Below are 230,686 nucleotides of genomic sequence, written 5' to 3' on the forward strand. Positions count from 1 at the left end.
AATACATCCATTTTCCCTTTAAATTAGAAGCTTATGGTATAAACGTGTTTAGTAATTAAAAGAACCGGGTAATAGGAGTTTTGGCATATAAAAAATAGGAGGATTAGATTATGAAGGGGTCGCTAGATACATATAAATTTCTGGAATTCATCCAAGAAAATAAAGAGGATTTTGAAGATTCATTATTAAACGAAGCATCTAATGTGAAAGAAAAAATCGAAGAAATTTTAACGGTCGGTAATATTGACCTGATAACTAATGCCCATAGTCTGATTCAATACATTATTGAGGGTAAAGAACAAGAACTTCAATCATTTGCTAAGCAAGAAGGTATAGCTTGGGCGACACACGCAATACCATTATCTTTCAAATTAGAGTGGGTGCAAGCCATTCGAAGAACCTTGTGGAAGTTCCTACAAGAATATAATGAGGTAACGAATAAGGCTTTAACTGAAGAATTTTTTTCGGTAGAAAAAAAGGTAAATAATCAAGTAGACAGGTTTTTAAATGTTTTTTTTATCACCTATTCTCAATACAAAGATTCATTGATAATGGCTCAAAAAGAATTGGTTGAAAATCTTTCGGTGCCTATAATACCAATAACACCCACTATATGTATTTTACCTTTAATTGGTGCGGTTGATCTTTACCGAACGAATATTCTCGAGGAAAAAGTTTTAATAGAGATTGGAAAATTACGTATTCAAACATTGATTATGGACTTATCTGGAATTATGGAAATGGAGCCTGAAGTAATTGATCATTTAATGAAGATTATTGACGGCACTTCATTAATGGGATGTACCACCGTGATTACCGGGTTAAGAGCTGAAGTGGTTAGAAAAATGATAAACGTAGGAATAAGATTAAATGAAAAAGCACAAACATTGGGAACTTTACAACAAGCATTGAATAAATACTTATTAAGTTAAACACGGAGAATCTTAGAGGTGGGTCGCTTTGCCGACTCTTTTTTTAATTGGCTATATTCTGACCAACTGTCTAAATATTTGTTCCTGCCCCGCAGTTACATCTCGGTATAAAAACTATAGTGAGGGTATTTAGTATTTAATTCAACATCAATCAATTCATTTTCATCTTCAACTAAAAAATGCCCGGTTAGTAGCATAAAGAAAGAGCTGACAAAACAAACTGTGAAACAAAAAAACCTCTATTAATTAGAGGTTTTTTTAGAACTATCTTGCATAACTTTATCAATAGCTGAGATAGTAGATTCTATATCGTCACAGGTTTCGATAATTTGTGTATCCAAATGTGTTAGTTCATAACAATTATTGTCATAGCATACAGACAATAACGGTATACCATTTTTGTTTTTGAAAGTTAATGTTATTTCACAGTTAGTATACTGTTTTAAGGTTTCTAACATTGTTTTAATGTGGTTTAAGGACATATCGTCTTAGTCTCTCTTCTATTACAGAGGGAAGATGACTAAGAGAAGTCTGGAGGTGCCCCATATAATTCTAATTTTAACTCTAATTAAATATAACATACTAATGATTAAAAGTATTGTTATTCGATGTAGCTATACAGTACGAATACACTACACTTGTAACAAACCTGCCCCTTTAGTGCCATAATAAAAAGACTACCTCAGCAACCTTTCTTATTGAATTAAAGCACCCGTTAGTGCATTAAGAAATCCTGTATGGAAACAAATAAAGAGATAACAATGCTCATATATCCCACAAAGCCTTTTCTGTCTTTTTGAAGTTCTGCTAAACCTATTTCCAATATAAGTGTCCCTAAGAAAAACATACAATACGGCATTAACTCGGTTTAGATTCAGTTATTAAACTATAACTTGATAGAACAATAACAGCTATTGCTAAGATAATTCTAATCATATCCCCCCATTTTTTTCGCAATCTATTATGTAAAACATACCCAAACTATAAAATAAACGAACTCATTTAAAGAACAAATCCTAACTTTTATTAATAGCCTTATAAATGATAAGGGGTACTTTTTCTCCAATTTAAGCTTAAGATGGAAAATCGATGGTTCTACGGCATTGCCAGGATGTTGTTATTACCTCAGGAGAAATAGTTTTGTTACTTCAGACAAATAACCCAGTCGTAAGACTTGATAAAGAATTGGATGAGCTCATTCAGATTGCTATCAAAACGGAAATACTGTTAGAGGAAATTAAGTATTTTTTATCAGGAAGTAAATCAGTATTTACATTTGAAAAAAAATGAGTAAATACGTTGTTGGTTCTCGCTGAGGTAAGATGGACAATTCAATATAATAAAAATGTTTGTGTACTGGTTTTATTAAGCTTTAGGGATATTACCCTGCCATGCTGCAACGGATCCTGAATCACACCATCCGTTTAATGCATTATTTAGGGGTTGCTGGAAGAGAAAACGAACATAAAGTTCGATGCACCTCTCTACTGCAATGCTTTTCCAATACCTTTACTGCCGCCTGTCACGAGTGCCGTTTTATCTTTTAATCCCAGGTTACTTTAGATCCAATCCTTTCTATGGGCGTCTATTGTTGATTATATATTAACAATAACTTCTAGTCATAAACAAATGAACTATGGCTGATTTTCTGCTCCAATACTCAATAAAGGAGGGAAACCACTAAGATGGTTTCCCTCTAAAATGTTCCGTCTTGTTTAGTATAAGGTATATTCTTATACTTGCTGAGCAAGGACAATTATCATCACGATTCCCATTTTTTGTTGAACAATTCAAGGAAGCAGAGATGGAATGAGATAAGTGAACTCCTTATACAATAGGAAGCCAGCCAGGGATGCCAGTATAGTACTCCCACATTTTATCAGAAATAGCCAGTTCTTTTTGATCTTTTTTAGATAATGTTGTACGGATTTTGTTTTCTTCAACGGCTTGTACTTTTTGTACCCACTGAGGTTCCATTATCAATTCCCTCCCTAAAGCGATTAAAGGGTACACCTGTTTCAAATGCTTTCATCACTTCTTCGGGTGCCCGCAGCATCCCAACACCCATCACAGGAACATGATCGCCGACACGCTCATGGATCATAACAACTCGGGATGTCTGATGTTATCATCACGGATTGATCCGTTCCAAAAGCCGCCGACAGAATTATGGAGATAATCCAGGTCCTGGTCCGCTAACTTGTCCACTAATTCCAACGTTTCTTCCATGGTGATGCCAGGATTCTCTCTTTCTTCATGCGATAACCGATAGCCGATGATAAAAGGTTTTGTTGCATGGTCTAAAACTGCTTTTTTAACGTCGTCAACTACAGCAAGCGGGAAGGACATACGTTTTTCCAGCGTTCCACCCACCCAACTTGTCAGTTCTGCGATTTGAGTGTGGAGAAAAGAATTGCTGAATCAAATACGTATTGGCACCATGGATTTCAACTCCATCATACCCAGCTTCAATTGCTCTTCTGGTTGCTTCACCAAATGCTTTAATAATTTCATCGATTTCGTCTGCTGTCATTTCCCGAGGTACCACGGCATCGTCCCGTTCCGCTGCTACCGCACTCGGAGCAATTGGTTGACGATCGAGCAATTCTTCAGGCGGGCACATTCTGCCACCCCATAAAATTTGTAAAATCGCCTTTGAACCTTATTCCTGTATAAAACTGTCGCCACACGTCTTAAACTAGGGATTAAGTAATCGGAATCTGCACCAAATTCACCCGGGAATCCTTTTCCATTCCTGGTGACGTATGTGCATGCGGTGATTACCGCTCCTACACCACCGGCACGTTCTTGATAATACGCAACTTCTTCGTCTGATACTTCACCATTTTCATGTGCTCTTGTGTAGATATGGGTGCCATTGTAATACGGTTCTTTATTTCAACTCCAGAACGGAAGATAAATGGTTTAAAAGCAGCTTCATATTTTGGATTCATCTCTTTTTCTCCTTTTGTTTACATCAAGTTTGTTAAAGGATTTTGCTATTTAACAAATGGATAACATAGACTACAAAAATTTCTTTGACAGGCACATTTTTATATTCTATACAAAAAAATTTATAGAGATACATTAAAAGCTTGCCATAAGGATCGGCCAGTTTTGACCTATTTTAGCTGAGTAATTTCTGCCAATATTTCACAGGAATGGAGGCGGGCCTTATGATCGTAAACCTGGGTGAAAAGCAAATAATTCTTGTGCTTGATATTTACTTGTATGTTGAACAAAACCAACTTCTTTAGCTAATTGAAGTTCTTGAGAAAAGAGATTCATTTCGTCTGAAACAGAAAAACTCATAGAAAACGCCATCCTTCCTGTATATTTCTACAAAAAGAATAGCGTTTTTTTCGTTATGATGATACAAATTCACCTTAGCTTGATGGCGATGGGTTACCACCAGCAAAACGCGAATTTACAACGTTAAGGAAATACCAACATTAAAAAGCCCAATTTCTCAGCATTAAATTGAGAAATTGGGCTTTTTTCCATACTGTAGATAATGCCTCGATTGTGGAAGATCAATAAAATTGAACAAAAAAGTGATTATTGATCTGCCGCATTTTTCACTGCTACGACTGCTTTGGCATAATCCGGATGGTTTGTCGCTTCAGTTACGTATTCCACATATGTTACTTTATTGTCTTTATCAAGAACAATGATTGCACGCGCTAACAAACGAAGTTCTTTCATCGCTACGCCAAGGGCTTCACCAAAGGAAAGTTCACGGTGGTCAGACAGCATCTTCACTTTCTCAAGACCGGCTGCTTTACGCCAGCGAGATAAAGCAAATGGTAAATCTACGCTTACAGAGAGAAATTCTACGTTATCCATTTTTGCAACTTCCTCATTAAAGCTCCGAGTTTGCATATCGCAAATACCTGCAGCTGCATCTATAGAAGCGATCACACTAATCAAATGAACGCTTCCTTTGTCGTCATTCAATGAATATGGCTGTAAATTTTCTGAAAGTGCAATGAAATCAGGATCTATGTCTCCAACTTTTAATTCTTGAATGATAAGAGTTACAGGTTTCCCACCAAATGTAATTGAATTTTCCCTTTCAATTGGCATACCTAATACCCTCAATATTTATCTAATTTTGTTATATAGTGTACTTTATTTAATGTGTTATTCTTCGAATAACAAAAAGTCGGATATCAACTTAAACAGGATGATATCCGACTTCAACTATTTGGAGCGTTTACCGTAACCGAATTAAGAGTTTAATTTCTCGATGGCTTCTTGAGTTGTCCAAACACCACTTGAACGAATCCAAAGTTTACAATTCCTGCATTGAATGCATCTTTACCAGGAGCAGCTGTTGCATCACTCACGATATAAACTTTGAAGCCTTGTTCTACTAATTCACGCATATGGGAGTCAACACATAGGTTTGTATTCATTCCTCCACTAATAACCGTGTTAATGCCACGTTTACGAAGTTGTAAAACTAAATCATTCGATTCTGGACCAAAGATTTTATGTGGGCTTGTGATGATTGTTTTGTCGTCTTCGAGATATGGTTTAAATGACTCGTAAAAGTCAGCTCCTGATGCAGATTCAATCTGTTTTTGAGGACCTTTGCTTTGGAACATATTGTTTTCCTGCATCATTGATTCTCCCGCACCTTTAATTTTCCAGTTTTTATCATGAGGGTAGTAATAGTATTAAAAGTTGAATGTTTACTACTAATTCTTAATGCTCAATTTTAGCTATTTCCTCACATAAGAAAGTCAGCAGAACCGCCGCCTTAATTTTAAAAGAACCGTTATATTTGAAAATTCTAAAAATTAACTGCTACATCTTTGAGTGAATCATATCATTTCACAGAAACTTTACCTTGAACTTCAATTTTAACATCTGCTTTTTTCAATATATTTCCGACATCGCACCCTTTATCTGCTGCTTCTGTCGCTCTTTGTGCAGATTGAATTTGTTCTTCTGTCGCGCCAGCAGATAAAACGATGTGAGGATAATGGATAATTTTAAACTCATTATCAGATATACTTGCCTCAGAGTTCACTGTAAGTTTCGCCACAGGAAGTTTTCTGCTTTCAAGCACAAATGTTAGTGTTGCTGCATAACAAGTTGTTACAGAAGCAACGAGAACCTCTTTTGGATTTGCTCCGTTACCACTACCTCCTAATGATGTTGGAATAGCGATTTTTGTATCAAGATACTCCGCTTTAAGGGTTCCATTCCCTGTTACCCCACCATCCCAAATAGCATTCACATTTATTTTCATATCAGCCATAATTAACACTCCCTCAAATAAATTAACTGCATAAATATCTTGCCTATTCACGTATATTTTTACTCTATGATAGAGGTATTTTCATTTACTTTTTTAATTTCTGCTACGAGCTTTTATTGGTATGGTGATCTTCTTCCCTCTTGAACAACTAGCGGCGTAAATTTAATAGATTGACATGGTTATTTACGAAAGTTAGCTTATTCGTAAGATTTCAAAGAAAGCACGAAGTACTGGATTTATTGACAAAAGGGCCATGACCCGTTCCTTTAGCAAAACCGGCTATGCATGACGAAGGAATGAAAGGGCATATGATTATGATGAATCTGGATGCAAAAGCTCATTATACAATTAGTCAAACCGCTCAAGTTCCGAAAATATCTATCGATTTAACGATGAATACTCAGATAAAAGATGTCCCGCCTTGGCTTAATGTAACCGCAAATAAAGATATCCCAAAAATGGAAAATCTTTAGAATAAACATTTTAATGAAGAAGTCCCGCAATTAATCTCGTTGTTTCAAGAATACCAAGTAGATCCAATCGGGTTTGGAGACATGGTTAGAGCAAAATCAAGAAAGTGGAATTATAGCCGGTTTCAGGATATGTATCCCCATCTCAAAACTACAGTCAATACAAAGGTGAATATTATACAAACAGGTGTCGGGGAGTATGGATTTCATTTTTGAAGAGGAGAGGAATAAGGTGCACACTTTAACAGATGAACGATTTTTAGTATCTCCTTTTTTCTTTTTATTTCTGATTTACTCTAATATTATTGGTGTGGGAATCATGGGTTTTCAAAGAGATATTATAAAGAGTGCCGGTTACGATGCATGGATTTCCGTCCTATTATCAAGTATAAGCATTCATGTTTTAGTTTGGATGACATATCTCTTCTTACAATTGCTAATAACGATATCATTTATATCCATCAATTTTGCTTTGGGAAATGGATTGGCGGGTTATTAAACGTTTTTATCATCATCTATTTTCTTGTAGTGGCATTGATTGTTTTACGTGTTTATATTGAGGTTGTTCAAGTTTGGATGTTTCCTTTAATGAAGACATGGTAAATAAGCGTGATTTTTCTATTCCTTCTTTATTACATTGCTTCCATTGGGTTTCGTGTGATTACCGTGGTGTGTTTCTGGAGAACAGTTATACCTTTTGTTTTTCTGTTTCCCCTTTTATTCTTTTCCTTAAAATTTGCCCAATTCAATCATTTACTGCCTCTTTTTAATCATTCGGTTAAGGAAATATTAGGATCATCTAAAATAAAACGATGGTGTTTCAGTTTCTTGGCTTTGAGACTCTACTCATGTTCTATCCATTTATCAAGAACCCTGAAAAATCAAAAAAATGGGCCCGTTTCGGGGTTTTGTTTACAATCTTCTATACCCTTCCATAACAATCATTACTTTTGTTTTCTTTAATGAAGAGCATCTCAAACATACGATTTGGCCGACCTTAACTTTACTTAAAATTGCGGAAATGCCTTTCATAGAAAGAGTCGAATATATTGTCGTTTCCTTATGGTTCCTTGTCGTATTGCCTCATATTAGCGGGCATCTATGGGCAGTCTGCGGCGGACTCAAAAATTTAGTAAATATCAAACAACGTATCAGCTTATTCATTTGCCTCTTTTTATTCTTTTTGTTCTCTAATGTATTAGAGAGCCATAAACAGATAGAACGATTAGCTGATTTATACTCATCTGTTGGCTTCTATTTTATATATTTGTATGTCCCTTTTCTCTTTTTAACGATTAACATTAAACAAAAACTAACTAAAAAGGGTTTTGATGCGAGAATAATTCGATAAGGATATTAAATTTCCCCGATAAAAAAAACTGTATGGAATAAATTCTACACAGTTTTTTTGAAATTCTTATTAGATTGTCAGCAACTCCAACAATATTCCCTCTTTAAAGTGAATTTTCAAATAATATCCAATGGCATTTTCCTAGTAGGTTTAGGAAATACTTGATCAATTCTACTGAGATCTTCTTCAGTAAACTCAATTGTTGCTGCTTCAGCATTTGCTAAAACATGTTCATCTTGAACCGCTTTTGGAATAGAGATGACGTTATTCGAACGGATGGTCCAAGCAAGAGCGATTCGTAATGGTTGGACATTGTATTTGTCAGCAATATCATGAATAGCTGGATCGTTTAAAAGCTGTCTTATTAAAGAGCCTCCTTGAGCAAGGGGACTGTAGGCCATGATTGGCATGTTATGTTCACGCTGCCATGGTAAGAGATCGAAGTCGATTCCTCTTGAACCTAAATGGTATAGCACTTGGTTTGTTACACAATTTTTTCCATTTGTGGTGTTCCATAGCTCTTCCATATCAACCGTGTCAAAATTAGAGACGCCCCATCTTAAAATTTTCCCTTCTTCACGTAGTTTTTCCATTCCTTCAATTGTTTCCTCTAAAGGAACATGTCCTCTCCAGTGGAGAAGATATAAGTCCAAGTGGTCTGTTCCGAGTCGTTTTAAGCTGTTTTCACATGCTTTTGAAATTATATCTAAACCTGCATGATGGGGATACACTTTTGAGACTAAAAAGACTTCATTTCTGCGTCCTTTAATGGCTTCGCCAACTAAGCGTTCAGAATCGCCATTTCCGTACATTTCAGCAGTGTCAATAAGTGTCATGCCCAATTCTACGCCGAGCTGCAAGGCTTTTATTTCTTTGTCTCTCACTTGGGGATTTTCCCCCATGTACCATGTTCCTTGTCCTAAACTAGGTAAAGAAGTGCCGTCAGGTAGGGTTACCACGTGTTTGGCTAATGCATTTTTAATTTCCGCTCTTTTCTTTTCATCCATTAGGCTCTACCCTTTCTATTATGTATTTGGGTATCATAGAAGTAGAATGTTAACGTCTCTTCGTATAAACTACGCATATATTTAGAATTTCCGTAACCAACAAAGCCATTCTTTATTGCATGATATGGCCATTACTGCTTCCGTCTGTGCAAAAAAACAAAGAAAGTGAGGGTGGTCTGTAAGTGTCTGACACTTTGAGTCAACCTCACCACTTCTATTCTAAATCAATTTATCAATCGACTTTGATATCAATGGATTAGATCAGATGAGCTCCTCCATCGATAAGAACCGATGTGCCAGTTGTAAACCCATTTTTCGCTAGGTAAACATAGGTTTCAGCTATATCTTTAGGTTGAGCAACACGTCCAACAGGTAATTGCTTAGCAATCCCATGGTACATAATTTGTCTTTCATCTTCTTGAATTCCGCCGTAAAGAGGAGTGTCAACGATACCAGGTGATACCACGTTTACTCTGATAGGTGCCAGGTCTACTGAAAGTCCTCGTACTAATCCATCGATTGCTGAATTAATGGAAGCTAGAGTCGTTGCACCTTGAGGAGGACGCACACCATATACACCAGAAGTTAATGTAATAGAACTTTCATTATTCAAGTATGGAAGAGCAGCACGAACCGAAATATACTGCCCCCAGAACTTACTATCAAAAGCCTCTCTTACTGTTGCAACAGGCAGTTCGCTAAAGTGACCCATTGCGCCTTCACCTGCAGTAACCACTAGGTGATCAAATTTTCCAACCTTCTTGAAAAAGTCAGCAACCTTTTCCTCGCTGCGAAAGTCGATTTCATAGCCCTCTACGTTACCACCAAGCTTCACTTTTGCGTCAGATAATTTTGAAGCAGAACGGCTAGCAATAATGACTTGAGCGGATTCATCGATAAACGCCTTAGCAGCGGCTAAACCAATACCAGATGTACCTCCTAAAACAACCACTCTTTTTCCTTTTAATGACAACGTAATTCCTCCTTTATTCATACGTTTGTTTAACCAGCTTGCGGATTCTGATTAAAGAATCCGCAAGTTAGATATATTTAAGTTTTTACATCACCATTGTTATTTAGCTAAAAGTTTTAGTGATTCACGATTGAATGCTGGAATATCTTTTGGTTCTCGACTTGTTACAATATTTTTGCTGATGACAACTTCTTCGTCTTTATAATTTGCACCAGCATTTTTCAAATCGTTGCGAATGGATTTATAGCCAGTGATGTCGACACCTTTTAAAAGGTCTGTATCGATTAACACTTGTGGTCCATGACAAATGGCAAAAACGGGTTTTTCGTCTTGGATAAATACTTTTGCAAATTCCCCAAAACGATCGTCTTCACGCAATAAATCGGGAGAGAATCCACCAGGGATAAGCAACGCATCAAAGTCTGCAGGATGAACTTCATCAATGGATTTATCAATTTTTACGGTTGTGCCTTTTTTACCAGTTACTTCGTTCCCTGATTGTTTGTCAATCGTGATAACTTCATGACCAGCTTCTTTAAAGGCTTGTACTGGTTCAGTGTACTCCACATCTTCAAATAGGTTTGTTATAAGCGTAGCGATTTTTTTACTCATGTTCATTAACCTCCTTAAAATCATAGAACAGAAGTAAAAATATTCATTTCCGTACCATGTTCTGATTATCTTCATTAGAAGTTGATTTTATCTCCGTTGTAAGCCGCAATATAGATTTTTTTCATATCCTCCACCGATACTTCTCGTGGATTGGATGGAGTACAAGGATCCTCAACAGCTCCTGCTGCCATCTTGGTTCAGGTGTTTTTCAAATTCTGCTTCTCCCACACCAAATTCCTTTAGTGTTAATGGCAGATTCAAAGATTTGTTTAAACGACGGATGAGGTCTGTTAACGAGTCAATCAATTCGTCATCCGTATTTCCGGTTAAACCAAGCATCCTTGCAATATCCGCATATCTTAAGCTTTCCACCTTTCTATTATAATCAATCACATATGGCAAGTAGAGTGCATTTGCTGTACCGTGCGGAATTTCAAAAATGGCTCCGCTCTTATGGGCTAAGCTGTGGACAATTCCTAAAAATCCATTGGAAAAGGCCATGCCGGCTATGGCCTGGGCATAATGCATTTCTGCCCTTGCCTGTTTGTCACCTGATAAGGGAGTGAAGTATCCGGTTTTTGGATATGAAATTACGCCTGACATTGCAATCGTTGATCCTGAACTGACGTATTCCATGCCTGCTTCGATTGTAGCCTATACGGGGAGGATGCATTGACACATGGCATTGAGGCATATGTATCCACCCTGCACAACTCTTTTACTGATCCGCTGGCCATGCAGTCGATTAGGCAAGTGGTAGAAAATATTGAAAAATCCGCAGTCCTAGTCCGTAATAACGGAGAATGGAGATACATCACTGCCTGTTCCGCTAGTAGTTGAAATGGCAATAAAGCGAGCTTTTTCACGCAATGTTGGCAGTACATTTGGAGCCTTGATTTGGTCAAATGGCAGTTCGGGGTTTTCATAAAAAATCCACATCAACTTAGCCGCATCAAGCGGAGATCCGCCGCCGGCAGCAATGATCCAATCCGGCTGGAATTCTTCCATCTTCTTGCCGCCGTTTTGAGCGGTTGTAATAGATGGATCGTTTTCAACACCTTCGATTAGTTGCGTCTCAATGCCTGCCTCTCGTAAATAAGTTTGGATTTTATCGAGATAACCGGATTTTTTTTATCGATTGACCGCCAATAACAACCGTCGCTTTTTTCCCTTCAAGGGTTTTTAAAACTTCTAAGGATCCTTCTCCAAAATAAACATCTCTCGGAAAAGTAAATCGATTCATATGTGTAAATTCTCCTTTTCTGTGGTGAAATTAGCAACTTTAAGGTTCCCTTATCCATTTTTTTAAAATTGAGTACGTCATAAGTGTTTCCCATCATCTTAAATGTTACTAATGAACAAATTCAGGTTCTCCCTCAACAATGGTCCTTACTATATCTTCTGCTTCGATTTCGAGTAATTTCTCCAAGAACCTTATGGTTCCTAATACTGCTTGAATATCCCCCTCTGTTTGAACGTCTTCCATTTTCTTTTGAACAATCAGTTCATTTATAACTTGTTTGAAAGCCCGGGTCTTTATAAGCCATTCTCCAACAAGTTTCTTTGTTGCGTCTTTCTCGCCTGTATTTTTCACTGCAAATAAACTTTCCGTTTTTGTTTCTACGAGCGTTACGGAACCAAAATCGGAATCCATACGGATGCGAAAATAATTCTTTCTACTGTCATAATATCTTTCTTCTTTTAAAAGAAAATACTCTATCCCTACTGTGATTTCAAAAAAGGGTTCTGTCTCTGTAGGATAATGTAGTTCTCTTACATCAACACTTTTTACAACGTCTAAATACGTCTCCAAACCATATTGGGTACTAATGATTTTTGCATCCATTACGTTCATGACTTCACTCCCTTTTTCACCTTGCGGATTGTTTTAATATATAATAATCTTTTTTACTAAAATCCATCCCACATTAACCTAATCGCTTTTTTCAACTGCATGTCCACCAAACTCGTTCCGAAGGGCAGCAACCACTTTCCCTGTAAAGGTGTCATGATCTAAAGAACGGTAGCGCATCAAAAGAGACATGGCGATCACTGGAGTGGCTACCTGCAGATCCAAGGCCGTTTCCACTGTCCACTTTCCTTCTCCTGAAGAATGCATGGTTCCTTTGATTTGTTCTAAGTTTGCATCTTTAGAAAATGCACGTTCTGTTAAGTCGATGAGCCATGAACGAATGACTGAACCGTTATTCCATACTCTTGCCACTTTTTCATAGTCAAAATCAAACTCACTTTTCTCCAGTACTTCAAATCCTTCGCCAATCGCAGCCATCATCCCATACTCGATTCCGTTGTGGACCATTTTTAAGAAATGACCGCTGCCTGCTGGACCAGCATATAAATATCCTTTTTCAACCGCTGTGTCTCGAAATATGGGTTCAACCATACTCCAAACTTCTGAATCCCCGCCGACCATGTAACAAGCTCCGTTACGCGCTCCTTCCATTCCCCCGGATGTACCAACATCCATAAAGCTTACACCAACTTGCTTTAGCTGGCCGTAGCGGCGAATGGAGTCCTTATAATGAGAATTACCAGCTTCGATTATGATATCGCCTTTACTCAAGTATGGAGTGATCTCATTTATAACTGAATCGACAACAGCGTGCGGAACCATGATCCAGATAATTCTAGGGCCGTCCAGGATTTTAATAAGTTCCTTAAAACTCGATGTTTCTATAGCACCGTACTTACTGATTTCTTCTACAGCATTAACATTTAAATCGAAGGCGGCTACTTCGTAGTTGTGGTCAATTAGATTTTTCCCTAAGTTTATCCCCATTTTCCCTAACCCGATTAATCCAACTTGCATCCTCTTGTCCTCCTGTACTATTCGTGTTGTTAACGTATTTTTAATACTTTTACTGATTGATCTTTTGAAATCATCTCATACTTAGACCCTTGGTATTCCCACCAATAAAACCCGTCCTCTTTTAAAAGTTCATCCGAAGCACCCGGCCCCATCGAACCTGAACGATACAAATGTAAGGGGACTGTGTTTTCCTCAAACGCTTCTAAAACTGGCTGCACCCAATTCCACGATAATTCCACTTCATTCCAGTGGGCAAAGAATGTCGAGTCACCGCGTAATGCATCAAAGATTAAGAGTTCATAAGCTTCGGGTATGTCTTTTGCTCCTGTTGAGAAGTCAATTGAAATAGGCTCAATTTTCCCGTTTTTTAGCGGATTCTTACTATTCAATTGTAACGATATCCCTTCATTGGGATTGATATTGACAATTAATAGATTTGGTTCCGTTTGTTGATCGGATCCATACAATTCCTTCACTGGATTTTTAAACTCTATGACGATACGAGTCGACTTTTCCTTCATTCTCTTTCCTGTACGGATATAGAAAGGAACTCCTCCCCAAAAATCATTATCAATCCATAAACGGGCGGCAACAAAAGTATCATTGACAGAGGAAGAATCAACCCCAGGTTCCTCCCTGTATCCAACCACTGGCTCATGATTCATTTCTCCGGCACTATATTGGCCACGGACAACTTGAGAACCGACATCCTCTTTCTGCAAAGGCCGCAATGATTCCATCACCTTTCTCTTTTCATTCCGGATATCTGCCGCACTTGTCGTTTTTGGTAAATGCATGGCCATCATCATCAACATTTGCAGCATATGATTCTGGAACATATCCCGGATGGCTCCGGCTTGATCATAGTAGCCCGCTCTATCTTCTACTCCAACCGTTTCACTAGCCGTTATTTGTATATTGGCTATGTGCTGATTATTCCATAAGGATTGAAGCACAGGATTGGTAAATGCCAATGCTTCGAGGTTTTGAACCATTGTTTTGCCAAGATAATGGTCTATCCGGTAAATTTCCTCTTCGCTAAAAGATTTGCGTAGCCTTTGATTTAAATCTTGGGCGGAAACCATATCATGCCCAAACGGCTTTTCAATAATCAGGCGTTTCCATCCATTGGTCGTTCCCAATCCGCTTTCTTTAATATTAGAGGCGATTACATCGAAAAACTCGGGTGCAACAGACAGATAGAATAATCGATTTTCAGGAATATTTAACTCCCGTTCACGCCTCTGAACCAAATTAAGCAGTTCTTGATACCCTTTCACATCCGTTACATCTAATTGGCTGTAACGAAACGCGTCGATAAATTCTTTTAATTTAGCTTTATCTTCGATAAAGCGTCTAGAAAATGTTCTTAATGAATGTTCTACATTTGTTTGAAATGTACCATCCGATAGTTCTCTCCTGCCTAACCCAATAATTGAAAATGACTGGGGCATCTTTTTATCTAAAAACAAATTAAAAAGAGCCGGATAAATTTTTCTTTTGGCCAAATCACCCGTTGCTCCAAACAAAACAAAGGTCATAGAATCCACTTTTCATTCCTCCATTTTTCAAAACACTTTGCAATAGAAAAGGTAGGTACCTACTCTAATACTTGATAATTGTTGGTTATGGTAACCATATAAGGCACATCAAATTTTTTACGATCTAAATGATTGCAGACTTTCGCTACCCTGCATCCGCTTTATATACTTGATTATTTCACCCAACTTGCACCATGAAAATGAATTTCCGGAAATGGTCATAGCCACATTGAGGACATTATTAATCATTTGTAGTGATCGTTAAACATCTTTCGCAAACTTTTCGATGTTTTGCTTTTTTCCTTACCCTCTTCGTTTCATTCCTTTCTGCATTCATTAATAGACGATCTATCTTGAATAATGCGTATAACTTCCACCTAACAACTGTATTGGATGTTGTTACAGTTGAGAAAGATTAGATTTATCTTAAGTCCGATCTTATTTTCAAAATATAAAGGAGAATTCTTCATTCCCCTGTTAAAAGGCCTAATGGTATAAGTCCCTTTTCATCTTAACAATTGCCGCTTAAAAAAGATTGGTTGCTGCATTGATGTTAGTATAATATCTACAACAAATAATTAAAAGTACGCACTTTTTTATTATATAATGTTTAAAAATATACTTAGTATACTTTTATATACCATATGGGGTTGTGAGATTTTCAATTAGAGGATTTAAAATAAAAAGATCTTCGTTATTTACGAAGATCTTTCAAAATTGCCTTGGAGTCATTATTTAAATAATAGTTTTATCGACTCATGATAAATAATGGAATATCCTTGGGTTCACGACTCTTTGTAATGTTTTGCTTACTGCTGACTCTTTGCCCTTGTCGTTTGCACAGTCATTTATCAAAGCTTTGCGAATTGGTTTATAACGGGCGATATACACATGTATCAACATGAGGCTAATTAATATAAGCAAATATTAAGCTTTATTATTTAGAAGGATTTGCTTTCGGTAGTATAAGCGACCTATCTATACCAGATGTTTCACAAACATAGGACGCCTCCATAATAGCTGATGGATCTGCTGCTAAAACGACACTTTTTAAATTGGAAAAAAGAAACCTGTTCGTAATACAATAAATAACCTTCTTTCTTTCCCTTAAAAAAACCGCCTTCTCCATATAAAAATGTGATGCTGATATTTAAATGACTGATAATGCTATCTCCAACTTCATCAGGTTTTTCTGAAATGATCATGACAGATTTCCCATGATTTAATCCATCTAAAACATAATTAATCATTTTCGTCACTATATAAAAAACAGCCAGAGAAAGCATGGCCTGTTCCAATGTATAGACAACCGCCGCAATCGTAAATATGAAAGCATTTACGACAAATAAAAATGAGGCAATCGGAAATCGATAGTGTTGGTTAAACCAAATCGACAGCATTTCAGTGCCATCTATTGCACCGCCAAATTTTACAACGATTCCTATCCCAACTCCTAAGATTACCCCACCGTATTAAACAATTAATACTTCAGATTTAGTAATAGGAGGAATCGATTTAAATAGTACTAAACCAACGGTAGTAATAATATTTGCATATAGAGTTCTAATGACAAAGGTTTTACCCACTTCTTTAGCTGTAAAAATTAAGATAGGAATATTTAAGCCCAAAAATACAACATAAATCGGGATTCCCCATAAAGCATTGGCCATAATCGATAACGCTGTTACACCACCATCTACTAGCCCGTTTGGTGCTAACATCGTTTCTAATCCCATAGCAACGATTGACGCCCCCAAAGTTAAAAAAACATACTCAACAATTTTTTTCATCATCTCACCTGAAAATATGTATTATTCTTGATTCCTTACTATAAAACAGTACAGCTAAAATCCTTTACAACACAGGAATATTATTTACCTTTTTCCAGAATGTACTCCTTTATTTCCTTTATGAACTGGATCATTGCAAATAAAAAGACCACAAGTCTTGACTTATTAAAAGTCTACTTGTGGTTTTTAATCCCCTCTTTTTAGAATGATTGCTATTTAATAGACGCACTTTTATTGGCAGGAGTATCTATCACATTCTCCATATAGTTTTTACCCCATTCATACATGGAATCGAGTATTGGCATTAAGCTTTTTCCTTGTTCGGTCAATGAATATTCTACTTTTGGAGGAACAACAGGATAGACTTTTCGTTCAACAATGAGGTCTTCTTCTAGCTCGCGTAATTGGTTAACAAGCATTCGTTGAGTAATGCCCGGCATAAGAGCCTTCAGCTCACCAAATCGCTTCGTTCCCTCTTTTCCTAAATGCCACAAAATCAGCATTTTCCATTTACCGCCAATAACATAAAGCGTTAATTCTTTTTCACAGTTAAACATTTTGTCCTGCATACGTGACATTTGTTTCACCTCCATTTCTATATAGAATAACACATAGTATACTTTTTAACACTATGTAAAAATAAAGTGCGTACTTTCATACTTTTAATATACACATTATACTAACACTGTACCATTGTTAACAAGAGCATTGGTTACAGTTGCCAGGAGCAACGAAAGTGAACAATGGGCATTATTACTACTGTGCAACAAACTTAATAAATTATGAGGAGTGAAACATAGATGGAATTACAATTAGCATTAGATTTAGTCAACATTCCAGAAGCAATCGAATTGGTAAAAGAAGTAGAGGAGCATATTGATATCGTAGAAATCGGAACACCGGTTGTGATCAACGAAGGTCTTCATGCTGTAAAGGCAGTAAAAGAAGCATTCCCTAACTTAAAAGTATTAGCAGACCTGAAAATTATGGATGCTGCTGGATATGAAGTGATGAAAGCTTCCGAAGCAGGTGCTGATATCATCACTATTCTTGGAACGGCTGAAGATATGTCGATTAAAGGTGCTGTAGAAGAAGCGAAAAAACAGGGTAAAAAAGTCCTTGTCGATATGATTGCGGTAAAAGACCTTGCTGGACGTGCTAAAGAAGTGGATACTATGGGCGTGGATTATATTTGTGTTCACACGGGCTACGATCTTCAAGCAGTCGGAAAAAATTCTTTTGAAGATCTACAAACCATCAAAAGTGTGGTTAAAAATGCTAAAACGGCCATCGCAGGCGGCATTAAATTAGAAACACTTCCAGAAGTCATTAAAGTAAATCCAGACCTTGTCATTGTAGGCGGCGGGATTACTGGACAAGCTGATAAAAAAGCTGCTGCTGCCAAAATGCAACAAATGATCAAAGAACAAACGGTTACAGAAGGTTAATCCTAAGATGCAGACGACTCAATATTTAGCAGAAATCTTAAAAGAGCTTAATCATTCAGCTGACTTAATCGCAGATGAAGAAGCTGAAAAACTCGTCAACGGGATACTTGAATCGAAAAAGGTTTTTGTCGCCGGTGCAGGCAGATCAGGATTCATGGCCAAATCCTTCGCCATGCGGATGATGCATATGGGAATTGATTCTTATGTAATCGGTGAAACTGTAACTCCCAACTTTGAAAAAGAGGATATCTTAATCATCGGATCCGGATCCGGGGAAACAAAAAGCTTAGTCTCCATGGCTGAAAAAGCAAAAAGCATTGGTGGTAAAATTGCAACTGTCACGATTTTCCCTGATTCCACTATTGGACAGTTAGCAGATATCACCATTAAATTGCCTGGATCCCCGAAAGACCAATCAGAGGGCGATTATAAAACCATCCAACCAATGGGCTCATTATTTGAGCAGACCCTTTTACTTTTTTATGATGCCGTCATCTTGAGATTCATGGAGAAAAAGGGATTAGATACCAATAAGATGTATGGCAGACATGCCAATCTTGAATAAAACATAGTCCTAAGAATGTAATAACCAAAAGACCGCAAACATACTAAAGAAACTTTGCGGTCCTTTGGTTAGTCTTTAAAACATTATTTTGTTATTATTAACAATTATTCTAAAATTTTTTAATAAGGAATGATAGCATGATTTCATTAAAAGGAAAAACTGCTTTAATTACTGGGGCAGGCAGAGGAATCGGGCGTGCTACTGCGATTGCTTTAGCAAAAGAAGGAGTTCATTTAGGATTGATTGGATTAACGATGTCAAATCTTGAAAAGGTAACCGCGGAACTAGAGCAATATGATGTGAACGTTTCAGCAGCAACAGCAGATGTAGCCGATCTTGAAGCAGTTCATCAAGCTGTTGAACACATCAAATCAGACCTAGGTTCTATTGATATTTTAGTCAACAATGCAGGTATAGCTAAATTTGGCGGTTTTCTTGATTTAACTCCTGAAGAATGGGAAAACATCATCCGAGTAAACTTGATGGGTGTATATAATGTAACAAGAGCCGTTTTACCTGATATGATTGAAAGAAAATCAGGAGATATTGTGAATATGTCCTCAACTGCGGGCCAAAAAGGAGCACCTGTTACAAGTGCTTACAGCGCTTCTAAATTTGCTGTTTTAGGACTAACGGAATCACTCATGCTAGAGGTAAGAAAGCATAATATCCGTGTAACGGCTTTAACACCAAGTACAGTTGCAACTGATTTGGCCATTGAAACCAATCTTATTAGTGGAAATCCTGAAAATGTTATGCAATCAGAGGATTTAGCAGAGCTGCTTGTAGCCGGGTTAAAACTTCATCCAAGAGTCCTAGTAAAGACTTCAGGATTATGGTCAACTAATCCTTAATTTGAGAAGTGATCGACTCTTCTTGTCTATATTGGATAAGAAGTAGGAACCTAGTTGTAAAGTGTACCCTTTGTAAAGGACATTTTTAAAAAAAGGATTAGGCAGCCTAAAGAAGATGATCTCTGTTGTGGAGTGACCCCTGTCAAATAGACAGAAATAAAAAAGACCAATTAAGCAACCTGAGTTCTATATTGATATGGACTCAGGTTGTTTAATTTTTTCTGGAAGCGATGATGGTTATAGAATCGAATATACATACTTACAGCACCTCGAACCTCTTCAGAGGTACCGAAGGAGTTCATATAGAAACACTCCGATTTAAAGTGACTGAAGAAATTCTCCATACAAGCGTTATCCCAGCAGTTTCCCTTTCTTGACATACTGGATTGCATTTTATATTTTTTCAAATAGGTTATTGTATTGGTGGGAAGTGTTTTGAATGCTTTATCAAACGTTCCTTTAATATTACCCATAGAAAAATCCCCTCCATATATAGACAGATTAATGTGCTTTCTTTTTTCTGTCTACTAAAAGGGGATCATATCATTGTACAGGGGTCATCTTTTCTAATACTTCAAATCCTTCTCCAATCGAAGCCATCATTCCGTATTCAATTCCATTGTGGATTGAACAAGATCTTGTAAGCTAGATGTACCTTCAGCCCCGTATTTCTTTATTTCTTCAACAGCATTTGTATTTAGATCAAATGCTACTACATCATGTTTATGGTCAATTAAGTTCTTTCCTAAGTTTAGCCCCATTTTTCCTAATCCAATTAATCCGACCTTCATCATTAATCCTCCTTGAGTATTTCACCTATAGCGTAATGGATTCAAAGTATAATCATAATCTTTCTTTTACCACCATCTATAACCATCCTCTTCCAATAATTGATGAGCAGCTTCTGGTTAAGCAAAAGTTGCAGTACTAAAATACTTGCTTTATTATTTAGGGTATAGTATATTAATTGACACATCAACTATTGAGCTATCAATTATTTTGTCTAACGTATGAAAAGAGGGTGTTTCTTGACGAATTCATGTTCTAATGAATCTTTTATTTTATATATAATGAACTGCCTTAACAAACAGATAAGTTCAAAATTTGAAAGTTGTACGGGCATTAGTCAATCAAGACATGATATCTTATATCAGCTTTATAAAGTTGATGAAATTAGTCAAACAGCACTTCAAAAAGAGGTTAACATTGACAGTGCAGCGATTACCCGGCATTTAAAACAACTTGAAGCGACTGGAATGATTTTAAGACGCAAAGATCCGGAGGATAATCGATTTACTCTTGTCTGTCTTTCAGATCATGGTCGCAAACAGATTATTCTCTACCAAGCTGAAAAGGCTCGTTTTGTCACTTTGATGCTTAAAGATTTCAAAGAAGAAGAACGTCAAGAGTTAACAGATATGCTGACACGCATTCAAAAAAATATAAGCCAAGTCTAACACTTGATTCGTTACAATTTGAAATGAGAATAACTATAAATTAAACTACTAAAGTTAAAAAGAGGAGACTATCAACTATGACTACTACAGCACAATTAACAAATGATTTCAAAGAAATTGTCACTGGACGCCGCTCCATAAAAAATTACGACAAATCCGTAAAAATCAGTAGGGAAGAAATGGAGGAAATACTTACCTTAGCGACACTTGCTCCTTCTTCAGTTAATATGCAACCATGGCGTTTCCTTGTAATTGATAGTCCTGAGGGAAAAGCAACACTTGCACCTCTTGCTCGCTTTAACCAAAATCAAGTCGAAACATCTTCCGCAGTAATTGCCGTATTTGGTGATATGAACAATTTTGATAACGGCGAAGAAATCTACGGTAAAGCTGTAGATTTAGGGCTTATGCCTTTAGAAGTAAAAGAAAACATATTAGCCTCATTTGCTGGATATTTCGAAAAAATCACTAGTGAAGAGATGAAAGAGGTCGTTCTAGTTGATGGTGGTCTTGTATCCATGCAACTAATGCTTGCGGCTCGTGCTTATGGCTATGATACAAATCCAATCGGGGGCTATGAAAAAGACCAGATTGCAGAAGCTTTTGGATTAGATAAAGATCGATACGTACCAGTTATGCTAATTTCAATCGGTAAAGCAGCAGATAATGGCCATCAATCAGTTCGTCTTCCAATTGATAAAGTCGCACAATGGAAGTAATGTAATAAAGAATCCATTCATTAAATTTCAATCGAGTATGTTATTTTTACTTTAATTATATATTAAGTTTATTATGCTTAACAAAAGAGAGGATGACGTTTAATGATTATCATTCATGCCGTATTCAATATTAATCCAGCAAAACAAGATGCATTTCTAGAGGAGATTCAACCGCTAATCGTAGCTTCAAGAGCGGAAAGTGGAAATGTTTCTTACACTCTTCACAAAGCTACAGAAAAAGACAATGAATTTACAATGGTTGAAGTTTGGCAAGATCATCTGGCGGTTGCAAGCCATAATTCAAGTGAGCACTTCACCTCGTTTGTTGGTAAAGCTAAAGAATTCCTTTCTTCACCTTTAAATGTTAACGCATTTGAAGGACAACCATTAAAATAATGAGTTAAAATGTATGGGATTTCCTATATCCCATCTTATAAAACAAAGAGTTGCTGCTTCGGTAAAACAAGCTGCAACTCTTGTTTATTTCCATTCCATTTTCTCGGACATCACGCGCTTATTTGGCGTACATAATCTGTGTGACAATTAACCTAAAAAGTCGATCTCCTCTACGTTAAGGAATCGACTTTTTTTACTTATTCTTCTTAATGAACTAACGCACCCGTTAGTTTAAGTGTAATTCTTCACAATGTTTAATTACTTTATTTCACTTATTTTGTTAAGCACTAAAAATACTAATACCAGATACAACACAAAGCAATAACAGTAATAATAATCTTAACCAATCCATTGTAAGCCAAAAGTCTCCGCTAAATTTAAAATTATCCGTACCATACCTTACGATTGTGCCGTACCGTACCGTACCTTGCCCTACCAAAACATAACATAACATAACATAACGGAACGAACCGCACGATGTTGACCTATCTCATCAGCAATAAGGCGGTCACCCTTATTGGACGGTATTGGTATTGGCCTTACCGTTTCAACACTATATTTCTTCCCATACAAATTCACGCCAATTAGCCGTGATTAAATTCTTCTCTAAAACTACATTTTTAGATATTTGATTTACTAATGTACATATAGATGATAATATAAGTTCACTTAACCAAAATACATAATAGGTTAGGATTTACAATTTTTGAATGAATGGCGGTAAAAAATGAACATTAATTATAGATACAAGCGGATTATTTTTGCTCTTTTAATGGCTTTTTGTATGTCCTTTTTTATTACATTTATATTAGTCTCACTAAGTAATGGGTATAATAGTTTGTTTTTATCTACGTGGTTGAAAACTTGGTCACAGGCTTTTATATGGGCTCTTTTTGGTGCTTACTATTTTCCAGTATTAATACAAAAAATAATGCAAAAAATTAATTTTGTAGAAAGCGAGTAAATCTATTTTTTCTTCCCAATCGCTTTTGAAATAAGAAAAGGACAAGACATGTGAACGAGCTTCTACATTGTCTTGTCCTTTTTGTTATCTTTTCACTTCGTAATGTAGCTCAGCAAATTGATTAAAACGATTTATGCTCTTTAAAGGGTTCTGGTGCAAAAAATTTTAAACACTTGCAAGTAATCTCTCAATCTTGGACATACTGATACTATCAGTATAAAAAGGATGTGTATCGGTATGAAGAAACCAGCAGAATTCAAATGGAAGCATTATCAGCCTGATATTATCTTATTAACAGTAAGATGGTACCTACGGTACAACTTGAGCTTTCGTAATTTGGTGGAAATGATGGAAGAGCGTGGCCTATCGATGGCTCACACAACGATTATGCGTTGGGTTCATCAATATGGACCGGAATTAGATGAAAGAGTACGGCGTCATCTTAAGCCAACAAATGACTCTTGGAGAGTCGATGAAACGTATATCAAAGTAAAAGGACACTGGATGTATCTGTATCGTGCAGTGGATTCCGAAGGAAGCACGATTGATTTTTATCTCAGTAAGACAAGAGACAAACAGGCTGCAAAGTGCTTCTTCAAGAAAGCTATGCGGTCTTTACATGTTTCTAAACCTCGTGTCATAACAGTCGATAAAAATCCGGCATATCCTATAGCAATTGAACAGTTGAAAAAAGAGAAAAGCATACCTGACGGTATGCAACTTAGACAACAGAAGTACTTGAATAACATAGTGGAGCAGGATCATCGCTTTATAAAGAAGCGAGTCCGTTCTATGTTAGGATTAAAAACGTTCCAAACAGCCAAACAGATTATCTGTGGAATAGAGGTGATGCATATGCTGAAAAAAGGACAACTGCAACAAGGGGTGAAATCTGTCCAAAGCGAGATTGAATTCATACATAAATTATTTGGAGTAGCATCATAATTCATAAACGAAAAGGATATTGGGGATCTATGTTTCTAACAAATTATATTTGCACCAGAACCTTTTAGAGTAACAGTATCAGTATGTCAAAGATTTAGAGATTACTTGCAATCAATTTAATCTTTTTGCACCAGAACCATTTTCCCTTACTAGTGATCAGTCGTTTTATTACAAATACAAAGGCACATTTTTATGGTCGTTTATTAACATTTTTTTCACCAACCAAGCGCTGCCTATGACACCCGCATCATTACCTAATGTAGCAACAACTAACTCCACACCTTGCGCTACTCTCGGAAAAGCAAAACGGGTAAATTTCTCTTTCAATGGCGTCAATAACGTATCACCTACTTTCGAAACCCCGCCTCCGATAACAATTTTCTCGGGATTTAAGCCGTTTGCCAAATTGGCTAAAGCTAAACCTAAATGTAGGGTAACTTTGTCAATCACTTTGCTCGCTAACTCATCGCCATCATTTGCAGCTTCAAATACTTGTTTGGACGATAGTGTTTGATGTTCATGATACACAGCTCTCAATATACTCGGTTTATCGGTGAAGGATAATTCGTCAATCGCTAAGCGGACAATGCCTGTAGCAGAGGCTACGGTTTCAAGACATCCTGTTTTCCCGCAATTACAGCGTGTCCCCCCCTCCACAACAGAGGTAATATGACCAATTTCACCACCTGCTCCATTTACCCCATGTATAATCTCGCTATTGGCAATAATTCCGCCCCCCGACACCTGTCCCTAACGTCACACATAGTAAATCTTTCGATCCTTCTCCGGCACCTTTCCACATCTCGCCGATTGCCGCCACGTTAGCATCATTCTCAACAATGACAGGCAAAGATGTTTCCATTTCAAGGAGGTCTTTTAAGTGGAAGTTTTCCCAGCCTAAATTAACAGCCACATCAATGGACCCTTTTTCCAAATTGACCGGACCTGGAGCTGCAATCCCAATACCGATTAACTTCTGTTTGTTTTGGCCTAAATCATCCAATGTTTGATCGATCGATTTGGCTATATCAGTCGGAATATAATGCCCTTTCCCCTTTTTGTTTGTTGTTATTTCCCATTTGTGAATGATTCCACCATATTGATTAATAAACGCCACTTTAATAGTGGTACCACCTAAGTCCACACCCACTAACCATTTTTCATACATCATTATTCATCCTTTTTTCCTTTAGTTAAATGTTTCGCTTGCCATTTTCCTTAAGTCTTTTTATTTTTTATGCTTCCTTTTTAAACGCCCTCAAGGTGACAGGAGTCTTAGAGAAATAAAAGAGCTGCAAAGCTGTCTTCCAAAGCTCTTTGCAGCCTTTTTATCTCGTGTGTGGCTTTTTCATGCTGAACACGTACTTTTTAAAAATGATAGTATCCGTATATCCAAGTTAGATAAGTTTCTTGTCCTTTTTATGTTATAGGTTGACTGCCTTATGATTCTCCTCTTCCTCTTTACTTTCTTTTTTTTCATCAGGTAATGTAAGGAACTTAGTCATAACAGCACTTGCTAAGAATAAAATGGCGAAAATCCACATGACTCCCCCGACACCTAATGGACCAATAAAAATTCCAACAATAGTAGGCGCTATAAAACCACCTAATCCTCCACCTAAGTTTAGAACGGACATAGCCGCTCCTTTATCTTGAGTATCTAATGAAGTGACTAAAGCTGTAAGGGGAACATACCCAGCCACTGTTGCTCCACACAAACTCATTGCAAGTAACATCATGAAATAGTTATGTCCAAACAGTTGCGGGGTGTAATAAACGGCTAATGTTGCGACAGCACTCCCTACACCACCTATCCAAGCAATCGTCGTTCTCCAACCAATTTTGTCACCCAATGTTCCTATTATTAGATTAAAAATAATAGCTACAATAAATAAAGATCCATATAATTTAAGCCATTCACTCGTTGAAAAACCATACTTTTGAAGGTATGTCGGTAAGAAAACAGCAAATCCTACTAAAGTAAGGCCATTTATCGCTTTTACAATTCCACCAAGTGTGACTTTTGGATTTTTATACATAATGGTAATTCCTTTAAGAAACTCTGCTTTTGTGTTACCGCTACTCACTCTTTTTATATCAAACGTATCTCTATTGACAACCAGCGCTAATATCGCACCAATTGTCACGAAGATTAAACTAGTCCATAAGGTGTTAATATGGCCAATCTTTGGAAGTGCCAAACTAGAGTAAAAAGGGCCAATTACACTCATTCCAAGTGAGAACACAAACCAGAACCATCCCACTGCAGCTGCTAGTTTTGCTTGAGGAGTACGATAGGTAATCCAAACTAAAAAGCCAAAGGAAAACAATGGATACCCGAACCCTCTTATCAGATAAAAGGTTAACATTAGAGGATAACTAAATGGGATGACTCCTAAACAAATAAATAAGATGGACCCAATCGCAAACATACAAAAGCCTATCATCATAGTTCTCTTAGGTCCCAATATTTGCACAAAAACACCTGATAACCATGCCGAGATTGCTGTACCTATTCCATATACAGAAAACATCAGTGAAGCACTTTCTATTGAAAGTCCTCTCTCAATCATATAAGGAGAAATCCAACCTTGTTCCAATCCATCACCAATCATAAAAATAATAATGCCTATATACCCCCAGAATAAATTGGAGGGCATCCCTATTTTATCAATTATGTTTTGTTTCCCAGCTACATGGTTCATGTTTACACCTCCCATGCGTTATCGTTCATGACAAAATTCTTTTTTTCATCTTCATGAGTCATTTTGCTTCTCCTGTCTTGTTCACCATTCATACTTCATACAAAGAATAGTTAAGCGTTTTCATTTATGAATCAAGAAACTATGTTTCTTCAGAGATTGGAGTGAACGACCAATCTCTGAAGGTATCCAGCATTACCAAACGGGTACTTTTTTTGTTTTTAACGAATCAATGATCATTTTAAAGATCACTAAATCATTTTTATAGTCTTCCGGAGTCGTTTTGATCTCAACGTCTCCTGTAAGTGCTTCATGTAAAGTTTCGAGTTCAATATTGTAAGGATCTTGATAAGTAGGACGAATGACCGTTTCTTTGAAAGTCCCATCCACTGTTTCATTCACGATTAGTTTAATAGGCAAGCCCTTAATATAAGGTGTGTCATACTCTACTCGTACCGACTTTGTTTCTCCGTATACTTCTAAATGAGCATCAAATCTTCCTTGTTGGTCAATCCCTGTTTCGTAACTCACATTAAAGTTCTCGTATTCAAACAATGTATTTAAAAACATACCTTTCACACCAGAACCAATAACAGATTGAGGCATCCCTAAAGCTTCTCTCATTACCGAAAGATCATGACTACCTAAACCGCCTAGAAGTCGGTATACAAAAGTCAGTTGATCATCTACTTCACCTATTGCGTCTGTTACTAATTTTTTTGCACGTACTTGCTTATCGGTAATTGCTGCTTCTGGAATATCCGTAAATCTCTTTGGATTCGCACCGGATTGATTGACAAAGAATTCATTAGGACCAATGATGTCTCGTACTCGAGCATATAACACCTTATCCAATCCACCGATTTCCTTAATCGCAGCTTCAAATGCAGGTGCATATCTTCTCATGTATCCAACCATAACCTTGATATTATTCTTGTTTTTCGCTTCAATAATTGCATCTGCATCTGCCATCGTCAGGGCCATTGGTTTTTCAATCAAGACATGTTTTCCTTCGTTTGCTGCATCAACGGCAACTTCCGCATGATACTCATCACTGTTTAAAACGAATACTACGTCTAAGTTGGATTGTTTCACCAATTCTTTCGCATCCGTGTATAAGTTTTCTACTTCGTATTTCTTACCGTTGTAAGCTAAAGATTCTTCTGACACATCACATAGTGCAGCAATACGGTACTTATCAGGCATAGTCGCCAAAATTGGTAAATGGATGACTTGTGCTACTTCCCCTGTTCCAATTATTCCTACATTTAACACTTTACTCATCATACATCTCCCTCTAATCATCGTGTTTTTATTTATAAGCAGAATGGGGAAACGGATTAAGCCCACCACATTTCACTTGCTTGTTCCCGAATCATGATCGATTGCAAATTATCAACAGCCCGCTTAAATCCTTCCTCAATAGACATTAAACCATCTTCATGTTCGATACTGACAACATAATCATATCCATATAGTCGTAAGGCACCTAAGATATTGGACCATGCTTCTATTCCGTGGCCGCAGCCTACTGAACGGAATGTCCATGCTCTTGTTTGTAAAGAAGTATACGGTTGCATATCTGTTAAACCATACATGTTAATATTATCTTGATCTAAATAAATGTCTTTAGCATGAAAATGATGAATTGCCTGTTCTTTCCCTAAAATTTTAATCGCAGCTACCGGATCAATCCCTTGCCACCATAGATGGCTTGGATCCAGATTACATCCTACTGCCTCACATGTTAATTGACGAAGTTTTAATAATGTATATGGAGAATGAACTAAAAATCCTCCGTGCAATTCTAAACCGATTTTTACATTAAAATCCTGGGCAAACCTTCCCCATTTTTTCCAATATGGAACCAACTTTTCTTCCCATTGCCATTGTAAAATGTCATTATACTCAGGCGGCCACGCTACAACCGGCCAGTTTGGATATTTGGCACCCTCGTGATCCCCAGGAGTTCCAGAAAAACAATTCACTACTGGAATGTCTAGTAACGAAGCTAATTTCACTGTTTTTACAAACGTTTCGTGCGAATCCATTGCAAATTTCTGATCAGGGGAAAGAGGATTCCCATGACAACTTAATGCACTTACTTGTAACCCTCGAGAACAAATCGCATTCATATACTCGTTTCTTTTTTGTTCACTTTCTAAAAGTTCATCAAGTGGACAATGAGCATTTCCAGGATAACTCCCTGTTCCAATCTCAATCGTATCCAGTCCTGCCCGTTGTACGGTATCTAACATCTCTTCAAAGGACTGGTTGGAAAATAAAGCCGTAAATACTCCCAGTTTCATGTAGGTTTCCCCCTTCGTATGCAACTCTTTGTACCTTTTAAATACAAATATAATTAAAAAGAGTAAGGGTCGATTATGACAAGCATTTGATAAAAAAATATTTTTAAAAATGTATAAACGTTTACATAGCTATTATTATATATTTTTAGAAATATTAATTCTTATTTTTATCCGATATAATGTAAACGTTTAGATTAATAATTGCCGATAATCAACCAAACTCTACTTCGATACTTCCCTATTAATGAATGCTTAATTCATGAAATTCGATTGTTTTACCTGTTTCAGCAGACTCATAAATAGCTTCTAATATTCTTGTTACTGTATATGCTTGTTCAGGTGTTACAACTGGATCTTTATCTTCTAAAATCGCATTAATCCACTGACCAATTTCACGATCTTCTTCTTTCTCTTCGTTTGGCGAGATGTAAGCAATTCCTGCTGCGTCCTGCAATTTTGTTTCCACAAGATTCCCATACATTTCCCCGTTAAAGACTAATTCGTTCGTGTTCGTTACTTTGTTTCTTCTCATTTCTGCTCCACCATTAGTTCCTGATAAAGTGGTCATGGCTTCACGCTCATCCAGAGTATTTAATGCCCAAGCCGCTTCTAAGTAAATCGTCGCTCCGTTTTTCATCTTAATAAAAGCAAAGACAGATTCTTCTACGTTAAATGTTTCTGGATCCCACGTTCCAAATGGATTAGCTTGATTTTGATTTTTTAATTTGTTGTAAGTAACACCTGTTACAGAAGCTACCTCGTAGTTATCCATACACCACAGAGTCAAATCTAGTGCATGTGTTCCGATATCTATTAACGGCCCACCACCTTGTAATTCTTTATTCATAAATACTCCCCAAGTTGGGACTCCTCGACGGCGAACAGCATGAGCTTTAGCTACGTAAATTTCTCCTAATTCTCCATTTTCACATGTTTCTTTTAATAATAGAGAATCTTTTCTAAAGCGGTTTTGATAAGCTATTGTTAATTTTTTTCCTGAGCGTTTTGATGCTTCTAACATTTTCTTTGCTTCTTTAGAATTAATAGCCATAGGCTTTTCACACATTACATGTTTTCCTGCATCAAGAGCTGCTACTGCCATAGGTGCATGAAAAACATTAGGTGTACAAATATGAATGACATCTATATCATTATCTTTCACCATTTCTTGGTAATCTGTATAAAGTCTTGCATTTTTATTGAACTTTTCTGCTATTTTAAGTGTATTTTGTTCGTTACCGTCACAAAATGCTACCACTTCCACTTTATCACTTAATTTCATTAAAGCAGGTAAATGTTTCTGTACGGCAATAGCGCCACAACCAACCATTCCAACTCTTAGTTTATTCATACTGTTCCCTCCAATACTTTTTCGATTAATGCAGATAAACCTTTATAGCTGATTTCTATACTTTCCAATTCATCTCTCGCAGTGGCATCTTGTTCTACAATAATATATTGAATATCTGTCAGTTTCTCTGCCGCACGAATGATACTAGTAATATCCATTACACCTTCCCCAATTTCTGCAAAGTTTTCAGGTTCCGTAAATTGTGACAAGGTTTCTACTGTAATTGCTTCTCTCCCATCCAACGTCTCAAAAATATTGATTGGTGTAACAGAAGCCGGTAAATCTTTTTGATGGATCAAATCACAACGACCAGCCAGCTTGTCAAGATAAGCAATCACATCGATTCCGGCTCTTAATGCCCAGTAAGTATCTAGCTCAATCCCTACTAATTCCTGATCCGTATGTTCCAAAATAATTTCCATCGCATATTGACCATTGAAACGTTGGAACTCATGGAAATGATTGTGATAGTATAATTTCATTCCATGCTCTTGTAATTGTTTTCCATATCGATTTAATGTTTCACTAAATGCTATTACCTCTACATAATTCTTGAAAAAAGCAATCGGTATAATTACTTTTTTACACCCTAATTCTTTATTATAAGCAATCACTTGATCGAATTGAGATTCCTCTGTTACTAAAACATGAGTAGCGACGATGTTCAGTCCAGCTTGTTCCGTCATTTCCTTTAAATCAGATGCTTTCAGTTCTCCAATACCAAAAAGGTCCTTCCCTGAAAAATCTACAGGAACCTCGATATTTTTATATCCAATTTCTTCTATTTTTTTCAAAGTACCTAGACGATCATTAACAAATGCTTCCTTTGCTGAAAATAATTGTAATCCAATTTGCATGGTCATCTTCAACCTCTCCTCATGTAGTATAGATAACTTAACAAAAATCTAAACGTTTACATTTTATTTTAAAAACTATCTTCTTATATAACCATTTTGATTTTGTTATTAATTAGCTATTTGATATCGCTTTCATTATATTTATATCAAATAAAATAATGTTTGGCAAACAAAATATTCAAAAATTAGAGAAAAAAGTAAAAACGTTTAGATTTAATACTGTAGAAATTCTATTAGAATCCATTATGATAAATATCTGCAAAAAGACGTTTACAGTATCCATTCTTTATAAAAAATATTATTCACGTTTAAATTTATAAACGTGAACAATAAAATCTATCAAGCGTATGTGTTCTATATTGGGAGTTACTTGTTATCTAAAGACATGAACTGTCTAGCTCCACAACTTTCTCGAACAATTAATTTCATCGGAAACGTCACTTTCTTCGACATGGGTTCATCATTGTGAAGTATTAATTCTAATAACATATCTACCGTTGCTTTTCCTATTTCTTTAATAGGCTGTTGAACAGTCGTTAAGGAAGGTCGATACAAACCTGCCATACTAATATCATCGTAGCCAACAACAGCCACATTTTCAGGAACTTTTATCCCTGCTTCATATAACGCTTTTATAGCTCCAATGGCCATTAAATCATTTGCACAAAAAACGGCCGTAAATGTTTCTTTACTTTGGATCAGCTGCTGAGTGGCCTCATAGCCATATCTACTAAAATCGAGGATTATCTCATTTTTGTCCATCATAATCGCCTCATTAACCTGAATACCGTTCATCATTAAAGCATTCCTATACCCCATCACTCTTTCATAGCTAGTCGTAGGAAGAGACCCTATATAAGCAATACTTCTATGACCTAATTGAATGAGGTGTTGAACAACATCCATTGACCCCTGTACATGATCACCCATAACACAATTCATATTCGGGTGAAATGGGAAGAAGGAAACGGTTGGAATACCTTCTTGTTTCAAATCATCCACATGTTTTACAGTAACATCCGGCAGGAAAGATCCTACAATAACTCCATCTACTTTTCTTTCCTGAAATACATTTAATATTGCTTTTTGTTTATCCGGATTCATGTTGTCTGATCCAATAATCAATGTGTATCCTTTTTCCCCCAAGGCATCTTGAATCACCTCGGATAATCCAGCCCAATATTCGTTGGTCAGCACCGGAATCATCAAACCAATCGTCTTCGTTTCTTTGATAATCATGGTTCTTGCAGCCTGGTCCGGTCGAAAATTAAGTTTTTTGATTGCCTTTTCAATTTTTAATCTGGTTTCCTTCTTCACCCTATCTTTTCCGTTTATTACACGGGAAACCGTTGCTATTGATACATTTGCTTCACGAGCTACGTCCTTAATTGTAACTTTCATATAATCCTCAATCCTTAATTATGTAAACGTTTTTACTATATTTTCACATACTGTCTTTCCAATTGTCAACTGATCTTCTCTTATATTATACGTTTCGTCTAGTTGTTAATCGTATAATTAAGGATTACAAGTCCATTTTTTGAACTAGGAGCCTTTACATATGTATTTTCTCATTCTGGTGCAAAAACTATTTGATGGAGACATAGAACTGTCACTTTGGGTGTTATTTTGCACCTGTTTTAATCGCTATTTTGCATTATAAGCAAATATAGAAAATCTATCATTTAAGGAGAAGCTCTAATTCCAGTCATTTTTAATTTTTTATTTTACGATAAAGAGTCATTCTGGACACACCAGCTTTTTCTGCGTCTTCAATAAGTGTTATACCTTGCTCCATTAGATAAAACGCGTAGTAAATATTAAGAAACCTAGCTAATCTTACATGAAGGTAGCTGTTTTTTAAGTTGAATGTGCAAGATAACAAGTGAATTTCACGGAATTAAAGTGGAAACTCGACGGAATTAATTCCAAAACTTGCGGAATTATCTCTAAAATCCGCATAATTGGTGTTAGTCGAATAACCATTCATGCTAAAAATAAAAAACTTAAGGAGATGTTAACATGACAACAACTTTTAATGGATTAGAATTTTTCGAGCGAGTTTACGGTCAGGTTCCGGATTGGGTAGCTAAGATGCACCATTTTGCACCTAAGGCCCTTGAATATTACACAAAATTAAGGGGAGAAATTTTAGTAGACGGAGCTCTTTCTAAAAAGGAGAAAGAATTGATCCTGGTCGGTATTAATGCTGCTCGCAGATATGAACGGAGTATGATCTATCATACAAAGGGTACTATCGATTCAGGTGCCTCAATCGAGGAGGTTGCCGATGTTTTGGCTACCTGTATCATCTCTAGAGGCATACCTGCCTGGTTTACGGGTGTTAAAGCGATTGAATACGCGGTTTCTTATGTTGGAAAAGAAGAATTCAATGCTGCACCTCCTGAAGATGAAGATTCCTTTTTCGCCTCCTTGGCTGACTATAACAGTTATTATGAAAAAGAAGTGGGTGGGGAGCTGCCTAACTGGGTTAAAGTTTTAAATCAATTTAACCCGTCTGTTTTAGAAAGATATACAGATTTAAGAAGAACAGTTCTAAAAGACAATGTTGTCTCTCGTAAACTAAAGGAACTTGTTCTTGTTGGGATTAATGTCGCAGAAATGTATCCAAAAGGGATTGAACTCCATGTTCAGGGTGCAAAAAAATATGGAGCAACCGAAGCGGAAATTGCTGATGTATCTCTTGTAGCGTTACTGACTGCAGGTATTCCGGCTTGGTTTGAAGGTAGCGACTATCTATCAATAGAAAAGTAGACATTATTAGGAGGTGTTTGGCATGAATTTTATAGAAGTTAATGGTTTTCGCTTACATTACCGTTTCGATGGCGAGGAAGATCTTCCAGTTTTGGTTCTTTCCAATTCACTCGGGACCGATTTTCCGATGTGGAATACCCAGATTGAAACTCTAACACAGCATTTTCGTGTGTTACGATATGACACTCGTGGACATGGTGAATCAGGTGTGCCAACAGGTCCCTATACAATTGAGCAACTTGGACAGGATGTAATCGGCCTTTTGGATGGTTTAGGAATCGAACGTGCCCACTTTGCTGGAGTTTCAGTGGGTGGCATGACAGGTATGTGGTTGGCACTTAATGTTCCTGAACGTCTTGGGAACTTGCGCTTTGCAATACGGCTGCTTTCATCGGGCCTCGTGAAATTTGGGATGCAAGAATTTCAGCTACTCGTAATGGAGGAATGGAAGTAATTGCGGAGGGCGTTTTGGCTCGTTGGTTCAGGGATCCATATCTGGTGCAAGGGTCTGAAGAGCTGGATCAGGTGAGAAAGGTTCTTTTGTCGACTTCACCTGAGGGGTATGTTGAAGCCTGTGCAGCAGTCCGTGATATGGATCAACGGGACTCAGTCAAACAAATTAACGTACCAACATTAGTAATTGTTGGCACCGGGGATTTAGCAACGCCTCCATCTGACGGACAATACCTTGCTGAGCAGATTCAGGGCGCACGCTACGTCGAACTCGAAGGAGCCCACCTGTCCAACATTGAGGCTTCAGGGGAATTTACAACGGAACTGGTGGAGTTTTTGAAATAGAGCCAGTGCACTGTCACTACCCATAATGAATGGAACTTTTTGAAGAAGTAGCGATTGAAAATGTCGCTGCTTTTTTCTACCTTGGTGCTTGTTACCGTCGAGATAATTTTTGTTCCGTCATTTCCTCAATGGCGTACTTTACCCATTCTCTACCAATTCCACTTTCTTTTACTCCCCCATATTATTTCGTGAATTTTATCAGGATATTCTTTGTAAATTATGTTTGTAATGATTATTTCATCACTAGGCTTTCTTATTTTTACACTGAATATGGGATTGTCTTTTTAAGTACCTTGAGCTTGACATAAATAAAAATAGTGCTTAAACATGTAAAATAGATATAATATACTAATAAACATCATAAAAAACCTATTATCTATACTCCTATTTGTCTATTTTATAAAAAAATAGCAACTGCTTAATCAACGCGCAATGTTGTTTTTAATATTTTCCCCGATGGGTTTCGTGGGAGTTCATGTACAAAGTCTACTGATTTTGGTTTCTTATAGCCGGCTAATTTTCCTTCGCAGTAACCAATGATATCTTCTGCTATGAGATTAGCCCCTTCCCTTTGTACAACAATGGCTTTAACCGATTCCCCCCACACGGCATTAGCCATTAGTTATGACTGAGACCCCTGCTTTAATTTAAAAACACATTAAAAAGCCTAATTAATAGGCTTTTCAACTGGATAATTGTCTCTAATTCTTCTTTTGAATATCGATTGACAATTATTTCAAAACGTTTTTAACTGCTCTACTTTTCTTTGAGTTGTTTTTGTTCCTTATGAATTTTTTTCAACGATTTTACTGGTAAAATTTCATTTGCAAAGACTATCTGTTGGTTGGGTGTATTTCTAAGATAGTACTAGAAAATTTAATGATTATATTACATCAGAACGAAATCTTTTATTTATTTCTTTGGTTAATAACGATATAAAACTGGGATCAATTTCTAATTTTTTTGCTTTAAGGTAGGTATTAATTAATAATTCATCGCTTAACTTTTGAAGCAATATTATTCCCCCCTTCAACTCCTTTTTAGAACTCTCAATTCTTTCCTTACCACGCACCTTAACATCAAAATCAGGATAATTCGTTTTTAAGTAATCTTCTACTCAATTACGTCGTTGTTTATGTGGTTCAGTACTTTGGTTTTTAGTAACAATACCAATCTTTCAAATTATAAGTATCTATAAGTTCCTTCTTAATTTTCTTAAAGGTAATATCCTGTGACTTTTTTAAATAATTTTTACACCAGAACCAACTAAGTCGCCGACTACTTTTACTTTAATTAGTAATGCATTTCCAGGTAAATACGAAAGTGGTATATCTTCTACAGAAACTACCGATATAGTGGCACTGTTTGCTCCCGCCTTTATTGCTTCCTCAGTAGCTAACTTTTTAGCATGATGGATAGCATCTTCTCGGGAAATCCCTTCTAAACTATGAACCTTTTCAACTTCACCACTAATTTGACCAAGTGCTGCTCCAATTGCATTTGCGGCCTCAAAATGTTTTGGCCTAATGACCTCTGAAACCCCTTTCAAAGAACTCGAAACAATAATGCTTCCACCACCTGATAAAATAAGTGGTACTTCTTTTGAGCTCGTCTTCATTTGATCAATCGCATCCTCTAACATATCTGTCATTTTTTCATATACATTATTACAAAACTCTATTGGTAAATGTTCAACCTGCATTGCTTTATCCTCAAAAGCATATCCTAAACGCGTCACAACATCTGAAGTAGTTAATACATCTCCACCGAAAAGAAGTGCTTTTCTGGTAATCTCATAGCCTACACTCTCCGGTCCAATCGTAAACTTTTCGTCTAATCCAAAAATGCGAGTTCCACCGCCCAGCCCAATTGATAAAATATCAGGCATCCTAAAATTAGTATATACACCACCAATGGTTACTGCTAAAGAAGACTGTCTTGGAAATCCTCTTGTTAATATACCAAGGTCACTCGTTGTCCCTCCAACATCAAGTACAATGGCATCCTTTATTCCTGATAAATGGGCTGAACCTCGAATAGAGTTTGTTGGACCGCACCCCATGGTCAGAATCGGATAACGAAGCGCATAAGGCGCACTCATCAAAGTTCCATCATTTTGACTGAAAAACATTTCCGCTTTAATATTGAGATTAACTAATGCTTTAGAAAATCCATTAATAACAGTTTGACCTGTTTTCATTAAGGCTGCATTTAAAATAGTGGCATTTTCACGTTCTAGTAAACCGATACTGCCAATTTCACTAGAGAGAGAAATTGGAACATCTCCAAGCTCTTCCTTTACCCAGTTCGCAACATTTTCTTCTTGTTCTTTATTTACAGGCGCAAACACAGCCGAAATAGCAATACTTTCTACACTTCCCTGTATTTCTTTACAAAATTTTGACACTTCTTCTCTATTTAATTCAGAAATCAATCTTCCATCAAATTCATAGCCACCAGAAACAATTGTGGAAGCTACTTCAATTTCTTCTCTTAAATCTTGTGGCCAATCTGCAAACGGAGGGATAGCTGTTGTAGCAGGCTTCCCAATTCGAATAACACCTACTTTATTTAGACGTTTACGCTCAACAATAGCATTCGTACAATGCGTTGTTCCGAGCATGGCATATCCAATATCACTAGGCTCTATTCTGCTTTCTTGTACCACTTTTGCGATGGCACCAAAGATCCCACTTTCTACATCTTTTGTAGTTGGTACTTTAACCGTATGAATAACTTGTAAACGTTCGTCTAGTAAAGCTGCATCTGTATTAGTTCCTCCAACATCTACTCCTAAGCGATACATTATCTTCTCTCCTTCTGTAGAAATTCTACTGGTTTATAGTCAAAATCGTACCCAAAATAACGAGGTCCTGCTGTTTCAATTCCCTTTAGCGTTCTCCATTTATCATGGCAAGGAAATGCAACGACTACAACACGTGCACCATATTTCATTCGTTCTGTTGTAATCGGGAAACCCGTTTCCGCATCTAAAACAGCAATCAAATCTGGAGTAGAACATATTAAATGCTCGCCTTCTTTCGCAACTAAATGCTCGTTTTGAAAAAAGATGGTAAATGTTTTCCCTTGGTAATTACGACTACCTTCCAACTTTGCACTACCTCTTGTAAAGCCTCCACTAAGCCTCCGTTCAATGTCTGCAATTTTCCCTTCAAACAAATGATATCCATTTAATTCCTCTAACATTTTATTGATTCTTACTTGTTCTTTCACTTGATTATCTAACAAATATTCACCAATTCGTTCAACCAAAGAAAGTGTATCAGGAATAACTGACGTCTTGACATCCTTTCCAAACAGACTATATTCACAAACGGATGAGCTTCCGCCCATTTCAACCGTGAGAGCACGTGCTAATCGTTCTGTCCACATTCCACCTTGTGGATACAACACGACCGTGTTTCCTTTCTCATCAGCCATTGTAACAGGTGATGGGTCAAAACCGTCCAAATAGAAGGTGACCATTTGTGCTTCTGGAAACGCACGCCCCATCGCATCCGCATCTAACATTGGCAAACCTTTTTTAGCAGCTGCGATAATTGGAAATAAAGAGTTGATCCCCCCTATTTCAATTGGCATTACCACATCGACTTTTCTCCCCAGCACTCTTTCTAACGTTTCCAACGGTGCTGTCATTTCATGTTCTGACGGTATTTTTTCAATTACGACAGTTGGGGCACCCATCCCAGATACAGTAACTACCAACTGATCATCCTCTAATTCATCTAATGAAATTAACTTCACAGGTCCATATTTTCTAATGGCTTCTTTCGCCATCAATTTCCCAATATAGGGATCTCCACCGCCGCCTGTTCCTAAAACGGCTGCACCTAATGCGATTTTTTCAATTGTCTGTTCATCTATATATCTCATTGTCCAAACTCCTCATTTTCTTTTTTGTCAATCGTTACTTGTTGAAACGAATCCTTTTGTTTCAATAGTTTTCCTAACACCGCTTGTACAATAAATCCGGTTAAAAAGCCATCAAGAGCAGAGGCGCTTGTAAGCGAAAATAAAGCTAATCCTGACGGTTGTGCGGTTGTCAAATAAGTAATCAGCATCCCAACAACCCAAGCAAGGATCGAACGAGTTACGACTGTCTTTGCCTCTAAATGTTGTTCATAGCGTTGGAATTCAGTTTTTACAAAAAAATATTCAGCTATATAAATACCACCAATCGGTGCGATTATAATCGCCAAAATATTTAAAAATGAAAGAAATTGATCATAAATACCGAGAACTGCGAGGATCGTTGAAATGATTCCTAAAATAATCGTTAACCATTCTTTCGGAATTTTCGTGAAAATTAATGAAAAACTTAGCGAAGAAGAGTATAAATTCGTCGTATTCGTCGTCCATTGTGCGAGCGTTAATACGAGTATTCCTGGAATCGCCAATCCAAGCGCGATAAAAATTTTCATCATATCATCAGTTCCCATTGCCTTTGACATTAAAATGGCCAGGATAATCATAAAGCTGTTTCCAATAAAAATACCGAAAAATGTGGCAATGATTGCATCCTTTTTACTTTTTGCCCAACGAGCATAATCCGGCTGCACTGTTGCTCCTACAATGAAGATACTGATTACAAGCGATATCGCACTGCCAAACGTAAATCCTCCTGCTTTTGGAATACTTACGGGTATCGAATAATTTTTCAGCGTTAAAAATAAGGTGAACAGCATTAATCCTAATAATAGAGGCACAGACCACACGCTTAATTTCTCAATAGCCCGGTACCCAAAAATAGCGGTCGTCATCATCAGTAGACCGCCAATTAAAGAAAGGGCTTTAACGTTGATGGATAAGTGAAAGGAGTCTTGTAAAACTGTGTGCGCATTGGTAGCAAAAAAGCCCACCTGTACCCCAAACCACCCAAGTAAAGATATTCCGAGGACAACAGAAAACACTTGAGCACCATATTTTCCAAATACATACTTTGTAATCATTGATGTAGAAAGATTGGTGGAAGCTCCGACAATCGCACAAATCGTACATAAAATGGCAAGAATGAGCGATCCGACACAAACCGATAAAATTGCTTGATTTAACGGCATCCCATTCGCTAATTCCGCCCCTAACATAACCGCAGATAAGTCGACCCCGATAGCGACTAATACCGAAAACATCGAAAACCATGATCTTCGCAATTCCTTTGGTACGGCCTCTCGTGCAAAATCTGAAATAACTTTTTCCTCTTTCATAGACGCAGCCCCCTATTTATTGTCACAATTTTTTTTACTTTGTTCATCAGAGTAAGCTGCTTTTTCATGATCGTTATAAATTCCATTCCAATAAATGCTCCAAGTTTGCTCTACCCGTCTTTTAAATTTGTTTTCCTGGTGATGATAATAGAGCAATTCCAAAAAGATTCCATCCATTAAACATAGAAAGGAGGCAATTAAATCATCAATAGGTTGATTTTTTAACACCCCCTGCCTAATTCCCTCAGAAAAGATACTTTCAAGCATCTCACCAAGAACCTCTTCCATCTCGCTAAACGTTTCTTTTACTTCATCGTTTAAAGTCGGAGGAAGGAAAAAGGTAAATTTCATATAGGCTGCCGTTTTCTCAGGTTGACTTAAATGATAATGACATATCGCTTCTAATATTTGATAGAGCTTTTCTTTTACCGTTCCATTTGTTAAATTGTCCATTGAACTTTTTATGTGACGGTGATTATCTTGCAACAGATCTTTATATACAGCCATAAATAGATCTTCTTTACTTTTATAAAAAGCATAAATGGACGGTGTTTTAATCCCCACCTCTTTAGCAATGCTTGAAAGAGTTGCACGCTCATAGCCTTTCTCAGCTAATTGCTTGTAAGCAACTTCTTTAATTTTATTTTTCGTCATCAACATACCACCTAACTAATTTAGTTAGGTATAATAATACTAACTATTCTGATAAAACACAATAGATAAATTCTGAAAATTCTTTCAAATAACTAGTGAAGTTCAGTTGAAGAACACATATGAAATATCGGCTGTCGGTCGTTTTCTTTTGAAAAAACCAATAACGAATGAGGACTAATTCTATTGTGTTCCACTCAAAAAGTGGTTTGAATCCTAGAGCCACATGATTGAACTGATTTTTCTAGTGTGAGAGTATTAATGATAGCTCTTGAATGGGACTTAAAATAGGGGTACCGCCACATGCCATGGAGACTATTGTGTCATTTTCCTAATTAGAGCATAAGGTGATATAACCCATTTAATTAATTTCCTCCTTAAAAACAAATAAGGAGAGGTTTCTGTATGTCAGGTTGTGAATCAAGGTGTGACGACGGTATTGGATTTGGTGGAGGTTTTGCCTTTATAATCGTTTTGTTATACTCTTAATCATTGTTGGAACTAATTTTGTTGGTGGACACGGCGGCCGTTAATGGTATCTACAAACAATCACTTTGTGCATATATTAAATTAAAATATTCTAGCGAGGTCTATATCTAAATATATAGTAATTTGTTTGTCACAATTATACTTGTTACACAAACTTTCAAAGTAAAAACCTTTTTATAAGTACTCCACAATATGATCTGTGCGAAATGATAGATATAGATTTAATCTAGGTGTTATAGGTTCTTTATTCATTAGATGTTCTTTTAATTGATTAGACGCTTCGGAAAAAATAATTTTTGATAAACAAGAACAGACCAGGATTATTCCCTAAATTCTAGAACATTACAATATCCCATTTTATTATAAATTTTGATATTTGCTTCCAACTCATCGAATTTAATACATTCAACAATACTGTCAAATAGAGTTAGTTGAATGTAGTCATTAATTGTTAATTCCATAAAATCTACAGCGTTACTTTTATATGTATAAATATGTTACTTTGTTATAATTAAAAAAGCAGAACAAGAGTAATCTCTTGTTCTGCTTTTTATAAATTGATTCTGAAACTCCTGGCGTCAATTAATATTAACAGTCATAAATTGTTATTAATCTTCGGTCCTAGAGCAATCCATCTTTTATTAGTCATTAATAGTTTTTTCTATATCACTATTTTTATATACTGTGTAACTGCTTCATTTACAAGATCTGTTATGGTAATGCCCTTTTCTTTTTTTGCTACATACAGTTTTAATTTATAGCTCAAATCAACATTTAGTTTAACTACCTTTGTTTCTGCATAATTTAACTCAAAAAAGGTCAACAAAATTACCGTTCTAATTGCTTATGTTGAAGTGTTCGCTTTTTTGCTTCTTCTCGATTCTTTACTGTTAATTTTAATTGTTCGTTCCAATCCTTGCCTTTTGTCGGCAATTCTTGTTGCATCGAATACGAGGTATCATCCTTTCTTTTAACTTCCAACATACTTAACTTTTCAACAAAGGCTTTTCCACCCTTGTCATTATCAACACAAAGTGAAACACTCTCTGGTGTATCCTTTAATTGTTCTTTTGCTTTTAAAACATAATTATAAACAGTATTATGCTTCAAACCTTCCATGCTGATTAACCATGTATCTTTTAGTTCTTTTTTATTTAAGGTAGCATGACTAAGTAGATCAATAGATGATTCATAAAATTTTAAGTGTTTTGGTTCTCCATATTTCACATTGAACCCATAATTGGCTGTTGAATTTTTTTGAACAGACTTCCAGGTTCCTCTTTTGAATTTTCCCGAATTAATGGTCCCTTGTTCGCTGCAACCCATTATATTTTCGTAATCTTTCCAAAGAAAAAGTACGTTATTATATTTGTCTTGTTTTATTACCCCTTTTTCATGTAGGCCATCTACTATTTCAGCATCAATTTTCCTTTCGTTTATTAAGTAATCTCTAGCTTTTTCAAATTTATCAACTTCTTTTTCAGGCGAATATTCATAAGAAACTCCTATGGCGGCGCTCCTCGCCGCCACCATCTACCACGAAAACCTGCTCTTTACCCAAAATAAAGTCTAACCCATTAAACCCTTGACAATAATGGATGATAACAATACAACCAGGCTGAACTTTTTTTGGTGGATCTTAAGGAAGATACCCTGTATAAGAAACTGGTTGTGACAGTATTGAAGAACCATTTAGTGTACTACAAGTACGTATACAAAAATTTTTGTAACAAATCTCCTGTCATATGTATTGTTAATCTTTTATTGAGGTGATTCTCCTATGGAAGCAATGATTGAACGGTGTGCTGGCCTAGATGTACACCAAGAAACAGTAGTAGCCTGTGTATTATTTGGTCCATTAAATAAAAAGCCAAAAACCTCTATTGAAACGTTTCCAACTACAACAACGGGACTCTTGGCTTTAAGTGATTGGCTAGCTACCCTTCAGGTATCCGATATTGTGATGGAAAGCACCGGAGTCTATTGGAAACCAATATGGAATATACTTGAGGGTTCTTTTCACCTTGTTCTTGCCAATGCCAGACATGTCAAAAATGTTCCAGGGCGTAAAACTGATGTGAAAGATGCCGAATGGCTTGCCAAGCTTCTAAGATGTGGACTTATTGAAAGTAATTTTGTTCCACCGGAGGATATTCGTGATTTACGAGATCTTACTCGTTATCGAAAAAAATTGATTCATCATCGCACTTCAGAGCAGAATCGCATTCACAAAATTCTTCAAGATGCTAATATCAAGCTAACATCCGTATTATCAGACATTTTTGGTGTATCGGGACGCCGTATCCTTGAAGCGATTCTAAACGGTGAAAAAATAGAGACCGATGGTCTTCGAAAAATGGTGGATTGGCGAACAAAAGCAAGTATTACTGACATTGCAAATGCAATGAATGGTCGTATTCGCCGTCATCACCGTGATATGTTGCGTTACCATTGGGAGCATATGAGTTATTTAGAAAAAGCCATAGAAGAATTGGAAAAACAAATCGATCAACTCCTGTCCCCCTATCGTAAGGAAGTAGAATTATTGGATGGTATACCTGGTGTGAACAAAGCTGCCGCAGCTACTTTTATTGCAGAGATGGGCGTTGATATGTCCGTATTTAAGTCGGCTAAACATCTTGCCTCTTGGGCTGGTGTGAGTCCCGGAAATTACGAAAGTGCTGGTAAAAAAAAACGAGTAAAACCACACAAGGTAACAAAGCTTTGAAAACGATGGCTGTAGAGTGCGTACTAGCGACATCAAGGCAAAATAATCGAATTGCTTCACATCGAAAAAGGATTACCAAACGGCAGGGAAAAATGAAGGGACGAATCGCTTCTGCTCATAGGAAGTAACAAGCCACTTGCAAAAAAAGCCAGACCCTCAAAGTTTCGGAGAGTCTGGCTTTCTACTATCTATCTATTTATTTAGTTCCTAAGCTGCAGAGATACATACTTAACTTCTAAAAATTCATCCATACCATGATGGCCGCCTTCTCTACCTAGGCCACTTTCCTTCATACCGCCAAATGGCGCTTGGGCCGTGGAAGGGGCGCTGTCATTAATTCCAACAATCCCATACTCAAGGCCATCCGAATAGGTAACTGCATTATTTAATGACTCCGTATAAACATAAGCCGCCAAGCCAAAATTTATGTTATTAGCTCGCTCTATCGCTTCCTGGTCAGTTGTAAATGTACTGACTGGTGCAAGTGGGCCAAATGTTTCTTCCTGCATACAAAGCATATCATCCGTTACATTGGAAAGAATGACAGGTGCGACAAAATGCCCTTGTTCATTATTCATTTTGGACGTCTTATGAATGACAGCTCCTTTACTCCTAGCATCCTCTAATTGAAGCTGGACTTTTTTGACGGCATCCCCATCAATCAGTGGTCCAAGATCTACTCCATCCAGTCCATTTCCCACCTTCAAAGATAAAACAGCTTCTTCAAAAGCTTGTAAAAAAGGCTTTTCAATAGTCTCATGTACGAAAATACGATTCGCACAGATACATGTTTGTCCAGCATTTCTAAATTTCGATTGAATCACGCCTTTTACGGCGTCTTCAATATTCGCATCTTCAGCAATGATAAACGGAGCCAAGCCACCGAGTTCAAGTGAAACTTTTTTAACCGTTTCTGCCGCCTTCTTCATTAGATGCTTCCCTACAGGTGTGGACCCAGTAAAGGTTATTTTTTTGACACGCGAATCATTCATCCAAACGTCAGACACAGCACCCGGGTTTTGTGTGGTCACAACATTTATTACACCAGCAGGAATACCTGCTTCATGGGCACACTCAGCTAATAGCAACGCGGTCAACGGCGTTTGTTCTGCGGGTTTGATGACAACGGTACATCCCGCTGCAAGGGCTGGCGCCACTTTCCTCGTGATCATGGCAGCAGGGAAATTCCATGGCGTAATAGCAGCAACGACACCGACCGCCTGCTTTTGCACAAAAATGCGCTTTGAAGCAACGGAGGCTGGAATGGTTTCCCCATAGTTACGCTTTGCTTCTTCCGCATACCATTTCACAAAGCTTGAAGCATATTTCATTTCACCTTTCGCTTCGGTCAATGGCTTCCCTTGTTCTAATGTCATGATGGTGGCGATTTCATCTAGCCTGCTTTCAATAATTGTGTACCACTTTTCAAGTAGTTCCGCCCGTTGATAGGCACTTGTTTTCGACCAAATAAGAAAAGCTCCTTGAGCTGCATCAACAGCAGCCTTTGCCTCTTTTTCCGTAGCGTCCGGAACATAGCCCACAGGCTCCAATGTTGCTGGATTTTCTACTACAAAGTGACGTTCTGTTTGAATGGTTTCACCGTTTATATATATAGGCCATTTCTCTACTACCTTTTTCATCCTGCTTTAATCTCCTTTACCTCTTCTTCTCCATGCTCTGTAAACGTCTTATCATTTTCCCCTTTGAAAAAGTCCTTGCCATATATAAGGATACATAACAGAATTCCAGCCGCAAATGCCATTCCAGCACCTTTTATAACGAGAATGGCAGCAACAACCCCTGCAATTCCCAAGTCTCGTTGGCTCTTCGACTGCATTACACCGACGCGTACACTAACATATCCTTGAACCAAAAGCGTTAAAGCCAAAGCAACACTGAGAATGGGTTCTACTAAGCTGACAATCGGCAATAAGAATAACCCTGTATTCGTACCCCAACGAAAGGAGCCAATACCGCCAAAGAAAGAATTCATGGCTTTCTTGCCATTCTTAAACCGTTCCACAACAACGACCTGCATGGCTGCCCACAACGGACCACACATCGTAATATCAGGCCCTATAAAACTCATGATCACATTTCGGCCACCAAAAATTAAATGAGCTCGGTTTGGATTATAATCCACTTTTTCATCTTTCCGGACCTCATCGGATTCAGAAAGCAGCGCTTTTGTTTTCAGCACATCCCCAAATACAACTAAATAGGTAGCAAAAACAGCTGGAATCGCACTTAAAAAGAAGGTCACGGCCGGAAAACCTAAACCAAAAACAGTATAATCTGACCAAAGCGTAGCAAAATCTGGACTACTAAATCCCCATTGAATATTAGGCCATTTTGCTTCTCCAAAAATTGGAGCTACAAAGACAGCAAGTAAGATAGAAGGTAAAATCCCTAAATTACCAATAAATGTCCAAACTTTATTTCTTGTTTTAAGCTTTCCGAAACCTTTCGAAAAAAGTAAGTAAAAAGCAAACCCGATACAAATACTAATTGTATAAGGAAATAAGTCAAACTTCCCGCCGACTTCAAAAATAGAAACGACAGCACCAATTCCTGCTCCTAAAATAATGCCTGATTTAATCGCATTCGGTACTAATTGAACGACCTTACTCGCCAGTCCAGTCACTCCGAGGAATATGGATAAAATACCTAATGTTAACTGAAAAGCAACGAGAGCATAAACCCTATCAGGTCCTTCTGGAAATTGCCCGACGAACAATACAAGCAGCGGAACGGCTGGCGTAATCCAACCTGGTATAACTGGGTCCCCGAGTAAATGATGAAGTAAATACAATAATCCATTTAAGACAACAACGGCTAGTGCCACATCAAAAGGCATACCCAGATGATCGGCAAGTAGTGTAATCGCTCCAAGATCCACGGCACACATTAATAAACCTTGAACATAGTCAGGCCACTCAAAACGATAATGAACAAATGGCAGTCTAATTTTTAAAGGTCCCGCAGGTATATACGTTGTCTCTTCTCCGTAAGGACGGTTTTTCCATTTCATATTGTTTCCTCCACTTAAATGCCATAGGCAGAACGGTATATTTTTTCGATATCACGAACGTTTAATGCACGAGGATTATTCCTTAGTAAACGGACTTGTTTGATGGCTTCAGCAGCCATTTCACTTAAGGAAGATTCAGGAATATCAAATTCACGAAGTGACTCAGGTATATCCACGTAACGACATATTCTAGTCATGGCTTCTATGGCTTTATCTGCTGCCTCATCATCATTTAAATGATTGACTTTCTCTCCAAGTGCTTCAGCAATGTCACGGAATCTTTCCAAACATGCAATCTTATTCCATTTCATGACAAATGGCAATAATAATGAATTGCTGACTCCATGTGATAAATGGAAGCGACCTCCAAGCGGGTAAGCTAAGGCATGTACAGCTCCAACACCGGCATTTCCAAAAGCTAGTCCGGCCATTAGGCTTCCAGTGATCATGGCTTCCCGTGCTTCTAGATGATCTGGCGCAGCATAAGCCTTTGGTAAATTTTTAGCAATCAACTTCATAGCTCCAATTGCCAAGGCATCTGTCACAGGTGACGCAAATTTAGAAATATAAGCCTCGACTGCATGAACAAGTGCATCTACTCCACTCGCAGCCGTCACACTTGGCGGGCAAGTCAGCGTCATTACGGGTGATACAATCGCGACATCCGGTAATAGATACGAACTAACAATCCCCTTCTTAACCTGCTCTTTTGTGTCAGATAGAATCGAAATATTCGTCACTTCAGACCCAGTGCCAGCCGTCGTCGGTATAGCTATTAAAGGAATTCCTGGAACTTCAATCAAGTTCGTACCAAAGTAGGTCTCGATGCTACCCGAATTCGTAGCCATCACGGAAGATGCTTTCGCAATATCTATCACACTTCCTCCGCCTACCGCAATCAACCCATCATGATCTCCATTCCTGATAGCCCGTACACATTGCTCGACGATTTCAATTTCTGGTTCAGGATTTACATCCGAAAAAATACCGTATGTTGATGAAAGTAAATCCTCAACCTTTTGCACAACTCCAGCATTCAGTAAAACTTTATCTGTAACAATCAATGGATTCTTCATCCCTAATCGCGTAACCTCTTCAGTCAGCTGTTGTAAAGAATCTGCTCCTGTCACTAATTTATTAGCCATTGAAAAAATAGAAATATTCATGGTTATCTCCCCTTTCATCTTTTTACTAATGCAAGAATCATGCCAAAGTGAAAACGCTTTATTTATTAGGGAAATAACCTATTTTTTCATTGGTAACCAACTAAAAACGATTAGAAATCAAATCAAAAAAACTAATTTGATTCGTTTTCTAATCGAATGTGAAATTTTTTCATTTTTTGCACCAAAGCACTTTGACTGATTTCCAAAGAGATGGCAGCCGCCCTTGTTGTCCCGTATTTTTTCATCGCATTCAAGATTAAGGAACGCTCCAGTTCAGAAACGGCTTCCTTCAGGGAATGGGATGTAGATTTCCGTGATACGACCGGCTGTATGAAAGATGGTAAATTAGACAAATCAATCGTATCTTCATAAGTCGTAACGACCAGTCGCTCTGCAAGATTCGCAAGCTCACGTATATTACCTGGCCACGAATAATTGGTTAACCATTCATAGCATTCCGGTGTCATCTTTTTCTTTTCATCATATTTTTCATTGAATTTTTTCAGATACATTTCTAAAAGTGGGACCGTTTCTTCCTTTCGATGGCGTAAAGGCGGCACTTCAAAAGATACAATATTAAGCCGGTAATATAGATCTTCACGAAAAGATCCTTCTTGAACGAGTGAGGCAAGATCCCGATGAGTGGCTGTAATTAACCTAACATCCACCTCCTTCATTTCGGTAGAACCTACTCTCATAAACTTGTTTTCTTCCACCACTTTTAAAAGTTTAACCTGTAACTCTAAAGGTAAATCCCCAATTTCGTCTAAAAATAAAGTACCACCATTTACTTTCTCAAAAATCCCCATTTTGCCATTTTTCAGGGATCCGGTAAATGCTCCCGGTTCATATCCAAAAAGTTCAGATTCCACCAAGTTCGCAGGAAGGGCTCCGCAATTTAATTCAAGGAAAATATTTTCCTTCCTAGAGCTTTTGGAATGAATGTACTTAGCAATTAAGCTTTTTCCTACTCCAGTTTCCCCCTGTAACAAGATCTTCGCATCCGTTTTAGCTACCTTATCAGCCAGTTTGAATAAAGGTGTAGTAGAAGGCCCAATGATTATATCCTGTAAATTCACCTGTTCCGAGTCAGGTGATAATTGAGTAATTGGTTGAAAAGATAACTTTTGACTGTCAATCGTGTACTTCATTCTGATTAATTCAGTAATATCCCTAACACTATTTATGACAAATATGACTTTATTCTGTGGCGAAAGAATTGGTGTGGCCGATACGATAATCTTTCTTCCGTTTCGAATTCTTTGTGTCAACGTAACTTGATTCTTCGTTCGAATAGAATCCAATGAGGCAGAAACGGAAATCATACCCTGCTCAATTAAATAACTCATGGGTTTTCCGATAATCTCCTCTTCTCTTATACCAGTTATACGCTGATAAGCTTGATTGATAAATAATGTCGTTCCTTCACCATCTGTGATATACACGCCATCATACAGGGCATTAAACACAACTCTACATAAATCACTCTCAAAAAATGCTTGAAATTGTTCATAAGGTATAGAATAATTCCGTAAATTTTGTAGCGGTGCATTCACTGTAATAAAATGAGAAATAGGCTTCGTTAAATCACTCTGCTGCACTGCCACAGATAACGCTTCTATCGTCAGAAAGCCGATAAAATCCTCTGAATCGTCCAAAACTTCTACTTCATTTTTTCCGATGGGGAAACATGAGATTGCTTCCTCTACTGTCATATCTGAATAAAACTTAGTCATCAATATTCACTCCTACCCCAATCCTTAGCTGGTTCTTTGACATCTGAATGGGTGATTTCTCGATATTGTTCGTTTATTTCCTCTAATGTTTTCATATTATTTTACTACCACCTTAGCTTTCTCCCTATTTTTAGCACGGATAAGGGTGCTCTTTGATATTCCTGTCATGTTCTCAACTTCCTTGTATGAATGTTCTTCTAACAGCCCTAAAGCATGTGCTATCTGTTTCTTAGTGAACTTATTAGGCCTTCCCTCTTTAAAGTCATCGCGTTGTCTAGCAATTGCTTTACCTTCTTGGGTTCTCTCCACAATCAAGTCCTTTTCAAATTCAGCAAAGGCAAAGAACATAGTTCTTATTTGCTTATTTTGTGGGTTATTATCCAGCCTTCCTAAATTAAGAATATTTACTATGACTCCTCTTTCAAGTAATTCTTTTACTATTTCACTACCTTCTATGGTAGAACGTGCGAAGCGATCTATTTTAGTAACTACCAGTGTATCTCCTTCTTTTAATAAAGATAGTAATTCCTGAAATTTAGGTCTGTCTGCTTTAGTTCCTGTAAATATATCCTCAAAGACTTTTTGACAGCCTTCTTCTTTTAATTTCTTTACTTGTTCTTCTATGGAATTTCCTTTTGTAGCTTGACCATATGTACTTACCCTTGCGTATCCGTATTTCATTATGTAATATCCCCTTTTCCCTTCCTTATTTATGATACTATGTTACGACACCGAGAAAACAGAGTAAATATTTTCAAGTTATAACACTTACCATCCAATTCCACCTCCTTTATAGCCTTCAAATCCTTACACCGTTATGATTAGTCAGGTCCAAAAAATGATTAATTGGAATCGCAGATGAACGTTCTAAAGAGATGACAGTAAAGGAAATTCAGGAAACGACAGGGATTTTGGTTGCAACATTATATCGATCACTAAAATAGGAGCAAAGATTCAATGTCCTCAATGAATAGGTGACTTAACGCTTCACCGGCTTCATTGACATGAATGTTGACCTTTGCAAGATCACCTTTGGCACAAAGACCAACAATTTCACCATTTTCAACAAATGGAACACGACGGATATGTATCAAAAAAAGTCTCTTAATCAGGTTGAAAAGTAAGGTTGAACCTGTGAGTATCGGACAAAAATCAAATAACAAGAAAAAAAGGCATTATCACAGCTTGTCTAAAAGGAACTCGGCTGATTGATATGCCTTTATCGAATAGATTAACTACTAAATAGTCGGAGATACTATTCTGAATTATGAAATTTTACTTAAATTCATTCCTTTTTGTTGTGCTCTTTGCATTTTTTTGATATCTAAACGCAGCCAGATGGAAATGACGAAAGCAATTGCAATTAATCCAGCGAAAACATAGAACACTGGAATATAACTGTTTGTACTTTCTCTAATTGCGGTAACCAGCATTGGTCCACAAACTCCTCCAAGCGACCATGTTGTTAAAAGATAACCATGGATAGCACCAATTTCTTTTGTTCCAAATAAATCTCCAGCAAATGCAGGGAGATTTGAGAAACCTCCACCATAACAACTAACAACTAACAAAATAAACCCTTGGAACAATAACGAATTTGTTGTAGTTGGCAGTAAAAGGAACGCTCCGATTTGAATAATAAAGAAAATCACGAAAACATTTGAGCGGCCAATATAATCAGAGGCTGCTGCCCAGCCAAGTCTGCCTCCACCATTAAAGATACCCATGATACCTACTAGTGTAGCAGCCCCAGCGACTGACAAGCCAACTACGTCTTGAGCCATTGGAGAAGCCACAGAAATCATCATAATTCCAGCACTAGTATTAATTAATTTCATTGTCCACAGCATCCAGAAATGCTTTGTTCTAACCGCTTCTTTTGCAGTTACCTGTCTCAAATCTTTCTTAATTTCTTTTTTGCCTGACTCAATATCTTTTTTCATACCTTCAGGAATCCAGTTCGCTTTTGGAGGTGCAATATAAGAAGCACCTAGAAACATTAGTATGAAATAACCTGCACCTAAAATATAATAAGTAGAATAAATTCCAACAGACTCCATAAGACTTGCTGCAACTGGGGCTGTAATAAGAGCTCCAGCTCCAAAACCGAGTACGGCCATACCTGTCGCTAACCCTCTTCTATCGGGGAACCATTTGACTAGAGTGGATACTGGTGAGATGTATCCTATACCCAAACCGAGACCACTTATTAATCCATAAGTAAGTAGGTAAAGTGGAAGTGAATCGATCATAACAGCCAAACCGGAACCGGCTTGTCCTAAACCAAATAATACAGCTGCAACCATAGCTGATTTTCTTGGACCATTCTTTTCAACAAATTTCCCAAAGAAAGCTGCGGAGGTTCCTGCAAGTGCCATCATAATTGTAAAAGCTAAAGTTACTTGAGTTTCTGACCACCCCATAGTCTCAACTAAAGGTTTCTTGTATACGCTATATGCGTATGCCCCACCAATGGAAAGGTGGATAGCGATAGCAGATAAAGCTATTAACCATCTGTTTTTTGTCATTTTGTTACCCCATTTCGTGACTTTAAGATATTTTGCATGCGTTTTATCTATCTTTTGGATAAGTATATAATTCCACATCGAGTTACAAAAAAATCTGGTTCCTTCTATAACAAAGTTTGTAAAATCCTTTACAGACAAATTTAACTCCCTGTGCCGAACGGAAACGTGCCAACTACAATTTCTTTCGGGAATCCTGATTCTATAAAGATGGCATATGTCATCCATCAACAGGGTTGGTCTGCAAACAAGAGGTTAAAGAGATACAGTTGTGCCTCTTTACCTGTGAAAACTGCGCAACAACGATGGGCGGCGTTATCTAGTTTCTCGCAAAATATGGAATACCCGTACCCTTAACGTTCCGCGATTGGAATATATTCTAGGTGTTTCGGTCCGATATAGTCAGCGCGGGGGCGAATTAAACGATTGTTCTCATACTGTTCCAAAATATGAGCGATCCAACCTGATACGCGGCTCACCGCGAAAATCGGCGTGAAAAGGTTATGTTTAATCCCTAAGCAGTGATAAACGGATGCTGAATAGAAATCAACGTTCGGCGGCAATCCCTTTTCACTTCGAATGATTTCCTCCATCATTATTGACATGTTATACCACTTGTCTTCACCTGTGACTTCGGCTAAGTGTCGTGACATTTCTCTCAAATGTTTCGCACGAGGATCGCCATTTTTATAAACCCGATGGCCGAAGCCCATAATTTTTTCTTTGTTGATAAATGCTCGTTTCAAGTATGGCTCAATATAATCTATCTCATCAATTTCTGCCAGCATTTTCATCACACGCTCATTAGCTCCGCCATGAAGAGGTCCTTTCAACGCACCGATTGCAGCTGTTATCCCTGAATACATATCAGACAACGTGGCGACACATACACGACCTGTAAAGGTGGAGGCGTTTAACTCATGGTCAGCGTGTAGAACGAGTGCTTTGTTAAACGCTTCCTCAGACTTTGAATTGGGTATTGCTCCATTTAACATATAGAGAAAGTTGGCAGCAAAACTTAGTGAGCTTTTGGGTGGAAGCGGTTCTTTCCCTTCACAAATACGCGCATAAGCTGCTATGATTGCCGGTATTTTCGCTTGTAAACGGATAGCTTTACGATAGTTGGCTTGATCACTGGTTTCATCTGCTTCTTCGTCATACAGTGCGAGTGTTGATACGCACGTCCTTAAGACCGCCATAGGATGAATATTTTTGGTAGGAAACAATTTCAATTGTGCAATTAATTCTTCAGGAAGGGAAGCGTTTACATTTAATTCATTTCGAAATTCAGTTAACTGTTCTAATTTAGGGAGTTTGTTATGCCACAATAGATAAATAATTTCTTCAAAATCGGCAAATTGGGCTAGATCATTAATCGAAAAGCCTCTATATGTTAACATATCATCAACAATCGAACTGACAGAAGAGGTTGTTGCGACTACTCCCTCTAAACCCTTCGTTTTTAACATAATAATCCCCCTCGTATAAATTTAAGATACATCGCTCATTGCCTTCAACACACCCTATATCAACATGCTTAGTTTTATCTTTATTAAAAATATTAGATTCCAAGTATTATAGAAAACGAGCACACTGAACATTTACAGAAAAAATGACCCTAAATAAACAGCAATTATTTTGTCTATAATACTAGGTGACTTTCACGAAGCGTTAAGCGAACCGTATCTCTGGCAATTATGATTTATTCATTTGTTGGTATAACCAACACTTGGACCGGTGAGTGTTGATAACTAATGAACGACACGCTGCCGTTTACTTTATTGAGGGCAGGATCCCAATATACGCCCATAAATTCCAGACCGTCCAAAACACGAGAGCGGATGACGTCACTATTTTCGCCAATACCTGCCGTAAAGATGTTCGCATCAATTCTCTTAATTGCATCGCGTACATCCCGATATATTTATGAATTCTCTCGGCAAACACTTGAAGCGCGAGCTTTGCATGTTTGTGGCCTCTCCTGAATATCACGAAGATGGATCTTTTGAAAGCGCTTTAAAAATGATGATTCAAAGTGTAGTCCATCCCCAAACTGATAGACCAACATCATCCTTTCCAAACAACTGTTTTACAAAAGTTTGTTTATTTATCGTAATTTTATAACAGTTTATTTGTATATGTCATAATTTTCGGACAAAGCTTTCTATATGTTGATGAAAAGGGTTAACGGTGGATAAAAACAGAATTATACTATGATTGAATAATTTAAATAGTTAGAAAAAATGACAAATAACCAAATAAAAAATAACACATTGGTGTTATAATGATGCCAAACATATGGAGAGGAGTAGAAGCTTGAAAAACGAAGTGCTTCAATTCATTAAGGACTGGGTTCCCAAAGAAGCATCTGTAGCCGTTGCGAGCGGCAATAGATATATAAATTATTATGCTGGCATTCATGACATTCAAATTCGCCCCGGACAACCAATCCCTTCAGGAAGCATCTCAGAACGAGTTTTCCACCAGAAGGGTCGAGTTGAGACGTTGGTTGATGACTCTGTATTCGGAATTCCGTATTATGGTGTAGGTTATCTCATAGAAGGACAAGATGGATTTAACGGGGCACTAACAGTAATTCTGCCACCATGGTACTCACTTAAGAAGCATTCACCCCTCTCTTTTATAACTGGTAAACAAGGAGATATTTGGAGTCCGATCCCTGTTGATCAAATAATTTATATTGAAAGCAATCAAAAGAAGACATGGTTTTATACTGCGGATGGTCAATATAGTACAATTTATACCCTAAAGAATATCGAACAAAGGTTGCCAGACTCTTTTCTCCGGATCCATCGATCTTATATCGTTAATATTTCTTTTATACAACAGATTTCTCGTGATATATCATCCAACTTAATTCTTACTCTTAAAAACCCAAATTGTTGCGCCCTTACAATTAGTCAAACCTTTATCCCTTCCGTACGAAGAACTCTCGGATTTTAACAATCATCTTGGAAAATACAAGGTATTATCCTTGCCAAAATATGAAAAGGTTTACAAATACATGGTGAAAGTGGGTTTTTAACCATATCGAAAGAACCAATTTACTTATAAAGAAAAAGCACTGGGGTTCCAGTGGAGAGACCTAGTTAGATAAGACAAGGAAAAACACCCCCTATTAAAGTGATATACTTTCAATGGAGGAATGGTGGAGAAATTGAGACACGTATTAGTGGAATCTTAGCAGATGTTTCTAAATGGCATGAAAACAACTCTCTTATTGAAGTAAAGCACTGTTAGTAAGAAAAGCTGACCTTTTTAAAGAATCGCTCTGTAGAATGACACAATTTAAAGGGTAACTTATTATTGCACGCGAGTATACAAATAAAGAACCCCTTAGCTGGAAGTGTCGAAGCCATATAGTCAATGGCAAAGACGATACTTGTATAAAAGTATCGTCCTACCTAATTCCATTTATTTTCTTGTTGTCTTTACTATATATTGTAATGTGGTATGGGTCGTTTTTAACCTTTGATTTCATTTGTTCGAATTTAAGAAAGTCATCAAAGACTTTTTCAAGCTCACAAGTATTATGAAAGTCACAAACGGCAATTTTAGACTCATTCATCGGCTATTTACTCAAATTGAACTATTCTCGAAATTAATAATCTGACATCCATTATCACAGAATTTGTAGAATGCATGAACTAGCTTAATGATTGGACGTAAATAATAACGAAACCCAGCTAATCTTCTTTTGTGAAGGTAGCTGGGTTTTAAAGTTGGATGTGCAAAAGTGACACGTCTATACTTAATGATACCCTTTTAGGGTCTAATTCATTGTGATACTAGTATTTAGATATTTTACGACGAGTGACACAAAAGCCCGGATCGTTATTGTGAGTCTATTTATTAGCTAGTGGTGTACTTCATTTCAAATTTAAGGGGTATCAACTTAGAAAATAAAGTTACTGCCATCAATAACTCTTATTTTATTAGTGAGGACTTGGCAGTACCATTCCTTCCAAAACATTGGCTTTTGGAGCAACTTCTTAATGCTTTTTCATCATTTCCTCCTACTGATCTAGCATTAATCTATTAATACTAATTCTCGGAACAAATTAAAAAGACCTCTTTTACCTAGTTCTTATTAAATTAAATGGCCCAATTATTAAATAAAGATCAAACAGCAATCTTCAACTATCCTGCCCCGTTCGTAGCATAAAGAAAAAGCCACCTTAAAGACAGCTCTGATCTTCAGCTAACGCACCCGTTAGCCAACCATGCAGCGCACGACCAGCGCTGCACCACAGAGAATGAAAATGGTGGAAAACCGTCCATACTGATTCTATGGCTGGGTGAGGAAGGTCGATGAACTATGGTGCCATTAGAGCCCATCCGTTAGTCTGACTCCAACGACCTCGGTGCATCACAGACTGTCGCTCCCTTACGGGAAGCACTCATGGTAGATTAATCCTATTCTAGTTTTTGCACCAGCCTCTAATTTTTTGCCATAGAAAGGATGGTTTCAATGGAAGTTATCATTGAACGAGTATGCGGAATGGATGTACATAAAGATAACATTACCGCCTGCATTATGACCCCCGAAGGAAAGGAGATTCAAACATTTTCTACAAAAACGGTGTTTTTAATTCAACTGATGGATTGGATTAAATCACATGGTTGCACTCATGTCGCTATGGAGAGCACAGGTGTGTTTTGGAAGCCTATCGTGAACTTAATTGAGGCTGAAGAAATGGAATTTTTAGTTGTTATCGCACACAGGTATCTATGTACAAACAAAACTACAGTTTCAGGCTGTTCTTGATCAAGTATTCCCTGAATATAGAGGGGTTTTTGGAGATTTGTATTCGGTTGTTTCTTTGCTTACTCTATTAGAATTCCCTACTTATGAAGACATATCAGCAGTCGATGAAGAAACCGTAGCAAATAGGATTAATGAACTTTGTCCAAGTCGTTCTAAAAAGTGGGCGAATACACAGGCAGAGAAACTTATGGCTGCCTCAGCTCGAAATCCTTTTCAGAGAACTTTATATCAGAGTCACATTTTAAGCCTAGAGATGTATATAAAAATGCTTCTAGAATACCAAAAGCACCTATCCAAATTTGAAGAAGAGATAAATGCTTTGGCAAAAGAAATTGAAGAATATAAGATTATCCAATCCATCCCTGGTATCGGTGAAAAAATCGCTACAACGATTATTTCTGAAATTGGAGAGATTGATCGGTTTAATCATCCTAAAAAACTAGTGGCATTTGCCGGAATTGATCCAAGTATCTTTGAATCAGGTAAATTTAAAGGCTCAGTAAATCGGATTACCAAAAGAGGTTCTGGTAGACTACGGCATGCCTTATATATGGCAGTTCGTTGTGCCATTCGTGATTGTCGCAAGAAGAAAACGACAGATGAAATCATCCCTCGGAACAAGAGATTACGAGAGTTCTATGATAAGAAACGTGAAGAAGGAAAGCCCTGTGCCAATAAGCTTCTACAATGGATTTATGCACTATTACAAAATAACTCAACTTTCCAAGATATAGCTTAGTTCAAAAATATAACTATATAATGAAAAACCTTCCAAAATATAAATTAGGTAGGTTATTTGGCATGCATATTTTTAGTATAGCATGAAATATTTTAAGTTTTCATTGAAAAATGTTGACTAACTATTAGCTGGTTTAGTTCCATAAGTATTGTCATATTTCTAATCTTGAAGAAACTTATTTACATGGTAGTTGCAGAAGAATTATTTAAGTTGGGTTTACTAGAAACCTTAAAACGCACTTTAAAGCAGGAATATTTGTGAATTTATTAAAGGATTGTTTTTCTTTAAGCGACAAAAAAATAATCGCATGAAATCAACGCTCTAAATGAGCTAATTTCATGCGATTACTATTCTAAAAATTCACAAAATGATCTCTCTTATAAATCTAATTTTCTTTCGGCAAGCCACTTAATCATATTTGGGTCAGCGTGTGAGAAGAACTGGCTTTCTCCAATATTTAAGGTCGCAATAGCTGCTTTGTCTTCATCAGTTAAGCTGAAGTCAAAGACATCAATATTTTCTGCCATACGTTCTGGATTTGTCGTTTTTGCTAAGACTACAATTTCTTGCTCCACGAGCCAACGTGAAATGACTTGTGCAACTGACTTATTATATTTCTTACCTATTTCACTAAGAATTTCATTTTGAAAAATCTCATTTTTCCCTTCTGCAAAAGGAGCCCATGCTTCAGGACAAATCCCTTGTGCTTTTAACGCTTCAATAGCTTCTGTTTGTTGGTTGAATGGGTTAATCTCAATTTGGTTGATAGCTGGAGTTACTTCGTTGAACAACGATAAATCCACTGCACGGTCAACCGCAAAATTTGAAATACCAACGGCACGTATTTTCACTTCTTTTTGAAATTCTTCCATCGCATGCCATGCACCATAAATATCATTATAAGGCTGGTGGATAAGTAATAAGTCAACATAGTCTAAGCCAAGACGATTAAGTGAACCTTGAAAAGAATTCATTACGCCATCATATGATACATTTTCAATCCATATCTTGGTTGTAATGAAAAGCTCTTCGCGAGCAACGCCTGAATTTTTAACTCCTAATCCGACTTCCGTTTCATTCATATAAGATTGTGCGGTATCAATATGACGGTAACCAGCTTTGATAGCATTAATCACCGCTTGTTCTGTTTTTTCTCCAGGGATTTGGAATACTCCAAAACCTAAAATTGGAATTTCAACACCATTATTGAGTTGTACAGTTTTCATTCTTTCTGCCTCCGTATTGGTTAATTACATAAGGCTACTATAAACTATGGAGTCAACTCCATAGCAAGAAATTTATTCGCGTTTTTTGAAATGTTTCATCTCCCATAACTTCTCCACCTTATCTTTCGTCAATTCACCACTTTTGAACTTCGCTATATGAACGTCATAGGTGTCAATCTTATATTGTAAGAGGGAATGTACTTCTTTCATTTTCTCAATATTTTTTTCAACTTCCTCCAATTGGTCGACCAATATTTGTTTTTGAGCGTCCTCTACATTTTGGGTTTCACTAAGCCCCGCAAGTGAAGAAAATTCAATCAATGACTCAATGGATAATCCTGCTGAACGAAGACTTTTTGCAAGAAAAATCCAATTCAAATCACCGGTTTTATAATTACGATAACCATTTTTATCACGTGTAACTGGTGGTATCACACCTATTCTTTCATAGTAACGAAGAGTGTCGACTGATAGGTCAAACATCTCTGCAACTTGTTTACTGTTCATAATTTTCCTTCCTAAACTTTTTTAAATTTATCTTACCTCAATTGTAAAAAAAAAGAGAACGTAAGTCTCCGGGCTTTAGCAACGAGCTAAAAAGGGGGTAACTTCTTCAACTAACCTGCCCCGTTTGTTCATCATGAAAATCAACAGCATCCTTTAAAAGAGCCCTTGAAATAAAAATACAAAAATCAATATGATCCCAGTTCATACACAAGAACTTGCCTGTTATATGCAAAAAAACTTATGCAAATTCATCTATGCAAGATATAGTTATATAGTTAAGATGTAAATTAAGTATAATATCGGAAAGTTATCAAGGAATCTACTTTCTTAATCATTTATTTAAGGAGAATATTAATGAGAAATATATGGGCAGAAGATGATGAAGATTATATAGATGAAGAAATTGAATTAGCAAAATTGACTGAAGAAGATATTAAAAAAGCAGAAAAAGAATTCAATGTTAACTTTCCAAAAGAGTATATTGAATTGCTAAAAATTAAAAATGGCGGGTACCTTAAATATCAAGCGTTACCCGTAAATTTTAAAAATTCATGGGCTGATGACCATATACCTTTACATTATCTTTATGGCATAAAAAAAATAAAGGTATTTTCAATTCAAAAGTATTACTTAAAGAATGGGGGATTAAAGAGAAAGCCTTCATTACTATATCCGGTGATGGTCATACCTGGACAGTATTAGATTATAGAAATAATAAAATTGAACCTGAAATTACTTTTATAGATATAGAGGAAAATAAAATTACTGTTATTTTCAAATCATTTAAAGAAATGATTAATAATCTTTTTGAGTATGAAGATGAAGATGATTTTTCAAACACAGTAGCAGATGTAAATACTTCTAAGCTAGCTAAAGAATTATTGAAAAGCACGGATATAAATAAAAAAATTCAAGGATTATATGTTTGGTCATCTAGTTACGAAGATATGGATGAACTTATTTCAATTATTACTAATTTTCTTGAAAGTGAATCTGATATGGCCATTAGATATGCCTGCGCCGAGTTAGTTGTGGGTTTAATTAGAAGTGAATACATTACTGATGAATCAATTATAGACAAAATCAAAGTCCTTATTGATACAGATGAGGAAGAAATAAAATTTTATTATGAATTACTTATGGATTTTTTAAACGAACAATAACTAACTGTTTCCTGTACAAAATAAACTCCTCCAGATTGTAGCTTGATTATTCATGCTTCATTTTTAGTTAATTCTTATGTACAAAATTTACATTTACTCTATCATAACAGATGCCTTATAGACAGCTCCGATCTTCAGCTAACGCACCTGTTAGCATTCCTGTAGATCGTTAAATATCAGGTTTGAAAAAAATAGAGCCCCTCAGTAAGATACGAGTATAGTGTCCAATCTAACTCAAAGTCTTAAGGAGGAAGCCCTACTATGAATTTTAAAATGCAAAACAAACAAAATCAACTGATTGAAAGAATTACGGATCAACATCTAGTTGTTGGTGTGGATATCGCCCAACACGTACACGTGGCCCGTGCTGTAAACTATCGAGGCATTGTGATCGGGAAACCTTTGTCTTTTGAAAATAACGAAGAGGGTTTTACTAGATTACTAAATTGGATCAAGGAACTAAAACACATGAAAAACCTAGACACCACGATAGTCGGAATGGAACCTACCGGTCATTATTGGATAAACCTTTCAAAGTGGCTAGTCAAACAAAACATTGATGTCGTTACGGTCAATCCTTACCATGTCAAAAGAAACAAAGAAAATCGTGATAATACGCAATCCAAAAGTGATAAAAAAGATGCCCTTGTCATCGCTGATATGGTGAAGAATGGCTATTATGCCTTCGTTCGTTCCACTTCAGAATCATTTGAAAAACTTCGTGTCCTTATGGCCAACCGAGATGTGATCGTTAAGCGCCTTGTTAGCTCCATCAACCAGATTAATCGCTGGGTGGATGTTGTCTTTCCCGAGCTCCGGCAAGTGTTTAAAGACGTATCATGTAAAGGGGCAATCGCAACCCTACGCCTCTTTCCTACCCCAGCTGAAATATGTTCCTTACAGCCTCAAGATATCGTAACCGGGTGGAAATCATGTATGAAGCGACATTCCGGGCATAAAAAAGCCCGTTCCCTGATTACATTGGCCAAGCGTTCAATTGGTACGAAACAAGCCCTTGATGCGTATAAACTTCACTTGGAACAGTTATTAGAGGAATATGATCTCGCTTCATCCCAACTCGAAAGAGTGACGCAAGAAGTCACAAACGTCTTGGAACAGATTCCATTCGTTAAGCAAATACTTGCCATTAAAGGAATCAGCGAAATTTCACTGGCGGGCATCTTAGGAGAAGCTGGAGATCTGAGTGGGTTCGCTCACGGGAATGCACTCCTTCGTCATGCAGGATTGCATCTCGCTGAGGCAAGCTCTGGGAAGTGGAAAGGCCAAATTGTTCTTTCCAAACGTGGAAGATCACGCCTGCGGCGTTACCTCTTCCTTGCGACCATGAGTCTGGTGATGAATAACCCTGAGTTTAAAGCCCTACACTCGAACAATGTTAAGGTGAAGAAGATTAAGAAAATGAAATCCATCATGAAACTATGTGGAAAACTCGCCCGTGTCCTAGTAGGGATTGCTCGTAATGGCTCTGTCTATAAACCGGAAATGGTATTCCCTCTTGAACAACTAGCAGCGTAAATTTACATTCACATTGTTTTTACGAAAGTTGGCTTATTCGTAGGATTTCAAAGAAAGCACGAAGTACTGGATATATAGAACAAAAGGGCAATGACCCGTTCCGTTAGCAAAACCAGCCTCCACCCCTTGGATAGGCATGACGAAGGAATGAAAGGGCATATGATTATGACCCGTTGAGACATGGGAGGGAAAGCCTCCAGGGGCAGCGTGGAAAATGCGTGCAGCATATGTAATAATAGGGGATTCTCAATGAATCCCCTATTTCAACCTGCCCTCATCTTATCAAAACGGTCCTATCTCTTTCGTTCATCTAAAGCAACCTATACCATGTGGTTTGAAATCCTGCGAATAAGCGAGTATTCGTGAGCATTATCTATTAAACTGAGGGAGTTCTATAAAGACTTATTGTAGAGTTGACACAAACTGTGCGGTAAAAAAGGGCACCCAAGTATCCCGGCCCTTCATTTCTCTTATTTAGTAGGCGTGAAAGTAAACGTCTCCTTGTATTTTCTGCCCTGAACTTCTTTGCTGTGTGGTTTTCCGTGCCAACTTATTTCAAATTGAAGTTCATTGGATTTAACCGATATAGGGAAATTTGAAAATTCAAAGGCTTGTCCCTTTTTAAATTTCTCATATTGATGGTCGTTTATACTTAATCCGTATTTTGTTTCAGTATTTGGTTCATTCCTGTAAGTATTAAATTCAACTTTATCTAGCTCTTTACCAATATTGGTGATAACAACGTTATATGATTTAAACACATTCTTATTAGTTTTTTTCGTCTCTTTACCCTTTTTTATTTCGATTTTCCATTGATCAGTTTGCTTTATGATAGGAGTTTTAAATAGCTCGTCTGACGCTGCTGCTGCATTTGAAGATACTACAGTGGCTATAAAGCTAAAGATGATTAATGTAGTTATTAATTTTTTCAATATTGTTACCTCCTGTTGTTGTATTAAATCAATTTTATTTAGTTTTCCTAAAAACTAAAAAAAACACAACATTCTTATTTCACAGTTCGAATATGAAATGAAGTAAAGAGCAAGGCCGGCTGGTGGAGATGCATGTGGTGACTAATTTGCCTTGCTCGTAATAATATATTGACCTTAAAGGGATCATGTTACACATCAGATACAAACTGCGACATAAAGGGGAGATGAAAATGTTAATTCGTTCGATAAAGATCATTGATTGCTGGGTTTGGTAAATCTTTAAGTATTTAATAATTACTTATTAGGGATTGCTTAAGAATCAACTTGTCTAGCTTTTCACTATATTTAAGTGTTTCCTGATGATTTAGACCTTTCTTAACACCAGTTTCTATAAGTAATTTTCTTAGGTTCTTTATATTTAATTCTAAATCCCTATACATTTTTATTTCGCACATTTTGAATACTCCTTTTTAGGTAACTAATTTCTATTTTAGGATTATATTACAATTGTGTAATTATTAAAATGTTTTCTCTTGAACTTGTTAATAAATAGGGAAATAGACATGAAATTATCCTGCAATACGTCACAGTTCGAATACACTACGCTTATGCAACTATCCTGCCCCTTTCGTATTATAAGGTCAGCCAGAAAATATTTCTGGTTGACCATTTTTTATATCGATATATGATAACGGTAGCCGGGGTAGAACGTACCTGCCCGTGGGGCTTAAGATCCCGTCAACTAAACAGTTCGCCCCCTACTTGCTTAAACATGATTTGGCTGGTTGGGACCAAGATCTCGTATAACAAGCGAAGCTATGATACTGCAAGAAGGATTAGGGGTTACCGGCAAATATTATGTTTTTGGAGGAGATAAAAAATGAATCCAGTGGTTGGTCTGGATGTAGCTAAAGGTGAAAGTCAGGTTCAAGCATTCTTGGATAAGAAGAAGCCTTATAAAAGAAGTTTTAAAGTAGCACATACCATTGAAGGGCTAGAGAGCTTACACCAATATCTTAGAGAGATAGAAAACTTAGCAGGAATTCGACCTCCGGTCGTTTTAGAGTCTACTGGGCATTATCATACTCCAGTTGTTCAGTATTTCGAGGAAAGAGGTTATTTACTAATTATCATTAACCCACTTGTCTCCTATCGAGCAAAGAGCTCATCTCTACGAAAAGTAAAGACAGATGTGATTGATGCTTACCATCTCTGCGAGCTGTATTATAAAGAAGATTTGGAACCAAATAAAAAACGAGGAATTCAACTCTTAAACCTTCGTAATCTTACAAGACAACACGAAAATGTAACGGGTATATATGTACAAACGAAACTTCAATTTCAAGCAGTTCTTGATCAGGTTTTCCCTGAGTATCATGGGGTTTTTGGGGACTTATATTCAGTTGTCTCTTTACTAACCTTATTAGAATTTCCTACATCTAAAGATGTTTTGGTAGTCGATGAAGAAGCATTAGGTAATAAAATCGATGAATTATGTACAAGTCGTTCAAGAAAGTGGGCAAATACAAAGGCAAAGAAACTTATAGCTGCAGCAGCTAAAAATCCCTTTCAGACAACACTGTATCAAAGTCACATAATGAGCTAAGAAATGTATATCAAAATGCTTATGGAATACCAAAAGCACCTATCAAAGTTGGATGAAGAGATAGGTGCTTTGGCTAAAGAAATTGAAGAATATAAGATAATCCAATCAATCCCTGGTATCGGTGAAAAAATCGCGGCAACGATTATTTCTGAAATTGGTGAGATTGATCGGTTTAATCACCCTAAAAAACTCGTAGCATTTGCAGGAATTGATCCTAGTATCTTTGAATCTGGTAGATTCAAGGGATCCGTAAACAAAATAACCAAAAGAGGTTCGAGTAGATTACGGCATGCCCTATATATGGCTGTTCGATGTGCCATTCGTGATTGTCGCAAAAAGAAAACGACTGATGAAGTCATCCCTCGTAATAAGAGATTACGTGAGTTCTATGATAAGAAACGGAAAGAAGGAAAGCCCTATAAAGTAGCTGTTATAGCATGTGCTAATAAGCTTCTACAATGGATTTATGCACTATTACAAAATAACTCGACTTTCCAAGATCTAACCTAGTTTAAAAGTATAACTAAATAGCACAAAACTTTCCAAATATAGTGCATTGGAAGGTTATTTAGCATGCACAAATTTAGTATAGCATGAAATATTTTAAGTTTTTATTGAAAAATGTTGACTAACTATTAGCTGGTTTAGTTCCTTAAGAAAAAGCTGCCTTAAAGCCTACTCCATTCTTCAGCTAAAGCACCCGGTAGTTTAACAAGACTTCTCTTTTTTTACACATTATTTTCTAACTGTTCACTTCCATATTCCATTATTCTCTATCTGAGGTACAAGAATCCCCCAATTTTACTTAGGGAAATTGTTTTATTAGGATATTTCCTTATCATCGTCGAAAACAATTTCTATTATGGCAAGTAGCAATGCTATAATAATCTCTGTTTTCAAGGAAAGTGTAATACTTTTCATAACCTCATCAACGGCGAACAGTACTAGCAAGTTCGATGTCCCTTCAAAACTGATTCGGATAAAAAATACCTTTATTTTTCCTGTTATATTTCAGACAGACAGTTCGAAAATTGCTTTGAAAAACAATTCGACAATGATGCCTAGAATAAAGAAACTGACAACAAAAACAACCAATGACCGGATAGATTCATATTGAACATCGAGCAATTCAAAAACCCCTACCAGTCCAAAGAAATAAAGCCCCATTACAAAGCCTACTACCAGGATAATGAGAAATGCTATTCCGGCAACTGTTGTCATCTTTTCTTTTATATTCTATATCACGAAATGAATCATTTTTATTTTCTGGCATAGGTCTGTTTCTTCTTCTGTTAGTACTTCATTAACGCCATTTGATTCCACTCACTTTTGTCCTTCCGTTACAACCTTAATAGTCGTTAGAGACCCTGTTAAAAGGGATAGAGATATAAAATAAAAGAAATAATTAAAAATAGAGCAATAGAGATACCTGATTTAATCCAAATTATTTTATTGCTTATTCCAGCTTTTTTTTCTAAGTAATTTATGTAACCGGCTGTAAGTATAAAACCAGCATAGGCAATGATGTATCCTTCAATATCATTCATTACAACTTGATACTTCAAAGCACCTACTCCGACTAGAACTATACCAATAGTTCCAAAAAACATATTTAAATACAAACGATTTTTTTCTTTATCCATTTTTTCTCCCCTAAAATAGTTTAAAAGTTCATTAATTAAAACACCTTCCAATCTTGAACTATATTTCCTGGAAATTCAAGTGAATCCATTGTGAGTTTAATAATGTTAATAACAGCCACCATAAAAGACTTTAACGATAAAAGAGCAACTTGCCACGAATCAAATGGATAATTCTATTTTCCTTCTTCAACTATCCTGCCCCGATAGTTTAAGTACTATCATTCACAATCTCAATAGAGTAGAACCTATTGAGACACATTCAAAGTACCTCTAAATTAGGCTATATAATGTCTCATAAGACTTGTATCAAAATGCTTATCGTTGTAAATGCGCATTTTCCTGACTCTACCCCAATAAGAAAAAAGAGTTGCCCAAGCAACCCATGCTTCAACTAAATTGACATTATTCTTGAGATAAATTTAACCAATTTTTTTCATCAATTGATTTGATTTTATACTTTGAACCAACTATATCTAACATTCTTTGATAAGTTTTAACATCCCAAGAATCATCCACATGTTCATATAAGTCTTTTTGTATAAATTCTTGAGTAATATAGTTTGTAACAGAACTAATGTCAACTAATTCTCCAAAAAACTGTCTTAACATAATCGAATCCTCTTTTTCTAAAGGTTCATCTGATAGGAGATAAATTCTAAATACATTAACAATTCCATTTATATCTTCGTCATCTAAAAAACAAAGTGGCTCTAACTTTTTATCTTCTTCTGTAAAGGGTCCTCTAGTATCTTCAATAATGACATAAGCCAGCATTTTATTGTCTTTAAAGAAACGAAAAACTTCTAAATCTCGTAATCTTAGTTTTCTATCGATTGAAATCATTTTTTTCACCTATCCAAATATTAATTTATGACCTGCCGTAATATCTGTACATATTCTTTAGTCTAAACAAATTACCCTTCTGAAACTATAAAAAACAAACATTTTTTATTCAACTAACCTGCCCCGTTAGTGCCATAAGAAAAGGCTGCCGCAGCAACCCTTGTTATTGAAGTAAAGCACCCGTTAGTTTAAGTACATTTATTCACAAACTCAAATAAATTCACAAATTTAGTTCATTAAAAATCCATTAATTTTATTAATGCCTAACTCCTCCTGAAACAGGTGTAAAGCCACTTATTTTATAAAAGTTTATATTTACCTTTCTCATATGCCACAGTTTTTGAATAAAATACGAAAGTAAAACAAGAATGTCCGGGTTTGGTGAGCATCAATAAGGAGCATCAATAAGATCGTAATATTTTGTAAAAGACTTAATTCCTATGTGACTAGTAATATTACCCTTTTCATTTTCAAACAAAAAGCCATCTTCAAATTCTCCAATATAATTCTCACCTTCATCTTCCATATATTTAATAAATGGCTCGTAGTTGCCTTGTTTTACTATGTATTGATCAGGGTTTTGCCAAACACTCCGCCTACGCCAAGATACCAGGATGGCCACACACCATTCGCGTGTTTTAATTATAAAAGAAAACGCTTACATTATCTATTATTTCTATAATGCAAATTTTGACAAAACCTTCTTTTAATATAAAATGTACAATATGCTTTGAGCACTTCGTATAAAGATCCAGCCACTCTATGCAACCCGCTATATATAAATTTCCAGTTAAAAAGGGCTTTCCATTTGAATTGGAGTTAGATTTAAAAAAAAGAGACTGATTCAAATTTGTCGTTATTCAACGACCTTTTGAATCAGCCTCTTACATATATCTGAGCTCTATTTTTAAAAATGTTTTATCCCTTTAAATTGGTCATCTTCCCCAACTTCAATAGTTTAGAAAGGGCTTCGTTTGATTGTCCCTTGCCTTCCATAGTATCTTCTTCATGATTTAATGGACCTTTAGATGGAACGATTGGTGAGGAAGCTGGTTTACTTTTCTGGGATACCGGCTGCACCATTTGCTGGGCAAGCGCCGTCCCTTCGGGATTCCCTACAATTAAAGAAACGATATTATAAAGAATCCTTTGCCCTTCCTCCGTTTTCAAAAGTGCTAATTGATCATTCGTAAAGGTGTCTAGTGGAAGGTAAATACCTTGTTCTTTATAAGATCCATTCCGAACCTTTAAACCATCTTCAATAAGCGCACTAATAAGTTCATTTCTGCTTTTAAAGCAGTCTACCAACTCATTAAATTCATTAGCCCATTCTATCGAGGTTTTTGGGGTATATTGAATTCCTCGACCTGGAGTGATTTTTCTATTGGACAACGTTACCACCACCTTGTATCACAACTAAAAGAAGATGCTCCTACTCTTATATTACTATGCTTCAATTGATTGCTTTTCAATTTCAGCAATAATATTTTTCAAGAGATATGCCTTACTAGTAAAGAAACTGGCTTGATCGATATTCGGAGGAAATAGACAATCTTCATCTTTGAGTTCCGCTAAGTATTTATAAGCGAAGAGAAGCCCTCCCCCGACGATAATCATTTGCCCAACGTTTGTATCAACAAAATACCGGATGACTTTATCTTTCACTTCTTCGGCATATTCTTTCGTATATTTATCTACAATTTTTGTGATATCTGCTGTTTTGGACTGCCAGGTCGCTTTAAAGACAGGAGAATATTTAGGATTTAAAACCATTTTATTGATTTCCGGCTTGATGAACTTCCTCATAAATTCTTCACGTGTAAACGAAATTTTAGGAGTTTTATTCACCCTTTCAAAACGGGCCCGTATGCTGTCGAATTCCTTTAGTTCCGCTGCTTCTTTCATGATTAAATCAATATATTTATTTGTACCTATCAGATGGTTTGTAGATTTAGTTGAATTTAAACCATTTTCATCATAAAGAGCTAAATCCAATGTTCCAGCTCCTAAATCAGCTATGGCAAACTCATCATGGATTTGTGATGAAAATTCAGTTTCCACCACTTCCCCATCCACTAAATCAAAGGCCAATGCTAAGTAGCTCGTTACGCCTTCCACATTAAGCTGAACATCCGTAATATTAATGGTTATGGTTTTGCCTTTATAAGGCCCTTTTATTGCAGTAATTTCATGCTCACCCATATATAAGTTGATTTTTTCGGAAGACGCCTGTTTGGCCTCTTCTATTGGAAGCCCAAAACTCAATGGAACGTCTACCTTATTGGTCTTACCCGATTTCCAAGCAGCTAAGGCTAATCCCGCTAAAGTTGTTACAACATGGATTTCATTCCCTAATTTATCTCTTGCATCACTGCTGGTTTCTCTTAAATTATTTTTGTCATTTGTTGAAATTTGAGCATATTCCCCTACTGTATAATAAGCATTTGTTCGATTCTTTGGTAAGGCTTTACTTTTAATATGTAAATGAAGAATCATATCATCAGGAAAAGATTTATCTGCGCTTTCATCTGGCATATCTTCAGCAGTCGTTTCCGCGTTTTCTCCGATAATACTCGCGATATTTAATGAAACAACATTTCCTTTTTGGTCGATATACGTAATTTTATTAGAAATGTTCCCACTATCCACTCCTGCAATTAAATAATCCTCTTTAAATAAAAAATCAAGTTTTGTCATGGTCTTCCTCCTTCGGACTAATCTAGTTTAGTCTACTTACTATCCAATATATAGAGAATACCTGTTAAAGTCAATGAAAAACTAGCGCTAAATTGACGTTATCGATATTCCACCGCTAACATAATATCGTTAAATTAGCGATATCTCAACGCTTAACTCACACCTTTATGAACAGTTGTTTTATTTTAACTATATATTTGACGGTAATTTGACGTTATCGTTTTTTTAACTTCTTTTATTACGAGATAATTATCCGTAAGTTACCGCTAAACCGTCCTGCGTTATTGCTACTTATCGCCAAATTAACGTTATCGGTTATTTAACGTTGAAGGTATAAGGAGAAATCACTTCATATAAACAACACTAAACTAGATTAGACTAGTTTAGTGTTGAAATGATTATCCGTAAATTACCGTTAATAATTTCATATTGTTGCTATCTACCGCTAGATTAACGTTATCGGTTATTTACCACAAGAAATGTAGCAGAAACTCACTAAAAATCTAAACTAGATTAGACTAGATTGGTTATTATTGTGCTTTCAGATTAATCTAGTCTAGATTAAAATAGATCGAATTCGTTCATTATTTCTATTAAAGCAAACAAACCTAGTTGATTAGTCTTTATCTAGTAGGTAAACTATAGATACAGATAAATTGACGCTTAGCGATAGGTAGATAAAAATAAGCTATAGTTAAACTAGCGTTAAGAGGAGGGTTATCGTGACTAACAGAGTCCAGGCCAATAAGGATTTCATTACAGAAGCACTTCGTGACGATGCTTTATTCACTTCGTTGGTACTTGATAAGGAATACAGTGCCAAACTATTTAAAGAAGATATACTAGAGTTGGATCCGAATGCCATGTATTCAACCACCGATTGTTCCGATAAGATCTTTAATATCGCTAATTCGACGTTAAGGTATTACGTTAGGATGCTAGAGGGATACTTAGAGATTTATGTAGAAGGTAGAAAGAAGCGATTGCCATTTCTCACTGTTTTTAAAATCCATATGACTTTACTGGCAATTGAGAGGGGAGAAACGATTTCCGATATTCAGGTTAAGTTATCGCTAAAATCGATTCCTCAACAAAATGGCGGAAAAGCAAAAGGGAGTAAATATAATGAGGATACCTTAGATCAATTATTCTCGGAATTTGATAGAAGGCAGAATGTAATGATGAGAACCTTCACACTACAAAACACAATCAATCTAATTGAAGTGGAGTTGCTGAGAAGGAGAACTGGAATAGCTGATAAACAAAGACAAATTGAAGTTATCGAAGAAAAGATTAAAAATCATCGATTAAATCGAAAAATGGATCGACAAGCAGCGAATGTGTTACGAAAAAGTTTGGAGCAAAAGAAAAATACAGGCTTTTTCTCTTTCTTTGCAAAAAAAAATACAGAAGATACTCTGAATTTAGAATCTGAAATACTAGTGGATGAAAGGGATATCAAAGCTGACCATATAGAAGTGGAGCTCATTGATGAAATTAATATAATAAGGCAGAAGATTAGTCAATTTGAAGAAGAATCACTTGCTTTAGAAAAAAGGTTAAAATCTGAAACAGCACTTTTAACCAATGAAAGGGAAGCATTAGAACAAACTATGGAAGATTAATAGTTCTATTCATTTGTTTTTGGTTTAGGGGGTAAGAAGAAAAATTGGATTCTCCCAAACTATTATGTAGTGCGGTTTCTGGAAGATGGACATTTCGTTTTCCAGATTCAAATTAGGAATAAGAGTGTCCTTTTGCATTATGATGATTAAAGATGATTAAAGATAGTCTATAGCTTCTCTATGAGCTCTCTAGGGCTTTATAGCAAGTAAAAGGGTAAAGGTGCCTTGCTCCTAAATTAAATACGTTGAATGCAGTAAAAGGATAAGTTTAGGCCACCGTCTTGGGTGGTCTAATTTTTTTACAAAGCATTCTCTTTTTTGAGGTATTACTTGCAGAATTTTGGATGAAAAGCGATTTAGTGAAAGGTTTTATAGAATGCTGCTCATTAAACTTGCGCTGAATTTTCATGGTGGCCGTTTTTAGCTCGCCCCAACTAATTGGAGGTTTCTTCTGGTGATTGTATAAAATTTAGAATGAATGAACCTCAATCTAAATAATATGGTTGATTAATCTTATCATTAGTTTTCAATATGTAATTTTTGAAAGTCAGATTGTTTTAGAGCGAGTATATTTTCTTAATTTAATATTTAAAATTTTGTTTGAAGTGATTTATTTCGTAAATAAACAAATTTAATAAAAAGGCATATTTAATAAGAGAAAACAGATTTAATAAAAGAAACAGAAGTAATAGGCATTTTTCAATTGTTGGGTATATCCCTTGAAGGACAAGGGTTCTAGTCATTTCTAAGAGTCGTTATAACAGAGTTTCCACTTTCCCACATATAGAGTGTAAAAGAAGTCACATGTACACAGGACTTTTTTTTAACTATTTACATATTCACAGGCTGATATTTTTTATATCCACTAATGCACAAGTCTACATTCGGAAACTATTGGACGTAAAAAAATAGTCTTTCTCAGAAAATCTGCCAGAAACTGTGACAGAAGGGGAGAGTAAAGACTTTTGTTATAAGGGAATACTTCTATATTTTTTTTGAGTATATTCGAATAGCCCTGTGAATGTCCTATTTTTTCACAAGGCTGGTTTATGCTATTAAATTACACCGTGTAGCTCTGGTGCTTGGCCAGTTTTGGTGTATTCTCTGATTTTGGCTCCATGGATTAATTCATAAGGAATCTTTTTTAAGGCCCCAGGAAGATACTTTCTAAAGGCCATTCTGAAAAAGGCGCCAATCGAGTAGAAATGGAAAGAACCTTTTCGTTGTTTTTCTGTATGTATATGAATTCCTATCTGATCCATTGTTTGTAAAAAGAAGTTTTTCATGAATTGATCACGTATGGTGAAGCTTTCATAGTCCTCATCCATAAGATAGTTCAGTTTATTCATTACTTCCTGCTTAAAGGAAATCATGACATCGATCTGGTCTCTTGGTTTAAATTTAATTTGATGTCCATCAAAGAAGTAGGTGAGCTCTTTTGATAGTTTCGCCATGAGTGAGTTGACATTAAATTCATCCGTGTTTTCTTCCACACATTCCGGCTTCAAGGAAAAGGAGGCTTTTTTAATCCATATTTGCTTGCCACGAATCTCTATCCCTGTGAATTCGATGGAAAAAAGAGCTTCTAAAACACTTAAAGTTTTACGAACCCCTTTTGCATTCTTGTTCAGTTGAAGTTTAAGTGTCTTCATTGTCCGTTCTTGTTTTATTTTCTCCATTTCACCTGTCTTGCTGAAAGACAGACCAGTCCGGAACTGGTTAAGTAAGGATAAGAGGAGTTCGATTCCTTCCGGGTTCGAGGTACGTACGAATTCTGCTAAAATATTCGTTTCAAAAAGGGCATGCGGTATGATTAGGTAGTTGAGAGATACACCATTTAGTTCAGGTGTATTATACTTATCAACATCTTTTAACACGATAACAGGTAACCCTTCGTGGATTTCCTCTTTCACAAAATGATGATCTTCTAAGAACTTTTTTCCTCCCCAAAGGGTAGAATAAGAGATTCCAAGTTTCTTTGCCCAGTAAGAAAGATTATATTCCTTAAGCATGCCTCGTTGGTTTTGTTCTACTTGTAATTGGTTTAACATGGTCATATATACGACATAGGCAGAGGCAGGAGGGCGCTCAAATGATTGATCACGAAGAAAATGGAATTCTTTTAAGATGGCGTGATGCATTCTAAAACCATCGATTTTTATTCTGGATTCTTTCATTTTAGGCCCTCCTCTCGTCTATTTTTCTAGTTTGAATTATAGCAGAATGGAAAAACAGGAAATGGTGTCCTTTATTAAGGGATTTTCAAAGTTGCACAACATGTGCTCATCCCTTGGGGGGCAAGGGATTGAAAAAAACTCTAAATATTTTTGTGTGAAAGGAAACGTCAATTTTTCACACGGTTTGTGCATATTGTGAAAGGAAACGTCATGAATTGATAGATAAGCAAAGTAGGACAAACGTTGATATATCAATGTTTTCATAAAATAGTCCATGCATAAATGGGCAAGAATAAAAAAACTTGCACAGAAATGTGTGCAAGTTTGTGTGAGAGCAAACGTCATTTTTCTTCATTTTAGAACAAAAAGAGATAAATTTAGGCACTATTTTGTGTGGGTTCCTAATTTTTACTGAAATTTTGTTGGAGATTTAGGGGTGTAAAAGGTTGGTTGATCAAAATGTTTTAAAAAATCTCAGATCAAAAATAGGGGATTGTGCACATTGTGAAAGGAAACGTCAAACAAGAAAAAGTTGCACAGCTTATTTTGGAAGAGTGAGATATTCAAGAAGGCGTGGAGCTTATGGGATGTTGTTAACGCGAGATAAACCTGCATACCCTTATCATTGTGCACATTGTGAGAGCAAACGTCCAATGAAGGAAAAGTTGCAATCCCATATAATGGTGTGCACATTGTGAAAGGAAACGTCATTCTTTAATCATTAAGAGGGTGTGAGAATCATTGATATATCAACATTCTAATGAAAAATCCATTTATAATCGTACAAAAATCGTAAAACTTGCACAAAAACGTGTGAAAGGAAACGTCATTTTCCTTCTTATTTGAACAGAAGGAGATTACTGTATGCAAGTCTTTTGGTAAAGAACCTACATTTTAAAAGGAGTTTTATACGAAGAGGCTAGTGCATATTGTGAGAGCAAACGTCAAATAAAAGATAAGTTGCAATTTTATTGATTAGTATAGTGAAAGAAAGCGTCAAGCTTCTTTAACGTCACATTGTAAAAATAATTAGCAGTCAAGATCTTCTGGAATCTAAATCTGAAGAGTGAGTCTACTTGGATGTGTAAAGAGCACAGGTTTCAAACCTTCATGGTGGTTGCTGATGCTCCCTTACAATTGAATGATTTTTCGAGAAAATCATTTTTTATGAAAATGCACCCTAGGTTTTACCTACATCTATAGCACAAGTCATATTGAGACGAAAACGAAGTATCCGAAGATGAGTAAATTAAAAAATTAAAGAAAAAAGGAGAATATATCGCAAGTGAACAGAGAAGCAGTGTTATGTGCACATTGTGAAAGCAAACGTCAAAATAAAAAAAGTTGCACGTTTAAACCGTGTGTTGACAAAAGCAACAATGCTCACTCATAATTACCATATTACTAGATTAAAGGGGAACACATATGGATTTTTTAGTAGGAGTTAAAGAGGTGGGGGAAATTCTCGGATGGGATCGGAGAAAGGTTTCCACCTATCAGTTGCGTGGCGTGCTTCCTAAACCAGTGGTCCAATTATACAGTGGTCCCATATGGTTTCGAAAACAAATCGAATTTTATAAGGCTGGGAAAGATTTTGGTGTCAGGACTTATTATATAAAAGGTGAGATGGTCTATGAATGTACGCATAATCAACCATTCAAAGATACCATCTATTCCCCTAAGGACATCAAAGAACAGATGGGAAATTACATACTTTATCAGGAAAAAGACATCCAACAGTTGAAAAATGCCATCCTAGAAAAAAATCCGATCGTTCAGTTCCTTTCTTTTGAGTCCGTTAGCTTTCTGCACGATTTGGGTATATTGGAAACCGTTGTTTTTCAAGATTATATCCAACAGTACTCATTTGAAGACATAGAGTCGACAAAAGAAGGGCGGGTTAAAGAATAATGTTACAACCCCTGCAAACGAAATTTTTGAATGTCATGAAAACGATTTTTCCAGATTATCCTCAACTCTTTGTCGATTGGAATATGGATATCAACCATCTTATGTCAGGTCAAGATGATTACCAGCCTAGCCAAACATTAAAAGCATTTTTTGTGATTTTGGATAGCTTGGTGAAAGATTATGGATTGAAATTCGAGGATATGGAACAATGGGTTGATGATTACATAGAAGAAATTAGAAATTTTGTCCTTCCATACATACAGACGGTAGGGGAAGAGAATTCATCCTATTCCCCAAAGTCTAACAACAGGGAAGTGATAAATGCCTTGTTGAATCAAAATTTTGCCGAGTCCGGTTCGGCCTTATTATTTCATAAATTAAGGGAGACCATCAGTAAAAATGAATTCGACATTGCGACTGAGATTCCTACTGCAAGGATTGCGGAAAGGGCGATAGAGGCGACGGCTCAAGTGAGGGCAGAAAATGATTATCTAATGATGAAATCCAATGTAGCCATCGAACAATGGAAAAACCTCACCTCTCAAGCCATCACATCGATGGATGACTTAACCGCAGACATTTTTGATATCGTCTCGATTCTTTGGATGCAACAGGCTACTCATAAGGACCAAATGATTCATTTCCATACGGATGATGCTTTGAATCTAAGGAGATTGCAAGGACGGAAGGAAGATTTAGACGGCTATCAAATGTCTTATCGGAAAAAAGAACGCGATGATATCATGAAAAGGTTGGCCGCTCTCACAACGATATGGATCAGAATTGAAAAAGAGAATTTGAGGTTCATCAATGAGGATCAGGGAGATTTTGAAGAAATTGGACAAGTGCAGTTTAATCCCTTGTTTTTGGTGGATAGCGTGACGGTAGCCTACCGGGGGGATAACCCGATTGGTATTTATGAATGCAGCATTCGTCCAGGGGAATTGCTTGCCAACTTCTTGTACGGTTCCCAAAGGAGCAGTGGGCTGCTTGCATTGAAGACACTCGAATACCATCCGATTAAGCAAAAGTACCATAAACGGTTGTCCAGGTACTTGTCCTGGCAGTGGAGGATTCGCCAGAAGAGTGCGGACTATCTCAGGGCTTATCATATCGGGGGAGACAAAGGGCTTTTAAAAGTCATGGATTTGGACGTGAATCCGCGATATGGTTCAAGGATTAGAGAACAATTTGAAGAAATATTGGATACCCTGCAGCAGGATGGAATCATTAAAGGGTGGAGCTATAAGGAAAAAAACCTTGAGAAGCAAATAGAGCAGGAGAGAAATTGGTTCGCAAACACCTGGTTGAAGGCACGTGTCCAAATCATCCCACCTACTGAAATCACGGGAATGGGAGATGATCAGGACTTATTATTGATTGAGGATCAGGACTATGACACAGAGAATTTTCTAACTATGTTGAAGGGTATGACGGACAGGGAGACTGGTGCAACCAGGGAAATGGTTGAAGAAAAGCAGGTTTCTCCTGAAACGATTAATAATGAAAGAACGAATCGGGGATTAAGCATTTTAGAGGCTGCTAAGGAAATGGGAATCTCCCATAGTACCTTGTCCCGGTATGAAAGGAATCTAATTAAACGCCCGTATACAGTCAGCTTAGAAAAAATGAAAGAGTGGTTAAATGCAAAATAAGCATCTATACGGTGCTTATTTTTTTTGAAGATATTCCAACAAACAAATCATGCGGGAGCATCATCTAAATAATTAAACATAAATGCATCCTAGTTGCACTGACATAAATATTGTAGGGTGTATGAATGATTGGTTATTTCGAGAAGGAAAAGAACGTTTATAGCAAAAAAGATTGAGGACATTAAAATTTTTGTAAATGAAATGAAGCAGAGAGCAAGGATCGCTGGTGGAATGCTATTGGTGACTAAGTTACCTTGCTCGATATATAATATTCCCTCAAAGGGCTTATGTTACACATCAGAAAAAAACTGTGATTATTATAGTTCGAAAAAAAGTAACTATTCCCCGACCAAGAATAGTTACTCCCAAATAATCGAATATCGGAATTATCTTACTAAACAGGAGGACAAGTCCTATCCATTTTCAGTATATGCATCAACATTTGAAGGTGAAACTATTATCTTTTTAATGAATAATCGGTATGGTATGCAATAGAAGAGGTTGTTGATCAACAAAGGCAGAGAAGTTGAACAACAAAAAGTTTATGTAAGGAGCTTGGAGAAACCTCTACAAGCTCAATTATTCATGCAAATAGTATTGTGAATGCATAGGTTCATAATTTGTGATATAGCCTGAGGTTAATGGATTTTCCCTTTCAAATGTGTTCCTTAAAAGATTAGCTTTTCGTGTATTTTCTATTCGATTTCATCATCAAGCAGGCGCAGGATATTTTCTACGACACCCGCATGATTACCTTTTCGAAATTTATCAATAAAGTCTATATAAAGAAGCTCAAATACTTTTTCTAGTGTGTAGCCATGTTCAGGCTGAACTTCCTCCATATCGGCAAGCAACACCTCTCCACGTAAGGCAAATTTCCTTCTCATGCGCAAATTCAAGGTTTTCATTTCTTGATTCTTATCTATATGGATTAATTTAAAAGCAGATTCCCCAGACTTTTCAAGTCTTGAATTTTTACCAGCATACTGATCCAATGAGGTGATCAATCGGAATAAAGCCTTTGAGTCTGGATTCTTTTTCGCAAAAAGTAAGAAGTCATTATATAAAAGATTCATTAAGTCGTTTTGTTCGAAATGCATGTCTGATAGGTCTTGAATATCTTCACAGAAAACTTCTGCTCTTAGAAATAGATTCAAGGGGACGTCTATACTCAGTAAGACGGTTGAAGATTTATTTACTTTATGGAGAAGCTTTCCGATAAAGTTTGATGATCCGATCAAAGATAGTTCTTCATCTATAAGATTGGCTTGGCTATATTTCCCCATCGGTTACGCCCCCAAGTTGTTTTTTTTTGTATGATTCTACAAATATTCGATGAGCTGCTTTTCGAACGCTACATTTCCAAACAGCCGCATAATCGCCTATCTTTTGATAAGTTTCATGATCTACTTTGCAATGAACCGTGTAAGGCTGGTCTGTATAGGTGACGTCAGGATATACGAGCACCTCTTCAAGTCCAAATAACAGTATTTCCGTTCCCAAGGCTGTTTTAGAGCCATTCCAGAATCGTCGGGATTCTCGTCTTAATATCATGTCCACGGGTTCGTCTATGGGGATTTTTATATCATGTAGCTTATCCGAACGAACTTTCCTTTTTTGTGGTTCAAGTATTTTCTTTTTTGAAGTAGAGAGAACCGGATTCAAATGGTTAACCTTTCCCATTTGCTATTCCCCTTTCAAAATCGTCTTTTTCTTTGGGTTGGTTGGTCAGTTGGTTACATCGTTACGCTATGCCAAGAGTGGAGGGAGGTATATTTGCTAGGGATTGTGGCAAGGCTTTTTTTAAGTGAGGTGATACGAAATGAGTAAAGATATTTCAAAAGAACTGGCTGAAAAGCTTGCTAATAAGGCATCCACGCTGCATTACGTAAAGAGCACAAATGAATCTAAAAAGAAATAATTAGCCCAAAATAATCTTAATTCCACCCTGTTCAGTGATTTTGAATGGGGCTAGATTCTGTTTTTTAATATAATTTTGATCTTTCCAGCAACCTTCTTCATCCCGCCCCCAATCAGGGCAGGGGAGAGGGACGTCAGCAATTTTATGTTTTTGAAGGATACTTTTATACTCATTTGAATGTGCGGCAACAAATAAGGCCAAACGGAAAATTTGATTACGATCTAGATCGGTCGATTTATATACATTCTCTATATAATTTTTATAAACGTCCGGGTATCTTACTGTAGGTCTATACACCATTTTCCTTCCTCCTTTTAAAATAGTATATGGACGTCTCCTGGTTAAAATGCCATTTGGTCAAATATCGTTATGACCCGAATTTGATCATGAAATTACTAAACTAGTTTAGTCTAGTCTGGTTTTAAAAGATTAAACTAATCTGGATTAGATTAGTTTGGTTTAGTCACATTATCACGTGCTTTTTTTATTTGAAGCGATGGATTTTCCCTTCTAATAATCCATAAAAAAAGCAAACGAAAAGTCAGATTTTTTGCGATCCTTTCTATAATCTTTTTATTCGTAATAACTTTAGGCATATTAAACAATGAAAATCTTACATTTCTTAATTTTCTATTACTTTATTCATGAGATGCTGTATTCTTCTGATAAAGAGTCGATCGGTTCTAAGAAACATGTGGTATTCATCTGGTTCTGGCAGGGGAATGATGGGGGATGGGAGGTACAACAAAACTAGCTGTTAGGAGATTTTTATTAAAAAGAAGAGAAAAGGCGACTTAATTGTCGTTTTTATTTTGTACTCAGAATAAAAGTTTGAATTACATATTCTCTTATTCAACTTGGCATCGTTCTAATTTTGGAATACATAAGTAATTTGAACAAAAAAACTACCTGGTATGAGCGTCAAAAAGAACAATTATCATAGATTCCAGGATACAAGTTTATCAGTTGATCTAGTGAAGTTTACTTCTTAATTATTTTAGAAATAACCTCGATAGAATATATATTTTAATCTAATATACAAGTATACAAGGTGACCCAATATAAATGTTTCAAAGTGATTTGATTGTGATTCGAATTGTATACAGAATGATTTGAAGGAGGTATGGTGATGTGTACCGAATAAATCAATAAGAGGATTTAGGAGGGAATTGGATGACATACTTGGAAAAATTCGCACGTAATCGGAGAAGAAGAGAAAAGACCGAGGTATTAACCGCACGCATTCCAGAAAGCTTGTACGGGGATTTCAAAGGTTACTGTGACGAACTGAATTTATCTATCAGTGAAGCGGTTTGTCTGCTGATAGAACGTGAAATGACAGGGAATGAAAGTGTATCCGATGAACTAGCAATCACAGACGAATACAAAATGAATGATGATGTAGTCGATACGAATACAAAGGTAGTCAATAAGGTTCCGAAAAGAAGTAATTCAAATAAAAGTAGATTCGTAACGACACAATGGCAAGTAGACGCACAGCTTCCATGTCCTTATTGTGGTCAGTGGTTGGCAGCCACTAACTTCTCCAGACATGCCAAGCGACACATAACAACCACACAGGATATTTTCACGAATGAGAAGTTTAGAGATAAAATCAAAGAAATGATCCAGGCGAAAAAAGCTGAAATATGAACTAAATGAAAAGGTGATTTTGGACATAGTTAAGAAGAAGGTTACGTTCATTGCTATAAATCGTTTTCATGGTTGTACCTGTAAATATGTAATCTGTAGAAAAAAGTTTATAAAGAAAGTCATTTATGGTTTCCTACGAATAAATATGGATTTTCTTTTAGGGTGTGGCAATCATTTCATACCCTTTTCCATTTACCGTCCATGTAAGATAGTCCTTCTCCTCTATAAACTGAACGACTGGGGCATGATATGTCTCGTTGATTCCATAATGACCGAAGGTTTAACTCCTGTCATATCCTCCAGTTCTTTTAAGAATATATGGAACGAATCTAGTCCTTCACGTGTATTGTGAACACTATAACTTTTCTTAATGTCTTTCCTTCACTTTCTCCTTTCACAATGACTAGTCCAATTACATGATTCATTTTTATCCTTCCTTTCGATTGAAACTCATCAGTAGCCTTATTCCACACTTACGTCGTCGAATCCAGCGTGGGTTAAATAATGTTGAAGCCATGAACGCCTTAGAACGAGCAATTTAAACATGGGGAACTTAGAGAAAGAGCATTACAAGATCAATTACAACGTGTCAGCGTATTAAATCTTACTATTAATGCAATCAGCATTTGGAATACCGTGTAACTATCACACAGGCAGTTGAACACATGAAATTACAGGAAATATCAAGAAGAATTGCTTCTCATTTATCCCCGTTAGGATGGGAATACATAAATTTTCTCGGAGAATATTCGTTCAATTCTAGAATCCGAATTCCATTCATTCCCTACGTCCACTGCGGACGTAAAAATAACCCTGATTTTTCTTCTTAGCGTATAATATCCGCGTTTTGTTGCAGGACCCCAGACAGCCAATCCAAGAGAAAGTCCGGTTAATAGGAATTTCTATGTTTTATTTTGTTCAAGAATTTTTGTCACGGAAAATGCGCCAAAGTTTGAAGAAGTGACGTCTCTTCTTCTCTTCAAACGGTGCTAAACTTAACGATGTAAGCGCAATCATCTAATTCAAATGGAAAAGGGGATGTTTATGAATACCTCTAATGGAATAAAACTTTCATTTTTAAATAAAATTGGTATTCCGAAGACGCTCGTTTGGGGGTATTTTGGAATTCTAATTTTCATGATGGGAGATGGATTGGAAATAGCTTGGCTGAGTACATATTTGCAAGAACGAGGAATGAGCGTTGAACAAACGGCTTCTCTTTATACGGCCTATGGAGTCACAGTTACAATTGCTTCCTTTTTATCAGGGGTGCTCGCTGAAGCGTTTGGTCCGAGAAGAATAATGTTTACGGGAATGATTACTTATATAATCGGGACTAGTTCGTTTATTGCTTTCGGCGTTAACGAGCTTAATTATGGCACGATGTTACTGACTTATGCACTCCGAGGATTCGGTTATCCACTATTCGCATACAGCTTCATGGTATGGATCAATTATCGGAGTCCTAAAAATAAGCTGGGAGCAGCAGTTGGATGGTTTTGGTTTGTTTTTACAGGTGGTTTAAATGTACTGGGAGCCTATTACTCTATATGGGCCATTGAACATTTCGGCCAGATCGGTACTCTTTGGACATCAATTCTCTGGGTATGTGTCGGAGCTTTTTTTGCCATTATTATGAACCGAGACAAGCTAGAGCTTAAAAGCAGCAATATGAATACCGGTGCGAAATTAAAAGAATTAACAAAAGGTTTTACGATTTTAAAAAGGGAACCAAAAGTTGCGTTAGGCGGGATTGTTCGAACCATTAATACTACTTCTCAATTTGCTTTTCCAATCTTTTTGCCTATTCATATGGCGAATTACGGGATTTCGATCAATACATGGCTGACTATGTGGGGCGTTATTTTTGCCAGTAATATCATATTTAATGTGATATTTGGAATAGTCGGTGATAAATTAGGATGGCGTAATACAGTCATTTGGTTTGGAGGAGTTACTGCCGGAATCTCTACACTACTGTTATTTTATATACCAATATGGACCAATGGAAACCTTATACTCGTTTTTCTTGCAGGAATGTTCTGGGGTGCTTCGCTTGCAGGGTATGTACCATTATCTGCTTTGGTACCATCTCTTGTAAAAGAAGACAAGGGAGCAGCTGTTTCTGTATTGAACTTAGGGGCAGGACTCCCCGTATTTATCGGCCCTGCTCTTGTAGGATTGTTTTATGAGCCGATTGGCGCAAGCGGTTTAATCTGGATGCTTGCAATTCTATATTTTATTAGTGCTATATTGACAGTCTTTATCAAATTGCCCACAGAAGCAAAAGCAAAAGAAGAAACACAAAAGATAGCGATGAATTCATAGAAAAAGCTGTCTGAATTCTTATTCGGACAGTTTTCTCTATGTGAGGGTTTATTCAGATTGGTTTCTGTTTTTAATTAATAGAACAATATCATCGTATTCTAGTAAATTAGATAAGGAGTTCAATCCAACTGTAGGTACAGATTGATGCTTGTGATTCATTCTTTTTTTTAGTTGCTCCTGAATAACAACTAAATCTGTATAGGACGGAATATCATCGATAGATCGGTGATCAATTTGAATATTTGTTAATCCAGCTTCCTTCACTTTCCGTCGTAGAATAGCCGCTCCCATCGCACTCGAAGCCATTCCTCCGTCACAGGAAATAGTAACGTGATGAATGGGAGAAAGAGAAGAGGGTTGTTCGTCCCGAAATACGATACTTGGCCGTTCATTTTTTTCAGAGAGTGGAAGAGGGAAAGGTTCCATTGATGTTTCAGAACGTTGGGCATCAGATCGAACAAGAATAAAATGAGCAACAATATAGGATACAAACGCCGATAACCCAATTCCCAATAAAATAAATAAAGCATCATCCTGCGGAGCAAGAAACAAGATCAATAATATGCTCGCAGGAGAAGCCGTGGAAACAAGTCCAACATTAAAAAGTTGGAATAAGGTAATGCCTGTAAATCCGCCAGCAATTACTGCTAAAAATAATGTAGGCTTCATTAAAATATATGGAAAATATACTTCGTGAATTCCTCCAAAAATCTGAATCCCAGCTGTCCCACGGAGTGCCGGTTCTTCTTCCTTTCTTGCCGTCACCAAATAGGCCAACAGAACACCAAAGCCTGGTCCAGGATTGGCTTCTACAAGAAAGATGACACTTTTCCCGAGTTCGCGTGTTTGTTGAATACCAAATGGCGCGACGATTCCATGGTTAATGAGATTATTTAAAAACATGACTTTGGCAGGCTCAATGATAAACGATAAAAAAGGTAGCCATACTGATTCGACTAACATAATTAACCCATTATTTATTTGTTTGAGTATATCGTTCATTAGAGGGCCTATCATGAAATAGCCAGCTAACAGTAAACTAATCCCAAGCACTGCATCTATAAGATTGGAAATCAGAAGTTCACTACCAATCGGAATATAGTCCTGTGTCCGCCGTTCTATCCATGCTGATAGCCAGCCGATTAGCGGACTGAATAAAATAGCTCCAATAGTCATCGGCATATCTGATGTCATAATCAAACCAATCATGGCAACATTCGCGACAATACCTCCGCTATGGCCGCCAAACAACTTTCCTCCAGTGTAAGCAAGCATAAGTGGTAATACATATCGATAAATAGGATCGATAAATTGACTGATTACAGTGTCAGGTTTCCATCCATTTGGTCCAAATAAAATATTTAAAATGCCTACAGCTATCATAATTGAGATATTTTGAAAAACAATGGAGCTATATATGCGTCCTATGCGATTCATCTAAGTTTTCCTCTTGCATAATTAAGAATTTTTTCTTGATAAGCTTGCTGCAATTGGTCACGCACGGCGAAAAGTGCCTGTTCTTTGTTGCCGGAAGAAATGGCTTCTGCCAGCACATTATCAAGAAGCCCGCTTATCAATTCCCCTAAAAGTGGAAAATGCTCACGCGGTGCATCAGGCGGTCCCGCCAGTAGTAATACTGTATTGACGGATTGCTTTTGTCCATTTTCAGAATGCCACGGTATTGCTTCTTTCAGCGATATAATGTTAGCAAAAAGAGTCCGAACAGCAGATGTACGGCTATGTAAAATACCAATGGAGCCAATTACAAAACTGCCTTTCCGCTCTCTTTCTTTAAATGCTTCAATCAGCTCTTCGGATGAAATGACAGCATGGGATTGTGATACAATCGCATTAAGCCATGTAAACTTCTCTTTTGTAGGAATGGCTTCCATCCAATCGAGGCTTCTCATCAGTTGAGCAAACGCTTCCCCATAATAAGCGACCTCTATAAGCGCTGAATCTTCTGAAAAATGATCGGATGCGAACAGTATCTGATCGGTGCTTTGTTGTTTTTTTAATATGCTTTTTATTTTTTGCAAATCATTTTCTGTTAAAATGGGGGATACTACGATAAGACGCTCTTCTGTAATGGCAGATATCTGAATCGTAGATACAATTGCATCCACTTGCCAGTTGTTTTCGAGCCATTTAGGCAATTCATTAATGGATATCACTCCTGAAACGTAAATTCCTGGAATTTCTTGCTTTAACCGGGACGCAATTAATCGGGATGTGCCAAATCCACTGGCACAAACTATAACTACGCGTCCTTTTATATTTTGTTGATTTACTAATGCTGCTCCCACATGTATTGCCATATAGGCAATTTCAGAAGGAGGTATGGTAACACCAAGATAATCTGACAATGATTCAGCACTTTTCCGGCTCGCTTCATAGACATCGGGATAATCTCTTTGAATTTGAGAAAATAGCGGGTTATGGATAGGCAGTCCATTGCGTATTCTGTTTAATGCAGGATAAAAATGCTTAAGTAATCCTTCACTCAGCATGGGATCTGTCAATGGTTGATTCAGTTCTTTTTTCACGCCTTCGATAAAAATCCTAACCAAATGGGTAGTTTCTTCTTCTTGAAGCTGTTCTATAGGCAAATCAGGTTGTACCCCATATAAGTGAAGAATCAAATAGTTTATTTCCTCTTCCGGAAGTTCAATATCCAGTAATTCTCTTAATCTTGCTGCTATATAAAAAGCGGAAGGGTACAATTTCATTAGTTTCGAGTCCAGGTTTAGATGTCCATGTTTTTTATCTTTGTGGCGCTCAGCAGCAAGAGCTAAATGAAGAGAAACGCTGATCCGATCACGCTCGTTTAAAAACAGCGAAGGATTTTGTTCAGCTGCCTCAGTTAGCACTTTCTCGACTGCATAAAGAATATCCAAATCTAGCAGGTCTAAATACATGGATGGGATATACTTTTCTATCCGCCAATCTTCTTTTTTTCCTAGTTTCAATAAATCAAACACTGCCAGCCAATTCTCTGGCAGTGTTGAATTATTTACAACCGTAGTAATGGCAGCTCGTAAATCTTTGTCTTCTCCTACAATATAAATACCAAGACCAGGTTTTCGAACCAATGTTAAATGAAAATGGTTCAACCATTCTTCAAGTTCATTTAAATCATGGCTGATCGTCGCTTCCGTTACATAGTATTTTTTACTGAACACAAACATTTTAGTTGGTGTCTGATCCCTTAATAAGTCGCAAACGATTCCTATTTGCCTGTCTTTTGGTGAAAAAGAGGTTTGCTGGCGGGCTTTTTCTAGTTCTTCCGTCAGAACATCTTTATTTTCTTGTTCACCAACTAAGCATATGCCACTTCGAAATTGTTTCATGATTTTCAGACCATAAGTCCGTACTATAGGTTTTAACTGTGCTATTTCTCGCTGGCATGTTCTTAAACTAATGTCCAGCTCCTCAGCAATATCTTTTGGCATAATCGGAAAGTCGCTTTCAAGTAGACGGTCAATTATCATCTTTTGGCGGCTGCTAATAAATATTTTTGCTTTCTCTGCCAACTTTTTCACCTTCATTTCTCAAGCATTTCTCATCATTTTTTATGTATTAAAACAAAGGGTTTATAGTTTGAGCAATGGTTTGATAGCGGGCAAATTGTTCGTCATACACGTTTTTGTTTTTTGGATTGCAGGCAATCATTTTAGATTGCTGATCAAGCATAGCTAAATCAGAAACTGCCGTCCACTCTCCGTTGCCAAAACCCGCTAGAATAGATGCACCATAAGCTGGGCCTTCACGTTCTTCATGAACATGAAGAGACTGCTGATATACGTCAGCTAGCACTTCTGTCCATAATGGATTTTTAATAGCGCCACCTGTTACAGTCCAATCTTCTACCTCAATCCCTGCTTTTTTCATCATATCAAATACATCTCTTAAACTATAACAAACTCCTTCTATCACAGCGCGAGCCATGTTTTGTCGATGATGTCTATACGTTAATCCAAAAAAGACGCCTTTTGCTTTGGGATTATTTAATGGTGTCCGTTCGCCATTTAAATAGGGGAAGAACAATAATCCTTCAGCGCCAGGTTCTACTTGATCAACACCTTTCAGCAATTCATCAAATGTTTCTTTTTCAAACGTGTCACGCAGCCATCTTAATGACATTCCAGCAGATAATGTTGTACCCATCGCATGCCACATTCCAGGCAGACAATGACAAAACAAGTGCAGTGTGCTTGCTTCATCTCTTGCTACATCAGGAAGTTCATTCAGTGGAACAAAAACGGTTCCTGATGTTCCGATGCTGATACTCCCCTTCATTTCCTTTATAATACCATTTCCTAGGGCTGCTGCTGCATTGTCTCCTGCTCCAGCAATAACTGGAATTCCGATTGGCAGTCCTGTTAACTGAGCCGCTTTTTCAGAAATGGTTCCGATGACTTCCTTACTTTCCGAAACTGGAGGGAACCATTCTTCAAGAAATCCAAGATCTTTGATAATATCCCAAGCCCATTCTCTTTTTTGGACATTTAGCAAACATGTTCCGCTTGCATCGGTTACATCTGCTGAATATTCTCCAGTTAACTCGTATACAATATAATCTTTTGGCATTAAGATCTTCTTAATTTGTGAAAAATGATGAGGTTCATTTCTTTTTAGCCATAAAAGTTTAGGCGCAGTAAAACCAGGTAAAATTGGATTTTGGACAGTTTTAAATAAACAATCAGCCCCGATGATTTCCTCCATTTCACTACACTCTTTTAATGTTCGCCCATCATTCCATAAAATGGACGGTCGAATCGGTTGATTTTGTTCATCTAAAATAACCAGGCTGTGCATTTGGCCGGTGGTACCAACTGCTCGAATTAATGTTGAATCAATTCCTTTTTCCCATAACATGTTTAAGCAGGAAATAACGGACTCCCACCAAAGAGAGGGTGATTGTTCAGCCCAGCCTGGCTGTGGACTATCAAATGTATAAGATACTTGAGCGGTAGAAACAACGTGTCCATTATGATCGATCACCAAAGCCTTTGTTCCTTGCGTTCCAATATCAATTCCTAATAATAATGAAGGGTTCATCTTTTTTTATCCTTTCTGCTTTCTAGTAAAAAGAGAGAACCCGGCAAGTACCTTTCAGCAGAGTGAAATAAACTGCTTGAATTGGATGGCTGGGTCCTGGGTAGATGCTATTTATCGATTTTTACTTGTACTTTAAATTGACTACTGTTGCGCGGTCCTTGTAAGTAATCAACTGTTTCTTCAAGAGACAGCTGATCAGAAATGAGTGGTTTTAATAGAATACGTCCTTCTTTCACCCAATTGAAAGCAGGAATGAATGTATAGTTAATGGCCATAGAACCTAATACAGTCCAGTCATTATTGTATAGTTTAAATGGATCAAGAGTTACTTTTGCATTTTGTGCTGTCACACCAAACTGAAGATACTTACCTGTTTTTCCGATGTAGTTAAATGCACTTTCTATAACAGAGGGAATTCCAGTAGCGTCTACAACAACATCAAATCCATGCGGGTATATTTCATTGCTAAGGTTCTTTTCAATTTCTTGGCTGAGTACACCTTTTGTAGCTCCCCACTCCAACGCCATATCTAATTTTGCCTGATCAAGATCGACAACAACAAGTTCAGAAGCACCGGCCATTTTTAAAGATTGAATCAACTGTTGTCCCATTGCGCCTGCTCCAAATAATAGAACGCGGTCTCCTACTTGTAAATCAAGACGGTTCATAGCATGCACGACACAGGCCATTGGCTCAATGAATGCAGCTTCTTCAAAAGAAAGGGAATCGGGAATTTTTACTACATTTCGTGCTAGGACTTTTACATATTCCGCCATGCTACCATCAGTTGTATTTCCAAGAGCCCCCCAATTTTCACATTGGTTACCGCGGTGTGTTAAACAATATTCACATTCGCCGCAAAACAAAGATGGGTCAGCTGTTACTCTGTCTCCTATATTAAATCCTCTTACGTTTTCTCCGATCTCATGAATAACACCGGAAAACTCATGTCCTGGAATAATGGGATAGGGAGACAAAAATTCTCCTTTGTAAATATGTATATCGGTGCCACATATACCGGTATGCTTTACTTTGATTGTTACTTCTCCTGACTGCGGTGCAGGATAAGGAACTTCTTTTACGACTGCTTTATAGGGTTCTTCAATCACTAGTGCTCTCATTTTCTCTCCTCCTATTATCTTTCAAAACAATTTAGAAATAAATAATGAAGGATTCTGATATGAATCCGTTTTCATACTATTATTTTAGCAATCATCTTCATCTCATTGCACTAGAAGATTCCATAAGTTTGTCACTTATAAACGGACAGATTTTATACAGTGTATTTGCAAAAGTATTATCATCTACAGGTGTCCTCATAGTCCCCTTAATCAAAGATTTAGTGGTTCCGTAGTACAATTTCTTCAACAAGTTCTCGCTAACCTTCTAACTCAAAGACTTCATACACAGAAAGACTTCATCCATCGATGTATATAAACATGCTTAAACAATAAAAACGGAAGACATTACCTTGAGGCCTAATGGTTTTTTAGCATTCGTACTTAGTTACATATTGTTCGTAAAATTAAGGAATATATGAAATGAAAAAGCATTTGGAATTGTCAATTTCAAATGTTTTCTTCGTGCGCCCGGCATGGGTGCAATCTAAAGGGTGTGAGTCCCGAACCATGAAGGCAGTAGTAATGGTTAGCTTAATGCAAGGGTGTCCATGGTGACATGGAATCTGAAGGAAGCAAGCGGCAAACCTCCGGTCTGAGGAACACGAACTTCATATAAGGCTAGGTATCATTGGATGAGTTTGCGAAACAAAACAAAGTCCTTGGACCCCTATCTCTAATTCTTAATCTTCTAGAACTAACGGGTGCGTTAGTTGCATAAGGAACACAAAAATGATCAATCTTTAGAAACAACAAAACACAGAAGCTTTAGAGCGAAAATAGCATTATTCTCAGGTCTCATAGGTATAATCTTTTTGGGTATTACTGAATTAATATATTTTCTATAAGGTTTCTTTAAAAAAGTTATATATTCTAGAGTAGATGTTGTTTACACTTATACTGATGCTTATGTGCAAGTTGCTATTAAAACTGGTACATTTAATAAATACGCATTTTAAGGGGTAGAAAACATTTGAAGAATATTAACATAGTAAATGGAATAATTGATATCATTGTTCTTGTTATAGTGGTATTTATTATTGTGAAAATCGTCAAAACAGTTAGCAGAAAATTAAAGAAGAAAAAGTAGATTAAAGGTGAACTGAACAGTTCGCCTTTTTTATTTAATCGTAACAATGGTTATATTGTTTTAAAGTAAAAAATAAGTTTTATTTAGTCTTGTTTTCGCTGCTACTTTTCAATATTTCTGGAATAATATAGATTCCCATATATTTATAGTGTTTTCTAATTATTTTCTGTGGTTATAAAGTGAACTCAACAATAAGTCTTATAGAACTATCGGGGAAGGTTAGTTAAAGAAGGAATTTCCATTTTCTGCATAAATGAAAAGGTGCTAAATGGTATGATTAAATAAAAAATTGTACCAACATAATTTTTAGGGGGAAATATATTCTTGAAGATAGTTATAATTATTTTAGCAATAATTGTTCTTGCTTTATCAGACTATCAGCAAATTACTCAAAATTTTGAGTTGATGCCGTATTCTATGTTGGTCTTAGGGACATTAATGTTGGTGACAGGAGCTGAACTTCAAAAAGATAGAAAAAGATTTTGGGGATATATGAGCATTATTGTCTCTTTATTTGCTTTTTTGTATCTATACAGGGGTTCTTAAAGAACTAACAGGTGCTTTAGTTGCATAAGGATTTTACTTTAATAAGACGAACTTTTACTATATTTTAAGGAGTTTTGCTTTTGAAATTTATATTATTTCTTGAGGCAAGTAATTCAGAAGAAACTAACAAACACTTAGATGATTTTAAGAAATTTGCTGCTAATTATAAAGTTTTCATGTCTGTTTCTGGAATAGAAAAGTATTGGAAAATTGATGATATGTACAAGGTTTTTCTTGATATAGATGAATCATCTGAATCTAATGTAAAACCTATGCTAAATAATATTGCATCTAAATGGCTGGAACTTCCCAACGAATTTTTAGCTTCAAACACTATGGATGGCTGTGAAATTTATATTCCAAACCTTCATATGATAACTCTCGTGCTAATTAAAAACCATCCTTGTTAAACTAACGGGTTCGTTAGTTCATTAGTGAGCTGTGACGATCAGCTCTTTTCTCATGGAGCTAACGGGGTAGGATAGTTTGAATAAGATATAAAAAATTTTGTGGTAAAATATAGATCAAGTGGCTATAAAAGGGGGATGTTTAGTGAAATTCTTAGTGTTCTTTATCATTCTTATTATTTTTTCTCTCTTTATAGATAAATTTTTAAGGAAATGGCTCGGTGTAGAAAAGAAAAAGATATCAGAAACTTCTGGTAAGAACATTGACCGTTGGGGAAGAGGTATAATCCTATTCATTTTTTTATGTACTCTTCCCTTTGCAGTAGAGGACAGAAATGTTATAAAGTGGTATTGGATATGCTTTTTAATTGTATCAATGGGTTTTCAGTTGTTTATGGAGTGGAAGTACCTGAAAAAATCAAAAGAATATGTCATTACAGTCATTACACTTACTTACCTATTGTTAGCTTTAGGTATCATGTATAATGTAGATTATTTTATTTAACGAATTGCTAGTTTTTGTGAAATAAGGGGTTGCTGCGGCAACCTTTTTCTAATTGAACTAACGGGGCAGGTTAGTTCACTAAAGGAGATAAGGATTTCAATAACCCATTTATGTAATTCCTAACCCTTATCCAGTAGTTTAAATGATCAGATTAATCCTTATCAATATTCTCCATTTTTATATTTAAATCTTCAGCTTTAATAATTATCATAAATTTTAATTTCTTAATATATCCATTTTCACTTAAACTTAAGCTATTTCCATCTTTAAAAAAGAATACATATTCTGGAAATCTATCATCATTTCCTTCATAATAATTTATATCCTCCACATCTTCCCATGAATAAGTATATTCTTTCAGAGATAAAAGAGAAGAATATGAAATTGAATCTTCTGATAATGATTTATAAGATTGAGAAGCTACATAAAAGGAAGATATACTCAACAACATCAAAAAACTACATAGAATTATAGAAACTTTCTTAATATCTAAAAAAAAGAGAACAAGAGCTGCTAATACTAAAAAAGAACAACCAATACCATAAACAACAAAATTCACTCCTGGTACAAAGACTTGCCAAATCCCTGTTTTATAATGAACTGCATCTGCTATTGCTTGGGGAGTAATCAATAGAAATATTGGTGAAACCACTGCTATTAAGATGCCAATTGCCAGAAAAAATATCTAGGTTCAAAGTGTTTTTTCACATAGTGTCCCCCTTATTAGTAATTTTTCTAATTGTTTTTCAGCATATTTGCTCCTTCTTTAGTTTTGAATAAGTATATTTTGTAAATGCATTTTTTATTCTTTAAGTGGTTTTGGTGCAAATATGTGGATATATATTGAATTTATAGAAAAGAATCTAACTAGCGACTATATAAAATATACCATAAGTTACATATATGTAAAATATTGTAACATTAGAAAGGGGTATATATTTGGTTAATCTACAAAGGTAAATTAACTAATTCGATTAATGTCTGCTTTACCATTTAAAGTACTTTAAAGAACATCTTAGGAATGATAATTTGAGTCCTCCCTTATAGAACTAACAGGTGCGTTAGTTGATTAAGACAAATAAAAAGAGAGCTACCCCAAGGTAGCCCATACATATTACTTTGTTATATACAGTAGTGAACCAACCAGTAATAGCAGATGCTGTAACACCTGCATCATCAGCATCGACACGAGCTCTCAATTTACCGTCATTGATACGTTTTACGAATGTACCTTTAACACCTTGCGTGTTGGGAGATTACGGAAATAAAATTACGATTTTATAATAGGAAGTGTTTTGAAATTTTTCTTAATGTAATTTGCTGAAGAAACAAAGGCACAAAAAAGGAAGAGGAACTACAAAAGTCCCTCTTCCTTTTTTTACTTTATTTTTTTGAAATTTTTCGTAATAAATATAAAGCGTATATGATAGCTGGTATAGCTCCAATCATTAAAATCATGTTTATTAAACCAAATATAAAATAAGAAGACGATACATTCATTTTAATTCAACCCCATTAAAAATTTTAATCTCTATATGTGTATCTTTGATAAACACGAGCAACTTTACTAGTTTTCTTTAAAGAAGTAAGTTGGAGATAACTAGTAAGAACTATATAGCCTTAGTAAGTTTACCATTCATTTTATAAGTTTCCTACAGCATTCATATCATAACCTACTTTTTCAGCTTTTGAATCAGAAACTTCACATGAAGCATCTACACTTGACCAAACAGTACCTTTTGTTCCTGCTACATCACAATATCTCATTTTCAACCCATAATCACCAACAGAATAATGATTACCTAATTTTAAGGTAGCAACAGTGACCCCTGCACTTTTTAATTTAACCCAAGCAGTTGTCAGACAATGTATACTCATCATTGAACAAAATCCTGTAAATGAAAGAAAAACTCGTGAAATGCTCCATAGAAGTAGGGGGAAATTAAAAAAAAGCAAAAATAAAAGCCTAACCAAGATTTTTAGTCTCGATTAGGCTTTTATTTGATTCATTTCTGCCAGAATTTCTTTAGCACGCTGCTCAGCACGTTCATAATTTCTTTCCTCAACTTCGATGAGCTTTCCATCAATTATAAAATTATAATGGTATTTCATTGAACAATTCCTCCTTCTTTGTTGTTCCATAATATAACATATTTTTATATGTCTTTTCCTTTGAAAATGTAAAGATTAGATTTTTAAAGTTCACAGTCAAACCGCGTTTTGGGTCCTGTAGTGTGAACGACACTTCACACGTTATTATAGGTAAAAAAGTGATTTTTTATGAAAGTGGTAGGGCGTACCTTTAAGTCTTTCCTCGAACTCATTTGGATCCCTGCGGATTTGCAACTGAATCTTCTATCAATGGAGGGTAAACATTGTTTACCTTGACCTGCTTGATATGCTTCTCTTCTTGTGCTCTCTATGTTGTATCCATCATCGATTGAACTACCTATCATCATAACGTCATGCTCCTTGCTTACTCATAGCATAATACATCAACCATCATAAGCATAACGAAATAACGCATTAGACATATCATCTATCATTGGTAGGGATACACAACAGACTGCACCTCACAGTCACTGCTGGTTCACTCATTGAAAAGCATACTGATAGAACATATGATTCACCATCACTGTACCTCTGAGCACCACCCAGGACCTCTATACATATCAATAGCTTATCTGTATCAGCTGTATCAGTTAGATATAAGTAGCAACCTACCTTCATTACCTTATATAGGGGGAGCATCAGGATAATGCGTATTTACAACGATAAGCATTCTGATACAAGTCATATGGACATTATGAACTCTATTTTGTAGGTGATTGGATTGTGTCTAAAAAGGCTCTACACTATTGAGATTGTGAAAAAATGTACTTAAACTAAAGGGGCAGATTAGTTCAATAAGGTTTATAATCTGGTTGTAGGAATAGAACCTATAAGGTGGTAAATAAAATGGAAACAAATGCTTTATTTTACAAGATTCAAAAGAGAACTATTTGCACTGAGGATTATGTAAATTGGTCGCACAACTTGTTAAAAACCGACGTGTCATCACCATCCGTAAATATTATTTCTTCATTTCCATTTGACGAAAATATTTTCGAAGTGGAAGTTTATTTTAAAAGAGCTTTGAATGAATTGGTAATAGAGAAACCAACCCTTGAGATATGTGCTAGAGCCTATATAGGTCATTTAGCAAATGAAATTATTAAAGAAAATAACCATTCGTTGACCTTTGATTTTGCTTATATGATTTATCGGATTGTTGCTTCGGATTTAGATTATCCCAATGATTTGATGGAGTGGTATGAGATAAGTGAAATGATTGATGAACTACGAAATGGTGATATACCTTTAGAGTTTAATGAGAACGATGTAATATCAAGGATTAAAAATGAGGCAGGTAAATATCTTATTAGGGATTAGTATTTCTACTTCAACTAACGGGTGCGTTAGTTCAATAAGGGAGGTTGCTGAAGCAACCTTTTTGTTAGGAAAACTCCATATGGAGTTACAACTGTGGCCAAGAAATATAATAAACCGGTAATAGCGCTGGCAGGAAGAGTAAGTCGTGATATTGATATACTATATGAAAAAGGGATTGACTCATTATTTAGTATACTGCAAGGGGAACGGCAGAGAGCATTATAAGGTTTTATGAAGTTATTAAAGTAAAAAAATTAATTGAATAAACACATAATTTTAAAGACGGTGATCCCGTTTTCGAAGTCTAAAGGAAAGCTGGTATGCGCTACTACCTTGGTCCATATCAAAATGGAATTTACATTCATTAAAAAGATTGTGTGTTTGTAACATTTAAAGCGCTGTGTAAGTCCCTTTTTTTTTGAAGTTTACGACAGGCTACAAAAACAAAAGTAAGGTACCTGTTAAAGTAAAGCAAATCATTGTATACTTGTTTAGGAATTTACAAAAAAAGAATAGAATCTTTTCTCGTTTCTTTTTCATTTTTTGTTTCTGAGAAAGGAACCCGCAATTCATTAATAGTAAGGTGGTTGTTATATTTGAAAGATAAGTGTATTGGTATTGATATTGGTGGAACAAGCATAAAATTAGCTTTTTTAAAATTAGATGGAATGATGTTAGCAAAGTGGGAAATACCGACAGATATCTCGTATAACGGTGTAAAAATCGTTGGTGACATTATTGAAACCGTTAACAAAAAAATAGTTGAACTTAATTTTGAGATGGATTCTTTTAATGGGGTAGGTGTCGGTGTTCCAGGATTTGTAGATTCAGTTGCCGGATGTGTAACATATTCCCCTAATATACCTTGGAAAGAAAACTATCCACTGAAAGAGGAATTAGAAGAGGGTTTTAGACTACCAGTGGCCATCGAAAATGATGCTAATTTAGCAGCTATAGGTGAGATGTGGATGGGTGCTGGAAAAGGAAAGAAAAACATTTTAATGGTGACGCTCGGTACCGGAGTAGGTGGGGGAGTCATTGTAGACGGAGAAGTAGTAAGAGGAATTAATGGGATGGGTGGAGAGATCGGACATATATTTTCAAAGGATAATGGAATTATTTGTGGTTGCGGAAAAGTGGGTTGCCTGGAAACAATCGCAAGTGCAACTGGTATGGTAAGATTGGGAAATGAAATGATTGAAAATCACTCCGGTTCTACTGATTTATATGTAATTAAAGAAGATAACGGGAAAATTGAAGCCAAAGATGTATTAAATGCTGCGGAAAGCGGGGACTTTTATGCTCTTAATGTAGTTGATGAAGCAATGAAACATTTAGGAATTGCAATTAGTACCATTATTCATACAAATAATCCTGAAATGGTGATTATTGGCGGAGGGGTTTCGAAAGCAGGAGAATTCTTGCTAGAACAATTGAAAAAGTATTTAAAACAATATACGTTACCTCGGGCCTACCATGCATTAACATTAGAACTTGCGTCGTTAGGAAATGATGCAGGTGTTGTGGGTGGAGCCTATTTATATAAGGGGGTCAACAATAAAGTATTAAATGTATAATCCATTAGGTGGTTATGAATTTGTCAATATATCGCGTCCAAGGAGGATGTTATAATTATTTCATCTGTGCTTGTTAAACAGTAAGAATAATTTTAAAAATCGAAGATTTTATTGATAATAGGTAACGGAAAATTAAATATTTAAAATATTATTGCAATTGAAAATGTAATCGATTACAATATTGGAAGATAGTTTATCTTGAAAGGAATTTAAAATATGATAAGAATTGTTGATGTTGCAAAGGAAGCGAATGTTTCCACAGCAACAGTTTCTAGGGTGATAAGTAAATCCGGTACCGTAAAAAGTGATACAAAAGAAAGAGTCCTGAAAGCGATAGAATTATTAAACTATCAACCTAATGTTCTTGCAAGACAGCTTCGAAGAATGGAAACAAAAACAATCCTTGTTGTTGTTCCAGATATTACGAATACTTTTTTTTCCAAGGTGTTGCGGGGGATAGAATCCGTAGCCATGGAAAGTGGATATCAAGTATTGTTGGGAGATGCTCTCAATAATGTGGATCGTGAAAGTGGATACTTAAATATTCTTCAACAAAAAAAGGCGGACGGAATGATATTGTTAACTGCAAGAATTGATGGACAAGTAGTAGAGGACATTGCAAAACAATTTCCTGTTGTCCTTGCTTGTGAGTATACAGAAGGATTTGAAATTCCAACTGTATCGATTGACAATATTAGCAGTGCCAGAAAAGCAACGGAACATCTGATTAATTTAGACCACAAACGAATTGGTTTTTTATCCGGGCCATTTAATAGCGTGTTAGGTCGCGATCGTTTAAAGGGATATAATCAGGCAATGGCTCAACATAGCTTACCTATACTCTCAACAATGGTACAGGAGGGGGACTTTTCTTATGAAAGTGGTTTTAATTTAACGCTTAAATTATTAGCGAATGAAGTACCCCCGACTGCTATTTTTGCTGCTAATGATGAAATGGCAATCGGGGCGATAAAAGCGATAAAATCCAAAGGATTAAGTGTACCAGGGAACATATCAGTAGTTGGGTTTGATGATATTAAATTTGCTTCCATTTTTGAGCCGTCATTAACTACGGTTGCTCAACCATCCTTTGATATTGGGAGGATAGCCATGGAATTACTAATTAAAATTATAAGTAAAGTTAATCTAGAGAAAAGCCAATATATTTTAGATGATAAACTGGTTGTTCGGGAATCATGCAAAAGGTTAATATAAAAATTTTTTCTACAATTTGTAATCGATTACAAACCATAAAATGGATAATGCATGATACATGCCCTCATTACATGTCTTAAGGGGGTGATTGATTTCTTTAATACAAGAGGAAAATTGGTTTATTACTTACTAAGCTTAAATAAAGCGTTACATAAAAAATAATGAATGAACCAAATGGGAGGATTAATATGAAAAAGAAATCTTACATATTCTCTGCAATTATCATAAGTAGCGCACTTGCTCTGGCAGCTTGTGGTAACCAAGACGCTTCTACAAAGGAAGGCGGTAAAGACACTACTAAAACAGCAACTATCGCAAGCACTGGTGATTTAATGATAAATCCTAAGGTTTCGGATAAAAAAGTTATGGATAAAGGGCCATATGGTGAGACAGCAGTTTCGGCTAAAACATTAAAGCTTACTGAAAAAGAAATTGAAAAGATTAAAGCAGGCAAATATAAAGCTGCTATTGTTATGCACTATTCTGGAACAGACTATATGACAGCCCAGGTTAATGCAATGAAAGCATCCCTCAAGAGGATGGGAATCGAAGTAGTTGCAGTGACGGACGCTCAATTTAAAGCAGAAAAACAAGTTTCAGATATTGAAACAGTATTAGCAAAAAAACCAGATGTAATGATTTCTGTTCCAGTAGACCCAGTTTCAACAGCACCGGCGTTTAAAAAGGCAGCCCAACAAGGGGTTAAGCTAGTATTTATGGATGGAGTTGCACAGGGTTTAAAACCAGGGAAGGAATATATCAGTGCAGTGTCTGGTGATAATCGCGGAAACGGTGCTGCCGCAGCTGATATTATGGCTGAAAAACTTGGTAAAAAAGGAAATGTAGGTATTGTTTTCCATGACGCTGATTTCTTTGTAACAAAAAACCGTACGGATGCTTTTGAAGAAACAATGAGAGAAAAGTATCCAAATATTGAAATCGTAGCAAGGGGGGGAATTACCGGGCCAAATGATGGAGAAAAAGTAGCTTCTGCAATGTTAACTAGAAACAAAGATATTAATGGTATCTTCGTGGTGTGGGATGTGCCTGCTGAAGGTGTCGTCGCAGCTGCTCGTACAGCAGGGAAAGATGATTTAGTAGTCACTACAACAGACTTAGGCACAAATGTTGGATTGGAAATTGCCTCTGAAGGTATTGTAAAAGGCCTAGGCGGTCAATTACCTTTTGACCAGGGCGTAGCAGAATCTATTTTAGCAGGATACGCACTACTTGGGAAAGAGGCACCAGCTTATGTCGCTACACCAGCTCTATCTGTAACCAAAGAAAACGTGTTGGATAGCTGGAAGCTAATTTACGGAGTGGATGCCCCGGAGATCATTCAAAATGCAGCTGAATAATATCTACTACTAATTAAACCATTAAATTATATGAAGTTATTCTGAAAATTAGCTTCTACAAATAAAGAAGGTGAATTAGCTTTGGGAAAGCCAATACTTGAAATGAAGAAAATATCTAAAGCATTCAACGGTATCACGGTTCTTGACAATGTTGATTTCTCTATCAATAAGGGAGAGATACACGCCTTAATGGGTGGAAATGGTGCTGGTAAATCTACTTTAATGAAGATTTTAACGGGTGTTTATACAGCAGACTCAGGAGAAGTTTTAATTGAAAATGAAAAAGTAACAATCAATAGCTATGAGGATGCTAGAAAAAACTTTATATCTATGATCTTTCAGGAGTTCAGTTTAATTCCAACATTAACAGTTGCACAAAATATCTTTCTCACAAGAGAAGCCAAAACTTCTGTTGGGCTGATTAATGATAAAGAACTTGTTTTAAAAGCAGAAAAAATCATAAATGAATTAGGTGTCGATATCAACCCTAATGACATTGTCCAGGAACTTGGAGTAGGGTACTGGCAAATGACAGAAATTGCTAAAGCGCTTTCTCAGGAAGCCAAAATATTAGTCATGGATGAACCGACTTCCTCGCTTACTCAAAATGAGATAGACATACTATTTATGCTTATGAATCAACTAAAAGCAAAAGGGTATTCTATCATTTATATTTCACATAGAATGGATGAAATCTTCAAGATTTGCGACCGTATTACGATTTTACGAGACGGAAAGCATGTAGCTACAGATAACATTGAAAATACTGATATGGAATCTGTTATTCATCATATTGTAGGGGCGAAATTTAATAAGGCCTTTGAATGGAAAGAAAGAAGTTATTCTAAAGTTGCCCAGCCGGTATTACAGGTAAAAAATTTATCGTCAGGACCAAAAGTCAATAATGTGAATTTAAGCATCTATCCTGGTGAGATACTTGGCGTGGCCGGACTGATGGGAAGCGGAAGAACAGAAATGGTCCGAGGCATATTTGGGGTAGACCCTAAAGATAGTGGAGAAGTCATTGTAAATGGACAAAAAGTAACCATAAAAAGTCCAACTGACGCAATAAATGCGGGTATAGCCCTTATTCCGGAAGACCGTAGGGTACAGGGATTAATCTTGGAGCACAGTGTGAAAGAGAACATGGTCTTACCAATCATTTCGAAGGTTAAAAGAGGCTTTTTGCTTGATGATAAAAAGTCCAATGAAATTACAAACAAGTTTGTTAAAAAACTTAATATCAAGACAGACAATATCTTCAAAAAGTCTGGTTTGCTCTCAGGTGGAAACCAGCAAAAAATTGTTTTGGCCAAGTGGCTGGCGAATGATCCAACGGTGCTTATTCTCGACGAACCTACAGTAGGGGTAGACATTGGTGCAAAATCAGAAATTATTGATGTCATTCGTGAACTTGCTGACAGCGGCAAGGCTATACTTGTTATCTCTTCGGAGCTTCAAGAACTGCTGGCCATGAGTGATCGTGTGGTCATCATGCACGAAGGAGCGATCATCAAGGAGCTCAATCGAAAAGAAATCGATACAGAGGAGGATCTTCAATATGCAATACAAGGTCACTAATAAAGTTGAAAACAAACCTAGAAACAATGTAACTACATCACTTAAAGGATTTGAATGGAGAAACTATATCGTTTATATAGCTTTTATAGGAGTATTATTCTATTTCTCGGTTAGCCTTTCTGACCAAGGATTCTTGAGCTCAGATAACTTTATGAATATAGTTAGACAAACAGCTCCTATCACAATCATGGCACTAGCGATGACATTTGTTATCAGTACAGGTGAAATTGACCTTTCTGTTGGCTCTATTGCCGCTTTATCTTCATTAACAGGTGCATTGGCCATCCAGGCTGGTTATGGAGCGATAGGTGGTGTAGCAGTTGGCTTGGCGACTGGGTTACTAGTTGGATTAATTAACGGATTGCTAGTAACAAGAGTACAAATCCCTTCCTTTTTGGTTACGCTTGGAACGTTGGGAGCTATTTCAGGGGTAGCAATGTGGATAACAGACACTGCACCGGTGCCGATCGTTGATTCTTCTTTTAACTTTATCTTTGGATCCGGTGACATTGGTGCAGTTCCTATCTTATTAGTGTGGACATTAATTCTGACTATTATTGCTCATATTCTATTGAAAAAAACACCTTTTGGAAGACAAACCCTTGCCACAGGCGGGAATGAGAGTGCCGCTCGTTTCTCAGGTGTAAAAACCATGAAAATTAAACTCATAGTCTTTCTTGGGACGGGCCTAATGGCGGGTTTGGCAGGTTTATTATATGCGGGACGTATGCATGCAGGGAGGTATACATTCGGTCAGGGCGATGAGCTATCCGTTATCGCAGCAGTCATTCTTGGCGGAACAAGCTTATTTGGCGGCGTAGGAACCATCGTTGGGACTGTAGTTGGATCGTTGATGATTGGAACTATTAACAACGGATTAATAATCATGGGCTTAGATGTGAGCCAACAGATGATTGTTAAAGGAATGATCATTATCATGGCTGTAGCGTTCGGTAAGAAAGCTTTGAAAAGATAGTAAACGATTCAATACTCACTTGGTTTCAACCACTAGAGCAGGGATGAGAAGTGAACAAAAAATCAGGTGGGAAATATTGAAATGGGTTTTTATCGGGCCACTTACATTGAAGTAATCAGAAGACTCAGCTTTGTTTGAGGTGGTTTTTTTGCCTGAGAACGGTTTAGATTTTTCAAACGCTAAGTTTATATTTTGATTGATAGATAATATATACCACAATCCAAAATGTAATCGATTACATTTCATTTAAATGTTTATACCTGGAAATAACAACTTCTTTAAGCATTTAAAGGATCGTTCTTGGGATTGGGTATCTCTTTATAGGAATCTGCAACGATAAAACTTGATAATTGTAGGAATACTAGCACAACCCTGTACATCGATAGCACGTCTAGCACACTAGATACCACTAACGATCAGTTGAGAGTATAGAAAACTAAATGACACAGGTTTAGTTTCACATTATTCCTTTTTAGGAGGTGATTATTATTCTAGGGTTTTAAAGAATGCTTTTCATCAGTTCGAATTGGAGGGTAAATAATGAAATTGGGATATCATACGAATACCTGGGGTGGAGTAATTGGCCATCCTGCAGGAGTCACTTCAGTGAAGGATTTATTCTATCTAGCAAATGGGTCAACAGAGGAAGCGTTAAAAGATATAGCAGAAGCAGGCTATCAAGGTTTTGAGATCTTCGATGGAAACCTAATGGAATACAAAGTTCGAGTGGAAGAATTTAAGTCTTTGATACGGGAGAATTCCTTAGATTTTATTGGTGTGTACACAGGTGGGAATTTTATCTTTCCTGACATATTAGAAGAGGAATTATCAAAAATAGAGGCGGTAGCTGCTTTGGCATCAAAAGCGGGCGCAAAACACCTTATAGTCGGGGGAGGGGCAATCCGTTCGAATGGTATCCTGGATAGCGATTACATAGCGTTAGGGAATGCTCTTAATATTGTCTCAGACATTGCTGAAAAGTATGACCTTATAGCAAGTTACCATCCACATTTAGGGACAAATGTACAGTCCCCTAAGCAACTGGATAAACTAATGCAATTAACAAAGATAAATCTCTGCCCGGATACTGCTCATATTGAAGCTGGTGGTGGAGAACCGATAGATGTTATAAAAAAGTATTCGGATCGTATTAAATACGTTCATTTAAAAGACTACCATAATGGGGATTTCTTACCTTTGGGAGAGGGTCACCAAAATTTTGCCCAGATGCTGACTGTTTTGGATGAAGTGAACTATGATGGCTGGGTTACTGTCGAATTAGATAGCTACCCTGATCCAAAAAAAGGGGCAGAGATTAGCCGTCATTTTCTTTCTAAGTTTGTGAAGATAAATAACGTATAGGTTAAAGGATATGAAAGGGGGGTTATTATGAAGAAGTTTTTGTCGGTATTCCCTATGATTTTGTTGATTACCTCTTTTGGACTAGTTGGCTGCAGCCAGGAAAGTTCGAACAGCACTGAAGTTGAAAATGCCCCAGAAGCAAATTCATCGGGTCCGCTTACCATTAACACTGAATTACCGAGTGATCAGAAAATTCTTAGTAAAGGTCCTCATGGGGAAACTGCAGTTTCAGCAACAACATTAGAACTTTCAGAACAGGATATGGAAAAAATTAAAAAAGGGAAATATACTGCAGCAATTGTAATGCATTACGCGGGTAACGATTGGGCAAAGGCACAAATCGACGGTCTGAAATCATCCTTCAAAAGAATGGGCGTAGAAATTGTAGCCGTTACGGATGCACAATTTAAACCAGAGAAGCAGGTTTCAGATATAGAAACTGTTCTAGCAAAGGATCCTGATCTTATCGTAAGTATTCCAGTAGACCCTGTCTCGACTGCTGCAGCATATAAGAAAGCAGTTGAAGCTGGAGTCAAGCTTGTGTTTATGGATAATACACCTAGTGGTCTGGAAGCAGGCAAGGATTATGTGAGTATTGTTTCTGCAGATAACTATGGAAACGGCGTGGCCGCAGCAGATATTATGGCTGAAAAACTTGGTAGAAAGGGGAAGATCGGTATGATTTTTCATGATGCTGACTTCTTTGTAACAAAACAACGTACAGAAGCATTTGAAGCAACCCTTAAAGAAAAGTATCCCGATATGAAAATTGTTGCACGTGGAGGGATAACTGACCCGAACCAGGGAGAGAAGGTTGCATCAGGTATGCTGACAAAAACCCCCACTTTAGATGGAATCTTTGTTGTTTGGGATGTACCTGCTGAAGGAGCATTAGCGGCAGTTAGAACTGCAGGTAGAGAAGATATGATCATAACAACAATTGATTTAGGCACAAATGTTGCTTTGGATATTGTATCAGGTGGGCCAATTAAAGGTCTAGGGGCACAGCTGCCTTATGACCAGGGTATCGCTGAAGCTATCCTTGCTGGCTATGCTTTACTTGGAAAAGAAGCACCTGCATATATAGCAGTACCAGCTTTAACAGTAAATAAAGACAATATTCTGGATGCATGGGAACTGGTATACCATACAGAGGCACCTAATACAATCCAGAATGCAGGAAAGTAAATACTTATTGATCGCTAATTTAATAATAGGAGGAGAATAAAATGAAGAAATTGAATATAGGCATGATTGGTGGAGGATTTATGGGGAAAGCGCATGCACTTGCATATGCGGGGATGCCGATGTTTTTTTGGCCGTCACCAGCAATCCCACATCGTCATACTTTAGTAGATATTACAGATGAATTAGCTAAGGATGGTGCGCTGCGTCTAGGGTTTGAGAATTATTCTTCCGATTGGAGAGCGGTAGTAGAAAATCCAGACATTGATATTATTGATATTGTTACTCCTAATGATTCTCATGCAGAAATAGCGATTGCTGCTGCTAAGGCTGGAAAGCATATTATTTCAGAAAAACCTTTAGCAAGAGATGCTAAAGAGGCAAAAACCATGTTAGAGGCTGTACGTGAGGCAGGGGTCAAGCATATGGTTGCTTTCAATTATAGAAGAACACCAGCTGTTGCATTGGCTAAAAAGTATATTGAAGAAGGAAGAATTGGAAGGGTTTTGAACTTTCGGGGTACTTATCTACAAGACTGGTCTGCAGACCCTAATTCACCTTTATCATGGCGATTCCAGAAAAAAATCGCAGGATCTGGCGCTCTAGGAGATATAGGAACTCATGTAATCGACTTCGCACGTTACCTGGTCGGTGAAATCACTGATGTTAATGCACTTGCAAGAACATGGATTCCTGAGAGGCCAGTTCACACAGGTGGTGTCGACAAATTAGGTACTATCAAAGGGTCTGAAGGTGTACCAAAGAGTGCTGTAGATGTAGATGATGAGTTTACTACATTGGTAAAGTTTGAGAACGGAGCAATTGGAAGTATTGAGGCTACACGCAATGCATGGGGTCGTAACAACTTCTTAACATTCGAAATTCATGGCGACAAAGGTTCAATTTGTTTCAACTACGAGCGCCGTGATGAACTCCAAGTTTGTTTCTCTGACGACCCAGGCGATGCCAAAGGGTTCAGAACAGTTTATACTGGTCCGGCCCATCCATACGGAGAAAGTCTTTGGCCAATTCCAGCGTTAGGCATCGGCTATGGTGAAACAAAAATAATCGAAACTTATGATTTTATTAAATCAATTGCAGAAAACACAGCTGTTTCACCAGACTTTAATGATGGGTTTCAGATTGCAGTTATTTCTGATGCAATCCTTGAATCTGCTGAAAAAGGTGCATGGGTGAATCTGCAACAAAACCTTGTAAATGTAAAATAAATAAAGGGAAACTCCATCAGTAGAAGGTTATTTCATTTACACTTAAACAGGCCAGTCCTGAAATAAATTGGTAAACCTGCAGGTTTCATTATATGAGCTATGTTATTTGATAATACTTCTGTGTTTTTTATCTCTAATATATAAAAAAAGGGTGACTATTAAAACAAGTCACCCCCTTTTTATTGCATCCCCTCATTAACAAACCTTAAGACTCACACAGTTTTGACCTGACGGAGTTAACTAATTAGAAGTACTAATCTATTTTTGAGAAAAAGTAAAATTAATGGGTGAAAAATTGTCCATATACAATAAGTATAAAGATTATAAATTTTGTGAAAAAAGTTGCAATTAATAATGTAATCGATTACAATTATTCTTGTAAAACAGTTTATTACTTAAACAACCTAATAAGAATAGATAGATAGCATAAATCTCTATAAATGTAATCGATTACATATTTTTTTGCTAATTCACACGAAATCAAGGAAATAAACGAAAAAAAGGAATAAAACCCAACTCATTTTTTGTAATCGATTACAGAAAATCATATGTTACTGGTTAAGGAGGATCACACCATGGAAAAAATTAAAGTGGGAGTCATTGGAAATGGTTTTATTGGACCTACTCATATTGAAGCTATTAGAAGGCTTGGTTTTGTGGAAGTGATCGGGCTAGCAGCGAATGGTCAGGAGGCCGCTGAAAAAAAGGCGGCTGAACTCGGGATTTCAAAAGCCTTTGGCGATTATCGCGATATGCTAAAAGATAGTGAAATCCAAGTGGTACATAACTGCACACCGAACCATCTTCACTTTACAATCAATAAAGAGATTATGTTAGCAGGAAAGCATGTTGTTTCAGAAAAGCCTCTAGCAATGTCAAGCCAAGAGTCAGCTGAATTGTTAGCGCTCGCAAAGGAAAATAAAGTCGTGCATGGCGTCAACTTCAATTATAGGCAATACCCGATCATGAAACAATTGGCAGCAATGATAAAGAATGGCGAGTTGGGCAAAGTGAATCTTGTGCACGGAAGCTACTTACAAGATTGGTTATTATATGAGACAGATTTTAATTGGCGGTTGGCTTCGGATGTAGGCGGAAAATCACGAGCCATCGCGGATATCGGTTCCCACTGGTGCGATACCGTCCAATATGTGACCGGAAAACGGATTACGGAAGTATTCGCTGATTTAGCAACAGTCATTCCAGTAAGAAAGAAACAAAAACACAACGGATCCACTTTTGGAACGGAAAAAGAAGAAAATAAGAATTATGAAGATGTTTCTATCAATACAGAAGATTACGCATCCGTTCTTGTACGCTTTGAGGATGGAGCCAAAGGGGTGTTTACGGTATCTCAGGTAAGCGCTGGCCGGAAAAATAGGTTGAGCTTTGAGATCAACGGAAGTCAACATTCAGCCTTCTGGAACCAGGAGGAACCGGAGAAATTATGGATTGGCCACCGTGAAAGACCGAATGAAATCCTTCAGGCAGATCCTGCTTTGTTCTTACCGGAAGCCAAACAGGCGATCCACCATCCAGGCGGACATAATGAAGGTTGGCCGGATGCAATGAAGAATATGATGCTGAATTATTATTCCTTCATTCGTGAAGGCAAGGATCTACTAAATGAACAAGTTAATTTTGCGACATTTGAAGATGGTCATATATCCATGTGCATTACTGATGCGATTTTAGAGAGCCATGAACAACAAAAATGGGTGAAAGTCCAGGGAAGGCAGGAGTATCTATGAAACTAGGTGTATTTACCGTTCTTTATCAAAACCTTTCTTTTGAAGCGATGTTGGATAAGCTTTCCGAAATGGGAGTAGATGCGATTGAATTGGGTACTGGAAATTATCCGGGGAACTGTCATTGCAACCCGGATGAGTTATTAAGCAATCCTGAAAAAGTTAAAGAATTTAAACGTGCGATTGATAGTAGAGGAATGACTATCAGTGGTCTAAGCTGTCATGGGAATCCACTTCACCCGAATCAAAAGGCTGCGAAAGAAGCACATGACACTTGGAGAAAAACCGTTTTATTAGCGGAACGGTTAGAAGTTCCTGTCATCAATGGGTTTTCAGGCTGTCCAGGTGATCATCATGAAGCAAGGTTTCCAAACTGGGTAACATGCTCCTGGCCACCTGAATACACCGAGGTTCTAGATTGGCAATGGAACGAAGTCGTAATTCCCTATTGGAAAGAGGAAGCTCGATTTGCCAAGTCACACGGCATCAATCAAATCGCACTTGAAATGCACCCAGGGTTTGTTGTGTACAACCCGGAGACATTACTGAAGTTAAGGGAGCATGTAGGACCGATTATAGGAGCGAATTTTGATCCAAGCCATTTGATCTGGCAAGGAATAAATCCGGTTGAAGCCATTAAAAGGCTTGGAAAAGAAAATGCCATCTATCATTTTCACGCGAAAGATACGTATTTGGACCAAGCTAATATTAGTGTGAATGGCGTCCTGGATACAAAGCATTACAGTAATATCTTAAATCGCTCCTGGACATTTAGATCTGTAGGTTATGGACAAGACGAAAAAGTTTGGAAAGATATTGTAAGCGCTCTACTCGCAGTAGGATATGATTACGTTGTTTCGATTGAGCATGAAGATATGCTTGCGTCGCTAGACGAGGGCCTAGGCAAGGCCATTTCGTTATTAAAAGGGGCCATGTTTAAAGAGCAATTAACTGAAATGTGGTGGGCGTAAGGCTCACCATTCCTTAACTTTATAATTCGAGGTGATTAATAGTGAAAGCAATTAAAGGAACGAAACGCGGTCTCTTCGGCCTTCCTATCACCATGATTTGGGGATATTTAGCAACAATGATTTTTATGGTTGGGGACGGACTTGAGCATGGATGGCTGTCTCCATATCTTATTGAACAAGGTTTTACCGTTCAACAGTCTGCTACCTTATTTATGGCATATGGGGGAGTTTTGGCTATTGCCTCCTACTTTTCCGGGGTTCTGACAGAAGCCTGGGGAGCAAGAAAAGTGATGGTTTTAGGAATGATCATCTGGTTGATCGGTCACATTGCTTTTATAGAGGCTCTTCAAAGTATTAACTATTCAGTCATGTTACCTACCTATGCTTTACGCGGATTCGGATATCCATTATTTTGTTACTCTTTCTTAGTGTGGGTCACGTATCGCAGCCCTGGTAAGGTCCTTGCGACAGCAATCGGAGTCTTCTGGGCAGCTTGGATTGCGGGGCTTTATGTAATCGGAAGTTATTTCCCAGCATTTATGCTTCCTAAAATTGGGCATGTAGGTCTTCTATGGAGTGCAGTTGCTTGGGTTTTAGTCGGTGGTTTAATTGGAATTTATGTTGTCGGACGCGATACAGGAGCTAAGAAAGGCAATCCAAAGGAAAAGTTCAAAAGCTTAATTAGTGGACTAACCATTTGCTACGAGAATCCAAAAGTAGCAATCGGTGGTATTGTTCGTACGATCAATACGACAGGTATAGGTGCACTGCCAATCTTTTTCCCGTTATATTTATCTTCCGAATACGGATTTAGCACAGAGCAATGGCTGCAAGTATGGGGAACGATGTGGTTAGCTAATATTGTTTTTGATATTGTTATCCCGTATGTCAGCGATAAATGGTTAGGCTGGAGAAAAACGGTTATGTGGATTGGAAGCTTTGGTTCGGGTGTAATGACTCTGGTTTTGCTTTATACGCCACAGGTTTTCGGGGGTAATTTTTGGATGATGACTCTTGCAGGAGTATTTCTTGGAGCTGCACTCACAGGTTACGTACCAATCACTGCAATTGTAACTTCACTTGCACCGGATAAGAAAGGGTCTGCTATGGCTGTTGTAAATTTCGGAGCAGGATTATCTTACTTCATTGCACCGGCAATCGTTGGGGCATTCATCGGAAGCATCGGTGTGGAAGGTGTGATGTGGGTATTCGCCATCTTGTATTTTATTAGTGCATTCTTAATGAGATTCATGAAATTGCCGCATGAAGAAAAGCAAAAACAGAAAGAAAATGCTTTTATTGACAAAGATCAAGCAAGTTAAAAGATAATAAACACATTATATATTAAAAACTATGAAAAATAAGACCTTTATTAATAGGAGGAGAAAACCATGAAAGCAGTTATTTTTCCTGGAGACAAAAAAGTAGAAATAAGAGAAATGGAAATCCCGACACCTGGTATGGGAGAAGTTTTAATCCAAATGAAAGCATCTGCGATTTGCCGCAGTGATATGAGTTTATATTATGGAACTTCGGTTTTTGAGGGTACAAAACTTGGTTCTATTGTTCCAGGTCATGAACCTGCGGGAATCATAACAGAATTAGGAGAAGGGGTAACCACTTTTAAGACAGGAGACCGTGTTGCGGTTTATTTAGCACTAGGATGCGGGGAGTGTGCCCATTGTAAGAGTGGTTACAAAATGTTCTGTAAGGAATTCAAGTGCATAGGATTTGATTCCCACGGTGGAGACGCAGATTACATGGTTGTTCCGGCTGAAAACTGCATGAGGCTTCCCGATGATATGAGCTTTTTAACAGCTGCAGTTTCAACTGATGCTGTCGGAACGTTATTCCATGCCCAAAAAAGACTAGCGATTTCTGGAAGAGACAAACTTGTCATTTTCGGAATGGGTCCTATGGGGGCCGCCGGTGTAATGATCGGAAATGCCCTGGGGGCGACTGTAATTGCAGTCGATATGCTCGATGAGCGCTTAGAAATGGCGAAAGAATTAGGCGCAGCCTACATAATTAATGGGAAAAATGCAAACGTACAAGATGAAATTTCCCGCATTACAAATGGGCTTGGTGCCGATGCAGCGATCGATTGTTCAGGAAGTCCTTTCGCTCAGAATGATGCGCTGGATTGCGTGAGAGCCCATGGACGGGTTGCCTTTGTTGGTGAAAGCAAGGAAACTACGATCAAACCAAGTGCACAATTAATCCGTAAACAAATCTCTGTCATAGGGTCGTGGTATTTCCCAATCCAGGAATTTGACGAAATTACGGAATTCATTGTGAGAAAAAAACTCCCTGTTGAAAGATTGGTGACCCATAAATTCAGACTGGAAGAAGCAGAAACAGCGTTCCAACTATTTGATGAAAGAAAAACGGAAAAAGCAGTATTTGTTTGGGAATAATATTAAGCTATACAAGTGAAATACTTATTAGCTCTCATTGCCGGTCCGAAGTACAGGGATAAAATAACAATCGTTAGATAATATCATTCGAAAAGAGGTTATATATCATGAAGGGTATTTCGTTTAATACTTGGGCATACAGCAGTTTTCCAACTTGGGTTCCTTCCTATCCGCTAGAGGAGGTAATAAATAGGATTTCATCATTTGGTTATGATGCGATTGAGATTGGATGTGCAGCTCCTCATGCCTGGCCGGACTATTTATCACCGGAAAGAAGGAAGGAAATTTTAAAACTTTTAAAAGAAAAGAACTTAAAGGTATCATCGATGCTTCCTGCACCAGGCGGCGGACCGGGTAATAACCCAAGTTCACTTCTTGCAGAGGAACGAAAATTTACGATCAACCACTATAAAGAGGTTGTCCGGTTGGCACACGAGTGGGAATGCCCGACAGTTATGTGGATTGCAGGATGGGCCTCATTTGGCATGTCTCAACAGGATGCCTGGAATTACAGCTTAGAGGGTTTAGGGGAAGTTGGTAATTATGCCAAAGAGTTAGGTGTAACTATGGTTGTTGAGCCAACCCCTGCAGATAGCAACCTGATTGAAACAGCAGATGATGCTTTGTTATTAAGCGAACAAACCGGTTTATCCAATGTCAAGGTAATGTTTGATACATTCCATGCTTTGTACAGAAACGAAGTACCAAGTGATTATGTATATCAAATGAAGAATAAACTTCACCATGTCCATATTTCGGACAATGACCGTCTCCCTCCTGGCCAAGGAAGAGGCGATTTTACGGCCGTACTTAAAGCATTAAAAGAAATCAATTATGATGGGTATTTATCAATGGAAGTAGGATTTCATACAAGACAAGCAGAACCAGATTGGTACGCAAGGACTTCGATAGAATACTTGAAAGCTAAATTAAGTGAGATTGATTATTTATAAAAGGTATTGTTATGAAATATCTTATTTGACCAACAGATATAAAAGTAGAGGATGATCAAGAAACAGATATTAAGATTATACTGAAATAGTAGATAATGAGAATAAAATAATGAAGTTAAAAAAAAGGTTTGAAAGAAAATGATGATACACTAATAAGCAAACTGTTTGAACAAAATGAGGGTTGGGTTAATGTATGGACCGGTTTAAATAAGTATCCTGAATTAGGTGTAAAATTGAGGGGAGCATTAGAGTTTAAACTCCATTCGATGATTTAAGAGAGCCTTTTGGCTCTTTTTATTTTGAAAAAGTTTTAACTTTGTAAATTTGTGTTTTGCTGTCCTACCCTACCCCTACAGGGATTATTTCTATTAGGATCAGGGTCCTTTGCTTACTCTAAGCTATATTTATATTATGTAAACTAGAGAGGATAAAGTTTTCACTTATTATAAAACGGATTTACATAAATATGGGGATGCCTGTACATAATATAGAAGGATATGAATTCCTTTGTAATAGGGAGGTGATTAGATGTTCTTCAAAAAACGAAAGATTAGAAATAATAAAGACAAACAGGCCGTGACTGAGAATTCACAAGATATTGGCCAGCTGTTTGCTAAGGTTAAAAAATCCAGTGATTTTAAACAATTTCCACTTACGGATGAATCGGGACATTTAATCATTTCTTACTACAATACACTGGTCGATCAACAACAACTCCAACTGAAAATTTTAATGATTTTCCGAGAGACCCCTTTTGAACTAGACAGGCTAGAGAAAATTGATGACATAAAGAAAATCATCGCAATAGAAGATATTGTAATAACGGATAATCGGAACGAAGCTGAATCAAAGTTACTTAAAGGGTATGCGATACTTCAAATGAAGGAAAATGATCAAAGGGTTGCTTTAATTCTCTTATCTAATGATAAAGCTGGATTGCGTGAACAAAATAACGTTGAAAATGAGTTTAGTGTGGTGGGGCCACAAATTGGGTTTCTTGAGAATATTGATGTAAATATCCATTTATTAAGACAACAAATAAATACAACTGATCTAATTACGAAGGAAGTAAACATTGGTTCTACTTCAAATACTCGAGTTATTATTGCTCATATTGATGGGATTACGAGTGAGCAGCATGTTAATACCATGACCCAACGGCTTCAAGATATTGATTTTGATGTCATTTTTGATACTTCTCTGCTGCATCAATTTATAGAAGATAATTCCCTTACACCGTTTCCTTTGCTTCTTCCAACTGAACGTGTGGATAGGGCGGTTCAAGCTCTTATTAACGGACAAGTAGCTGTTTTAAGTAGTGGGTCGCCATATGTCATTACAGGTCCTTCTACGATCATTGATTATTTTATTTCACCTGAAGATTACTTTCTCCCATGGATTCTTGCATCTTTTTTTCGTTTAATACGGGTATTCAGTGTCCTTTTCTCCATTTTTGGAACATCTATTTATATAGCCGTTATCACTTACCATTACGAGATGATTCCAAACGATTTATTCGGTTCACTTAGTAGTTCCCGTTATAATGTCCCGTTTCCGCCGGTATTAGAGGTGATTTTTCTGGAATTCACGATTGAACTATTACGTGAAGCGGGAGTCCGGTTACCTACAAAGGTAGGACAAACATTGGGAATAGTGGGCGGTATTGTTATCGGCCAAGCGTCAGTTGAGGCGTCCCTTACAAGTAATGTCTTACTCATTATAGTCGCCTTATCTGCCTTAGCTTCCTTTACTACCCCAATTTATAAAATGTCGAACACTATACGTTTTTTACGTTTTCCTTTAATTCTCTTCGCATCTATTTGGGGGGGACTAGGTGTCGTTATCGGGATTGCCTTTTTACTCATTCACCTTACACGGTTAGAATCTTTAGGAACACCCTATACCGTTCCACTTTATCCTTTTAGGCCTGAGGATTTAACGGACAGCCTGATCCGTTCCTCTTATAGTAAAACATCCAAAAGGCCAAATTACTTACGTCCTAAATCAATTTGGAGATACCACCCACATAATCACAAAAAAAAGAAAAGTGATTTTGATGAATAACCAGGAAAGGATAATAAAGGTGAATTAAATGAAATTATGTTTTCTGTTAACTTTTAGCTTAACTTTCTTTTTATCAGGGTGTGGTATACATGAGAGGATCATTGATGAAGTTCAGATAATTGAAGCTCTAGGATATGATCGGGAAGAAGGCAAAGTCAAAGGAATTGCTATTTATCCTACTTTCGCAGAGCAGGGGAAGGTCAAATTGAAGATTTATAAAACGGTGTCTGATTCATATGAAGACATACTCCCGACCATGAATGCAAAGTCAGCCTATCCTATTGAGACAGGAAAATTAGATTTTCTATTGTTCGGCAAGGAATATGCCACACAAGGGATCGAAGATGTTATCACTAATTTTGCCCGAAATCCAAATACGGGGAGTCGAATGCAGTTGGGCATTGCTGAAAACAAAGCCGAAGATATACTTCAATCCAGTGCACATGTGAATCTTCCATTCCATTTAAGTGAAAAAATCAATCAAAACATTGAAAGTGGTAATTTGCCAAAAATGAATCTGCACATGTTTTTGAACAGTTTTCATCAAGAAGGGAGGGATCAAATTTTACCTTATTTTATCCTAGAGGAAGATCAAATTAAAATTGACGGGTTAGCCTTATTAAGGAACGGGAAGTACATAAATCATATTAATTTAAGAAAGTCCTTTATTCTAAAAACATTAATTGATGGGTCTCAAAATGGGCAATATAAAACCAAAATCACACAAAATAAAAAGGAAGGTTTTATTCTCTTAAAAAACCTGGATGCAAAAACTACATATACGGTTGAGAAAAGCGAAGGCATTCCGAGTATATTCATCGATTTAACCATCCATGCAGAGATTGAAAAAGCATCATCCTGGTTTGATTTGAAAAAAGATAAAGATATTGTAAAATTGGAACGAATTTTAAATGAACACTTTAAGGAAGAGGTCCAACGTTTAATTTCACTGGTACAAGGATACAATGTAGATCCCATTGGGTTGGGAGAAAAGGTTAGAGCCGCCTCAAGAAATTGGGACTATCAACGGTTTATGGAGGACATATACGCAGAAGTAAAAACCACTGTACACACAAATATTGACATCCTAAATACAGGTATTGAAGAGTAAATCTGCATGATAAGAGGAGGAACCACGTGAAATCATTACTAGACGAACGACATTTAGTATCTTCCTTTTACGTTTTCTTTCTGATCTACACGAATATTATTGGCATAGGAATCATGAGTTTTCAACGAGATATAACGAAGGACGCAGGTTATGATGCATGGATTTCCATCATTTTATCAAGTATAAGCATTCATATACTAGTTTGGATGATCTATCGTATTCTTGGAATTGCTAATAATGATGTCATACATGTTCACAAATTTTGCTTTGGAAAATGGATTGGCGGACTGTTCAACATTTTTGTGATTTTCTACTTTCTTATATTAGCGTTAATTGTTTTCCGTGTTTATATTGAAGTTGTTCAAGTTTGGCTGTTTCCCTTAATGAAGACCTGGCAAATAAGCCTCATTCTTCTAGTACTCATTTATTACGTTGTATCCGGTGGATTCCGCGTGATTACTGGAATGTGTTTCTGGGGAACTATCATACCTTTTATTATCCTGTTTCCCCTTAATTTTTTTTCATTGGAATTTGCCAATTTTCACAATTTATTACCCGTCTTTAACCACTCTGTGAAGGAAATCGTATCATCCTCTAAAGCTATGTTGTTTCAGTATGTTGGCTTTGAGACCTTATTCATGTTCTACCCATTCATAAAAAATCCAGACAGATCACAAAAATGGGCCCATTTTGGACTTTTGTTCTCAAGCTTACTTTATCTAATAATAGCACTCATCACATTTGTCTTCTTTAGTGAAGGACAATTAAACCATACAATATGGCCAACATTAGCTCAAATGAAAATTGCCAAATTCCCTCTAATAGAAAGAGTCGAATTTATCGTTGTTTCGATTTGGTTACTTCTCGTATTACCCAATATCAGTGTGAAAATATGGGCAGGTTGTCGTGCTATTAAGAAAGTAATAAATGTGAAACAACGTATAAGTCTGTTCATTGTACTGGTCCTATTCTTTATTTTAGCTAATGTGCTCAAAGAGTGGAGTCAAATAGAGCGATTGAATGATATGTATTCAAACATTGCTTTTTACTTTGTGTATCTATATATCCCTTTTCTCTTTTTGTACATTCATATTAAGCATAAAATAACTAAGTAGGATAGAAAGCTTCTAGAAACTTATAATACAATCTGGGCAGATCGTTTTGTAAGGATTCAACAGAAAAGGTCAGCAGTTACATTTGGGAAGGTGAACCATTCCAAATCACAGAAATTACAATGGATGATCCTAAACTAAGTGAGGTTTTAGTTCGCCTTATTGCGTCGGGGATTTGTCACACTGATGTTCTAACACAAATCAAGCTTACCATTATATATTTCTCCATTGGTTTTTGTAAATTTAGGTATCATAACGCATTTTGGTGGTTGAAGTTAATTAGGGGGTTTGTAGGAATGGGAGTAAGTAGGGGAGGTGCAATTATATTTGGAATAAGCCGAAGAATCTTAGTTTTAATATTAATTACAGATTTAAATAAGAAAAGAAAATTGAAGAGAACCATTTGATTAATTAATGATGTGTACTTCTTAAACTAATGAGTGCGATACTTTAATAAGAGGTATCGTATTTTCTAATTGAGCTCCCATGAAGATTAAAAAAGCTCAAAATCCAGAAAAAACCACAACAAAATAGACCCAGTAAAAACGCTTTTTAAAAATAGGTTGAGCCTTATGAGTGATCTAATTGAGTTTGGTAAATCGTTAAACAAAAACCTCCAATCATTGCAAATTAAGTAAAGGCTAGCGCGACGATCAAAAAAGGATTAATCTCCCATGAGTGCTACCCATAAAGGGCGCGACAGTCGGTGGTACACCGTGGTCGTCGGAGTCAGACTAACGGATGGGCTCAAAGGTACCAGTTCAACGACCTTCTTCGCCAGCCATTAAAACATTATCGACATAGAGACCAATTTTCATTCTCTGTGGTGAAGCGCTGATATTTGCGCTTCATGGATTGCTAACGGGTGCTTTAGCTGAAAACAGGAGCTTTTTTTAAGGCAGCACATTCTTTATGTACCAGCATTTTAGTTGAAGAAAAAAATGATTTGATTAGTGTTGAATTAAAAACTAAATACCCTAACTATAGCTTATACCAAGGCGTAACTGCCGGGCAGGAACAAATATTTAGACAGTTGGTCAGAATATATTGAATAAGAAAAAAGAGTCGGCAAAGCACTCTCCTCTAAAATTCCCCGTGTTTAACTTAATAAGTATTTATTCAATGCTTGTTGTAAAGTTCCTAATGTTTGTGCTTTTTCATTTAATCTTATTCCTACGTTTATCATACTACTAACCACTTCAGCTCTTAACCCGGTGATCACAGTGGTACATCCCATTAATGAAGTGCCGTCTATAATCTTCATTAAATGATCAATTACTTCGGCCTCGATTTCCATAATTCCAGATAAGTCCATAATCAATGTTTGAATACGTAATTTTCCAATCTCTATTAAAACTTTTTCCTCGAGAATATTCGTTCGGTAAAGATCAACCGCACCAATAAGAGGCAAAATACATATAGTGGGTGTTATTGGTATTATAGGCACTGAAAGATTTTCAACCAATTCTTTTTGAGCCATTATCAACGAATCTTTGTATTGAGAATATGTAATAAAAAAAACATTTAAAAATCTGTCTACCTGATTATTAACTTGTTTTTCTACCGGAAAAAATTCTTCAGTAATAACCTTATTCTTTACCTCGTTATATTCTTGTAGGAACCTCCATAAGGTCCTTCGAATGGCTTGCACCCACTCTAATTTGAAAGTTAATGGAATTGCGTGTGTCGCCCAAGCTATACCTTCTTGTGTAGCAAATGATTGAAGCTCCTGTTCTTTAGCCTCAATAATGTATTGAATCAGCCTATGGGCATTATTTATCAGGTCAATATTACCGATCGTTAAAATTTCTTCAATTTTTTCTTTCACATTAGATGCTTCGTTTAATAATGAATTTTCAAAATCCGCTTTATTTTCTTGGATGAATTCCAGTAATTTATATGTATCTAGTGACCCCTTCATAATTTAATCCCCCTATTTTTTATATACCAAAACTTTAATTACCCTGTAATTATAATTACTAAACCCGTTTACACTATAATAAGCTTCTACTTTAAAGGGAAAATGGATGTATTTATGTTAATTAATCTTGTTAAGATTTTTACTTAAACTACCATGAAAATTAAACACTAATAATAAGAAAAAAGACCATATTAAATAAAACGCAAGCTTCAATTTTTTTGAAAAAGAGCAGCGCCTTATTAGATCTCCTAATAAATCGGTGGTTAGGATGCCTCTGATATATTTACGGTATATCCTAAGTTTTCTAACCTTCGGACCGAATTTCGTACAATGGAAGCTTGCTTTTGCTTATCAAAATAATCTTCGCCTAAGTCTACATACATTTCTTTCCTTGTTAAAAGATAATAAGAAATTCTTAACATGGCGTGGGCAACGACAATTCCAGCTCGTTTTCTTCCTTTTCGCGCAGCTGTCCGTCTGTATAGAGCGCCAAGATAGTTTTTGGAGGCTCCAACTGAATGAGCAGCCTCAGTTAAAGCAGATTTTAAATATTTATTTCCCTTTTTGCCTCTGGTTGATTTCCTTTTTCCTGCACTTTCATTGTGTCCTGGTACGAGGGCGGCCCATGAACATAATCTGGCTGCACTTTCGAACTGTTTTTCAACGTCCGTTCCGATTTCAGCTAGAATTTGTTCTGCCATTCGAGTGGCAATCCCAGGTATTGAATCCAGTCGTTCTATGTTTTCTTGATACACACTAACTCTTTGGGCAACCTCTTGATCGAGGTTTTCAATCTGTTCAGTCAGAAAATCAATATGAGTTAGAATCGTTTTAAGCATCATGCGTTGATGAGGATTCACATACCCATTCAGGGCAAGGATTAAATCATCTTTTTTCTTCTTCATCGAACGTCGCGCAAGGTTTGCTAGTTTCTCAGGATCATCCTCACCATTTGCGATCGCTTGAAGCATGTCCTTTGATGAAACGCCCATAATATCCGATACGACAGAGCCTAATTTGATATTTGCACCTTCAAGCACCTTTTGAATTCGATTATGCTGTCTGGCTCGTTCTTCAATAATACTTCTACGATACCGAACAAGCTCACGCAATTCTCGTTGATTTCGATCAGGGATAAAGCTTGCCTTCAATAAACCATGACGAAGAAGTTGAGCGATCCACTCAGCATCCTTGACATCTGTTTTTCGACCAGGGACTGCTTTCATATGTTGTGCGTTAACAACTAAAAACTCCATTTCTTCAGCCTCAATTAAGTTCACGATAGGCTTCCAAAACACACCTGTGCTCTCCATAGCGACATGAGTGCAACCATGTGATTTAATCCAATCCATCAGTTGAATTAAAAACACCGTTTTTGTAGAAAATGTTTGAATCTCCTTTCCTTCGGGGGTCATAATGCAGGCGGTAATGTTATCTTTATGTACATCCATTCCGCATACTCGTTCAATGATTACTTCCATTGAAACCATCCTTTCTATGGCAAAAAATTAGAGGCTGGTGCAAAAACCAGAATAGGATTAATCTACCATGAGTGCTTCCCGTAAGGGAGCGACAGTCTGTGATGCACCGAGGTCGTTGGAGTCAGACTAACGGATGGGCTCTAATGGCACCATAGTTCATCGACCTTCCTCACCCAGCCATAGAATCAGTATGGACGGTTTTCCACCATTTTCATTCTCTGTGGTGCAGCGCTGGTTGTGCGCTGCATGGTTGGCTAACGGGCGTTATCTGAAGATCAGAGCTCTCTTTAAGGCAGCTTTTTCTTTATGCAACTAAAGGGGCAGGTAAGTTTAACAATGGGATTTATAAGTCTTACATTTTACAACGTAGTCAGGCCCCCCCATCAACCATTATGAGGGGGGGCTAATTTAATTTTTTTATATTAACAAATTAGGTAGAGCTAATCTGCAAATTTACACTCCAACCAAGTACTGTTCCAACCGTAGGTTAAGAAAATAAGTGTTATTATATTGGCTACATATCGTTAAAAATCAGACTTTATTATTGTATTTAATGCTTTTTTTAGTACTACTTTATCATTATCCGACAAGTTTTGAAGAACCTTATTATTCAACTTAATTGTTGCAGCTTCAACTTCATCTCTGATTTCTTTAGATTTTTGAGTAGCCATCACTAAAACATTTCTACGATTTTTTGGATCTACCGAACGTTCTATTAATTCAGCTTTTTGCATTTTATCTAATATCCCAGAGACAGTAGGGGCTTCTAAATATACCATTTCTCCAATTTGTTTAGGGGATAATTGTCCTTCTCTCCACAAACAATTCAACACACCATATTGAGCTGGTGTTACTCCAAATTCCTCTAAAAGCTTGCTGAAATATTTAAAAACTTTATTCTGACTAGCACTTAGTAAAAAGTTCATGCAATCTTTTAATTCCATAGTATCTCCTCCATATTGACATTACCTATAATATCATGTAAGTTTTTGTAATGAAACATTTTTGTTGCAAAAATGTTTTGTATCAAAAAGGAGGTAGATATCTATGAATACATTCAAGGCAATTATTGTAAAAGAAAAACATGATCAAGTAATTTATGGTTTGGAAGATGTTAATCTTGACAGTCTTTCGGACGGCGAGGTTTTAATTAAGGTGTCATATTCTTCAATAAACTATAAGGATATGTTAGCTGTTCAAAAAAATGGAGGAGTTATTCGGAATTACCCAATGATCCCCGGAATTGATTTAAGTGGAACCATTGTTCATACAACAGATAATCGTTACACAGAGGGACAGAAAGTTGTTGTTACAGGTTTTGCTATGGGGATGAGCCATACAGGAGGATTTGCAGAATATGCTAGAGTCCCTGGAGATTGGATTGTTCCTATGCCAGTCAACTTATCCTTAAAAGATGCTATGGTTTTTGGAACAGCAGGGTTTACGGCTGCCCTTTCTATCATAGCTTTAGAGGAGAAAGGTATGGATATAATTAAAAACCCTAGGATTCTAGTCACTGGTTCAACTGGTGGAGTAGGTAGTATTGCTTTACAAATTTTATCTAAAATTGGTTACAAAAATATTGCTGCTTTAGTTCGAAAAGAACACCAAATAGAGGTAGCTATATCTTTAGGAGCTACCGATGTCATTTTTGTAAATGAATTAGGAGTGCAAAATAAACCATTAAATAAGCAAAAGTTTGACTTTGTCCTAGATACTGTTGGTGGGGAAATTGCTTCTGTATTAATTCCTCAAATTTCTTATGGTGGAAGTATGAGTATGTGTGGGAATGCAGGTGGTATAAAACTAACATCAACAGTATTGCCGTTTATACTTAGAGGAATTAACCTTTTGGGAATTGATTCTGTAAATGTACCAATCAAAGACCGTGGTTATATTTGGGAGAAAATAGCGAATGAATGGAATATTTCTCAAACTACTCTAATAAGTGAAATTTCACTTGAAGAATTACCTCAAACGATTGAAGCGATTAAAAATGGTCACCATTTGGGAAGAACAATTATTAAATATTAAAAAACATTTAACCTTTTTCAAGAAGTAAACAACGCTTATCTTAGTTAGCTGAAGATCAGAGCTGTCTTTAAGTCAGCTTTTTCTTATGGAACCATCGGGGCAGCTAGTTGAAGAGTACATAAGGAGTTATTCAACAATTGGGCCAGATTGCGAAGGAAGAATTGCTGACTTTACAAAAGGTAAATTAGTAAGGATAAATAGTGGTGAACCGAAAAGAAGGAGCTTTTAAGTGAAACTATTATTTGGAATTTAATGCATAATATTGGAACCAATGCCCATTTCAAACGTAAGTAATGTAAAAGACTTAAATATTACATGGAGGGAAGTTTTATGCAAGTTCCAAAGACTTTCTCCATTATGAATACAGCAAGAGATGAAGTAGCACTCATTACGAAAAAGGTGTTCAGCATTTTACCAAAGTTTTTGGTTGAGGTGAATGGTCGAGAGGTATTAACAATAAAGAAGGAATTTCTTCTTAAAAGCACGATATACAATTGATGCGGCAGACATTGAAGTACATGGTAATTGGTTGGATATGGATTTTCAAGTTTTACAGCATGGTAAAATCGAGGTGAAGTGGGCAAGGAGTGGTTCACTTGGGGCGATAGCTACAGGTTCAAATAATAGATGAAGAGATGGAAACCATTATTATTGCACTCGTTGTTGCAATTGATTGTGTGAAGGCTGATCAAGCAGCTGCTTCATCAGCAGCGTCGATTTAAAGTAGAAGTGTAAAATAAAAAGGCTGACAGTTTTTAAAAAATCACAGCTTGAATATGTGCGGTGAATCGTATCATAAGTATATGAGGTTTTTATTCTATACAAAGAAATAAATGACACCTAGACTGCACTATGTCTAGGTGTCATTTATTTTGTCATGAGATGTATCCGAGGTCTAAAGAAACGGTGTTAGGAAATTTTGTCCTTGTAAAGAGCTTCACTCAAGTTAGTTTCATTGTTTTGGTCACTTGATTTGGATTTATAAAAATCTTGTTTATCCAAGAATACGGTGGCCAAGGTACCCCCAACCAGACCCCAGAATGGTGCTCCAATATGGAGAATAGAGATCCCAGAGATTGTGATTATAAAGGAAAAGAGGGCGCCTGATTTGAATGGACCAGAGAAACTCATTTTCAAAGAGTCAACCAGTACACTAATCATGGCAACGCCACCTAGTAATTGAATTAATGAGGTAGGAATGACATATGGAATTTGCGAAGCTATTGGAGAGAAAAGAGCTAATAGACAGGATAATACTCCTAATACAATAGCAGCGACATACCTATGTTCAAGTTTGCCTGATTCTTTGTTAACAAGTAAGCCCGTCATGGGACCTGCAATACAGGCTGGGTGACCCCCAAAAAAAGCATTTATAATGGTACCGATTCCGCTCCAATTGGTCATGGCATTGATCGGTGGACGATAGCCATGGGTCTCTAACATAGCAATCCCTTGGGCATTTTGAATGGCAATAACCGTTAAGAGTAATGGAATGACAAGTTCCCCTACAACGGAAAAACTAAATGATGGAATTATAAAATGGGGAATGCCCATTGTTATATGGATAGGCTGTACAGAAACGTTCGGCAAAAATTTAAGACAAAGAATTGCTGCAATGATCGCCCCTAATATAGGCGGAAACTTTTTTGAAAATCGTAAGAAAAAAGAAAGAGCAAGAAAGACAAGTAAAGGGATTCCGTTGAGTAAAGGATTTTTTACAACCGAGCCGATCATTTCAGTTCCGAAAGGGAGTAAGACGCCTGACACCATCCCCATCATAACTGGCATAGGCAAAACCTTCATCAATTTTGTAACAAGGCCAGATAATCCTAAAAGAAAAATAAGGATCCCGGTTATAATATAGGCACCAACCACTTGGTTGAAAGAATAATGGGTTAAGCTTGAGCCGACAAGAATGGCTCCAGGTATTGAAAAGGCATAGCCTATGGGTTGCCCATAATATAAGGAAACGATGAGCGTTAGGAGTCCCCCCATTCCATAAATGGCGAAAATCCATGAGCTGGTTATGCTACCAGACAAATGACCTTTTGCAGCAGCTTGTAAAACAATTAATAATGGTCCTGCTGAACCAAAAAGCCAGGCCACAAATCCATTCGATATATTCCCAACTGATAAAAGCTTTGGAAATTGTATGGTATTTTTTTTGAACAACAAAGTCACTCCCCTTCAACTTATGAATTACACTACATCGTAGTGTATACTTAATTTATCAATACTTAAAATATCTGTTTTATCTTTTTACTATATCTTTTAGGTATGATGGAGGTTTCATCTTGGATATTCGACAGTTAAAATACTTTGTCACTATAGCAGAAGAAGGTAAGATCACGACAGCTGCAAAGAAATTAAATATTGCTCAACCCCCTTTGAGCAGACAACTCAAACAAATGGAAGAAGAGCTAGGCGTCATTTTATTTGATCGAGATAACAAAAGTCTTAATTTAACCTTGGAGGGGGAAAGATTACTTCTTCGAGCAAAAGAACTTTTAAATAAACTTGATGAAACAATGGTAGAAGTTCAAGAATTGAGGAAAGACACCAGTGGGATTTTATCTGTTGGATCCAATCTTTATTGTGCATCTTTAATTCTTTCCAAGGTGGTAGATATTCGTGAGAAAAATCCTGGTCTTACTTTCAAAGTATGGGAAGGTGAAACGATTCATCTCATAAAAATGTTATCTAAACGTCAGATTGAGATTGCGATAACAAATAGTCCAATAACGGAAAAAAGTATCTCTCAAATGACATTGGAAAGTGACCCATATGTGCTTGTTTTGCCTGAAAAATGGACGTGGAGTGGATCAGAACAATGCAGGTTAGAGGAAATCATCGATTTGCCATTGATTCTTCTGCGACCAAACTATGGTTTAGGTGCGTATGGACAAATTGTCAATGAATTTCAACGGTTAGATTTAGAACCAAATATACTGTGCGAATGTCAGGATTTAATTATGTTACTTGGTCTCGTTTCATCGGGGTTTGGTGCAACGATCTTACCGCTCTCGTTATTATCCCTCCATTCATTGGGAGGATTGAGAGTCATTCAGCTAAAGGATCAGACCTTAATATCTGAACCCAAAGTAATTTGGAGGAAGAATAGTTATTTATCAAAAGCAGCAAAAGAATTTTTAAAACTTTTTTAGACACCAAAATTATTTATTCAAAAGTAAAAGACTTCAACGTTGAAAAATGGCAAATAAAATGAAACAGGTATTAGTTTTGACTGTGGTAAAGTAGATCTTTAAATGAAAAATAAAATATATCATGGTTTTATAACCTCATTTAGATTCGTTACGGGGAACCGTATCATAAGTAAATGAGGTTCTTAAATAATCTATATTAAATGAATATCCGCCCACTTTATAGGCTTCTAAAAATTCTTACTTATGCTCAGGATGAAAAAGTTACACTAAACTTAAAAATACTCCCCTTTAAAGGAGACAGATTTATTTTCTAACCAGGCTGCTGGACGGGAGCAAATCATAATAGTTTTTATGTTAGTTCTAAAATTGACTGCAAACATAAATTCAGATGCTCTCATTCCCCGTCTTTGGAGAAACATGGAAGTTTGAATCACTTTATCGAGACTCCCATGTTTCTCCTGGACTAATAAACCCACAGCATCCATCACGATAGAAAATTTATCAAGAACCAGGCACTACAAAAAATTTTCATCATATATAGGTGATATCCGTTCGGATTTGATGAGGAGGATATCATGCAACCTATGTTACCTATGGAAAAATATTTTGGGCAGTTTGAACTGGTGCATGCTTTTTATGGGGCTATGCCTACAGGTGTCAGCGTTTCCGAAACCGGTCGTATTTTTGTATGCTTTCCGAAATGGGGAGACGACGTTCAATTTACTGTGGCGGAAATTGTTGAGGGTGAATTGCAGCCTTATCCCAGTGTAGAAACCAATTTAGTTAATACTGGGAATATTACGATGTCTTTCGTCAGTGTCCAAAGTATCGTTGCTGATGGAAGAGGAACACTTTGGGTACTAGATACAGGGGCACCAAATTTTTCTGAACCTATTCAAGGGGGAGCAAAATTAGTTGCTGTTGATTTAAGCACGAATACAATAAGGAGAGTATATACCTTTACAGAAGATGTTGTCTTGCCAACAACTTATCTGAATGATGTCCGTTTGGATTTTCGGGTTGGAAGAGCAGGCTATGCATATATAACGGATTCTTCTTCCAGAGGGCCAGGGGCTATTATCGTCGTAGATTTAGAAAATGGGAACGCGTTTAGACGGTTAAATGGGGCAATATCAACTTCACCTGATCCCTATTTTTTACCGAAAGTAGAAGGTGAAATTTTGATGAATCGAAACCCGGACGGCTCGACTTTCCCATTTAGATTGGCTTCCGATAGTTTAGCGATTTCTCCTGATGGAAAGGTTTTATTTTATGCTCCGCTAACCAGCCGTCAGCTGTTCTCGATCTCAACAGAAGCCCTAAGAGACAGAAGGATACAGGACCTGAATTTATCCCAATATGTGCAGTATTGGGGGGAAAAAGGTGCGTCTGATGGAATGGTCACCGGCGCAAAAGGAACCGTTTATGCGGGAGACTATGAAAACAATAGTATCCGGAAGATATTGCCGAATGGCGCAATGGAAACCATCGCACATGACCCGAGAATTTTATGGCCGGATACTTTTTCGATTGGCCCCAATCAATACTTATATGTCATTGTGAATCAATTACATCGGCAGGCGAGATTTCATTATGGAAGAGATCTGCGAGAAAAACCATATAGTTTACTTCGTATGAGAATTGATGAATTCCCTGCTCCTACCTTTTCATAGTAATCGTAAACGAAGGTAGCTATCCCCCATCAGGGAGCTGCCTTTTTTGTCAGATATTCCCCCCCCCAACTGTCCTATAATAAAGAAGTGACTTAACTCAAATTGAAAAGCCTGCTTCATCTTAGATTTAAAAATATAAATAAAGCACCATAGGCATGAAGCTACATAAGTATCAACTTACGGTAAGAGGAAAAATTTTGAACAAAACTAGGAGGTAATCATGGGAAGATTAGTTCACTTCGAAATTCATGTGGATGACATGGAACGGGCAAAGAAATTTTATGGTGAGGTATTTGGATGGTCATTTCAAGATTGGAGTGATTTCGCAGGAATGCCTTACTTGGGAGCGGGGACTGGCGATGAGAATGAACCTGGGATTAATGGTGCTTTGATGCAGCGTCAAAGTCCTCTCCCGGAAGCGGGCCAAGCTCTTAATGGGTATGCTTGTACAATGGGTGTCGATAATTATTACGAAGCGGAAGCCACATTCGTAGTAGATGGTGGCGGCGAGGAGCGCCGCCATAGGAGTTTCTTATGGAACTAGCGGGTGCGTCAGTTCATTAAAAGATAAAAGGAGAGTACATATTATACAAGGCTAATATGTGTTCTCCTTTATTTATTAAGGTTTTTTATAATTTAGGTCTTGATAAGCGGAGCATTCCGCCTCTCGTAGAATATATATAATCAAATAAATAGTGAAGGTGATTTTACTTTATCTGAAGAAATTCTAGAGGAAAAAAGGAATATGACACCATAATTATTTATGACTACGAAGATTATCCTGACATCGTTAGTGGTCGCTATGACAATTGCGGTAACACTTAGTTTGAAAGTTCGGTTAAATATATTCGTAAATGCAGAGAGTGTGGCATGAAGAAATCGATTTAACCCTATTAAGAAAGAAGTAAAATTAGTTAAAACACAACAGCTTATAGATTGGAGCATCTACATTACCATTATTCCTCTGTTTTGCTAAGGACTTTCTATAATATACCCCTAAAAAAAGCAATGTATCTCAAGTTTGAGAAATTCATTGCTTTTTTTCCATTTGCCCGTACCTCTGTGTAATCTGTCTGTTTTCACATCCATGAGTTGACTTTATTGTTGAGGAAGGTTTAGGGCTGTATTTGCTGTATTTAAATCAACTTGTAATTGTTCACTTAAATCATGTGGATGATAGTAACCTTTTGAAATCATATAGTTACTTATCTCTCCGTGTCTTTCTACAGCGACACGAAGCTGTTCTCTTAAGGCTGCTTTCAATTCAGGTGTTTTTGTTTCTGTAATGGCAAATGCAATATTTCTAATTCCTGATTTTGCGGATATTAAGAAGTCCGTTGCAATCACCTGATCAGTCATGCCACCCATCCCCGCCATATTTTGCAAAAAATTTGTCATTACTGTTCCCCTCGATTTGTCAGAATTTCCTGCAGTTTATGAATATCTTGTGTCCCAGTGCTCATGTCTTTTAATAGAATATTTTGTAGTTCTGTATCCTGCACTAAACTGCTCATTGAAGAGGACTTTGTTAGACAAAGACTCTTGAAAGTTAAAATTTCGTGCGCCTCTAAAGTTTCATGCAGTCCTAAATTTTTGGTCATGATTTTTCACTCCATTTCTTTGAGAATTCACTTACATATCTTTCGTAATACAAAAGTTTTTATACATCATCATTTGCAAAGGTAACGTATATTTTGCGAAAAAAACTACCTATCGGTCAATATTCCGTATAACAAACAGATGAACTGGGAAAGGTATTTTTGTTATATAGATTAGGGAGGTTAACGTATGGAAAATGAAAGCTTGGCATTTCATGAAACCATGGAAACGCATGAAATTTTAAATTTTAAAACAATAGGTTTAATGAGATCTAAATTAATGCAAGGAATTTGCTTTGACAATGACTTAAAAGCATTAATGGAAAAAGACGTACAACAATCTATAGCTGCTATAAACGAGCTAAAGGGTTTTTATAAAGAAGCCCGAACAAACTATGAAAAATGAGGTGAAATTTAAATGGAAATGGATTTTTTAGATCCTCAAGGCGCTGAACATATGCCGGAAATGGCTGATTCCTCTTTCGCGTTAGATTTTCTACTCTCTATCAAAAGTGGGATTCATACTTATGGTATTGCATTATCTGAAACAGCGAATCCCGCATTGAGAAAAGCATTGTACCAGCAAATGGAGCAATCTATTGACTTACATGGTGAGTTATCCGATTTAATGATCAGGAAGGGCTGGCTTTATCCGAACGATGTAGGTAAACAGGTGGAATTAGATTTGAAATCAGCCGATATGGCGGTTAGTATCGCTGGAATGAATCTTTTCCCGAATGATACTGACAGACTCGGCATGTTCGCAACGCCGAATAAATAAAGGAGGAAAAGCATCATGAAAGCCGTAACTTACCAGGGCAATAAAAATGTACAGGTTAAAGAAGTTAAAGACCCTAACATCAAAAATTCGGATGATATTATTGTAAAAGTCACTACTTCAGCGATTTGCGGCTCCGATTTGCACTTAATTCATCAATTAATTCCCAATATGCCTACAGATTATGTCATTGGTCATGAGCCGATGGGGGTTGTTGAGGAAGTTGGACCAGGGGTAACTAAGGTAAAGAAGGGAGACCGGGTCATTATCCCCTTTAACGTTAGCTGCGGGAGCTGCTGGTATTGCGACCACGACCTTACAAGTCAGTGCGATAATTCAAATCCTCATGGGGAAATGGGTGGTTTTTTTGGATACTCAGAAACAACTGGTGGGTATGCGGGCGGGCAAGCTGAATATATGCGTGTTCCTTATGGAAACTTTACCCCTTTCAAAATCCCAGAAGACTGCGAGGTAGAAGATGAAAAATTGGTGTTGCTCGCTGATGCAGCATCCACAGCATTCTGGAGTGTAGATCACGCAGGTGTTAAATCTGGCGATACGGTTATCGTTTTAGGCTGCGGTCCTGTAGGTCTACTTACTCAAAAATTCGCTTGGTTTAAAGGGGCGAAAAGAGTGATTGCTGTCGACCATCTCGACTATCGTTTAGAGCATGCAAAAAGGACGAATAAAGTCGAAACCGTAAATTTTGCACAATATGAAAATACTGGCGAATACCTTAAAGAAATCACTAAAGGTGGTGCAGATATCGTTATTGACTGTTCCGGGATGAGTGGCAAAATGACTCCGATGGAATATCTTGCATCGGGTCTTAAATTACATGGGGGAGCCATGGGAGGGATTGTAATTGCGTCCCAAGCCGTGCGTAAGGCGGGAACTATACAAATAACAGGCGTTTATGGCGGCCGTTATAATGGATTCCCCCTAGGAGATATTTTCCAAAGAAACGTGGAAATTAAAACAGGTCAGGCTCCTGTTATTCCTTATATGCCCTACCTTTATAAACTAATATCAGAAGGAAAAGTAGATCCTGGCGATGTTGTAACCCATGTACTTCCAATTGACCAAGCAAAGCATGGGTATGAAGTATTTGATACAAGGACAGATGGATGTATTAAAGTGGTCCTTAAGCCATAAAGATGGTTGTTTTCATTTGGAAAAATAGATTTGAAGGTATCAAACCCTTTTTTAACTTTTGGAAGTGATTTTTACTTCTGGTTTAAATACGCATAGAAGAAGATTTAAGAAAAGTGAACACCCCTGTCTTGAGAGCTACATTTACCTTATTCAAATTAAGTACCAGAAAAGACGATTTTACCCCACGTTAAGGGAAAATCGTTTTTTTTGTGCTCTAAGCTATCTTTTTTCAAAGAGTTTTTTTCATTAAGTAAAACCCACGACCTACAAAAACTATAAGGGGCAAATTAGTTATAGGGTTTTCGTTATTTTTTACTTCTTTCGTTTGGATTTTTCACATATACTTTTTCTTTTCTTTGGAGATCAAAATCAGAAAAGGTTATAGCAGTAAGTGGATCCATTCAGCGAATCATTCGGCATATACTCTTTCATGGTAAAATCCCTATCAATTGTTATAGGGATTTTAGTTTGTTGCTTTGATTTAGCAAATGTTTTTTTTGCAAATTCAATCGATCCATCATCTTTCAAAACAAGAGAAGCATCAAAAGGCTTCTTTTCTTTTGTCTTCGGTTTCATCCCTTTGATCACACTTGTTTTCTTCTTGGTGCATAAATCTTTCACATGTTTTTCTGTCCCTTTTTTTCCAAGCATTTGAGATGGGAATGTCTGTTTACACCCACTTGAATATTCCGGAAATTTGATCAAAGCGATTACGATGACTGATATCCGAAGAAGATTATCCTCAATAGCTTCCAAGGATTATCTTTTTGTCCTCTCCAATAAACGATCTATGGAATCCTGTATGTGGCTGGAGATCGCAATCTCGGCTCTGTATACATCCCTTGTCCGGATGGCCTCAATGATTTCCATATGTTCCGATGGTGCGTCTTTTTGGTCGATCTCACCTTTGACGTGATAAAACCGGCCTATATGAAGATGACAGTGCATGCCTTTATATGCTTCAAATAAAAACGGGTTTCCTCCAGCGTTCATGATGGCATGATGAAATTGTTGATCTAAATGAGTAAAATCTAGTATTTTTTTGTTGGAAGCACCTGTGTTTGTGGAAAACATTTCATCTGTAAGCGCGGCCATTTCTTCCGTCACGCTTACATTATTTAAGCGGATAATATTCCGGACCGCATGCGTCTCCAGTAATATCCGGGCCTCTAACATTTTCGCCATATTTTCAGTATCTAATATGTCACTGACCCGATACCCCTTATTTGGTTCTAAGATGACTAAGTTCTCAGAGTTCAGACGAGATAATGCTTCTCTGAGAGGTATGGCGCTAATGTTGATTTCCCGGGTTAAATGGCTGATATTGATTTTTTGTCCCGGCGATAAATCCCATTCAAAAATCTTTTCTTTTAATAAATTGTAGACATATTCCGTTGTTTCTCCGCGTTCTTTTTCCTTTATCATCGAAATGCCCCTAACTTAAAAAAATTCTATGAGAACGAGTGTTATTTCATATAGATGTAACAACTTAAATTAAAACTGAAGCAGCTTTCGGCTTGTTGACCCTATCAATAAGATAAGGCGAAACCATATTGATATCAAGAATAGAGAGTTTAGAAGTAGACTCCATAGTCTGCTGGAAAGCTACAAAAATATATCCTCATCACTGATGATTATATATTATATTTGATGGATTTTGAATAGATTATATATAATATTTTAAAAATAATCATGAATTATTTAATCTATCTATATTATTCGAAGTGAAAAACATTGTAATAGCAAGGTTTATATAAAAAAACTGAATATTTTTAATTTTAAATATTTACATAATCGTATATTATATGATATATTTTTGGAAATGATTACATACTATTTTTGGGCAGGATTCTACAATAATCAGTTACTAAAGAGTGTTGATGGGCAGGGAAAATCTTAAGTTTAAAATGGAAGCGCTTTATAATTGCCGTTTTCTTGATTGAAATTTATTGAATCTATTAGAAGAAATAACTGTGAAGTTAAAAAAAGTGATCTTTATTTTTCAAAGGAGGAATCTTCAATGAGCACAACGCTGAGCAGAAAAAACACATTTTATGGCCATTTCATAAATGGGCAATGGATATCCGATCAACATACAATCGCTGTTATGAACAAATATAACAAAGAAGAAATTGCCCAGATCGGCAGGGCATCCCGGAAAATTGTTTCTGAAGCGGTGACCAATGCCTTGGAAACCTTTAATACGAGAAAGCTAGATTCCAATCAACGCTACGAGATTCTAATGCGTGCAGCGGATATCGCTAAAGAGAGAAAAGAAGAGCTGGCGATGATTCTGGTTCAGGAAGTCGGTAAAGTATTGAAGGATGCCAGAGGGGAAATCGATAGAGGAATCCAAACGATGATAGCTTCAGCGGAAGAAGCAAAACGGATTGCCGGTACAGGCGTTCCTTTGGGGCAGTCTGGAAACGACAATAAGATGGCTTTCACCATCAGGGTTCCTGTTGGGGTTATCGGTGCGATCACCCCGTTTAATTTCCCATTCAATCTCACCATACACAAGGTAGCTCCTGCGTTGGCAGCGGGAAATACAATCGTGTTGAAGCCGGCTGAAATGACGCCACTCATTGCATGCAAGATCGCAGAAATTTTTTCTGAAGCTGGATTGCCTGCAGGTTTTCTGAATGTGGTTAACGGGTTTGGGCAGGAAACAGGTCAATACCTTTTGGAGGATGAACGAATTGCAATGTTCACTTTTACAGGGAGTCCCGGTGTAGGTCGGCATATTAAGAGCAGTACGGGAATTCGTAAGGTTACTTTGGAATTAGGGAATAACTCCCCAAACATCATTCACAAGGATGTCCATGATTTAGACAGAGCAGTTGAGCTCTGTGTCACACGAGGGTATGTGAATGCAGGGCAAGCCTGCATCTCAGTACAGCGAATCTACGTTCATAGAAATATCTGCGATACGTTTGTGGAGAAGGCAGTCAAGGTGGCACAGGGCTTGAAGGTCGGTGATCCGGAAGATTCTTCCACGGACATTGGCCCTATGATTTCCGAGAAAGAAGCAAGGCGTGCGGAAGAATGGATCCAGGAAGCCAGGCGTCTTGGGGCCAAAGTGGTATATGGAGGGAAAAGGCGGGATTCGATTCTAGAACCTACTATATTAATAGATGTGAAACCGGAAATGAAGGTAGTCTGCCAGGAAGTGTTCGCACCGGTGATTAGCATCATTCCTTTCGATAGCATCGAGGAGGCTTTCCGTCAGGCCAATGATACGAAGTTCGGCTTACAAGTTGGTTTATTTACATCCGATATCACTTTAGCCATGCGGGCAACACAGGAACTCCATTTTGGCGGTGTAATCATCAATGATGTTTCTACATACCGTGCCGACATTATGCCGTACGGCGGAGTGAAGGACAGCGGAATTGGCAAAGAGGGACCGCATTATGCCATGCAAGAAATGACAGACGAAAAACTTGTCGTCATCAATCTTTAGACTTTGGAGGTAAGGAATATGAGAAATACATGGGATTTTTATTCTACCGAAAGAATCGTATTTGGAAACGGGGCAATCGGGCAATTGGATGTGATCCTTCAAAGATTAAAGGCAAAAAACATCTTGCTCGTTACTGACCCAGGGATCAAAAATGCAGGAATCGTAGACAGAATTTCATCGTTGTTGGAACATGCAAATTACGAAACAGTTATCTATGACCAGGTCGTACCGGAACCTCCGGTAGATTCGGCGATGGACTGTTATAAGTTTGCTAAATCTCAAATGGATATTGATGCAGTAATTGGCCTTGGCGGAGGAAGCAGCATTGATATGGCGAAGATTGTCGCTTTGTTGGTCGCCCATGGCGGACATCCCCTGGACTATTATGGCGGAGAAAACCAGGTTCCTGGACCCATCGCCCCTCTTGTAGCGATTCCGACGACTGCTGGAACCGGTTCAGAAGTGACATCTGTAGCGGTGTTGACCGATGTGGAAAATAACCTGAAAGTTGGTATCTCGGATAATTACCTAAGACCAACCGTTGCTCTACTTGATCCAGAATTAACGTTAGGGCTTCCTGCTTATGTAACAGCTTGTTCCGGAATTGATGCTTTGTCACATGCGATAGAGGCATACACAGCCAAACCTTCTGCATATATCCAGGCAGAAGGAAGCATTTTATTCCAAGGTTCAATCCCCATAAGCGATGCACTCGCCTTCAGAGCCATTGAATTGATTGCAAAAAACCTGCCGCTTGCGGTGCAGCAAGGGAGCAATCTCGAGGCCCGTTCCAATATGCTAATGGGCAGCCTGCTTGCTGGAATGTCCTTTTCAAATGCAGGTACAGCAGCAGCCCATGCATTGGCTTACCCAATCGGAGGACTTGTGAAGTCACCGCATGGAGAGGTGACCGGGCTCTTGCTTCCATATGTCATGGAATATAATGCAACTGTAGAAACAGAAAAAATGGTGAGGATTTCCCAGGCATTCAATGTGAACACGGATGGCCTCTCCGATAAGGAAGCCGCTTTGGCTGCATCAAAAGCTGTGCTTACCCTGCTTGGGGAAATTGGACTGCCTACAAAGCTGACGAAGATTGGGATCAAAGAAGAGGATATTCCCGAAATTGCTGAGAAGACCCTCCAAATCGATCGCCTGATTCGGAATAACCCAAGAGTGCCAACCCAGCGCAGTTTAGAAGAATTACTTAGAAAAGCTTTATAGATTGCTTGAAGGTAGGGTGTCCATGAAAGTTTAAGCATCATAACCATTCATGATGGATCTGCAGACCGGGGCGGAAAGGGTTTCACTATCTAATAGAATATAAATGGAGAGGAAGATGAAAATGTCTCTTATGCCTTTTACATATAGTATGCCGACACGGGTGGAATGCGGTAACGGAATATCTGGAAAAACAGGGGAACTCATTAAGGATTTAGGTGTATCGAGTGTGCTGATCGTAACAGATAAAGGGGTAAGAGGAGCCGGTCTCTTACAAGGCATTGAAAAATCCCTTGCTTCGGCAAACCTTTATTTTGAGATTTACGATGAGGTAGAGCCTAATCCATCAGCTCAAACAATCCAACAGGGGACAGTGTATCTTAAGCAACAAAAGATGGAGGCGGTTCTGGCTGTAGGAGGAGGAAGCAGCATTGACACAGCCAAGGGCATCGCGGCAATGGCTACTAATCCCGGCCATATCCTGGATTATGAAGGGGTTGGAAATATTTCCAATCCTCCGCTCCCGATCATAGCAATCCCGACTACGGCTGGAACTGGCAGTGAAGCTACTAATTCAACAGTGGTAACGAATAAGGACACCTCTTTTAAATTAGGAGTACTTAGTTCACTTTTGTTTCCAAAGCTAGCTATATTGGATCCTGCCCTTACATTAAATTTACCTCAAGAGATTACTGCAGCTACTGGTATGGATGCTCTGACGCATGCAATTGAATCTTACACCTCCAAATCTGCCAACCCTGTCAGTAAGGCTTTCGCGATGCAGGCCATTAAGATGATCGGTGAAAATTTAACACGATCGTACTTTGTGGGAACGGACATGGAGAGCAGGGAAAACATGCTTGTAGCCTCCCTGTTAGCTGGTGCAGCCTTTTCACAATCCCGACTGGGTAATGTACACGCCATTTCCCATACATTTGGAGGAGTCTTTAATATCCCGCATGGCATCGCAAATGCAGCACTATTGCCATTCGTCATGAGATTCAACCTGCCGGCATGTGAGGATCAGTATAGAGAAATTGCAATAGCTTTAGGAAGGGATGTAAGCGGTTTATCCAATGCACAAGCAGCCGAGAAAGCAATCGAAACCATCATCGAAATGAATCGGAGCATGAATATTCCTCTTAATATTAAAGAGCTTGGAGTCTCTTTGGACGTTTTGCCGAAATTAGTGGAAGATTCCATGCGAAGCGGTAACGTGGTCGTTAATCCAAGGCTGACGAAGGCATCGGATATCCAACTGATTATAGAGAAGGCTTATGAGGGGGACTTTGAAGGTTTTAATAATGGTAATCGAAATGCAAGCAGTGCAAAAAATTCAGAAACGGCCATCGTGAATGTATAAAAACCATTCAATTTGAAAATCACCTGGAATTTCAGGGGATTTCGAATCAGTTTCCCCTTTTTAACTTTTTTCGGACACATGGATTTCCCGCAGCATTTTTCTACCTGAATATAATTATCTAATGAGGTGACGTATGAAAAAGACCAATGGAAGATGGCTTGTAGTGGTATTCCTTTTCGTCGCAACAACAATCAATTATATGGATCGGGCAATTCTTGGCATTGCAGGACCCTCGATGATGAAGGATCTTTCGCTTTCGGCAGTAGAATTCGGGATATTGGGGTCAGCGTTCTTTTGGTCGTATGCCTTAATGCAGATCCCGGTCGGGGTAATCGTTGATAAATTGGGGGCACGCTTAACTTATTCGATTGCCATCGTTTGGTGGTCGCTCTGTACGGTGTTTACTGGAATGGGACGTTCGCTTGGCGGACTGATTGGTATCCGCGTTTTAATGGGAATCGGAGAGGCTCCAGCGTTTCCAACCAATACGCGCGTTATTTCAGACTGGCTGCCGTCACACGAACGGGGCATTGCAAACGGGATATTTAATTCTGGTACAGCTATCGGGATTGGCATAACGACACCCATTTTAGCATGGATCATCCAGACTTGGGGATGGCAAGCATCCTTTGTGGTAATTGGATCCATCGGTTTTGTATGGCTGGCATTCTGGTTATTCTTTTTCAAAAACCATCCAGAGCAAAGTAAGATTGCAAACGAGGCCGAAGTAGCCTATATCAAAGAGGAGCAAACTCAAACCGAAAAAGCGACGATACTAAACGTCTCACCATTTAAATTCTTTAAATTCAGAAGTGTTTACCCTATGTTATACGGCTTGTTTGCCCATAACTATCTTACTTATTTAATGATGACCTGGCTTCCCACTTATCTTGTAGTCGAAAGGCAAATGACTCTTTTAAAAGCCGGTTTTTTCACGATGCTACCTTGGATCATGTCCTTTCTGGGAAATATTCTAGGAGGGGTTTTATCGGATTTCTTGATTAAAAGAGGCTGGAATTCCATCAAAGCAAGAAAAACTGTTTTAACCATTGGCATGCTATTTCCATTAGCCATTATACCGACTATCTATACAGACAGCGCCTTTATGGCACTTACGTATATCTCAATAGCAATCGGTGGTGAAGGATTGGCTGCGGGCATCCTCTGGGCTACTGTTTCGGATGTTGCTCCAAAGGGTGCGGAAGGAAAGCTTGCAGGGCTGCAAAATTTCGTGGGGAACCTCGCTGGTTGGATAGCTCCAGTTGCAACTGGGCTCTTAATAACGAAATTCAATAATTTCAATATAGCCTTGATTATACCAGTAGTCATTTGCCTTATTGCTGCTGTGGGATATACCTTCATTCTTAAAAATGAGAGGATATCCATTGACTCTGACATTGACAGAGGAACTAACGTTTCAGGACTATAAAGGTTCCTTGCCTTATGTATATATAATGAAGCGTTTTACAAATCCAACGAAAAAAAGGAGACATATTCATGCTGAAAACTAGTGGATTAGTAAATTTAACTGAACTGAAAATGTATGTAAACGGTGAATGGACTGCAGCACATAACGGAGAAACTTTACCAGTAACAAATCCATCAACAGGGAAAGTGGTGGCAAGGATTCCAAATGGAGGACGCCAAGAAACGCATGCGGCCATTGCAGCTGCTGAGGAAGCGTTTAAAACCTGGTCAAAACTGACGGCACAGGAACGCAGTAAATATCTAAAGATATTGCATGACCTTATGCATGAATATAAAGATGAATTAGCAGAAATCATGAGTATGGAAATGGGCAAGCCCTTAACGGAAGCCCGGGGTGAAGTGGATTTTGCTGCAAGCTACCTGGAATGGTTTGCTGAAGAAGGACGCCGGATTTATGGGGAAACGATCCCTGCTTCTGCTGCAAATAAAAGGCTATCGGTGATTCGCCAGCCGATTGGAGTGGTCGCTTCCATTACCCCTTGGAATTTCCCGTTGGCCATGATGACGCGGAAAGTAGGACCTGCCATGGCCGCTGGATGTACAGTCATTGTCAAGCCTGCAAAACAATCTCCTATTAGTGCGTTAGCGTTTGGTAAATTGGTGGAAATGGCGGGAGTGCCTGCTGGAGTGGTCAGTATCGTAACAGGGAGTGCCGGACCTATCTCGGATGAAATTTTTGAAAATCCGGTAGTAAGGAAAATTTCTTTTACAGGATCTACTGAAGTAGGCAAATTGCTGGTTACCAAGTCAGCCCCGCAGCTCAAGAGACTTTCCCTTGAGCTTGGAGGACACGCGCCGTTCATCGTCTTTGAGGATGCTGATTTGGAAGCCGCAGCAGCTGGTGCCGTTGCAAGCAAATTCAGGAACACTGGACAAACATGCGTTTGTGCAAATCGAATTTACGTCCAGCGTTCTGTCATCGATAAATTCTCTGCACTTTTTGTTGAAAAAGTACAAGCCCTTAAAGTCGGAAATAGCATTGATCCAACCGTTGAAGTCGGGCCTCTTGTCAGCAGTGATGGCCTGGCAAAGGTAGAGGAACATGTACAAGATGCCTTGGCAAAAGGTGCCCGCCTTCTTTGTGGTGGACAAAGGATTGAAGGGGAATTGGCTGATGGATTATTCTATGAACCTACCGTTCTAGGTGGAGTGAACAAGGATATGCTTATCACATACAAGGAAACATTTGGACCGGTTGCACCAATCATCCCATTTGATACAGAAGAAGAAGTAATCGAGCTTGCCAACAATACAGAGTACGGTCTGGCCGCTTATTTTTATACACAGAATATAAGCAGGGGAGTCAGGGTATCCGAAGCTCTGGAGTTCGGCATCATCGGCTTTAACGACGCAATTCCCACCGTTGCACAAGCTCCATTTGGCGGCATGAAAGAGAGTGGTATGGGAAGGGAAGGTGGCCATCAAGGCCTTGAAGAATATTTGGAAGAAAAATATATATCAATGGGTTTTTAAGATAGGGCAAGTAAAGGCTTGAGGTGAATTCGGATCCTTAAGCCTTTCCTTTTTTACCTCATAAAAAGTCTTAATTCAACACACGCTCCCCTTTGATTAACAAACCTCAGTTACAGAACCTATGGCCAGGTTGCTTTACATCCTAAGACAAATAAAAAATATCCTGAATTTTTGAATTGGTAACATGCAAATTCGCTTATAGACAAAATTGTGACACAAGGAAGGTGCAAAGATGAATGTTTCAGAAGCTAAATATAAAATTGACAAGTTTCCCGACGAGTTTATAGATAAAGGTAATGTTAGAAAAGACTATATAGCAATAATTGGCATAGCACCAGAACTTGATTCAAATGGTAATGTCACTTATTTTACTAAAGTCAGATTCGAATGTATTAACGGAGAAAGAGGATTTTACTATGATGCAGAAGAAGAGAAAATATTAAACACATATGGATGCCATTATCCCTAACTTGATAAGCCTTTCCTGTTTACTATAATTACCCTGTTCGTAAAAGTACACTTTTATGAACAAGGAACTAACCCAAAACAGAAAAGGCGCTATTCTTTCAGTATGGGGATCTAAAACGAAGGGGTAGCTTGGCAAAAAAATATAAAATTTTCATAATTTAAAATCTAAGCAAGAAAAATAACGATAACACCTTCTGATTACTTAGTTGCTTAATGTTTAAGATGTTAGTTTAGTTTTTTACATACTAATCTTTAAAAAAACTGCATTTTATCTGCATTTAATCTTTACACAACTGTTATATCCTATGGATGCACCCAAAAAGGTAGTAAAAGATATTTAAGGAGAGAAGCAAAATGAAAAAAGTAATTTTACCAATTTGTGCATTAGCATTTTTATCTGTAGGATATTCATCAACAGCAAGTGCATCTACTGGAACAGTAACGAAAGAAGAAGCTCTAAAAGAACAACAGAGTAACGATCTAGCGAAAAAAGAAGCAGCAATCAAACAACAACAAGATAGCGATTTAGCGAAAAAAGAAGCGGCAATCAAACAACAACAAGATAGCGATTTAGCGAAAAAAGAAGCGGCAATCAAACAACAGCAAGATAGCGATTTAGCGAAAAAAGAAGCGGCAATCAAACAACAGCAAGATAGCGATTTAGCGAAAAAAGAAGCGGCAATCAAACAACAGCAAGATAGCGATTTAGCGAAAAAAGAAGCGGCAATTAAACAACAGCAAGGTGAAAAACTACCAAATACCGCATCGAACGGAGTAACAATGATGCTTGTAAGTGCATGCCTTGTAGCATTAGGTTCAGTATTTGGATTTACCCGTCGTAAAATCAAAGCATAAGCTAATAGATTTAAAATGGCAGGGTATTCCTGCCATTTTTTATATGGAGGAATTTAAAAATGAAACTTCTGAATCGCTTCGGATACTGTTGTATTATAATAGGTATTTTTATTGGCATATACCATTTTTCCGAATGGTATAAGGGGAAAAGTTCTGCCCAATCCTTAACTACGGAAGAAGTAAAATATTTTGAGAAGATACAACAGAAACATACTTCAAATGAAACAAAAGCCTCTGTTCAGCCACAAGTTCCTTCTTCCCAAATGCAGTATAAAAATGGAGAGAAAGTAGCGACGTTAAATATACCAAAAATGAAAAAAAAGTATTCTGTATATTGGGGAACTGATGATATCGTTTTAAAAAAAGGAGTGGGTATGTTTGTCAGTAATGTTACAACAGTTCCTTCTGAACATGGACATACAGTGCTGAGTGGACATCGTGATACTGTATTTACAGAACTAGGAAAGTTGAAAGAAAATGATAACCTTCTTGTGGAATATGATAAAAAGGTTTACACATATCAAATCACGAAAAAATGGATTACGAATGCCGATGATCGCACAGTCATTGTACACAAAGATGCACCTACAGTAACACTTACAACTTGTTACCCATTTGATTATATAGGCGATGCTCCAAATAGATATATTATTGAAGCTAGGTTAATTTCTACTGATTAAAAACGGACTTACATTATCATACTCTCCATGTCGATTAAGTAAAAAAGATACATTATTTTCCCTTATGGTTTTATATTTTTATAGCAATACTGAATATATTGGGGGAGTAAACATGAAAAGAACAATTCTAATCGTTGAAGATGAAGATATTTTACGTGAAATTATTAAAGATTATTTTTTAAATGAAAAATATGAAGTACTCGAAGCAAGAGATGGGAAAGAGGCACTATCCTTATTCGAAGAACAAGAGGTTCACTTAGTTATTCTTGATATTATGTTACCAGAAGTAGATGGTTGGTCTGTTTGTCGGCGAATTCGTAAGACATCTAATGTGCCTATTATTATGTTAACAGCTCGTGTGGATGAAGATGATACATTACTTGGATTTGAGTTAGGTGCGGATGATTATGTAACAAAACCATATAGCCCACCCATTTTATTAGCAAGAGCGAAAAGATTACTTGATAGTCGATATTCTATATGTGAACAAGCAAGTGATGATAAGTTATTCTGTAATGGTATTCGAGTACATTTTCCTTCACGGACAGTCACAGTAGAAGGAGCGGATATTAATCTAACACATACAGAATTTGAAATCTTAACGTATTTAATGAAAAATCAAGGGATTGTCATTACAAGAGAGCAATTAATTACAAAGGTTTGGGGCTATGAATTCTTTGGTGATGATCGCACAGTAAATAGTCATATTCGTAATTTACGAAATAAATTACGAGATAAATCAAAATATATTATAACCGTTGTTCGAGCTGGTTATAAATTTGAGGGTTAAGTATGAAAAAAGGAATTGTACTAAAATTATTTATACTAACAACAGCTTTATGTATGTTGATCTTAGCAACCATTTTCATTGGCCAAACCATTTTTTTTAAACAATATTATGCCAATCGGAAAGTGAATGATATTAAAACAAGTATACAATCTTTTGAAAAAGGTTATTTAAATAGCGGAGGTAACACAGAAGCAATTCAAAAGCTTGAACAAGATTTTTATCGAGAACATAATACTTGGATTACAACATTAGATAGTAATGGGAACTTAAAGCACGCACAAGATTTTTATGTAAAAGTAAAGTTGGATCGTGTTAAAGAAAACAACTTCTCTGATACTACCATCACCGTTCCCTTGTACTATCTTATGCATATAGAGGATGTTGGAAGTCAAAAGTTACCTTTAGCTTCAGGAGTGCGAATTCGTATTTTCGGAATAAAAAAAGATTCTGCAATCGTTCCGTTTGAGGTTCAGATGGAAGAAGGCACTTCATATTGGGAAAATAAGCAAATTAAGAAAAAATTAGGCGATATTGATCTGAAAGTAAAATATTCAAAAGGACTTAGTGCTGAATCGCATGTGGTTGTAAGAAATGGAACCGTTACTAAGGTGCAACTCCCTCAAGGGAATGGATTAACGAACTTCATGTATACAAACGATTTATTTATTGAAAGAATCAAAGAATTTCAGGTGAATTTGTTGTTAAATAAAGGAAGTGAAAGCTCGCACTCTTTACAAGAGCTTAATTATGAGCAAAATGATATTAAGTATAAATTATTGATACTGCCGATAAAAGAAAAAAATGGTACGACAACCTATATTTTTTCAATGACATCGTTGCAGCCAGTTGATGAAGCCATACAAATGGTACAGGATTATTATGTATATATTATTGCATTTGTATTGCTGCTTATATTTCTCGCTTCTTTTTATTATTCCAAACAAATTGCGAGACCTTTGTTACAAATAAACAATACAACGAAAAAAATTGCAAATTTAGATTTCTCGGAAAGAATTCCAATTACTTCAAAAGATGAGATTGGTGATTTATCACAAAATATTAATAGGCTTTCCAACACACTACATTCACATATTGGCCAACTAAGACAGGACATAGAGAAAGAAAGGAGGTTGGAAAATACACGAAAAGAATTTATTTCAGGTGTATCGCATGAATTAAAAACACCTCTAAGTATTATGAAAAGTTGTATTTCAATTTTAAAAGATGGTGTTGCTAGCCATAAGAAAGAACATTACTTTCAGGCAATGGAAAAAGAAGTAGACAAGATGGATATGTTAATTGTTGATATGCTTGAGCTAGCCAAATTTGAGTCTGGTACATATAAAATGCAAATGGATGTTTTTTATATTGATCAAATAATTGATAATATATGTGAACAATTATCATTGGAAATAGCTAAAAAGGAACTAAATGTCTACAAACACCTTTCTCAGATTGAAGTAGTTGCCAATCAACATCGCATTGATCAAGTTATCGTAAACTTTATTACCAATGCAATTCGTTATACTCCAGAAAAAGAGGATATTATCATTTCGACAATAGAGGAAAATGATAAAGTAAGGATATGTGTAGAAAATAAAGGTACTCATATCCAGGCGGAACTATTAGATAAAATATGGGAACGCTTTTATCGTATGGACACTTCTCGTCAGCGTTCAAAAGGTGGAACAGGATTAGGTCTAGCCATTTCTAAGAATATTTTAGAACTCCATGGTGTACAGTATGGCGTATCCAATACAGAAGATGGAGTATTATTCTTTTTCTACTTACATAAAAAATTGTAGAAATAAACCTCTACAATTTTTTATTATTCTTTAACATCATCTGTCTCCACCTAAAAGGTGATTTTCTAGTTCTACCATTTTTCTTCTTCTTTCAATTTTATTCATTAGCATCATTTTTCCTTTTTGGGTTGCTATGTATGTTTTTCGACGGTCATTCTTATGTTCAAATAACTGAATAAATCCTGCATCTAGTAGTTTTTTAATTATATAATGATACTGGACCAATCGAAACCTCTTGGGGTTCACCCAGACCCGTTCTATTTTTATACGGATATACTGGAGTTTGTATTGAATGGAACAAAAGACCATCGCCATCAAGCTAAGGTGAATTTGTATCATCATAACGAAAAAAACGCTATTCTTTTGTAGAAATATAAAGGAAGGATGGCGTTTTTCTATGAGTTTTTCTGTTTCAGACGAAATGAATCTCTTTTCTAAAGAACTTCAAAACTACTTATCTCCATCTTCTCTTCAACAACTAGCTAAAGAAGTTGGTTTTGTTCAACGTACAAGTAAATATCAAGAACAAGAATTAATTGCTTTAAGTGTATGCTTGGTCAACAAGTCGCTAGTACACCCCTCACACAATTATGTAGCCACCTCAAAGCATCTACAGGTGTTCCACGTTATATGCAAAAAAACAAAGCCTACTTCCTTAAATAGCAAGGATCGTAGGCTTCTTTTACTTTATGGGGTCCTGGTACATGCCCATCAAGCTAAGATTTTGAAGTACCCCTAAAACAAATTTTTTACCTCTCTACAGTTATTTATGATAATCTAGTTCCGTTTTTCATTTTGAAGAAAAACAAATTTCTTAACTTGATGACGATGTGATGGAATTCCATAATAGGATTATTTAATGGATTAATTGAGATAAAGATCAGGGTAGTTAGAGGAATGCTTTTTATCTTTGTCTAAAATCAAAGGGATTATCAATAAAAAAGTAATGTAATATGATAATTATTTATTGAAAAACGATAAAAGACATGTTAATATCAAATTGAAAATAAGTAGGAGAGGTGCTTTTTATGAAATGTAAAACTAATGTCATGTAATTAGATAATTAAAAATTGAAGTATCTTTTATAATAAAAAGAAATTGATAGAGATATCGACAGTTATATATTGTAATAGCAAAAGAAGCAAAGGGAGTAAGAGCATGATTAATAAAACATGGAAGAAAGTTATCTTGATTGTAAGTGGTATTGTCATTACTTATATTATAGCTATAGTCATTTCAGCAGAATCTATACCATATCCTACTAACCAACAACTTAAAGAAGCTGAAAAAGTAGCTGAACGCTATATAGGCGAAAATAATGGAGTGGAAATTATAAATACATCTAGCAGTTTCACAGCTGAGATGTTCGATCGTACAATTCATATTGAAGGACATTCGAAAGAGAATCCGAAACAAGTATTTCGTATGGATTTGGATCAAGTCACGAATAAAGCTGAAAAAGTGACTGAAAAATCGATAAATAAAATTTGTATATCGAATGATGGAGGAAAGAATTTTAAGTGTGATGATGCTGAAAAACTAAAATAAATATTCAATATTATGAATCAGTAAAACTAATTGATCTAGTGACAGAGAACCAGATCTCTTCTCCAGTACCGTTTCCTGGGGTGCGCCACATCGCTATCCAGCTAACAAAACAAAATTCCCCTAAAAAGAAAAAATACGCTATTCTTTCTGTAGAATCATAGGAAAGGATGGCGTTTTTGTATGTCAATTTCTGTATCAGATGAATTACAACTATTTGCTCAAGAAATTCAAAGCTTTTTATCCCCTAATATCTTACGAAATCTTGCTAGAGATGTTGGCTTTGTGCAACGAACAAGCAAGTACCAAGCCAAAGATTTAGTCGCTTTATGTGTATGGATGAGTCAAAATGTCGCTACGACTTCTTTAACTATTAACCATACAACAATTTCGTCAACAGGACGTTATTTCTTCTTATTGAATTAAACTAGCTGGTAGTTTGTGAAGAATAGTACTTAAACTAAAGGGTGCGTTAGTTCTATAACAGGGGTTGCTGCCTTTTTCTTATTGAACTAAAGGGGCAGTTTAGTTAAAGAAGGAAATGGTATTATTGTGTAGAATTGATAGGGGCAATAAGTCAGGGGGAGAATTTTTTGTTAATACATAAAATCGATGATGAAGTATCTTTGAGGCTATTCAATGTGGGTGACGCTGAAGAATTTTTTAATTTGATTATTAGCTCAAAACCTTATCTCAAAGAATGGCTTGGATGGCTTGATTACGTAGAAAAAGTAGAGGATACTGTTGAGACCATAAAATCTCGACTACAGAGCTTTGTAGAAACTGGAGGGTATCCAAAGTCAGTTGCTATCATTTATAGAGGTGAAATAGCAGGAACTATCGGATTTAATGAAATAAACAAGGTAAGTAAGATTGGGAGCATCGGCTACTGGATTGGAGAAGATTTTCAGGGGAATGGCATAATGACAAAAGCGTTTAAGGCTTTTATTGATTACGGATTTAGAGAACTTGGGCTAAATCGAATTGAGGTTAGCATAGCTGTTGAGAACAAAAGAAGTCGAGCACTTGCTGAACGGCAGGGTTTTATAGAAGAAGGAAGATTAAGACAAGCAGAATGGCTATATGATCATTATGTAGACCATATTATTTACGCAAAACTGGCTGAGGAATGGGAATGAAAAATAATAGTTCCTTGTTCAACTAACGGGGCAGGTTAGTAAATAACTTAATGGCAGTTTAGTTTAATAAGAATCAATGGTAAAATGATGAGAATTAATTATGCTATGGGGCTGGTCAGTTGTAATTTTATAAAGGAGTTGTGAGAAGTTGAAATATCGTAAAGCAAATATCGATGATATTGATAAATTGGTCGAGTTAAGAAAAAAGCAATTAGTTGATGAGGGGATAGAACCTAATATAGATATTGATAGAGAACTATATGTTTTCTTTAAAAATAAACTAAGTGATGGTACTTTAATTCAATGGCTAGTGGAAGATAATGAAGAAATTATAGCTTGTGGTGCAGTAATTTTTTATGAATTTCCACCTTGTTACACCAATAAGACTGGAAAAAAGGCTTATATCACAAATATGTATACTAATGAAAATTATCGTGGGCAAGGAATCGCAACAAAGCTGTTAACTAAATTAGTTGATGAAGTTAAGATTTCAGGTATTTCACAAATATGGCTTGGGGCTTCAAAAATGGGTAGACCAGTGTATAAGAAGTTTGGTTTTATGGAAACTGATGAATTTCTAGAATTAAATATTTTTTAATAATTTGTGAAGTATAACACTTAAACTAACGGGTGCGTTAGTTTAGAACCGGGGCTGCCATTTGGTGGCCTTTTTGCTTAATGAACTAAACCAGCTAATAGTTAGTCAACATTTTTCAATGAAAACTTAAAATATTTCATGCTATACTAAATTTGTGCATGCTAAATAACCTTCCAATGAACTATATTTGGAAAGTTTTGTGCTATTTAGTTATACTTTTAAACTAGGTTAGATCTTGGAAAGTCGAGTTATTTTGTAATAGTGCATAAATCCATTGTAGAAGCTTATTGGCACATGCTATCACAGCTACTTTAAAGGGCTTTCCTTCTTCACGTTTCTTATCATAGAACTCTCGTAATCTTTTGTTCCGAGGGATGATTTCATCTGTCGTTTTCTTCTTGCGACAATCACGAATGGCACAACGAACTGCCATATATAAGGCATGGCGTAGTCTACCAGAACCTCTTTTGGTAATCCGATTTACTGAGCCTTTAAATTTACCTGATTCAAAGATACTTGGATCAATTCCGGCAAATGCCACTAGTTTTTTAGGGTGATTAAACCGATCAATCTCTCCAATTTCAGAAATAATCGTTGTAGCGATTTTTTCACCGATACCAGGGATGGATTGGATAATCTTATATTCTTCAATTTCTTTTGCCAAAGCATTTATCTCTTCTTCAAATTTGGATAGGTGCTTTTGGTATTCTAGAAGCATTTTTATATACATCTCTAGGCTTAAAATGTGACTCTAATATAAAGTTCTCTGAAAAGGATTTCGAGCTGAGGCAGCCATAAATTTCTCTGCCTGTGTATTCGCCCACTTTCTAGAACGACTTGGACAAAGTTCATTAATCCTATTTGCTACAGTTTCTTCATCGACTGCTGATATGTCTTCAGAAGTAGGGAATTCTAATAGAGTAAGCAAAGAAACAACCGAATACAAATCTCCAAAAACCCCTCTATATTCAGGAAATACTTGATCAAGAACAGCCTGAAACTGTAGTTTTGTTTGTACATAGATACCTGTTATATTTGCATGTTGTCTTGAAAGATTACGAAGATTTAAGAGTTGTATCCCTCTTTTTTTATAAGGTTCTAAATCCTCTTTATAGTACAGTTCGCAGAGGTGACGTGCATCGATTAAATCTGTCTTTACTTTCCGTAAACTAGAGCTCTTCGCACGATAAGAAATGAGTGGGTTAACGATAATTAATAAGTAACCTCTCTCCTCAAAATACTGTACAACGGGCGTATGATAATGCCCAGTAGACTCTAAAACGACCGGAGGTCGAATTCCTGTTACGTTTTCTATCTCTCTAAGATATTGGTGTAAGCTCTCTAGTCCTTCAATGGTATGTGCTACTTTAAAACTTCTTTTATAAGGCTTCTTTTTATCCAAGAACGCTTGAACCTGACTTTCACCTTTAGCTACATCCAGACCAACCACTGGATTCATTTTTTATCTCCTCCAAAAACATAATATTGCCGGTAACCCCTAATCCTTCTTGCAGTATCATAGCTTCGCTTGTTATACGAGATCTTGGTCCCAACCAGCCAAATCATGTTTAAGCAAGTAGGGGGCGAACTGTTTAGTTGACGGGGTCCAAGCCCCACGGGCAGGAACGTTCTACCCCGGCTACCGTTATCATATATCGATATAAAAATTGTTCAACCAGAAATAACTGGCTGACCTTTATAATACGAAGGGGCAGGATAGTTGAAGAGTGCTGTTTGATCTTTATTCAACAATTGGGCCAGATTGTGGAAGATCATTTTAAAAGAAAATTCGATATTTGTCGGTGAGATTTTGAAGGATTGTACTTAAGCTAAAGGACAGAATAGTTGAAGAAGAAAATCAAGTTTATATATATTTTGTCCATCAACTTTATTGTAATGTAATCCTTCTTTCTATCGTTTTATAAGATTAAAATGGAATTATTACATTAGTTGGGTTCTAACTCATCCAAAAGTAGCAAGATAAGCGAATAAAAAAAGCAGTACCACCGCTATAAAAGTGTTGGTACTGCTATATTGAGTGACAAGTTTTTTATTAATTAGAACGTACTTGCTACTTTAACAGCTTTTTCAAGCCCTGCAGCAATAATTTCTTCTGCTTTATCTGGGAATTGATTGTGACCTTCAATCACTACTTTCTCTATATTTTTTACACCGAAGAAGCTCATCATACTTGCTACATATTTAACAGCCATTTCTACTTCAGCTTTTGGTCCTTCAGAATATACACCGCCACTTGCGTTTAATAATACAATTTCCTTATCTCCAATCAGACCTACTGGACCTTCTGACGTATATTTAAATGTTTTGCCCGCGCGGTTTAAATAATCAATATATGTGTGTAGTACAGCCGGAATTGTTAAGTTCCATAATGGGAATCCAAACACAACTTTATCAGCTGCAAGGAATTGTTCTAAATATTTATCAGCAACAGTTACTGCTTTTGCTTCTTCTACTGTTAAATCAAGTCCTCTACTAGCCTTAAATGTACCGTTAATCATATCTACTCCTACATATGGCAATTCTTCCTTGTATAAATCAAGTTCTACCACTGTATCATTTGGATGTGATTCTTTATAGCTTGCTAAAAAAGCCTCATATAATTTCACACTCACTGCTTGGTTTGCGGGGCGATTGTTTGCTTTTACAAATAAAACTGTTGTCATTCTCTTTTCCTCCTGTTATTCACTCTTATGCTGTTATACATTTATTCACTAAAAAGGGAATCCTATTGTCTTTACAATATCTTTTTAAAACTATATTCCATGTCTCCACCTAGAGCTTCAGCTGTATCACCAGTTTCTCTGAAGTCATGTGTATGAATCTTTTCAAACGGACCAAAGTTTACTTGCTTATAAAACTCATAACAAGGGAATCCGTCATGTGCACCTTGAATATCGATAGTTCCATCTTTTTTGACATGTACAGTTAATAGATAATCAACGGGAGGTGCATATACATTTAATGGGTTGCTAGCACTAGCACTCATTTGAAATTTGACGTCATCTGACCTCCATACAACATCAGTGCACAAAATACCTTCCGTACTAGCTTTACCTGTTTTTTTATTAACGGAACCATCAGGAGTTGTGATTCTTTCTGTTGTTATGCCAGTATTCGCATATGTGAAGATTTCTTTTTTATAAAAATCTACAACTACTTCTTGTTCAATTCTGGAACGCATAGCGTTTACAGCATATGGTGTAAATTCACGTGAGTCACCTTCGAATTGAATCACGTTTCCTGTTTGAGTATCTTTCTTAGGTTCAGTCCAAGACATTGGAATAAATACACTTGCTCTAACTTTAACAATGTTAGTCATAAGAACCACCTCTGTAATTCTAATTTTATTTTGGGTAATTCATAACTTTGAGCCATTCAGCAAAACAGGCCGCAATTTCTTTCGTATAAATTATTGCTTTTCCTTTAATATTTGCTGCTTGTAAACTTCTACTTAGTATTTATATCTAGATTGTCGTTTTAAAACTGTATTCCATTTCCCCAGCTAGCGCTGCTGGAGTGTCACCAGTTTTTCTGAAATCATGTGTATATATTAATTCAAATGGACCAAAATCTGTTTGTTTATAAAATTCATAGCAGGGGAACCCATCATGGGAACCTTCAATATACGCCACACCATTTTTGTTAACATGTATAGTTAATAAATAATCAGCCGCAGGTGCTGCTGCATTTAAAGGATTGCTTGCACTTGCCCTCATTTCAAAAGAAACTTCATCAGAGCCCCACACAACATTAGTACATACAATATTTTCTGTACTTGTTTTTCCTTTTTTATAATCAATAGAACCATCTGGATTTGTAACTTTTACAGTTACGATACAAGCATTTGTATATGTGAAAATTTCTTTTTTATAAAAATCAATAATCACTTCTTGCTCTAATAAATGCATCACTCCCAATGGAGCAACAGGTATAGAACTAGCCGAATATTTAGGAATTACAAAGCAAGCTGTGAGTAAAATGGTGGATTATCTTGAGAAAAGTGGCTATGTAATGCGCAAAGCTCATCCCACTGATAAGAGAGGGAAAATTATTGTTTTGACCGAACGAGGTTGGTTAGTAGTGAAAGCAAAAGAGAAGATACTAACTGAGATTGAGCAACGTTGGATTGAAAAAATAGGTGCTGAACGCCTGCAAATGCTCAAAGAAGATTTGACAAAATTAGTTTATGAAGAAAATGAAGATAAACTATCATCGAGTTTAAGACCTGTCTGGTAATTATAGAGTCTATAAAGGGAACATTTAATCGTGCTTAAATTCGTACTAACAGTACAGCGTTCCTGTAATGATATAAATTAGCAGCAAGGTTTGTGAAGAATTGTACGGGAGCGTTAGTTCAAGAAAAACAAGCTAAATTGCATTTGTGTTTCTATTTTCGTTGTTCCATTAAAGGGCGCGATTCTTGAAGAAGTTTCGCTTTTTTATAGAACTAACGGGTGCGTTAGTTCTATAATTAAAGAACGCACATATTAGATATGTCTAAAATGTGCGTTCTTTTTGTTTTCATATGTTTACATTATCTAACCTAAATATAATCATTTCAACATCCTTGTTTCTAATTGGAATAATAAACCAGTGACATTTATTTTTTTAAAATATACCTTAAAGATGAGGTGTTCTAAATGACAAAACTAAATAAAGTAACGTTAAACAAAAGATTGCTAGCTAACGGTTTTGCTTTCATTATTTTATGTGCAGGTTTAATCGGTTTTAACCATGCAAATATTAAGGGGTTAGAACCAAGCGTAGCCAATGCAGCAACTGTAACCTATACAACAACTGCTAACCTGAATGTCCGTACAGGTCCTTCTACTGCTAATAAAATTATAGCAACAGTTAAACAGGGCACAAAGTTAACGGTTACTGGAAAAGATGCGAATGGATGGCTAAAGGTTAGCTTAAATGGTCAAACAGGTTATGTTAGTAGCCAATATGTAAAAATATCAAACTCTTCATCTGGCTCTAGTACAACAACTGTAATCTATACAGCAACTGCTAACCTGAATGTCCGTACAGGTCCTTCTACTGCTAATACAATTATAGCAACAGTTAAACAGGGCACAAAGTTAACGGTTACTGGAAAAGATGCGAATGGATGGCTAAAGGTTAGCTTAAACGGTCAAACAGGTTATGTTAGTAGCCAATATGTAAAGGTATCCAATCCTTCATCTGACGCCATTCAGGTTGTTGCAAAGCCTGAAAGTATTCCAGTGTTAGTCAATAAAAAAAATAAGCTACCAGAAAACTATGTACCAAAAGACTTAGTATATACGTCGATACCGTTTACTTTTAAAGAAAAGACAGAAAAGAGAAAAATGCGAAGTGAAGCAGCTGCTGCCATTAGCAAATTATTTGCGGAATCCAAGAAGCAGGGAGTAAGTCTTCTCGGTGTATCTGCATACAGATCACATGCTACACAAGTTGCTCTATTTGATTATTATGTAAAAAGGGATGGTTATGCCAAAGCAATCACATACAGTGCATTACCTGGAACAAGTGAGCATGAAACAGGCCTTGCTATTGATGTGACAGGAGGGAATGGTAAATGCGCGGCACAGGATTGCTTTGGAGGTACTAAAGAAGCAAAATGGCTACAGGCACATGCAGATGATTATGGATTTATTATCCGATACCCTAAAGGAAAAGAATCAGTTACTGGTTATAAATATGAACCATGGCATCTTCGATATGTAGGCAAATCAATAGCTCAAACTATTATGAGCCAAGGAATTACTCTTGAAGAATATTATTATACTAGAGCCGTTCAAAACTAAAGAAATGCTCCTTAAGATATATTGGTTCTAGTGCAAAAACTTTAATACACTATACGCAGTGGATAGCCTCATCAAAAACTTGATGAGGCTATTTATATTTAGGTATACTACCTAGAACTGTGATTATGTAAAAGAGATAGACAAATAATGTGCTTTTCTTATTCCACCATTCTAATAGAAGTATTGTTGATTATTTAAGAATCGCTTTTCTTATAGAACTAACAGGTGCGTTAGCTTTAGATCAGAGCTGTCTTTAAGGCAGCTTTTTCTTATGGAACTATCGGGGCAGGATAGTTCAACAAGCATAGTGTATTCGGACTGTTCAGTAGCGTTTTTTTTATATCTTTCTCCTAATTTTTCGTCTAATAATATATAAAACTCGCGATAATATAGTAAACATAAGTTAAATGACTAATTGTGACTAAGCAAAGCGAACAGATATTTATTAATTTTGAATACCCCACCTTTTTAAAAAGACGGTAGATTAATAAGAGAAGACCTAGAATAATCAATTGTAATATAAATGTTATATAGATATATGCATGTAAAGACTCTCCCATTCCAATGTAAATACCTGTACCTACTAACATAACCCCTAATAGTACAGATATCGCAATAAGATAACTTAGGGTACTACTCTTATTTTCTACCATTTGTGGTGCAAAAAATGTTATTCCTAACACCATGAAACATATCAAAATATGAAGCAACCATACTAACATGATTAAATCTCCTATCTTCACCTAATCGCATTTGATGTTCTGTATAATTTAGCTTTTAGAGAATTTATTCTAGCTTTTTTAATTCCTCCCTTTAATTATCGTCATTATTCCAACTATCGTAACAACATTCTTTTGGAATACCCCGTAATTTAAATGATACTTCGCAGTTTGGGTCAACTCAACAATAATCTTTAATGAACTAACGGGTGCGTTAGTTCATTAACTTGGGTTGCTTCGGCAGACTTTTTCTTATGGCACTAAATGGGCAGGATAATTCAGTAATGTCGCATAAGACATATAGTGAACAAATAAAAAAAGACAGTGTACTACTGAACTATGCCCCGGATGACGAACATATTTCACTTTTTGCATTAATTTCATTTGTAGCACATGAGGTAATAGATACCACGAAAACCATGCACGAAAAAGTTAATGATTGGATAGATGCAAATATAAAAAATATTGAATGAAAATGATATCAATATCAATAAATTAGGGGTTGAAGTGAAAAGGCTTCAGTTGTAGACTTAAGTTTGATCAAAATCCTGTATTAATTTAAGCAGTATTTTTCTTTTTTACATTTGTTGATTTTGTAAAATTCCAGTCGTGTTACTCCACTAAAGGGCCATTTTCTTGAATACGATATAAGAAATTGTTAGAGTTGAGTAAATCAATAGATTCTATCTTGCTATCATTTTCTCCTACTAGTCCGATAGGATTTTTCTCTTGGTTCTCCCAGTTTATCGAATTGTAGAGCATCCATTCTGATCAAACTTTATTTCAAAACTACAATATAATCAATCATGTACAACGAGAAAATTTTGTTGTCATGACTATTATATGTACGTAATTATGCTGAAAGGAAAATGAATATTACAACAAAGAAAAATAACAGGAGCATATGTTTATGAGACCTACAAAATTAACGAATAGCATTTTAATTCTACTTGGTATCTTTTTAATAGGATATCTTTTTATGAACTTACTACAAGAAACTAAGGCGGAAGGAAACAAAAAAGGTAAAACAAATGGAACATTAGTGGAGTATTCTAAATACCCGGAAGTGGATCTAATTACAGATATAACGGATAAAGAAAAGTACCACATTTCCATGCATTACCCAAAGTTTAAAAGCAAAAAACTGAATGAGGAAATAGAAGAATATGTATCTACTATTGAAAAAGGTTTTATAACAACTGTCAATGAGAATAAGAAGTATATTAAAAATCATAGTGCCAATTTGTCCTTGACTATGGATATCTATACAATGGCAGAAAACACCTATTCTATTGTATTTTCTGAAGGAAGTTATGTTGTTGGTGCAAATGCTCAGCAAAAAGCAAAAGTTTATTTGGTCGATATAGATAAAGGGAATTTTATTCAACAAACAAAAATTTTTAACGATACAAAACAAAATAGGGAGCAACTATATACTCTCTTAAATGAGAGTTTCAAAGAATCGAGCGAATATGAACCGTTATTATTCGAAGAGAGTTTAAAAGAATGGACAATGAATAAGGAAAACAATTTTTCAAACCTGTATTTCACTGACAAGTCAGCAGTATTTAAATTTGATAAATATGAAGTAACAGCAGGAGCAGCAGGGATGCCAGAGATTTCCATACCATTAGAGAAGATGCGAGATTTACTAACAGATGAATGGAAAGATAAATTATGGATTAATAACACGAAAAAAGACGATAAAGACGATAAAGGCGATTCTAATGATAAACAGATAGAAAAAGAAGAAACACCTGATAGAACTTCTCCAACAGGTGGTAAACGAGTGGCGCTTACTTTTGATGATGGTCCTCATCCAAAAAACACCTTGAAGATTATTGATATATTGGATAAATATGATGCGAAAGCAACATTCTTTATGCTAGGAAACAGGGTTAATTTCTATCCAGAAATCGCTAAAAAGGTCGCGGATGAAGGTCATGAATTAGGTAACCATACATGGGATCACAAAGACCTTTCTACCTTAAGTAAGGAAGAAGGAATTCAGGAAGTCGAACAAACAAATGAAATAATAAAAAGTACTACAGGAAGAGAATCAACGGCATTTCGCCCACCATATGGGGCTGTTAACGAACAAGTCCAAAAATCCATCAGCAGTCCATCTGTTCTGTGGACAATAGATACATTAGATTGGCAGTCACATAACCCAAATGAAATATTAAAAATTGTTAAGGAAAATGTAAAAGACGGTTCCATCATTCTTATGCACGATATTCATGATACAAGCGCACAAGCAGTAGAACCAATTTTAAAGTATTTAAAAACAGAAGGGTATGAATTCGTGACGGTGTCTGAACTATAAGATACAGTTTAAATCGTTAGACAAATTCTTAGACGACAGAGACTTTACTGGTCCTCTGTCTTGAGCCACGGAGATGTCTACGGAATAATTGATATTAAAATGATCAAACTTTTTTATAAAAGAATGATTCAATTGAATATATTAAGAGCTTGTTTTGATCAATCTTTTTTCAAAACAAGCTCTTTCTTTTTGTTCGTTTATCAAGGTTATTAGTATTGATTTGATCAATCATTATTCCAAAGCTACAAAAGTTGGATGTGAAAAATAGCACTTAAAATAAGTGCAAATTACCTCCTAAAGTGACAGATAAGGTTGTAACTTTGATTTATCAGGATTCTTAAAACGTCCCTATTGGGTGTACACTATTGAGATTGTGAAAGAATGTACTTAAACTAAACCAGCTAATAGTTAGTCAACATTTTTCAATGAAAACTTAAAATATTTCATGCTATACTAAATTTGTGCATGCTAAATAACCTTCCAATGAACTATATTTGGAAAGTTTTGTGCTATTTAGTTATACTTTTAAACTAGGTTAGATCTTGGAAAGTCGAGTTATTTTGTAATAGTGCATAAATCCATTGTAGAAGCTTATTGGCACATGCTATCACAGCTACTTTAAAGGGCTTTCCTTCTTCACGTTTCTTATCATAGAACTCTCGTAATCTTTTGTTCCGAGGGATGATTTCATCTGTCGTTTTCTTCTTGCGACAATCACGAATGGCACAACGAACTGCCATATATAAGGCATGGCGTAGTCACCAGAACCTCTTTTGGTAATCCGATTTACTGAGCCTTTAAATTTACCTGATTCAAAGATACTTGGATCAATTCCGGCAAATGCCACTAGTTTTTTAGGGTGATTAAACCGATCAATCTCTCCAATTTCAGAAATAATCGTTGTAGCGATTTTTTCACCGATACCAGGGATGGATCGGATAATCTTATATTCTTCAATTTCTTTTGCCAAAGCATTTATCTCTTCTTCAAATTTGGATAGGTGCTTTTGGTATTCTAGAAGCATTTTTATATACATCTCTAGGCTTAAAATGTGACTCTGATATAAAGTTCTCTGAAAAGGATTTCGAGCTGAGGCAGCCATAAGTTTCTCTGCCTGTGTATTCGCCCACTTTCTAGAACGACTTGGACAAAGTTCATTAATCCTATTTGCTACGGTTTCTTCATCGACTGCTGATATGTCTTCAGAAGTAGGGAATTCTAATAGAGTAAGCAAAGAAACAACCGAATACAAATCTCCAAAAACCCTCTATATTCAGGAAATACTTGATCAAGAACAGCCTGAAACTGTAGTTTTGTTTGTACATAGATACCTGTTATATTTGCATGTTGTCTTGAAAGATTACGAAGATTTAAGAGTTGTATCCCTCGTTTTTTATAAGGCTCTAAATCCTCTTTATAGTACAGCTCGCAGAGGTGACGTGCATCGATTAAATCTGTCTTTACTTTCCGTAAACTAGAGCTCTTCGCACGATAAGAAATGAGTGGGTTAACGATAATTAATAAGTAACCTCTCTCCTCAAAATACTGTACAACGGGCGTATGATAATGCCCAGTAGACTCTAAAACGACCGGAGGTCGAATTCCTGTTACGTTTTCTATCTCTCTAAGATATTGGTGTAAGCTCTCTAGTCCTTCAATGGTATGTGCTACTTTAAAACTTCTTTTATAAGGCTTCTTTTTATCCAAGAACGCTTGAACCTGACTTTCACCTTTAGCTACATCCAGACCAACCACTGGATTCATTTTTTATCTCCTCCAAAAACATAATATTGCCGGTAACCCCTAATCCTTCTTGCAGTATCATATCTTCGCTTGTTATACGAGATCTTGGTCCCAACCAGCCAAATCATGTTTAAGCAAGTAGGGGGCGAACTGTTTAGTTGACGGGGTCCAAGCCCCACGGGCAGGAACGTTCTACCCCGGCTACCGTTATCATATATCGATATAAAAATTGTTCAACCAGAAATAACTGGCTGACCTTTATAATACGAAGGGGCAGGATAGTTAAAGAGTGCTGTTTGATCTTTATTCAACAATTGGGCCAGATTGTTGAGGAATATGAACAGTAGGCATACTAATTTAAGATTATTTGTGAAAAATTACACTTAAGCTATCCGGGCAATCAATCTGTAAATCCTTTGTGTAATATATTGGGAATGTCTGCTAATATTATTTATATCATATTGAAAAATTTCATATAGGGGGATTTATGAATTTAGAAATAACGTTTAATAACAATGTAATGGAGTACATACTTAATAAACTAGCAGCGCTTGGTTTATTAGTATTTATTATGTGTATATATATCATTTTGGGAACCGAATTTGATTTGTATGAGTTTACAGAGTCTATATCAAATATAAAGGTTTGGGGATTAATTTGTGGATATGCACTAGTGATGACAGTGCTAATCGATTTAGTAAGGTATAAATGGAGAGAGGTCACATACAAGACGAGTATCCTTTTGCACTGTTTAGCAGGATTTATTGTGTTTTTTCCATTTATGGGTATTAATTTGTTTTCATTGATTGCTGGAAGTGTTGGTGCCTTATGTGCATTTATCTATGCTTTTAGCTACTATTTTTTAGAGAAAAAAAAGCAATTAGTATGGATTTCTCTTTTAGTCTTCCCTCTACTGCTATGTATAAGATTATTCGATTTTACTATAAAAGAAGATTGGACCGAAGAAAAGACAAAATCATCATTTTCCGCGGAGTTTGAGCGTTTCAATGGAAAAAACGAGATTCCAATATCTTTAAAAAAGGGAGATGTAGTAACGAGTTATATATCCTTTGACCAAATGAATGAGGGAGGATATGGGTATCATATTTTAGATAATAACGGGAAGTTAGTAGAGATGAAAGAGCTAGAAGATACGTATGGAGAATATAGAGACAGTGATACGAATGTAATCCAGTTTAATGCAGAAAAAGCAGGTATATATATATTAATAGTCACAGGGGATAATTTGAAAGGGAAGATTGATGTAAAATGGGAAATAGATTAATGCAAAGGAATATGAGCACTTTTTAATATATTATTTGTACAACATATTCATTCTTATGACCTTCAATTATAGAGTTTTTGAAAAAAATGTACTTAAACAATAGTATGCTTTTATGCAATATCTTAAGTGGCAAGAAGGCTCACTATGTATCAGGAGGTCTTAAATAATGCCTGTTCATGATTTTGGAATAATTGATAATATCGAAAATCTGAAAAGAAATATTGGTTATGAACCACAAAAATATAAATGTATTTCTGTTGATGATGAAATTATTAATCACTTAAATGAGCATTTATCTATTATGAGAACCTACTTTCATTCGCTTGAACGCCCAGAGTTTGGGTTAGCTTACTGGGGAATTACAATTATTCCACCTGATTCTTTATCAATGTTTTATGATGTGATTACATCTTCAACGATGTATAAAAAATCTGCTGAACTTAATGAGTTAGCTTCTAAAATATTTCAGGCTAAAGAGGAAAATAAATACATGATACACTTTGGAATATAAGCCTTTTTGTTTTTTATCTTATCTAAATTAACGGGTGCTTATATTAAAGAAGGGATGGCTGCGGCTAACGGGTTCCCTTTTGAGGTGCAAACAATGCAAATCACATCACATTTTTTGTCACTAATATCAATGCAATTCTCAATGGAATTCTCTAATTAAATATCAATAATAAACGCAGAGAAGGGATAGCTTAATAGCTACCCCTTCATCTTAATTTCACTATCTAATCCCGTTGGTTGAAGAAAGTTGTTGTCTGTTTTTATTGAGTGTCTTCGTCGCCCTTGTACTCCAAAATATCACCTGGCTGACAATCCAAAGTCTTACATATCGCTTCTAATGTTGAAAAACGAACCGCTTTTGCTTTTCCATTTTTCAGAATGGAAAGATTCGCCATAGTAATTCCAACCCTCTCCGAAAGTACTGTTACGCTCATTTTCCTTTTTGCCAACATCACATCAATATTGATGATAATCGCCATGATATTCACCTCAGATCGTTAAATCATTTTCTGATTTTATATTAATAGCTTCTTGTAAAAGTCTTTGGAGAACAGCAGCAAAAACGGCGATCACCATTGAGGCGAAAATAATGACCAATCCGATTGGTATGAAACTTGGAGGGTCAACTCTTTTCGCCATGAGATAGTAGAGTGGCATACCTAACAGGTACAAGGTACTGATCGTGATGGCACAGTGTTTTATATTCTTTAAAGCCTTTACCGATAATTCCGAGAACGCTTGATTCTTATCAATATAGCTTAAAAGTTTAAAAGCTTGATAAAGAGCGAAATAAAAAGGAATCGCTGCCACGTACATATCGATTAAAACGAGAGATTTCATATAAGCAATATCTGGATACAATTCCCCAGCAAAATTCCCAATCTTAGGCACCAAAAATATGCACAATGCAAGAACTGCAATTCCAACCAGAAAAATAATTACCTTTAAGAAAGTGGTTGAACCTGGTTTAACATTCATTTAAAATACCTCACTTATTTAATGACAACATGATTTTATCATATGATTTATCGTTTTACAATAAATTCGTATTGTTTTTTATTGTATTATTATTGTTACATGAAGTCCTTCGATATACTTGTTTCTTTGATCAAATTCATGAAGGGCATTCAAATATTCCGAGTAAGACTCCGTATCATTCTTTGTTTTTTGTTGAGGAGAGAAAGAGAAGCGAAGTCTTGCATTCTTTTGAGAGAAATAATCAAGATCTATTTAAGCTGGAGCAAGAGAATAAACAGAATTTGTGGAAGAGTCATCTCTTGCTCTCATATAGACGGGCAGCATTCATGTAATAAATGAAGTGGTAATTGAGTAGGTTTGTGAAACATTGTACTTAAACTACGGGTGCGTTAGTTCTATAAGGATCACTAAAAGGTGTTCAATGACAATAAAGATAATTAATTACAAATAAAGATGTTTAATTTACAATAAACTTGTTTAACTCTTAACTAATAAGAAAAGGAGTATTGAATTTGAATCGTGTTGATGTTGTGTACACACTTTTGTTTAACGAGGATACCAATAAGATTTTAGTGGTACTAAATAAAAAAAATAACACTTGGTCCTTACCAGGAGGAGCAGTTGAAGCAAATGAGACTCTAAAAGAAGCAGCCATCAGAGAAGTTAAAGAAGAAACGGGCTATGATGTGCAGGTAAACGATATTATTGCATTAAATGAAGCATTTATAAATGAAGATCATGTATATTTTATTATGTTTGAAGGGCAAGTTCTAAAATCACCTGAACAAATTCCAAAGGAAAAAAACATTTTAAGAGTTGAATGGGTAAATTTAGAGGAAGCAGATAGACTAATGCCTTATTATCCAGAAGGAGTATCCAAACTAATTAGCAACTCCAGAGCAGGATATACATTCCAGAAATAATTAAAATACAATGGTATTAGGGCTAAATTGCTGTGTTATTGCATTGAATTATAGATTTTAAATGACATTATTGTTACTGTGGAAAGAGCAATTTTGACCTACAATCAAAATTAATAACTTTATTTTAACACCGTTCAAAAATTTGGACGGTGTTATGCATGTTTGTAGCTTTAAAATTAAACGACCTTATTGTCAATCAACAAAAGGATCACAAAAAATGATCAAACTATTTTATAAAAACCGTATACTTAATCACTAGAAAAGAATCCATTTTGTTCATTTTTTTCCAAAATGGATTCTTTTTATTTACGCTAATATGGGGGTTCAGGAGGACCTTTTGATCAATCCCTATAGTTGATTCTTTTACGTGCAAAATAGCACTTAAGTTAAGTGCAAATTATCACCTAAATTTACAGAATAGGATTCTAACGCTTTTTAAATGTGAGACTTGAACATTAAGCCTTATTAGCGCGATAACTTTCACTCTTAACGGAATCAGTACGGCACTTATTTGCAAAATGGGTGATTAAGGCCTTAGAATTAATCACAATTAATCCTGCAATGATCGTGATTCCCCCGAAAAACATGAGCCATGTTATCTTTTCCTGATACAAGACCTTCCCAAGTCCTAAGGCAATGATGGGGGAGATGTAGAGCCATGTGGACGGAAATATCGGGTCCGTTTTTGAAACAAGCCAATAGTATATGGTATGGGCAATCATAGAGCCAAAAACGGTCAAGTACACGATCGATCCTATTGCATTCTTATTTGCAAGATCTCCTATGTTTATCTGCTCAGATGTCAAAGACAGCAGCAGAAGCAATGCACCGCCGTAAATCATTTGAGTAGCATTCAGCATAATAGGTGAGGTGCCTGAAAAACGCTCTGACACCTTTTTGGAATAGATCGTTCCTGCTGCATAACCCAATTGACCAAGCAGAATAAGGAAGCAAGCGATCAGCCATATTGAATCGTAGGAAACAGTCAGATTCGGCATAAGGAGCAGAGCCACTCCAATCAAGCTGATTGCACATCCTACAAACGTTCTTATAGATAACTTAACGTGCAAGACCATTGTTTGAATCAGCAAAATCATAATTGGTCCCGTTGCAGACAGGACAGCACCAACTCCGGAAGCAACGTACTGTTCCGCCCAATATAGAGTAGCAAACGTTCCGAATGTTAACGTACTTCCTGTGATGAATGATTCTTTAGAAAAAAGAACAGCCAGATTTGCTTTTTTTCGCAGCGACATCATTAAAAATAGAAGGATTCCTGCCATGAAAAATCGAATCCCTGCTGAAAAAAAGGGAGGAAGCCCTTCGTCTACTCCTATTTTTATTGCCAGGAATGTTGTCCCAAAAATCAAGCACATACAAATATAGTTAAAGATAATCATGTAAATCCCTCCTTGCTACTCATCATATAGGACGGGAAATAGAACAGATTCATTGTAGGTAGAACAGATCGCAAACCTTGGTGCTAAACTGATATTGGGGGGAATTCATGTGAAGATAAAATCCTCAGAGCTTTATAAGCAGATTTACGATTTGGTTCTTGCCAAAATTGATCGTAAAGAATGGAAGGAACATGAGAAACTGCCTTCTGTAAGAAGAATGGCGGAGGAACTGAATGTAAATCGGTTGACTGTTCTAAGAGCTTATCAATTACTAAAAGAACATAAAAAGATATACGCAAAGGAAAAATCAGGGTACTTTGTTCAGCCTGAAGATCCATCTTTTTCTTTGAATGAATCTCAGCTGCCAGAAATCGCTGACTATCCTTATAGCAACCTGTTGTCATCGATCCATCAGGTGGCTGTTGACTATCAATTCTCTCAAGCCCTTATTGATCCGAATCTCCTGCCGAATTCTTATTTATCTGAATATGTCAAAAAGGTTTTTACCCTCTATCCCAAAGTGCTTGGCACTTATTCGACTGTTCAAGGGGATGAGGAATTGAGGACAGCACTTTCAGACTACTTTTACAAGACGCACCATTTTTTTGCACCGATTGATGAGCTGTTAATTACTTCAGGTGCTCAACAGGCCATTGATCTCGTGGCAAAGGTTCTGCTTAGGGCGAATGATACAGTATTAGTTGAGAGGCCTACATACAGCTCAGCCATTGATATTTTCAGGCAATATGGTGCGCGTATTATTGGGATTGAGATTGGGCAGGGCGGTTACGATCTGAATCAGCTAGAACATATCTTAAAAAAAGATAAACCGCGGTTTTTCTATACAAATCCAACCTTCAATAATCCAACAGGCCACACCATTTCTGCTCTGCAAAGAAAACAGCTGGTGGAACTTGCAGAAAAGTATCAATGTGTCATCGTTGAAGATGATCCTTTCAGGGATATTTATTTTGATAAGGCTCCTCCATTCCCGATTTATTCGTATGATACCGATGGCTATGTTATCTATATCCGCAGCTTTAGTAAATACGTTTCACCTGGATTGCGTGTTGCAGCTGTAGCTTGCCGTCATCCGCTAATGAGCCACTTGATTACTTCAAAGTCACTCGCTGACAACGGGACGGCCCTTATTAATCAAAAAATGTTCCTGCACTATTTTTTCTCGGAACGAATGCAGATTCACTTGGAGAAATTGCGAACAGCTCTATTTTTAAGGAAAGAAGTAATGAGAAATGAACTGGCTGCAACGTCATGGAAATGGACAGATCCATTAGGAGGATTAAACTTGTGGGTGGAACTTCCAGAACAAATTTCAGTTGAAAAGCTCCTTGATGCCTGTTTGGAACAGTCCATTTCCTTCGTGCCGGGATCTATATGTGATCCAGATCAAGCCCTTAGATCGTGGATTAGACTGAGCTTTTCGTACGCAAACGAAATACAGCTGCAAACAGGCATGAAAAAACTAATGACGGTTGCTGAAACGATAAATAGTGATTCCGCATATCGACAATGATTTTAATTACAAGTTCAACTTATATAGCAAGATTTTATATGAAATCCCTATCAAAGTTTGCCATAATAAGAGAGTAGGAAGGGGGAACATCATGCTTCGATTATACGGGGCTTTAATTGGCCTTAGTTTGATATGGGGTTTATCGTTTGTTTTTATGAAGTGGTTGCTCCCGCCAGCGGGCATTTGGGGGATTGTGTTTCTCCGCTGTTTGGCGGGTGCTGCTGTTCTGCTTCCCGTTTTGTGGTGGAAGCGCAGGGAAATCAGCTGGAAATTGCCGTGGAAAGCACTGGTCGTTGTCGGAATCTTCAATTGCGTATTGGCATGGGGATTAATTCCTCTAAGTGAAACAGAGATTAACAGCAGCACGGCATCGATTCTTAATGCAACCACTCCGATCTGGACGGGGATCATCGGATTTATTATTTTTTCATATGTTCTAACCGCCCGCCAATGGATGGGCATTCTTATCGGTTTTTTCGGAATTCTAGTATTGATGGATTTTCAAGTCGGTCAGCTTTTCGGCAAGGAATTCATCGGGATTGGAACAATGCTGCTTGCGTCCACCTGTTACGGATTTGCCGGCCAATTTACGAAAAGATTTCTTTCTGGTACCGGAGTATTGGTCATAACGACATTTACGCTGCTCACGGGTGCCGTTATCGGTTTGATCGGGATGCTAATAACGGAGCCGATAAAGCCAGCAATGTTGATGGAACCGCTGACGATTTTCGCCATCGTCGGTCTTGGGTGCTTTGGTTCAGGGCTCGGCCAGCTGATCTATTTCTACATCAATAAAAATGGCAGTCCAGAGTTAGCGGCAACGGTTACATACCTTATTCCTGCAACCGCTATGGTTTGGGGCTATGTCTTGCTTGGAGAAGCGATTACTCCTAATGTAATTATTGGCCTGCTGATTATTTTCGCTGGAGTTTATCTTTCTTCCAAGAAGTCAAAAGCGGAAAATGATGGCACAAACTCTTTATCCCGAAAACCAGGGGAATTTCGTCACGTAAAATAAGAGACCAAAACGAAATAGTCCCCAGGTAAAGGTTTTGTCTTTTCCTGGGGGCTTCCGTATAGGAACACATTAATAGTTTTACTTAATTCTGAATCAAATTTGCCAAAGTAGTGATTGATCGTCTTTGCCGCGACTTATTATAGCTAAAGAAAAGCTTGATAAAACTTTACGTTAGCAGCTTGTTCAATTGGACGAGATAATTTATTTTACTTATTACCAGATTATTGTTTCCGGTATAGCACCTTTAGGATAAGTATCTTCTACTATTTCTTTTTCTTCGAACATGTAATACCAAGTATCTGCCACATAAATTAGGTCTGTTTGAGTACCTAATTTCATCATTATACCTAATGATAAATGTCCCACATGGATACCTTTATCTGATAAATCAGCATGTAGAATAAGGTCCCTTTTAGGGTCTAAATCTGCAAGCTTTTTTTGTGTAATCAAAAATAACAGATTCCAGATAAAAGTAGTATAAACCATAAAGACTAATGTTATAATAGTAATAACAATTATAACTTTCTTTTGAAGGAGGAATGAATAATGGCCATTAGGAAATTAACTAAAGTCGGAAATAGCTTGGGTATTACGTTTCCAGTTGACATGTTGAAAACTGCAAATTTAGCGTTTGGAGACGAATTAGAGGTTGAGTTTAAGGGTGAAGAAATCATTTTAAGGAAAAATAAAAATGTGAAATTACCTAAAGGTGTAGATGCAGAATTTATGGAAATGTTATCAGACATTATTAAAGAACATGACGAAGCATTCAAGGGATTGGTGGATAGATAATATGACGTTGGATATTATCTATCTTTCCACGAATCAAATTATTGCTATCAATGCCATTCAAATAAAAGTTTATTCTCCTACTGAACAAATCGGGGTGAAAGATCCCGGTCTCCTTGATTCTGCAGTGAACAGACCCAGACAAACTGTTTTCGAGAATGATGCATACCCATCTATTCATGAAAAGGCTGCAGCATTATTCGAATCCATTTCAAAAAATCATGCGTTCCACAACGCTAATAAGAGGACAGCTCTTGCTTCCCTTATTATGTTTCTGAAAATCAATCATTATCAATGGCTTATGGGAATAGAAGAAGAACAGGATTTTGTTGTAGATGTCGTCAACCATAAATATGATTTTAAAGCTATCTCAAGAATCATCCAAGAAAACATAAAGGCTTTATAAGAGGTTTCGTTCATTGAGCAAAATTTGTTTTTTATCGACGGTTGGTAGCAATTCATGCTGATGGTATACAATAAATGATTATTCAAAAAAAGGGGAACAAGTCAGAATATAAAACATGTACTAATTTAACGGATGTGAAGGAAGAAATTGATCGAGTTATTGAAGAATATAATGAACATCGTTATCAATGGGGGCTAAAGAAAATGGCCCCGGTACAATACCGGGACCACTTATTAGCCGCTTAGGCACTTTTTTATACTGTCCGTAAAATGGGGCACAGTTCAAAGAATTCCTTGCGGTCTTTTTATATCTTACTTTTTAGTTATCATTTCTTTACTCGAGATTTGCGTGTCGGCCATACATTTTATTGGTATCCAATCCCTTTTTATCCATGAACCTCAAAATGACACCATCGTAAAAAAGTAAGAGAGTTTGCTCAAATAGAGAGCCCATTGGTTGAATTGTTTGATAATCACCTTCTGACTGATCTTTAGGTGAACCAGGCAATTTTATTGCGATATCCGCCAATTTTCCAATGGTGGATTCAGGGAAAATTGTTGCAGTCGCAATGGTTCCACCGATACTTTTTGCTTTCTCAGCCATGGAAACCAAACTTTTTGTTTCTCCTGAACCGGTTCCGATGATCAAAATGTCGTCTTTTTCGAAGGTAGGGGTGACTGTTTCACCTATTACATACGCATCTATCCCCATGTGCATCATTCGCATGGCAAAGGATTTACCCATAAGCCCGGATCTTCCTGCACCCGCTACAAAAACTTTCTTTGATTCAAGAATCCCATTAACCAGTTTTTCAGCTTCTTCGTCAGCTATTAAGTCTACTGAACGATTTAGCTCTTTTATGATTTCAGCTAAATATTGAGAAGTATGCATGATGGATATTAGCCTTGTTTCACTAATTTTTGTATTTGGGCAGCTGTCCCTTTAATATCAGCTTGCCCAGTGATACCTCCACCAACAATGACAAGGTCAGGTTGTGCTTTAATGACTTCCGGAAGTGTATCTAATTTTATGCCGCCTGCTACAGCAGTTTTTGCATTTTTTACAACACGTTTAATGGTTTGAAGGTCCTCAAAAGAATTTTTTCCAACAGCTTGAAGATCGTAGCCAGTGTGCACACAGATGTAGTCGACGCCAAATGCATCCACTTCTTTAGCACGAGTTTCAAGATCTTTCACAGCGATCATATCAACAAGGATTTTTTTGCCTTGTTTTTTAGCTTCTTCAACAGCCCCTTTGATGGACATATCTTCAGCTGCACCAAGAATCGTGATGATATCAGCGCCAGCTTCAGATGCCTTCATCACTTCATAACCGGCTGCATCCATAATTTTTAGGTCAGCTAATACTTTCAAAGAAGGGAAAGCTTCTTTCATTTCTTTAACAGCCCTAAGCCCTTCATTAATAACCACAGGTGTACCGATTTCTACGATATCAACATATTCCTCCACTTGTTTAACCAATTCAATACCTTCTTGAATGTTTACTAAATCCAGTGCCAATTGTAATTCCATTTATTCTTCACTCCTAATAGTATGTTTTAGTTTGTTGCACAGTAAGTATGCCCCTCTGGCACTCAATCATTGCACCGCAAGAAATTTATATCGACTGTACAATGTATCGTATACTAAGTATAATATTTTTGTAAGTACGCACTTTAATTTTACATAGTGTTAAAAAGTATACTATGTGATTAAGGATTTATATTTGGAGGTGATTTGAATGACAAGGCTACAGAATAAAACATTCAATTGTGAGAAGGAATTGACCCTTTCTGTTATTGGGGGGAAATGGAAGATGCTTGTTTTATGGCACCTAGGCAAGCAGGGGACCAAGCGTTTTGGTGAACTGAAGGCTCTTATGCCGGGCATCACTCAAAGAATGCTCGTTAACCAGCTTCGAGAGCTGGAAGAAGATCTTATTGTTCATCGCGAAGTCTATCCAATTGTACCTCCCAAAGTGGAATACTCTCTGACAGAACAAGGAGAAAGCCTGATGCCGATTCTTGATTCGATGTATAATTGGGGCAAAAATTATATGGAGAATGTCGTTGGGGGCCAAGTAAAAAGAAAAGAGGATATCAATTAGAAAAACTATCCCTTCTTTCTTATTCAAAGATGTTTTCTCCTTTTTCTTTACCTTTATATGGTCACGTATCAAATTAAGGTAGAGAAAAGCACAACATTTAATAATCAGTTATTAAAAGCCAAGGTTAGCGATTTTTGTATAGTTGCTGACCTTGGCTTTTTCACATGCACCCGGCATTGGTGCAAATCTCTAGCCATGGTGGTGTACGGTTAGCTTAATGAAGGAGTGTCTACTCAGATGGGAAAACCTTTTCGTTTCTAGGAATATTATACAAGGACCTAGTAATTGGTATACTTTATTACACTATGTAATTTTACTGATACTATTTAATTATAAAGAGCGTACTTACAGGGATACCACCAGCAAAACGCGAATTTACAACGTTAAGGAAATACCAATATTAAAAGCTCAATTTCTCAGCATTAAATTGAGAAATTGGGCTTTTTTCCATACTGTAGATAATGCCTCGATTGTGGAAGATCAATAAATTTGAACAAAAAAGTGATTATTGATCTGCCGCATTTTTCACTGCTACGACTGCTTTGGCATAATCCGGATGACAATGACAAACGCTGTATAAGGAGGCTCTAATTATGTTCAGATTGATTGGGTCCGTAAATAGTATTCTGACTATATTTAGATAACTAACATGCTTGGTAGTAGGTATTAACTTCGATTGATATCCTTATAGGGGGGAATTCAAATTGACATATCGGGAATTAATGATATTATAAACATATGGATATCATAGAAATCTTTAAAGCATTGTCTAATGAAAAACGTTTGCAGATTTTGAAGTGGTTAAAAGAGCCTGAAAACTATTTTACCCTCCCTATTTCTGAAGGGGTTAGCTTTGAGAAAGAGGGTGTATGCGTATCACAGCTACATCATAAGTTAAATGTAACACAATCAACGGTTTCTCAATATCTTACTATGTTACATCGGGCTGGGCTACTCGAAGCAACGCGTAAGGGGAAGTGGACATACTATAAGCGTAATGAAGAAGTTATTAAGGAAATAAGCAATTACATTGCGAAAGAGATTTGAGGATTAAAGTGAATTGCTTGAAGCAATTCACTTTAATCAATTAATATATATCTAGATTTCAGAATATGTAAATATGTTAGGCCATATATTTTTTTATTAAAATAAATCGTTAATTCGCGATGTATTAATTTATTATATACGCTTCTATGATTTCAGCGTTATTTAAGGAGCTGATTTATTAATTATAGTAAGGAAGAGATTTAGACAAATTTAGAAAGGGTGTCCATAAGAATAAGGATGAAGTATTCGCTTTTGTTTCCTATTGATCCAATACAATCCGTTGTTTAATAATATACTGAAATTCTAAGAGATGAAAAGGGAGAAAATTAAAATGAACAAATTTGAAAACATAATTGAAGGTTGGCAGTGGTGGAATCCTGCTTCCACAGTATAGTGCATAAAAGGTGGCTACCTAGCTATTTTAATTACAATCACTTTTTCCCGGAAGAATAGAGGCAGGTGTCGGACGTTCACCTGGTAGAAATGAAACGAATCGGACAATGGACTTATTATCGAAGCAATGAGGAAACCATTAAACAGTTTGAAAAGTATATAGGCTTAAAAATATAACCTTTTAAGGAGGACCAAGAGTGAGTTTTCAAAATCATCGTGCCTATAACAGCATGTACCAGAAAGACAAAATGACACTCGGATTTATCCTCCCGACTGCCAGGATGTCTAAAAATCCGATTATGGAGAATCAGCTTGAGCTTGCCCGTAAAATTGAGGAATATGGCTTTGCTTCATTATGGCTCCGTGATATTACGATACAGAATTTGAATATTGATGATAACGGCCAAAAGTACGATTTATGGATTTATTTGACGTATCTTGCTGCCTATACGAAGCACATTGCGTTAGTGACAGGAAGTGTAGTTCTCCCTTTGCGCCACCCCGTCAGGGTAGCCAAGGAAGCTGCATCAATCGATCAATTGTTTCCAGGTCGATTGATTATGGGAGTGGCATCAGGGGACAGGGAAAAAGACTTTACAGCTTTAGGGATATCTAAGCAAGAAAGCGGTCCGTTATTTAAAGAAAATTTCGAAATTCTCGACCGGCTGTTAAAAGAGGATCAGCCGACAATCCACAGCCACGCCGGGCTGATCGATGGTACAGATATGAGGTTAATTCCAAAGCCTGTATCTTCGATTCCGACCATGGTGACTGGATTTAGCAATCAGTCTATCAATTGGATAGCAAGGAATGGGGATGGGTGGCTTCAATACCCAAGAAGCATTATTCAACAGGCGCAGCTTATCCAGGATTATCGTGCTTTAACTGAAGTGCATGCTCCAGGAGATTTTAAACCCTTCTCTCAAAGCTTGTTCATCAATTTATTGGAAAATCCCGATGAAATGCCTGTCCCCATACCCTTAGGCTATTCCGTGGGAAGAAACCATTTAGTTGATCTACTTCATCGATTTCAAGCGATTGGTGTCAACCATTTGGCGTTTGTTCTGTATTTTTCCAAGCGCCCTCCGGAGGAAGTAATCCAGGAACTTGGAGAATTTGTTTTACCCTACTTTCCAACCCATAAACGTAAAGGCCAGCTTTAAAAAATTTAATTGTATAGAAGGAGGAAGAATTATGACAAAGAAAATAGAACTTTCAGTACTAGATCCCTCCCCAATTGTCGAGGGAGGATCAGCCGAACTTTCCCTTCAAAACACGCTTGATCTAGCAAAGAAAACAGAGCAGTGGGGATATAAACGGTTTTGGCTTGCTGAACATCATAATTGGGCAGGAATGGCGAGTTCAGCATCCCCGATCGTAATTGGACGAGTAGCCTCTGTCACGGAAGAAATTCGTATTGGATCAGGCGCAATGCTGCTTTCCCATTATTCTCCTCTTTCCGTGGCTGAGCAATTTGGAACATTAGAAGCCTTCTTCCCTGGCCGGATCGACCTTGGATTGGGGCGGGCACCTGGCACCGACCAATATACAGCAAATGTATTGCGGCAGCGGGTTGCTGGTGAACCTGAATTTGATGCCCGGCTTGATGAGCTTATCGCATATCTTTATGGTACAGGAACAGCCACTAAGAATGGTTCATTTAGCTTTCACGCTATTCCCGGCGAAAAAACAAATGTGCCAATTTGGCTGTTAGGTTCAGGGTTTTATAGTGCACAATTGGCTGGAATACTTGGGTTACCATTCTCTTTCGCGGGACATTTTGCTCCAGGTAACATGATGGAGGCCATAAAACTGTACCGGGATTATTTTCGTCCGTCTCAATTTTTGGAGGAGCCTTATGTACTGTTAGCCGTTCAAGTGGTGGCTGCTGATGAGAAACAGGAGGCACAAAGGCTTGCCACTTCGATGTATCAAAAATTTCTTTTGTTAACCCGCGGACAGTCTTCGCCCATTTTGCCACCTGTTGATAACATGGACGAGATTTGGAACGATAATGAACGCAGGGCGGTTGAAGAACAGCTTTTCACTTCCATCATCGGGGACCCTGCAGGTGTGAAGCAGCAGCTCCATGAGTTAATAGAAAAGACTGACGCTGATGAAATTATGGCTCATACAGAGATTTTTGATCATAAGGCACGGCTGCGCTCTTATGAAATTTTGGCTCAGGCTGCAGTAAATTAAACAGTGTCTAGTCTAATAAAGGATGTATTTTCTGCAGATATTAAATCAGTTAAATTAATGTGATTTAGATTGAAGCAGTAAAAGAAGACAAAGAAAACAACCTGTAAATTCTTTTATAGGTTTGAAACGAAATTTTTAAAGAAAGAAGATGAGCAAATGCCTGAAAATGATACAAAACAAATTACGGATATTCCATTCTCGGTCCTGGATCTCTCTCCAATTGCAGATGGAAGTACGCCGGCTGATTCTTTTCGCAATACTTTGGAGCTGGCCCGGCTCGCTGAAAAGCTGGGGTATAACCGATATTGGCTCGCTGAGCATCATAATATGCCATTTATCGCTAGCTCTGCAACATCGGTAGTCATTTCCCATGTTGCAGCAGGTACATCAAAAATCCGGGTAGGTTCAGGCGGCATTATGCTGCCGAATCATGCACCTCTTGTTATTGCTGAGCAATTTGGTACTCTGGAATCATTATATCCAGGACGTATTGATCTTGGCTTGGGCCGTGCACCAGGCACTGATCAGCTTACCGCACGTGCATTAAGACGTGACTTGAGAAGTTCAGGAGAAGATTTCCCTGAGCAGCTGGCTGAGCTCCGGAATTACTTTGACCCTTCCCTGGCACAAGGATATAGTCATGTTAAAGCAATTCCGGGTGAGGGATTAAACATACCTATTTGGCTGTTAGGTTCAAGCGGATATAGTGCCCAGCTGGCAGGAGAGCTTGGACTGCCGTTTGCATTTGCGAGCCATTTCTCGCCGCATAACACACTGCCGGCCATCCAGCTGTACCGCCGTTCGTTTAAGCCTTCTAAAGTACTGGACAAGCCGCATGCAATGGTAGGGCTAAACATCATTGCGGCCGACACAGATCAAGAAGCTGAGCGGCTCGCTACAACATTGCAGCAGCAGTTCTTGAATTTGATGCGCGGGAAGGAAGTCCCATTGCAGCCGCCAGTGGATAATATTAATGATATAGCGAGCGACTATGAAATAGCTGCCCTTGAGAATCAATTAGGAACTTCGATTGTTGGCAGTCCTCAAATCGTAAAAGAAAAGCTGGAAAAGTTTATGGATGAAAGTCAAGCCGATGAAATCATGGCAATCACCCAGGTTTACGATCATAAGGCCCGCCTCCATTCCTATGAAATATTGGCAGAAATTACTCAGCTAAAATAGGTCAAAACTGGCCGATCCTTATGGCAAGCTTTTAATGTATCTCTAAAATTTTTTTTCATAGAATAAAAATGCTCGATCGTCAACCAATTGCTCCGAGTGCGGTAGCAGCGGAACGGGACGATGCCGTGGTACCTCGGGAAATGACAGCAGACGAAATCGATGAAATTATTAAAGCAGTTGGTGAAGCAACCAGAATAGCAATCGAAGCTGGGTATGATGGAGTTGAAATCCATGGTGCTAATACGTATTTGATTCAGCAGTTCTTTTCTCCACACTCAAATCGCAGAACTGACAAGTTGGGTGGAACGCTGGAAAAACGTATGTCCTTCCCGCTTGCTGTAGTTGACGCTGTTAAAAAAGCAGTTTTAGACCATGCAACAAAACCTTTTATCATCGGCTATCGGTTATGGCCTGAAGAAAGAGAGAATCCTGGCATCACCATGGAAGAAACGTTGGAATTGGTGGACAAGTTAGCGGACCAGGACCTGGATTATCTCCATAATTCTGTCGGCGGCTTTTGGAACGGATCAATCCGTGATGATAACAATCAGACATCCCGAGTTGTTATGATCCATGAGCGTGTGCCGCCCATAGAAAGGATTGGATCTAAAGTGAACCTGGGATTAAAAGATAAAACGGCACTCGTGACAGGCGGCAGTAGAGGTATTGGAAAAGCAATTGCCGTCGCGTTTGCCAAGGAAGGCAATAGGTTTTAATTTTTGAAGAAAATAATTATATAAACAGCTCCATGTATGAAGTGAACCCAAAAAGTTAGACACTTTATTTACTAAGGCTGCCTTGAGGGCATGAACCCGGTAATCTACCGGGCTCATGCCTTTTAATTTTACCTTGATTCGTTGATGATTGTAGTAATAGATTATTCTAGTTCTTGTTTGAAATGCTCCATGCTTTCAAATTCTTGAAGATAGAGTAATTCGGATTTTAATAAGCCAAAGAAGTTTTCAATGACCGCATTATCGAGACAATTTCCTTTGCGGGACATGCTTTGTGTAGGGGATAAACCTACATTTCTTTCTTGAGCAATGGATTTATAGGATTTTTTCCCTTCTAAGTACTCTAAAACTACATTTGATTTTTCGTCTATCATATATTTAGTCAAAAAACTGCACCTCCAATTGTTAGATGTTGTCTAACAATTGGAGGTGCAGTTCAGTATCATGGTGCTCTTTGAAGTGGAAACTCTACAGTTCATCATTTACTTCAGAAAATATATATACTTTTTCCCTTTAAGAAATAGTGTTAACTATACTGATGATTTTTAATTATCAGATCCTTTGTGAAATAAGGAATTAAAAACGGCAGAACTTATAATTTTCCCAATAAACACACTGAAATCAAGAAAGGATATCCAGGCTTTTCATTATCCATTGTTATTAGATAAACCTTCATTTTTAGTTTTTTGCCCGAGCTTTCTATAAATTGTGCTTCTATGAATACCAAGTTTTTTAGCAGCCGCTGTAACATTGCCATTTGCCTCATTAAGTACCATAAGAATCATATGCAATTCTTGCTGCTTTAAAGAGGTTGGATAATTCACTGATTCTTCTTGGGATGAGGAAGGATTAGTAAGTATTAATGGCTGTTCTTTATTATTCAATTTTTGATGTGAATGATCTGTCGCTGAATAATTTATTATCCTTTTAGTTAGTCCGATTTCTTTTGGGAAATCACTGTTTGTGATTACATTGCCATTTGCCTTTATGGCCACTTTGTAGGCAAAATTCCTTAATTCACGTACATTCCCAGGCCATTCATACTGCTCTAAGACAAACAAGTCTTGGTCGCCTATTTTAAGTGGTGGTCTCCTAATTTCTGCACAAGTTTTTGTCAAAAAATGGTTTAATAATAAGGGGACATCCCCTGTTCTTTCGCGCAGTGGGGGGACTTGCAAGGAAAGGATATTAAGTCTGTAGTAAAGGTCTTTACGAAAAGCGCCTTCCTCGCAGGCTTTTTTTAAATTACAATTTGTTGCGGCAATTACCCGTACATTTAATTTTATCGGTTCTCTTCCACCCATTCGTACAATTTCTCCTTCTTCAAGCACGCGCAAAAACATGGTCTGTATATCTAGTGGCATCTCGCCAACTTCATCTAAAAAAATGGTTCCTCCTTCAGCCTGTTGGAATTTTCCGGCACGGCCACCTTTTATACTTCCTGTAAAAGTGCCTTCCTCATAACCGAATAATTCGCTTGCTGCGAGTTCTTTTGGAATTGCCCCGCAATTAACAGCTACAAAAGCAGCTTCAGATCGATGGCTATAAGCGTGTATGGATTGGGCGAATAATTCTTTTCCAGTACCGCTCTCTCCCTCAATTAAAACGGGTAAATCCAGATTAGCCATTGTATGCGCCTCATCGATAACAGATTGGAATTCCGGAGATTTCCCAATCATATTTGTGAAGGAGTACTTTGTACTAAACCCCGTTTTATTTAAAGGTTTGACTTTTGAAATCGCATGTATCATAAAACCAATAGGGAATCCTTGATGATAGAAAGGGACTGACTCAAAAATCCAGCCTTCTTTCATGCCTTCTGTGCCACTGCAATCTGATAACGAATTTATTAATCGGTTATTGTAATCAATCCAACCTTTGTCATACCATGGGGTGGAGGCTTTAATGACTTGATGTCCATTATCGAGCACAGCCACTATTTTACTGGGGTTTTTACGAGTTGTTTCAATATAATGTTCAAGTAGCAAAAAGTGCTCAAATTTGAGCCGGCTTAGGAGCTTTTCTTCGATTGTTTGAGTGATAGAAACAACAGCGGATAGAGAGAGGGGATGTACCACGTCCCAAATACCCGTTAAGTTGACCGCTCCAAGAACCTTTTGTGTTGCAGGATCTTTAATCGGCGAGGCTGAGCATACCCAATTGTGAACAGGTTGGCAAAAATGTTCTCCCGCGAAGACTTGCATAGGGACTCCTGTAGCCAAAGAAGTGCCCATAGCATTTGTCCCTACATAGCTCTCTGACCATGAAGTCCCTGCTGTAAAATTCATATTTTCGGCTTTCTTTTTAAGAGAGGCATCTCCATCTAGATATAATAATTCTCCTTTATGATTACAAATCACAATTAAGTGACCTGAATCTATTGCTGATTCTTTAAGTTTTGGTAGAAGGGATTCTGAAATAGAAAAGAAAGTGTGGGTTGTTTGATATTCTTGTATTTCATCTTGTGACAGAACCAGTGGGGCTCTCCCTTTGGTGGGGTGTACTCCATGACGAATAGAGCGCTCCCAAGATTGATAAGTTAAGGATCTCACTTCAGATACTAAATTTTGGCCTGATATAAAATTCTCCCAGGCTCTTTCGATTCTATCTTTTTCAGTTTTCGGTGAAGAGGAAAAATCCAACGAAATATATGGGTTCTTCATACCGGTACCTTCCTTTTAATGTAAGTACGTGCCATGTTTCTGAAATCACCCTGACCTTTCAGTAAACGCTTACAATACTTTTAAGTGATTGATAATAATAAGTTCTCTATCACGTTAGAAATATAGTTACACATATTATATACCAATTATCTGAATTATCAATATTGTTAATCTCCTCTATGCTGTCCCACTCTCAAATATAATCTACTATTCTATATTTAATCAAACTTATAAGTAAGGTGTGTCGCACTTTGCTTAATTACGATCGTCACTTTTAGATACAGTGTCGCTTTATGCACCATATGTCATTAGAATAAAAATACAGAACTTTCAATATTTTTATTTAAATCTATAGTTATCATTCCAAATTTCCAATTATTTAGAGCCTGATAAATATTGGAATAGAGGCACTCTTGCTTGTATTAAAGAAAAATTTAATAATTTTTGATAGTAAAGAAGGAAGTTTTGGCACAGTATTTGCAATGAAGTAAAGAGAAAGACAAAACTTGAAGGGGTGATAATGTTGTATAAAACGAAAAGCGGGGAAGAAATTTTTGTTATTGATTCTCATGTGGCAATTTGGGATGGAAGCAAGGAAAACCAGCTAAACATACATGGTGAACAGTTTATTAGTTGTTTCTATGATTATCATAAGAATTTGAGTCCTGAAGAATATTTTTGGCCAAGGGAAAAATTTGAGAAATATGGCTCTGAAACGTTGGTACAGGATGTCATTGTAAAAGGATATGCTGATATGGCTATTTTTCAACCGGTATATCTTAAGGAGTTTTACAAAAACGGGTTTGGAGATTTTGATGTAAATGATGCCCTTTCAAAAAAATATCCAAATCGTTTTATATGTAATGGGACACTTGATCCTCGACATGGTGAGCGCGGGTTAGAAAATCTAGAAGCGATGAAATTGAAATACGGTTGGCAAGGTATAAAACTTTATACAGCTGATTGGTATGGCGATTCTAAAGGATATAAGCTGACTGATCCGTGGTCTCAGCGTTATCTGCAAAAATGCCTTGATCTGGGAATAAAAAATATTCATATCCATAAAGGCCCAACGGTCACACCGCTTAATCGCGATGCTTTTGATGTAGCTGACGTTGATGATGCTGCAAGTACTTTTCCAGAACTGAATTTTATCGTAGAGCATGTTGGGTTGCCTAGGCTGGAAGATTTTTGTTGGATTGCAACACAAGAGAAAAATGTATACGGGGGATTAGCTGTAGCCATATCACTTATCCATCAACGTCCTCGCTATTTTGCAGAAATCATAAGTGAGTTATTGTACTGGCTGGATGAGGATCGCATCCTTTTTGGGAGTGATTATGGAATATGGGAACCAAAATGGCTTATCGAAAAGTTCGTAGATTTTGAGCTTCCTGAAGATATCCAACAGGAAACAGGCGTAACTTTTGATTTGAATGTTAAAAAGAAAATTTTAGGCGGTAATGCAGCCAGACTCTATAATATTGATATCGAGGCTCAAAAAGCGAAGTTGCAAAAATGTGAATTAGCTTCACATATAATGGTTTAATCTCAATCAATAGACCAGTTGAGTCATGTTAAAGTTTTGCCTCAATCATTGAAAAAGAGAGGTGTATCGAACTTTATGAACAAAGAAAAACAGGTTTATAGCATGCTTGATAAAGTTTATGATCCAGAATTGGATCGGCCTTTAACTGAATTAGGATTTATCGATCACACGGTAATAAAAGAAAACGATGTCGAAGTAGTTTTTCGATTACCAACTTACTGGTGTTCACCTAACTTCGCATATATCATGGCCGAAGATATACTGAAGTATGTGGCTGAATTAGACTGGGTAAATGAAGTTAAAGTAACTTTATTAGATCACTGTGCTTCGGATGAAATCAACCAAGGAGCAACTTCAGGTAAATCCTTTAGCGAATCCTTTAGTAGTTTATCTGATGGAGATCTTGATGAATTACGTAAGACTTTCCAGATAAAAGCTTTCTATGCAAGGCAAGAGAAACTTATAAGATATTTACTTCAAAATGGCATGTCAAAGAAAGAAATCATCAATTTATCGATCCAAGAGCTTTATGAACTGCCTTTATCTGTAGAAGGGAAGTTACTTAGAGAAAAATACCTGGAAAAGAAAAAAACGTCGAATTACTTAAATCTCTTAGCCATAACCACTCCTGAAGATAAAGAGATAACTGAAGAAGGGTTTGATGATTATCTGCGAGGTGCCAAAGGATCACGAATGAATATGGAGTTTAATGCTCATTATTGTCGCGGTTTATTAGAGGCTCGATATAATTTGCCTTCCGCTGATGAAAGTACATTGACGAAAATATAATTTTAAGGATGCTTATGAATTTTAAAAAAATTTCAGAAAAGGAATGTGATGAAAAATGAGTAAGAACGTTCTTATTATAACTGGTGACGCTGTAGAGGCATTGGAAGTATTTTATCCATATTATAGATGTATCGAAGAAAATATTAATTGCACAATTGCCTCACCTGTGAAAAAAAGTCTCCAGACAGTTGTTCATGATTTTTTGCCTGAAATGGAAACGTTTACAGAAAAATGGGGATATAAAATTGAATCTCATGCCTCGGTTGATGAGATTGAACCTACTGATTATGACGCACTTATTATTCCTGGGGGCCGTGCTCCTGAATATATTCGTATGAATAAAAAAGTACAAGATATAACCGCCCATTTTTTAAAAGAAAATAAACCACTTGGAGTTATCTGTCACGGACAACTGGTATTAACAACGATAAGAGAATATATAAAGGGCAGGGAGATGACAGCTTATACGGCATGTAGACCCGAAATAGAAGCTGCAGGAGCTACATACGTGGAAGAAATGCTTCATGTTGATGGCAATATCGTGTCAGGGCATGCTTGGCCAGATCTCCCAGGTTTTATGAAAGAATTCTTTAAATTACTAAATGTTAAAAAAGAAGCTTCTGTTTAATTAAGTCAAAAGGACTGAAACATTTCCTCCATTATTTTCAAGCTAATATGAGTGAGAATACTAATATTTAGAAAAAAGGGTTGCCACTGGCAATCCTTTTTAAATTGGACAATATTTATGGCTGAATTTATTAAAACGGCTTCCACTTTATTGAACATAATCCCTCATTCAAATGACAGGCATGTTCGTTGATCTATATCAAAGAGTAATTAACCAGAATGGCTGCTGTTGGCTTATGTATGGGTAGGAAATATCACATATCCAGAAATGGTCCTGAAAATGGATTGGGTCGCACGACTTATTTATATAACGATTTAACTATGTCGTATTAATTCTATAAAGTGAGATAGGTTGCGAAAAATAAAGGGATTGGCATTTCGCAGAGGTCTGCGACCTCAGAGACTATCAACACCCTCTCCAAATCGTAAAAAGCAGGTTTAAATTTAAAAGAAACCATCTGGAAAGCACAAGGGGCAGACCAAGATTACCAACAGGGTACAGCTAATGGAAAACGTGTTCAAGCTCTGGCGGGTGCCAAGAACCATGCTGTTGTGCAATCCGATTGCCTCTTGAAAAATCGGTTCAATGCATTATCGGCGCAGCGTTTGGCAGCAGCTGAATGCTCGAGCAGATGAAATCTATCAATCTGTCTGTTGACATGGCGGATAAAGGAGTCACCCCATTAGTATTTAGCGCGACAAAAATTAAAGAAATCTCCACTCTAATTACTGATATTTCAGGTCAGACCTTGCATTAAACGCTGCAATTGAGGCTGCTAGAGCCGGGGAGCATGGAAAAGGATTCTCAGTTGTTGCAGAAGAGGTTAGAAAATTAGCCAATCAAACCAAACAATCTGCAAATAATATCCATAAGCTTGTTTCAATCATCCAAATTGAATCAAACGAGACCGTTAATAATATTCAAATTGTAAGAGAAAACGTAGACTCTGGAAAAAAGCATTCTGAAGAAACAGTAACAAACTTTGAAGAAATTTTAATTTTAATTGAGCAGGTAACATTCAGATTCAAGAAGTGGCAGCCTCTACCCAGTTTATAAAGAATGGTTTTGAAGAACTACAGCAAACCATAGAAATAATTGCTGCAGGGTCACAGGAAACGCTATCTGGTACTGAAACAGCAGCTGCTGCTAGGAAGCAGCAATTGGCCTCAATTGAGGAGGTTTCAAATGCAACAATTTCCTTGTCCAGATTGTCGGAGGAATTGCAGGAGATGATTTCTCGTTTCAAAGCTTAAATAAAAAAATGCCCCGAAGCGTTACCCCTCCTTTTCTGAATGAACTATCTCTAAAGAAATGTGCACATGCGAATATGTGGTTGTGGCTTTAAAAAACATATCTCAGACGTCATATTTTACCTAGCTTGGTATTTGTATAAATGACAAGCAAAGGGGGAAAATGAAATAAGAAATAATGGAAGAATTTGAAAGGGAAGATGAGAAGTCATGAACTCAATAATAGTAGAAATAAATGAGGCTTTTAAAGATGCAGAAGACTTTTTCATAGAACCGTTTATTTTGGATGGTGAAGCAGTCCTTTTACTTGGTTTACATTCAATAGTTAACCTTATAAAAACAAAAGAAATATTAAAAAAAGATATGGATACCAGTGAAGTGATTCATTCAATAAAAGTAAAAAGAACTTTTTTCAACAAAAAAGGTGTTGAAATAAATAGTGAAGAAGCAATAGAGTCCATTCTTCAGGGTAAACTCATTGTTTACTCAAAAGAAAAAAATATAATGTTGCAATTTGAACCACTTCCCAAAGAATTGACTCGGTCAATTGAACCGCCGGCTAATGAAAACGTATTACAAGGTCCTTTAGATTCTTTTATTGAAGATATGTCAACAAATATAGGAATAGTGAGAAAAAAAGTTTGCTCTGCTCAGCTCTCAGTTAAAACCTATACGGTAGGAAGTGATCAAAAAAAGAATTTATCAATAGTTTATTTGAATGACCGAGCAGATAAAGGTGTGATCAAAAAGATCATTTCACATATTGAAATGAATCAACACACAAATATTCTCTACCTTCAGCATCTTTATCGTTTTATGGGTGTGCGGAAATGGGAGGTTATCCCTCAGTTTAATAACACAGAAATGCCATTGGAAGCAGTAGATGGTTTAAACAAAGGAAAGGTCATTATTTTCGTTGACGGTTATCCCTTTGCGCTTATCTTGCCACATTTATTATGGGATATGTTCGCCCAGGCGAATGACCGTAACTATGCTTACCCAATTATGAGCGCCATCCGATTTTCACGTGTACTTGGCGCTTTGGTTACCCTTATATTTCCAGCTCTCTATGTGGCCCTTGTTGCTGTAAATCCTGAGATATTAAAAATTGAATTGGCTCTATCGATTGCTCAGAGCAGGGCGGGAATACCCTATCCCCCTTTTGTTGAAATTACAATTATGCTCCTTATTTTAGAGTTAATTATTGAAGCGAGTATTAGGCTTCCGCTCAGTATCGGTCCAACGGTAACAATGGTAGGGGGAATTGTCATCGGACAAGCAGTAGTAGACGCAAAGCTGGTAAGCAACCTTTTAATTATCATTGTAGCAGCAACCTCGATTGCGAATTCAAGCGTTGTAGGGTTTCAAAATGCCTTAATCCTGCGCTTACTTAAATATGTAGTTGTTATTTTTGCTTCAATCTATGGCGTGTTGGGCATATTATCCGGTCTGGTATTCATAAGCGCTTACTTTGCAAGTCGAGAGATATTTGGAATTCCATACACTAGTTTAGCTAAGAGGAGAGGGGAAATTGGATAAAAGCCTTCAGGTTATATGCATGGGGTTAATGTCTCATTTTGGTCTTATTTTTTTCATTTATCCGGAAAGAATTATTGCCAGCACACAAAAAGGTCACTGGGAACCGATTTTAATTCAATGTGTCATATTTATTCTATTTTTATGGCTTTACCTAAAGGGCCTATCTTATTTTCCCCAACAGAATATTATTAGTATTTTAGAGATCTTTGGTAAAGCTTTTTCTTTCACATTACTTTTTCCTGTTCTTCTTTACTTAGTCATAACTACTATTGAACTTGTTAGCGCCTATGCAGAAGTGACCAGCATTATCTTTTTAGCGAATACTCCTACATGGGCAATTATTACATTAATGATTCTTATTTCAACTTATATCGCCGTAAAAGGAATCGAAACCATCTTACGTACAGCCTTATTAATATTCTGTATCTTTTTTCCGTTAATCTTACTTATGCTTTCGATTTGCTTTCAAGACATTGATTGGCATAATGCCTTTCCGATTATGGATACCGACTTTACTTTTTTTCGACAACCTCCCTATTATACAAGTTTTTTTTCTTTCGCCATTGTTTTTTCATTTTTAGGTTTTCTTCCTAAAAAAATATCGTATAACTCTAAAAAAATTATGATTGCAGTCTTTTTGCTTATCCCATTTTTTTTCTTATCCGTTTATTTACCTCTTTTAACCTTTGGAAATGAAACGGCTAGTACGCTGCTTTTTCCCTTTATAACCACATTGGATAAAGTTCAGCTTCAATGGCTTATATTTGACAGGGCTACCTTGTTTTTTGCGTTAAGCCTAGTTACCTTTATCATGTTGCTTACTTCCTTACTTTTATGGCAGTCCTCTATAATAATGAGTCAATATTTCCCGGGATTAAAGCAAAAATATCATATTGTAGCCCTATCTGTTAGCATTTTTATCATTTGCTTATGTATTCCTAGTTGGCAAGAGACTGAGAAGTTGCTATGGTGGAATACTGCTTTCCGATTTTATATTTTAATCGTACTCCCTTTAATTATATTCCTAATCGGTGTAAGGAGAAAAAGACTATCATGAGAAGTATTATGATTTGTTTTAAACTAGTGCTTATTCTATGTATATTGATGCCATTAAGTGGTTGCTGGGATATTAAAGACATTAATCATCGAGCCTTTCCGATTGCAATGGGAATTACTAAAGAGGGAGAAAAATTCAGAGTCTTACTTCAAATTCCTATTTCTTCAGAGGGTGTTCAGAAACAGACAATTGTCAAAGGAACAGGATTAACCATTTTAAAGGCAGTAGAGGACATTAGAACTAATATGGAAAGCAGTGTAGACTTATTGCACATAAGGATAATCATATTTGATAGAAAATTAGTAGAAGAAGGAGGGATGGAAGAACCGATTAACACGTTTATGAGAATTCGTGAAATATCTTCAAAAACATTAATCGCAATATGTGATGATAATATAGATGCTTTTTTCTTAACACTCAAAAAAAATCTAGAAAAAGGGATAAATCTTTATGACTTTTTTGAGAAATATGCAGGTTGGACCCCACAAATATCTTTAACACGTCTATGGCATGTTTATCGAGCTCTTAATTCCTATACTCAAAATGTAGCAATTCCTATGGTCAAATCAGGGGAAAACACCCCAGTTACATATGTAGGTTCTGCAGTGATGAAAAGAGGAAAAATCGTTTCTAAAATGGATCCTAAAGAAACCCTCCTTTTTAATGCCTTTCATGGGAACAGTATGAAGGGAAGGGTAGAAGTAATGGAACATGCAACCATCATGATTGTTGGAAATACAGGTTTTCATAAAGGAGAACTAAGAAATCATATTCCATATATGTTCTCAACGATTCGTTTAAATGTAGTTATTCAAGAGAGAAGAGGAAAAGTTTCCAATGCAATAATTAAAAAAGAGCTGGAAAAGGTAATGGCAAATCGTTTTGATGGAATGCTGAAACGATTTCAAAAGCAAGAAACAGATGTCTTCGGTTTGGGACAATACTACAGAAATAAAATTCCTTATGAGGAATTGAAGGACTGGCGAAAGAAATATTATCCCAATCTAGAAATGAAGCTTACCATTCATACTACTATACAAAACGAGGGAAATATCAAGACTATAATTGACAAATAGATTTTGGATATCATACAAAAAATGGATAGGTTTTAATTTTAAAATGATCATTATCAAGAGCCCCATGCATCATGGTGTACTTTGAAGTGGAAATACTACAGTTTACGCTCTACTTCAGACAGTATATATACTTATAACCTTTTAAGAAATAGTGAATACTTTAGTTCTTGTTGATTATTAGGCATTTTGAGAAAATAAGGAATTATTCAAAAACGGTAGAAATTATAAACTTCCCAATAAACACATGAAATCAAGAAAGGACATCCAGACTTTTTATCACCTACTCATTTTACAGTTTTATTAGTTAAACCTTGATTGTAAGTATTCTGCCCGAGCTTTCTATAATTGTGCTTCTATGAATGAGAATACTAATATTGAGAAAAGGGGCTGTCTAATAAGTCCCTAAAATAAAACAGGTGAAGAAAAACGATTCGTTTTTCTTCACCTGTTTTTCTAGTTTTATAATTATTCATTGTAAGTAACTGGCGAAAGCCAGCTACCTTCAGTAGATTCTGAGCCATGGCCTACGATGTCAAACTCGGGTTGGACTTTCCCCGAAGCGAAAATCGACGGAACGACCTATTGCCCTTGATGTGACCAAAAACACTCTCAACCTCGATTTTTTCGTCGAGTGTAGATTTGTGCATTTGATTAAGACCAAAGGTTCACTTTTGCTTTCGTTTTTAGTTCTTCATAAATCGGGTTATAATGCACCTGACGATTTCCTGCTGCCTTTGAGCAACGCGATTTCAATGGGCAATCTGAACAGTCCTCGCATTCATAAATTTTAAATTCACGCGTGAAGCCATTTTTATCTGTGCGGGTCGAATAACGTTTAAATAAAACCTTACGGTTATTTGGACAAATGTATTCATCCTTGTGTTCATCATATATCCAGTTACTCGCATGACGAATATCTTTTTTGTAACTCCGTTTTTGTTCCGTTAAAAATGTATTATAGAGAATCAAGGCTTCAAATTCTGTTTCAAAAGAGTTCGTAATCTTCTTTATTTGTGATGACCTGAATCGGTTGGTATGTCTCGTCAATTTTCTCTTACAGCTTCTCCTCAAATTTCATCGTTGCCTTTTTCCACACAAATATCACGCAGGTTGGAAACAATCGGGTATTGGCGGCGACGATGGAAAACATGGATTTGAAGAATTTTTACAAATCAAAACTGTTTATCTTAAGTTTTAATTTGTGTACGAAGAAGGTGAAGTGTGTTGAACAATATGAGAGTAGAAGAGGATGCAATCGGCAAGGGTGCAATTCCTAAAGAGGCTCTTTATGGAATTAACACAGTACGAACAATTGAAAATTTGTCGTTTTCAAATCGAACGCTTCAGCAATACCCACTTTATGTGAAAGCACTTTTGATTGTAAAAAAATCAGCTGTTGCTGCAAATGTTGAAGCTAAAGTGTTATCAAAAGAAGTGGGTGAACAGATATCTTCTGCTTGTAATCAACTTTTATCTGGAGCAAATGGAGATCAGTTTTTAATTGATGTATTACACGGCGGCGGTGGGATCGGAACAAATATGAACGTCAATGAAGTGATTGCCAATTTTGCTAATGCGGCTTTTGGCGTGGAAAAAGGCGGGTATACACCCATTCATCCAACAGAGCATGTAAATGCATCTCAATCTACTTCAGATGTTTGTCACACAGCGATCCGGATGGCGATAATTTCAAGTTTTCAATTATTAAGACAAGAAATGAATGATCTTATAGAAAAAGTGGCGTTTAAAGCAAGTGAATTTGGTGATATAACAACTATTTCCAGAACATGTTTACAGATGCCATGCGTGTTGGATTAGGTGAAAAATTTAGTGGTTATGCAGCGATGTTGGAGCGCCGTCTCAAGCATATGGAAAAGTCCGTTGAACAACTGCACGCTATCAATCTGGGAGGAACGGTTATTGGCTCTGGTGTTGGTGCATCAGACAGTTATCGAGATGTGATTGTTATGAAGTTAAGTGAAGCATCAGGACTGCTGCTTCATCATCGGGAAAATTTATTTGATGCTGCTCAAAATATGGACGATTTAGCGGATTTGTCAAGTGAACTAAAACAGCTTGCATCTTGTTTGATTAAATTCGCTAAAGATTTACGATTACTGTCATCAGGACCAGAAGCAGGGTTTGGTGAAATTGTACTACCAGCAGTACAAGCAGGTTCATCGTTTTTCCCGGGGAAAATAAATCCGGTAATACCGGAAACACTCATTCAATGTTGTTTTCAAGTGTTAGGTTGTGATCGTGTCGTTCAGGCTGCATTAGAACATGGTGAATTAGATTTGAATGTATTCGAAGGTGCAGCGGGAGTTAATATCTTAGATGCCATGAACATGTTATCAATCATGCTGCCAAAGTTCACGATGCTTTGTATAAATGGGACTACTGTCAATGGAGGGGTGTTTAGTATAAGCGGATTACTAATGGTAATAGCGTGCATTGCTACTTACTTTTCTCCACTAGGAAAAATTGGCGGTGCAAATGCAAAACCCATCTTAAGTTTCAAAAACTGGTTGCAATCACTTTAACCACAACCATTGCCTCTGGTTTAACATTCTGGGGAATTGTTGAGCCTGTATACCATGTATCAGCGCCGCCGGAATCTTTGGGAATTGACCCAAATAGTCCAGCCGCGGCCATCTTTGCCATGTCAACGATGTACCTTCATTGGACAATTACACCTTATGCTATATATTGTGTACCAATTATTGTTTTTGCTTTTACTTATTATAATATGCGTAAACCATTTAGCTTATCGTCTACATTATCACCTGTTCTAGGTAAGAAATTAGACGGGAAAAGCGGACAGGTGATTGATGCAGTCTGCTTATATACATTGGCATTGGGTATGGCAGCTTCGATGGGTACGAGTACGATGAGTCTAGCTGGCGGAATCAAAAGTTTGACCGGAATTGAAAGTACACCGGTTGTTTGGGGAATTATTACACTTGTCGGAACAGCAATCTTTATTGTTTCTGCATCAAGTGGATTGACAAAAGGAATCCGAATTTTATCTAATATTAACGTTAAAGCGTTCTATGCCGTTGCGTTATTCCTTTTTATTGCTGGTCCGACTTCTTATATGCTGAATTTAGGAACAGAATCGTTAGGTTACTACTTAACACACTTTTTTGAGAAGAGTTTGTTTACAGGATCTGCTGCTGGAGATCAATGGCCTCGATGGTGGACAACATTTTATTGGGCAAACTGGTTTTCATGGGCAGCAATTACGGCTTTATTTCAATAGCTTATGGATATACAGTAAAAACCGTAATCCTTGTTAACTTTATTTTGCCGGCGATATTCGGTGGCATTTGGATGACGATTTTTAGTGGAACATCCATTCAAATGCAAATGGAAGGGGGAGCACTCGCAGGAGTTTTGAATAACAGTGGTCCTGAATTGGTTTTATATGCTGTATTCGAAGCGCTTCCTTTTGCTCAAATTGTTATTCCTTTTTATCTATTCATTGTTTTCCTTTCATTTGTTTCGGGAGCGGATGCAAATACCGCGGCAATGGGTGGCATCAGTTCGACTGGTATCTCCCCAAAAAGTCCTGAACCGGGAATATTAATCAATGCTACTTGGGGAATAACCGTAAGTTTTGTTTCATGGATGATGATCAGTTTTGCGCAAATAGACGGAATTAAAATGCTCTCTAATCTTGGTGGTGTCCCGGCTCTGATATTAGAGCTCGGTGTATTGATTGCGCTCTTCAAAATTGCAAAATCCCCTGCAAAATATGATGTTAGTGATCAAAAGGAAATCGTAGAAGACCAAGACTTAATCGATGTAGAGAAAAAAAGTGAAGTTATATAATCAGCTAAAGAATAAAGGAGTAAGAGAACCGGGGCATATATTCTGCTCTGGTTTTCTTGCGTATATATAATTAGATAATTGATTTAACCATTAGATAAACTGTAGCTTGGGCAGCTGGTCCAACCTAAGGTAACATGATCATTACTTGCTCATAAGATAATATAATATTGGCTGTACCATTTTATATTAGAATTGCTGGGATAATGGAGGTTGTTCAGCTTGTAGAATAAGGTCCCATTTAGGGTCTAAATCTGCAAGTTTTTTTATGTAATCAAAAAAATAACAGATACCAGATAAAAGTAGTATAAACCATAAAGACCAATGTTATAATAGTAATAACAATTATAATTTTCTTTTGAAGGAGGAATGAATAATGGCCATTAGGAAATTAACTAAAGTCGGAAATAGCTTGGGTATTACGTTTCCAGTTGAAATGTTGAAAACTGCAAATTTAGCTTTTGGTGACGAATTAGAGGTTGAGTTCAAGGGTGAAGAAATCATTTTAAGGAAAAATAAAAATGTGAAATTACCTAAAGGTGTAGATGCGGAATTTATGGAAATGTTATCAGATGTTATAAAAGAACATGACGAAGCATTCAAGGGATTGGTGGATAGGTAATATGACATTGGATATTATCTATCTTTCCACCAATCAAATTATTGCTATCAATGCCATTCAAATAAAAGTATATTCTCCTACTGAACAAATCGGGGTGAAAGATCCCGGCCTCCTTGATTCTGCAGTGAACAGACCCAGACAAACTGTTTTCGAGAATGATGCTTACCCATCTATTCATGAAAAGGCTGCAGCCTTATTCGAATCCATTTCTAAAAATCATGCTTTCCACAACGCAAACAAGAGGACAGCACTCGCTTCCCTTATTATGTTTCTAAAGATCAATCATTATCAATGGCTAATGGGAATAGAAGAAGAACAGGATTTTGTTGTAGATGTCGTCAACCATAAGTATGATTTTAATGCTATCGCAAGAATCATCCAAGAGAACATAAAGGCTTTATAAAAGGGTTCGAGAGATTCATGGAGGATTTAAGCTATTTGGTCTTCTTTACCGAAGTTTGGATTTATAACATTGGAAAATATAAAGATGGAGATATGCAGCAAATTCATGCTGGTTTTTTTGAATAAAATAAGTAATTATTGAAAAAGTGGGGGAGCAAGTCGTCTGGATGACTTGTTCCCCCTTTTAATCTCATGACTATGTATACTTATAAAAATTTGTGGTAATTGGCGCTGTTAGTGCAATTGAATGGACAGGCGAAGAGTCTTTGACTTGTTCTATAATGTAAATAGAATAAAATTTGGAGGTGGAGAAATGCTTCCACAAGATAGACAAAGTGAAATCATGAAACAACTACATGAATTTAAAACAGTCAAAATTTTGGAACTCAGCAGAGAGTTAAACGTAACGCGAGAAACAATACGAAAAGATTTATATGAGTTGGAGGAAAAGGGCTTGTTCGCAAAGTCCATGGGGCGCAATTCTAAACAAAGCAAACTTAGAGACAAGCTACATTAATCGTTAAAGTACGAATGAAAATGAAAAAAGAAGTATTGCAAAGCGGGCATCCGAATTTGTAGAAAATGGAGACACCCTTTATATACGGAACAACAACCTTACTTTTCACTCGTGAAATTTAAAGTAAAAAAGATTTTACGATCCTAACTAACTCATTGGCCAATTGAACATCTCCATTTCTGAGCATACGTTTCATACCCCTTTTTGGTATAGTTGAAGGATTCAGAAAGGGTAATTATGTTGAATTTTGGATATGCACGCGTTAGTACACAAGATCAATCATTGTCGTTACAACTTGATTCTTTAAATCATTTTGGAGTTGACCAGATTTTTGAAGAAAAGGAATCAGGAAAGAGAAGAAATCGTCCTCAGTTGGATGAGCTCTAAAAGTGTTACGCGAGGGAGATACTGTGGTTGTCTATAAATTAGACCGTATTAGCCGAATGCTTGTAGGATTCAAGGTAATTAAATAACTGAACGGAGGAGAATATGCTTTCATCGGATGAAGAAAGAGAATTTAGACTTGAAGTGAAATCTAAGAAACTAGCAGATTCGATACATTGAGAAAGAGCCTGGAAAAGGCAAAGAAAGAGGAGACAAAAGTTAAAGAAAGTGTTGATGAGCCTAAACAAATTGATTTGAATATAGGTATCGAGCCGAAAGAAGAAGAAATTTCGGGAGAAAATGAGACACTGACATCTGCAGAAAGAGAGAAAGAATTAACAGATACTAGCCCTTTCATTTGCGGGTATTTTTGCTTTATATGATAATTTGAGAAAAGTGAATAATAATATCTTGGACCAAATAGAAGAAGTAAAAAAATTATGTGAAGAATTAGCAAATTTATGTTATGGAGGGCATTTAAATGAAACATAAACTTACAAGAGAGTTAGTTGGACCCATAGATTATAATCCTTCTATTAATCAACTTTGGAAACGATTCCAGGAGTTGGGACAATATACTGGTGATGGCGTACGTGATGACATCATTGATTCCTGGGAGAATTCAAAGAAACTAGGCATCAGTCCTTTTCAAAACAGAATTCAAGAAATTATTAACGAGAACGAATTGAAAGATCGACTCGAGAAAAATGAAGAATTACTTTCTTATGCTACACCAAAAATAAATAAATTATCCGATATTTTAATTGAATCTAAAACGATGCTTTCCATTGCAGATAATCACGGTACTGTTTTATATTCAAGCGGTGAAAGGAATGTTTTGAAAAAGGCGGAGAAGATAAATATTTTTAATGGTGGAACTTGGAGTGAGCAATCGGCAGGAACAAATGCGGTTGGGCTTGTGCTAAAAAAGAAACAGTTCTCCCAAGTTTTGTTTTCGGAACATTATTGTGAAAAACATCATGATTGGTTTTGTGTAGCTTTCCCTATTTTGTACCCGTTTACAAATGAACTGCTTGGAATTATGAATATTGCAGGATACGAAATTCAGATGAATTCACAAAAGATTAAGTACATCGTTTCAGAAGCGAAAAATATTTCTAAGTCTATTAATCATTATTTTTTTAAATATGCTTTGAGTAATCATTTATTTTTAAACACTGCTTTGGAAGGTGTAGAAGATGCTGTATTTATTGTGAATGGCGGTAAAAGTATTGTGGATAAAAATGATGCTGCTAGATCACATTCCATTCTAAGCAATATTCAAACCCTTAAAAATATCCCTAAATTAGATAGTCTCATAGATTTTGTTTTGCAAAATGGACAGCAAATTCTGAGAGAAGAAGTAAGTATGGATAAAAATAAGCAAAAATTCATTTGCTCCATTTATCCTGTCACTTTCCAGACTGAAAATTTGGGGGCTGTTATATTTTTTAGAAAAAATACGGAATCCCCCACATTAATATCGCAAAAGCCTACAATAACTCGTTCAACCCATTCTAATACAACCCGCTATAGTTTTGACGATATGATAGGTTCCTCAAAGGAATTTACAGATGTCGTAAAAAAAGCACGAAAAGCATCGTTAATTGATTCCACTCTTTTTCTCTCAGGTGAAACAGGGACGGGTAAAGAGCTTTTTGCACAGTCGATCCATCAAGCGAGCAATCGTAGTAATAAACCTTTTGTAGCGATTAACTGTGGAGCTGTTCCACATGGATTGCTTGAAAGTGAATTATTCGGTTATGAACCAGGTGCATTCACCGGAGCTAAATCGAAAGGAAGCCCTGGAAAGTTTGAATTGGCTCAGGGAGGTACGATTTTCCTTGATGAAATTGGAGATATGCCGTTGAATTTGCAAGTACACCTGCTTCGGTTATTGGAAGAAAGGGTGGTCACCAGACTGGGCGGGGATAAACTGATTCCGCTTGATGTACGTGTCTTTGCGGCTACTCATAAAAATTTAAAGGAAGCTGTACAAAAAGGTGAATTTCGCGAGGATCTATTGTATCGTCTTCATGTGATCCAATTGAGAATTCCTGCTTTACGTGAAAGAATCGGCGATGTCCCTGCATTGGTCCATCACTTCATAAAAAAAATGAGTGGAGAATTTGGAAAACGTGACATTGTAGTACAATCAGATACCATGCAGTACCTGACACAATACCATTGGCCAGGGAATATTAGGGAATTGAAAAATGTCGTTCAACAATCTCTTTTTAATATGGAAGGAAATAGCCTATCCCCATTCGATCTGCCTCCAGAATTGCTTGAAGGCCCGGTAGTAGAAGACGAAAAGGTAAGACTCATTGAAGCGATGATTAAGGAGGATGGAAATGTCACAAACGCCGCAAAAATCCTTGATATTTCTCGCGCTACCATGTATCGAAAAATCAAACAGTATCAGCTGACTGCTGAAGATTGGAATAGCAAAAAAGTAAAAAGCCAAATTTAAAAAAATCCCTCCATTTTATACCTCTCTCAGTTGAGAAGGATAAAATGGAGGATTTTTTGTCTAGAGACAGTGAGACAAGTGAGACACAATCCGTCTCATTGATACAAAATTTAAAGATGAGTGAAAATACAAAGGAAGAGGAACCACATTGTTATGACAGCGTTTTTATCTATTTTATAAAAGTTGGCACGCCACTTGCATTATATATGAGTGTAATTAACTTTCACTTTAAGACGAAAGCAAGGTGATGAAAAGAAATGAAAGAATTTGATGTAGTTGTCATTGGTGCAGGACCTGGGGGATATGTTCCCGCCATTCGGGCTGCACAATTGGGCAAGAAGGTAGCGATCGTCGAAAGAAAGAAAATAGGCGGAACATGTCTGAATGTCGGTTGCATTCCTTCAAAGGCATTATTGAGACATAGTGAAATGGTTGAAGAAATTCAAAAGGCAAATAGCTGGGGCATTAAAACCGGTGAATTATCGATTGATTTTCCAAAATTAATGAAACGTAAAGATCAAGTCGTACAGACGTTGACCGGTGGTGTTCAGCATCTGTTAAAGAAAAACAACATTACCCTTTTTCTTGGAGAAGCGTCGATTTCGGATGCTTTAGTTGTTTCCATTGGAGACGGCAAAATCAAAGGTAAAGATATTTTATTAGCAACAGGAAGCACACCGTTTATCCCTCCTATTAAAGGTTTGGATAAAATAAACTACCACACTACCGATTCTTTCTTTGACTTGAAGGAACTACCAGAGTCCATGACGATCATTGGCGGCGGGGTCATTTCAATAGAGTTAGCTTTTGCAATGGCCCCACTAGGAACAAAGGTGACCATTATCGAAGTGGCTCCTGACATTCTATTAACTGAAGACCTTGACGCACGAAAAATCATTAAAAAGCAATTGCAAAAGAAAAATATACAAACCATTATAAAAGCCAAAATCCAGGAAGTACAAAAAGGGAAGGTCATTTTAGCGGATCAAGAAATCTCATTTGACACTCTTTTGGTGGCAACTGGAAGAAAACCAAATATTGAAGTGGCACAAGAACTTAACCTAAAAATGGATGCATCGAACAAGTTTGTGGCAGTTAATGATGATTATGAAACTAGTAAAAAACACGTTTATGCAGTTGGAGATTTGGTAGGAGGCTATCAATTGGCACATGCAGCAAGTGCAGAAGGGCTCATTGCGGTTCATGCCATGAATGGCGATCATCCTCAACCTTTATATCAAACGGAAATTCCTAGATGTGTCTATACACATCCTGAAATCGCTTCGTTCGGTCTCAATGAAGAACAAGCAAAGAATGCCGGTTATAATGTGAAAATAACCACATCTAACCTTGCAGGAAACGCGAAAGCCATTGCGATGGGGGAAACGGAAGGTTTTATCAAAATTTTCTCGGATCATCAATATGAGGAAATACTAGGCGCCGTTATTGTTGGGGCGAATGCAACAGAGTTAATTGGAGAAATATTGGCCATGAAGCACTCAGAAGGTACGATGAATGAGCTAGCAAGCATGGTGCATGCCCATCCTGCCATTTCTGAAGCGATTGGAGAAAATGCAAACGCTTTACTTAAACAAGCAATTCATATGTAAACAACATAAAGGGAGGAATAATAAATGGAAAAGAAAGAAGTCCTTTGGATTTATCAAAAGATGAATGAGATTAGGTTTTTTGAAGAAGATGTGCATCGTACTTTCGGAAAAGGTTTAATTCCAGGATTTGTCCATTTGTATGCAGGAGAAGAGGCTGTTGCAACAGGAGTAATGGCACTATTAGATGATGAAGATTATATTACCAGTACCCACCGTGGACATGGACATGCGATTGCAAAAGGTTGTGATATTAAAGGCATGATGGCAGAGATTATGGGTAAAAAAGATGGCTTAGGCGGAGGAAAAGGTGGATCCATGCATGTTGCCGATGTTGGTAAAGGAATGCTAGGTGCCAATGGAATTGTTGGGGGTGGTTTCGGCTTAGCAGCTGGTGCAGCTCTTACCATTAAGACTCTAGGAAAAGACAATGTCGCGGTTTGCTTCTTTGGTGATGGAGCGTCAAACGAAGGAACATTCCATGAAGGTCTAAATCTAGCTTCTATTTTAGACTTACCGGTCATTTTTGTTTGTGAAAATAACCAATTTGGTGAAGGTACACCATTTAGATATGCAAGTGCATCTGAAACCGTTTCTGAAAGAGCATCATCTTATAATATGCCTGGTGTACGTGTGGATGGTATGGATGTTGAGGCTGTTTACAATGCTACAAAAGAAGCCATCGAAAGGGCAAAGTCAGGTAACGGTCCTACCCTAATTGAATGTGATACATACCGGAAATATGGTCACTTTGAAGGGGACGAACAAAAATACAAAACGGATAACGATCCAAATAAAGACCGTGATCCAATTATCGAATTCAGAGAAAAAGCGGTTCAAAATGGTTGGATGACAGCAGAAGAGGCGGATGGTATTGAAGCACAAGCTAAAGAAACGATCAAAGAAGCAGTTGCTTTTGCAGAAGCAAGCCCACTACCAGATTTAGAAACTTTATATACGGATATATTTGCATAAGAATAGGGGGAATGAAAAATGACAAAAAGACAAGTAACTTTTATGACTGCTATTACTGAAGCGATGACACAAGCAATGCGAAAAGATGAAACTGTTATCTTAATTGGTACGGATGTTGCTGGCGGTGCTGAAGTCGACCATTTAATCAAAGACGATGGACGTTATGATGATGCATTTGGTGGGGTTTTCGGATTATCCAAAGGAATGGTAACAGAGTTCGGTCGCGGACGTGTCATTGACACACCGATCGCAGAGCACGGTTATTTTGGTGCAGCAGTCGGTGCAGCTGCTACAGGATTACGTCCCATTTCCGAATTGATGTTTAACGACTTCATCGGATTTGCTTTAGATCCAATCTTAAATCAAGGTGCAAAGATGCGATATATGTTTGGCGGAAAAGCAAAAATCCCACTTTCTGTTCGGACAGTACATGGTGCAGGAGCAGGAGCAGCTGCCCAACACTCCCAAACTTTGTATGGAATGTTCGGTTCTATTCCGGGAGTTAAAGTAGTCGTTCCCTCCAATCCATATGACGCAAAAGGGTTGATGCTAGCAGCGATTGAAGACGATAACGTAGTCATTTTTTCGGAAGATAAAACCCTCTATGGCATTAAAGGCGATGTGCCTGAAGAATATTATACAATTGAAATTGGTAAAGCCAATGTGACAAGAGAAGGAACGGACCTTACGATTGTGGCGATTGGTAAAATGGTTCGAGTAGCCCATGAAGTGGCAGAAACATTAGGTAAAGATGGAATCTCAGTGGAAGTCATTGATTTAAGGACGGTTGCCCCTTGGGATCAAGAAACTGTGTTGGAATCGGTGAAGAAAACGGGAAGACTAATCGTTATTGATGAGTCAAATCCACATAACAACACAGCTACTGATATTGCATCAGTAGTGGCGGATAAAGCCTTTGATTATTTAGATGGTCCGATTAAAACGGTATGTGCACCAAATACACCGGTACCATTTGCGTTTAATTTGGAACAGGCCTATATTCCGGATGCAAAAAAAGTATTGACTGTTGCAGAAGAGTTAATTGCTGACTTGAAAAAACAACATGTAATGAAATAGGAGGTGAAGCGAAATGAGTGAAACAATCGTAATGCCTAAATTAGGAATGACGATGACTGAAGGTACCATTGTTGAATGGTATAAAGAAGTGGGAGATCCTGTTAACGAAGGCGAAGCGGTTTTAATGATCAGTTCAGAAAAATTAAACCAAGAAGTTGAAGCTCCGATATCGGGTACCTTACTCATTAAAAATGCGGAGGTTGAAGAACAACTAGAAGTCGGTGCTCCAATAGCTGTGATTGGAGAAGCAGACGAAGTGGTTGTAACGAATGAATTACAAGTTGAGCAAACAGCAACAGCCCCTGTAGAAGCGGAAGCTATTGATCAACCTGCTAAAGTGAAAAAAACCGAAGGAAAAAAAGTAAAAGGTAACCGGATATTCATTACTCCATTAGCGAGAAAAATGGTTAAAGTAAATAATCTGGATATTGATTTAATTAAGGGCACCGGTGGAAACGCTAGAATTACAAAACGAGATATCCTACGTGTTCTAGCGGGTGGTTACGATTATCAAGCAGAGTCACAAGTTGCAGCAGCCCTAGCTACACCTGCTGCTAATGATGAATCCGTAGGTGAAGGTCTGCGTCCGATGCGAAAAGCGATTGCTCGCAATATGCGTAGAAGTTTGGGACAAACCGCTCAATTAACGTTACATCGAAAGGCAAATGCTGATCGTTTAATTGATTTCCAACAAGTGCTAAGGAAAGAAATTGAGTCTGCTGATTTAGATGTCAAACTTACTTTGACTGTATTGGTTGCTAGAGCAACGGTTCTAGCTTTACGAGATTTGAAGAAAATGAATTCTCACTACCAGGATGGCAAATTGACAGAGTTTGATGAGGTTCATCTAGGTATTGCAACTTCTTTGGACGATGGCTTGTTAGTCCCTGTCGTTAAGAATGCCCAGCAAAAAACAATCGGTACTCTGGCAAAAGAAATAAAAGAAATATCGACGAAAGCAAGAAACGGTCAGGCAGGCGGAGATTTACTAACTGGCTCAACATTTACCATTACAAACCTTGGAGCCAGTGGAATTGAATACTTTACACCTATTTTGAATACACCAGAAACAGGTATTTTAGGAGTAGGGGCTTTCCAGGATGAATTAATCTTAGATGAAGAGGGCAAAGTTAAATCCGTTAAGAAAATTCCATTTAGTCTCACCTTCGATCATCAAATAGCAGATGGTGCTCAAGCAGCAGAATTCCTAAATGTCTTAGTCAAATATATTGAGACACCATATTTACTAGTTCTCTAATAAAAGTATTAAAAGAGATTAACAGTTAATGAATAGCCATCTATTGTTAATCTCTTTTTGCATAGGATCATTTTAAACTAAAAAGGGGTAGCGTCAGGATTTAGACAATTTACAACGGTAAGGGAAAAACCTGGTTTTGGTAAAACCGCAGGGTCAGCCTCTTGTTAACCATCCTTTAGTCGATAAAATTGCTTTTACCGGTTCTACTGAGGTTGGAAAGCTAATCATGTCAAGCGCGTCTAAAACTTGAAGCGAGTTACCCTTGAGCTTGGCGGAAAGTCGCCAAACATCATCCTTCCCGACGCTGATTTAACAAAGACAATACCAGGGGCACTTAACGGTGTTATGTTCAACCAAGGACAGGTTGCTGTGCAGGTTCCCGAGTATTTATTCAAAAGAAGCAATTTGATAATGTTGTAGCAGATATGGCTGAACATGCGAAAAGAATTAAACAAGGCTCCGGAATTTTTACGGATACACAAATTGGACTGCTGGTTTCCATCGAACAGCAAAACCGTGTACTTGGGTATATTGAAAAGGGACTAAAGGAAGGTGCACAGCTTGTTACAGGTGGTAATAAGCCTCAGGAACAGGGTTACTTTGTTTCCCCCACTATTTTTGCAGATGTACGGGATGAAATGACAATCGCTAAGGAAGAAATCTTTGGACCGGTTATCGCTGCTATGCCATATGACGATATTGATGAATTAATTAATCGTGCCATCAATAGTGAATATGGACTGGCAGCTGGTGTGTGGACACGCGATGTGGCTAAAGCTCACTATATCTCCAGCAAGCTTCGTGCGGGATCCGTATGGGTAAACTGCTACAATGCATTCGATGCAGCCTCTCCATTCGGCGGATACAAACAATCAGGTATGGGACGTGAAATGGGCTCCTATGCACTTAATAATTATACAGAAGTAAAGATGCAGTAAATATATAACTCAATAATAAAAGGAATTATTAACACTTAAGGAGAGGGAAAAATGAAAGCTCTGAGATGGCATGGAGTAAGAGATTTACGATTAGATAATATCGAAGAACCGACTGCAGAAAAAGATAAAGTAAAAATTAAAGTAGAATGGTGCGGGATTTGTGGAAGTGATTTACACGAATATACTGCTGGACCGATTTTTATTCCAACTGAGGCACCACATCCATTAAGCGGGGGCAAAGCTCCTATCGTATTGGGACATGAATTTTCTGGACGAGTTGTTGAAGTTGGAGAAGAAGTAACAAAGGTTCAGGTTGGTGATCGTGTGGTTGTTGAGCCAATTTATGCCTGTGGTAAATGTGCGGCTTGTAAACAGGGGACGTATAATCTTTGTAAGAAAATGGGCTTTTATGGTCTTGCTGGCGGCGGCGGCGGTTTCTCAGAGTACGCAGCGGTTCCAGAAGCAATGCTTCATAAAATTCCAGAAGTGGTGTCTTATGAGCAGGGGGCACTTGTTGAACCATCAGCGGTAGCTCTTCATGCTGTACGTCAGAGCAAATTGAAAGTAGGAGATAAAGCTGCTGTTTTTGGAACTGGTCCTATCGGACTTTTAGTTATTGAAGCACTAAAAGCATCAGGTGCATCAGAAATTTATGCAGTTGAGTTATCTGAACAGCGGAGAAAAAAGGCGGAAGAACTTGGTGCTATTGGTATCGATCCTAGTCAATGTGATCCTGTGGAACAAATTCAAAAGCTAACAAACGGAGGAGTAGATGTTTCTTATGAAGTTACTGGAGTTCCCCCGGTTCTGTCTCAAGCAATTAACTCTACCCAGAATGGTGGAGAAACTATGATTGTAAGTATTTTTGAAAAAGAGGCCTCTATTCATCCTCAAAATATTGTTCTAAAAGAGCGTACAATAAATGGCATTATCGGGTACCGCAATGTATTCCCTGCAGTTATTAGTTTAATGGCCCAAGGTTACTTCCCTGCTGATAGTTTAGTAACTAAACGGATTAAGCTTGATGACGCAATTGAAGAGGGCTTTGAGGCTTTACTAAAAGAAAGGAATCAAGTGAAAATTTTAGTGAAAGCCGAATAGTAAAAAAACAGATTTCCTTAAAAAGGAAATCTGTTTTTTTATGCTATAAAAGACATACTTCCATTCATGGTAATACAGTTTTTTCATCAACAATCTATTTGACCCTACCTCAACTCCCTTTTGTTATTATCTTTAATCATTTAAACTTCATTTTAAATCCCAACCCTCATCTAATTGGAAAAACCGCTGGTTTAGTAGATGCGGTGAACCGTATCACAAGTGAGTTGGACTTTTTTAAGATAGCACTAAGAGATTCAAAAATGATCCTCAAGGTACCCTCCAACTAAATATGGGGTATGACAACCAAAAGCGAAATATGGGACCATATGCAAATAAATTCCAATTATATAGGGTATTAAGAGAATATTGAATCTCTTAATAAAGTTGTTCCGTTAAGGGTCATTTAGTTGAGGAAAGAATTATGTACAAAGTATAGAAATAAAGTAATAGATAAAAAAGATATGAGATTAATTTGCATTGTTAACACAAATGAATGGATGTGGAAGTATGCAAAAGCGTATTCTGCTTGTGGAAGACGACAGGGAAATTAGTAAATTGATAACAGATTACTTGGAACAGGATTTACAGTTTCTTATTCAATTGTCTTAGATTAACTCTCAGTCAAAAATAAATTTATTTTCCAAGCCCATTGCCCAATTATTTCATTAAAGAGCTTCCTAGAAATACTAAATTATTTCAATCCAAACAGAAAATCATATAATCTTTGACGAGTGTCTTCTATTATATAGGGTAAAAGAAAGAGTCTTTTACCTTATATAATCTTCAAGATGCTGCTGGCGTTATTTTATAACGTGTCCCAGCCTGAGAACATACGGATCGACCATCTTCCACGTTTTATGTCCCGTCTGTTTCATGATAGCAATATCAGTCATTCCAATTATTTCCGCTCCAGCAACGCCTGACTTAAGTCCCAAAATCCAGCAAAAACTTCTCTAATTATGACGAGTTTCTTCTATTATATATACTCTCCAAACACATCTGATTTCCACAAATGAATCGCATGGCGTTCTTTTTCAAAAACCTTCTCCAAATAAATTTCTGTAGTGGATAGCTGCTCATGGCCCAGACTCTTCATAATCTGATAGACATCCACTCCATTTAAGTGAGAAATGATGGCAAAAGCATGCCTAAAGGTATGAGGACCAATGGAAGAAGAACGAAACTTCAAAAAAGGCAATCCACTCTCTTTAATGGCTTTTGTTATGTATTGAGACAAATAAGAGGGAGAGTAGGCACGGCCGGTATTGGTCGTAAAGAGCGGGTCGTCTCCTTCTGCTGCATCTATATCGTCGATTCCTCTAGCTGAACGGAACATTCGAATACTTTTCATTCCTTTTTCTTTTAAAGGTATTTGCCTTTTTTTATTTCCTTTACCTAGGACCTCTAAAAAATACGTGCTGGTAATGGAATCATATTGAAGATCCTTGACTCGGAGTCTTGTAAACTCTTCATTACGCATGCCTGTCATCGTTAGGATATGAATAATCGAAAAAACGATGGGGTGGTTAATTTCCCTGAAGTAATCAAGTAGCTGAATGACTTCCTTTGGTCCCAAATCACGGTTCGGCCGATCATCTTTACGAATACTTATCTTAAAGAAACCTTCATGAATTGGTTCACTAATATAGCCTGATTCGAACAAGAATTTCAAAAAACTCTGAATGATGGTTGTCTTTCTGGATAATGTGGCAACGGAATAAGCACCTTTTTTTAAGACATAGGGGCTTTTTTCTGATAACCATTCCTGATATCTTCGAATGTGCCGGGTAGATAGAGACTTAAAGAGGGAACTTTCCACGACTTTTTCCAAGTCTACATTGATTTCCACCGAATAAGTGAGTAATTGTTCAATAAATTGAATAAGCTCTCTCTCATAGGCTTGGACGGTGCGGGTGGACTTTTCATGTTGCTGTTTTAAATGCTCTCGTCGTTGAAGAAACCACTGTAGCATTTCTACATCGCTAAAATCGGAAAAAGGCTTATGTCCATTCTTTTCTGTCGTATCTAATCGTTCTTGTAACGTGTTGATCGAAATGTCTGACAGACTGTTTTTCCATGCAAAGCTCTGAATCTCTTTCGTTTTTCCAATCAGTTCATGCATACCTGTATCCCTCACTTTTATAATTCACTTATTAATAAGGTAAAGTGTATATCTAAATACTCTCTATGTTATGAATCCTACTTACATTATAACAAATGACAAGAGGTAATTAATTATGAAATACCTAAATAAATCCTATATTTATTTAGGTCTACCATAATTATTACATAACTAGATTCAAAAATTATAATAATATTGTTAAATTCAAAGACTATGTCTATAATGTTTATATAAAAGGAATTTACAATTATACTTATTTATATCAATATTATATATTATATTAGATATTGGAACTAAATAGTTAATCATGAGATAGAAAGATATATAACAATAAAAGATAAAAGGTGAAGAGACAAATAATGAATAAACTAAACCATGAAAAAAACACGCAGACTGCATCATATGAAATGGGGGAAACGGTTTATGTTCTCCAAACATGTACGGAAGAAGAAGACCCAGAGAGTTTTTACTACTTTAAACAATTTGAAAAAAAAGAAGGCGTGATTTTGGAAGTGATCGAACACCCCCGTCTCCAATATCGTGTAAAATTTGGCCAGGCGGATGCAGTCTTGTATCATGAGGAATTAACGAATGGCAACCAACGGGATGTTCCCATAACAGGAACGGATAAGCAAGAAGGATGGGAGGGGAATAAAGTGGAATGGTATACACAAAAGGAAGTAGCTGATTTATTAGGAGTATCCAAGGCAACGGTCTACCATTATGGAAAGCAGAAGAAAATCATTAAAATTCTGGACCCACATCGATTACATAAAGAGGCACGTTATGAAAAAGCGGAAGTGGATCAACTAGTATATGAAAAGCAATCTTTACCTACTGGTATGAGTCCAAATGAGGTTGCAAAGAAATTGGGATTATCTGTACAAAGTGTTTATAAGTATATACAAGATGGTTCCATAAAAGCTGAATCCGTCCCTTATGGTGATGAAAGAATCACTTATGTAATTTCGGAAACAGCCTATCATGAAGCAGAGAAATCACTCAAACCGTCTGAAACCCAGCGACCAAAAAAATATGAATATTATGATGCGAAAAATGATATTGTTTTGTATCAAAGATTTCATTCGAATAAAATACCAGAGGCACGTGTGATTCGTAATGAAGAAAAAGTATTTGGTTTCTACTTACCCAATATCCAAAAGTTGTTGACGTATGAAGAAGGAATTAATAATTATGCCTTAAAGCCATCATACTCGATCCACCAACCTACTTTGGATTATAAAGGATATGTTGAGCTTCAGGTACCAAAAAATGAAGTTGTATTTTATCCCTTCATTGACTACTTATATGAAATATGGGGAGTGGAAAACATAAGAATGAGAGAACAAGATAGTTCAGTTTTACTCTTCATCAGGGCAGGGGAAAGACCGTTAATGCCAGAGATGTTTGGTATTGCTGATATTTTGCCGTACTTAATCAATGGAGAAATGCACCATGAAGAAGGTACTTTGATATTACGAAGTCCTTATAGAAAAACTAGTTTTGAATTACCAAATGAATTGTTAGAAAAAATTTCAGATTTAGCTAAACAAGAAGGGATTAGTATTAGTAAATGGGTTGAGAACAAATTATCGTCGAAAATAAAATAACTATAAAAAAATATATTTTTGGGATATATCGAAATTTGGAAGCGATATCTAACTTTGTGAATATTCACAAAGTATACGATTTTTTACTGGCTTCTTATATGAATGAAATAAACTAGATGAATATACCCATTACTACAATCATTACGAATTATGGTTAAAAGGAATGAGTACTATAGATTATTGAGTTCATGACCTCATGGCTGCCTAATTAAAGTGTCTAACTTTTTGGGTTCACTTCATTATTAGGAAGCAGGGCTCTTTTTAAATGCATATTATACGTTTTAGCATAAAAGGATTAAAATGGAGTGATCAAATTGAGTTATGAAATAAAGCAATTCAACCCAACCAAATGCCAGTTTTCTTATCGATTAGGGAAATATGATTGTTATGAATTAAGAAAAGGAACATGTTCCTTATACTTAAGTGAGGAAGAAGCAGATCAAGTAAGAAAAGAAGAAGATAATAAATTTTATGACAGTAATGTTATGTTTTGTCGTGATCTAGCAAGATCTTTGTTAAATGATAAATATTTTAAAGATTCAAGTTTTCAAGAAAGTGATTTTTCAATAAGAATGCACCCTAGAGATTGTGGACACTTTGAATTTACCGATGGACAACATAGGACTTGTATTGCAAAGCATTTAAATATACAATCAATGTTTGTTAAAGTTGAAACTTATAAAGTGGATTATGAAATAATATGCAGGGCGTGTCATGAAAAAATAGAAAAGAAGATTGAAGATAGAAAACTTAAAAATCGCTTATTGAATAAGTTAAAATTGAAAACAAAAAATGAAACAGAAATACCATATGATTTTATAGATGAAGAGTATATGAGTTTTAAAAAGGAAAAACCAGTGTCTTAAATTAGACACTGGTTTTTATTTTGATATTAACGATGTTTAGTGAATAGTTAAGTAATTTTAGGTATGAGTGAACCTTATTGAAGATTTTCATCAGGTTTAAACCTGGTTTCTAACTTTGATCACGCACCTTCTTTAGAGTAATAGTATCTAGATGTTCAAAATTTGGGAATTTTTGCAACAGAACCAAGTCATTTAATATCTTTATTTATTTGCCAGCTAAAATTTAGTAATCTAATATATAAAGAGGAGAAATATAGGAGGAATTTACTAATGAGCACTCATGAATTTGAAATGAACATAGAAGGAGAAATAATCAGATGGGCAGAAAAATCACACGCACAAATCTACCGCAACTTCTGGCAGTTCTTCATGGAAAAAGATTTACAAAAAACAATTGAAACAATAGAGTTCACAGGAATCCGCACTTCCGTTTCAGAATACTTCGTAGCCAAAAATGGAAGTAAAAAGAAAAATATCTTTGTAAAAGACAATTACTACGTTTACACCCACTTAACACCATCCGCAATGCAAAAAGCATATGAGAAATTCATAAAAGGCTGGGAGGATATATATAAACAACCGAAGGGCGAAATGCTTAACATGGAACAGGAGGAAATGCCTGAGGAACTGCAAACGGAAGAAAAGCAAAATTTGAAAAATATTTATAAAAAAAGCCATGCAATTGCTTCGGTTACGGCGAATCATGACTCACATAATAGTTCTCTAGTCATAGAACCTTCCGTTATAAAATTGCCTGACGAAACAGAACCATTAAGAATTCTTTTTGGTCATTCACCCAACAGCAATGAACCATTGTATTGGTATCCAACTACGACTAGTAAAATCATGCATACGAATACAGGTATTATTGGTACGATGGGGACAGGTAAAACTCAGTTTACTAAATCGCTCATTAAACAGATACATGATGGTTCTCTATCTAATGTAAATGGAACACCTATTGATGTTCTCATCTTTGACTATAAAGGTGACTATATCAAAGATGACTTTATAGGAGCGACAAACGCTACAGTGTATCATCCATATCACCTTCCGTATAATCCGTTATCTTTATATAGGGGAAAACAACTAAAGCCGTTATTGCCTTTGCATACAGCTAGTACCATTAAAGAAACAATTGCTAATGCTTTTAATTTAGGTATAAAGCAACAGCAGTTATTGAATGATTTAATCATTGAAGCTTATTCACAAGCAGGTATTTATAAGGCTGATATGGCTACATGGGGTCTGGTACCACCTACATTAAATAATGTATTTGAACGATTAATGGATAGGGAGGATGTAAAAGAAGATAGTCTTTATGCAGCACTAAAACAAATTTATGATTTTGAGATCTTTTCTCCAAATAGTGAGAATACAAAGTCCTTATACGACATGATACAAGGCGTAACGGTTGTAAATCTGGCTGGTTATGATCCAAGTGTTCAGAACTTGATAGTAGGAATCACTTTGGACACCTTCTATTCCCAGATGTCTACAAAAGGGCACAGTACAATTCAAGGAGATTATCGTGAATTAACGAAAATGATACTTGTTGATGAGGCAGATAATTTCTTGAGTCAAAACTTCTCTTCTTTAAAGAAAATTATGAAAGAAGGAAGAGAATATGGCGTTGGTGTAATCCTATCAACCCAATTTTTAGACCACTTTGCAACTACAAATAATGACTATGCTCAGTATATATTGACTTGGATTATACATAGAGTACCTACCATTAAAAAGAAGGAAGTACAAGCTATCTTCAGTCCAGAAAATCAGGCAGAGGGTGAGCAGATAGTTAAAAAGATAGCGCAACTTCAAAAACACTATAGCTTAGTCACGTCTGTTACCAATAATAGATACGAAATTATGGAGGATATGGCGTTCTGGAAGCTTCTAAATTAAACATAGATTTCTGATAAAAAACCCTTTGAATTTAGTCATAATTAAATTCAAAGGGTTTCTCAAGTCATCTAAAATTATTGCATCAGAACAACGTAGTGGGTTGCATAACCGAGATTAAATTCTGCAAAACTAAAAATCTACCCTATAATAACGTTAATAGAATGATACAATATTTTACAGGCATTATTAGTTAGTTGCAGGAGGTTTAAACATGAATGGTTATATTGGCGTTACTTCTAGGGAATGGTTTACGAATTTATCTTCGCATAATGAAGCAGATGAATTTAACTTTTGGCGTAAGGACACTAAAAACTTTAAATCGATAACCATGGGGGAACCGTTCTTTTTTCTTGTTAAAAATGATAAGAGAGTTAAAGGAGAAAGAGCGGTATTGGGTATGGCTACGTACATACGTTTCGAGGTATTAACGGCAGGTGAAGCATGGGACAGATACCGTAATGCTAACGGTGATGAAGATAAGGAAAGTTTTATAGGTAGAATGAAAACCATGTTTGGAACTGATGCATATACGGGTCAAATAGGATGTATAATTCTTACCGACTTCAAAGTGTTTGATAACCCCGTATATCTAAGCAATATTAATATTAAATTTGCAAATACCACTATGTCTGGACAAGGTATTACTGATACAGAAGGAAACGCAATTTTAGAGTACGGTTTTAGTTCCGTAGGTAATGTACTACGTAAACTTAACGAAATTGATCGTATAGGGTTTACGGAAGATGACGAAGGTTTTCCAGAAGGAAAGGTTAAATTAAAACGGCATCTAGTACGTGAAAGAAACCCCCTTGTTATTAAACTTGCAAAGGAACGATTCTTACAACAGCACGGTAGGTTATTTTGCGAAGTATGCGAGTTTGATTTCCAACAATATTACGGTGAACTAGGACATGGTTATATAGAAGGTCATCATACGAAACCTGTATCAGAAATGGACGATAACCAAGAAACAAAGGTAGAGGATATCGCCCTAGTATGTGCTAACTGCCACCGTATGCTACACCGTAAACGACCGTGGTTATCAAAAAGTGAACTAAAGCAACTACTACATATGCAACGGTAAACAAAAGGCCATGGATTTCATAGGGTCCATGGCTTTTCCTATAAAATAATAAGTAAATTTATATTCTAATCTAAAGTAAGAACTGTCCTATTATAGTGTAAATAAAACCTAAGTTTCAACTTTCGATTAGGTTTCAGCTAGGTTCAGATTGAAGGAAGAAGATTTCTAAAAAACCGTTCACATCACTGCCCCCATCATTTCGATTTAAAAGTGAATATGAAATAAATGTTCAAGAATCACTAAATAAAAATGTTTAGTGTGGAAAAGAGTTGCTGAAAGGGTTCGTATCTACCTAAAGTCTAATTCATTGAAAGATATTTGATTTATGAAAGGTCTGTTAAACACTTAAAAATCAAGGGTTTGATAAATATAATAATGGTGGTAAGTTGGTGGCAGCCTGGTGGCAAAACCAATCATATATTAGAAATTCCAAGAAGCAGCCATTATCAGTCTCTTCAACTTTTCGTATCCAATCGCGAACAGGAAAACAAAGAACTAACGAAGAAAATTCATCTCATCTACCTAGAAAGCAAGGGACGTTATGGTGCTCCTAAGATACATAACATCTTATTAACCAAAGGATTTTCCCTAAGTCTAAAGCGTGTTCAACGCCTAATGAGCAAAGCGAGTATTCGTTCTATCACGAAAAAATATACCGTCCTTATCCATCAAAAGAAAAGGTTATTCAGTTAGAAAATTTGCTTAAACGAGACTTTAGTACCCATACCATTAATGAGAAATGGATAGCTGATATTACGTATATCCACACGTTAAAAGACGGATGGTGTTATTTAGCTTCTGTATTGGATCTTCATTCTAAGAAAATAGTAGGGTATTCCTTTTCACGTTCTATGACGACAGAACTGGTCATAAAAGCTTTTGATAACGCTCACTCTTCACAAGAGCCCTCGGAGGGCTTAGTTCTTCATACTGATCTTGGCTCACAGTATACAAGCAGTGAGTTTACTCAACATACCCAGAATCATCATATTAAGCAATCCTTTAGCCAGAAGGAGTGCCCGTACGATAATGCCTGTATTGAATCTTTTCATGCGATATTAAAGAAGGAAGAAGTCAACCACGTACATTATCTAGACTACCAAACAGCTAAATTAGCAATATTCCAATTTATTGAAGGTTGGTATAACCGAAAAAGAATTCACAGCAGCTTAGGATATAAAACTCCACAAGCCATTGAAGATCAAATTACAAATACAGCTTAAGATTTAACTTTTTTTGTGTTCAAAATATTGACTCAAATCCAAGTGTTAAAAAAAGATTTTACTTCATTTAGGTTAATTATCTTTTTCAAGTTTGTAGATTGTATGATTACAATTTATATTTTCTAAAGCGTTATTCCTATTCCATCCAGAGCTGGTAAGGTGATTTGATTTTTTCTTTCTGTTTTTACTTTTCTTTCTACATTATCGTATACATCGTCAATTAATTTGAATTTGATTGTAGACATTAATTTGGCAATTATATAGATTGCTTTTTCTGTATATTCATCATTTTCTTGTTGCTTAAGTTCTTTTAAATAATCTAAGTATCTCGCCTCTTCTTGAAAGAAAATAAAGTTAGAAATTGCTATTGCTCTTTTCATTGAACAAACTAAGCCCATAAACTCCATTATGTTTCGAGCCACAATTTTTATATGTTCACCAAAATCCATTGGGCTAATGCAGACAACAAAAGCATTCTCTAAATCAGATACCGTTCCAAAAGTGGGTTAATAAGCCGAAATGTATACCATCCATCCCCATACTCGCAAATGTAAATTACATCATAGGGAGTAACATTATAAGCAAAACGTTCAGAGTGTAACAAAGATCTAAATCTTCACCTAAAGATACCCTTCTTTTTTGAGAATCCCTCTATTTTCTTAACTGTTCAAATATAAATTTCATTTTACATAAAAAAAGTGGTAACAAGTAATGTAATAAGTCCTCTTAAACCTGTTAAAAATCTACTAGTAACACTTTTTGTGGTTTTTGCCATAGTATTAAACTTTTAACTTTTTCATCTAAGGTCCCATTCTTTTGTAAGTAACTTTCAGCTAATTCTATAGCCGTGTCCACCATTCCAGGTACACCACCTTAATTGCTTTATCATAAGACCAATCTATTGCTTCCATTATTGCGTTGTGTGTTAAAGATCTTGTTTTAGACAATTTTGCTCACCATTCCCCTTGCAATATGGTAATATTATACTATAAAACTAAGTACGGAAATTACTATTTTTTCTCTTAAATAATATTAAATAGAGGTGTAAGTATATGCCTATAGAAGTTGGGATATGGAAGGTAAATGGCGGTATAAAAAAGGTGGATTTCTCTGTAATTGAATCAGAAAATAAGTTAGAAGATATATTGTCGAAAGATTTGTCTATTCTATCTGATGATCTTTTATTGATTGGTAGACAAGTTCAAACAGAGTATGGGAAATATTTAGATATGCTCGCAATAGATGGAGAGGGAAACCTTCATATTATTGAATTAAAGAAAAATAGAGCACCTAGAGAAGTAGTTGCTCAAGCATTAGACTATGCTTCCTGGGTACAGAATCTTTCATATGAGCAAGTATTAAGAATATACGAGGATAAAAATAACGGCCCATTAGAGGAAGCATTTGCTGAAAAGTTTGATGTTAGTTTACCAGATAAGTTGAATGACACACATCAAATTACAATTGTTTCGTCACAACTTGATAGTGAGACAGAGAGAATAATAAATTACTTATCAAATAATTATGACGTTCCAATCAATGCTGTTTTCTTCCGGTATTTCGAAGAAGGGGAACAACATTTTTTAACTAGAAGTTGGCTTTTGGATCCAAATGTAATAGATGAGAAATCTAGTAATACAAAAGTAGAGAATAAAAAGGAGAAATGGAATAAACAAGAATTTGTAGTTAATTTTGAAGATAAGCCATCTAGAAAATGGGAAGATGCAGTAAAATATGGTTTTATTTCAGCAGGCGGAGGACGCTGGTATAGTAGGACATTAAACCAATTATTTGTTGGTGCTAGAATATTTTGTATGATACCTAAAAGTGGATACGTCGGTATTGGTACAGTAATAGATACTGTTAAACCTATAAAAGATGTTACATTTAAGGTCAATCAAACAGAGGTTAAAATGTCAGATCTAAACCTCAAAGCAACCAATATGTTTCACGATGTAGAAGATCTTGAGAAGTGTGAGTATGTTGTTAAAGTAAAATGGTTAGCCAATGTATCTAAGGAGGAAGCTTATTGGGTGAAGGGCTTAAAAGCTAATCAGAACAGTGCCTATAAATTGAGAAGTCAATATACTATTGATAAAGTTTTGGAGTTTTTTGAACTAAATACTGATGAATAAAAATAATAAATAGACAGGTGCTAATATGGAGAGAAAAAGACCTATAATACAAAACAAAGTCGAAATCCCCGTAAATATTTTCAAAGGAGAAGAATTAATCGCTGAATGTCCTAGTATTCAGGAGGCGGCAAGATTTTTCAAAAAAGAAACAAATTCTAAACGTTTCAATTGGTCTGCTATTAATAAGGGGATTTGGTACGGTGAATCGTATTCTAAAGATGGAGCTACTTATTTTTTTACAACGGATAAAGAAGCTGTTAAAAAGAAAACTGGATACGAGGTAGTCTAAAACTAGATAAGAAAATATACGGATTACGTAGGTGGTATTTCCTTTAGCACTAGTGAGGTATGAATATGTTAAAAAATAATAATACATCAGCTGAGAAATTAGTTTATAAAAGGGCTGTAGAGTGGTTAATAAGAAACTACAATGCAATAAAATTAATGGATCCAGAATCTAGACATACCTTTCAAAATAGTACGAATTTTATTCAAGGCTTCGTTTATAGATGCTTAAGGTCCTCTGCAAAAGAAACTTTAGATATAAATTATGATTGGAATGGTATAGGCGTGCATAAATATATTACCCCAATAGCTTTAGAAATGTATGATACTAACAATAAAACTTCATACATAAAGGAACACGTAGTATGTAAAAATATATATTTCAAAGATATTATTAAAGAATTAAAAAAGAGTCTCCGGATGAAGGTACTATCGGTAATATCCTATTAAAGTATTGCTTTACAGCTCTTATAACCAAAGAAGAAGATAAAAAATTAGATGAAAAAGGGTTAAGAAGGGTAATGTGTGTCAATGAGGAATGGGATTATGAAAGTTTGTTTATTAGGTATGAAACAGCAGGAATCGAATTAGTAGAAAATCCATACTATGTTTTAAATTAGAGAAACAAAACTAGTAAGTATGTGAGGTGTTATACTACTAGTTTTTCGAATATGTTAATTGCTTTTCTAATAGTTTTAAGAATTAACAAGAGAAACAGGTAGATGGTAAATAAATTTTAGGGAGAACTGTTATGGATGAATTAGTAACTAGTCTAGAAGAGGTCCTTGAAAATGTAAAACAATTTAATGAGGATTTAAAAAATAAGACTGATATCATTACACAATTGTCGCAGTTTAGACATTGGTATTTTATATCCTCTACTTAATTTATTTTGGCCAAGCAAATATATTGGTTACAGGGCAATGAGTACTAAAAAGTACGATAGAGGTTCAAGGAAAACGGTGTTGATACTGAAGATATATTAAAAATGTGGTTTGTAAAATTACCACAAACATCTGAACAAAGTTATAAACTATTATCTCAAGTTCAATCGCTTATTTCTGATTATGATAAGAAGATTAACAAAGCTGCTACTATACATATACTAAAGAACGGGATTAATATTTAGTTCTCAATCTGCATATGAAAAATTAAATAAATAAAATTTTTGCGTTTAATTTAATTTTAATTCCGGTATTAAGATACTACAGTTGACAGCGTCAGGGGTAAATAAGGAATGAAAAGTTATAATGTCAGACTTATTCAAATCGATTGGACCGGACCATATCTATTAAAAATACTTACTATTTATGCAGGGCGTTTATCTGGAGAAAGTGTACCAAATGAAAGTCAAAGGGCTAATGAAATTGATTTAGCTGAGAAACTTTTAATTTATGTTCATAAACCAGCCGATAACTCCAAAAATCTGAATAATATCCCTGATCAGGATTTGCAAGATGTACATATATTAAACTGGGAATCCTCTCGGGACTTATTCCCCGAAATATCGGGGTTAAGATGGACTACAAGGTTAGACAGCTCTAACTATGAAGTTTATAGTTTGAAATAATTTAGAGAAAGTACACTTTCAATCTTTGGTTACATATATAATATGTTCGAAATTTTTGCTTTTTAGCAAATATTAATGAAGAAAAAGATTAATTTGTGACTAGTGGGAGATAATTTTGGAGTTTAAGGAATTTTTAGTTCAAAAATATAATTTAGGAGACAGTTTTGCTAAGGACTATGTCGGCCGTTTTAACGGAATTGATAATAAAGGAATTTATAAAGGAGAAAATGAGATGACACAGTCTTTGATAGTGGCTGTTGAAAAAGAATTTCCGAATTCTAAAAATCATTATCTCCTTGCTCTAGAAAGATATATTGAATTTCAGAAAGAAGCTAAAAAGCAATAAACGTGAAAGCTGATTTAGAAGCCCTATGAAAGAAAGAAATCTTAAAATAGTCGTTGTTATTCTAACGATCCAATACTAAATTATCCTCAGATTAATAGAGATTTTAAGTTGAATTTAAATTTGTGAAAAATAAAACAGACGAATTAGATACAATCTTTTAAAATTGTCCTGGCTTGAGTAATAGATTTTTATTAGGAAAAGGGCCGCAACCTTTATAGGTTCCGGTTTTTTTGTGAATCACCTTCATACTGATGAAAATATACAAAATGGTGGGATTCTTTTATTAATCAGAGGAAATTAACTCTATGTTAGAAAGGTGGTAAATGGATTTGGAATTATTTCAGATAGTAAAGGGTGTTAGCGAAGAGCAATTGCATTCTAAATTTAAATTGTTAAAAGAGAGTATTACTATGAAGGACGAGCGAGATATTTTACTTGGCTGGACGGAAGGGTTTGTGGATAGAGATAAAAAAATAGTAAGAGAATTCCAAGAAACATTTCATTCAAGTTTTTGGGAATTTTATTTGAACGCCTGTTTTAATGAAATGGGGTTTAAACTTGAACAGTCATACAATAGGCCGGATTTTATTATCACATCTCCATATAAAATATATGTTGAGGCTGTAGTTTCAAATATTAAGAAGGGTGGAAGAGAAGAAAAAGATAGAGATATAAATGATTTAATGGAAATGTTCAATCCTCCAAGTCAACAACCGGATTTTGTTGAAGTGTTAGATGAAGCTATAATTAGGCATTCCAATACCATAACATATAAAATAAATAAGCATTTTCAAGAATATTCTAAATGTGAGTGGATTGAAGAGGATGTTCCATTTGTGGTGGCTATGAGTTCTTATGATCAGGTGAATTATGGACGAGAATATATTTATCCTATGATGGCATTGCTTTACGGATTGTATTATGTACCAGAAGAAAACCATTACATAAAAAAGGATACAGTTGTTAAGCCTGAAACAGGAGCAAAAATTCCTATTGGAATATTTAATTCTGATAAATATAGTAATATTTCAGCGATTATTTATTCTTGTACTACAACTTTAGGGAAATTAGCTTCTCTGGCACTGTCATCAGGAAAAAGTTCTACAAATATAGTATACAATCTTAGAAGGGATTATGAAGATAATGATATTCCATACAAATTACAGGTCGTAGATAAAGAAGTTCCAGAGTTATTGACAGATGGACTTTTTATTTTTCATAATCCATATGCAAAAAATAAATTGGATATTTCCTGTTTTGAAGAAACTAACATAACACAATATTTTATAGAAGAAGGAGAAGTTTTTTTCACAAGCAATACTTCTCCAATTGTAACGAGGCTTAATATTCCAAGACTTATGCAGCCAGGCTTTGAAACATTGATTCAAGAGTATTTACGTCAATATAATAATGTTTCTCCGCTTGATTTTTATAATGTTTCATATCCACAGGAAGAGACAATTAATTTTGATATTATGTGTAGAGTTTGTATTATTGCGAAAATACCTGGTGAAATCCAACCAGCAATATTTTATTATGACCGCCCACAACTTGTCCCGGATGATGTTTTAACAAGGGAAGCGTTAGAACACTTTGCTGAAATGCGGGATGACAAAACAGAGAATATTGAAGAATTGATAAGTATTTATATAGCTAGAACAGAAGAGCAATTTAATTCGCTAGGATTTAAGTAAAAGATTTAATTAATTTTGGAAAAGAAATATAAATAATTCAGATGCAGGTAAAATACTTTAGGTTCCACAATTTGTAGTAAGGTGTATTCTTAAAAAGAATGTTAGTAAACCCACCAACATCCCTTTGTGTTGTCAATTACAGTCCACACATAACGTTTGTGGTTCAGGCATCCTCAAAAAAATTTAGAAATGAGAAAAAACAAATCTAATATAAGTTTAGTAGCACTGGAAAATATGTTATTATTTGTAATCCGAATAGTGAGCCCCATTCTGATAAAAAAACAATTAACTTTAATGTTAATCCTGTTCCCTAACTGGTCAGTGGAAGAAAATTAAACGATTAGTCATAATGATAATTGTAGCAGACCACCTGCTCACACATTTGCTAACATAATTATTTCATTGAGCTTTATTTATTTTACTGAGCTGATAAAAAGACCTTACAAAACCTTGAGAAATCAACCTTCTTTACACTTATTTAATGCAGTTAAACCAGTTTGATTATATGAAACAAAATTGACAGGGAAGGGGTCGTGGGTTAGAATCCCTCACAGGTCATCTTACAGTAGGGACCCCTGCCTTTACATTTACACAATTAATATGTTCATCTGCAATTGATTCTCAATTATTATGTGTAAAAGTCTGAAAAAAACTTATATTTACAATATTGTTTAATCACTGTATAATATTAACAATGTGTTGGGTAATACACGGCAAAAAATTACTCGCTTAAAAGTGTTAGTAATGCACAGCAAAAAATTACAATTATACGGGGGTAAATTATGAATAATCTCGAAATTAAATTAGTTGCAGAAGACGTTGCGACTATGAAAGAAACGACATCAGATGGTGTTATAAGAAGTAGACGCTGGATAAAAGTAGAAGTAGATCAACTAAAAAAAGCATTAACATTAAGAGAATGGACAGAAATCAATCCTCGTGAACAAAATTTAAATCTTAAGCCTGCAAAAGAAATGCGAAAAACGTTAAACGCTGATAGTAGGGATATTTTTCACTATTTGAATAGAGGTATCTCTCTAAGTGTAGCAGAATGTAAAGTTAGAAATCTTAATGATAAAAAAGAAGTATTTCTTAAATTGTCTGATGTAGATGAGCATGGGATTTTTGATGGAGGACATACAATCAAAGTTCTTTTTGATGCTTTAGATAAGGCTGAGATACTAGGCGAAAAACATGTTTTATTAGAAGTTTTTACTGGTGTAGAGGATATATTATTTGATTTAGCTAGAGCTAGAAACACTAGTACTCAAGTAAAAGAAAAATCAATAGCTAATCTTGAGGGTAAGTTTGATTTTATTAAAGAAGCTCTAAAAAAAGAGTGCTTCTATGACAATATATCTTGGACAGAAAATGAAGATGGAGATATATCCATAAATTTTATTATTCAAGTCCTTACAACATTTAATCACTCACTTCCAGATAAGTCTATGCGTAAAACATATAGTGGTGCTGGATCATGTGAGACTGCTTATATAAATGAATACAACAAGAATGTAAAAAATTATCAGCAGGATAATGTTTATTATAAATTAACAACATTGTATAGTAAGATCTTTAAGCTAGTAGATCATATTTTGGTTAATTTCCCAAGTATTTATAATAAGCATGGTTATGAATCTGAAAGAGGAAATTTCGGTAAACTGAAAGGAGTAACTTTTAAACAAGATTACTTCCCATTATTGTTTACAGAAAATAATAAGAGAATTAGTTACAAGATACCTAATTCATTATTTTTCCCAATATTGGCTTCAATGCGTCAATTATATAAGGAAGCACCTAATGGAATGTACGAATGGATTCATGACCCGATTGATGTTTTTGATGAAATAGCTGATAAATTAGTAACTAAGGTTATGGGAGTATATTTTGAGAAACAAGGTGCGGTTAATGAAGTTGGTAAAACCTTAAGTTTGTGGATAGATACTTATGAAATTGTATCAGGCTATTTAAAAGAACAAGAAATTAAAGAGTTGAAAAAACAACTAGAACAAATGCAAACAAATCAATAGGAATAAGATAAAGCATCTATTTAATAGGTGCTTTATTTTTATTACTGTATAATATTTTAGTAGATGAAAAATAAGGTTTCAATCGTATTATTTTTTGGTAGAATGATTAGTAGGTACTTAAGAATCGTATGGATAAATATATACATAGCATGGTCTAATTATACGTATAAGGTTAATCTATCAGCGGTGTGGCGGAATTGGCAGACGCGCACGACTCAAAATCGTGTTCCTCTGGAGTGCCGGTTCGACCCCGGCCACCGGTATCAAAAGAAGTCGCCTTAAATGCGGTGACGTCAGCGTTCTCTACTTCGGTAGGGAGCGTTTTTTATTTGCGTAAATTTCACGATTCGACGGAAAATATCGTGCGCGATCAATCGTGTGCGTAGTATCGCTAACTAATCGGAATGAGGCGATATTTATGGCACGTCGTAATAATCAGCTTAATCAACGCGAAATGAAAGTTATCCAATCCGAAGTAATCCACGATAGTTTCAACTTTGACGAACTCTTCATGCTATTCCTTCAAGACGGAAATCTGCGTAATTTGCGTCCTCATACATTAACCTATTACTCTAACGAATTAATGTCGTTTAGAAAGGCGTTAGAAACGCTAGAACTCGACACAATGCCGGCGAAGATTAAACCGGATCATATTAATCAATTTATTATCTACTCGAAGGATGTTTTGGAGTTAAAGATTGTTTCGATTAATACACGGCTTAGGGCGATAAGAGCGTTCTTTAATTTCGCGTATAAGCACAGCTATATCCCGAAGAATCCCTTCGCTAACATTCAGCTACTTAAAGACCGGCGGACTGTTATAGAAACGTTTACTCGCGAACAAATACATAAGCTACTTAAATCTACAGACTTAAGGACTTTTACTGGCGTACGAGATTATACGATAATGCTGCTGCTCCTAGAAACAGGCGTCAGGGCATCAGAATTGATTGGTATAGAAACGGATGATATACGGTGGGAAGACTCGATGATCCTTATACGCAATACTAAGGGGCATCGTGAGCGATTAGTGCCTTTTCAATCGAAGATGAGGGCTCAGCTAAAGAAGTATCTTTCTATCCGCGGTAAGTGTGAAACGGATGCTCTGCTTGTGACAATGGACAATACTGCGCTTTCTAAACGTCAATTACAAAACAGAATTTCTTATTATGGGGAAAAGTCCAAGATCAAAAATGTGCGTTGCTCTTGTCATACGTTCCGTCATACCTTTGCGAAGATGGCTGTTAAACAAGGTGCTGGCATCTTTGAACTGCAGCAAATTCTAGGACATACCTCTATGGAAATGGTTAGAATATACGTCAATTTATATAGTGATGATGTTAAAGAAAAGCACAAAGAATTTTCACCTTTAAAGTATCTACTATAAAAATATAAAAATACAAAAAGAGCGCCGGTTGCTGTAACAACCGAACGCCCCGCACTGATTTCTGATTACTTATAGTTTACTGAAAAAAACTGCCTTTAGCAAGGATTATTCAGTTATGCCTTTTTTCGGATACTATAAGCGCGGGCTGCGTCTCTTTTACGAAAGGGATCTAGAATCATGTCGAAAATAAGTATAGAAACTATGTCCATGTCCACAATCCAAGCAGAACACGCAGGCAACATCGCCTATTATAAATCCCTATCAAAATTCGAATCTCTCGAAGCATTCAACGCACACTACAGGAACCTCACATATACTTATGCGGAACTACTCGAGCAGAAACCGTCCTACAAGGCTATTCTAGAGGTTTTATTTCAAAGTGCGCAAAAACTATCGGAGTGCCTTTCATGAAACGTGAAACGCTCGCAGAGAAAGCCGGAGTGTCTTTGCGTTCCGTCGGAAACTTCCTAAAGGTTGCTGCCGATACTTTTGGTATCTCAACTCTTAAGCAGCTCGGTAAAAAGGACAAGCGCTACGGCGGATATGCGTATCTGGTTTATGTGTTTTCTCCCCTATCAAATTTACGTCCGCATCCTTTCGATGAGGCTATCGAAGCACCTTCCGAAAATGAAGATTGCACAGCGTCTTGCACAGCGTCTTTGCACGGCGTCGAGATGCCTTCATCCTTAGAGCGCCAAGAAGTTGAGGTCAATATTCCGGATCCGAATCAAGACTCTTTTAATCAAGCTTCCCCTTCGGAATTAAAAGATATTAAATACAAAGTACATGACTCCGTCGGTAATCGAATAAAAACTATAGAATATATTTCTCCATTCGATAATGACATCGATATGCTACTAACCGGATACGGAATACTTGAAAAGATCCAAATTCAAAAAGTAATCGAAAAGGGCTTAAAGAAACGTAATCTATTATTTGCTGATGCGAAAATGTCCGTATTGAAAGCTCTAGAGACTTTAGTGTATTTCCAACGAAAAGCTAATCGCGGTCTATTCGCATTCAAAAAAGGTACTCTGGCATTTCTAACTTATAATCTTAATCTAGCATTTGAAAGAGGCTAACGAAAAAAAGGCAAACGAAGAGTACGACCAAGCAATGAGAGACGCATACTCTACCTACAACGACGAAGTAAGCGAAAAGCGCCTTGAAGACTTTTTTAATCGGGGAATAGGAACAACAGTAATAGGAGGAAATCAGTTCGAAGTCATTGATATAAACGGGAAAGAAGACTTCTTCGCAACTTCTTACGAGTTCATTCCTAGCCTTAAAGATAGTAAGCATACTTTAAGTCTAATTAAGGATTTATTTAGTTTTAAGTAATCATAACCATTTTCAGGAATATAAAAAATGAATATGGTAAAATAGAACAAAAAAGTAGGGAGATGGTCAAGGGTGTTTAGCAGAAGGTCTGCGCTAATTTTAGGAGATATGTTCCAAGATATCTATACTTACCGAGGAAGGGGTAGTGGTTCAGGATCTAAAAATGATCTAAATAGACTCTATGACTACTTATACGAAAACGAATATTCCTCTTGGTTTTGTAACACGGCAAAAAATTTAAGAATATTTAATCAGCCTCGTGCTATAAAAGAATTAATTATGAAATTACATACAGGAGAAACACAATATCAAGTAACGAGTAATTGGACTTGGGAACAAAGAAAGGTTCTAGGCCAAAATTATTTAGTTAATCTATCGGAAGATATATTGAGAGCGGAACATAAATTGCAAGGAAAACTCATAAATAGTCTTGAACTTGATGGGTATAAGTATAATAATGGAAAATTAATTCTCTCCGAAGTTGATATTTTAGAAGTCGAAGAGGAAACAGGAGTCTTGGAATCGTTATATACAGAATTAGATTTGAATAATAGAGAAACGGCTCTTCATCACCTAAAACTTTCGAGTGAACATTATTTGGCTGCAAAATGGGATGATTCAATTTCAAATTCAAGAAAGTATATGGAGAGTGTGCTTCGAGAAATCGCTTATTCGTATAATGAAAAAATAAAGAGAAGCAAACTATCAAACCGGATTTATGAAAGTCCTAGAGAAGTACGCAGCTTTCTCGAAAGTGAAGGAATACTAGAAACTAAAGAGACCAAAACGATAGCAGCCGTCTATGGCTTGTTAAGCAATACTGGATCGCACCCGTATATTGCTGATAATGACCAAGCGAGATTACTTCGTCATCTCTCCTTGACTATTACGCAATTCGTTATGCTAAGATTCGAAGGTTCAATAAAAGAGCAAGTATCGTCATTAAAGGAGACGTAATCATGCAAATGGAAGAAGCGCAGGAACTTCGTAAGGATTGGGGTGATAAGCCGAGTAACCACCTTCGTATCGTGAAGGAATACTATCTAGGAGCTAATACGGGAGATTATGTCTGCACGACATGCGGACGCTCAGCATCCCGAGAATATTTCGAAAAGCAAGAACAGTGAATCGGGATTGCACAGGAGTGTGTCGGTAAAAATAGTAGTGGTCTTTCTTACGAACTCTTCGCTTTCCAATCTTCGTATGAGTTTTCTTGTTGTTTGTATTCTTTGGATAGGAGGTTTTCCTTTATGTCAGTTATCGATGAATTAGAAGTACTCGAGGGAGTTTTTCATAACGCTAGTTTTTTATTACAGGGGATTGATGGAAAAACCATGAACTCTATATATACGCTTGAGGAGATGAGAACGTTTGGTCTTATCGTTGGGGAGAGTGGGCGTGATTATGTATTTCCTTACTTGTTGGATGAGGGGGCTTCTGTTTATTCAATCACAGGAGAAAAGCTCGACCGCTTACGTTATGAGGTGGGGCTCGTCTGCGATGAACTAGAGAGATTGCAAAAGGAACGTCAGGAACCCGAAAAATAGATCGGTTCGGTTTTCGCTGCCTTCTCGTTGTGGGCGAGCGGCCGGATTAGACAATTTACATATAGGGGGAATATTCATGGAGCAATGGAAGCATATCAACCTTTCCGATGATATAGGCGCAGGGATCACAGAAGAGGGTTATCAGTTCATCGAGATTGATATAGAAGCATGGAACGACGACGAGAATTTTAGTGACTTTAAGACGATTGTTTCCGTTCGTGCTACAGAGCTCGATGAAAATATCGAAGTCACAGTCCTTTCTGATTTTGAACAGATCGCAGAGAATCCACGAGTAAAAGAGCTCATCGAAGAGGCAATCGAAGTCTTACAGGAAGAAACGAGGGTCCATTTTAGCGATTAAAGCTCGCCTCGCTGCGTAACATCCATTTTTTTTGTAAACTAGAGGGACTTCCCATACCTATTTCGTATAATCTCGCAATCCCTTTCGGCTGTAAGCGTGGGAGCTTTGAATTAGGATATATCGATGTAAAGTAAGGTTGACATTCGTTAACATTTTGATGAGTTTAAGGGATATGTAATCTTACTTAAAGACTCGAGGGAGGAGAGGCTCCCGACCTCATGGGGTTCTTATAAAAAAAGGAGGAGTTAGTATGTCACTATTAAATAAACAATTTCCCAAAATAGGGGACAATATCAAAAGCTTTATTGAGGTATTTGGTCAACCTGCTAAAGAATCAAGCGATATCCTATACTTGTTTGATGTTGAGGGGATAAGACCACGTCTACTTTGCGGAACGATAAATGGACAAGTAATTAATATCTCGTGGTCTTTACCTTACGAGCTCAGTCAAGTTAAAGAAATTGCACTGCGTTTTATACCTAATGACGGTATCCTAGTAAAAGAAGGAACATTCGAGCTTAGGCCTTTAGACAATGGAGACGTGCCAATAAAAATAGATTCATACAAAGTGTCGGTTAAAGACAGTGATAGATTTTTGGATTTTGGAGTGGGGGAAGATAGCACCTTTATTCTTAATCTCAATCCAATAAAGGTATATTAGACGGGTAAGACGTCTTTAGAGGTATTAGAAGAGAAATATTTTCATGTAGGTCGAATATTACACAATACCTATTAAGTCGCATTCGTTAATTGACTGAGGAAGTACCTAAACGCTTAGAGGCCCAAGGCTTCTAACGTTTTTTTTATGGATATCAAATATTTTTTTGCTTTCAAATGCGACATAACGTATAATTTAGATATCGAATGCGACATATTGTATATAGAAATGGAGTTTTTTACATATGAAAGAAGTACAACCGATAAGAGATAGTGTGAAATTAAACGAGGTACGGTCAATCCTTCGCAGCCAGAACGAGAGAGACTTTATGCTATTCGAAATGGGCATTAATACAGGGCTTCGCATAACGGATTTACTTTCCTTACGAGTCGGGGACGTTCGTGATCGTGATTTCTACATCTTACGAGAGAAGAAAACGAAAAAGACGAAGGACATATATATCGGACATTTACAAGAGGATATCGCAGCTTACACGGAAGGCATGGGCGACGATGTTCCTCTATTTCCAAGTCGTAAAGGGGATGCTGCTATCTCTAGGCAGCAGGCTCACAAGATACTCGCAGCAGCAGGACATAAAGCGGCACTTGAGGACATCGGATGTCACTCTCTACGCAAGACATACGGATACCATTTTTATAAGAAAACAAAGGATGTTGCACTCTTGCAGGATCTTTTCAATCATGCAGCTCCATCCGTTACTCTTCGTTACATTGGGATTAATACGGATATAAGAAGGAAAGCAATGATAGACTTCGGCAGAATTTAAGGAGGGAGGCTTTACGGGCTATACCTTCTTTATTTCTAGATACGTCCGGATAGTAAGGGCGTTATATAGGGCGGCATATAAAGCTATCTGTGGATATGCAGTATCGTACTTATTTGTGATTAGATATAACGTGTAGGATGTTATTGTAGTTATTCTAAAAGCTGAGCAAGACGTTATAAGGCGGAAAATATACAGGGTTTATCTATTATCGAATTGTACAAAAGCAGGCGGCACAGTATTTCGAAGGATTACAACCGTCTTTTCTATTGTTTACGCGTCTCTTTGTCGTAGGAACAGCTAGGAACTCTTTCGCATAGGATTCCTTCGTGAACTCTCGGGATCTAACGGCGTTCTTTATGCAGGATTCTATTCAGTGTATGCAACGAATAAACAACGTAAGAGTACGGATCGAACGAATGCATAAATGTAATGAACAAATAATCAAACGAATCAATGTGATGAATCATTGATACTAAAGAATTCTTGAAATAAACGAAATGTAACTTAATGCTGTTGTGTTACGTATTGCATGCGCAAATTCTGCATGAAAATACACGGTAAGGTGGGCCGAATTCTCCGAAAACCGCCGACCCCAAGGCCCCGGCCCTAAAAGGCCCCAGACTGCTATATAAATTTAGTAACACTATTTTTTACCTCGGGGGGAAGGCGATATCCTCACGAAGCAGCAGCTCGAAAAATTTTCGCTAGCAAAAAATATCTCAGGGGCGTCTATTTGTTTCTTTTAGTCGAGAGTGATAACGAAAAGAAGTCGTATGGTAGATTTGTCGATGAGGTAGTGTAAAAAAAGGGGAGAGTGGGTCGAGTCACTCATCCGGACAATTAAATAAATTTTGTTGTTATCGTCTTCTGATCTTTGATAACCTTGCGAGCCTATTAATCTTTCTTTCTAATGAGCTATAACTTGGTTCTAATGGTATAACGCTAGGGTGTTCAGAAGGTGTATCTTGAACTTGCCTTTTTTTCTCCTTTCTTACCCAATCCTTAAGAGTTCGTGGATTCATTCCCACTATCTCAGCAGTAACGTTGATATCCAAATCCTCAATCATGGCGAATCTTATTATGTATTCCCTTTGCACTTCACTTACTCTCTTCATACCAATGTCCCTCCCGCAATTACTTTCCGCATCATTATACAAATAAAAACAGCGAATATAAACATTATCGTGAATTTAATCTCCTAGCTTATGTCAATTTTGTGAATGGACATGTAAATAAATTTCTTTTCTTTTATTTCTTTTTTTACCATGGCATCTTATCGCCTACGAAGAAAAGGATTTTGATTTCATATCGTGGGGTCAATTCCGACCAACAACAGCCTTTTGTGGGGTCAATCCCGACCATGTGAAAAGAGGATTCGACCTTAGAACAGCAAGGGTTTAAAGCGTTTTTGATGTGTTGTGTATTCTTTATTCTTAGGGAACACAAACAAACATTACAGTCGAATAAATTCTCCTGTTATCGCATCAAGGATATATCTATATCACGTTATTGTAAGAGAATGCGAGTACCTACGATATTACATAGTGATTGCGAGGGCGAAAGCCCGTAGCTGGGCGAAGCCCAAAGTATTAAAGAACGAATTAATGAACGAAGAGTCTTCGATATCTCGGGGCTCTTTTTCGTGCTGAAAATTATGTATCAAGAACGTAATAACCTTCGCTAATGCATAAGGAGGCACGAAGCCTTTAACACGAAAGGGGAGAAATTCGATGGAAACAAAAAGACGAGGAATCGTAGATCTGGATACGGGGTGGTTATTACAGGAGCTTCGCCCCAAAACAGAACAGCAAATACGTTACGCAGCGAAGAAAAGAGCAATCTAAGAAGGAAAAGGACCGAATTTTATCGCGTGCTTTCCGCAAGAGTTACGAAAGATAAATCACGAATTAACGCTTATAGAAGCAGGGGCAGCGATGCGACTACTCGGTTATTTACGATGGAAGGAGAACGGAAGGCTAATCGACTGCGGCAAGTCCCTGAATATTAAGGATCTTGCGAAGATATTCGGTAGGGGATCGACTGCCACGAAGAGTATCATAAATCGTCTCGAAGCGTTCGAACTCGTCAGCAAGGCAAGAGATGGACGGTCGAATGCGTTCTTTATTAATCCTCGATTCTTTCAATTCGGAGGGGAAATCCATACGAAAGACTATACGAAGCTCTTTATAGTAAAGTCCAGAAACCTTGTGGAAGAGCTTTCTATTCAAGAAGCGGGTCTACTATGGAAAGTAATACCGTATTTTCATTTCGCTACATACTATCTATGTGAGAATTATACGGAAAAAGATGCGCAGATAATCAGACATATGTCGCGGGAAACGCTTGCGTACCATATCGGGCACGATAGAAAAACCGTGGGAAAACTCATGAGCGGACTTAACAAAAAGGGAGCTGTACTTATTTCCAAGCAAACGGATCAAGAAGATATCTCATCAATCCAGATCTTATTTACCGCTCGAATTTTAGGACGGATGTAATGCTGCTCAGAGCTATCATAAGGAACAACAAACAACATATTTAAAAAATCTAGGAGGAAATAAACTATGAACATCTCAGAAATGAAAGAACGCATCGGATACGTACACACACTAAGACAAGAAAGCACGGGATTTTTCCGTCAATTACTAGAGGAATACAGAGAGAAGCGAGCATCTATCATGCGAAATCATGATTTATCCGAAAAAGGACGAGAAAAACAATTCTTAAAGCTACAGTCGGTTTTTGAAAAAAAAGCTCTCGAATTATCAAAGGGACTTCAAGAAGAGAGGCACAAAGTAGCGCAGGAAATTAAAGAAGCTGCGGAAACAATCCTCATAAGCGATATTCCGCCCGTGGATCCGAAGAAGCAGACGTTCTTCAATCAGAAAGCGGAACAACTCGAAGCGAAAATCAAGTTCGCAGTCACGCCAGATCGAGCAAAAGAAGCTCTCGAGAAACTCGTTGCATTAGGAGACGAGGCGGGGCTTGCAAACCAAATCAAAGGGAAGATTCTTGCTCTATCCGATCATATAATCGATCTCGTACCGCCTGCCGACCGTCCAGCAGCTCGAAAACAAATAGGAGACTTATACAATACGGCATCAAAGGAAGCTCTCCCAGAGGGAAGCAGAGAAGCCGCAGACATCTTAGAAACTGCGGAATCATTCCTCAACTCTTCCGGAATCTCGCGTGCGGTAGACGTGGGAATGCGTGAGATATCACTGGATGCCTCAACGTACCTACACAATCCAAACGACAGGCTTGCTCTTATAGGTGCAGCAGAGACAAGCTCGCAATGGCAGGAGGGGAACGGAATGCAGGAGCTTCAGGAGCTCGCAGAAAAGGCGAGACGCACGGGCAAGATGGAGGATAAGATCGCATATACGCGCGCAAAAAGAGCTCTAGATGTACAAACTTAGATAACGAAGGCATTAAATAGGGCTAACACCATATAGAAACAAATAAAAACATAACGGAGCCATTCGCTTTTTTTCAGGCGGTGGCTCTTTTTTATTTAGGAGGAAAAGGAATGAAAAGAAATATCAGTAAGAAAAGTAGAAGGGGCCCAATAACTAAATACCCCATAGTAATAGCAAAAATCGAAGAATCCCCGCATGTAACAACTGAGATTAAGAAATGCTCTCATTGTGGGATATTTCATAGTCTAACGCATTTTCATAAAAACAAATCACATTCACATGGCTTATATACAGCCTGTCGCTATTGTGTTTCCAAGCAGCGAAGAGAGTCTTACAAGCAGTACAACAAAACTAGAGAAAAGAAAATACGTAAGGAGGAGAAAACATGGCAGGAGCAGCAAACGCAGGAACGATCAGAGCTCGATTAACGCTCGAAAATAGCGAATGGAAATCCCGCATGAACGAAGCAAAGAAAGATATGCGAGGGCTTTCGGGCTCTTGCGTAGTACATATAGATTCAGATTTAATTTTCCGGTTACTCTCGAAGTTTTTTGTGATATTGTTAATTTTATATTTTTTTGATAAAATATACCAAAAAGGAGTGTGACTTAAATTATGGAACCACGACCAACCGCTAGACATTCTATTAATCCTGCATTAACGTTTGAATCACTAGAAGAAGCAAAACAACATAAACTAGATGGCCACATAATAATTACTAACGAACATAAGTCGTATTCCTGTGTAGAAAGCTCTGAACTTTCCTACTGGGAAGAGTTAGGTTATACGTTGGTTAAATAATTTAAAAGAACCCTAGTGGTTCTTTTTATTTTGGTATTCATATATTTCAAAAATCTACTAGCCTACGAAAATAGGCAGATTACCCTACGTCATAATAAAGTAATAGGCGAGGTAAATTACATTGTTCATATCGCCAATGCTTATACACAAATACGGTGAGCCGTTTGATTCCTCTGATTACCTAACGGAACTGAAACTCGATGGATATATTCCGTTGATCTGACCGCCAAAGTTTCCCGAACTACATTCGCGTGGCCTTCCACCTGGCACGACGCTCGATGGCGAACTCATTTCGACTGACAGCGCATTAAAGCCGGACTTCGAAGCTATTATCTTTATTTAAGTCTTAATTAATTTCGTTAATATAGGTAGTATTCCTTTCTTTACATATGAACATAGAAATGAAGGAATAAATAAAAAATGATAAAGTTAATACTAGTTTCAGTCATCATTAGATTATTAGGAGATTAATTATATGAAAATAAATAATTTTTATAATTTTAAAAACCCAGTTAGACATTTTTTAAATATTAATAATATGAGTTATCCAACTAGAGTTGATGAAATGGGCATTAAAGATTTATCTTGGACTGAGCCTATAAATTTTCGTGTGAGAAAAGAAGATAATAAGTATAGAACATTAAAGATGCCAAATATCTTAAATTTCTATTGTGCATATAATAGGTTCAAGAATGCGAGAAACTTTGTAGACATTTCTAGTATAGATACTCACAAAAGAATAGTGCCAAATTTAGATACAGGAGATTTTGCAACAGGTGTATACGATGAACAATTAGAAAATGATTTTCAAGAATTATGCGTATACGATAAATTAGTGAAATTGGATATTAAAAGTTATTATGAAAGGATATATACACATGACATTAAATTTGAAAATGCTGGGGATGAAAACTATTTAACAAATTTAAATTCAGGTAACACAAATGGTCTCATAATGGGTAATTATATATCATTGTATTTTGCAGAAAAATATTTAAAAGATATAAGTGATGAAATCGAAGTTAGATTAAAAGAAGGTAAGGTTGAATGTAGTTTTTCATACTTCTCAGACGATTTTTACTTTTTTTGTAATGAAAAAAATAATGAAAATGTAATTAGAATATTTGATGCTGTATTGGAAAAATATAATTTAGAGAGAAATGATGGGAAAATAGAGTCATGGACTTATTTGACATATAACAACTATCATTTATCTGAAAAATACTGGAAAAAAATAATATCAGATTGTAAAAGTAGGTATGATGAAAATAGAAATGATAATAAACTCTATTTTAGTAATCAATTAATTTATCGTATGTCAAATTTAAAAGATAATAAACTCCAAAAAACCTTTTTAAATACATTTTTTAAATCAACGTATTTTCATGATCTTGATATTAAAAAATTTGCTATCGAAGTATTTAATTATCATCAATTATGTTATATATTCAAATTTTCACCTGAAACTATGTTATATTCTATAAATCATTTTAAACATGTGGATCTTTTCTCAGGAGAAAAATTTAAAAAATTTTTAAAGGTAAGATATACTGAGGTATTATCTAAATCTTTTAATGAAGAACAACTATATTATTATTATACGATTAAAATATTAGGATTTAATTGTATATTAGAAGAAACTGTTGATATTGTTGTTGAAAGTAATAATCAGTTACTCGTATCTTATTATTTAAAAGACAATCTGTTTAATTCTGATTATATTTTAAAATTAAAATCAAAGAATGAGGAACGTTATTGGTTTCAAAATTATCATTTGATATTATATAGTGATTTAATAAATGATTTAGAAAACAGCATTAGTAAATATTTAATGCCTGCATATGCTACCACAAATAGACAGAAAACTAGTTATGAGGAATTTTATAGAATAAATTTAAAATCAAGTATATCGCTTCTAAAAGATATAGAAACTATAAGCGTTAACATTAATGAATACATGGAGTCATTAATAAGTGAACGAGTTGAAGTTTTTGGAGAAACGGAAGATGAGGATTATATGGTTGAAGATAATGAATTTTGACTTTTTATGAGATTAGAAAGGCGTGAAATTAAGTAGGTACAGGATTAGCTGCTATTGTTATTGAAAGTGAAGAATTAAAGCCATCATCATTCATGCCATTAAAGGAATAGACGTTGTTAAGCTAATGGGTGCGTAAATCATAAAAAATTCTTAAAAGGACTGTAATCAAGTCCTTTTTAATTTGAGTTAAGATATCAACACTACGTTAAATTTCATTGTAAATATTACCATTTTTAATTTTAAGTTGTTTTTTAAAATCTTCAATTTCCTTTTCTAATTCTTTAACTCTTTACTAAGAGCCACAAGTACATATTGTCGTTTACTTTCTTTACGATAGATATGCATAGAATGATGAGCCGGTTCCAAAGTAACCGCACCAGCACGCCCTTCACTTTCGCTGCGTTCGAAGTCCTGCAACACGAAGGCCAGTCCGTTACCAACCTGTCACTGCTCAATCGCAAGGGAATACTCGCTTACCAGGTGCCGGAAGACTCCGACCTGCTATCGAAGGTGAAGTACTTCGAAGGAAACGGCGCCGCTTATTACGATACTGTTTGCGGACAGGCGCTTGAAGGCGTCGTGCTAAAACGTAAGGACTCACGCTACGAAGTCGGTAAACGTTCTTCCAGTTGGCTGAAGGTAATCAATTACCTGTACGCTGACGTGTTCGTTGTTGGCCGACGCAAGGGTGAGTTCGGCTGGCTGCTTTATTTCGATGTTGGTCGCTATGCTGGCGTTATGGAGCTCGGCGTGCCTCAGGTTGCTAAGTGCAAAGTTTATGCTGCTCAGGCGATAGATGAGTCGGAGCGCAACGAGTACATTTCGCCGATTAAATGCCGAGCTAAATATCAAATCTAACTAAGGCGGGCCTGCTGCGCTTGCCTAGTTTCGTAGAGTTCGTCTAATGGCGGGCTCTTTTTTGTCACAATTATTATTTTTCAATGTATTGTTCGTATAGATTATAAATACCTTTATTACTTTTTCTTGATTTGTTTTCATAAATACCAATTATCGCCCTCATTATCCCACCATCTTCAAAGATTTCGCCTACAGGAGGAAATTCTGCTTCGTATTTCAACGCTGCATTTAATGTTTTATTAACAACTTCATCGAGTTGATTAATAGTTTTATAATCAAAAGAGAGGAGCTCATTAACTATATCCGATATGGTTTTATCTTGAGAGTGAACCCTCTCAGGGAATTTCTTGTTTAAATATACCCTCAGACTATCAAAATTTATTTCTTCGATTTCCTTATTATCTGTATCTTCAAGAAGGTGTTCGATCTTTTCTTCGGTTTCCTCCTTATTCTTCAATGTTTCTTGAAAGAATACTTCAAAATGTGTATCAGCAACATAAAATAAACCACTAATAGCATTAAAATCTTTTCTTAAAGAGGCAGGAACATCATTTACAGTTTTGTAATCTAAATAATGCGATATATTAGCCCAGGCATCCATTGATATTGTTCTTACTTGTATTTCGAAAGAAATGCCCTTTATCT

General features: G+C 36.7%; 209 protein-coding genes, 1 tRNA gene and 31 pseudogenes (1 of these 241 cut by a window edge). 147 read left to right on the forward strand and 94 right to left on the reverse strand.

Annotated elements, in window-relative coordinates:
• Positions 1-110 precede the first annotated feature (110 nt).
• A complete protein-coding gene (locus JFV29_RS11300) occupies positions 111-932 on the forward strand; it encodes an STAS domain-containing protein (protein ID WP_201183539.1) in 822 nt (273 codons plus the stop codon).
• 715 nt (positions 933-1,647) lie between these two features.
• On the opposite strand, the gene JFV29_RS30340 is transcribed toward JFV29_RS11300, so the two are convergent.
• Entirely contained in the window at positions 1,648-1,791 is a 144-nt protein-coding gene (locus JFV29_RS30340; RefSeq protein WP_342214651.1) for a DUF3953 domain-containing protein, read from the reverse strand.
• Positions 1,792-2,072: 281 nt separating this feature from the next.
• Here JFV29_RS30340 and JFV29_RS11310 point away from each other — a divergent pair, with 281 nt between their 5' ends.
• Entirely contained in the window at positions 2,073-2,222 is a 150-nt protein-coding gene (locus JFV29_RS11310; protein WP_157444554.1) for a hypothetical protein, read from the forward strand.
• 537 nt (positions 2,223-2,759) lie between these two features.
• Here JFV29_RS11310 and JFV29_RS11315 read toward each other — a convergent pair.
• The 5 genes and pseudogenes from JFV29_RS11315 to JFV29_RS11335 all read right to left on the reverse strand — a co-directional run bounded on the left by JFV29_RS11315 (position 2,760) and on the right by JFV29_RS11335 (position 6,201).
• Positions 2,760-3,886 (reverse strand): annotated as a pseudogene (locus tag JFV29_RS11315) (NADH-dependent flavin oxidoreductase).
• Positions 3,887-4,106: 220 nt separating this feature from the next.
• Entirely contained in the window at positions 4,107-4,244 is a 138-nt protein-coding gene (locus JFV29_RS11320) for a hypothetical protein (RefSeq protein WP_201184277.1), read from the reverse strand.
• Positions 4,245-4,490: 246 nt separating this feature from the next.
• Positions 4,491-5,018, reverse strand: a complete 528-nt coding sequence (gene tpx / locus JFV29_RS11325) for a thiol peroxidase (protein ID WP_201183540.1) — start codon at positions 5,016-5,018, stop codon at positions 4,491-4,493.
• Between the two features lie 152 nt (positions 5,019-5,170).
• Positions 5,171-5,557, reverse strand: coding sequence for an isochorismatase family protein (locus tag JFV29_RS11330; protein WP_242486846.1), 387 nt, complete (start codon positions 5,555-5,557; stop codon positions 5,171-5,173).
• A gap of 209 nt (positions 5,558-5,766) precedes the next feature.
• A complete protein-coding gene (locus JFV29_RS11335; RefSeq protein ID WP_201183542.1) occupies positions 5,767-6,201 on the reverse strand; it encodes an OsmC family protein in 435 nt (144 codons plus the stop codon).
• A 281-nt stretch (positions 6,202-6,482) separates the two neighbouring features.
• Between JFV29_RS11335 and JFV29_RS11340 the strand changes: the two genes are divergently transcribed.
• The 4 genes and pseudogenes from JFV29_RS11340 (at position 6,483) to JFV29_RS31655 (ending at position 8,022) form a co-directional block, all read left to right on the forward strand.
• Positions 6,483-6,674, forward strand: coding sequence for a hypothetical protein (locus tag JFV29_RS11340; RefSeq protein ID WP_201183544.1), 192 nt, complete (start codon positions 6,483-6,485; stop codon positions 6,672-6,674).
• 12 nt (positions 6,675-6,686) lie between these two features.
• Positions 6,687-6,887 (forward strand): annotated as a pseudogene (locus tag JFV29_RS11345) (Ger(x)C family spore germination C-terminal domain-containing protein); the annotation flags it as partial.
• Between the two features lie 103 nt (positions 6,888-6,990).
• A pseudogene (locus tag JFV29_RS31000) lies at positions 6,991-7,609 on the forward strand (GerAB/ArcD/ProY family transporter).
• Positions 7,561-8,022 (forward strand): GerAB/ArcD/ProY family transporter, encoded by a 462-nt coding sequence (locus JFV29_RS31655; protein WP_242489193.1) that lies wholly within the window; start codon positions 7,561-7,563, stop codon positions 8,020-8,022. The pseudogene JFV29_RS31000 and the gene JFV29_RS31655 overlap by 49 nt, the downstream one beginning before the upstream one ends.
• Before the next feature lie 116 nt (positions 8,023-8,138).
• Here JFV29_RS31655 and JFV29_RS11355 read toward each other — a convergent pair whose 3' ends face one another.
• The 4 genes from JFV29_RS11355 to JFV29_RS30345 all read right to left on the reverse strand — a co-directional run bounded on the left by JFV29_RS11355 (position 8,139) and on the right by JFV29_RS30345 (position 11,250).
• Positions 8,139-9,029, reverse strand: a complete 891-nt coding sequence (locus JFV29_RS11355; RefSeq protein ID WP_207205134.1) for an aldo/keto reductase — start codon at positions 9,027-9,029, stop codon at positions 8,139-8,141.
• Positions 9,030-9,285: 256 nt separating this feature from the next.
• Positions 9,286-10,002, reverse strand: coding sequence for an SDR family oxidoreductase (locus tag JFV29_RS11360; protein ID WP_201183548.1), 717 nt, complete (start codon positions 10,000-10,002; stop codon positions 9,286-9,288).
• Positions 10,003-10,101: 99 nt separating this feature from the next.
• Entirely contained in the window at positions 10,102-10,614 is a 513-nt protein-coding gene (locus JFV29_RS11365) for a type 1 glutamine amidotransferase domain-containing protein (protein WP_201183550.1), read from the reverse strand.
• Between the two features lie 171 nt (positions 10,615-10,785).
• Positions 10,786-11,250, reverse strand: a complete 465-nt coding sequence (locus JFV29_RS30345; RefSeq protein WP_242486847.1) for an iron-containing alcohol dehydrogenase — start codon at positions 11,248-11,250, stop codon at positions 10,786-10,788.
• A 36-nt stretch (positions 11,251-11,286) separates the two neighbouring features.
• Here JFV29_RS30345 and JFV29_RS31370 point away from each other — a divergent pair, with 36 nt between their 5' ends.
• Positions 11,287-11,454 carry a hypothetical protein gene (locus tag JFV29_RS31370; protein WP_342366548.1) on the forward strand — a complete coding sequence of 56 codons (168 nt, stop codon included), beginning with the start codon at positions 11,287-11,289 and terminating at the stop codon, positions 11,452-11,454.
• Here JFV29_RS31370 and JFV29_RS30355 read toward each other — a convergent pair.
• The 7 genes and pseudogenes from JFV29_RS30355 to JFV29_RS11395 all read right to left on the reverse strand — a co-directional run bounded on the left by JFV29_RS30355 (position 11,398) and on the right by JFV29_RS11395 (position 17,353).
• Complete coding sequence (locus JFV29_RS30355) at positions 11,398-11,721, reverse strand: iron-containing alcohol dehydrogenase (protein WP_342366551.1); 324 nt, start codon at positions 11,719-11,721, stop codon at positions 11,398-11,400. The two genes, JFV29_RS31370 and JFV29_RS30355, sit on opposite strands and share 57 nt — an antisense overlap.
• Position 11,722: 1 nt before the next feature.
• Complete coding sequence (locus JFV29_RS31010) at positions 11,723-11,857, reverse strand: hypothetical protein (RefSeq protein WP_274606936.1); 135 nt, start codon at positions 11,855-11,857, stop codon at positions 11,723-11,725.
• A gap of 108 nt (positions 11,858-11,965) precedes the next feature.
• Positions 11,966-12,469 carry a hypothetical protein gene (locus tag JFV29_RS11375; RefSeq protein WP_201183552.1) on the reverse strand — a complete coding sequence of 168 codons (504 nt, stop codon included), beginning with the start codon at positions 12,467-12,469 and terminating at the stop codon, positions 11,966-11,968.
• A gap of 78 nt (positions 12,470-12,547) precedes the next feature.
• On the reverse strand, positions 12,548-13,444 hold the full coding sequence (gnd, locus tag JFV29_RS11380; protein WP_201183554.1) for a phosphogluconate dehydrogenase (NAD(+)-dependent, decarboxylating): 897 nt from the start codon (positions 13,442-13,444) through the stop codon (positions 12,548-12,550).
• Positions 13,445-13,473: 29 nt separating this feature from the next.
• Positions 13,474-14,994: a glucose-6-phosphate dehydrogenase gene (gene zwf, locus JFV29_RS11385; RefSeq protein WP_201183556.1), complete on the reverse strand. Its 1,521-nt coding sequence runs from the start codon at positions 14,992-14,994 to the stop codon at positions 13,474-13,476.
• A gap of 928 nt (positions 14,995-15,922) precedes the next feature.
• A pseudogene (locus tag JFV29_RS30365) lies at positions 15,923-16,775 on the reverse strand (YitT family protein).
• A 212-nt stretch (positions 16,776-16,987) separates the two neighbouring features.
• A complete protein-coding gene (locus JFV29_RS11395) occupies positions 16,988-17,353 on the reverse strand; it encodes a winged helix-turn-helix transcriptional regulator (protein ID WP_201183558.1) in 366 nt (121 codons plus the stop codon).
• Positions 17,354-17,575: 222 nt separating this feature from the next.
• Between JFV29_RS11395 and hxlA (JFV29_RS11400) the strand changes: the two genes are divergently transcribed.
• The 3 genes from hxlA (JFV29_RS11400) (at position 17,576) to JFV29_RS11410 (ending at position 19,642) form a co-directional block, all read left to right on the forward strand.
• Positions 17,576-18,223, forward strand: a complete 648-nt coding sequence (hxlA, locus tag JFV29_RS11400; RefSeq protein ID WP_201183560.1) for a 3-hexulose-6-phosphate synthase — start codon at positions 17,576-17,578, stop codon at positions 18,221-18,223.
• A gap of 7 nt (positions 18,224-18,230) precedes the next feature.
• Entirely contained in the window at positions 18,231-18,788 is a 558-nt protein-coding gene (hxlB, locus tag JFV29_RS11405; RefSeq protein WP_201183562.1) for a 6-phospho-3-hexuloisomerase, read from the forward strand.
• Positions 18,789-18,925: 137 nt separating this feature from the next.
• Positions 18,926-19,642: a 3-ketoacyl-ACP reductase gene (locus JFV29_RS11410; protein WP_201183564.1), complete on the forward strand. Its 717-nt coding sequence runs from the start codon at positions 18,926-18,928 to the stop codon at positions 19,640-19,642.
• A 170-nt stretch (positions 19,643-19,812) separates the two neighbouring features.
• On the opposite strand, the gene JFV29_RS11415 is transcribed toward JFV29_RS11410, so the two are convergent.
• Positions 19,813-20,115: an IS3 family transposase gene (locus tag JFV29_RS11415; protein WP_201183566.1), complete on the reverse strand. Its 303-nt coding sequence runs from the start codon at positions 20,113-20,115 to the stop codon at positions 19,813-19,815.
• A gap of 150 nt (positions 20,116-20,265) precedes the next feature.
• Positions 20,266-20,433, reverse strand: a pseudogene (locus JFV29_RS11425) (NAD(P)-binding domain-containing protein); the annotation flags it as partial.
• 237 nt (positions 20,434-20,670) lie between these two features.
• Here JFV29_RS11425 and JFV29_RS11430 point away from each other — a divergent pair.
• The 5 genes from JFV29_RS11430 to JFV29_RS11450 all read left to right on the forward strand — a co-directional run bounded on the left by JFV29_RS11430 (position 20,671) and on the right by JFV29_RS11450 (position 24,123).
• Positions 20,671-21,099 (forward strand): MarR family winged helix-turn-helix transcriptional regulator, encoded by a 429-nt coding sequence (locus tag JFV29_RS11430; RefSeq protein ID WP_201183568.1) that lies wholly within the window; start codon positions 20,671-20,673, stop codon positions 21,097-21,099.
• Positions 21,100-21,176: 77 nt separating this feature from the next.
• Positions 21,177-21,818 (forward strand): nitroreductase family protein, encoded by a 642-nt coding sequence (locus tag JFV29_RS11435; RefSeq protein WP_056529677.1) that lies wholly within the window; start codon positions 21,177-21,179, stop codon positions 21,816-21,818.
• 102 nt (positions 21,819-21,920) lie between these two features.
• Positions 21,921-22,214, forward strand: coding sequence for a putative quinol monooxygenase (locus tag JFV29_RS11440; protein ID WP_056529674.1), 294 nt, complete (start codon positions 21,921-21,923; stop codon positions 22,212-22,214).
• A gap of 772 nt (positions 22,215-22,986) precedes the next feature.
• Positions 22,987-23,178, forward strand: a complete 192-nt coding sequence (locus JFV29_RS11445; RefSeq protein WP_274606944.1) for a DUF2798 domain-containing protein — start codon at positions 22,987-22,989, stop codon at positions 23,176-23,178.
• Positions 23,179-23,415: 237 nt separating this feature from the next.
• On the forward strand, positions 23,416-24,123 hold the full coding sequence (locus JFV29_RS11450; RefSeq protein ID WP_201183572.1) for an IS6 family transposase: 708 nt from the start codon (positions 23,416-23,418) through the stop codon (positions 24,121-24,123).
• A 168-nt stretch (positions 24,124-24,291) separates the two neighbouring features.
• Here the strand turns inward: JFV29_RS11450 and JFV29_RS11455 are convergent.
• The 8 genes and pseudogenes from JFV29_RS11455 to JFV29_RS30370 all read right to left on the reverse strand — a co-directional run.
• Positions 24,292-25,291, reverse strand: a pseudogene (locus JFV29_RS11455) (ROK family glucokinase).
• 256 nt (positions 25,292-25,547) lie between these two features.
• Complete coding sequence (locus tag JFV29_RS11460; protein WP_201183574.1) at positions 25,548-26,828, reverse strand: MFS transporter; 1,281 nt, start codon at positions 26,826-26,828, stop codon at positions 25,548-25,550.
• Positions 26,829-27,020: 192 nt separating this feature from the next.
• Positions 27,021-28,109, reverse strand: coding sequence for a Gfo/Idh/MocA family oxidoreductase (locus tag JFV29_RS11465; RefSeq protein ID WP_201183576.1), 1,089 nt, complete (start codon positions 28,107-28,109; stop codon positions 27,021-27,023).
• Positions 28,110-28,165: 56 nt separating this feature from the next.
• A complete protein-coding gene (locus tag JFV29_RS11470) occupies positions 28,166-29,134 on the reverse strand; it encodes a sugar phosphate isomerase/epimerase family protein (RefSeq protein WP_201183578.1) in 969 nt (322 codons plus the stop codon).
• A 241-nt stretch (positions 29,135-29,375) separates the two neighbouring features.
• Entirely contained in the window at positions 29,376-30,485 is a 1,110-nt protein-coding gene (locus tag JFV29_RS11475) for a Gfo/Idh/MocA family protein (protein WP_201183580.1), read from the reverse strand.
• Positions 30,482-31,348, reverse strand: coding sequence for a sugar phosphate isomerase/epimerase family protein (locus JFV29_RS11480; RefSeq protein WP_201183583.1), 867 nt, complete (start codon positions 31,346-31,348; stop codon positions 30,482-30,484). The genes JFV29_RS11475 and JFV29_RS11480 overlap by 4 nt, the downstream gene beginning before the upstream one ends.
• A 360-nt stretch (positions 31,349-31,708) precedes the next feature.
• Entirely contained in the window at positions 31,709-32,743 is a 1,035-nt protein-coding gene (locus tag JFV29_RS11485; protein ID WP_201183585.1) for a LacI family DNA-binding transcriptional regulator, read from the reverse strand.
• Between the two features lie 313 nt (positions 32,744-33,056).
• A pseudogene (locus JFV29_RS30370) lies at positions 33,057-33,161 on the reverse strand (recombinase family protein); the annotation flags it as partial.
• A 203-nt stretch (positions 33,162-33,364) separates the two neighbouring features.
• Here JFV29_RS30370 and JFV29_RS11490 point away from each other — a divergent pair.
• The 3 genes from JFV29_RS11490 (at position 33,365) to JFV29_RS11500 (ending at position 34,915) form a co-directional block, all read left to right on the forward strand.
• Entirely contained in the window at positions 33,365-34,117 is a 753-nt protein-coding gene (locus JFV29_RS11490; RefSeq protein ID WP_201183587.1) for a carboxymuconolactone decarboxylase family protein, read from the forward strand.
• Between the two features lie 22 nt (positions 34,118-34,139).
• Positions 34,140-34,571 (forward strand): alpha/beta fold hydrolase, encoded by a 432-nt coding sequence (locus JFV29_RS11495; protein WP_201183589.1) that lies wholly within the window; start codon positions 34,140-34,142, stop codon positions 34,569-34,571.
• A gap of 71 nt (positions 34,572-34,642) precedes the next feature.
• Positions 34,643-34,915: an alpha/beta hydrolase gene (locus JFV29_RS11500; RefSeq protein ID WP_201183591.1), complete on the forward strand. Its 273-nt coding sequence runs from the start codon at positions 34,643-34,645 to the stop codon at positions 34,913-34,915.
• 418 nt (positions 34,916-35,333) lie between these two features.
• Here JFV29_RS11500 and JFV29_RS11505 read toward each other — a convergent pair whose 3' ends face one another.
• From JFV29_RS11505 to JFV29_RS11535, 7 genes are all read right to left on the reverse strand, one after another.
• Positions 35,334-35,534: an AMP-binding enzyme gene (locus JFV29_RS11505; RefSeq protein WP_201183594.1), complete on the reverse strand. Its 201-nt coding sequence runs from the start codon at positions 35,532-35,534 to the stop codon at positions 35,334-35,336.
• A 264-nt stretch (positions 35,535-35,798) separates the two neighbouring features.
• Positions 35,799-35,930, reverse strand: coding sequence for a sporulation histidine kinase inhibitor Sda (gene sda, locus JFV29_RS11510; RefSeq protein ID WP_201183596.1), 132 nt, complete (start codon positions 35,928-35,930; stop codon positions 35,799-35,801).
• Positions 35,931-36,155: 225 nt separating this feature from the next.
• Positions 36,156-37,721 (reverse strand): ROK family protein, encoded by a 1,566-nt coding sequence (locus JFV29_RS11515; protein ID WP_201183598.1) that lies wholly within the window; start codon positions 37,719-37,721, stop codon positions 36,156-36,158.
• Positions 37,721-38,809, reverse strand: coding sequence for a DUF917 domain-containing protein (locus JFV29_RS11520; protein WP_201183600.1), 1,089 nt, complete (start codon positions 38,807-38,809; stop codon positions 37,721-37,723). Before JFV29_RS11520 ends, JFV29_RS11515 begins: the two co-directional genes overlap by 1 nt.
• Complete coding sequence (locus JFV29_RS11525) at positions 38,806-40,140, reverse strand: cytosine permease (RefSeq protein ID WP_201183601.1); 1,335 nt, start codon at positions 40,138-40,140, stop codon at positions 38,806-38,808. Before JFV29_RS11525 ends, JFV29_RS11520 begins: the two co-directional genes overlap by 4 nt.
• Positions 40,141-40,152: 12 nt before the next feature.
• Entirely contained in the window at positions 40,153-40,794 is a 642-nt protein-coding gene (locus tag JFV29_RS11530; RefSeq protein WP_201183603.1) for a TetR/AcrR family transcriptional regulator, read from the reverse strand.
• Between the two features lie 1,314 nt (positions 40,795-42,108).
• Positions 42,109-42,813 (reverse strand): DUF3991 and TOPRIM domain-containing protein, encoded by a 705-nt coding sequence (locus JFV29_RS11535; RefSeq protein ID WP_201183606.1) that lies wholly within the window; start codon positions 42,811-42,813, stop codon positions 42,109-42,111.
• A gap of 247 nt (positions 42,814-43,060) precedes the next feature.
• Here JFV29_RS11535 and JFV29_RS11540 point away from each other — a divergent pair, with 247 nt between their 5' ends.
• Entirely contained in the window at positions 43,061-44,008 is a 948-nt protein-coding gene (locus JFV29_RS11540; protein WP_201183608.1) for an IS110 family transposase, read from the forward strand.
• Positions 44,009-44,208: 200 nt separating this feature from the next.
• On the opposite strand, the gene JFV29_RS11545 is transcribed toward JFV29_RS11540, so the two are convergent.
• The 9 genes and pseudogenes from JFV29_RS11545 to JFV29_RS11585 form a co-directional block, all read right to left on the reverse strand.
• A complete protein-coding gene (locus JFV29_RS11545; RefSeq protein WP_201183610.1) occupies positions 44,209-45,648 on the reverse strand; it encodes an NAD-dependent succinate-semialdehyde dehydrogenase in 1,440 nt (479 codons plus the stop codon).
• On the reverse strand, positions 45,645-47,039 hold the full coding sequence (locus JFV29_RS11550; protein WP_201183612.1) for a hypothetical protein: 1,395 nt from the start codon (positions 47,037-47,039) through the stop codon (positions 45,645-45,647). The genes JFV29_RS11545 and JFV29_RS11550 overlap by 4 nt, the downstream gene beginning before the upstream one ends.
• A 14-nt stretch (positions 47,040-47,053) precedes the next feature.
• Entirely contained in the window at positions 47,054-48,205 is a 1,152-nt protein-coding gene (locus tag JFV29_RS11555; protein WP_056519944.1) for an iron-containing alcohol dehydrogenase, read from the reverse strand.
• Between the two features lie 131 nt (positions 48,206-48,336).
• The gene (locus JFV29_RS11560; protein ID WP_201183614.1) at positions 48,337-49,941 is read right to left on the reverse strand and encodes a sigma-54 interaction domain-containing protein; all 1,605 of its coding nucleotides are present in this window, start codon (positions 49,939-49,941) and stop codon (positions 48,337-48,339) included.
• A gap of 96 nt (positions 49,942-50,037) precedes the next feature.
• Entirely contained in the window at positions 50,038-50,622 is a 585-nt protein-coding gene (locus JFV29_RS11565) for a recombinase family protein (protein ID WP_056519946.1), read from the reverse strand.
• Positions 50,623-50,876: 254 nt separating this feature from the next.
• Positions 50,877-51,035, reverse strand: a complete 159-nt coding sequence (locus tag JFV29_RS11570) for a hypothetical protein (RefSeq protein WP_157443776.1) — start codon at positions 51,033-51,035, stop codon at positions 50,877-50,879.
• A gap of 171 nt (positions 51,036-51,206) precedes the next feature.
• Positions 51,207-52,469 (reverse strand): L-lactate MFS transporter, encoded by a 1,263-nt coding sequence (locus tag JFV29_RS11575; RefSeq protein WP_201183616.1) that lies wholly within the window; start codon positions 52,467-52,469, stop codon positions 51,207-51,209.
• 350 nt (positions 52,470-52,819) lie between these two features.
• Positions 52,820-53,935, reverse strand: a complete 1,116-nt coding sequence (citZ, locus tag JFV29_RS11580; protein ID WP_201183618.1) for a citrate synthase — start codon at positions 53,933-53,935, stop codon at positions 52,820-52,822.
• A 233-nt stretch (positions 53,936-54,168) separates the two neighbouring features.
• Positions 54,169-54,434 (reverse strand): annotated as a pseudogene (locus JFV29_RS11585) (acetate kinase); the annotation flags it as partial.
• A 348-nt stretch (positions 54,435-54,782) separates the two neighbouring features.
• Between JFV29_RS11585 and JFV29_RS11590 the strand changes: the two are divergent.
• Positions 54,783-55,430, forward strand: coding sequence for a LytR/AlgR family response regulator transcription factor (locus tag JFV29_RS11590; protein ID WP_056519948.1), 648 nt, complete (start codon positions 54,783-54,785; stop codon positions 55,428-55,430).
• Between the two features lie 457 nt (positions 55,431-55,887).
• On the opposite strand, the gene JFV29_RS31660 is transcribed toward JFV29_RS11590, so the two are convergent.
• Entirely contained in the window at positions 55,888-56,055 is a 168-nt protein-coding gene (locus JFV29_RS31660) for a hypothetical protein (protein ID WP_446728243.1), read from the reverse strand.
• A 903-nt stretch (positions 56,056-56,958) separates the two neighbouring features.
• Between JFV29_RS31660 and JFV29_RS11595 the strand changes: the two are divergent.
• Together JFV29_RS11595 and JFV29_RS11600 are read left to right on the forward strand one after the other, a co-directional pair.
• A pseudogene (locus JFV29_RS11595) lies at positions 56,959-57,207 on the forward strand (IS110 family transposase); the annotation flags it as partial.
• A gap of 1 nt (position 57,208) precedes the next feature.
• Positions 57,209-57,994 (forward strand): annotated as a pseudogene (locus tag JFV29_RS11600) (transposase); the annotation flags it as partial.
• 377 nt (positions 57,995-58,371) lie between these two features.
• Here JFV29_RS11600 and JFV29_RS11605 read toward each other — a convergent pair.
• Positions 58,372-59,220, reverse strand: coding sequence for an aldo/keto reductase (locus JFV29_RS11605; protein WP_201183620.1), 849 nt, complete (start codon positions 59,218-59,220; stop codon positions 58,372-58,374).
• Between the two features lie 72 nt (positions 59,221-59,292).
• Positions 59,293-59,727: a MerR family transcriptional regulator gene (locus JFV29_RS11610; RefSeq protein ID WP_201183623.1), complete on the reverse strand. Its 435-nt coding sequence runs from the start codon at positions 59,725-59,727 to the stop codon at positions 59,293-59,295.
• A 354-nt stretch (positions 59,728-60,081) separates the two neighbouring features.
• Between JFV29_RS11610 and JFV29_RS11615 the strand changes: the two genes are divergently transcribed.
• The 3 genes from JFV29_RS11615 (at position 60,082) to JFV29_RS11625 (ending at position 62,426) form a co-directional block, all read left to right on the forward strand.
• On the forward strand, positions 60,082-60,429 hold the full coding sequence (locus tag JFV29_RS11615; RefSeq protein WP_201183625.1) for an SMI1/KNR4 family protein: 348 nt from the start codon (positions 60,082-60,084) through the stop codon (positions 60,427-60,429).
• 89 nt (positions 60,430-60,518) lie between these two features.
• Positions 60,519-60,890, forward strand: a complete 372-nt coding sequence (locus JFV29_RS11620) for a hypothetical protein (RefSeq protein ID WP_201183627.1) — start codon at positions 60,519-60,521, stop codon at positions 60,888-60,890.
• A gap of 261 nt (positions 60,891-61,151) precedes the next feature.
• The gene (locus tag JFV29_RS11625; protein ID WP_201183629.1) at positions 61,152-62,426 is read left to right on the forward strand and encodes an IS110 family transposase; all 1,275 of its coding nucleotides are present in this window, start codon (positions 61,152-61,154) and stop codon (positions 62,424-62,426) included.
• Positions 62,427-62,896: 470 nt separating this feature from the next.
• On the opposite strand, the gene JFV29_RS11630 is transcribed toward JFV29_RS11625, so the two are convergent.
• Positions 62,897-63,358 (reverse strand): hypothetical protein, encoded by a 462-nt coding sequence (locus tag JFV29_RS11630; protein ID WP_201183632.1) that lies wholly within the window; start codon positions 63,356-63,358, stop codon positions 62,897-62,899.
• Between the two features lie 287 nt (positions 63,359-63,645).
• Positions 63,646-63,813 (reverse strand): aspartyl-phosphate phosphatase Spo0E family protein, encoded by a 168-nt coding sequence (locus tag JFV29_RS11635; protein ID WP_201183635.1) that lies wholly within the window; start codon positions 63,811-63,813, stop codon positions 63,646-63,648.
• A gap of 425 nt (positions 63,814-64,238) precedes the next feature.
• Between JFV29_RS11635 and JFV29_RS11640 the strand changes: the two are divergent.
• Positions 64,239-65,474, forward strand: a pseudogene (locus tag JFV29_RS11640) (IS110 family transposase).
• A gap of 312 nt (positions 65,475-65,786) precedes the next feature.
• Here the strand turns inward: JFV29_RS11640 and JFV29_RS11645 are convergent.
• The 6 genes and pseudogenes from JFV29_RS11645 to JFV29_RS11670 all read right to left on the reverse strand — a co-directional run bounded on the left by JFV29_RS11645 (position 65,787) and on the right by JFV29_RS11670 (position 70,147).
• Positions 65,787-66,185: pseudogene (locus JFV29_RS11645) on the reverse strand (YrvL family regulatory protein).
• Between the two features lie 149 nt (positions 66,186-66,334).
• Positions 66,335-66,607 carry a hypothetical protein gene (locus tag JFV29_RS11650; RefSeq protein ID WP_201183637.1) on the reverse strand — a complete coding sequence of 91 codons (273 nt, stop codon included), beginning with the start codon at positions 66,605-66,607 and terminating at the stop codon, positions 66,335-66,337.
• Positions 66,608-67,009: 402 nt separating this feature from the next.
• Positions 67,010-67,450, reverse strand: coding sequence for a terpene synthase (locus JFV29_RS11655; protein WP_201183639.1), 441 nt, complete (start codon positions 67,448-67,450; stop codon positions 67,010-67,012).
• Positions 67,451-67,838: 388 nt separating this feature from the next.
• Entirely contained in the window at positions 67,839-67,976 is a 138-nt protein-coding gene (locus tag JFV29_RS11660) for a hypothetical protein (protein ID WP_201183641.1), read from the reverse strand.
• Positions 67,977-68,368: 392 nt separating this feature from the next.
• Entirely contained in the window at positions 68,369-68,842 is a 474-nt protein-coding gene (locus JFV29_RS11665) for a hypothetical protein (protein ID WP_201183643.1), read from the reverse strand.
• Between the two features lie 54 nt (positions 68,843-68,896).
• Positions 68,897-70,147 (reverse strand): ParM/StbA family protein, encoded by a 1,251-nt coding sequence (locus JFV29_RS11670; protein WP_201183645.1) that lies wholly within the window; start codon positions 70,145-70,147, stop codon positions 68,897-68,899.
• A gap of 722 nt (positions 70,148-70,869) precedes the next feature.
• Between JFV29_RS11670 and JFV29_RS11675 the strand changes: the two genes are divergently transcribed.
• Positions 70,870-71,772: a hypothetical protein gene (locus tag JFV29_RS11675; RefSeq protein WP_201183647.1), complete on the forward strand. Its 903-nt coding sequence runs from the start codon at positions 70,870-70,872 to the stop codon at positions 71,770-71,772.
• A gap of 1,055 nt (positions 71,773-72,827) precedes the next feature.
• Here the strand turns inward: JFV29_RS11675 and JFV29_RS11680 are convergent.
• Entirely contained in the window at positions 72,828-73,949 is a 1,122-nt protein-coding gene (locus JFV29_RS11680) for a hypothetical protein (RefSeq protein WP_201183649.1), read from the reverse strand.
• Between the two features lie 1,425 nt (positions 73,950-75,374).
• Between JFV29_RS11680 and JFV29_RS11685 the strand changes: the two genes are divergently transcribed.
• A complete protein-coding gene (locus JFV29_RS11685; protein WP_201183652.1) occupies positions 75,375-75,860 on the forward strand; it encodes a hypothetical protein in 486 nt (161 codons plus the stop codon).
• Positions 75,860-77,515 (forward strand): helix-turn-helix domain-containing protein, encoded by a 1,656-nt coding sequence (locus JFV29_RS11690; protein ID WP_207205135.1) that lies wholly within the window; start codon positions 75,860-75,862, stop codon positions 77,513-77,515. Before JFV29_RS11685 ends, JFV29_RS11690 begins: the two co-directional genes overlap by 1 nt.
• 695 nt (positions 77,516-78,210) lie before the next feature.
• Here JFV29_RS11690 and JFV29_RS11695 read toward each other — a convergent pair.
• From JFV29_RS11695 to JFV29_RS11705, 3 genes are all read right to left on the reverse strand, one after another.
• Positions 78,211-78,801 (reverse strand): hypothetical protein, encoded by a 591-nt coding sequence (locus JFV29_RS11695; RefSeq protein ID WP_201183656.1) that lies wholly within the window; start codon positions 78,799-78,801, stop codon positions 78,211-78,213.
• Positions 78,788-79,198, reverse strand: a complete 411-nt coding sequence (locus JFV29_RS11700; RefSeq protein ID WP_201183658.1) for a hypothetical protein — start codon at positions 79,196-79,198, stop codon at positions 78,788-78,790. Before JFV29_RS11700 ends, JFV29_RS11695 begins: the two co-directional genes overlap by 14 nt.
• A 238-nt stretch (positions 79,199-79,436) precedes the next feature.
• Positions 79,437-79,736: a hypothetical protein gene (locus tag JFV29_RS11705; RefSeq protein ID WP_207196635.1), complete on the reverse strand. Its 300-nt coding sequence runs from the start codon at positions 79,734-79,736 to the stop codon at positions 79,437-79,439.
• Between the two features lie 873 nt (positions 79,737-80,609).
• On the opposite strand from JFV29_RS11705, the gene JFV29_RS11710 reads away from it, so the two are divergent.
• From JFV29_RS11710 to JFV29_RS11715, 3 genes and pseudogenes are all read left to right on the forward strand, one after another.
• Complete coding sequence (locus tag JFV29_RS11710; RefSeq protein WP_201183660.1) at positions 80,610-81,089, forward strand: hypothetical protein; 480 nt, start codon at positions 80,610-80,612, stop codon at positions 81,087-81,089.
• Between the two features lie 473 nt (positions 81,090-81,562).
• Positions 81,563-81,894, forward strand: a pseudogene (locus JFV29_RS30375) (Tn3 family transposase); the annotation flags it as partial.
• Between the two features lie 239 nt (positions 81,895-82,133).
• Positions 82,134-83,417: an MFS transporter gene (locus JFV29_RS11715; RefSeq protein WP_201183662.1), complete on the forward strand. Its 1,284-nt coding sequence runs from the start codon at positions 82,134-82,136 to the stop codon at positions 83,415-83,417.
• A 48-nt stretch (positions 83,418-83,465) separates the two neighbouring features.
• On the opposite strand, the gene JFV29_RS11720 is transcribed toward JFV29_RS11715, so the two are convergent.
• The 4 genes from JFV29_RS11720 to JFV29_RS11735 form a co-directional block, all read right to left on the reverse strand.
• The gene (locus JFV29_RS11720) at positions 83,466-84,854 is read right to left on the reverse strand and encodes a PTS mannitol transporter subunit IICB (protein ID WP_201183664.1); all 1,389 of its coding nucleotides are present in this window, start codon (positions 84,852-84,854) and stop codon (positions 83,466-83,468) included.
• Positions 84,851-86,950: a BglG family transcription antiterminator gene (locus tag JFV29_RS11725; RefSeq protein ID WP_201183667.1), complete on the reverse strand. Its 2,100-nt coding sequence runs from the start codon at positions 86,948-86,950 to the stop codon at positions 84,851-84,853. Before JFV29_RS11725 ends, JFV29_RS11720 begins: the two co-directional genes overlap by 4 nt.
• A gap of 46 nt (positions 86,951-86,996) precedes the next feature.
• Positions 86,997-88,478 (reverse strand): xylulokinase, encoded by a 1,482-nt coding sequence (xylB, locus tag JFV29_RS11730; RefSeq protein WP_201183668.1) that lies wholly within the window; start codon positions 88,476-88,478, stop codon positions 86,997-86,999.
• Positions 88,479-88,585: 107 nt separating this feature from the next.
• The gene (locus JFV29_RS11735; protein WP_201183670.1) at positions 88,586-89,599 is read right to left on the reverse strand and encodes a zinc-dependent alcohol dehydrogenase family protein; all 1,014 of its coding nucleotides are present in this window, start codon (positions 89,597-89,599) and stop codon (positions 88,586-88,588) included.
• Positions 89,600-91,010: 1,411 nt separating this feature from the next.
• On the opposite strand from JFV29_RS11735, the gene JFV29_RS11740 reads away from it, so the two are divergent.
• From JFV29_RS11740 to JFV29_RS11750, 3 genes are all read left to right on the forward strand, one after another.
• Positions 91,011-91,232, forward strand: coding sequence for a hypothetical protein (locus JFV29_RS11740; RefSeq protein WP_242486848.1), 222 nt, complete (start codon positions 91,011-91,013; stop codon positions 91,230-91,232).
• An 80-nt stretch (positions 91,233-91,312) separates the two neighbouring features.
• Positions 91,313-91,642, forward strand: coding sequence for a hypothetical protein (locus JFV29_RS11745; protein ID WP_201183672.1), 330 nt, complete (start codon positions 91,313-91,315; stop codon positions 91,640-91,642).
• A 142-nt stretch (positions 91,643-91,784) separates the two neighbouring features.
• Complete coding sequence (locus JFV29_RS11750) at positions 91,785-92,144, forward strand: DUF4181 domain-containing protein (RefSeq protein ID WP_201183674.1); 360 nt, start codon at positions 91,785-91,787, stop codon at positions 92,142-92,144.
• A 151-nt stretch (positions 92,145-92,295) separates the two neighbouring features.
• Here the strand turns inward: JFV29_RS11750 and JFV29_RS11755 are convergent, their stop codons facing one another.
• The 4 genes from JFV29_RS11755 to JFV29_RS31015 form a co-directional block, all read right to left on the reverse strand.
• Positions 92,296-92,775, reverse strand: coding sequence for a hypothetical protein (locus JFV29_RS11755; RefSeq protein ID WP_201183676.1), 480 nt, complete (start codon positions 92,773-92,775; stop codon positions 92,296-92,298).
• 430 nt (positions 92,776-93,205) lie between these two features.
• Positions 93,206-93,343, reverse strand: a complete 138-nt coding sequence (locus tag JFV29_RS11760; RefSeq protein WP_201183678.1) for a hypothetical protein — start codon at positions 93,341-93,343, stop codon at positions 93,206-93,208.
• A gap of 442 nt (positions 93,344-93,785) precedes the next feature.
• Positions 93,786-94,025 carry a hypothetical protein gene (locus JFV29_RS11765; RefSeq protein ID WP_201183680.1) on the reverse strand — a complete coding sequence of 80 codons (240 nt, stop codon included), beginning with the start codon at positions 94,023-94,025 and terminating at the stop codon, positions 93,786-93,788.
• Positions 94,026-94,133: 108 nt separating this feature from the next.
• Positions 94,134-94,256: a hypothetical protein gene (locus tag JFV29_RS31015; protein WP_274606937.1), complete on the reverse strand. Its 123-nt coding sequence runs from the start codon at positions 94,254-94,256 to the stop codon at positions 94,134-94,136.
• Between the two features lie 846 nt (positions 94,257-95,102).
• Between JFV29_RS31015 and JFV29_RS11770 the strand changes: the two genes are divergently transcribed.
• The 18 genes and pseudogenes from JFV29_RS11770 (at position 95,103) to JFV29_RS11855 (ending at position 116,438) form a co-directional block, all read left to right on the forward strand.
• A complete protein-coding gene (locus tag JFV29_RS11770) occupies positions 95,103-95,576 on the forward strand; it encodes a hypothetical protein (RefSeq protein WP_201183682.1) in 474 nt (157 codons plus the stop codon).
• A 69-nt stretch (positions 95,577-95,645) separates the two neighbouring features.
• Positions 95,646-95,774 (forward strand): annotated as a pseudogene (locus JFV29_RS11775) (glycerate kinase); the annotation flags it as partial.
• Between the two features lie 398 nt (positions 95,775-96,172).
• Complete coding sequence (locus JFV29_RS11780; protein ID WP_201183686.1) at positions 96,173-97,153, forward strand: ROK family glucokinase; 981 nt, start codon at positions 96,173-96,175, stop codon at positions 97,151-97,153.
• A 216-nt stretch (positions 97,154-97,369) separates the two neighbouring features.
• Positions 97,370-98,368, forward strand: coding sequence for a LacI family DNA-binding transcriptional regulator (locus tag JFV29_RS11785; protein WP_201183688.1), 999 nt, complete (start codon positions 97,370-97,372; stop codon positions 98,366-98,368).
• Between the two features lie 188 nt (positions 98,369-98,556).
• The gene (locus JFV29_RS11790) at positions 98,557-99,726 is read left to right on the forward strand and encodes a substrate-binding domain-containing protein (protein ID WP_201183690.1); all 1,170 of its coding nucleotides are present in this window, start codon (positions 98,557-98,559) and stop codon (positions 99,724-99,726) included.
• 81 nt (positions 99,727-99,807) lie between these two features.
• Positions 99,808-101,307, forward strand: a complete 1,500-nt coding sequence (locus tag JFV29_RS11795; RefSeq protein ID WP_201183692.1) for a sugar ABC transporter ATP-binding protein — start codon at positions 99,808-99,810, stop codon at positions 101,305-101,307.
• On the forward strand, positions 101,288-102,283 hold the full coding sequence (locus tag JFV29_RS11800) for an ABC transporter permease (protein ID WP_201183694.1): 996 nt from the start codon (positions 101,288-101,290) through the stop codon (positions 102,281-102,283). Before JFV29_RS11795 ends, JFV29_RS11800 begins: the two co-directional genes overlap by 20 nt.
• A 540-nt stretch (positions 102,284-102,823) precedes the next feature.
• Positions 102,824-103,645, forward strand: a complete 822-nt coding sequence (locus JFV29_RS11805) for a sugar phosphate isomerase/epimerase family protein (protein ID WP_201183697.1) — start codon at positions 102,824-102,826, stop codon at positions 103,643-103,645.
• A gap of 27 nt (positions 103,646-103,672) precedes the next feature.
• Positions 103,673-104,833: a substrate-binding domain-containing protein gene (locus JFV29_RS11810; RefSeq protein WP_201183700.1), complete on the forward strand. Its 1,161-nt coding sequence runs from the start codon at positions 103,673-103,675 to the stop codon at positions 104,831-104,833.
• A 41-nt stretch (positions 104,834-104,874) separates the two neighbouring features.
• On the forward strand, positions 104,875-106,059 hold the full coding sequence (locus tag JFV29_RS11815) for a Gfo/Idh/MocA family protein (protein ID WP_201183704.1): 1,185 nt from the start codon (positions 104,875-104,877) through the stop codon (positions 106,057-106,059).
• 575 nt (positions 106,060-106,634) lie between these two features.
• A complete protein-coding gene (locus JFV29_RS11820; protein ID WP_201183707.1) occupies positions 106,635-107,810 on the forward strand; it encodes a Gfo/Idh/MocA family protein in 1,176 nt (391 codons plus the stop codon).
• Positions 107,807-108,778: a sugar phosphate isomerase/epimerase family protein gene (locus JFV29_RS11825; RefSeq protein ID WP_201183710.1), complete on the forward strand. Its 972-nt coding sequence runs from the start codon at positions 107,807-107,809 to the stop codon at positions 108,776-108,778. Before JFV29_RS11820 ends, JFV29_RS11825 begins: the two co-directional genes overlap by 4 nt.
• A 41-nt stretch (positions 108,779-108,819) precedes the next feature.
• Positions 108,820-110,100 carry an MFS transporter gene (locus JFV29_RS11830; RefSeq protein ID WP_342366549.1) on the forward strand — a complete coding sequence of 427 codons (1,281 nt, stop codon included), beginning with the start codon at positions 108,820-108,822 and terminating at the stop codon, positions 110,098-110,100.
• Positions 110,101-110,169: 69 nt separating this feature from the next.
• Positions 110,170-111,195: a zinc-dependent alcohol dehydrogenase family protein gene (locus JFV29_RS11835; RefSeq protein WP_201183713.1), complete on the forward strand. Its 1,026-nt coding sequence runs from the start codon at positions 110,170-110,172 to the stop codon at positions 111,193-111,195.
• Between the two features lie 107 nt (positions 111,196-111,302).
• Complete coding sequence (locus JFV29_RS11840) at positions 111,303-112,148, forward strand: sugar phosphate isomerase/epimerase family protein (protein WP_201183716.1); 846 nt, start codon at positions 111,303-111,305, stop codon at positions 112,146-112,148.
• A gap of 528 nt (positions 112,149-112,676) precedes the next feature.
• The gene (locus tag JFV29_RS11845) at positions 112,677-114,212 is read left to right on the forward strand and encodes a spore germination protein (protein ID WP_201183719.1); all 1,536 of its coding nucleotides are present in this window, start codon (positions 112,677-112,679) and stop codon (positions 114,210-114,212) included.
• A 28-nt stretch (positions 114,213-114,240) separates the two neighbouring features.
• Complete coding sequence (locus tag JFV29_RS11850; protein ID WP_201183721.1) at positions 114,241-115,323, forward strand: Ger(x)C family spore germination protein; 1,083 nt, start codon at positions 114,241-114,243, stop codon at positions 115,321-115,323.
• Positions 115,324-115,349: 26 nt separating this feature from the next.
• Positions 115,350-116,438 (forward strand): GerAB/ArcD/ProY family transporter, encoded by a 1,089-nt coding sequence (locus JFV29_RS11855; protein ID WP_201183723.1) that lies wholly within the window; start codon positions 115,350-115,352, stop codon positions 116,436-116,438.
• A gap of 1,096 nt (positions 116,439-117,534) precedes the next feature.
• On the opposite strand, the gene JFV29_RS11860 is transcribed toward JFV29_RS11855, so the two are convergent.
• From JFV29_RS11860 to JFV29_RS11870, 3 genes are all read right to left on the reverse strand, one after another.
• The gene (locus tag JFV29_RS11860) at positions 117,535-118,356 is read right to left on the reverse strand and encodes an STAS domain-containing protein (RefSeq protein WP_201183725.1); all 822 of its coding nucleotides are present in this window, start codon (positions 118,354-118,356) and stop codon (positions 117,535-117,537) included.
• A gap of 263 nt (positions 118,357-118,619) precedes the next feature.
• Positions 118,620-119,837: an IS110 family transposase gene (locus tag JFV29_RS11865; protein ID WP_201183727.1), complete on the reverse strand. Its 1,218-nt coding sequence runs from the start codon at positions 119,835-119,837 to the stop codon at positions 118,620-118,622.
• A 524-nt stretch (positions 119,838-120,361) separates the two neighbouring features.
• Positions 120,362-120,781 carry a MarR family winged helix-turn-helix transcriptional regulator gene (locus tag JFV29_RS11870; protein ID WP_056519665.1) on the reverse strand — a complete coding sequence of 140 codons (420 nt, stop codon included), beginning with the start codon at positions 120,779-120,781 and terminating at the stop codon, positions 120,362-120,364.
• A gap of 103 nt (positions 120,782-120,884) precedes the next feature.
• Between JFV29_RS11870 and JFV29_RS11875 the strand changes: the two genes are divergently transcribed.
• Together JFV29_RS11875 and JFV29_RS11880 are read left to right on the forward strand one after the other, a co-directional pair.
• A complete protein-coding gene (locus tag JFV29_RS11875; protein WP_056519667.1) occupies positions 120,885-121,871 on the forward strand; it encodes a YhdH/YhfP family quinone oxidoreductase in 987 nt (328 codons plus the stop codon).
• A gap of 309 nt (positions 121,872-122,180) precedes the next feature.
• Positions 122,181-122,593: pseudogene (locus JFV29_RS11880) on the forward strand (LURP-one-related/scramblase family protein); the annotation flags it as partial.
• A gap of 187 nt (positions 122,594-122,780) precedes the next feature.
• On the opposite strand, the gene JFV29_RS11885 reads toward JFV29_RS11880, so the two are convergent.
• Entirely contained in the window at positions 122,781-124,043 is a 1,263-nt protein-coding gene (locus JFV29_RS11885; protein WP_201183728.1) for a benzoate/H(+) symporter BenE family transporter, read from the reverse strand.
• A gap of 122 nt (positions 124,044-124,165) precedes the next feature.
• Here JFV29_RS11885 and JFV29_RS11890 point away from each other — a divergent pair, with 122 nt between their 5' ends.
• From JFV29_RS11890 to JFV29_RS30380, 4 genes and pseudogenes are all read left to right on the forward strand, one after another.
• Complete coding sequence (locus tag JFV29_RS11890; protein ID WP_056519673.1) at positions 124,166-125,035, forward strand: LysR family transcriptional regulator; 870 nt, start codon at positions 124,166-124,168, stop codon at positions 125,033-125,035.
• Between the two features lie 575 nt (positions 125,036-125,610).
• The gene (locus tag JFV29_RS11895) at positions 125,611-126,708 is read left to right on the forward strand and encodes an L-dopachrome tautomerase-related protein (RefSeq protein WP_201183730.1); all 1,098 of its coding nucleotides are present in this window, start codon (positions 125,611-125,613) and stop codon (positions 126,706-126,708) included.
• A 220-nt stretch (positions 126,709-126,928) separates the two neighbouring features.
• Positions 126,929-127,213, forward strand: a pseudogene (locus JFV29_RS11900) (VOC family protein); the annotation flags it as partial.
• Between the two features lie 248 nt (positions 127,214-127,461).
• Positions 127,462-127,596 (forward strand): annotated as a pseudogene (locus tag JFV29_RS30380) (hypothetical protein).
• 210 nt (positions 127,597-127,806) lie between these two features.
• Here JFV29_RS30380 and JFV29_RS11905 read toward each other — a convergent pair.
• Positions 127,807-128,106 carry a spore coat protein gene (locus JFV29_RS11905; RefSeq protein ID WP_095394806.1) on the reverse strand — a complete coding sequence of 100 codons (300 nt, stop codon included), beginning with the start codon at positions 128,104-128,106 and terminating at the stop codon, positions 127,807-127,809.
• Positions 128,106-128,309 (reverse strand): hypothetical protein, encoded by a 204-nt coding sequence (locus JFV29_RS11910; RefSeq protein ID WP_201183733.1) that lies wholly within the window; start codon positions 128,307-128,309, stop codon positions 128,106-128,108. The genes JFV29_RS11905 and JFV29_RS11910 overlap by 1 nt, the downstream gene beginning before the upstream one ends.
• 187 nt (positions 128,310-128,496) lie before the next feature.
• On the opposite strand from JFV29_RS11910, the gene JFV29_RS11915 reads away from it, so the two are divergent.
• From JFV29_RS11915 to JFV29_RS11925, 3 genes are read left to right on the forward strand one after another with little or no spacing between them, the layout of a single operon-like run.
• Positions 128,497-128,712: a hypothetical protein gene (locus JFV29_RS11915; protein ID WP_048682438.1), complete on the forward strand. Its 216-nt coding sequence runs from the start codon at positions 128,497-128,499 to the stop codon at positions 128,710-128,712.
• A gap of 12 nt (positions 128,713-128,724) precedes the next feature.
• Positions 128,725-129,087 carry a spore coat protein gene (locus tag JFV29_RS11920; protein ID WP_048682441.1) on the forward strand — a complete coding sequence of 121 codons (363 nt, stop codon included), beginning with the start codon at positions 128,725-128,727 and terminating at the stop codon, positions 129,085-129,087.
• A 15-nt stretch (positions 129,088-129,102) separates the two neighbouring features.
• Entirely contained in the window at positions 129,103-130,239 is a 1,137-nt protein-coding gene (locus JFV29_RS11925) for a zinc-dependent alcohol dehydrogenase (protein WP_201183734.1), read from the forward strand.
• A gap of 369 nt (positions 130,240-130,608) precedes the next feature.
• Here JFV29_RS11925 and JFV29_RS11930 read toward each other — a convergent pair whose 3' ends face one another.
• Together JFV29_RS11930 and JFV29_RS11935 are read right to left on the reverse strand one after the other, a co-directional pair.
• Entirely contained in the window at positions 130,609-130,995 is a 387-nt protein-coding gene (locus JFV29_RS11930; RefSeq protein ID WP_201183735.1) for a topoisomerase C-terminal repeat-containing protein, read from the reverse strand.
• A gap of 3 nt (positions 130,996-130,998) precedes the next feature.
• On the reverse strand, positions 130,999-131,664 hold the full coding sequence (locus tag JFV29_RS11935; protein ID WP_057215460.1) for a GntR family transcriptional regulator: 666 nt from the start codon (positions 131,662-131,664) through the stop codon (positions 130,999-131,001).
• A gap of 595 nt (positions 131,665-132,259) precedes the next feature.
• On the opposite strand from JFV29_RS11935, the gene JFV29_RS11940 reads away from it, so the two are divergent.
• From JFV29_RS11940 to JFV29_RS11985, 10 genes are all read left to right on the forward strand, one after another.
• On the forward strand, positions 132,260-133,702 hold the full coding sequence (locus tag JFV29_RS11940) for an aldehyde dehydrogenase family protein (protein WP_201183737.1): 1,443 nt from the start codon (positions 132,260-132,262) through the stop codon (positions 133,700-133,702).
• A gap of 18 nt (positions 133,703-133,720) precedes the next feature.
• Entirely contained in the window at positions 133,721-134,926 is a 1,206-nt protein-coding gene (locus JFV29_RS11945; protein WP_201183738.1) for a hydroxyacid-oxoacid transhydrogenase, read from the forward strand.
• 103 nt (positions 134,927-135,029) lie between these two features.
• Complete coding sequence (locus JFV29_RS11950) at positions 135,030-136,286, forward strand: iron-containing alcohol dehydrogenase (RefSeq protein ID WP_242486213.1); 1,257 nt, start codon at positions 135,030-135,032, stop codon at positions 136,284-136,286.
• Positions 136,287-136,419: 133 nt separating this feature from the next.
• A complete protein-coding gene (locus tag JFV29_RS11955; RefSeq protein WP_201183740.1) occupies positions 136,420-137,715 on the forward strand; it encodes an MFS transporter in 1,296 nt (431 codons plus the stop codon).
• Positions 137,716-137,783: 68 nt separating this feature from the next.
• Complete coding sequence (locus JFV29_RS11960) at positions 137,784-139,247, forward strand: NAD-dependent succinate-semialdehyde dehydrogenase (RefSeq protein ID WP_201183742.1); 1,464 nt, start codon at positions 137,784-137,786, stop codon at positions 139,245-139,247.
• A 232-nt stretch (positions 139,248-139,479) separates the two neighbouring features.
• Complete coding sequence (locus JFV29_RS11965; protein ID WP_201183745.1) at positions 139,480-139,716, forward strand: hypothetical protein; 237 nt, start codon at positions 139,480-139,482, stop codon at positions 139,714-139,716.
• A gap of 353 nt (positions 139,717-140,069) precedes the next feature.
• Positions 140,070-140,570: an LPXTG cell wall anchor domain-containing protein gene (locus tag JFV29_RS11970; protein ID WP_201183746.1), complete on the forward strand. Its 501-nt coding sequence runs from the start codon at positions 140,070-140,072 to the stop codon at positions 140,568-140,570.
• Positions 140,571-140,629: 59 nt separating this feature from the next.
• A complete protein-coding gene (locus JFV29_RS11975; protein WP_201183748.1) occupies positions 140,630-141,250 on the forward strand; it encodes a class D sortase in 621 nt (206 codons plus the stop codon).
• 112 nt (positions 141,251-141,362) lie between these two features.
• Complete coding sequence (locus JFV29_RS11980) at positions 141,363-142,040, forward strand: response regulator transcription factor (protein ID WP_201183750.1); 678 nt, start codon at positions 141,363-141,365, stop codon at positions 142,038-142,040.
• Positions 142,041-142,042: 2 nt separating this feature from the next.
• Positions 142,043-143,845, forward strand: a complete 1,803-nt coding sequence (locus JFV29_RS11985) for a sensor histidine kinase (protein ID WP_201183753.1) — start codon at positions 142,043-142,045, stop codon at positions 143,843-143,845.
• 36 nt (positions 143,846-143,881) lie between these two features.
• Here JFV29_RS11985 and JFV29_RS11990 read toward each other — a convergent pair whose 3' ends face one another.
• Complete coding sequence (locus JFV29_RS11990) at positions 143,882-144,070, reverse strand: hypothetical protein (RefSeq protein WP_201183756.1); 189 nt, start codon at positions 144,068-144,070, stop codon at positions 143,882-143,884.
• A gap of 172 nt (positions 144,071-144,242) precedes the next feature.
• Here JFV29_RS11990 and JFV29_RS11995 point away from each other — a divergent pair.
• The 5 genes and pseudogenes from JFV29_RS11995 to JFV29_RS12015 form a co-directional block, all read left to right on the forward strand.
• Positions 144,243-144,466 (forward strand): annotated as a pseudogene (locus JFV29_RS11995) (IS4 family transposase); the annotation flags it as partial.
• Positions 144,467-145,003: 537 nt separating this feature from the next.
• Positions 145,004-145,393, forward strand: coding sequence for a hypothetical protein (locus JFV29_RS12000; protein ID WP_201183763.1), 390 nt, complete (start codon positions 145,004-145,006; stop codon positions 145,391-145,393).
• A 180-nt stretch (positions 145,394-145,573) separates the two neighbouring features.
• Positions 145,574-145,762 (forward strand): annotated as a pseudogene (locus tag JFV29_RS12005) (IS4 family transposase); the annotation flags it as partial.
• A 221-nt stretch (positions 145,763-145,983) separates the two neighbouring features.
• Positions 145,984-146,529: a GNAT family N-acetyltransferase gene (locus JFV29_RS12010; RefSeq protein ID WP_201183766.1), complete on the forward strand. Its 546-nt coding sequence runs from the start codon at positions 145,984-145,986 to the stop codon at positions 146,527-146,529.
• Positions 146,530-146,677: 148 nt separating this feature from the next.
• Positions 146,678-147,127, forward strand: a complete 450-nt coding sequence (locus JFV29_RS12015) for a GNAT family N-acetyltransferase (protein ID WP_201183769.1) — start codon at positions 146,678-146,680, stop codon at positions 147,125-147,127.
• Positions 147,128-147,350: 223 nt separating this feature from the next.
• Here JFV29_RS12015 and JFV29_RS12020 read toward each other — a convergent pair.
• The 4 genes and pseudogenes from JFV29_RS12020 to JFV29_RS12035 form a co-directional block, all read right to left on the reverse strand.
• Positions 147,351-148,586 (reverse strand): annotated as a pseudogene (locus JFV29_RS12020) (IS110 family transposase).
• 598 nt (positions 148,587-149,184) lie between these two features.
• Complete coding sequence (locus JFV29_RS12025) at positions 149,185-149,811, reverse strand: FMN-dependent NADH-azoreductase (RefSeq protein ID WP_201183771.1); 627 nt, start codon at positions 149,809-149,811, stop codon at positions 149,185-149,187.
• Between the two features lie 71 nt (positions 149,812-149,882).
• On the reverse strand, positions 149,883-150,467 hold the full coding sequence (locus JFV29_RS12030) for a DUF3238 domain-containing protein (protein WP_201183774.1): 585 nt from the start codon (positions 150,465-150,467) through the stop codon (positions 149,883-149,885).
• Between the two features lie 145 nt (positions 150,468-150,612).
• Positions 150,613-151,047, reverse strand: a pseudogene (locus tag JFV29_RS12035) (DUF3238 domain-containing protein); the annotation flags it as partial.
• 1 nt (position 151,048) lies between these two features.
• Here JFV29_RS12035 and JFV29_RS12040 point away from each other — a divergent pair.
• The 5 genes and pseudogenes from JFV29_RS12040 to JFV29_RS12055 all read left to right on the forward strand — a co-directional run.
• Positions 151,049-151,384, forward strand: a pseudogene (locus JFV29_RS12040) (MarR family winged helix-turn-helix transcriptional regulator); the annotation flags it as partial.
• A 404-nt stretch (positions 151,385-151,788) separates the two neighbouring features.
• Positions 151,789-152,097 (forward strand): annotated as a pseudogene (locus tag JFV29_RS31665) (SH3 domain-containing protein); the annotation flags it as partial.
• A gap of 69 nt (positions 152,098-152,166) precedes the next feature.
• Entirely contained in the window at positions 152,167-152,940 is a 774-nt protein-coding gene (locus JFV29_RS12045) for a D-alanyl-D-alanine carboxypeptidase family protein (protein WP_446728245.1), read from the forward strand.
• A 1,003-nt stretch (positions 152,941-153,943) separates the two neighbouring features.
• Positions 153,944-154,132, forward strand: a complete 189-nt coding sequence (locus JFV29_RS12050; RefSeq protein WP_057214954.1) for a hypothetical protein — start codon at positions 153,944-153,946, stop codon at positions 154,130-154,132.
• Between the two features lie 437 nt (positions 154,133-154,569).
• Positions 154,570-155,985: a polysaccharide deacetylase family protein gene (locus tag JFV29_RS12055; RefSeq protein ID WP_201183783.1), complete on the forward strand. Its 1,416-nt coding sequence runs from the start codon at positions 154,570-154,572 to the stop codon at positions 155,983-155,985.
• A gap of 530 nt (positions 155,986-156,515) precedes the next feature.
• Here the strand turns inward: JFV29_RS12055 and JFV29_RS12060 are convergent.
• Positions 156,516-157,749: pseudogene (locus JFV29_RS12060) on the reverse strand (IS110 family transposase).
• Positions 157,750-158,215: 466 nt separating this feature from the next.
• On the opposite strand from JFV29_RS12060, the gene JFV29_RS12065 reads away from it, so the two are divergent.
• Both JFV29_RS12065 and JFV29_RS12070 read left to right on the forward strand, forming a co-directional pair.
• Complete coding sequence (locus tag JFV29_RS12065) at positions 158,216-159,013, forward strand: hypothetical protein (protein ID WP_201183785.1); 798 nt, start codon at positions 158,216-158,218, stop codon at positions 159,011-159,013.
• Between the two features lie 166 nt (positions 159,014-159,179).
• The gene (locus tag JFV29_RS12070) at positions 159,180-159,524 is read left to right on the forward strand and encodes a short-chain dehydrogenase (protein WP_207196621.1); all 345 of its coding nucleotides are present in this window, start codon (positions 159,180-159,182) and stop codon (positions 159,522-159,524) included.
• Between the two features lie 259 nt (positions 159,525-159,783).
• On the opposite strand, the gene JFV29_RS12075 is transcribed toward JFV29_RS12070, so the two are convergent.
• Together JFV29_RS12075 and JFV29_RS12080 are read right to left on the reverse strand one after the other, a co-directional pair.
• Positions 159,784-160,002 carry a helix-turn-helix domain-containing protein gene (locus JFV29_RS12075; protein WP_061465081.1) on the reverse strand — a complete coding sequence of 73 codons (219 nt, stop codon included), beginning with the start codon at positions 160,000-160,002 and terminating at the stop codon, positions 159,784-159,786.
• A gap of 10 nt (positions 160,003-160,012) precedes the next feature.
• Positions 160,013-160,501, reverse strand: a complete 489-nt coding sequence (locus JFV29_RS12080) for a DUF2975 domain-containing protein (RefSeq protein WP_201183788.1) — start codon at positions 160,499-160,501, stop codon at positions 160,013-160,015.
• Between the two features lie 512 nt (positions 160,502-161,013).
• On the opposite strand from JFV29_RS12080, the gene JFV29_RS12085 reads away from it, so the two are divergent.
• Positions 161,014-161,424: an NUDIX hydrolase gene (locus JFV29_RS12085; protein ID WP_201183791.1), complete on the forward strand. Its 411-nt coding sequence runs from the start codon at positions 161,014-161,016 to the stop codon at positions 161,422-161,424.
• A gap of 455 nt (positions 161,425-161,879) precedes the next feature.
• On the opposite strand, the gene JFV29_RS12090 is transcribed toward JFV29_RS12085, so the two are convergent.
• Entirely contained in the window at positions 161,880-162,824 is a 945-nt protein-coding gene (locus tag JFV29_RS12090) for a DMT family transporter (RefSeq protein WP_201183794.1), read from the reverse strand.
• A 103-nt stretch (positions 162,825-162,927) separates the two neighbouring features.
• Here JFV29_RS12090 and JFV29_RS12095 point away from each other — a divergent pair, with 103 nt between their 5' ends.
• Positions 162,928-164,358, forward strand: a complete 1,431-nt coding sequence (locus tag JFV29_RS12095) for an aminotransferase class I/II-fold pyridoxal phosphate-dependent enzyme (protein ID WP_201184248.1) — start codon at positions 162,928-162,930, stop codon at positions 164,356-164,358.
• A gap of 91 nt (positions 164,359-164,449) precedes the next feature.
• Positions 164,450-165,376 carry a DMT family transporter gene (locus tag JFV29_RS12100; RefSeq protein WP_201183797.1) on the forward strand — a complete coding sequence of 309 codons (927 nt, stop codon included), beginning with the start codon at positions 164,450-164,452 and terminating at the stop codon, positions 165,374-165,376.
• A 213-nt stretch (positions 165,377-165,589) separates the two neighbouring features.
• Here the strand turns inward: JFV29_RS12100 and JFV29_RS12105 are convergent, their stop codons facing one another.
• Positions 165,590-165,826: a dehydrogenase gene (locus JFV29_RS12105; protein ID WP_201183800.1), complete on the reverse strand. Its 237-nt coding sequence runs from the start codon at positions 165,824-165,826 to the stop codon at positions 165,590-165,592.
• Positions 165,827-165,922: 96 nt separating this feature from the next.
• On the opposite strand from JFV29_RS12105, the gene JFV29_RS12110 reads away from it, so the two are divergent.
• From JFV29_RS12110 to JFV29_RS12120, 3 genes are all read left to right on the forward strand, one after another.
• On the forward strand, positions 165,923-166,168 hold the full coding sequence (locus tag JFV29_RS12110; protein WP_201183803.1) for an AbrB/MazE/SpoVT family DNA-binding domain-containing protein: 246 nt from the start codon (positions 165,923-165,925) through the stop codon (positions 166,166-166,168).
• Position 166,169: 1 nt separating this feature from the next.
• A complete protein-coding gene (locus JFV29_RS12115) occupies positions 166,170-166,571 on the forward strand; it encodes a type II toxin-antitoxin system death-on-curing family toxin (protein ID WP_201183805.1) in 402 nt (133 codons plus the stop codon).
• 74 nt (positions 166,572-166,645) lie between these two features.
• Complete coding sequence (locus JFV29_RS12120) at positions 166,646-166,816, forward strand: IS3 family transposase (RefSeq protein ID WP_274606939.1); 171 nt, start codon at positions 166,646-166,648, stop codon at positions 166,814-166,816.
• 88 nt (positions 166,817-166,904) lie between these two features.
• Here JFV29_RS12120 and hxlB (JFV29_RS12125) read toward each other — a convergent pair whose 3' ends face one another.
• Both hxlB (JFV29_RS12125) and hxlA (JFV29_RS12130) read right to left on the reverse strand, forming a co-directional pair.
• Entirely contained in the window at positions 166,905-167,462 is a 558-nt protein-coding gene (hxlB, locus tag JFV29_RS12125; RefSeq protein WP_201183808.1) for a 6-phospho-3-hexuloisomerase, read from the reverse strand.
• Positions 167,463-167,470: 8 nt separating this feature from the next.
• Positions 167,471-168,103, reverse strand: coding sequence for a 3-hexulose-6-phosphate synthase (gene hxlA, locus JFV29_RS12130; RefSeq protein ID WP_056519751.1), 633 nt, complete (start codon positions 168,101-168,103; stop codon positions 167,471-167,473).
• Positions 168,104-168,311: 208 nt separating this feature from the next.
• Here hxlA (JFV29_RS12130) and JFV29_RS12135 point away from each other — a divergent pair, with 208 nt between their 5' ends.
• The 6 genes and pseudogenes from JFV29_RS12135 to JFV29_RS12160 all read left to right on the forward strand — a co-directional run.
• Positions 168,312-168,677: a winged helix-turn-helix transcriptional regulator gene (locus JFV29_RS12135; RefSeq protein ID WP_201183811.1), complete on the forward strand. Its 366-nt coding sequence runs from the start codon at positions 168,312-168,314 to the stop codon at positions 168,675-168,677.
• A gap of 738 nt (positions 168,678-169,415) precedes the next feature.
• Positions 169,416-169,724 carry an ArsR/SmtB family transcription factor gene (locus JFV29_RS12140; RefSeq protein ID WP_057219135.1) on the forward strand — a complete coding sequence of 103 codons (309 nt, stop codon included), beginning with the start codon at positions 169,416-169,418 and terminating at the stop codon, positions 169,722-169,724.
• 590 nt (positions 169,725-170,314) lie between these two features.
• Complete coding sequence (locus JFV29_RS12145; protein WP_201183814.1) at positions 170,315-171,280, forward strand: TIGR03571 family LLM class oxidoreductase; 966 nt, start codon at positions 170,315-170,317, stop codon at positions 171,278-171,280.
• Positions 171,281-171,311: 31 nt separating this feature from the next.
• Positions 171,312-172,319 carry an LLM class flavin-dependent oxidoreductase gene (locus tag JFV29_RS12150; RefSeq protein ID WP_201183817.1) on the forward strand — a complete coding sequence of 336 codons (1,008 nt, stop codon included), beginning with the start codon at positions 171,312-171,314 and terminating at the stop codon, positions 172,317-172,319.
• Positions 172,320-172,475: 156 nt separating this feature from the next.
• Entirely contained in the window at positions 172,476-173,501 is a 1,026-nt protein-coding gene (locus JFV29_RS12155) for an LLM class flavin-dependent oxidoreductase (protein WP_201183820.1), read from the forward strand.
• Positions 173,502-173,575: 74 nt separating this feature from the next.
• Positions 173,576-174,085 (forward strand): annotated as a pseudogene (locus JFV29_RS12160) (oxidoreductase); the annotation flags it as partial.
• A 207-nt stretch (positions 174,086-174,292) separates the two neighbouring features.
• Here JFV29_RS12160 and JFV29_RS12165 read toward each other — a convergent pair.
• Both JFV29_RS12165 and JFV29_RS12170 read right to left on the reverse strand, forming a co-directional pair.
• Positions 174,293-174,513 (reverse strand): annotated as a pseudogene (locus JFV29_RS12165) (transposase); the annotation flags it as partial.
• 369 nt (positions 174,514-174,882) lie between these two features.
• The gene (locus JFV29_RS12170; RefSeq protein WP_201183822.1) at positions 174,883-176,898 is read right to left on the reverse strand and encodes a sigma-54-dependent Fis family transcriptional regulator; all 2,016 of its coding nucleotides are present in this window, start codon (positions 176,896-176,898) and stop codon (positions 174,883-174,885) included.
• A gap of 523 nt (positions 176,899-177,421) precedes the next feature.
• On the opposite strand from JFV29_RS12170, the gene JFV29_RS12175 reads away from it, so the two are divergent.
• From JFV29_RS12175 to JFV29_RS12210, 7 genes and pseudogenes are all read left to right on the forward strand, one after another.
• The gene (locus tag JFV29_RS12175) at positions 177,422-178,447 is read left to right on the forward strand and encodes an amidohydrolase family protein (RefSeq protein WP_201183825.1); all 1,026 of its coding nucleotides are present in this window, start codon (positions 177,422-177,424) and stop codon (positions 178,445-178,447) included.
• Between the two features lie 75 nt (positions 178,448-178,522).
• The gene (locus JFV29_RS12180) at positions 178,523-179,236 is read left to right on the forward strand and encodes an iron-sulfur cluster assembly protein (RefSeq protein WP_201183828.1); all 714 of its coding nucleotides are present in this window, start codon (positions 178,523-178,525) and stop codon (positions 179,234-179,236) included.
• 55 nt (positions 179,237-179,291) lie between these two features.
• Positions 179,292-179,864, forward strand: a complete 573-nt coding sequence (locus tag JFV29_RS12185; protein WP_056519773.1) for a DJ-1/PfpI family protein — start codon at positions 179,292-179,294, stop codon at positions 179,862-179,864.
• A gap of 619 nt (positions 179,865-180,483) precedes the next feature.
• Positions 180,484-181,117 (forward strand): annotated as a pseudogene (locus JFV29_RS31670) (methyl-accepting chemotaxis protein); the annotation flags it as partial.
• A 207-nt stretch (positions 181,118-181,324) separates the two neighbouring features.
• Positions 181,325-182,653 (forward strand): spore germination protein, encoded by a 1,329-nt coding sequence (locus tag JFV29_RS12200; RefSeq protein ID WP_201183834.1) that lies wholly within the window; start codon positions 181,325-181,327, stop codon positions 182,651-182,653.
• Positions 182,646-183,710 carry a GerAB/ArcD/ProY family transporter gene (locus JFV29_RS12205; RefSeq protein ID WP_201183836.1) on the forward strand — a complete coding sequence of 355 codons (1,065 nt, stop codon included), beginning with the start codon at positions 182,646-182,648 and terminating at the stop codon, positions 183,708-183,710. The genes JFV29_RS12200 and JFV29_RS12205 overlap by 8 nt, the downstream gene beginning before the upstream one ends.
• The gene (locus JFV29_RS12210; RefSeq protein ID WP_201183838.1) at positions 183,707-184,786 is read left to right on the forward strand and encodes a Ger(x)C family spore germination protein; all 1,080 of its coding nucleotides are present in this window, start codon (positions 183,707-183,709) and stop codon (positions 184,784-184,786) included. Before JFV29_RS12205 ends, JFV29_RS12210 begins: the two co-directional genes overlap by 4 nt.
• A gap of 651 nt (positions 184,787-185,437) precedes the next feature.
• On the opposite strand, the gene JFV29_RS12215 is transcribed toward JFV29_RS12210, so the two are convergent.
• Positions 185,438-185,833, reverse strand: a complete 396-nt coding sequence (locus tag JFV29_RS12215) for a transposase (protein WP_201183840.1) — start codon at positions 185,831-185,833, stop codon at positions 185,438-185,440.
• A 186-nt stretch (positions 185,834-186,019) separates the two neighbouring features.
• Between JFV29_RS12215 and JFV29_RS12220 the strand changes: the two are divergent.
• From JFV29_RS12220 to JFV29_RS12290, 16 genes and pseudogenes are all read left to right on the forward strand, one after another.
• Positions 186,020-187,329, forward strand: a pseudogene (locus tag JFV29_RS12220) (lyase family protein).
• Positions 187,236-188,048: a BCCT family transporter gene (locus JFV29_RS31020; RefSeq protein WP_342366550.1), complete on the forward strand. Its 813-nt coding sequence runs from the start codon at positions 187,236-187,238 to the stop codon at positions 188,046-188,048. Before JFV29_RS12220 ends, JFV29_RS31020 begins: the two are co-directional and overlap by 94 nt.
• Complete coding sequence (locus JFV29_RS31025; RefSeq protein ID WP_274606940.1) at positions 187,973-188,620, forward strand: BCCT family transporter; 648 nt, start codon at positions 187,973-187,975, stop codon at positions 188,618-188,620. The genes JFV29_RS31020 and JFV29_RS31025 overlap by 76 nt, the downstream gene beginning before the upstream one ends.
• Before the next feature lie 373 nt (positions 188,621-188,993).
• Positions 188,994-189,239, forward strand: a complete 246-nt coding sequence (locus tag JFV29_RS12230) for an AbrB/MazE/SpoVT family DNA-binding domain-containing protein (protein WP_048689328.1) — start codon at positions 188,994-188,996, stop codon at positions 189,237-189,239.
• A gap of 1 nt (position 189,240) precedes the next feature.
• Positions 189,241-189,642, forward strand: a complete 402-nt coding sequence (locus JFV29_RS12235) for a type II toxin-antitoxin system death-on-curing family toxin (protein ID WP_144551424.1) — start codon at positions 189,241-189,243, stop codon at positions 189,640-189,642.
• A gap of 312 nt (positions 189,643-189,954) precedes the next feature.
• A complete protein-coding gene (locus tag JFV29_RS12240) occupies positions 189,955-190,158 on the forward strand; it encodes a DeoR family transcriptional regulator (RefSeq protein ID WP_063597005.1) in 204 nt (67 codons plus the stop codon).
• Between the two features lie 240 nt (positions 190,159-190,398).
• A pseudogene (locus tag JFV29_RS12245) lies at positions 190,399-190,601 on the forward strand (recombinase family protein); the annotation flags it as partial.
• Between the two features lie 117 nt (positions 190,602-190,718).
• A complete protein-coding gene (locus JFV29_RS12250) occupies positions 190,719-190,925 on the forward strand; it encodes a hypothetical protein (RefSeq protein WP_201183843.1) in 207 nt (68 codons plus the stop codon).
• 98 nt (positions 190,926-191,023) lie between these two features.
• Entirely contained in the window at positions 191,024-193,015 is a 1,992-nt protein-coding gene (locus JFV29_RS12255) for a sigma-54-dependent Fis family transcriptional regulator (RefSeq protein ID WP_201183847.1), read from the forward strand.
• Between the two features lie 56 nt (positions 193,016-193,071).
• On the forward strand, positions 193,072-193,263 hold the full coding sequence (locus JFV29_RS12260) for a hypothetical protein (RefSeq protein ID WP_201183850.1): 192 nt from the start codon (positions 193,072-193,074) through the stop codon (positions 193,261-193,263).
• Between the two features lie 9 nt (positions 193,264-193,272).
• Positions 193,273-194,625, forward strand: a complete 1,353-nt coding sequence (gene lpdA, locus JFV29_RS12265) for a dihydrolipoyl dehydrogenase (RefSeq protein ID WP_201183853.1) — start codon at positions 193,273-193,275, stop codon at positions 194,623-194,625.
• A 24-nt stretch (positions 194,626-194,649) separates the two neighbouring features.
• A complete protein-coding gene (locus JFV29_RS12270) occupies positions 194,650-195,597 on the forward strand; it encodes a thiamine pyrophosphate-dependent dehydrogenase E1 component subunit alpha (protein ID WP_056519792.1) in 948 nt (315 codons plus the stop codon).
• Between the two features lie 18 nt (positions 195,598-195,615).
• Positions 195,616-196,674, forward strand: a complete 1,059-nt coding sequence (locus JFV29_RS12275) for an alpha-ketoacid dehydrogenase subunit beta (protein WP_056519793.1) — start codon at positions 195,616-195,618, stop codon at positions 196,672-196,674.
• Positions 196,675-196,687: 13 nt separating this feature from the next.
• Positions 196,688-197,932 carry a dihydrolipoamide acetyltransferase family protein gene (locus JFV29_RS12280; protein ID WP_201183856.1) on the forward strand — a complete coding sequence of 415 codons (1,245 nt, stop codon included), beginning with the start codon at positions 196,688-196,690 and terminating at the stop codon, positions 197,930-197,932.
• A 129-nt stretch (positions 197,933-198,061) separates the two neighbouring features.
• A pseudogene (locus tag JFV29_RS12285) lies at positions 198,062-198,870 on the forward strand (aldehyde dehydrogenase family protein); the annotation flags it as partial.
• A 51-nt stretch (positions 198,871-198,921) separates the two neighbouring features.
• The gene (locus JFV29_RS12290; protein WP_201183859.1) at positions 198,922-199,971 is read left to right on the forward strand and encodes a 2,3-butanediol dehydrogenase; all 1,050 of its coding nucleotides are present in this window, start codon (positions 198,922-198,924) and stop codon (positions 199,969-199,971) included.
• Positions 199,972-200,771: 800 nt separating this feature from the next.
• Here JFV29_RS12290 and JFV29_RS31030 read toward each other — a convergent pair.
• Both JFV29_RS31030 and JFV29_RS12295 read right to left on the reverse strand, forming a co-directional pair.
• Entirely contained in the window at positions 200,772-200,906 is a 135-nt protein-coding gene (locus JFV29_RS31030) for a hypothetical protein (protein WP_274606941.1), read from the reverse strand.
• A gap of 41 nt (positions 200,907-200,947) precedes the next feature.
• Positions 200,948-202,093, reverse strand: coding sequence for a tyrosine-type recombinase/integrase (locus JFV29_RS12295; protein ID WP_201183862.1), 1,146 nt, complete (start codon positions 202,091-202,093; stop codon positions 200,948-200,950).
• A 359-nt stretch (positions 202,094-202,452) separates the two neighbouring features.
• On the opposite strand from JFV29_RS12295, the gene JFV29_RS12300 reads away from it, so the two are divergent.
• The 5 genes and pseudogenes from JFV29_RS12300 to JFV29_RS12320 all read left to right on the forward strand — a co-directional run.
• On the forward strand, positions 202,453-203,703 hold the full coding sequence (locus JFV29_RS12300) for a helix-turn-helix domain-containing protein (RefSeq protein ID WP_242486850.1): 1,251 nt from the start codon (positions 202,453-202,455) through the stop codon (positions 203,701-203,703).
• A gap of 314 nt (positions 203,704-204,017) precedes the next feature.
• Entirely contained in the window at positions 204,018-204,569 is a 552-nt protein-coding gene (locus tag JFV29_RS12305; protein WP_201183865.1) for a hypothetical protein, read from the forward strand.
• A 270-nt stretch (positions 204,570-204,839) separates the two neighbouring features.
• Positions 204,840-206,474 (forward strand): ATP-binding protein, encoded by a 1,635-nt coding sequence (locus tag JFV29_RS12310; RefSeq protein ID WP_201183868.1) that lies wholly within the window; start codon positions 204,840-204,842, stop codon positions 206,472-206,474.
• A 211-nt stretch (positions 206,475-206,685) separates the two neighbouring features.
• Positions 206,686-207,558, forward strand: a complete 873-nt coding sequence (locus tag JFV29_RS12315; protein ID WP_242486851.1) for an HNH endonuclease — start codon at positions 206,686-206,688, stop codon at positions 207,556-207,558.
• A gap of 420 nt (positions 207,559-207,978) precedes the next feature.
• Positions 207,979-208,781: pseudogene (locus JFV29_RS12320) on the forward strand (IS3 family transposase); the annotation flags it as partial.
• A 122-nt stretch (positions 208,782-208,903) separates the two neighbouring features.
• Here the strand turns inward: JFV29_RS12320 and JFV29_RS12325 are convergent.
• The gene (locus JFV29_RS12325; protein WP_201183871.1) at positions 208,904-209,230 is read right to left on the reverse strand and encodes a hypothetical protein; all 327 of its coding nucleotides are present in this window, start codon (positions 209,228-209,230) and stop codon (positions 208,904-208,906) included.
• A gap of 603 nt (positions 209,231-209,833) precedes the next feature.
• On the opposite strand from JFV29_RS12325, the gene JFV29_RS12330 reads away from it, so the two are divergent.
• From JFV29_RS12330 to JFV29_RS12410, 17 genes are all read left to right on the forward strand, one after another.
• A complete protein-coding gene (locus tag JFV29_RS12330; protein WP_201183873.1) occupies positions 209,834-210,916 on the forward strand; it encodes an endonuclease NucS domain-containing protein in 1,083 nt (360 codons plus the stop codon).
• Positions 210,917-210,941: 25 nt separating this feature from the next.
• Positions 210,942-211,205: a hypothetical protein gene (locus JFV29_RS12335; protein WP_054396608.1), complete on the forward strand. Its 264-nt coding sequence runs from the start codon at positions 210,942-210,944 to the stop codon at positions 211,203-211,205.
• Positions 211,206-211,270: 65 nt separating this feature from the next.
• Positions 211,271-211,651, forward strand: a complete 381-nt coding sequence (locus JFV29_RS12340; protein ID WP_201183876.1) for a hypothetical protein — start codon at positions 211,271-211,273, stop codon at positions 211,649-211,651.
• A gap of 787 nt (positions 211,652-212,438) precedes the next feature.
• Positions 212,439-212,771, forward strand: a complete 333-nt coding sequence (locus tag JFV29_RS12345) for a hypothetical protein (protein WP_201183879.1) — start codon at positions 212,439-212,441, stop codon at positions 212,769-212,771.
• A 115-nt stretch (positions 212,772-212,886) separates the two neighbouring features.
• A complete protein-coding gene (locus JFV29_RS12350) occupies positions 212,887-213,117 on the forward strand; it encodes a hypothetical protein (protein WP_201183882.1) in 231 nt (76 codons plus the stop codon).
• 323 nt (positions 213,118-213,440) lie between these two features.
• Positions 213,441-214,811, forward strand: a complete 1,371-nt coding sequence (locus tag JFV29_RS12355) for a hypothetical protein (protein WP_201183885.1) — start codon at positions 213,441-213,443, stop codon at positions 214,809-214,811.
• A gap of 782 nt (positions 214,812-215,593) precedes the next feature.
• Positions 215,594-216,841 (forward strand): AIPR family protein, encoded by a 1,248-nt coding sequence (locus JFV29_RS12360; RefSeq protein WP_201183887.1) that lies wholly within the window; start codon positions 215,594-215,596, stop codon positions 216,839-216,841.
• A gap of 182 nt (positions 216,842-217,023) precedes the next feature.
• Positions 217,024-217,104: transfer RNA gene (locus tag JFV29_RS12365), tRNA-Leu, on the forward strand.
• 155 nt (positions 217,105-217,259) lie between these two features.
• The gene (locus JFV29_RS12370; protein ID WP_201183889.1) at positions 217,260-218,228 is read left to right on the forward strand and encodes a tyrosine-type recombinase/integrase; all 969 of its coding nucleotides are present in this window, start codon (positions 217,260-217,262) and stop codon (positions 218,226-218,228) included.
• A 407-nt stretch (positions 218,229-218,635) separates the two neighbouring features.
• Complete coding sequence (locus JFV29_RS12375; RefSeq protein WP_201183891.1) at positions 218,636-219,310, forward strand: hypothetical protein; 675 nt, start codon at positions 218,636-218,638, stop codon at positions 219,308-219,310.
• A gap of 34 nt (positions 219,311-219,344) precedes the next feature.
• Positions 219,345-219,569: a hypothetical protein gene (locus JFV29_RS12380; protein WP_201183893.1), complete on the forward strand. Its 225-nt coding sequence runs from the start codon at positions 219,345-219,347 to the stop codon at positions 219,567-219,569.
• A gap of 72 nt (positions 219,570-219,641) precedes the next feature.
• The gene (locus JFV29_RS12385; protein WP_201183895.1) at positions 219,642-220,526 is read left to right on the forward strand and encodes a hypothetical protein; all 885 of its coding nucleotides are present in this window, start codon (positions 219,642-219,644) and stop codon (positions 220,524-220,526) included.
• Positions 220,527-220,534: 8 nt separating this feature from the next.
• Entirely contained in the window at positions 220,535-220,696 is a 162-nt protein-coding gene (locus JFV29_RS12390) for a hypothetical protein (RefSeq protein ID WP_201184280.1), read from the forward strand.
• Between the two features lie 123 nt (positions 220,697-220,819).
• Positions 220,820-221,116 carry a hypothetical protein gene (locus JFV29_RS12395; protein WP_201183897.1) on the forward strand — a complete coding sequence of 99 codons (297 nt, stop codon included), beginning with the start codon at positions 220,820-220,822 and terminating at the stop codon, positions 221,114-221,116.
• 76 nt (positions 221,117-221,192) lie between these two features.
• Positions 221,193-221,477, forward strand: coding sequence for a hypothetical protein (locus JFV29_RS12400; protein ID WP_201183899.1), 285 nt, complete (start codon positions 221,193-221,195; stop codon positions 221,475-221,477).
• A 250-nt stretch (positions 221,478-221,727) separates the two neighbouring features.
• Positions 221,728-222,138, forward strand: a complete 411-nt coding sequence (locus tag JFV29_RS12405) for a hypothetical protein (RefSeq protein ID WP_201183902.1) — start codon at positions 221,728-221,730, stop codon at positions 222,136-222,138.
• Positions 222,139-222,379: 241 nt separating this feature from the next.
• Complete coding sequence (locus JFV29_RS12410) at positions 222,380-222,922, forward strand: tyrosine-type recombinase/integrase (protein ID WP_201183904.1); 543 nt, start codon at positions 222,380-222,382, stop codon at positions 222,920-222,922.
• Positions 222,923-223,779: 857 nt separating this feature from the next.
• Here the strand turns inward: JFV29_RS12410 and JFV29_RS12415 are convergent.
• Positions 223,780-224,037, reverse strand: a complete 258-nt coding sequence (locus tag JFV29_RS12415) for a hypothetical protein (RefSeq protein WP_201183907.1) — start codon at positions 224,035-224,037, stop codon at positions 223,780-223,782.
• Positions 224,038-224,856: 819 nt separating this feature from the next.
• Between JFV29_RS12415 and JFV29_RS12420 the strand changes: the two genes are divergently transcribed.
• From JFV29_RS12420 to JFV29_RS12445, 6 genes are all read left to right on the forward strand, one after another.
• Positions 224,857-225,420, forward strand: a complete 564-nt coding sequence (locus JFV29_RS12420; protein ID WP_201183909.1) for a hypothetical protein — start codon at positions 224,857-224,859, stop codon at positions 225,418-225,420.
• Between the two features lie 66 nt (positions 225,421-225,486).
• Positions 225,487-226,341: a hypothetical protein gene (locus tag JFV29_RS12425; RefSeq protein ID WP_201183912.1), complete on the forward strand. Its 855-nt coding sequence runs from the start codon at positions 225,487-225,489 to the stop codon at positions 226,339-226,341.
• Positions 226,342-226,451: 110 nt separating this feature from the next.
• Entirely contained in the window at positions 226,452-226,769 is a 318-nt protein-coding gene (locus tag JFV29_RS12430) for a hypothetical protein (protein ID WP_201183915.1), read from the forward strand.
• A 187-nt stretch (positions 226,770-226,956) separates the two neighbouring features.
• Positions 226,957-227,142: a hypothetical protein gene (locus tag JFV29_RS12435; RefSeq protein ID WP_201183918.1), complete on the forward strand. Its 186-nt coding sequence runs from the start codon at positions 226,957-226,959 to the stop codon at positions 227,140-227,142.
• A 475-nt stretch (positions 227,143-227,617) separates the two neighbouring features.
• Positions 227,618-229,183: a hypothetical protein gene (locus JFV29_RS12440; protein ID WP_201183920.1), complete on the forward strand. Its 1,566-nt coding sequence runs from the start codon at positions 227,618-227,620 to the stop codon at positions 229,181-229,183.
• 351 nt (positions 229,184-229,534) lie between these two features.
• Positions 229,535-230,041: an ATP-dependent DNA ligase gene (locus tag JFV29_RS12445; RefSeq protein WP_242486852.1), complete on the forward strand. Its 507-nt coding sequence runs from the start codon at positions 229,535-229,537 to the stop codon at positions 230,039-230,041.
• A gap of 73 nt (positions 230,042-230,114) precedes the next feature.
• Here JFV29_RS12445 and JFV29_RS12450 read toward each other — a convergent pair whose 3' ends face one another.
• Positions 230,115-230,686: the 3' portion of a GTP pyrophosphokinase gene (locus JFV29_RS12450; protein ID WP_201183926.1), read on the reverse strand. Its footprint extends 409 nt past the window's final position; the window shows 572 of its 981 coding nt (coding positions 410-981); the start codon falls outside the window, past its right edge; it ends in the stop codon at positions 230,115-230,117.

The organism is Peribacillus sp. TH16 (assembly GCF_016651095.1).
GTDB classification, from domain to species: domain Bacteria; phylum Bacillota; class Bacilli; order Bacillales; family DSM-1321; genus Peribacillus; species Peribacillus butanolivorans.

Excerpts from the sequence above, each read along its gene's own strand:
- JFV29_RS11845 (WP_201183719.1), top strand. The coding sequence starts at position 112,677 with ATGTTCTTCAAAAAACGAAAGATTAGAAATAATAAAGACAAACAGGCC.
- JFV29_RS12090 (WP_201183794.1), bottom strand. The coding sequence starts at position 162,824 with ATGATTATCTTTAACTATATTTGTATGTGCTTGATTTTTGGGACAACA.
- JFV29_RS12360 (WP_201183887.1), top strand. The coding sequence starts at position 215,594 with ATGAATAATCTCGAAATTAAATTAGTTGCAGAAGACGTTGCGACTATG.
- JFV29_RS12235 (WP_144551424.1), top strand. The coding sequence starts at position 189,241 with ATGACATTGGATATTATCTATCTTTCCACCAATCAAATTATTGCTATC.
- JFV29_RS11330 (WP_242486846.1), bottom strand. The coding sequence starts at position 5,557 with ATGCAGGAAAACAATATGTTCCAAAGCAAAGGTCCTCAAAAACAGATT.
- JFV29_RS11655 (WP_201183639.1), bottom strand. The coding sequence starts at position 67,450 with ATGATTTCAATCGATAGAAAACTAAGATTACGAGATTTAGAAGTTTTT.
- JFV29_RS11660 (WP_201183641.1), bottom strand. The coding sequence starts at position 67,976 with ATGGAAGATGAAGGTGAGAATTATATTGGAGAATTTGAAGATGGCTTT.
- JFV29_RS11765 (WP_201183680.1), bottom strand. The coding sequence starts at position 94,025 with ATGATGAGTATACATTGTCTGACAACTGCTTGGGTTAAATTAAAAAGT.
- JFV29_RS11915 (WP_048682438.1), top strand. The coding sequence starts at position 128,497 with ATGGAAAATGAAAGCTTGGCATTTCATGAAACCATGGAAACGCATGAA.
- JFV29_RS11535 (WP_201183606.1), bottom strand. The coding sequence starts at position 42,813 with ATGGTGGCGGCGAGGAGCGCCGCCATAGGAGTTTCTTATGAATATTCG.
- JFV29_RS12150 (WP_201183817.1), top strand. The coding sequence starts at position 171,312 with ATGACAAAGAAAATAGAACTTTCAGTACTAGATCCCTCCCCAATTGTC.
- JFV29_RS12050 (WP_057214954.1), top strand. The coding sequence starts at position 153,944 with ATGTCGCATAAGACATATAGTGAACAAATAAAAAAAGACAGTGTACTA.
- JFV29_RS12380 (WP_201183893.1), top strand. The coding sequence starts at position 219,345 with ATGAGAGACGCATACTCTACCTACAACGACGAAGTAAGCGAAAAGCGC.
- hxlB (WP_201183808.1), bottom strand. The coding sequence starts at position 167,462 with ATGCATACTTCTCAATATTTAGCTGAAATCATAAAAGAGCTAAATCGT.
- JFV29_RS12000 (WP_201183763.1), top strand. The coding sequence starts at position 145,004 with ATGATTAATAAAACATGGAAGAAAGTTATCTTGATTGTAAGTGGTATT.
- JFV29_RS11695 (WP_201183656.1), bottom strand. The coding sequence starts at position 78,801 with ATGGGGAAATATAGCCAAGCCAATCTTATAGATGAAGAACTATCTTTG.
- JFV29_RS11435 (WP_056529677.1), top strand. The coding sequence starts at position 21,177 with ATGACTACTACAGCACAATTAACAAATGATTTCAAAGAAATTGTCACT.
- JFV29_RS11905 (WP_095394806.1), bottom strand. The coding sequence starts at position 128,106 with ATGACAAATTTTTTGCAAAATATGGCGGGGATGGGTGGCATGACTGAT.
- JFV29_RS12325 (WP_201183871.1), bottom strand. The coding sequence starts at position 209,230 with ATGGATTTTGGTGAACATATAAAAATTGTGGCTCGAAACATAATGGAG.
- JFV29_RS11980 (WP_201183750.1), top strand. The coding sequence starts at position 141,363 with ATGAAAAGAACAATTCTAATCGTTGAAGATGAAGATATTTTACGTGAA.
- JFV29_RS11485 (WP_201183585.1), bottom strand. The coding sequence starts at position 32,743 with ATGAAAGTTACAATTAAGGACGTAGCTCGTGAAGCAAATGTATCAATA.
- JFV29_RS12055 (WP_201183783.1), top strand. The coding sequence starts at position 154,570 with ATGAGACCTACAAAATTAACGAATAGCATTTTAATTCTACTTGGTATC.
- JFV29_RS11340 (WP_201183544.1), top strand. The coding sequence starts at position 6,483 with ATGCATGACGAAGGAATGAAAGGGCATATGATTATGATGAATCTGGAT.
- JFV29_RS11875 (WP_056519667.1), top strand. The coding sequence starts at position 120,885 with ATGAATACATTCAAGGCAATTATTGTAAAAGAAAAACATGATCAAGTA.
- JFV29_RS11450 (WP_201183572.1), top strand. The coding sequence starts at position 23,416 with ATGAAGAAACCAGCAGAATTCAAATGGAAGCATTATCAGCCTGATATT.
- JFV29_RS11395 (WP_201183558.1), bottom strand. The coding sequence starts at position 17,353 with ATGTCACGTATGCAGGACAAAATGTTTAACTGTGAAAAAGAATTAACG.
- JFV29_RS12180 (WP_201183828.1), top strand. The coding sequence starts at position 178,523 with ATGAACAAAGAAAAACAGGTTTATAGCATGCTTGATAAAGTTTATGAT.
- JFV29_RS11550 (WP_201183612.1), bottom strand. The coding sequence starts at position 47,039 with ATGAAATGGAAAAACCGTCCTTACGGAGAAGAGACAACGTATATACCT.
- JFV29_RS11355 (WP_207205134.1), bottom strand. The coding sequence starts at position 9,029 with ATGGATGAAAAGAAAAGAGCGGAAATTAAAAATGCATTAGCCAAACAC.
- JFV29_RS12430 (WP_201183915.1), top strand. The coding sequence starts at position 226,452 with ATGAAAAGAAATATCAGTAAGAAAAGTAGAAGGGGCCCAATAACTAAA.
- JFV29_RS11490 (WP_201183587.1), top strand. The coding sequence starts at position 33,365 with ATGACAACAACTTTTAATGGATTAGAATTTTTCGAGCGAGTTTACGGT.
- JFV29_RS11840 (WP_201183716.1), top strand. The coding sequence starts at position 111,303 with ATGAAGGGTATTTCGTTTAATACTTGGGCATACAGCAGTTTTCCAACT.
- JFV29_RS11365 (WP_201183550.1), bottom strand. The coding sequence starts at position 10,614 with ATGAGTAAAAAAATCGCTACGCTTATAACAAACCTATTTGAAGATGTG.
- JFV29_RS12110 (WP_201183803.1), top strand. The coding sequence starts at position 165,923 with ATGGCCATTAGGAAATTAACTAAAGTCGGAAATAGCTTGGGTATTACG.
- JFV29_RS11805 (WP_201183697.1), top strand. The coding sequence starts at position 102,824 with ATGAAATTGGGATATCATACGAATACCTGGGGTGGAGTAATTGGCCAT.
- JFV29_RS11925 (WP_201183734.1), top strand. The coding sequence starts at position 129,103 with ATGAAAGCCGTAACTTACCAGGGCAATAAAAATGTACAGGTTAAAGAA.
- JFV29_RS12075 (WP_061465081.1), bottom strand. The coding sequence starts at position 160,002 with ATGGCGATTATCATCAATATTGATGTGATGTTGGCAAAAAGGAAAATG.
- JFV29_RS12115 (WP_201183805.1), top strand. The coding sequence starts at position 166,170 with ATGACGTTGGATATTATCTATCTTTCCACGAATCAAATTATTGCTATC.
- JFV29_RS11460 (WP_201183574.1), bottom strand. The coding sequence starts at position 26,828 with ATGAACCATGTAGCTGGGAAACAAAACATAATTGATAAAATAGGGATG.
- JFV29_RS12340 (WP_201183876.1), top strand. The coding sequence starts at position 211,271 with ATGTTAAAAAATAATAATACATCAGCTGAGAAATTAGTTTATAAAAGG.
- JFV29_RS11935 (WP_057215460.1), bottom strand. The coding sequence starts at position 131,664 with ATGATAAAGGAAAAAGAACGCGGAGAAACAACGGAATATGTCTACAAT.
- JFV29_RS12275 (WP_056519793.1), top strand. The coding sequence starts at position 195,616 with ATGACAAAAAGACAAGTAACTTTTATGACTGCTATTACTGAAGCGATG.
- JFV29_RS11520 (WP_201183600.1), bottom strand. The coding sequence starts at position 38,809 with ATGAGATATATAGATGAACAGACAATTGAAAAAATCGCATTAGGTGCA.
- JFV29_RS12445 (WP_242486852.1), top strand. The coding sequence starts at position 229,535 with ATGAGCCGGTTCCAAAGTAACCGCACCAGCACGCCCTTCACTTTCGCT.
- JFV29_RS31025 (WP_274606940.1), top strand. The coding sequence starts at position 187,973 with ATGGCCTCGATGGTGGACAACATTTTATTGGGCAAACTGGTTTTCATG.
- JFV29_RS11575 (WP_201183616.1), bottom strand. The coding sequence starts at position 52,469 with ATGACAAAAAACAGATGGTTAATAGCTTTATCTGCTATCGCTATCCAC.
- JFV29_RS12440 (WP_201183920.1), top strand. The coding sequence starts at position 227,618 with ATGAAAATAAATAATTTTTATAATTTTAAAAACCCAGTTAGACATTTT.
- JFV29_RS11555 (WP_056519944.1), bottom strand. The coding sequence starts at position 48,205 with ATGAATATTTCTATTTTTTCAATGGCTAATAAATTAGTGACAGGAGCA.
- JFV29_RS11300 (WP_201183539.1), top strand. The coding sequence starts at position 111 with ATGAAGGGGTCGCTAGATACATATAAATTTCTGGAATTCATCCAAGAA.
- JFV29_RS11495 (WP_201183589.1), top strand. The coding sequence starts at position 34,140 with ATGAATTTTATAGAAGTTAATGGTTTTCGCTTACATTACCGTTTCGAT.
- JFV29_RS11910 (WP_201183733.1), bottom strand. The coding sequence starts at position 128,309 with ATGACCAAAAATTTAGGACTGCATGAAACTTTAGAGGCGCACGAAATT.
- JFV29_RS11515 (WP_201183598.1), bottom strand. The coding sequence starts at position 37,721 with ATGTATCGCTTAGGAGTAGATGTTGGAGGAACTAATACAGATGCAGCT.
- JFV29_RS11335 (WP_201183542.1), bottom strand. The coding sequence starts at position 6,201 with ATGGCTGATATGAAAATAAATGTGAATGCTATTTGGGATGGTGGGGTA.
- JFV29_RS11715 (WP_201183662.1), top strand. The coding sequence starts at position 82,134 with ATGAATACCTCTAATGGAATAAAACTTTCATTTTTAAATAAAATTGGT.
- JFV29_RS11440 (WP_056529674.1), top strand. The coding sequence starts at position 21,921 with ATGATTATCATTCATGCCGTATTCAATATTAATCCAGCAAAACAAGAT.
- JFV29_RS11735 (WP_201183670.1), bottom strand. The coding sequence starts at position 89,599 with ATGAGAGCACTAGTGATTGAAGAACCCTATAAAGCAGTCGTAAAAGAA.
- gnd (WP_201183554.1), bottom strand. The coding sequence starts at position 13,444 with ATGCAAGTTGGATTAATCGGGTTAGGGAAAATGGGGATAAACTTAGGG.
- hxlA (WP_056519751.1), bottom strand. The coding sequence starts at position 168,103 with ATGGAATTACAATTGGCACTGGATTTAGTAAACATTCAAGAAGGTATT.
- JFV29_RS11815 (WP_201183704.1), top strand. The coding sequence starts at position 104,875 with ATGAAGAAATTGAATATAGGCATGATTGGTGGAGGATTTATGGGGAAA.
- JFV29_RS11790 (WP_201183690.1), top strand. The coding sequence starts at position 98,557 with ATGAAAAAGAAATCTTACATATTCTCTGCAATTATCATAAGTAGCGCA.
- JFV29_RS11415 (WP_201183566.1), bottom strand. The coding sequence starts at position 20,115 with ATGGGTAATATTAAAGGAACGTTTGATAAAGCATTCAAAACACTTCCC.
- tpx (WP_201183540.1), bottom strand. The coding sequence starts at position 5,018 with ATGCCAATTGAAAGGGAAAATTCAATTACATTTGGTGGGAAACCTGTA.
- lpdA (WP_201183853.1), top strand. The coding sequence starts at position 193,273 with ATGAAAGAATTTGATGTAGTTGTCATTGGTGCAGGACCTGGGGGATAT.
- JFV29_RS12390 (WP_201184280.1), top strand. The coding sequence starts at position 220,535 with ATGGAAGAAGCGCAGGAACTTCGTAAGGATTGGGGTGATAAGCCGAGT.
- JFV29_RS11820 (WP_201183707.1), top strand. The coding sequence starts at position 106,635 with ATGGAAAAAATTAAAGTGGGAGTCATTGGAAATGGTTTTATTGGACCT.
- JFV29_RS11985 (WP_201183753.1), top strand. The coding sequence starts at position 142,043 with ATGAAAAAAGGAATTGTACTAAAATTATTTATACTAACAACAGCTTTA.
- JFV29_RS11810 (WP_201183700.1), top strand. The coding sequence starts at position 103,673 with ATGAAGAAGTTTTTGTCGGTATTCCCTATGATTTTGTTGATTACCTCT.
- hxlB (WP_201183562.1), top strand. The coding sequence starts at position 18,231 with ATGCAGACGACTCAATATTTAGCAGAAATCTTAAAAGAGCTTAATCAT.
- JFV29_RS31655 (WP_242489193.1), top strand. The coding sequence starts at position 7,561 with ATGGGCCCGTTTCGGGGTTTTGTTTACAATCTTCTATACCCTTCCATA.
- JFV29_RS12410 (WP_201183904.1), top strand. The coding sequence starts at position 222,380 with ATGAAAGAAGTACAACCGATAAGAGATAGTGTGAAATTAAACGAGGTA.
- JFV29_RS11870 (WP_056519665.1), bottom strand. The coding sequence starts at position 120,781 with ATGGAATTAAAAGATTGCATGAACTTTTTACTAAGTGCTAGTCAGAAT.
- JFV29_RS11970 (WP_201183746.1), top strand. The coding sequence starts at position 140,070 with ATGAAAAAAGTAATTTTACCAATTTGTGCATTAGCATTTTTATCTGTA.
- JFV29_RS11560 (WP_201183614.1), bottom strand. The coding sequence starts at position 49,941 with ATGACTAAGTTTTATTCAGATATGACAGTAGAGGAAGCAATCTCATGT.
- JFV29_RS11800 (WP_201183694.1), top strand. The coding sequence starts at position 101,288 with ATGCAATACAAGGTCACTAATAAAGTTGAAAACAAACCTAGAAACAAT.
- JFV29_RS12290 (WP_201183859.1), top strand. The coding sequence starts at position 198,922 with ATGAAAGCTCTGAGATGGCATGGAGTAAGAGATTTACGATTAGATAAT.
- JFV29_RS12030 (WP_201183774.1), bottom strand. The coding sequence starts at position 150,467 with ATGACTAACATTGTTAAAGTTAGAGCAAGTGTATTTATTCCAATGTCT.
- JFV29_RS11540 (WP_201183608.1), top strand. The coding sequence starts at position 43,061 with ATGGAAGCAATGATTGAACGGTGTGCTGGCCTAGATGTACACCAAGAA.
- JFV29_RS11635 (WP_201183635.1), bottom strand. The coding sequence starts at position 63,813 with ATGTGCGAAATAAAAATGTATAGGGATTTAGAATTAAATATAAAGAAC.
- JFV29_RS11955 (WP_201183740.1), top strand. The coding sequence starts at position 136,420 with ATGAAAAAGACCAATGGAAGATGGCTTGTAGTGGTATTCCTTTTCGTC.
- JFV29_RS12315 (WP_242486851.1), top strand. The coding sequence starts at position 206,686 with ATGAATGGTTATATTGGCGTTACTTCTAGGGAATGGTTTACGAATTTA.
- JFV29_RS11525 (WP_201183601.1), bottom strand. The coding sequence starts at position 40,140 with ATGAAAGAGGAAAAAGTTATTTCAGATTTTGCACGAGAGGCCGTACCA.
- JFV29_RS11895 (WP_201183730.1), top strand. The coding sequence starts at position 125,611 with ATGCAACCTATGTTACCTATGGAAAAATATTTTGGGCAGTTTGAACTG.
- JFV29_RS11465 (WP_201183576.1), bottom strand. The coding sequence starts at position 28,109 with ATGAGTAAAGTGTTAAATGTAGGAATAATTGGAACAGGGGAAGTAGCA.
- JFV29_RS12240 (WP_063597005.1), top strand. The coding sequence starts at position 189,955 with ATGCTTCCACAAGATAGACAAAGTGAAATCATGAAACAACTACATGAA.
- JFV29_RS11690 (WP_207205135.1), top strand. The coding sequence starts at position 75,860 with ATGTTACAACCCCTGCAAACGAAATTTTTGAATGTCATGAAAACGATT.
- citZ (WP_201183618.1), bottom strand. The coding sequence starts at position 53,935 with ATGTTAAAAACGAAGGGTTTAGAGGGAGTAGTCGCAACAACCTCTTCT.
- JFV29_RS12400 (WP_201183899.1), top strand. The coding sequence starts at position 221,193 with ATGGAGCAATGGAAGCATATCAACCTTTCCGATGATATAGGCGCAGGG.
- JFV29_RS12295 (WP_201183862.1), bottom strand. The coding sequence starts at position 202,093 with ATGCATGAACTGATTGGAAAAACGAAAGAGATTCAGAGCTTTGCATGG.
- JFV29_RS12405 (WP_201183902.1), top strand. The coding sequence starts at position 221,728 with ATGTCACTATTAAATAAACAATTTCCCAAAATAGGGGACAATATCAAA.
- JFV29_RS31010 (WP_274606936.1), bottom strand. The coding sequence starts at position 11,857 with ATGAATCGATTTACTTTTCCGAGAGATGTTTATTTTGGAGAAGGATCC.
- JFV29_RS11670 (WP_201183645.1), bottom strand. The coding sequence starts at position 70,147 with ATGACAAAACTTGATTTTTTATTTAAAGAGGATTATTTAATTGCAGGA.
- JFV29_RS11680 (WP_201183649.1), bottom strand. The coding sequence starts at position 73,949 with ATGAAAGAATCCAGAATAAAAATCGATGGTTTTAGAATGCATCACGCC.
- JFV29_RS12080 (WP_201183788.1), bottom strand. The coding sequence starts at position 160,501 with ATGAATGTTAAACCAGGTTCAACCACTTTCTTAAAGGTAATTATTTTT.
- JFV29_RS11920 (WP_048682441.1), top strand. The coding sequence starts at position 128,725 with ATGGAAATGGATTTTTTAGATCCTCAAGGCGCTGAACATATGCCGGAA.
- JFV29_RS11475 (WP_201183580.1), bottom strand. The coding sequence starts at position 30,485 with ATGAATAAACTAAGAGTTGGAATGGTTGGTTGTGGCGCTATTGCCGTA.
- JFV29_RS11700 (WP_201183658.1), bottom strand. The coding sequence starts at position 79,198 with ATGGGAAAGGTTAACCATTTGAATCCGGTTCTCTCTACTTCAAAAAAG.
- JFV29_RS30345 (WP_242486847.1), bottom strand. The coding sequence starts at position 11,250 with ATGGAATACGTCAGTTCAGGATCAACGATTGCAATGTCAGGCGTAATT.
- JFV29_RS12370 (WP_201183889.1), top strand. The coding sequence starts at position 217,260 with ATGGCACGTCGTAATAATCAGCTTAATCAACGCGAAATGAAAGTTATC.
- JFV29_RS12335 (WP_054396608.1), top strand. The coding sequence starts at position 210,942 with ATGGAGAGAAAAAGACCTATAATACAAAACAAAGTCGAAATCCCCGTA.
- JFV29_RS12355 (WP_201183885.1), top strand. The coding sequence starts at position 213,441 with ATGGATTTGGAATTATTTCAGATAGTAAAGGGTGTTAGCGAAGAGCAA.
- JFV29_RS11480 (WP_201183583.1), bottom strand. The coding sequence starts at position 31,348 with ATGACCATGCAAATTGGATTACAATTATTTTCAGCAAAGGAAGCATTT.
- JFV29_RS12120 (WP_274606939.1), top strand. The coding sequence starts at position 166,646 with ATGATTATTCAAAAAAAGGGGAACAAGTCAGAATATAAAACATGTACT.
- JFV29_RS12185 (WP_056519773.1), top strand. The coding sequence starts at position 179,292 with ATGAGTAAGAACGTTCTTATTATAACTGGTGACGCTGTAGAGGCATTG.
- JFV29_RS12255 (WP_201183847.1), top strand. The coding sequence starts at position 191,024 with ATGAAACATAAACTTACAAGAGAGTTAGTTGGACCCATAGATTATAAT.
- JFV29_RS11770 (WP_201183682.1), top strand. The coding sequence starts at position 95,103 with ATGGAAACAAATGCTTTATTTTACAAGATTCAAAAGAGAACTATTTGC.
- JFV29_RS12140 (WP_057219135.1), top strand. The coding sequence starts at position 169,416 with ATGGATATCATAGAAATCTTTAAAGCATTGTCTAATGAAAAACGTTTG.
- JFV29_RS11860 (WP_201183725.1), bottom strand. The coding sequence starts at position 118,356 with ATGAAGGGGTCACTAGATACATATAAATTACTGGAATTCATCCAAGAA.
- JFV29_RS11950 (WP_242486213.1), top strand. The coding sequence starts at position 135,030 with ATGGAGAGGAAGATGAAAATGTCTCTTATGCCTTTTACATATAGTATG.
- JFV29_RS11825 (WP_201183710.1), top strand. The coding sequence starts at position 107,807 with ATGAAACTAGGTGTATTTACCGTTCTTTATCAAAACCTTTCTTTTGAA.
- JFV29_RS12025 (WP_201183771.1), bottom strand. The coding sequence starts at position 149,811 with ATGACAACAGTTTTATTTGTAAAAGCAAACAATCGCCCCGCAAACCAA.
- JFV29_RS11945 (WP_201183738.1), top strand. The coding sequence starts at position 133,721 with ATGAGAAATACATGGGATTTTTATTCTACCGAAAGAATCGTATTTGGA.
- JFV29_RS11705 (WP_207196635.1), bottom strand. The coding sequence starts at position 79,736 with ATGGTGTATAGACCTACAGTAAGATACCCGGACGTTTATAAAAATTAT.
- JFV29_RS12070 (WP_207196621.1), top strand. The coding sequence starts at position 159,180 with ATGCCTGTTCATGATTTTGGAATAATTGATAATATCGAAAATCTGAAA.
- JFV29_RS11565 (WP_056519946.1), bottom strand. The coding sequence starts at position 50,622 with ATGAAATACGGATACGCAAGGGTAAGTACATATGGTCAAGCTACAAAA.
- JFV29_RS12170 (WP_201183822.1), bottom strand. The coding sequence starts at position 176,898 with ATGAAGAACCCATATATTTCGTTGGATTTTTCCTCTTCACCGAAAACT.
- xylB (WP_201183668.1), bottom strand. The coding sequence starts at position 88,478 with ATGAACCCTTCATTATTATTAGGAATTGATATTGGAACGCAAGGAACA.
- JFV29_RS12395 (WP_201183897.1), top strand. The coding sequence starts at position 220,820 with ATGTCAGTTATCGATGAATTAGAAGTACTCGAGGGAGTTTTTCATAAC.
- JFV29_RS11940 (WP_201183737.1), top strand. The coding sequence starts at position 132,260 with ATGAGCACAACGCTGAGCAGAAAAAACACATTTTATGGCCATTTCATA.
- JFV29_RS11545 (WP_201183610.1), bottom strand. The coding sequence starts at position 45,648 with ATGAAAAAGGTAGTAGAGAAATGGCCTATATATATAAACGGTGAAACC.
- JFV29_RS11785 (WP_201183688.1), top strand. The coding sequence starts at position 97,370 with ATGATAAGAATTGTTGATGTTGCAAAGGAAGCGAATGTTTCCACAGCA.
- JFV29_RS31660 (WP_446728243.1), bottom strand. The coding sequence starts at position 56,055 with ATGAATGAGTCTAAAATTGCCGTTTGTGACTTTCATAATACTTGTGAG.
- JFV29_RS12230 (WP_048689328.1), top strand. The coding sequence starts at position 188,994 with ATGGCCATTAGGAAATTAACTAAAGTCGGAAATAGCTTGGGTATTACG.
- JFV29_RS11320 (WP_201184277.1), bottom strand. The coding sequence starts at position 4,244 with ATGAGTTTTTCTGTTTCAGACGAAATGAATCTCTTTTCTCAAGAACTT.
- JFV29_RS12300 (WP_242486850.1), top strand. The coding sequence starts at position 202,453 with ATGAATAAACTAAACCATGAAAAAAACACGCAGACTGCATCATATGAA.
- JFV29_RS12420 (WP_201183909.1), top strand. The coding sequence starts at position 224,857 with ATGCGACTACTCGGTTATTTACGATGGAAGGAGAACGGAAGGCTAATC.
- JFV29_RS11410 (WP_201183564.1), top strand. The coding sequence starts at position 18,926 with ATGATTTCATTAAAAGGAAAAACTGCTTTAATTACTGGGGCAGGCAGA.
- JFV29_RS11375 (WP_201183552.1), bottom strand. The coding sequence starts at position 12,469 with ATGAACGTAATGGATGCAAAAATCATTAGTACCCAATATGGTTTGGAG.
- JFV29_RS11620 (WP_201183627.1), top strand. The coding sequence starts at position 60,519 with ATGATTAATAATCTTTTTGAGTATGAAGATGAAGATGATTTTTCAAAC.
- JFV29_RS11835 (WP_201183713.1), top strand. The coding sequence starts at position 110,170 with ATGAAAGCAGTTATTTTTCCTGGAGACAAAAAAGTAGAAATAAGAGAA.
- hxlA (WP_201183560.1), top strand. The coding sequence starts at position 17,576 with ATGGAATTACAATTAGCATTAGATTTAGTCAACATTCCAGAAGCAATC.
- JFV29_RS12375 (WP_201183891.1), top strand. The coding sequence starts at position 218,636 with ATGAAACGTGAAACGCTCGCAGAGAAAGCCGGAGTGTCTTTGCGTTCC.
- JFV29_RS12210 (WP_201183838.1), top strand. The coding sequence starts at position 183,707 with ATGAGAAGTATTATGATTTGTTTTAAACTAGTGCTTATTCTATGTATA.
- JFV29_RS11445 (WP_274606944.1), top strand. The coding sequence starts at position 22,987 with ATGGCTTTTTGTATGTCCTTTTTTATTACATTTATATTAGTCTCACTA.
- JFV29_RS11960 (WP_201183742.1), top strand. The coding sequence starts at position 137,784 with ATGCTGAAAACTAGTGGATTAGTAAATTTAACTGAACTGAAAATGTAT.
- JFV29_RS11975 (WP_201183748.1), top strand. The coding sequence starts at position 140,630 with ATGAAACTTCTGAATCGCTTCGGATACTGTTGTATTATAATAGGTATT.
- JFV29_RS12435 (WP_201183918.1), top strand. The coding sequence starts at position 226,957 with ATGGAACCACGACCAACCGCTAGACATTCTATTAATCCTGCATTAACG.
- JFV29_RS30340 (WP_342214651.1), bottom strand. The coding sequence starts at position 1,791 with ATGCCGTATTGTATGTTTTTCTTAGGGACACTTATATTGGAAATAGGT.
- JFV29_RS12330 (WP_201183873.1), top strand. The coding sequence starts at position 209,834 with ATGCCTATAGAAGTTGGGATATGGAAGGTAAATGGCGGTATAAAAAAG.
- JFV29_RS12135 (WP_201183811.1), top strand. The coding sequence starts at position 168,312 with ATGACAAGGCTACAGAATAAAACATTCAATTGTGAGAAGGAATTGACC.
- JFV29_RS12100 (WP_201183797.1), top strand. The coding sequence starts at position 164,450 with ATGCTTCGATTATACGGGGCTTTAATTGGCCTTAGTTTGATATGGGGT.
- JFV29_RS12280 (WP_201183856.1), top strand. The coding sequence starts at position 196,688 with ATGAGTGAAACAATCGTAATGCCTAAATTAGGAATGACGATGACTGAA.
- JFV29_RS11530 (WP_201183603.1), bottom strand. The coding sequence starts at position 40,794 with ATGACGAAAAATAAAATTAAAGAAGTTGCTTACAAGCAATTAGCTGAG.
- JFV29_RS31015 (WP_274606937.1), bottom strand. The coding sequence starts at position 94,256 with ATGAAATACCATTATAATTTTATAATTGATGGAAAGCTCATCGAAGTT.
- JFV29_RS11615 (WP_201183625.1), top strand. The coding sequence starts at position 60,082 with ATGAGAAATATATGGGCAGAAGATGATGAAGATTATATAGATGAAGAA.
- JFV29_RS11650 (WP_201183637.1), bottom strand. The coding sequence starts at position 66,607 with ATGGATAAAGAAAAAAATCGTTTGTATTTAAATATGTTTTTTGGAACT.
- JFV29_RS11710 (WP_201183660.1), top strand. The coding sequence starts at position 80,610 with ATGACATACTTGGAAAAATTCGCACGTAATCGGAGAAGAAGAGAAAAG.
- JFV29_RS12345 (WP_201183879.1), top strand. The coding sequence starts at position 212,439 with ATGAAAAGTTATAATGTCAGACTTATTCAAATCGATTGGACCGGACCA.
- JFV29_RS12270 (WP_056519792.1), top strand. The coding sequence starts at position 194,650 with ATGGAAAAGAAAGAAGTCCTTTGGATTTATCAAAAGATGAATGAGATT.
- JFV29_RS11720 (WP_201183664.1), bottom strand. The coding sequence starts at position 84,854 with ATGAATCGCATAGGACGCATATATAGCTCCATTGTTTTTCAAAATATC.
- JFV29_RS11865 (WP_201183727.1), bottom strand. The coding sequence starts at position 119,837 with ATGGAAGTAATCATTGAACGAGTATGCGGAATGGATGTACATAAAGAT.
- JFV29_RS12155 (WP_201183820.1), top strand. The coding sequence starts at position 172,476 with ATGCCTGAAAATGATACAAAACAAATTACGGATATTCCATTCTCGGTC.
- JFV29_RS12200 (WP_201183834.1), top strand. The coding sequence starts at position 181,325 with ATGAACTCAATAATAGTAGAAATAAATGAGGCTTTTAAAGATGCAGAA.
- JFV29_RS11605 (WP_201183620.1), bottom strand. The coding sequence starts at position 59,220 with ATGAAAACTGTACAACTCAATAATGGTGTTGAAATTCCAATTTTAGGT.
- JFV29_RS11470 (WP_201183578.1), bottom strand. The coding sequence starts at position 29,134 with ATGAAACTGGGAGTATTTACGGCTTTATTTTCCAACCAGTCCTTTGAA.
- JFV29_RS11850 (WP_201183721.1), top strand. The coding sequence starts at position 114,241 with ATGAAATTATGTTTTCTGTTAACTTTTAGCTTAACTTTCTTTTTATCA.
- JFV29_RS12310 (WP_201183868.1), top strand. The coding sequence starts at position 204,840 with ATGAGCACTCATGAATTTGAAATGAACATAGAAGGAGAAATAATCAGA.
- JFV29_RS11625 (WP_201183629.1), top strand. The coding sequence starts at position 61,152 with ATGAATTTTAAAATGCAAAACAAACAAAATCAACTGATTGAAAGAATT.
- JFV29_RS12425 (WP_201183912.1), top strand. The coding sequence starts at position 225,487 with ATGAACATCTCAGAAATGAAAGAACGCATCGGATACGTACACACACTA.
- JFV29_RS11685 (WP_201183652.1), top strand. The coding sequence starts at position 75,375 with ATGGATTTTTTAGTAGGAGTTAAAGAGGTGGGGGAAATTCTCGGATGG.
- JFV29_RS11505 (WP_201183594.1), bottom strand. The coding sequence starts at position 35,534 with ATGGCTAATGCCGTGTGGGGGGAATCGGTTAAAGCCATTGTTGTACAA.
- JFV29_RS12415 (WP_201183907.1), bottom strand. The coding sequence starts at position 224,037 with ATGAAGAGAGTAAGTGAAGTGCAAAGGGAATACATAATAAGATTCGCC.
- JFV29_RS11610 (WP_201183623.1), bottom strand. The coding sequence starts at position 59,727 with ATGAACAGTAAACAAGTTGCAGAGATGTTTGACCTATCAGTCGACACT.
- JFV29_RS11965 (WP_201183745.1), top strand. The coding sequence starts at position 139,480 with ATGAATGTTTCAGAAGCTAAATATAAAATTGACAAGTTTCCCGACGAG.
- JFV29_RS12065 (WP_201183785.1), top strand. The coding sequence starts at position 158,216 with ATGAATTTAGAAATAACGTTTAATAACAATGTAATGGAGTACATACTT.